Origin of the sequence: Rhodococcus sp. JS3073, assembly GCF_026810085.1 — a bacterium.
In the GTDB taxonomy this organism is placed as follows: Bacteria; Actinomycetota; Actinomycetes; order Mycobacteriales; family Mycobacteriaceae; genus Rhodococcus_F; species Rhodococcus_F wratislaviensis.
The window spans coordinates 970,952-1,196,595 of the sequence record NZ_CP113951.1 but is presented as its reverse complement, the minus strand read 5'-3'; the positions used below and the strand labels follow the sequence as shown (position 1 = coordinate 1,196,595).

Annotated in this window: 241 protein-coding genes, 3 pseudogenes and 2 riboswitches (1 of these 246 cut by a window edge); of the genes and pseudogenes, 167 read left to right on the top strand and 77 right to left on the bottom strand. The window is 68.0% G+C overall.

The genetic code is table 11. The annotated features are described in order from the left end of the window. Positions 1-324 precede the first annotated feature (324 nt). The 24 genes from rpsJ (at position 325) to map (ending at position 12,900) form a co-directional block, all read left to right on the top strand. Positions 325-630: a 30S ribosomal protein S10 gene (gene rpsJ / locus OYT95_RS05890; RefSeq protein WP_003938093.1), complete on the top strand. Its 306-nt coding sequence runs from the start codon at positions 325-327 to the stop codon at positions 628-630. Positions 631-650: 20 nt separating this feature from the next. After that, entirely contained in the window at positions 651-1,307 is a 657-nt protein-coding gene (gene rplC / locus OYT95_RS05885) for a 50S ribosomal protein L3 (RefSeq protein WP_009479366.1), read from the top strand. After that, positions 1,304-1,993 (top strand): 50S ribosomal protein L4, encoded by a 690-nt coding sequence (gene rplD, locus OYT95_RS05880; protein WP_037244693.1) that lies wholly within the window; start codon positions 1,304-1,306, stop codon positions 1,991-1,993. Before rplC ends, rplD begins: the two co-directional genes overlap by 4 nt. Beyond that, positions 1,990-2,295, top strand: coding sequence for a 50S ribosomal protein L23 (gene rplW / locus OYT95_RS05875; protein WP_005239632.1), 306 nt, complete (start codon positions 1,990-1,992; stop codon positions 2,293-2,295). Before rplD ends, rplW begins: the two co-directional genes overlap by 4 nt. 41 nt (positions 2,296-2,336) lie before the next feature. Continuing rightward, positions 2,337-3,173 carry a 50S ribosomal protein L2 gene (gene rplB, locus OYT95_RS05870; RefSeq protein WP_005239633.1) on the top strand — a complete coding sequence of 279 codons (837 nt, stop codon included), beginning with the start codon at positions 2,337-2,339 and terminating at the stop codon, positions 3,171-3,173. Between the two features lie 13 nt (positions 3,174-3,186). After that, positions 3,187-3,468 carry a 30S ribosomal protein S19 gene (gene rpsS / locus OYT95_RS05865; protein ID WP_003940820.1) on the top strand — a complete coding sequence of 94 codons (282 nt, stop codon included), beginning with the start codon at positions 3,187-3,189 and terminating at the stop codon, positions 3,466-3,468. Further along, the gene (gene rplV, locus OYT95_RS05860; RefSeq protein ID WP_005239634.1) at positions 3,465-3,869 is read left to right on the top strand and encodes a 50S ribosomal protein L22; all 405 of its coding nucleotides are present in this window, start codon (positions 3,465-3,467) and stop codon (positions 3,867-3,869) included. Before rpsS ends, rplV begins: the two co-directional genes overlap by 4 nt. Further along, entirely contained in the window at positions 3,869-4,675 is an 807-nt protein-coding gene (rpsC, locus tag OYT95_RS05855; RefSeq protein WP_005239635.1) for a 30S ribosomal protein S3, read from the top strand. Before rplV ends, rpsC begins: the two co-directional genes overlap by 1 nt. 3 nt (positions 4,676-4,678) lie before the next feature. Continuing rightward, complete coding sequence (rplP, locus tag OYT95_RS05850; protein WP_005239636.1) at positions 4,679-5,095, top strand: 50S ribosomal protein L16; 417 nt, start codon at positions 4,679-4,681, stop codon at positions 5,093-5,095. Beyond that, positions 5,095-5,331, top strand: coding sequence for a 50S ribosomal protein L29 (gene rpmC / locus OYT95_RS05845; RefSeq protein WP_005239637.1), 237 nt, complete (start codon positions 5,095-5,097; stop codon positions 5,329-5,331). The genes rplP and rpmC overlap by 1 nt, the downstream gene beginning before the upstream one ends. Continuing rightward, entirely contained in the window at positions 5,328-5,609 is a 282-nt protein-coding gene (rpsQ, locus tag OYT95_RS05840) for a 30S ribosomal protein S17 (protein WP_005239638.1), read from the top strand. Before rpmC ends, rpsQ begins: the two co-directional genes overlap by 4 nt. Before the next feature lie 170 nt (positions 5,610-5,779). Next, positions 5,780-6,148: a 50S ribosomal protein L14 gene (gene rplN / locus OYT95_RS05835; protein WP_005239639.1), complete on the top strand. Its 369-nt coding sequence runs from the start codon at positions 5,780-5,782 to the stop codon at positions 6,146-6,148. After that, complete coding sequence (gene rplX, locus OYT95_RS05830; RefSeq protein WP_005239640.1) at positions 6,148-6,465, top strand: 50S ribosomal protein L24; 318 nt, start codon at positions 6,148-6,150, stop codon at positions 6,463-6,465. Before rplN ends, rplX begins: the two co-directional genes overlap by 1 nt. 1 nt (position 6,466) lies before the next feature. Then, positions 6,467-7,033 (top strand): 50S ribosomal protein L5, encoded by a 567-nt coding sequence (gene rplE / locus OYT95_RS05825; RefSeq protein ID WP_005239642.1) that lies wholly within the window; start codon positions 6,467-6,469, stop codon positions 7,031-7,033. Positions 7,034-7,037: 4 nt separating this feature from the next. Further along, on the top strand, positions 7,038-7,223 hold the full coding sequence (locus OYT95_RS05820; RefSeq protein WP_005239644.1) for a type Z 30S ribosomal protein S14: 186 nt from the start codon (positions 7,038-7,040) through the stop codon (positions 7,221-7,223). 153 nt (positions 7,224-7,376) lie between these two features. Next, positions 7,377-7,775, top strand: a complete 399-nt coding sequence (gene rpsH / locus OYT95_RS05815) for a 30S ribosomal protein S8 (RefSeq protein ID WP_005239657.1) — start codon at positions 7,377-7,379, stop codon at positions 7,773-7,775. A 14-nt stretch (positions 7,776-7,789) separates the two neighbouring features. After that, positions 7,790-8,329: a 50S ribosomal protein L6 gene (gene rplF, locus OYT95_RS05810; RefSeq protein ID WP_005239658.1), complete on the top strand. Its 540-nt coding sequence runs from the start codon at positions 7,790-7,792 to the stop codon at positions 8,327-8,329. 1 nt (position 8,330) lies between these two features. Next, complete coding sequence (gene rplR / locus OYT95_RS05805; protein ID WP_005239660.1) at positions 8,331-8,738, top strand: 50S ribosomal protein L18; 408 nt, start codon at positions 8,331-8,333, stop codon at positions 8,736-8,738. Between the two features lie 37 nt (positions 8,739-8,775). Then, the gene (gene rpsE, locus OYT95_RS05800; RefSeq protein ID WP_005239662.1) at positions 8,776-9,432 is read left to right on the top strand and encodes a 30S ribosomal protein S5; all 657 of its coding nucleotides are present in this window, start codon (positions 8,776-8,778) and stop codon (positions 9,430-9,432) included. Then, entirely contained in the window at positions 9,432-9,611 is a 180-nt protein-coding gene (gene rpmD, locus OYT95_RS05795) for a 50S ribosomal protein L30 (RefSeq protein WP_005253859.1), read from the top strand. The genes rpsE and rpmD overlap by 1 nt, the downstream gene beginning before the upstream one ends. A gap of 2 nt (positions 9,612-9,613) precedes the next feature. Then, a complete protein-coding gene (rplO, locus tag OYT95_RS05790; protein ID WP_005239667.1) occupies positions 9,614-10,057 on the top strand; it encodes a 50S ribosomal protein L15 in 444 nt (147 codons plus the stop codon). Between the two features lie 190 nt (positions 10,058-10,247). Next, a complete protein-coding gene (gene secY / locus OYT95_RS05785; protein WP_005239668.1) occupies positions 10,248-11,561 on the top strand; it encodes a preprotein translocase subunit SecY in 1,314 nt (437 codons plus the stop codon). After that, the gene (locus tag OYT95_RS05780) at positions 11,558-12,103 is read left to right on the top strand and encodes an adenylate kinase (RefSeq protein ID WP_009479373.1); all 546 of its coding nucleotides are present in this window, start codon (positions 11,558-11,560) and stop codon (positions 12,101-12,103) included. The genes secY and OYT95_RS05780 overlap by 4 nt, the downstream gene beginning before the upstream one ends. After that, positions 12,103-12,900 carry a type I methionyl aminopeptidase gene (gene map / locus OYT95_RS05775; RefSeq protein ID WP_061041834.1) on the top strand — a complete coding sequence of 266 codons (798 nt, stop codon included), beginning with the start codon at positions 12,103-12,105 and terminating at the stop codon, positions 12,898-12,900. Before OYT95_RS05780 ends, map begins: the two co-directional genes overlap by 1 nt. Positions 12,901-12,921: 21 nt before the next feature. On the opposite strand, the gene dtd is transcribed toward map, so the two are convergent. Further along, positions 12,922-13,359: a D-aminoacyl-tRNA deacylase gene (dtd, locus tag OYT95_RS05770; protein ID WP_037245006.1), complete on the bottom strand. Its 438-nt coding sequence runs from the start codon at positions 13,357-13,359 to the stop codon at positions 12,922-12,924. Between the two features lie 265 nt (positions 13,360-13,624). On the opposite strand from dtd, the gene infA reads away from it, so the two are divergent. From infA to OYT95_RS05725, 9 genes are all read left to right on the top strand, one after another. Beyond that, positions 13,625-13,846 (top strand): translation initiation factor IF-1, encoded by a 222-nt coding sequence (gene infA, locus OYT95_RS05765; protein WP_003418601.1) that lies wholly within the window; start codon positions 13,625-13,627, stop codon positions 13,844-13,846. A gap of 87 nt (positions 13,847-13,933) precedes the next feature. Then, the gene (gene rpmJ / locus OYT95_RS05760) at positions 13,934-14,047 is read left to right on the top strand and encodes a 50S ribosomal protein L36 (RefSeq protein ID WP_003938068.1); all 114 of its coding nucleotides are present in this window, start codon (positions 13,934-13,936) and stop codon (positions 14,045-14,047) included. Between the two features lie 221 nt (positions 14,048-14,268). Then, positions 14,269-14,643, top strand: a complete 375-nt coding sequence (gene rpsM / locus OYT95_RS05755; protein WP_005239677.1) for a 30S ribosomal protein S13 — start codon at positions 14,269-14,271, stop codon at positions 14,641-14,643. After that, on the top strand, positions 14,643-15,056 hold the full coding sequence (rpsK, locus tag OYT95_RS05750) for a 30S ribosomal protein S11 (RefSeq protein ID WP_005239680.1): 414 nt from the start codon (positions 14,643-14,645) through the stop codon (positions 15,054-15,056). The genes rpsM and rpsK overlap by 1 nt, the downstream gene beginning before the upstream one ends. A 22-nt stretch (positions 15,057-15,078) precedes the next feature. Then, positions 15,079-15,684, top strand: a complete 606-nt coding sequence (gene rpsD / locus OYT95_RS05745) for a 30S ribosomal protein S4 (RefSeq protein ID WP_005239683.1) — start codon at positions 15,079-15,081, stop codon at positions 15,682-15,684. Between the two features lie 116 nt (positions 15,685-15,800). Next, positions 15,801-16,862, top strand: coding sequence for a DNA-directed RNA polymerase subunit alpha (locus OYT95_RS05740; protein WP_037244707.1), 1,062 nt, complete (start codon positions 15,801-15,803; stop codon positions 16,860-16,862). A 27-nt stretch (positions 16,863-16,889) separates the two neighbouring features. Next, complete coding sequence (gene rplQ / locus OYT95_RS05735) at positions 16,890-17,459, top strand: 50S ribosomal protein L17 (protein WP_005239685.1); 570 nt, start codon at positions 16,890-16,892, stop codon at positions 17,457-17,459. A 5-nt stretch (positions 17,460-17,464) separates the two neighbouring features. Beyond that, positions 17,465-18,358, top strand: a complete 894-nt coding sequence (truA, locus tag OYT95_RS05730) for a tRNA pseudouridine(38-40) synthase TruA (protein WP_174233897.1) — start codon at positions 17,465-17,467, stop codon at positions 18,356-18,358. Positions 18,359-18,440: 82 nt separating this feature from the next. Continuing rightward, a complete protein-coding gene (locus OYT95_RS05725) occupies positions 18,441-19,007 on the top strand; it encodes an NADPH-dependent FMN reductase (RefSeq protein WP_268790965.1) in 567 nt (188 codons plus the stop codon). On the opposite strand, the gene OYT95_RS05720 is transcribed toward OYT95_RS05725, so the two are convergent. Then, the gene (locus tag OYT95_RS05720) at positions 19,004-19,255 is read right to left on the bottom strand and encodes a hypothetical protein (RefSeq protein WP_268790964.1); all 252 of its coding nucleotides are present in this window, start codon (positions 19,253-19,255) and stop codon (positions 19,004-19,006) included. The genes OYT95_RS05725 and OYT95_RS05720 overlap by 4 nt on opposite strands. 60 nt (positions 19,256-19,315) lie before the next feature. Between OYT95_RS05720 and OYT95_RS44655 the strand changes: the two genes are divergently transcribed. The 3 genes and pseudogenes from OYT95_RS44655 to OYT95_RS05705 all read left to right on the top strand — a co-directional run bounded on the left by OYT95_RS44655 (position 19,316) and on the right by OYT95_RS05705 (position 22,769). After that, entirely contained in the window at positions 19,316-20,179 is an 864-nt protein-coding gene (locus OYT95_RS44655; protein WP_442972546.1) for a hypothetical protein, read from the top strand. A 643-nt stretch (positions 20,180-20,822) separates the two neighbouring features. Further along, positions 20,823-22,621: pseudogene (locus OYT95_RS05710) on the top strand (zinc ribbon domain-containing protein). 10 nt (positions 22,622-22,631) lie between these two features. Continuing rightward, positions 22,632-22,769, top strand: coding sequence for a hypothetical protein (locus OYT95_RS05705; protein WP_268790963.1), 138 nt, complete (start codon positions 22,632-22,634; stop codon positions 22,767-22,769). A gap of 58 nt (positions 22,770-22,827) precedes the next feature. Here the strand turns inward: OYT95_RS05705 and OYT95_RS05700 are convergent, their stop codons facing one another. Then, the gene (locus OYT95_RS05700) at positions 22,828-23,280 is read right to left on the bottom strand and encodes an Lrp/AsnC family transcriptional regulator (protein ID WP_268790962.1); all 453 of its coding nucleotides are present in this window, start codon (positions 23,278-23,280) and stop codon (positions 22,828-22,830) included. An 81-nt stretch (positions 23,281-23,361) separates the two neighbouring features. Between OYT95_RS05700 and ddaH the strand changes: the two genes are divergently transcribed. The 11 genes from ddaH to OYT95_RS05645 all read left to right on the top strand — a co-directional run bounded on the left by ddaH (position 23,362) and on the right by OYT95_RS05645 (position 32,300). Further along, positions 23,362-24,279, top strand: a complete 918-nt coding sequence (gene ddaH, locus OYT95_RS05695; RefSeq protein WP_268790961.1) for a dimethylargininase — start codon at positions 23,362-23,364, stop codon at positions 24,277-24,279. 6 nt (positions 24,280-24,285) lie between these two features. Next, positions 24,286-25,512 (top strand): ornithine--oxo-acid transaminase, encoded by a 1,227-nt coding sequence (gene rocD, locus OYT95_RS05690; protein ID WP_268790960.1) that lies wholly within the window; start codon positions 24,286-24,288, stop codon positions 25,510-25,512. Between the two features lie 168 nt (positions 25,513-25,680). Further along, a complete protein-coding gene (gene rplM, locus OYT95_RS05685) occupies positions 25,681-26,124 on the top strand; it encodes a 50S ribosomal protein L13 (RefSeq protein WP_005239728.1) in 444 nt (147 codons plus the stop codon). Then, complete coding sequence (rpsI, locus tag OYT95_RS05680) at positions 26,121-26,657, top strand: 30S ribosomal protein S9 (protein WP_005239729.1); 537 nt, start codon at positions 26,121-26,123, stop codon at positions 26,655-26,657. The genes rplM and rpsI overlap by 4 nt, the downstream gene beginning before the upstream one ends. A gap of 137 nt (positions 26,658-26,794) precedes the next feature. After that, complete coding sequence (gene glmM, locus OYT95_RS05675; RefSeq protein ID WP_268790959.1) at positions 26,795-28,132, top strand: phosphoglucosamine mutase; 1,338 nt, start codon at positions 26,795-26,797, stop codon at positions 28,130-28,132. Between the two features lie 86 nt (positions 28,133-28,218). Further along, on the top strand, positions 28,219-28,362 hold the full coding sequence (locus tag OYT95_RS05670) for a hypothetical protein (protein WP_268790958.1): 144 nt from the start codon (positions 28,219-28,221) through the stop codon (positions 28,360-28,362). Further along, on the top strand, positions 28,334-28,516 hold the full coding sequence (locus OYT95_RS05665) for a hypothetical protein (protein WP_268790957.1): 183 nt from the start codon (positions 28,334-28,336) through the stop codon (positions 28,514-28,516). Before OYT95_RS05670 ends, OYT95_RS05665 begins: the two co-directional genes overlap by 29 nt. Next, entirely contained in the window at positions 28,513-29,082 is a 570-nt protein-coding gene (locus OYT95_RS05660) for a hypothetical protein (protein ID WP_268790956.1), read from the top strand. The genes OYT95_RS05665 and OYT95_RS05660 overlap by 4 nt, the downstream gene beginning before the upstream one ends. 775 nt (positions 29,083-29,857) lie before the next feature. Beyond that, a complete protein-coding gene (gene tnpB, locus OYT95_RS05655; protein WP_268790955.1) occupies positions 29,858-31,294 on the top strand; it encodes an IS607 family element RNA-guided endonuclease TnpB in 1,437 nt (478 codons plus the stop codon). Positions 31,295-31,452: 158 nt separating this feature from the next. Continuing rightward, entirely contained in the window at positions 31,453-31,911 is a 459-nt protein-coding gene (locus OYT95_RS05650) for a hypothetical protein (RefSeq protein WP_268790953.1), read from the top strand. A gap of 164 nt (positions 31,912-32,075) precedes the next feature. After that, positions 32,076-32,300 carry a hypothetical protein gene (locus OYT95_RS05645; RefSeq protein WP_268790952.1) on the top strand — a complete coding sequence of 75 codons (225 nt, stop codon included), beginning with the start codon at positions 32,076-32,078 and terminating at the stop codon, positions 32,298-32,300. 9 nt (positions 32,301-32,309) lie between these two features. Here OYT95_RS05645 and OYT95_RS05640 read toward each other — a convergent pair whose 3' ends face one another. Further along, entirely contained in the window at positions 32,310-33,146 is an 837-nt protein-coding gene (locus OYT95_RS05640) for a dienelactone hydrolase family protein (protein ID WP_268790951.1), read from the bottom strand. 96 nt (positions 33,147-33,242) lie between these two features. Between OYT95_RS05640 and glmS the strand changes: the two genes are divergently transcribed. After that, the gene (glmS, locus tag OYT95_RS05635; RefSeq protein WP_037244746.1) at positions 33,243-35,105 is read left to right on the top strand and encodes a glutamine--fructose-6-phosphate transaminase (isomerizing); all 1,863 of its coding nucleotides are present in this window, start codon (positions 33,243-33,245) and stop codon (positions 35,103-35,105) included. Between the two features lie 32 nt (positions 35,106-35,137). On the opposite strand, the gene OYT95_RS05630 is transcribed toward glmS, so the two are convergent. After that, positions 35,138-35,512 (bottom strand): cupredoxin domain-containing protein, encoded by a 375-nt coding sequence (locus OYT95_RS05630; protein ID WP_063748322.1) that lies wholly within the window; start codon positions 35,510-35,512, stop codon positions 35,138-35,140. A gap of 52 nt (positions 35,513-35,564) precedes the next feature. Between OYT95_RS05630 and OYT95_RS05625 the strand changes: the two genes are divergently transcribed. From OYT95_RS05625 to tsaD, 7 genes are read left to right on the top strand one after another with little or no spacing between them, the layout of a single operon-like run. Continuing rightward, on the top strand, positions 35,565-37,046 hold the full coding sequence (locus OYT95_RS05625) for an NAD(P)H-hydrate dehydratase (protein WP_268790950.1): 1,482 nt from the start codon (positions 35,565-35,567) through the stop codon (positions 37,044-37,046). Positions 37,047-37,063: 17 nt separating this feature from the next. Next, on the top strand, positions 37,064-38,269 hold the full coding sequence (gene alr / locus OYT95_RS05620; RefSeq protein ID WP_268790949.1) for an alanine racemase: 1,206 nt from the start codon (positions 37,064-37,066) through the stop codon (positions 38,267-38,269). Beyond that, positions 38,270-39,334 (top strand): alpha/beta fold hydrolase, encoded by a 1,065-nt coding sequence (locus OYT95_RS05615; protein ID WP_268790948.1) that lies wholly within the window; start codon positions 38,270-38,272, stop codon positions 39,332-39,334. It abuts the gene before it with no gap. Continuing rightward, positions 39,324-39,812: a tRNA (adenosine(37)-N6)-threonylcarbamoyltransferase complex ATPase subunit type 1 TsaE gene (tsaE, locus tag OYT95_RS05610; RefSeq protein WP_037244760.1), complete on the top strand. Its 489-nt coding sequence runs from the start codon at positions 39,324-39,326 to the stop codon at positions 39,810-39,812. Before OYT95_RS05615 ends, tsaE begins: the two co-directional genes overlap by 11 nt. 50 nt (positions 39,813-39,862) lie before the next feature. Further along, positions 39,863-40,522, top strand: a complete 660-nt coding sequence (gene tsaB, locus OYT95_RS05605; protein WP_268790947.1) for a tRNA (adenosine(37)-N6)-threonylcarbamoyltransferase complex dimerization subunit type 1 TsaB — start codon at positions 39,863-39,865, stop codon at positions 40,520-40,522. Further along, positions 40,519-40,998 (top strand): ribosomal protein S18-alanine N-acetyltransferase, encoded by a 480-nt coding sequence (gene rimI / locus OYT95_RS05600; protein ID WP_037244769.1) that lies wholly within the window; start codon positions 40,519-40,521, stop codon positions 40,996-40,998. The genes tsaB and rimI overlap by 4 nt, the downstream gene beginning before the upstream one ends. Further along, positions 40,995-42,032 carry a tRNA (adenosine(37)-N6)-threonylcarbamoyltransferase complex transferase subunit TsaD gene (gene tsaD / locus OYT95_RS05595; protein ID WP_112302234.1) on the top strand — a complete coding sequence of 346 codons (1,038 nt, stop codon included), beginning with the start codon at positions 40,995-40,997 and terminating at the stop codon, positions 42,030-42,032. Before rimI ends, tsaD begins: the two co-directional genes overlap by 4 nt. Here tsaD and OYT95_RS05590 read toward each other — a convergent pair. Next, on the bottom strand, positions 42,025-43,656 hold the full coding sequence (locus OYT95_RS05590) for an Hsp70 family protein (RefSeq protein ID WP_268790946.1): 1,632 nt from the start codon (positions 43,654-43,656) through the stop codon (positions 42,025-42,027). The two genes, tsaD and OYT95_RS05590, sit on opposite strands and share 8 nt — an antisense overlap. Before the next feature lie 205 nt (positions 43,657-43,861). Between OYT95_RS05590 and OYT95_RS05585 the strand changes: the two genes are divergently transcribed. Next, the gene (locus OYT95_RS05585; RefSeq protein WP_037244780.1) at positions 43,862-44,398 is read left to right on the top strand and encodes a potassium channel family protein; all 537 of its coding nucleotides are present in this window, start codon (positions 43,862-43,864) and stop codon (positions 44,396-44,398) included. Here the strand turns inward: OYT95_RS05585 and OYT95_RS05580 are convergent. Further along, positions 44,395-46,113 carry a TIGR03767 family metallophosphoesterase gene (locus OYT95_RS05580; RefSeq protein ID WP_268790945.1) on the bottom strand — a complete coding sequence of 573 codons (1,719 nt, stop codon included), beginning with the start codon at positions 46,111-46,113 and terminating at the stop codon, positions 44,395-44,397. The two genes, OYT95_RS05585 and OYT95_RS05580, sit on opposite strands and share 4 nt — an antisense overlap. 230 nt (positions 46,114-46,343) lie before the next feature. Here OYT95_RS05580 and groES point away from each other — a divergent pair, with 230 nt between their 5' ends. Continuing rightward, positions 46,344-46,643 carry a co-chaperone GroES gene (groES, locus tag OYT95_RS05575; protein ID WP_003940763.1) on the top strand — a complete coding sequence of 100 codons (300 nt, stop codon included), beginning with the start codon at positions 46,344-46,346 and terminating at the stop codon, positions 46,641-46,643. Positions 46,644-46,735: 92 nt separating this feature from the next. Beyond that, positions 46,736-48,349: a chaperonin GroEL gene (gene groL, locus OYT95_RS05570; protein ID WP_112302237.1), complete on the top strand. Its 1,614-nt coding sequence runs from the start codon at positions 46,736-46,738 to the stop codon at positions 48,347-48,349. 97 nt (positions 48,350-48,446) lie between these two features. Here groL and OYT95_RS05565 read toward each other — a convergent pair whose 3' ends face one another. From OYT95_RS05565 to OYT95_RS05555, 3 genes are all read right to left on the bottom strand, one after another. After that, entirely contained in the window at positions 48,447-49,166 is a 720-nt protein-coding gene (locus OYT95_RS05565; protein WP_268790944.1) for an anti-sigma factor, read from the bottom strand. A 1-nt stretch (position 49,167) separates the two neighbouring features. Beyond that, complete coding sequence (locus OYT95_RS05560) at positions 49,168-49,800, bottom strand: sigma-70 family RNA polymerase sigma factor (RefSeq protein ID WP_328286554.1); 633 nt, start codon at positions 49,798-49,800, stop codon at positions 49,168-49,170. A gap of 166 nt (positions 49,801-49,966) precedes the next feature. Continuing rightward, positions 49,967-50,260: a WhiB family transcriptional regulator gene (locus tag OYT95_RS05555; RefSeq protein WP_005239766.1), complete on the bottom strand. Its 294-nt coding sequence runs from the start codon at positions 50,258-50,260 to the stop codon at positions 49,967-49,969. A gap of 197 nt (positions 50,261-50,457) precedes the next feature. On the opposite strand from OYT95_RS05555, the pseudogene OYT95_RS05550 reads away from it, so the two are divergent. The 5 genes and pseudogenes from OYT95_RS05550 to OYT95_RS05530 form a co-directional block, all read left to right on the top strand. Beyond that, positions 50,458-50,709 (top strand): annotated as a pseudogene (locus tag OYT95_RS05550) (MerR family transcriptional regulator); the annotation flags it as partial. Positions 50,710-50,955: 246 nt separating this feature from the next. Next, entirely contained in the window at positions 50,956-51,525 is a 570-nt protein-coding gene (locus tag OYT95_RS05545; protein ID WP_235214737.1) for a transcriptional regulator, read from the top strand. A gap of 34 nt (positions 51,526-51,559) precedes the next feature. Further along, complete coding sequence (locus tag OYT95_RS05540; RefSeq protein WP_037244794.1) at positions 51,560-52,390, top strand: hypothetical protein; 831 nt, start codon at positions 51,560-51,562, stop codon at positions 52,388-52,390. A gap of 160 nt (positions 52,391-52,550) precedes the next feature. Beyond that, entirely contained in the window at positions 52,551-53,129 is a 579-nt protein-coding gene (locus OYT95_RS05535) for a sigma-70 family RNA polymerase sigma factor (protein WP_005239770.1), read from the top strand. Next, entirely contained in the window at positions 53,113-54,132 is a 1,020-nt protein-coding gene (locus OYT95_RS05530; protein WP_268790943.1) for an anti-sigma-D factor RsdA, read from the top strand. Before OYT95_RS05535 ends, OYT95_RS05530 begins: the two co-directional genes overlap by 17 nt. Positions 54,133-54,217: 85 nt before the next feature. Here OYT95_RS05530 and OYT95_RS05525 read toward each other — a convergent pair whose 3' ends face one another. Continuing rightward, a complete protein-coding gene (locus OYT95_RS05525) occupies positions 54,218-54,622 on the bottom strand; it encodes a DUF5319 domain-containing protein (RefSeq protein WP_005239778.1) in 405 nt (134 codons plus the stop codon). A gap of 243 nt (positions 54,623-54,865) precedes the next feature. Here OYT95_RS05525 and guaB point away from each other — a divergent pair, with 243 nt between their 5' ends. The 4 genes from guaB to guaA all read left to right on the top strand — a co-directional run bounded on the left by guaB (position 54,866) and on the right by guaA (position 61,150). Next, positions 54,866-56,389, top strand: a complete 1,524-nt coding sequence (gene guaB, locus OYT95_RS05520) for an IMP dehydrogenase (RefSeq protein ID WP_268790942.1) — start codon at positions 54,866-54,868, stop codon at positions 56,387-56,389. Between the two features lie 33 nt (positions 56,390-56,422). Then, positions 56,423-57,562 carry a GuaB3 family IMP dehydrogenase-related protein gene (locus tag OYT95_RS05515; protein WP_005257142.1) on the top strand — a complete coding sequence of 380 codons (1,140 nt, stop codon included), beginning with the start codon at positions 56,423-56,425 and terminating at the stop codon, positions 57,560-57,562. A 209-nt stretch (positions 57,563-57,771) separates the two neighbouring features. Further along, positions 57,772-59,514 (top strand): GMC family oxidoreductase N-terminal domain-containing protein, encoded by a 1,743-nt coding sequence (locus tag OYT95_RS05510; RefSeq protein WP_268790941.1) that lies wholly within the window; start codon positions 57,772-57,774, stop codon positions 59,512-59,514. Between the two features lie 64 nt (positions 59,515-59,578). Next, positions 59,579-61,150, top strand: a complete 1,572-nt coding sequence (gene guaA, locus OYT95_RS05505; RefSeq protein ID WP_268790940.1) for a glutamine-hydrolyzing GMP synthase — start codon at positions 59,579-59,581, stop codon at positions 61,148-61,150. A gap of 60 nt (positions 61,151-61,210) precedes the next feature. Here the strand turns inward: guaA and OYT95_RS05500 are convergent, their stop codons facing one another. Continuing rightward, positions 61,211-61,438, bottom strand: coding sequence for a hypothetical protein (locus OYT95_RS05500; RefSeq protein WP_128639084.1), 228 nt, complete (start codon positions 61,436-61,438; stop codon positions 61,211-61,213). Continuing rightward, positions 61,431-62,903, bottom strand: a complete 1,473-nt coding sequence (locus tag OYT95_RS05495) for a PspC domain-containing protein (RefSeq protein ID WP_268790939.1) — start codon at positions 62,901-62,903, stop codon at positions 61,431-61,433. Before OYT95_RS05495 ends, OYT95_RS05500 begins: the two co-directional genes overlap by 8 nt. Before the next feature lie 68 nt (positions 62,904-62,971). On the opposite strand from OYT95_RS05495, the gene OYT95_RS05490 reads away from it, so the two are divergent. The 6 genes from OYT95_RS05490 (at position 62,972) to OYT95_RS05465 (ending at position 67,309) form a co-directional block, all read left to right on the top strand. Beyond that, the gene (locus OYT95_RS05490; protein ID WP_442972545.1) at positions 62,972-64,354 is read left to right on the top strand and encodes a PspC domain-containing protein; all 1,383 of its coding nucleotides are present in this window, start codon (positions 62,972-62,974) and stop codon (positions 64,352-64,354) included. Positions 64,355-64,510: 156 nt separating this feature from the next. Then, positions 64,511-65,014 (top strand): YbaB/EbfC family nucleoid-associated protein, encoded by a 504-nt coding sequence (locus OYT95_RS05485; protein WP_268790938.1) that lies wholly within the window; start codon positions 64,511-64,513, stop codon positions 65,012-65,014. Then, a complete protein-coding gene (locus OYT95_RS05480) occupies positions 65,011-65,325 on the top strand; it encodes a WXG100 family type VII secretion target (protein WP_268790937.1) in 315 nt (104 codons plus the stop codon). The genes OYT95_RS05485 and OYT95_RS05480 overlap by 4 nt, the downstream gene beginning before the upstream one ends. Beyond that, positions 65,325-66,170, top strand: a complete 846-nt coding sequence (locus OYT95_RS05475; protein WP_268790936.1) for a WXG100-like domain-containing protein — start codon at positions 65,325-65,327, stop codon at positions 66,168-66,170. Before OYT95_RS05480 ends, OYT95_RS05475 begins: the two co-directional genes overlap by 1 nt. Beyond that, positions 66,167-66,610 (top strand): RDD family protein, encoded by a 444-nt coding sequence (locus OYT95_RS05470; RefSeq protein ID WP_268790935.1) that lies wholly within the window; start codon positions 66,167-66,169, stop codon positions 66,608-66,610. The genes OYT95_RS05475 and OYT95_RS05470 overlap by 4 nt, the downstream gene beginning before the upstream one ends. 39 nt (positions 66,611-66,649) lie before the next feature. After that, on the top strand, positions 66,650-67,309 hold the full coding sequence (locus tag OYT95_RS05465; protein WP_015889975.1) for a response regulator: 660 nt from the start codon (positions 66,650-66,652) through the stop codon (positions 67,307-67,309). A gap of 12 nt (positions 67,310-67,321) precedes the next feature. On the opposite strand, the gene OYT95_RS05460 is transcribed toward OYT95_RS05465, so the two are convergent. Beyond that, positions 67,322-68,533 carry a serine/threonine-protein kinase gene (locus OYT95_RS05460; protein WP_037244821.1) on the bottom strand — a complete coding sequence of 404 codons (1,212 nt, stop codon included), beginning with the start codon at positions 68,531-68,533 and terminating at the stop codon, positions 67,322-67,324. A gap of 211 nt (positions 68,534-68,744) precedes the next feature. Between OYT95_RS05460 and OYT95_RS05455 the strand changes: the two genes are divergently transcribed. The 9 genes from OYT95_RS05455 (at position 68,745) to OYT95_RS05415 (ending at position 76,257) form a co-directional block, all read left to right on the top strand. Next, the gene (locus OYT95_RS05455; protein WP_268792202.1) at positions 68,745-69,584 is read left to right on the top strand and encodes a hypothetical protein; all 840 of its coding nucleotides are present in this window, start codon (positions 68,745-68,747) and stop codon (positions 69,582-69,584) included. Continuing rightward, positions 69,581-71,134 (top strand): DNA polymerase Y family protein, encoded by a 1,554-nt coding sequence (locus tag OYT95_RS05450; protein WP_037244826.1) that lies wholly within the window; start codon positions 69,581-69,583, stop codon positions 71,132-71,134. Before OYT95_RS05455 ends, OYT95_RS05450 begins: the two co-directional genes overlap by 4 nt. After that, positions 71,127-71,729, top strand: coding sequence for a dihydrofolate reductase family protein (locus OYT95_RS05445; protein ID WP_268790934.1), 603 nt, complete (start codon positions 71,127-71,129; stop codon positions 71,727-71,729). The genes OYT95_RS05450 and OYT95_RS05445 overlap by 8 nt, the downstream gene beginning before the upstream one ends. A gap of 145 nt (positions 71,730-71,874) precedes the next feature. Next, positions 71,875-72,258 (top strand): VOC family protein, encoded by a 384-nt coding sequence (locus OYT95_RS05440; RefSeq protein ID WP_268790933.1) that lies wholly within the window; start codon positions 71,875-71,877, stop codon positions 72,256-72,258. A 40-nt stretch (positions 72,259-72,298) separates the two neighbouring features. Further along, the gene (locus OYT95_RS05435) at positions 72,299-73,084 is read left to right on the top strand and encodes an alpha/beta fold hydrolase (RefSeq protein ID WP_268790932.1); all 786 of its coding nucleotides are present in this window, start codon (positions 72,299-72,301) and stop codon (positions 73,082-73,084) included. Between the two features lie 152 nt (positions 73,085-73,236). Continuing rightward, complete coding sequence (locus tag OYT95_RS05430; RefSeq protein WP_037244834.1) at positions 73,237-74,211, top strand: R2-like ligand-binding oxidase; 975 nt, start codon at positions 73,237-73,239, stop codon at positions 74,209-74,211. Between the two features lie 36 nt (positions 74,212-74,247). Further along, entirely contained in the window at positions 74,248-74,760 is a 513-nt protein-coding gene (locus tag OYT95_RS05425; protein ID WP_037244836.1) for a hypothetical protein, read from the top strand. Between the two features lie 10 nt (positions 74,761-74,770). Continuing rightward, on the top strand, positions 74,771-75,349 hold the full coding sequence (locus OYT95_RS05420) for a YdeI/OmpD-associated family protein (protein ID WP_268790931.1): 579 nt from the start codon (positions 74,771-74,773) through the stop codon (positions 75,347-75,349). Positions 75,350-75,378: 29 nt separating this feature from the next. After that, positions 75,379-76,257 carry a sucrase ferredoxin gene (locus OYT95_RS05415; protein ID WP_268790930.1) on the top strand — a complete coding sequence of 293 codons (879 nt, stop codon included), beginning with the start codon at positions 75,379-75,381 and terminating at the stop codon, positions 76,255-76,257. A gap of 5 nt (positions 76,258-76,262) precedes the next feature. On the opposite strand, the gene OYT95_RS05410 is transcribed toward OYT95_RS05415, so the two are convergent. Next, complete coding sequence (locus OYT95_RS05410; protein WP_268790929.1) at positions 76,263-78,257, bottom strand: SDR family oxidoreductase; 1,995 nt, start codon at positions 78,255-78,257, stop codon at positions 76,263-76,265. A 32-nt stretch (positions 78,258-78,289) separates the two neighbouring features. Beyond that, complete coding sequence (locus OYT95_RS05405) at positions 78,290-80,410, bottom strand: MMPL family transporter (RefSeq protein WP_268790928.1); 2,121 nt, start codon at positions 80,408-80,410, stop codon at positions 78,290-78,292. A 103-nt stretch (positions 80,411-80,513) separates the two neighbouring features. Continuing rightward, positions 80,514-80,644, top strand: a riboswitch (cobalamin riboswitch). A gap of 93 nt (positions 80,645-80,737) precedes the next feature. Between OYT95_RS05405 and OYT95_RS05400 the strand changes: the two genes are divergently transcribed. From OYT95_RS05400 to OYT95_RS05370, 7 genes are all read left to right on the top strand, one after another. Next, positions 80,738-81,733 (top strand): ABC transporter substrate-binding protein, encoded by a 996-nt coding sequence (locus tag OYT95_RS05400; RefSeq protein WP_268790927.1) that lies wholly within the window; start codon positions 80,738-80,740, stop codon positions 81,731-81,733. Beyond that, positions 81,730-82,818 (top strand): FecCD family ABC transporter permease, encoded by a 1,089-nt coding sequence (locus OYT95_RS05395; protein ID WP_037244851.1) that lies wholly within the window; start codon positions 81,730-81,732, stop codon positions 82,816-82,818. The genes OYT95_RS05400 and OYT95_RS05395 overlap by 4 nt, the downstream gene beginning before the upstream one ends. Beyond that, complete coding sequence (locus OYT95_RS05390; RefSeq protein ID WP_268790926.1) at positions 82,815-83,591, top strand: ABC transporter ATP-binding protein; 777 nt, start codon at positions 82,815-82,817, stop codon at positions 83,589-83,591. Before OYT95_RS05395 ends, OYT95_RS05390 begins: the two co-directional genes overlap by 4 nt. After that, positions 83,584-84,330 carry a (2Fe-2S)-binding protein gene (locus OYT95_RS05385; RefSeq protein WP_268790925.1) on the top strand — a complete coding sequence of 249 codons (747 nt, stop codon included), beginning with the start codon at positions 83,584-83,586 and terminating at the stop codon, positions 84,328-84,330. The genes OYT95_RS05390 and OYT95_RS05385 overlap by 8 nt, the downstream gene beginning before the upstream one ends. A 144-nt stretch (positions 84,331-84,474) precedes the next feature. Continuing rightward, positions 84,475-87,729, top strand: coding sequence for an error-prone DNA polymerase (locus OYT95_RS05380; RefSeq protein ID WP_037244861.1), 3,255 nt, complete (start codon positions 84,475-84,477; stop codon positions 87,727-87,729). A gap of 23 nt (positions 87,730-87,752) precedes the next feature. After that, positions 87,753-88,646: a DUF4349 domain-containing protein gene (locus OYT95_RS05375; RefSeq protein ID WP_268790924.1), complete on the top strand. Its 894-nt coding sequence runs from the start codon at positions 87,753-87,755 to the stop codon at positions 88,644-88,646. Then, entirely contained in the window at positions 88,643-88,951 is a 309-nt protein-coding gene (locus tag OYT95_RS05370; RefSeq protein ID WP_037244869.1) for a rhodanese-like domain-containing protein, read from the top strand. The genes OYT95_RS05375 and OYT95_RS05370 overlap by 4 nt, the downstream gene beginning before the upstream one ends. A 21-nt stretch (positions 88,952-88,972) precedes the next feature. Here the strand turns inward: OYT95_RS05370 and OYT95_RS05365 are convergent, their stop codons facing one another. After that, positions 88,973-90,022, bottom strand: a complete 1,050-nt coding sequence (locus tag OYT95_RS05365; RefSeq protein WP_268790923.1) for a TDT family transporter — start codon at positions 90,020-90,022, stop codon at positions 88,973-88,975. An 89-nt stretch (positions 90,023-90,111) separates the two neighbouring features. Between OYT95_RS05365 and OYT95_RS05360 the strand changes: the two genes are divergently transcribed. After that, positions 90,112-91,056 carry a LysR family transcriptional regulator gene (locus tag OYT95_RS05360; protein ID WP_037244875.1) on the top strand — a complete coding sequence of 315 codons (945 nt, stop codon included), beginning with the start codon at positions 90,112-90,114 and terminating at the stop codon, positions 91,054-91,056. Here OYT95_RS05360 and OYT95_RS05355 read toward each other — a convergent pair. Further along, positions 91,037-91,504, bottom strand: a complete 468-nt coding sequence (locus tag OYT95_RS05355; protein ID WP_268790922.1) for a tRNA (cytidine(34)-2'-O)-methyltransferase — start codon at positions 91,502-91,504, stop codon at positions 91,037-91,039. The genes OYT95_RS05360 and OYT95_RS05355 overlap by 20 nt on opposite strands. A gap of 43 nt (positions 91,505-91,547) precedes the next feature. Between OYT95_RS05355 and OYT95_RS05350 the strand changes: the two genes are divergently transcribed. The 3 genes from OYT95_RS05350 to OYT95_RS05340 are packed head-to-tail and all read left to right on the top strand — an operon-like array spanning position 91,548 to position 93,333. Next, positions 91,548-92,153 (top strand): pentapeptide repeat-containing protein, encoded by a 606-nt coding sequence (locus OYT95_RS05350; protein ID WP_037244878.1) that lies wholly within the window; start codon positions 91,548-91,550, stop codon positions 92,151-92,153. 33 nt (positions 92,154-92,186) lie between these two features. Then, positions 92,187-93,047: a bifunctional methylenetetrahydrofolate dehydrogenase/methenyltetrahydrofolate cyclohydrolase gene (locus OYT95_RS05345; RefSeq protein ID WP_174233840.1), complete on the top strand. Its 861-nt coding sequence runs from the start codon at positions 92,187-92,189 to the stop codon at positions 93,045-93,047. A 1-nt stretch (position 93,048) separates the two neighbouring features. After that, positions 93,049-93,333, top strand: a complete 285-nt coding sequence (locus tag OYT95_RS05340) for a DUF3017 domain-containing protein (protein ID WP_005239865.1) — start codon at positions 93,049-93,051, stop codon at positions 93,331-93,333. 30 nt (positions 93,334-93,363) lie between these two features. Here OYT95_RS05340 and metX read toward each other — a convergent pair whose 3' ends face one another. After that, positions 93,364-94,488, bottom strand: coding sequence for a homoserine O-acetyltransferase MetX (gene metX / locus OYT95_RS05335; RefSeq protein WP_268790921.1), 1,125 nt, complete (start codon positions 94,486-94,488; stop codon positions 93,364-93,366). After that, entirely contained in the window at positions 94,485-95,768 is a 1,284-nt protein-coding gene (locus OYT95_RS05330; RefSeq protein ID WP_005257028.1) for a bifunctional o-acetylhomoserine/o-acetylserine sulfhydrylase, read from the bottom strand. Before OYT95_RS05330 ends, metX begins: the two co-directional genes overlap by 4 nt. A gap of 117 nt (positions 95,769-95,885) precedes the next feature. After that, positions 95,886-96,006: riboswitch (SAM riboswitch) on the bottom strand. A 274-nt stretch (positions 96,007-96,280) separates the two neighbouring features. On the opposite strand from OYT95_RS05330, the gene OYT95_RS05325 reads away from it, so the two are divergent. The 5 genes from OYT95_RS05325 to yhjD all read left to right on the top strand — a co-directional run bounded on the left by OYT95_RS05325 (position 96,281) and on the right by yhjD (position 101,884). Next, a complete protein-coding gene (locus OYT95_RS05325; RefSeq protein WP_005560536.1) occupies positions 96,281-97,504 on the top strand; it encodes an NADP-dependent isocitrate dehydrogenase in 1,224 nt (407 codons plus the stop codon). A gap of 199 nt (positions 97,505-97,703) precedes the next feature. Beyond that, a complete protein-coding gene (locus tag OYT95_RS05320; protein WP_174484747.1) occupies positions 97,704-98,927 on the top strand; it encodes an MFS transporter in 1,224 nt (407 codons plus the stop codon). A 35-nt stretch (positions 98,928-98,962) separates the two neighbouring features. Then, positions 98,963-99,769, top strand: a complete 807-nt coding sequence (locus OYT95_RS05315) for an exodeoxyribonuclease III (RefSeq protein WP_037244887.1) — start codon at positions 98,963-98,965, stop codon at positions 99,767-99,769. 52 nt (positions 99,770-99,821) lie between these two features. Then, positions 99,822-100,856, top strand: coding sequence for a tryptophan--tRNA ligase (gene trpS, locus OYT95_RS05310; protein WP_037244889.1), 1,035 nt, complete (start codon positions 99,822-99,824; stop codon positions 100,854-100,856). Next, a complete protein-coding gene (gene yhjD, locus OYT95_RS05305) occupies positions 100,853-101,884 on the top strand; it encodes an inner membrane protein YhjD (protein WP_268790920.1) in 1,032 nt (343 codons plus the stop codon). The genes trpS and yhjD overlap by 4 nt, the downstream gene beginning before the upstream one ends. Before the next feature lie 18 nt (positions 101,885-101,902). Here yhjD and OYT95_RS05300 read toward each other — a convergent pair whose 3' ends face one another. From OYT95_RS05300 to sdhC, 6 genes are all read right to left on the bottom strand, one after another. Beyond that, a complete protein-coding gene (locus tag OYT95_RS05300; protein ID WP_037244892.1) occupies positions 101,903-103,183 on the bottom strand; it encodes a D-alanyl-D-alanine carboxypeptidase family protein in 1,281 nt (426 codons plus the stop codon). 118 nt (positions 103,184-103,301) lie between these two features. Then, positions 103,302-104,297 carry a malate dehydrogenase gene (locus tag OYT95_RS05295; RefSeq protein ID WP_112300854.1) on the bottom strand — a complete coding sequence of 332 codons (996 nt, stop codon included), beginning with the start codon at positions 104,295-104,297 and terminating at the stop codon, positions 103,302-103,304. Between the two features lie 155 nt (positions 104,298-104,452). Further along, positions 104,453-105,232, bottom strand: a complete 780-nt coding sequence (locus OYT95_RS05290; RefSeq protein ID WP_005256985.1) for a succinate dehydrogenase iron-sulfur subunit — start codon at positions 105,230-105,232, stop codon at positions 104,453-104,455. Next, positions 105,232-106,983, bottom strand: coding sequence for a succinate dehydrogenase flavoprotein subunit (gene sdhA / locus OYT95_RS05285; protein WP_037244896.1), 1,752 nt, complete (start codon positions 106,981-106,983; stop codon positions 105,232-105,234). The genes OYT95_RS05290 and sdhA overlap by 1 nt, the downstream gene beginning before the upstream one ends. Before the next feature lie 15 nt (positions 106,984-106,998). Next, positions 106,999-107,442, bottom strand: a complete 444-nt coding sequence (locus OYT95_RS05280; protein ID WP_005239887.1) for a succinate dehydrogenase hydrophobic membrane anchor subunit — start codon at positions 107,440-107,442, stop codon at positions 106,999-107,001. Between the two features lies 1 nt (position 107,443). Then, positions 107,444-107,779, bottom strand: a complete 336-nt coding sequence (sdhC, locus tag OYT95_RS05275; RefSeq protein WP_025432265.1) for a succinate dehydrogenase, cytochrome b556 subunit — start codon at positions 107,777-107,779, stop codon at positions 107,444-107,446. 324 nt (positions 107,780-108,103) lie between these two features. Here sdhC and OYT95_RS05270 point away from each other — a divergent pair, with 324 nt between their 5' ends. The 3 genes from OYT95_RS05270 to OYT95_RS05260 are packed head-to-tail and all read left to right on the top strand — an operon-like array spanning position 108,104 to position 110,891. Then, complete coding sequence (locus OYT95_RS05270) at positions 108,104-108,508, top strand: cytidine deaminase (RefSeq protein ID WP_037244899.1); 405 nt, start codon at positions 108,104-108,106, stop codon at positions 108,506-108,508. Continuing rightward, positions 108,501-109,796 carry a thymidine phosphorylase gene (locus tag OYT95_RS05265; RefSeq protein ID WP_037244901.1) on the top strand — a complete coding sequence of 432 codons (1,296 nt, stop codon included), beginning with the start codon at positions 108,501-108,503 and terminating at the stop codon, positions 109,794-109,796. The genes OYT95_RS05270 and OYT95_RS05265 overlap by 8 nt, the downstream gene beginning before the upstream one ends. 9 nt (positions 109,797-109,805) lie before the next feature. Further along, positions 109,806-110,891 carry an adenosine deaminase gene (locus OYT95_RS05260; protein WP_037244904.1) on the top strand — a complete coding sequence of 362 codons (1,086 nt, stop codon included), beginning with the start codon at positions 109,806-109,808 and terminating at the stop codon, positions 110,889-110,891. 20 nt (positions 110,892-110,911) lie between these two features. Here the strand turns inward: OYT95_RS05260 and OYT95_RS05255 are convergent, their stop codons facing one another. Together OYT95_RS05255 and OYT95_RS05250 are read right to left on the bottom strand one after the other, a co-directional pair. Next, positions 110,912-112,156: a primosomal protein gene (locus tag OYT95_RS05255; RefSeq protein ID WP_128639063.1), complete on the bottom strand. Its 1,245-nt coding sequence runs from the start codon at positions 112,154-112,156 to the stop codon at positions 110,912-110,914. Positions 112,157-112,507: 351 nt separating this feature from the next. After that, on the bottom strand, positions 112,508-112,681 hold the full coding sequence (locus OYT95_RS05250; RefSeq protein WP_268790919.1) for a hypothetical protein: 174 nt from the start codon (positions 112,679-112,681) through the stop codon (positions 112,508-112,510). 47 nt (positions 112,682-112,728) lie between these two features. Between OYT95_RS05250 and OYT95_RS05245 the strand changes: the two genes are divergently transcribed. Further along, positions 112,729-113,628 carry a M23 family metallopeptidase gene (locus OYT95_RS05245; RefSeq protein WP_268790918.1) on the top strand — a complete coding sequence of 300 codons (900 nt, stop codon included), beginning with the start codon at positions 112,729-112,731 and terminating at the stop codon, positions 113,626-113,628. A gap of 3 nt (positions 113,629-113,631) precedes the next feature. Here the strand turns inward: OYT95_RS05245 and OYT95_RS05240 are convergent, their stop codons facing one another. Then, positions 113,632-113,844, bottom strand: coding sequence for a YbaB/EbfC family nucleoid-associated protein (locus tag OYT95_RS05240; protein ID WP_268792201.1), 213 nt, complete (start codon positions 113,842-113,844; stop codon positions 113,632-113,634). Positions 113,845-113,986: 142 nt separating this feature from the next. On the opposite strand from OYT95_RS05240, the gene OYT95_RS05235 reads away from it, so the two are divergent. Next, the gene (locus OYT95_RS05235) at positions 113,987-115,129 is read left to right on the top strand and encodes an RNA-guided endonuclease TnpB family protein (RefSeq protein ID WP_268790917.1); all 1,143 of its coding nucleotides are present in this window, start codon (positions 113,987-113,989) and stop codon (positions 115,127-115,129) included. A 207-nt stretch (positions 115,130-115,336) separates the two neighbouring features. Next, a complete protein-coding gene (gene upp / locus OYT95_RS05230) occupies positions 115,337-115,960 on the top strand; it encodes a uracil phosphoribosyltransferase (protein ID WP_005256973.1) in 624 nt (207 codons plus the stop codon). 8 nt (positions 115,961-115,968) lie between these two features. On the opposite strand, the gene OYT95_RS05225 is transcribed toward upp, so the two are convergent. Next, a complete protein-coding gene (locus OYT95_RS05225; protein ID WP_268790916.1) occupies positions 115,969-117,558 on the bottom strand; it encodes a phospho-sugar mutase in 1,590 nt (529 codons plus the stop codon). Next, on the bottom strand, positions 117,555-118,337 hold the full coding sequence (locus OYT95_RS05220; RefSeq protein ID WP_037245037.1) for a purine-nucleoside phosphorylase: 783 nt from the start codon (positions 118,335-118,337) through the stop codon (positions 117,555-117,557). Before OYT95_RS05220 ends, OYT95_RS05225 begins: the two co-directional genes overlap by 4 nt. Before the next feature lie 20 nt (positions 118,338-118,357). On the opposite strand from OYT95_RS05220, the gene OYT95_RS05215 reads away from it, so the two are divergent. From OYT95_RS05215 to OYT95_RS05205, 3 genes are read left to right on the top strand one after another with little or no spacing between them, the layout of a single operon-like run. After that, positions 118,358-119,056, top strand: coding sequence for an enoyl-CoA hydratase-related protein (locus OYT95_RS05215; protein ID WP_037244917.1), 699 nt, complete (start codon positions 118,358-118,360; stop codon positions 119,054-119,056). A 12-nt stretch (positions 119,057-119,068) separates the two neighbouring features. Next, positions 119,069-120,229 carry a M20 family metallopeptidase gene (locus OYT95_RS05210; RefSeq protein ID WP_052033804.1) on the top strand — a complete coding sequence of 387 codons (1,161 nt, stop codon included), beginning with the start codon at positions 119,069-119,071 and terminating at the stop codon, positions 120,227-120,229. Next, positions 120,226-121,377, top strand: a complete 1,152-nt coding sequence (locus OYT95_RS05205; protein WP_037244919.1) for a M20 family metallopeptidase — start codon at positions 120,226-120,228, stop codon at positions 121,375-121,377. The genes OYT95_RS05210 and OYT95_RS05205 overlap by 4 nt, the downstream gene beginning before the upstream one ends. Positions 121,378-121,396: 19 nt before the next feature. On the opposite strand, the gene OYT95_RS05200 is transcribed toward OYT95_RS05205, so the two are convergent. Beyond that, on the bottom strand, positions 121,397-121,858 hold the full coding sequence (locus tag OYT95_RS05200; protein WP_011598217.1) for a gamma-glutamylcyclotransferase: 462 nt from the start codon (positions 121,856-121,858) through the stop codon (positions 121,397-121,399). Positions 121,859-121,974: 116 nt separating this feature from the next. Between OYT95_RS05200 and OYT95_RS05195 the strand changes: the two genes are divergently transcribed. Together OYT95_RS05195 and OYT95_RS05190 are read left to right on the top strand one after the other, a co-directional pair. Continuing rightward, entirely contained in the window at positions 121,975-123,378 is a 1,404-nt protein-coding gene (locus tag OYT95_RS05195) for an NAD(P)H-quinone dehydrogenase (RefSeq protein WP_037244922.1), read from the top strand. Between the two features lie 169 nt (positions 123,379-123,547). Beyond that, entirely contained in the window at positions 123,548-124,732 is a 1,185-nt protein-coding gene (locus tag OYT95_RS05190) for an aminotransferase-like domain-containing protein (protein WP_268790915.1), read from the top strand. Here OYT95_RS05190 and glpK read toward each other — a convergent pair. Further along, on the bottom strand, positions 124,717-126,210 hold the full coding sequence (gene glpK / locus OYT95_RS05185) for a glycerol kinase GlpK (protein ID WP_268790914.1): 1,494 nt from the start codon (positions 126,208-126,210) through the stop codon (positions 124,717-124,719). The two genes, OYT95_RS05190 and glpK, sit on opposite strands and share 16 nt — an antisense overlap. A 50-nt stretch (positions 126,211-126,260) precedes the next feature. Between glpK and glpD the strand changes: the two genes are divergently transcribed. Beyond that, positions 126,261-128,003 carry a glycerol-3-phosphate dehydrogenase gene (glpD, locus tag OYT95_RS05180; RefSeq protein WP_005239930.1) on the top strand — a complete coding sequence of 581 codons (1,743 nt, stop codon included), beginning with the start codon at positions 126,261-126,263 and terminating at the stop codon, positions 128,001-128,003. Here the strand turns inward: glpD and OYT95_RS05175 are convergent. Together OYT95_RS05175 and OYT95_RS05170 are read right to left on the bottom strand one after the other, a co-directional pair. Then, the gene (locus OYT95_RS05175; protein WP_268790913.1) at positions 127,981-128,517 is read right to left on the bottom strand and encodes a hypothetical protein; all 537 of its coding nucleotides are present in this window, start codon (positions 128,515-128,517) and stop codon (positions 127,981-127,983) included. The genes glpD and OYT95_RS05175 overlap by 23 nt on opposite strands. 184 nt (positions 128,518-128,701) lie before the next feature. Continuing rightward, positions 128,702-129,661, bottom strand: coding sequence for an oxygenase MpaB family protein (locus tag OYT95_RS05170; protein WP_268790912.1), 960 nt, complete (start codon positions 129,659-129,661; stop codon positions 128,702-128,704). A gap of 53 nt (positions 129,662-129,714) precedes the next feature. Here OYT95_RS05170 and OYT95_RS05165 point away from each other — a divergent pair, with 53 nt between their 5' ends. After that, a complete protein-coding gene (locus OYT95_RS05165; RefSeq protein ID WP_037244933.1) occupies positions 129,715-130,293 on the top strand; it encodes a TetR/AcrR family transcriptional regulator in 579 nt (192 codons plus the stop codon). Positions 130,294-130,300: 7 nt separating this feature from the next. Beyond that, the gene (locus OYT95_RS05160) at positions 130,301-131,032 is read left to right on the top strand and encodes a DUF1353 domain-containing protein (protein WP_037244936.1); all 732 of its coding nucleotides are present in this window, start codon (positions 130,301-130,303) and stop codon (positions 131,030-131,032) included. Here the strand turns inward: OYT95_RS05160 and OYT95_RS05155 are convergent. Together OYT95_RS05155 and OYT95_RS05150 are read right to left on the bottom strand one after the other, a co-directional pair. Continuing rightward, positions 131,029-131,778 carry a DNA-formamidopyrimidine glycosylase family protein gene (locus OYT95_RS05155; protein WP_112299272.1) on the bottom strand — a complete coding sequence of 250 codons (750 nt, stop codon included), beginning with the start codon at positions 131,776-131,778 and terminating at the stop codon, positions 131,029-131,031. The genes OYT95_RS05160 and OYT95_RS05155 overlap by 4 nt on opposite strands. 1 nt (position 131,779) lies before the next feature. Further along, on the bottom strand, positions 131,780-136,288 hold the full coding sequence (locus tag OYT95_RS05150; RefSeq protein WP_268790911.1) for an ATP-dependent helicase: 4,509 nt from the start codon (positions 136,286-136,288) through the stop codon (positions 131,780-131,782). Positions 136,289-136,390: 102 nt separating this feature from the next. On the opposite strand from OYT95_RS05150, the gene OYT95_RS05145 reads away from it, so the two are divergent. Next, positions 136,391-137,875, top strand: a complete 1,485-nt coding sequence (locus OYT95_RS05145; protein ID WP_268790910.1) for an HNH endonuclease signature motif containing protein — start codon at positions 136,391-136,393, stop codon at positions 137,873-137,875. Positions 137,876-137,888: 13 nt separating this feature from the next. On the opposite strand, the gene OYT95_RS05140 is transcribed toward OYT95_RS05145, so the two are convergent. Continuing rightward, positions 137,889-138,029 (bottom strand): hypothetical protein, encoded by a 141-nt coding sequence (locus OYT95_RS05140; RefSeq protein WP_156046805.1) that lies wholly within the window; start codon positions 138,027-138,029, stop codon positions 137,889-137,891. Positions 138,030-138,115: 86 nt separating this feature from the next. Between OYT95_RS05140 and OYT95_RS05135 the strand changes: the two genes are divergently transcribed. Beyond that, positions 138,116-138,652 (top strand): LiaF domain-containing protein, encoded by a 537-nt coding sequence (locus OYT95_RS05135; RefSeq protein ID WP_268790909.1) that lies wholly within the window; start codon positions 138,116-138,118, stop codon positions 138,650-138,652. Here OYT95_RS05135 and OYT95_RS05130 read toward each other — a convergent pair. Genes OYT95_RS05130 through OYT95_RS44650 form a run of 3 tightly spaced genes read right to left on the bottom strand, consistent with a single transcriptional unit; the run spans position 138,649 to position 141,967 of the window. After that, positions 138,649-139,653, bottom strand: a complete 1,005-nt coding sequence (locus OYT95_RS05130) for an acyl-CoA dehydrogenase family protein (protein ID WP_268790908.1) — start codon at positions 139,651-139,653, stop codon at positions 138,649-138,651. The two genes, OYT95_RS05135 and OYT95_RS05130, sit on opposite strands and share 4 nt — an antisense overlap. Positions 139,654-139,683: 30 nt before the next feature. Further along, complete coding sequence (gene amaB / locus OYT95_RS05125) at positions 139,684-141,153, bottom strand: L-piperidine-6-carboxylate dehydrogenase (RefSeq protein WP_442972561.1); 1,470 nt, start codon at positions 141,151-141,153, stop codon at positions 139,684-139,686. Then, entirely contained in the window at positions 141,056-141,967 is a 912-nt protein-coding gene (locus OYT95_RS44650; RefSeq protein WP_442972544.1) for a 2-oxoadipate dioxygenase/decarboxylase family protein, read from the bottom strand. Before OYT95_RS44650 ends, amaB begins: the two co-directional genes overlap by 98 nt. A gap of 30 nt (positions 141,968-141,997) precedes the next feature. Here OYT95_RS44650 and OYT95_RS05115 point away from each other — a divergent pair, with 30 nt between their 5' ends. The 3 genes from OYT95_RS05115 to OYT95_RS05105 all read left to right on the top strand — a co-directional run bounded on the left by OYT95_RS05115 (position 141,998) and on the right by OYT95_RS05105 (position 144,656). Next, complete coding sequence (locus OYT95_RS05115; protein WP_037208656.1) at positions 141,998-142,462, top strand: Lrp/AsnC family transcriptional regulator; 465 nt, start codon at positions 141,998-142,000, stop codon at positions 142,460-142,462. Between the two features lie 65 nt (positions 142,463-142,527). After that, positions 142,528-143,871, top strand: a complete 1,344-nt coding sequence (gene lat, locus OYT95_RS05110; RefSeq protein WP_268790906.1) for an L-lysine 6-transaminase — start codon at positions 142,528-142,530, stop codon at positions 143,869-143,871. Next, positions 143,868-144,656, top strand: coding sequence for a tyrosine-protein phosphatase (locus OYT95_RS05105; RefSeq protein WP_112299279.1), 789 nt, complete (start codon positions 143,868-143,870; stop codon positions 144,654-144,656). Before lat ends, OYT95_RS05105 begins: the two co-directional genes overlap by 4 nt. On the opposite strand, the gene OYT95_RS05100 is transcribed toward OYT95_RS05105, so the two are convergent. The 7 genes from OYT95_RS05100 to OYT95_RS05070 all read right to left on the bottom strand — a co-directional run bounded on the left by OYT95_RS05100 (position 144,620) and on the right by OYT95_RS05070 (position 150,403). Next, a complete protein-coding gene (locus OYT95_RS05100; protein WP_268792200.1) occupies positions 144,620-144,952 on the bottom strand; it encodes a VanZ family protein in 333 nt (110 codons plus the stop codon). The two genes, OYT95_RS05105 and OYT95_RS05100, sit on opposite strands and share 37 nt — an antisense overlap. Before the next feature lie 2 nt (positions 144,953-144,954). Then, entirely contained in the window at positions 144,955-145,293 is a 339-nt protein-coding gene (locus OYT95_RS05095) for a hypothetical protein (protein ID WP_037244955.1), read from the bottom strand. Position 145,294: 1 nt separating this feature from the next. Beyond that, entirely contained in the window at positions 145,295-145,705 is a 411-nt protein-coding gene (locus OYT95_RS05090; RefSeq protein WP_037244957.1) for a DUF1707 SHOCT-like domain-containing protein, read from the bottom strand. Positions 145,706-145,773: 68 nt separating this feature from the next. Next, positions 145,774-147,561, bottom strand: a complete 1,788-nt coding sequence (locus OYT95_RS05085; protein WP_268790905.1) for an acetyl/propionyl/methylcrotonyl-CoA carboxylase subunit alpha — start codon at positions 147,559-147,561, stop codon at positions 145,774-145,776. A gap of 131 nt (positions 147,562-147,692) precedes the next feature. Further along, positions 147,693-149,069 (bottom strand): condensation domain-containing protein, encoded by a 1,377-nt coding sequence (locus tag OYT95_RS05080; RefSeq protein ID WP_268790903.1) that lies wholly within the window; start codon positions 149,067-149,069, stop codon positions 147,693-147,695. 21 nt (positions 149,070-149,090) lie between these two features. Beyond that, a complete protein-coding gene (locus tag OYT95_RS05075) occupies positions 149,091-149,507 on the bottom strand; it encodes a SufE family protein (protein ID WP_037241309.1) in 417 nt (138 codons plus the stop codon). Beyond that, entirely contained in the window at positions 149,504-150,403 is a 900-nt protein-coding gene (locus OYT95_RS05070) for a sulfurtransferase (RefSeq protein ID WP_037241306.1), read from the bottom strand. Before OYT95_RS05070 ends, OYT95_RS05075 begins: the two co-directional genes overlap by 4 nt. Before the next feature lie 147 nt (positions 150,404-150,550). Here OYT95_RS05070 and OYT95_RS05065 point away from each other — a divergent pair, with 147 nt between their 5' ends. Beyond that, positions 150,551-150,961, top strand: a complete 411-nt coding sequence (locus tag OYT95_RS05065; RefSeq protein ID WP_037241304.1) for a group III truncated hemoglobin — start codon at positions 150,551-150,553, stop codon at positions 150,959-150,961. Here the strand turns inward: OYT95_RS05065 and OYT95_RS05060 are convergent. Both OYT95_RS05060 and OYT95_RS05055 read right to left on the bottom strand, forming a co-directional pair. After that, complete coding sequence (locus OYT95_RS05060; RefSeq protein WP_037241300.1) at positions 150,928-152,370, bottom strand: condensation domain-containing protein; 1,443 nt, start codon at positions 152,368-152,370, stop codon at positions 150,928-150,930. The genes OYT95_RS05065 and OYT95_RS05060 overlap by 34 nt on opposite strands. Beyond that, complete coding sequence (locus tag OYT95_RS05055; protein ID WP_037241297.1) at positions 152,370-153,887, bottom strand: condensation domain-containing protein; 1,518 nt, start codon at positions 153,885-153,887, stop codon at positions 152,370-152,372. The genes OYT95_RS05060 and OYT95_RS05055 overlap by 1 nt, the downstream gene beginning before the upstream one ends. A 249-nt stretch (positions 153,888-154,136) precedes the next feature. Here OYT95_RS05055 and OYT95_RS05050 point away from each other — a divergent pair, with 249 nt between their 5' ends. Continuing rightward, on the top strand, positions 154,137-155,855 hold the full coding sequence (locus OYT95_RS05050; protein WP_268790902.1) for an MFS transporter: 1,719 nt from the start codon (positions 154,137-154,139) through the stop codon (positions 155,853-155,855). Here the strand turns inward: OYT95_RS05050 and OYT95_RS05045 are convergent. From OYT95_RS05045 to OYT95_RS05035, 3 genes are read right to left on the bottom strand one after another with little or no spacing between them, the layout of a single operon-like run. Continuing rightward, positions 155,838-156,482 carry a Maf family protein gene (locus tag OYT95_RS05045; RefSeq protein WP_037241292.1) on the bottom strand — a complete coding sequence of 215 codons (645 nt, stop codon included), beginning with the start codon at positions 156,480-156,482 and terminating at the stop codon, positions 155,838-155,840. The two genes, OYT95_RS05050 and OYT95_RS05045, sit on opposite strands and share 18 nt — an antisense overlap. 10 nt (positions 156,483-156,492) lie before the next feature. After that, a complete protein-coding gene (locus tag OYT95_RS05040; protein WP_268790901.1) occupies positions 156,493-156,855 on the bottom strand; it encodes an acyl-CoA carboxylase subunit epsilon in 363 nt (120 codons plus the stop codon). Beyond that, entirely contained in the window at positions 156,852-158,492 is a 1,641-nt protein-coding gene (locus OYT95_RS05035) for an acyl-CoA carboxylase subunit beta (RefSeq protein WP_268790900.1), read from the bottom strand. The genes OYT95_RS05040 and OYT95_RS05035 overlap by 4 nt, the downstream gene beginning before the upstream one ends. A gap of 116 nt (positions 158,493-158,608) precedes the next feature. Between OYT95_RS05035 and OYT95_RS05030 the strand changes: the two genes are divergently transcribed. The 5 genes from OYT95_RS05030 to OYT95_RS05010 are packed head-to-tail and all read left to right on the top strand — an operon-like array spanning position 158,609 to position 162,667. Next, positions 158,609-159,457 carry a biotin--[acetyl-CoA-carboxylase] ligase gene (locus OYT95_RS05030; RefSeq protein ID WP_268790899.1) on the top strand — a complete coding sequence of 283 codons (849 nt, stop codon included), beginning with the start codon at positions 158,609-158,611 and terminating at the stop codon, positions 159,455-159,457. Between the two features lie 16 nt (positions 159,458-159,473). After that, positions 159,474-160,031, top strand: coding sequence for an HdeD family acid-resistance protein (locus tag OYT95_RS05025; RefSeq protein ID WP_005264683.1), 558 nt, complete (start codon positions 159,474-159,476; stop codon positions 160,029-160,031). A gap of 15 nt (positions 160,032-160,046) precedes the next feature. Beyond that, a complete protein-coding gene (locus OYT95_RS05020) occupies positions 160,047-160,604 on the top strand; it encodes a PH domain-containing protein (RefSeq protein WP_105413190.1) in 558 nt (185 codons plus the stop codon). A 39-nt stretch (positions 160,605-160,643) separates the two neighbouring features. Further along, positions 160,644-161,324 carry a response regulator transcription factor gene (locus OYT95_RS05015; protein ID WP_025432276.1) on the top strand — a complete coding sequence of 227 codons (681 nt, stop codon included), beginning with the start codon at positions 160,644-160,646 and terminating at the stop codon, positions 161,322-161,324. A gap of 8 nt (positions 161,325-161,332) precedes the next feature. After that, positions 161,333-162,667: a sensor histidine kinase gene (locus tag OYT95_RS05010; RefSeq protein ID WP_037245070.1), complete on the top strand. Its 1,335-nt coding sequence runs from the start codon at positions 161,333-161,335 to the stop codon at positions 162,665-162,667. Between the two features lie 3 nt (positions 162,668-162,670). Here OYT95_RS05010 and OYT95_RS05005 read toward each other — a convergent pair whose 3' ends face one another. Next, positions 162,671-163,216 carry a GtrA family protein gene (locus OYT95_RS05005; protein WP_037179117.1) on the bottom strand — a complete coding sequence of 182 codons (546 nt, stop codon included), beginning with the start codon at positions 163,214-163,216 and terminating at the stop codon, positions 162,671-162,673. Positions 163,217-163,346: 130 nt separating this feature from the next. On the opposite strand from OYT95_RS05005, the gene OYT95_RS05000 reads away from it, so the two are divergent. Together OYT95_RS05000 and purE are read left to right on the top strand one after the other, a co-directional pair. Further along, entirely contained in the window at positions 163,347-164,606 is a 1,260-nt protein-coding gene (locus OYT95_RS05000) for a 5-(carboxyamino)imidazole ribonucleotide synthase (RefSeq protein ID WP_037245073.1), read from the top strand. Next, positions 164,590-165,117, top strand: a complete 528-nt coding sequence (gene purE / locus OYT95_RS04995) for a 5-(carboxyamino)imidazole ribonucleotide mutase (protein ID WP_005563291.1) — start codon at positions 164,590-164,592, stop codon at positions 165,115-165,117. Before OYT95_RS05000 ends, purE begins: the two co-directional genes overlap by 17 nt. A gap of 78 nt (positions 165,118-165,195) precedes the next feature. On the opposite strand, the gene OYT95_RS04990 is transcribed toward purE, so the two are convergent. After that, the gene (locus tag OYT95_RS04990; protein WP_268790898.1) at positions 165,196-166,047 is read right to left on the bottom strand and encodes a DUF559 domain-containing protein; all 852 of its coding nucleotides are present in this window, start codon (positions 166,045-166,047) and stop codon (positions 165,196-165,198) included. 144 nt (positions 166,048-166,191) lie between these two features. Between OYT95_RS04990 and OYT95_RS04985 the strand changes: the two genes are divergently transcribed. After that, a complete protein-coding gene (locus tag OYT95_RS04985; RefSeq protein WP_268792199.1) occupies positions 166,192-166,548 on the top strand; it encodes a hypothetical protein in 357 nt (118 codons plus the stop codon). Here OYT95_RS04985 and OYT95_RS04980 read toward each other — a convergent pair. Both OYT95_RS04980 and OYT95_RS04975 read right to left on the bottom strand, forming a co-directional pair. Then, positions 166,533-167,252 carry a TIGR03089 family protein gene (locus OYT95_RS04980; RefSeq protein WP_005240016.1) on the bottom strand — a complete coding sequence of 240 codons (720 nt, stop codon included), beginning with the start codon at positions 167,250-167,252 and terminating at the stop codon, positions 166,533-166,535. The genes OYT95_RS04985 and OYT95_RS04980 overlap by 16 nt on opposite strands. 23 nt (positions 167,253-167,275) lie before the next feature. Continuing rightward, positions 167,276-168,805, bottom strand: coding sequence for an LCP family protein (locus OYT95_RS04975; RefSeq protein WP_442972543.1), 1,530 nt, complete (start codon positions 168,803-168,805; stop codon positions 167,276-167,278). A gap of 68 nt (positions 168,806-168,873) precedes the next feature. Between OYT95_RS04975 and rfbD the strand changes: the two genes are divergently transcribed. The 3 genes from rfbD to OYT95_RS04960 are packed head-to-tail and all read left to right on the top strand — an operon-like array spanning position 168,874 to position 171,725. Continuing rightward, positions 168,874-169,722, top strand: a complete 849-nt coding sequence (gene rfbD / locus OYT95_RS04970) for a dTDP-4-dehydrorhamnose reductase (RefSeq protein ID WP_268790897.1) — start codon at positions 168,874-168,876, stop codon at positions 169,720-169,722. Positions 169,723-169,756: 34 nt separating this feature from the next. Then, positions 169,757-170,656 carry a glycosyltransferase family 2 protein gene (locus tag OYT95_RS04965; protein ID WP_128639027.1) on the top strand — a complete coding sequence of 300 codons (900 nt, stop codon included), beginning with the start codon at positions 169,757-169,759 and terminating at the stop codon, positions 170,654-170,656. Next, positions 170,646-171,725, top strand: coding sequence for a sugar phosphate nucleotidyltransferase (locus OYT95_RS04960; RefSeq protein ID WP_037245084.1), 1,080 nt, complete (start codon positions 170,646-170,648; stop codon positions 171,723-171,725). The genes OYT95_RS04965 and OYT95_RS04960 overlap by 11 nt, the downstream gene beginning before the upstream one ends. 146 nt (positions 171,726-171,871) lie before the next feature. Here the strand turns inward: OYT95_RS04960 and OYT95_RS44645 are convergent. The 4 genes and pseudogenes from OYT95_RS44645 to cofD all read right to left on the bottom strand — a co-directional run. After that, positions 171,872-172,021: pseudogene (locus OYT95_RS44645) on the bottom strand (zinc ribbon domain-containing protein); the annotation flags it as partial. Positions 172,022-172,469: 448 nt separating this feature from the next. Beyond that, positions 172,470-173,018, bottom strand: coding sequence for an NUDIX hydrolase (locus OYT95_RS04955; protein ID WP_268790896.1), 549 nt, complete (start codon positions 173,016-173,018; stop codon positions 172,470-172,472). Positions 173,019-173,028: 10 nt separating this feature from the next. Then, the gene (locus OYT95_RS04950) at positions 173,029-174,393 is read right to left on the bottom strand and encodes a coenzyme F420-0:L-glutamate ligase (RefSeq protein ID WP_268790895.1); all 1,365 of its coding nucleotides are present in this window, start codon (positions 174,391-174,393) and stop codon (positions 173,029-173,031) included. Then, entirely contained in the window at positions 174,390-175,355 is a 966-nt protein-coding gene (gene cofD / locus OYT95_RS04945; RefSeq protein WP_112299298.1) for a 2-phospho-L-lactate transferase, read from the bottom strand. Before cofD ends, OYT95_RS04950 begins: the two co-directional genes overlap by 4 nt. 467 nt (positions 175,356-175,822) lie before the next feature. Between cofD and OYT95_RS04940 the strand changes: the two genes are divergently transcribed. Continuing rightward, positions 175,823-176,083, top strand: coding sequence for a WhiB family transcriptional regulator (locus OYT95_RS04940; RefSeq protein WP_166680705.1), 261 nt, complete (start codon positions 175,823-175,825; stop codon positions 176,081-176,083). Here OYT95_RS04940 and OYT95_RS04935 read toward each other — a convergent pair whose 3' ends face one another. After that, the gene (locus tag OYT95_RS04935) at positions 176,084-176,575 is read right to left on the bottom strand and encodes a metallopeptidase family protein (protein WP_029539455.1); all 492 of its coding nucleotides are present in this window, start codon (positions 176,573-176,575) and stop codon (positions 176,084-176,086) included. Positions 176,576-176,655: 80 nt separating this feature from the next. Here OYT95_RS04935 and OYT95_RS04930 point away from each other — a divergent pair, with 80 nt between their 5' ends. The 15 genes from OYT95_RS04930 (at position 176,656) to secA (ending at position 195,356) form a co-directional block, all read left to right on the top strand. Then, a complete protein-coding gene (locus OYT95_RS04930) occupies positions 176,656-177,051 on the top strand; it encodes a DUF3499 domain-containing protein (protein ID WP_037245096.1) in 396 nt (131 codons plus the stop codon). 104 nt (positions 177,052-177,155) lie between these two features. After that, positions 177,156-178,523, top strand: coding sequence for a phosphomannomutase/phosphoglucomutase (locus OYT95_RS04925; RefSeq protein ID WP_037245098.1), 1,368 nt, complete (start codon positions 177,156-177,158; stop codon positions 178,521-178,523). A 77-nt stretch (positions 178,524-178,600) separates the two neighbouring features. Continuing rightward, positions 178,601-179,680 carry a hypothetical protein gene (locus OYT95_RS04920; RefSeq protein ID WP_009479522.1) on the top strand — a complete coding sequence of 360 codons (1,080 nt, stop codon included), beginning with the start codon at positions 178,601-178,603 and terminating at the stop codon, positions 179,678-179,680. Then, entirely contained in the window at positions 179,680-180,912 is a 1,233-nt protein-coding gene (manA, locus tag OYT95_RS04915) for a mannose-6-phosphate isomerase, class I (RefSeq protein WP_037245101.1), read from the top strand. Before OYT95_RS04920 ends, manA begins: the two co-directional genes overlap by 1 nt. A 78-nt stretch (positions 180,913-180,990) precedes the next feature. Continuing rightward, complete coding sequence (locus OYT95_RS04910; RefSeq protein ID WP_037245103.1) at positions 180,991-181,911, top strand: cation diffusion facilitator family transporter; 921 nt, start codon at positions 180,991-180,993, stop codon at positions 181,909-181,911. Between the two features lie 33 nt (positions 181,912-181,944). Continuing rightward, on the top strand, positions 181,945-183,453 hold the full coding sequence (locus OYT95_RS04905; RefSeq protein ID WP_009479525.1) for an amino acid permease: 1,509 nt from the start codon (positions 181,945-181,947) through the stop codon (positions 183,451-183,453). Positions 183,454-183,537: 84 nt separating this feature from the next. After that, entirely contained in the window at positions 183,538-184,158 is a 621-nt protein-coding gene (locus tag OYT95_RS04900) for a TetR/AcrR family transcriptional regulator (RefSeq protein ID WP_037245110.1), read from the top strand. A 90-nt stretch (positions 184,159-184,248) separates the two neighbouring features. Next, positions 184,249-185,733: an adenosylhomocysteinase gene (gene ahcY, locus OYT95_RS04895; protein ID WP_037245113.1), complete on the top strand. Its 1,485-nt coding sequence runs from the start codon at positions 184,249-184,251 to the stop codon at positions 185,731-185,733. A gap of 56 nt (positions 185,734-185,789) precedes the next feature. Beyond that, complete coding sequence (locus tag OYT95_RS04890; RefSeq protein WP_037245116.1) at positions 185,790-186,473, top strand: dTMP kinase; 684 nt, start codon at positions 185,790-185,792, stop codon at positions 186,471-186,473. Between the two features lie 45 nt (positions 186,474-186,518). Beyond that, entirely contained in the window at positions 186,519-187,196 is a 678-nt protein-coding gene (gene mtrA / locus OYT95_RS04885; RefSeq protein WP_005240059.1) for an MtrAB system response regulator MtrA, read from the top strand. Beyond that, a complete protein-coding gene (mtrB, locus tag OYT95_RS04880; RefSeq protein ID WP_037245119.1) occupies positions 187,193-188,965 on the top strand; it encodes an MtrAB system histidine kinase MtrB in 1,773 nt (590 codons plus the stop codon). The genes mtrA and mtrB overlap by 4 nt, the downstream gene beginning before the upstream one ends. After that, positions 188,962-190,755, top strand: coding sequence for an MtrAB system accessory lipoprotein LpqB (gene lpqB / locus OYT95_RS04875; protein WP_081792783.1), 1,794 nt, complete (start codon positions 188,962-188,964; stop codon positions 190,753-190,755). Before mtrB ends, lpqB begins: the two co-directional genes overlap by 4 nt. Before the next feature lie 31 nt (positions 190,756-190,786). Next, positions 190,787-191,485 carry a ComF family protein gene (locus OYT95_RS04870; protein ID WP_268790894.1) on the top strand — a complete coding sequence of 233 codons (699 nt, stop codon included), beginning with the start codon at positions 190,787-190,789 and terminating at the stop codon, positions 191,483-191,485. Positions 191,486-191,656: 171 nt separating this feature from the next. Further along, positions 191,657-192,334: a ribosome hibernation-promoting factor, HPF/YfiA family gene (hpf, locus tag OYT95_RS04865; RefSeq protein WP_037245130.1), complete on the top strand. Its 678-nt coding sequence runs from the start codon at positions 191,657-191,659 to the stop codon at positions 192,332-192,334. A gap of 151 nt (positions 192,335-192,485) precedes the next feature. After that, positions 192,486-195,356: a preprotein translocase subunit SecA gene (gene secA, locus OYT95_RS04860; RefSeq protein WP_037245132.1), complete on the top strand. Its 2,871-nt coding sequence runs from the start codon at positions 192,486-192,488 to the stop codon at positions 195,354-195,356. 16 nt (positions 195,357-195,372) lie between these two features. Here the strand turns inward: secA and OYT95_RS04855 are convergent, their stop codons facing one another. Then, positions 195,373-195,900, bottom strand: coding sequence for an Rv3235 family protein (locus OYT95_RS04855; protein WP_112299301.1), 528 nt, complete (start codon positions 195,898-195,900; stop codon positions 195,373-195,375). A 104-nt stretch (positions 195,901-196,004) separates the two neighbouring features. Between OYT95_RS04855 and OYT95_RS04850 the strand changes: the two genes are divergently transcribed. From OYT95_RS04850 to OYT95_RS04825, 6 genes are all read left to right on the top strand, one after another. Further along, positions 196,005-196,442 (top strand): HAD-IA family hydrolase, encoded by a 438-nt coding sequence (locus OYT95_RS04850; RefSeq protein WP_037245135.1) that lies wholly within the window; start codon positions 196,005-196,007, stop codon positions 196,440-196,442. Further along, positions 196,436-197,860 (top strand): WS/DGAT/MGAT family O-acyltransferase, encoded by a 1,425-nt coding sequence (locus OYT95_RS04845; protein WP_037245137.1) that lies wholly within the window; start codon positions 196,436-196,438, stop codon positions 197,858-197,860. The genes OYT95_RS04850 and OYT95_RS04845 overlap by 7 nt, the downstream gene beginning before the upstream one ends. 30 nt (positions 197,861-197,890) lie before the next feature. Further along, entirely contained in the window at positions 197,891-198,403 is a 513-nt protein-coding gene (locus OYT95_RS04840) for a DUF6912 family protein (RefSeq protein ID WP_009479537.1), read from the top strand. A gap of 91 nt (positions 198,404-198,494) precedes the next feature. Beyond that, a complete protein-coding gene (locus OYT95_RS04835) occupies positions 198,495-199,610 on the top strand; it encodes a ferredoxin reductase (RefSeq protein ID WP_037245141.1) in 1,116 nt (371 codons plus the stop codon). 62 nt (positions 199,611-199,672) lie between these two features. Continuing rightward, on the top strand, positions 199,673-200,929 hold the full coding sequence (locus tag OYT95_RS04830) for a fatty acid desaturase family protein (protein ID WP_009479539.1): 1,257 nt from the start codon (positions 199,673-199,675) through the stop codon (positions 200,927-200,929). A gap of 112 nt (positions 200,930-201,041) precedes the next feature. Further along, positions 201,042-202,280, top strand: a complete 1,239-nt coding sequence (locus OYT95_RS04825; RefSeq protein ID WP_128639015.1) for a fatty acid desaturase family protein — start codon at positions 201,042-201,044, stop codon at positions 202,278-202,280. A 29-nt stretch (positions 202,281-202,309) separates the two neighbouring features. Here the strand turns inward: OYT95_RS04825 and rsgA are convergent, their stop codons facing one another. Together rsgA and aroA are read right to left on the bottom strand one after the other, a co-directional pair. Continuing rightward, positions 202,310-203,350, bottom strand: coding sequence for a ribosome small subunit-dependent GTPase A (gene rsgA, locus OYT95_RS04820; protein WP_081792784.1), 1,041 nt, complete (start codon positions 203,348-203,350; stop codon positions 202,310-202,312). Beyond that, the gene (gene aroA / locus OYT95_RS04815; protein WP_128639014.1) at positions 203,296-204,612 is read right to left on the bottom strand and encodes a 3-phosphoshikimate 1-carboxyvinyltransferase; all 1,317 of its coding nucleotides are present in this window, start codon (positions 204,610-204,612) and stop codon (positions 203,296-203,298) included. The genes rsgA and aroA overlap by 55 nt, the downstream gene beginning before the upstream one ends. Before the next feature lie 78 nt (positions 204,613-204,690). Here aroA and OYT95_RS04810 point away from each other — a divergent pair, with 78 nt between their 5' ends. After that, positions 204,691-205,449, top strand: coding sequence for an SOS response-associated peptidase (locus tag OYT95_RS04810; protein ID WP_037245719.1), 759 nt, complete (start codon positions 204,691-204,693; stop codon positions 205,447-205,449). Here the strand turns inward: OYT95_RS04810 and ybaK are convergent. Next, positions 205,436-205,930, bottom strand: coding sequence for a Cys-tRNA(Pro) deacylase (gene ybaK, locus OYT95_RS04805; protein WP_112299303.1), 495 nt, complete (start codon positions 205,928-205,930; stop codon positions 205,436-205,438). The two genes, OYT95_RS04810 and ybaK, sit on opposite strands and share 14 nt — an antisense overlap. 98 nt (positions 205,931-206,028) lie before the next feature. Here ybaK and OYT95_RS04800 point away from each other — a divergent pair, with 98 nt between their 5' ends. Together OYT95_RS04800 and rsrA are read left to right on the top strand one after the other, a co-directional pair. Then, positions 206,029-206,766: a sigma-70 family RNA polymerase sigma factor gene (locus OYT95_RS04800; RefSeq protein ID WP_268790892.1), complete on the top strand. Its 738-nt coding sequence runs from the start codon at positions 206,029-206,031 to the stop codon at positions 206,764-206,766. Continuing rightward, on the top strand, positions 206,763-207,044 hold the full coding sequence (rsrA, locus tag OYT95_RS04795; protein WP_005240092.1) for a mycothiol system anti-sigma-R factor: 282 nt from the start codon (positions 206,763-206,765) through the stop codon (positions 207,042-207,044). Before OYT95_RS04800 ends, rsrA begins: the two co-directional genes overlap by 4 nt. Before the next feature lie 70 nt (positions 207,045-207,114). Here rsrA and OYT95_RS44640 read toward each other — a convergent pair whose 3' ends face one another. Next, entirely contained in the window at positions 207,115-207,189 is a 75-nt protein-coding gene (locus tag OYT95_RS44640) for a 50S ribosomal protein bL37 (RefSeq protein WP_022597109.1), read from the bottom strand. Between the two features lie 94 nt (positions 207,190-207,283). Between OYT95_RS44640 and OYT95_RS04790 the strand changes: the two genes are divergently transcribed. Together OYT95_RS04790 and OYT95_RS04785 are read left to right on the top strand one after the other, a co-directional pair. Continuing rightward, positions 207,284-207,499 carry a biotin/lipoyl-binding carrier protein gene (locus tag OYT95_RS04790; RefSeq protein ID WP_005240095.1) on the top strand — a complete coding sequence of 72 codons (216 nt, stop codon included), beginning with the start codon at positions 207,284-207,286 and terminating at the stop codon, positions 207,497-207,499. 17 nt (positions 207,500-207,516) lie between these two features. Then, positions 207,517-209,019, top strand: coding sequence for a sensor histidine kinase (locus OYT95_RS04785; RefSeq protein ID WP_037245148.1), 1,503 nt, complete (start codon positions 207,517-207,519; stop codon positions 209,017-209,019). Between the two features lie 60 nt (positions 209,020-209,079). Here OYT95_RS04785 and OYT95_RS04780 read toward each other — a convergent pair whose 3' ends face one another. Further along, entirely contained in the window at positions 209,080-209,334 is a 255-nt protein-coding gene (locus OYT95_RS04780) for a WhiB family transcriptional regulator (protein WP_005240099.1), read from the bottom strand. Between the two features lie 239 nt (positions 209,335-209,573). After that, complete coding sequence (locus OYT95_RS04775) at positions 209,574-210,530, bottom strand: diacylglycerol/lipid kinase family protein (RefSeq protein WP_037245151.1); 957 nt, start codon at positions 210,528-210,530, stop codon at positions 209,574-209,576. 76 nt (positions 210,531-210,606) lie between these two features. Here OYT95_RS04775 and OYT95_RS04770 point away from each other — a divergent pair, with 76 nt between their 5' ends. Then, entirely contained in the window at positions 210,607-211,044 is a 438-nt protein-coding gene (locus tag OYT95_RS04770; RefSeq protein ID WP_005240102.1) for a hypothetical protein, read from the top strand. On the opposite strand, the gene OYT95_RS04765 is transcribed toward OYT95_RS04770, so the two are convergent. Both OYT95_RS04765 and OYT95_RS04760 read right to left on the bottom strand, forming a co-directional pair. Beyond that, positions 211,041-211,520: a GNAT family N-acetyltransferase gene (locus OYT95_RS04765; protein ID WP_037245153.1), complete on the bottom strand. Its 480-nt coding sequence runs from the start codon at positions 211,518-211,520 to the stop codon at positions 211,041-211,043. The two genes, OYT95_RS04770 and OYT95_RS04765, sit on opposite strands and share 4 nt — an antisense overlap. Beyond that, positions 211,517-212,131 carry an acid phosphatase gene (locus OYT95_RS04760; protein ID WP_005240106.1) on the bottom strand — a complete coding sequence of 205 codons (615 nt, stop codon included), beginning with the start codon at positions 212,129-212,131 and terminating at the stop codon, positions 211,517-211,519. Before OYT95_RS04760 ends, OYT95_RS04765 begins: the two co-directional genes overlap by 4 nt. Positions 212,132-212,200: 69 nt before the next feature. On the opposite strand from OYT95_RS04760, the gene OYT95_RS04755 reads away from it, so the two are divergent. Continuing rightward, on the top strand, positions 212,201-212,998 hold the full coding sequence (locus tag OYT95_RS04755; protein ID WP_037245159.1) for a ParA family protein: 798 nt from the start codon (positions 212,201-212,203) through the stop codon (positions 212,996-212,998). Here OYT95_RS04755 and OYT95_RS04750 read toward each other — a convergent pair. Both OYT95_RS04750 and OYT95_RS04745 read right to left on the bottom strand, forming a co-directional pair. Continuing rightward, positions 212,970-213,800: an SDR family oxidoreductase gene (locus OYT95_RS04750; RefSeq protein WP_268790891.1), complete on the bottom strand. Its 831-nt coding sequence runs from the start codon at positions 213,798-213,800 to the stop codon at positions 212,970-212,972. The two genes, OYT95_RS04755 and OYT95_RS04750, sit on opposite strands and share 29 nt — an antisense overlap. An 8-nt stretch (positions 213,801-213,808) precedes the next feature. After that, the gene (locus tag OYT95_RS04745) at positions 213,809-214,639 is read right to left on the bottom strand and encodes an NAD(P)H-dependent oxidoreductase (protein ID WP_037245165.1); all 831 of its coding nucleotides are present in this window, start codon (positions 214,637-214,639) and stop codon (positions 213,809-213,811) included. Between the two features lie 99 nt (positions 214,640-214,738). Between OYT95_RS04745 and OYT95_RS04740 the strand changes: the two genes are divergently transcribed. Together OYT95_RS04740 and OYT95_RS04735 are read left to right on the top strand one after the other, a co-directional pair. Then, on the top strand, positions 214,739-215,725 hold the full coding sequence (locus tag OYT95_RS04740; RefSeq protein WP_268790890.1) for a GlxA family transcriptional regulator: 987 nt from the start codon (positions 214,739-214,741) through the stop codon (positions 215,723-215,725). Positions 215,726-215,779: 54 nt separating this feature from the next. Next, positions 215,780-216,193, top strand: coding sequence for a VOC family protein (locus OYT95_RS04735; RefSeq protein WP_112299306.1), 414 nt, complete (start codon positions 215,780-215,782; stop codon positions 216,191-216,193). 9 nt (positions 216,194-216,202) lie between these two features. Here the strand turns inward: OYT95_RS04735 and OYT95_RS04730 are convergent, their stop codons facing one another. Together OYT95_RS04730 and OYT95_RS04725 are read right to left on the bottom strand one after the other, a co-directional pair. Then, positions 216,203-217,417 (bottom strand): Rv3212 family protein, encoded by a 1,215-nt coding sequence (locus OYT95_RS04730; RefSeq protein ID WP_268790889.1) that lies wholly within the window; start codon positions 217,415-217,417, stop codon positions 216,203-216,205. Between the two features lie 9 nt (positions 217,418-217,426). After that, entirely contained in the window at positions 217,427-219,070 is a 1,644-nt protein-coding gene (locus OYT95_RS04725; RefSeq protein ID WP_037245175.1) for a DEAD/DEAH box helicase, read from the bottom strand. A 322-nt stretch (positions 219,071-219,392) separates the two neighbouring features. On the opposite strand from OYT95_RS04725, the gene OYT95_RS04720 reads away from it, so the two are divergent. Together OYT95_RS04720 and OYT95_RS04715 are read left to right on the top strand one after the other, a co-directional pair. Further along, positions 219,393-220,073, top strand: a complete 681-nt coding sequence (locus OYT95_RS04720; protein WP_037245178.1) for a ferritin-like fold-containing protein — start codon at positions 219,393-219,395, stop codon at positions 220,071-220,073. Positions 220,074-220,203: 130 nt separating this feature from the next. Beyond that, entirely contained in the window at positions 220,204-220,434 is a 231-nt protein-coding gene (locus OYT95_RS04715; protein WP_005259708.1) for a DUF3107 domain-containing protein, read from the top strand. Between the two features lie 58 nt (positions 220,435-220,492). Here OYT95_RS04715 and OYT95_RS04710 read toward each other — a convergent pair whose 3' ends face one another. Beyond that, positions 220,493-221,164, bottom strand: coding sequence for a TetR/AcrR family transcriptional regulator (locus OYT95_RS04710; protein ID WP_005259707.1), 672 nt, complete (start codon positions 221,162-221,164; stop codon positions 220,493-220,495). Positions 221,165-221,388: 224 nt separating this feature from the next. Here OYT95_RS04710 and OYT95_RS04705 point away from each other — a divergent pair, with 224 nt between their 5' ends. From OYT95_RS04705 to OYT95_RS04695, 3 genes are all read left to right on the top strand, one after another. Continuing rightward, a complete protein-coding gene (locus OYT95_RS04705; RefSeq protein WP_268790888.1) occupies positions 221,389-222,525 on the top strand; it encodes a DUF3152 domain-containing protein in 1,137 nt (378 codons plus the stop codon). Positions 222,526-222,659: 134 nt separating this feature from the next. Next, complete coding sequence (moeZ, locus tag OYT95_RS04700) at positions 222,660-223,844, top strand: adenylyltransferase/sulfurtransferase MoeZ (RefSeq protein ID WP_037245180.1); 1,185 nt, start codon at positions 222,660-222,662, stop codon at positions 223,842-223,844. A 92-nt stretch (positions 223,845-223,936) separates the two neighbouring features. Beyond that, positions 223,937-224,791: a TIGR02569 family protein gene (locus OYT95_RS04695; protein WP_005562508.1), complete on the top strand. Its 855-nt coding sequence runs from the start codon at positions 223,937-223,939 to the stop codon at positions 224,789-224,791. On the opposite strand, the gene OYT95_RS04690 is transcribed toward OYT95_RS04695, so the two are convergent. Beyond that, entirely contained in the window at positions 224,788-225,453 is a 666-nt protein-coding gene (locus OYT95_RS04690) for a FadR/GntR family transcriptional regulator (protein WP_037245184.1), read from the bottom strand. The two genes, OYT95_RS04695 and OYT95_RS04690, sit on opposite strands and share 4 nt — an antisense overlap. Positions 225,454-225,464: 11 nt before the next feature. Here OYT95_RS04690 and OYT95_RS04685 point away from each other — a divergent pair, with 11 nt between their 5' ends. Then, on the top strand, positions 225,465-225,644 hold the 5' portion of the coding sequence (locus OYT95_RS04685) for a CynX/NimT family MFS transporter (protein ID WP_268790887.1). It continues 1,071 nt past the right edge of the window; 180 of the gene's 1,251 nt are visible here — the first part of the coding sequence; the start codon lies at positions 225,465-225,467; the stop codon falls past the right edge of the window.

Genomic DNA, 225,644 nt, shown 5'->3' with positions numbered 1-225,644 from the left:
CGTCGCGGTGTAGATCACTATGACCTGCTCGCGGCCACATGCAAGACGGAAGCAGTACCTACTGGCACTCGAATTCGAGTGCATCCGGTACGCGTTCCCGGCCCGAAAAGCTGAAAAGTTCCGGGTCGGAGAATGAGTGGGAGGGCGACACGCCCGACCGCGTGTACCGGAGAACCATGACAGATGAACAGCGGCAGCGGATCGGGTGTGTCCCGGTCGCCTAGCGTTCGGACAGTTGCGGCCCAGGTAAGGGACTGTGCAGACGAGGTAGTTCGGCCCGACTCGGGTGGGACTACGAAACGCGGCAAGAAAAGGACACTAAGCGTGGCGGGACAGAAGATCCGCATCAGGCTCAAGGCCTACGACCATGAGGCGATCGACGCGTCAGCGCGCAAGATCGTCGAGACGGTGACCCGTACCGGGGCCCGCGTCGTTGGACCCGTGCCGTTGCCGACCGAAAAGAACGTGTACTGCGTCATCCGCTCGCCGCACAAGTACAAGGACTCGCGCGAGCACTTCGAGATGCGTACTCACAAGCGGCTTATCGACATCCTCGACCCGACGCCCAAGACGGTTGACGCGCTCATGCGCATCGACCTTCCGGCCAGCGTCGACGTCAACATTCAGTGAGCGCGGCGGAGACAAAAACAATGACTGATACCAAGATCAAGGGAATCCTGGGCACCAAGCTCGGCATGACCCAGGTCTTCGACGAGAACAACCGGGTCGTTCCGGTCACCGTCGTGAAGGCCGGACCGAACGTCGTGACCCAGATTCGTACCGAAGAGCGTGACGGCTACAGCGCCGTGCAGCTCGCGTTCGGCGCCATCGACCCGCGCAAGGTGAACAAGCCGACTTCCGGCCAGTTCGCCAAGGCCGGCGTCACCCCGCGCCGCCACGTTGTGGAGCTCCGCGTTGCCGACACCTCGGAGTACGAGGTCGGCCAGGAACTTACCGCCGAGGTCTTCGAGGACGGCGCCTACGTCGACGTCACCGGAACCAGCAAGGGTAAGGGCTTCGCCGGAACCATGAAGCGCCACGGCTTCGCCGGTCAGGGTGCATCGCACGGTGCGCAGGCCGTTCACCGTCGCCCCGGTTCCATCGGTGGTTGCGCCACTCCGGGCCGCGTGTTCAAGGGCATGCGCATGTCCGGCCGCATGGGTAGCGACCGCATCACGACGCAGAACCTCTCCGTTCACAAGGTGGACGCCGAGAACGGCCTGCTGCTGATCAAGGGTGCGATCCCCGGCCGCAAGGGTGGCCTCGTGATCGTCAAGAGTGCAGTGAAGGGTGGTGCACGAGCATGACCAGCACCGAGACATCGACGACCAAGCTGACGCTGGACGTCAAGGTCGCCGGCGGCAAGACCAACGGCACCGTCGATCTCCCCGCGGAGATCTTCGACGCGCCTGCCAACATCGCGCTTCTCCACCAGGTTGTCGTCGCGCAGCTCGCTGCTGCACGCCAGGGCACCCACGCCACCAAGACCCGCGGCGAGGTTCGCGGCGGTGGCAAGAAGCCGTACCGCCAGAAGGGCACCGGCCGCGCTCGTCAGGGCTCGACCCGTGCACCGCAGTTCGCCGGCGGTGGCACCGTCCACGGCCCGCAGCCGCGCGACTACAGCCAGCGGACCCCCAAGAAGATGAAGGCCGCCGCCCTGCGCGGAGCCCTCTCCGACCGGGCCCGCAACGAGCGCATCCACGTGATCACCGAACTGGTTGCCGGTCAGACTCCGTCCACGAAGACTGCCCGCACCTTCCTCGGCGAGATCTCGGATCGCAAGAAGGTCCTGCTCGTCGTCGGACGCGAGGACATCGCGGCCTGGAAGAGCGTGCAGAACCTGGACGGCGTGCACCCCATCGCACCCGACCAGCTCAACACCTACGACGTGCTCAACAGCGATGACGTCGTGTTCAGCGTCGAGGCGCTGAACGCGTTCATCCACGGGCCCGCCGAGACCGCCCAGGAAGAGAACAAGGAGGAGGGCAAGTGAGCACCATCGCCGATCCCCGCGACATCCTGCTCGCCCCGGTCATCTCCGAGAAGTCCTACGGACTGATCGAGGAAGGCACCTACACCTTCCTGGTGCACCCGGACTCGAACAAGACGCAGATCAAGATTGCCGTCGAGAAGATCTTCGGCGTCACCGTGACCAGCGTCAACACCGCCAACCGTCAGGGCAAGCGCAAGCGGACCCGGTTCGGTTACGGCAAGCGCAAGGACACCAAGCGCGCGCTCGTGACCCTCTCGGCCGACAGCAAGCCCATCGAGATCTTCGGAGGACCGGTCGCGTAAAGCGCCCGGGACTTGACGAGACATAGAGGACGAGAAGACTCATGGCAATCCGTAAGTACAAGCCGACTACCCCGGGCCGTCGTGGCTCGAGCGTCTCGGACTTCGCCGAGATCACTCGGTCGACCCCCGAGAAGTCGCTGGTTCGCCCGCTCCACGGACGCGGTGGACGTAACGCACACGGTCGTATCACCACCCGGCACAAGGGTGGCGGACACAAGCGCGCCTACCGGCTGATCGATTTCCGTCGCAACGACAAGGACGGCGTGCCGGCCAAGGTCGCTCACATCGAGTACGACCCCAACCGCACCGCGCGTATCGCCCTGCTGCACTACGCGGACGGCGAGAAGCGCTACATCATCGCCCCCAAGGGCCTGGTTCAGGGTGCTCCGGTCGAGTCCGGCGCAGGCGCCGACATCAAGCCCGGCAACAACCTGCCCCTGCGCAACATCCCGACGGGTACCACCATCCACGCGGTGGAACTCCGCCCGGGTGGCGGCGCCAAGATGGCCCGCTCGGCCGGATCCAGCATCCAGCTGCTCGGTAAGGAAGGCACGTACGCCACGCTGCGTATGCCGTCCGGCGAAATCCGTCGTGTCGACGTTCGCTGCCGCGCCTCGATCGGTGAGGTCGGCAACGCCGAACAGTCGAACATCAACTGGGGCAAGGCCGGCCGTATGCGCTGGAAGGGCAAGCGCCCGACCGTCCGTGGTGTCGTGATGAACCCGGTCGACCACCCGCACGGTGGTGGTGAGGGTAAGACCTCCGGTGGTCGCCACCCGGTCAGCCCGTGGGGCAAGCCCGAGGGCCGCACCCGCAAGAACAAGGCGAGCGACAAGCTCATTGTCCGTCGTCGCCGTACCGGCAAGAACAAGCGCTAGGAGGGAGTGAAGGATGCCACGCAGCCTCAAGAAGGGCCCGTTCGTCGATGACCACCTCCTCGCGAAGGTGGACGTGCAGAACGAAAAGGGAACCAAGCAGGTCATCAAGACCTGGTCCCGTCGTTCCACGATCATCCCGGACTTCATCGGCCACACGTTTGCGGTTCACGACGGCCGCAAGCACGTCCCCGTGTTCGTTTCCGACTCGATGGTCGGACACAAGCTCGGAGAGTTTGCACCGACCCGCACGTTCAAGGGTCACATCAAGGATGATCGGAAGGCGAAGAGGCGATGAGCAACACCGAAACCGCCAACCCGACCGCCAAGGCAGTAGCGCGCCACGTGCGCGTCACGCCGATGAAGGCGCGTCGTGTTGTGGACCTGGTCCGCGGGCGTTCGGTTGAAGACGCCCTGAACATCCTGAAGTTCGCGCCGCAGGCAGCGAGCGAGCCGGTCGCCAAGGTGATCGCCTCCGCAGCAGCCAACGCCGAGAACAACCTCGACCTCGACCCGAGCACGCTTGTCGTCGCCACGGCGTTCGTGGACGAGGGCGCGACCCTCAAGCGGTTCCAGCCGCGTGCACAGGGACGTGCGTTCCGTATCCGCAAGCGCACCAGTCACATCACCGTGATCGTGGAGAGCCTGCCGAAGACCGGAACATCGACCCGTAATCGCCGGAAGGGAAGTGCTCAGTAGTGGGCCAGAAAATCAACCCGCACGGCTTCCGCCTCGGCATCACCACCGACTGGAAGTCTCGCTGGTACGCAGACAAGCAGTACGCGGAGTACGTCAAGGAAGACGTCGCGATCCGTAAGCTCCTCGCCACCGGCATGGAGCGCGCGGGCATCGCGAAGGTCGAGATCGAGCGCACCCGTGACCGTGTGCGTGTGGACATCCACACCGCTCGCCCGGGCATCGTCATCGGCCGCCGCGGCGCCGAAGCCGATCGCATCCGTTCCGAGCTCGAGAAGCTGACCGGCAAGCAGGTCCAGCTGAACATCCTCGAGGTCAAGAACGCCGAGGCCGAGGCTCAGCTCGTCGCACAGGGTGTGGCCGAGCAGCTCTCGAACCGTGTCGCCTTCCGTCGCGCCATGCGCAAGGCCATCCAGTCGGCCATGCGTCAGCCGAACGTCAAGGGAATCCGCGTTCAGTGCTCCGGTCGTCTCGGCGGCGCCGAGATGTCCCGGTCGGAGTTCTACCGCGAAGGCCGTGTGCCGCTGCACACGCTTCGCGCGGACATCGACTACGGCCTCTACGAGGCCAAGACCACCTTCGGCCGCATCGGCGTGAAGGTCTGGATCTACAAGGGCGACATCGTCGGTGGCAAGCGTGAGCTGGCCGCCAACGTGGCTGCTCCCGCAGGCGACCGCCCGCGCCGTGAGCGTCCGAGCCGTCCCCGTCGTTCCGGTGCCACCGGCACCACCGCGACCAGCACCGAGGCCGGCCGCGCAGCGACCGCCACCGCCGATGCACCCGCTACGACTGAACAGAAGGAGGGCTGACGCATGTTGATCCCACGGCGGGTCAAGCACCGCAAGCAGCACCATCCGAGCCGTTCGGGTGCCGCCAAGGGTGGAACCCAGGTGACCTTCGGTGACTACGGCATCCAGGCTCTCGAGCCGGCCTACATCACCAACCGGCAGATCGAGTCCGCTCGTATCGCCATGACCCGGCACATCAAGCGTGGCGGCAAGATCTGGATCAACATCTTCCCGGATCGCCCCCTCACCAAGAAGCCGGCCGAAACCCGCATGGGTTCCGGTAAGGGTTCGCCCGAGTGGTGGATCGCGAACGTCAAGCCCGGTCGCGTGATGTTCGAGATGAGCTACCCCAATGAGGAGATCGCTCGTGAGGCCCTGCGCCGCGCGATGCACAAGCTCCCGTGCAAGTGCCGGATCGTGACAAGGGAGGAGCAGTTCTGATGGCTACTGGAACCCCAGCCGCAGAGCTCCGCGAGCTCACCGAGGAAGAGCTGGTCACCCGGCTTCGTGAGTCGAAGGAAGAGCTGTTCAACCTTCGTTTCCAGATGGCCACGGGTCAGATGGACAACAACCGTCGACTTCGTACCGTTCGTCACGAGATCGCGCGTATCTACACCGTTCTGCGTGAGCGTGAGCTCGGGCTGGCCGTTGGTCCGGACGCAGGTGACGCGGCATGAGTGAGGAAAAAGCAGTGAGCACTGAAGAGCGCGGCAGCCGCAAGGTCCGCACCGGATACGTCGTCTCCGACAAGATGGAGAAGACGATCGTGGTCGAGCTCGAGGACCGGGTCAAGCACCCGCTCTACGGCAAGATCATCCGGCGCACCAGCAAGGTGAAGGCGCACGACGAGAACGGCGTCGCAGGCATCGGTGACCGCGTGCAGCTGATGGAGACCCGTCCGCTGTCCGCGACCAAGCACTGGCGTCTCGTCGAGGTCCTCGAGAAGGCCAAGTAAGAAACCGAATTATGCATCCAGTACGATGGTGGGGTTGCCTTGCGGCAGACGCACGGCAACCCCACCGTTGTGCCGCCCACCCGGGCGGCCCCTCTCGCAGGGCACGGGTGCAGACCGCGCACGTCGGGTCGGAAATCTGCCGTGCAACAGTCCAGGTCAAGGAGAAGTAAGTGATTCAGCAGGAGTCGCGGCTGCGCGTCGCCGACAACACGGGTGCCAAGGAGATTCTCTGCATCCGCGTTCTCGGTGGTTCGTCTCGCCGCTACGCCGGGATCGGTGACATCATCGTCGCCACCGTCAAGGACGCCATCCCGGGTGGAAACATCAAGAAGGGCGAGGTCGTCAAGGCCGTCATCGTCCGTACCACCAAGGAACGTCGCCGTCCGGACGGGTCGTACATCAAGTTTGACGAGAACGCCGCCGTCCTCATCAAGCCGGACAACGATCCCCGTGGCACCCGCATCTTCGGCCCCGTCGGCCGTGAGCTGCGTGAGAAGAAGTTCATGAAGATCGTCTCGCTCGCCCCGGAGGTGCTGTGATGAAGGTGCACAAGGGTGACACCGTGCTGGTCATCGCCGGCAAGGACAAGGGCGCGAAGGGCAAGGTCATCCAGGCCTACCCCGCGACCAACAAGGTCCTCGTCGAAGGCGTGAACCGCATCAAGAAGCACACCGCGGTTTCCGCGAACGAGCGCGGAGCTTCCTCCGGCGGCATCGTCACGCAGGAAGCCCCGATCCACGTTTCCAACGTCGCGGTCGTCGACTCGGACGGCAACCCCACTCGCGTGGGCTACCGGACCGACGAGGAGTCCGGCAAGCGCGTTCGGATTTCCCGGAAGAACGGGAAGGACATCTGACATGACCTCCACTGAGAACAAGATCCAGCCGCGCCTGAAGACTCGCTACCGCGAGGAGATCAAGGCTGCGCTGAACACCGAGTTCGACTACGCCAACGTGATGCAGATCCCCGGCGTCGTCAAGGTCGTCGTCAACATGGGTGTCGGTGACGCCGCGCGCGACGCCAAGCTGATCAACGGTGCCGTCAACGATCTCGCTCTGATCACCGGTCAGAAGCCCGAGATCCGCAAGGCACGCAAGTCCATCGCGCAGTTCAAGCTCCGCGAGGGAATGCCGATCGGTGCCCGCGTCACGCTGCGTGGCGACCGCATGTGGGAGTTCCTGGACCGTCTCGTATCCGTCGCGCTTCCCCGCATCAGGGACTTCCGCGGCCTGTCGGGCAACCAGTTCGACGGCAACGGCAACTACACGTTCGGCCTGAACGAGCAGTCGATGTTCCACGAGATCGACGTGGACAAGATCGACCGCCCTCGCGGCATGGACATCACCGTGGTGACCACCGCGACCAACAACGAAGAAGGCCGTGCCCTGCTGAAGCACCTCGGCTTCCCGTTCAAGGAGAACTGAGCTAATGGCTAAGAAGGCATTGGTCAACAAGGCCAACAAGAAGCCCAAGTTCGCGGTGCGCGCCTACACCCGCTGCCAGCGATGCGGCCGTCCGCACTCGGTGTTCCGCAAGTTCGGCCTGTGCCGAATCTGCGTCCGTGAGATGGCGCACGCCGGCGAGCTGCCCGGCGTTCACAAGAGCTCCTGGTGAGCCGGTGACGCCGTTGCCCTCTCCGGCGGCGGCGTCACCCCCACAGACTTCCGGTTCGTAACCTCGGACCGGGAAACGTAAGACCTACTTCGCGATAGGCCTGCGCCGGAAACGGCAGAGGGAACCGTTGTGAGAAAGGTAGAGGTCAACCTCATGACCATGACCGACCCCATCGCAGACTTCTTGACGCGTCTGCGCAACGCCAACACGGCGTACCACGATGAGGTGAAGTTGCCCCACTCGAAGATCAAGGCGAACATCGCCGAGATCCTCAAGCGCGAGGGTTACATCGCCGACTACCGCACCGAAGACGCCGAGGTGGGCAAGACCCTCATCGTCGACCTGAAGTACGGCCCGAGCCGTGAGCGCAGCCTTGCCGGCGTGCGTCGCGTCTCCAAGCCCGGTCTGCGTGTGTACGCGAAGTCCACCAACCTGCCCAAGGTTCTGGGCGGCCTCGGCGTGGCGATCATTTCCACGTCCACCGGCCTGCTCACCGATCGCCAGGCGGCCAATCAAGGAGTGGGCGGGGAAGTCCTCGCCTACGTCTGGTAAGGGAGGCCACCACAATGTCGCGTATTGGAAAGATTCCCGTCACCGTCCCCGGCGGCGTCGACGTCTCGATCGACGGCCAGGACGTCACGGTCAAGGGTCCCAAGGGCACGCTGGCCCTGACGATCTCCGAGCCGATTGCCATTGCGAAGAACGACGACGGCACGCTCAGCGTGACCCGTCCGGACGACGAGCGTCGCAGCCGCGCGCTGCACGGCCTGTCTCGCACCCTGGTGCAGAACCTCATCACCGGTGTCACCGACGGTTACACCACCAAGATGGAGATTCACGGCGTCGGTTACCGCGTTGCTCTCAAGGGCAAGGACCTCGAGTTCGCACTCGGCTACAGCCACCCGGTCCCGATCGAGGCTCCGGAAGGCATCACCTTCGCGGTCGAGTCGCCCACCAAGTTCTCGGTGTCGGGCATCGACAAGCAGAAGGTCGGGCAGATCTCGGCCAACATCCGTCGTCTCCGTCGTCCGGACCCGTACAAGGGCAAGGGCGTGCGTTACGAGGGTGAGCAGATCCGCCGCAAGGTCGGAAAGACGGGTAAGTGATATGAGCCAGACTGCAAACCAGAAAGCCAAGCGGATTCCGCTCGGCAAGGATGCGTCCACGAAGCGTCGCCTGTCGAAGGTGCGTCGTCACTTCCGTCTCCGCAAGAAGGTCTCCGGCACGCCCGAGCGTCCCCGCCTGGTCGTCAACCGGTCCTCGCGCCACATCCACGTCCAGCTCGTGGACGACCTCGCAGGCCACACCCTGGCTGCGGCGTCGACCACCGAGGCCGACGTGCGTGCGGCGGACGGCGACAAGAAGGCCCTCAGTGCGAAGGTCGGTCAGCTGATCGCCGAGCGCGCGAAGGCAGCCGGTGTCGAGGCCGTCGTGTTCGACCACGGTGGACACGGCTACCACGGTCGCATCGCGGCCCTTGCGGACGCAGCTCGCGAAGGCGGGTTGAAGTTCTGATGACCAAGACCGAGTACATGAACGGAAGGACAGCCTGATGCCGGGACGTCAGAGGCGTGACGGCGGAAGCGGACCCGCCGGACAGAATGGCCCCAACACCGGGGACAACCGCGGCGGCGGCGACCGTCGTGGTGGCGGTCGCGACGATCGTCGCGGCGGACAGTCGGCCGAGAAGTCGAACCACATCGAGCGCGTCGTCACGATCAACCGCGTGTCGAAGGTCGTCAAGGGTGGTCGTCGCTTCAGCTTCACCGCTCTGGTGATCGTGGGCGACGGCAACGGACTCGTCGGCGTCGGCTACGGCAAGGCCAAGGAAGTTCCTGCGGCCATCCAGAAGGGCGTCGAGGAGGCTCGCAAGAGCTTCTTCCGCGTTCCGATGATCGGCAGCACCATCACGCACCCGGTTCAGGGTGAGGCCGCAGCGGGCGTCGTCATGCTGCGTCCGGCAAGCCCCGGTACCGGTGTCATCGCCGGTGGCGCGGTGCGTGCCGTGCTGGAGTGCGCCGGTATCCACGACATCCTGTCGAAGTCGCTCGGTAGCGACAACGCCATCAATGTCGTGCATGCGACCGTTGCTGCGCTCAAGGGTCTGCAGCGTCCCGAGGAAGTTGCGGCTCGCCGCGGTCTCCCCCTCGAAGACGTGGCACCCGCCGGCATGCTGCGTGCGCGCGCACAGGCTGGGAGCGTGAAGTAATGGCCGAACTCAAGGTCACTCAGATCAAGAGCACCATCGGTACCAAGCAGAACCAGCGGAACTCGCTGCGCACCCTCGGCTTGAAGGGCATCCGTCAGACGGTTGTCCGCGAGGACAATGCCCAGAACCGCGGTCTGATCAACGTGGTGCGCCACCTCGTCACAGTTGAGGAGGTCTAACCATGACCATCAAACTGCATCACCTGCGCCCCGCGCCGGGAGCCAAGTCCGACAAGATTCGTGTCGGTCGTGGTGAAGGCGGCAAGCGCGGCAAGACCGCCGGTCGCGGCACGAAGGGCACCAAGGCCCGCAAGAACGTGCCCGCCGCCTTCGAGGGTGGACAGATGCCGCTGCACATGCGTCTGCCCAAGCTCAAGGGCTTCACCAACCCGTTCCGCACCGAGTACCAGGTCGTCAACGTCGGCGACATCGCCCGTCTGTTCCCCGAGGGTGGACAGGTCACGGTCGAGGACCTCGTTGCGAAGGGTGCCGTTCGCAAGAACCAGCTCGTCAAGGTTCTCGGCGACGGCGACCTGACTGTCGCCGTCCAGGTGACGGTCGACAAGTTCACCGGCTCCGCCAAGGAGAAGATCGCTGCTGCCGGTGGTACCGCCACCGAGCTGTGAGCTATCACCGCTAGCCAGTAGATGGCCGCAGTACAGCCTCGCGCTGTACTGCGGCCATTTGCGGCTGTACGGGCAGCACTGCCGCAGGTCTCCCAACTGTGCGTTCAGTTGCCACTGTTAGAGTTCTAGAGTTCATTCACGGACAAGTCTGCTATCGACTCGTCTCCCCACCGTCGTGCCAGGAGGATCTTTGCTTTCCGCCTTCGTCTCGGCCCTCAGGACCCCGGACCTGAGGCGGAAGATCCTCATCGCGCTCGGTCTCGTTGCGCTCTATCGCATCGGCGCGGTGATTCCGTCGCCGGGCGTCGACTACGGCAACGTCCGAGCCTGCGTCGATCAGTTGTCGGGCGGCGATTCCGCGGGTATCTACTCGCTGATCAACCTGTTCTCCGGCGGCGCGCTGCTCCAGCTGTCCATTTTCGCGATCGGCATCATGCCGTACATCACGGCCAGCATCATCGTCCAGCTGTTGACGGTCGTCATCCCGAAGTTCGAGGAACTCCGGAAGGAAGGCCAGTCCGGCCAGGCGAAGATGACGCAGTACACGCGTTATCTGTCGATCGCCCTGGCGATCCTGCAGGCCACCGGCATCGTGGCGCTCGCGTCGCGCGGCCAGCTGCTGCAGGGATGCCAGGAAGAGATCATCGCCGACAAGAGCATCTTCGGCCTCGTGATCATCGTGCTGGTCATGACCGCAGGCGCTGCGCTCGTCATGTGGTTCGGTGAGGTCATCACCGAGCGCGGTGTCGGTAACGGCATGTCGCTGCTGATCTTCTCGGGTATCGCGTCCCGCCTGCCGTCCGAGGGCAAGGCCATCCTGGACAGCCGCGGGGGACTGATCTTCGCGATCATCTGCGTCGCGGCGCTCGCCATCATCGCCGGCGTCGTCTTCGTCGAGCAGGGCCAGCGGCGCATCCCGGTCCAGTACGCCAAGCGCATGGTCGGCCGCAAGATGTACGGCGGCTCGTCGACGTACCTGCCCCTCAAGGTCAACCAGGCCGGCATCATCCCCGTCATCTTCGCGTCGTCGCTGCTGTATCTGCCGAACCTCATCGCGCAGCTCACCGGCGCCACGTCGTCCGCCGATCCCAGCTGGTGGCAGCGGATCATCAACGAGTACCTGGTGAATCCGAACAACCCGGTGTACATCGTCATCTACTTCGCGCTGATCGTGTTCTTCGTGTTCTTCTACGTCGCGATCACGTTCAATCCGGAAGAGCGCGCGGACGAGATGAAGAAGTTCGGCGGCTTCATTCCCGGTATCCGCCCGGGTCGCCCCACCGCGGACTACCTGAATTACGTGCTCAACCGCATCACCGTTCCCGGCTCGATCTACCTCGGCCTGATCGCGGTGCTGCCCCACTTCTTCCTGTCCGGAAGCCAGACCTCCAGCAGCATCTTCGGTGGTGCGGCCGTGCTGATTCTCGTCAGCGTCGCCCTGGACACGGTCAAGCAGATCGAAAGTCAATTGATGCAACGTAACTACGAAGGGTTTCTCAAGTGAGACTTGTCCTCCTTGGTCCTCCCGGTGCAGGCAAGGGCACCCAGGCCGCGATTCTGTCCGAGAAGCTCGGCGTCCCCCACATCTCCACGGGCGACCTGTTCCGCGCAAACATCGGCCAGGCCACCCCCCTCGGCCTCGAGGCGAAGAAGTACCTGGACGCCGGGGACCTGGTTCCCAGCGAGATCACCAACAACATGGTGAAGGCCCGCGTCGGCGAGCCGGATGCGGCCAACGGATTCCTCCTGGACGGCTTCCCCCGGACCGTCGACCAGGCTCAGGCGCTCGAGGCGATCCTCGCCGAGCTGAACACCAAGCTCGACGCAGTGCTGTCCTTCATCGTCGACGAGGACGTCGTGGTCGAGCGGATGCTGGCCCGTGGCCGCGCCGACGACAAGGAAGACGTCATCCGCAACCGGCTCCGGGTGTACCGCGAGGAGACCGCGCCGCTGCTGGACTACTACAAGGACCAGCTGGTGACCGTCGACGCCCTGGGCGAGGTCGACGAGGTCAACGCGCGCGCACTGGCAGCGTTGGGTAAGTAATGGGCTTCGGGCGTAAGCGCAAGGTCGTTCCGTTCCGGACCGCAGGCGAGCTGGACGCGATGGCGGCCGCCGGTGCCATCGTCGGTGCGGCTCTGGTGGCGGTCCGTGATGCGGCGAAGCCGGGTGTGAGCACGCTCGAACTCGACGAGGTGGCCGAATCAGTCATCCGCGACGCCGGCGCCGTGCCGTCGTTCAAGGGCTACCACGGGTTCAGCGGATCGATCTGTTCGTCCGTCAACGATCGTGTGGTGCACGGGATTCCCTCGGCGGAAGACATTCTCGCCGAGGGAGACCTCGTCTCCATCGACTGCGGCGCCATTCTCGACGGCTGGCACGGCGACTCTGCGTGGACCTTCGGTGTCGGAGACATCATCGAAGCGGACCAGCAGCTCAGCGAGGCCACTCGGCTGTCCATGGAGGCGGGGATCGCGGCGATGCTTCCCGGCAACCGCCTCACCGACATCTCCCACGCCATCGAGCTCGGCACCCGCGCCGCCGAGGTCGCGCACGACCGCAAGTACGGCATCGTCGATGGCTACGGCGGTCACGGCATCGGCCGGGAAATGCACATGGAGCCTTTCCTCGCCAACGAGGGCGCTCCGGGCAAGGGGCCGCAACTGGTGGTCGGTTCCGTTCTGGCGATCGAACCGATGCTGACCCTCGGCACCACCGATACCGTTGTCCTCGAGGATGATTGGACCGTCGTGACCTCCGACGGCACCCGTGCCGCGCACTGGGAGCACACGGTCGCGGTCACCGAGGACGGGCCGCGCATCCTGACCCTGCGTCCGGAGTAGCGACCGCCTGCGGGTGCGGGCCTACACGTCGATCAGCAGCGTCACCGGGCCGTCGTTGACGAGGCTGATCTCCATGTGTTCGCCGAACACGCCGGTCTCGACGGTCGCCCCCAGCTCGCGAAGGGCGCCCGTGAACTCGTCCACGAGTGGCTCCGCCACCGGCCTCGGCGCCGCGGCGGACCAGGACGGGCGCCGGCCCCGGCGGGTGTCCGCCATGAGCGTGAACTGACTGGCGACGAGTACCGGGGCGTCGAGGTCGGCCGCGGACTGTTCGTTCTCCAGGATGCGCATGGTCCACACCTTCTTCGCGAGCAGAGCGGCCTTCGCCTCGTCGTCCGTATGGGTGACGCCGACCAGGACGAGCAGCCCGTGGCCGCCGGCCGGGGGAGTGATCCGTCCGACCTCGTCGCCGTCGACGCGGACCGATGCGGACGTCACTCGCTGTACCAGGGCGCGCACGCACACCATCCTTCGCATCGTTGCCGGTGGGTCTCGGAAGTCGAATTCTCGCCCGGCGGGCGGGTCCGTCAGGGACCGCATTTGGCCTGGTGAGCAATTTCCCGTAACATGGATCAACGGTGCGCTATGCGTGCCGGTTGTCTGCGTGCCCAGTGCCGGATTCGATCCGGATTGTTCATGTTTCGGCCGGTGAAGATCCCATTGGGCGCCACGGTAACGGAAACAGATGCAATAAGCACGCCAAACCACATGGATCGCGGAGGATATGGCTAAGAAAGACGGGGCCATCGAGGTCGAGGGACGAGTAGTCGAGCCGCTGCCCAATGCGATGTTCCGCATTGAGCTCGAGAACGGCCACAAGGTTCTCGCCCACATCAGCGGAAAGATGCGTCAGCACTACATTCGCATCCTCCCGGAAGATCGCGTTGTCGTAGAGCTCTCGCCCTACGACTTGTCGCGCGGACGCATCGTTTACCGGTACAAGTAAAAGCTTCCCCGCCCGACCAGGTCGGGGAGAAGTACGTCCGCTGCGGATCTGCGTAGTGGGCTGCCACAAAACAGGAGATCAGAAGACGTGAAGGTTCAGCCGAGCGTCAAGAAGATCTGCGAAAAGTGCAAGGTGATCCGTCGTAACGGCCGGGTCATGGTGATCTGCGAGAACCTGCGCCACAAGCAGCGTCAGGGCTAGATCTCCGCTTTTCGAGGATCTGCTTGGCAACAAGCAAAGATGACCTCCCAGCACCAGCCAGTACTCACGGCTCTCGAGCAGGCACTGGTTCACCCCCGGCACGGAGGCCGGGGCCCCACTGAGTTAGTTGAAGCATTGTCGGTCGCGAGACCGCCGACGTTTGAAGAGGCACAGGGGATGGACTGGGAGCAGACCTCCGCACACCGATAGGAAATGCCGACATGGCACGTCTCGCAGGTGTCGATCTTCCCCGTGAAAAGCGGATGGAGATCGCACTTACTTACATCTACGGCATCGGCCGTACCCGCTCCAAGGAGATCCTGGACGCCACCGGCGTCAGCCCGGATCTGCGGAGCAAGGATCTCTCGGACGAGGATCTGGCCAAGCTCCGCGAGTACATCGAGGAGTCGCTGAAGGTCGAGGGTGACCTTCGCCGCGAGGTCCAGGCCGACATCCGACGCAAGATCGAGATCGGCTGCTACCAGGGCCTGCGCCACCGTCGTGGTCTGCCCGTGCGTGGTCAGCGCACCAAGACCAACGCCCGCACCCGTAAGGGTCCGAAGCGCACCATTGCAGGCAAGAAGAAGGCGAAGTAATGCCCCCCAAGTCACGTAGCACCGGTCCGAAGAAGACCCAGAAGGCGCGTCGCAGGGACAAGAAGAACGTCCCGCACGGCGCCGCTCACATCAAGAGCACGTTCAACAACACCATCGTGTCCATCACGGACCCCGCCGGAAACGTGATTTCCTGGGCGTCCTCGGGACACGTCGGCTTCAAGGGTTCGCGTAAGTCGACCCCGTTCGCCGCCCAGCTGGCCGCCGAGAACGCAGCCCGCAAGGCGCAGGAGCACGGTGTCAAGAAGGTCGACGTCTTCGTCAAGGGCCCCGGCTCCGGCCGTGAGACCGCGATCCGCTCGCTTCAGGCCGCAGGCCTCGAGGTCGGCACCATCTCCGATGTCACCCCCCAGCCGCACAACGGCTGCCGTCCGCCCAAGCGGCGTCGGGTCTAGCGGGAAGGATAGGTAGAAGAAAATGGCACGTTATACCGGACCCATCACCCGCAAGTCGCGTCGTCTGCGCGTCGACCTCGTTGGAGGCGACCAGGCGTTCGAGCGTCGTCCCTACCCGCCGGGCCAGCACGGCCGCGCGCGGATCAAGGAGAGCGAGTACCTGCTCCAGCTGCAGGAGAAGCAGAAGGCTCGCTTCACCTACGGCGTCATGGAGAAGCAGTTCCGCCTGTACTACAAGGAGGCGAACAACCGCCCCGGTAAGACCGGTGAGAACCTGCTCCGCATCCTGGAGTCGCGTCTCGACAACGTCGTGTACCGCGCCGGACTGGCTCGCACCCGCCGCCAGGCCCGTCAGCTGGTCACCCACGGCCACCTCCTTGTGAACAACAAGAAGGTCGACATCCCCAGCTACCGCGTCTCCCAGTACGACATCATCGATGTCAAGGACAAGTCGCTGTCCACGCTTCCCTTCCAGGTTGCGCGCGAAACCCAGGGCGATCGCCCGATCCCGGGTTGGCTGCAGGTTGTCGGTGGACGTCTCCGGGTTCTGGTTCACCAGCTTCCCGAGCGTGCGCAGATCGACGTTCCTCTGCAGGAACAGCTCATCGTCGAGTACTACTCGAAGTAGGCCTGACGGCTCGTGCGCCTTTCCGGTAGTTCCGACTACCGGAAAGGCGCACGGGCACGAAGTGCCTTTCCCATCGTGGGCGTCAAATAGCGGACGCCCGTACAGGAGGAACTCCAATGCTCATTTCTCAGCGACCCACGCTGACCGAAGAGGTCATCGCTGACAACCGCTCGAAGTTCGTCATCGAGCCCCTCGAGCCAGGCTTCGGGTACACCCTCGGCAACTCGCTCCGCCGTACGCTGCTCTCGTCGATTCCCGGCGCTGCTGTCACCAGCATCCGCATCGACGGCGTTCTGCACGAGTTCACCACAGTTCCCGGTGTGAAGGAAGACGTCACCGACGTCATCCTGAACCTCAAGGGCCTCGTCGTGAGCTCCGAAGAGGACGAGCCGGTCACCATGTACGTCCGCAAGCAGGGCCCCGGCGCTGTGACTGCAGGCGACATCGTGCCCCCGGCCGGCGTCACGGTGAACAACCCGGATCTGCACATCGCCACCCTGAACGACAAGGGAAAGCTGGAGATCGAGCTCGTCGTCGAGCGCGGTCGCGGTTACGTCCCCGCCGTCCAGAACAAGGCGTCCGGCGCCGAGATCGGCCGTATCCCGGTCGACTCGATCTACTCGCCGGTGCTCAAGGTCACCTACAAGGTGGAGGCCACCCGCGTCGAGCAGCGCACCGACTTCGATCGGCTCGTGCTCGATGTGGAAACCAAGAACTCCATCACCGCTCGGGACGCGCTCGCTTCGGCGGGCAAGACCCTGGTTGAGCTCTTCGGCCTGGCCCGTGAGCTGAACGTCGAAGCAGAAGGCATCGAGATCGGACCCTCGCCCGCCGAGGCCGATCACATTGCTTCGTTCGGACTGCCCATCGAGGACCTGGACCTGACGGTCCGTTCCTACAACTGCCTCAAGCGCGAAGGTGTTCACACCGTCGGTGAGCTTGTCGGCCGTACCGAGTCCGATCTGCTCGACATCCGCAACTTCGGACAGAAGTCCATCGACGAGGTGAAGGTCAAGCTGCATTCGCTCGGCCTGGCCCTCAAGGACAGCCCCGCGTCCTTCGATCCCACCACCGTTGCCGGCTACGACGCCGCCACCGGGACGTGGAGCGACACGGACGCCGGTTCCTTCGGTGATGCCGAGGGCACCGAGGACTACGCCGAGACCGAACAGCTGTAGCTCACGGTCCTTTACTAGGAGATCATCATGCCCAAGCCCAAGAAGGGTGCCCGCTTCGGCGGGTCGGCTTCGCACCAGAAGGCGATCTTCGCCAATCTGGCTACCGCGCTCTTCGAGCACGGCCGCATCACCACCACGGAGTCCAAGGCCAAGGCCCTGCGCCCGTACGCCGAGAAGCTCGTCACGCACGCAAAGGCCGGAACCCTGGCTCACCGTCGCGAGGTTCTGAAGGTCATCCGCAACAAGGATGTCGTGCACACCCTGTTCGCGGAGATCGGCCCGTTCTACGCCGATCGTGACGGCGGCTACACCCGCATCATCAAGACGGTCCCCCGCAAGGGCGACAACGCGCCAATGGCGATCATCGAGCTCGTCAAGGAGAAGACCGTCACCTCCGAGGCCGACCGCGCTCGTCGCGTGAAGGCATCGAAGGATGCGCCGGCTGCTGCTCCCGCCGAGGAGAACGTCGTCGAGGCCGTCGAGGCCGAGGCGACCGATGCCGAGGTCGAGAACGCTGACGCCGTCGTCGAGGCCATCGAGGACGAGACCGCCACCGCGGCCGACGCCCCCGAGGCCGAAGAGGCCAAGAAGGACTAGTCCACTTGGTTTCGGCACACGCTGAATCGAACGAGCCCGTCGTCCCCCCGAGGGACGGCGGGCCCGTTTCGTATGGGACCCGTCGCCTGCGCCTGGACATCGCGTACGACGGAACGGATTTCTCCGGGTGGGCCCGCCAGAACGGGCTGCGCACGGTGTGCGGGGAGATCGAGGAGAAGCTCGGCGCCGTACTGCGCACGCCGCTGCAACTCACGGTGGCGGGGCGCACCGATGCCGGGGTCCACGCCACCGGACAGGTCGCGCACGTCGACGTTCCGGTCGACGCCCTTCCGGACGACCCGTCCCGGCTCGTCCGCAGGCTCGCGCGGTTCCTGCCGAAGGACGTGCGGATCAAGCAGATCTCCTTCGCGCCGGAACACTTCGATGCACGGTTCTCCGCGATGCGCAGGCACTACGAGTACCGCTTGACGTCGGCAGCCTACGGCGCCGATCCACTCCGAGCCCGGGACACCGTGTCGTATCCGAAGGTCCTGGACCTCGAACTCATGCGCTCGGCATCCGCGACGCTGCTGGGGTTGCACGACTTCGCGGCGTTCTGCAAACGCCGCGAAGGCGCCACGACCGTCCGCGATCTCCAACGTTTCGACTGGGAGCGCGACGGCGACGTGTTCACGGCCTTCGTCAGCGCCGACGCCTTCTGCTGGTCGATGGTGCGCAGTCTCGTGGGTGCGGTTCTCGCCGTGGGGGAGGGACGTCGCGACCTCGGCTGGGTCGAAGGACTCCTCCGCGAGAAGTCGCGGTCGAGTTCGATCCTGGTGGCCCCGGCGCACGGACTGTCCCTGGTGCGCGTCGATTACCCGGACGACGCGGATCTGGCGGCACGCAACGAGATCACCCGGGACGTTCGGACCGTGCCGGGCGGCTGCTGCGGCGACTGACCGGAACCCGCTGCGTCGATCACCGCCACGGTTGCGGAGGCGCCAGCACCTACGATGGCTCCGGAAGAGAAGGAGCCTGTTCATGACCGCAGTCGCACCCGTCCGGATCGAGATCATCATCGGATCCGTCAGAGTGGGCCGGATCGCTCCCGTCGTCGCCGGCTGGTTCGCCGAACGCGCTCGCGCCTGCCCGGGACTGGACGTGGGCATCATCGATCTCGCCGACACACCGTTGCCGCAGGATCTCGGCGCATCCCCGGTGACGGACGAATTCCGGGAGCGAGTGGGCAGAGCCGACGGGTTCGTGGCGGTCACCTCCGAGTACAACCACGGCTACCCTGCGGCGCTGAAGACCGCGTTCGACAGCGTCAAACACGAATGGCGCTCGAAGCCCATCGGTTTCGTGTCGTACGGCGGGTTGGCCGGCGGGCTCCGGGCAACCGAACAGCTGCGCCAGGTCGTGGCCGAACTGCACATGGTGTCGGTGCGGCAGAGCGTGAGCTTCCACCGGGTGCGCAAGAGATTCGACGACCAGGGACAGACGACCGACGGCGCCGCCATCGACTCGGCTGACCGCATGCTGGCGCAGCTGGCGTGGTGGGCCGACGCGGTCCGTGTTCAGCGCGGGACAACCCCGTACCCCGGCTAGTACTGGTGGACCGGCGGGTACTCGTCCACGGCGCGAGGCCGGCCGATGAACGCCGTCTCGGACGAGATCGTGACCAGCATCAGTTCGATGCTCGTCCCTCCGGTCGACAGAAGAATGCGGTCGCCCAGCGCATTCGGCAGGACGATAGACAGGTCCGGTTCGGCACCGGGCCACTGGCTCGGTTCGCCGTAGAGGTAGATGGCGGTGACCCCGGCGCGGGGCGGCAGCGCGTTGACGCCGTCGAACACGACGGTGTTGAACCTGTTGTCGAACTGCGGATTGTGGCCGGCAATGCGCGCCGTGATTCCGTGGCCTTAGTCGTCGGAGCCGATGACCTGGCCGCATCCCGCCAGCGGCAACTGCAGAGCACGCAGGTGCTCCACGGACACGTCGGTCTACGGCATCACGTCCTCCAGGTCCGACATCGTGACCGGGAGATTGGACAGCAGTCCGTCCCGGTGCCTGCCCTGCATAGAGACGAGCCCGGAACTGCGAGCGGCTCGAGCGTCGTGCGGGTGGTCACCCGGCAGGCCGCACCGACCTTCACCTGCCCGTCGTGCCCGCTGGGGCGCAGCCGGATCGTCACGGTCGTGCCGAGGCTCGACGGGACCCAGAGCTTTCGCGAGCAGATCTCGCGTCAGGTAGCGCGGGTCGACTCCGTAGCTGGTGTTGCACACTCCGGGCAGCGGTCGTGCTTCCACGTCTCCGTGAAAGTCTTCGGATCGACGCCGCGACTGATCTGCAGCGCGGCCGATTCGATCTTGGGGGACGTGAGAATGCTTGCGCGGCAGCCGGAATCAGGCAGTTCGCGTACCATGCGGCTCGCCGCGATCGTGATCGCGGCGAGCCGCGCATTCCTCGCCGCCGCCACGCCGCGCCACGGCAGCGACACCCTCGGTGGCGTCGAATCGCAGGGCGAGTCAGACCATCCGGGTCGCCGTCGCGGGGAGCGGACCTATCAGCCGGTCGTACACATCGGTGGCGGGGGAGCCCGCCGCGGCGCGATAACCGTGGCTGACGATGTCGGTTCCGGCCAGCGAGCTGTCGTGCTACACGAGACGCGCGGCGAGCGCGTCGGTGGGGAGTTCGTGCGTCGTCTGCAAGCCGTCCCGAGTGACCTGCGTGAGGCTCCAACTGTTGCCGCTACCTCTAATACGTGGGAGCTTCGGTAGTTGGGGTGCGCAAGGAGGCATCGGAGGGCCGGTTACTGTCCCGGCGTATCGGTTCGGGTCACCGAACCATTGACCTCGCGGACCGCGACGCCTATCTAAGCAGGCCCGCATCAGAGTGTGCGGGAGCAGACGCCGGAGAGAGTGGACGCATTTCAGTGTCGGGCGCGATCGCAAGAGGCGTCGCTGCCCGATCAGGAAAAGATGTTGCGGGAGAGCGCCTGCTGGTGCGGTGTATCGGGTCGACAACGATCGCGTTCGGGTTTGCGGGAGCGGCGGGGCGCGGCCGGATGATCGACGACGCGGCCCTGGGCGGGTCGCGGTGGTGCAGGTCATGTGGCGAGATCGATTGCCCCGGCCCGCCTGCGGATTCCCACAGAGGATAAATGTCGGAGGTCGGCGTTACAGTCGAGGTTCTGCGTGAGAAGGGTGACGCATCGCTTGTGGAGGGGTTGATGGATGACGGCTTGGCACGGTTGGCATCGCTATCCGGCTGGTTGTCTCGGCTGCGGTCTACACGGAATCATCACCGGCTTCGGGGCGAAACCGCCGCACGGTTGGGAAAGGGGTGACCGGTGAGCATCTGGGGCGATCGCGGGTCTTCTCAGAACGCGACGGTGCTCGCCGCTCATGAATTAGGCCCGGCATGACCGGGCCGGGATCGACTGTGCCGCGGCAGTTCTCGTTCACCACCCGCGGACACATGGCGGTCGACGATGCGACCGGTGCGCCGATCGGCCTCGACGACGTCGATACCCGGGTGGGGTGGCTGCTCGATCTGATTGCCGGTGCCGGTGCCGGCGCCGAGTTGGTGTCGCGGCTGTGGCGGCCGGCGACGTTCGATGTGCTCGCCGCCGTGACCACCGGGACCGGAGGCTGCCCGCACAGGGCCATGTCGTCGCGGCCCGCCTCGGCTGGAATGCGAGCTATCCGGACGGAATTTACGTGCCCTCGCGGGTGACCCGGGTGGTGACCGCGCACGTTGTGGCGACCCTGCCCTACCGGGACGCCGTGATCGCGGCACTGTCGGCTCGATTCGACCCGGCCACCGGGGTTGTGGCGACGCCCACCGGGCTGGGCGACTCTGTGCCGCCGGGCTTCGTCCGGGGCGTTCGGCGCCAGCTCATCGCACGCTCTCGCCGCGGTGTTGGGGCACCGGCCGGCCGGTTGCGGATTACTGAGGTGCAGGAACCGCCGCGGGCGAGCGCTATGGCTCGGCTGTCGGCCGCCGATCGGCAGCTCGCGCAGATCACCGTCACTGGTGATGAGCTGGTGTTGACGGTGAAGCTGCCCACCAGCCCGGCCCCGGCGGGGCGGGCGCAGTGGCGGCTGGTGCGGCTGACCGCCGCCATCCCCGCGCACCTGCACGACAGAGCTGTCACCGAGTGGCATCTGCCGACCCTGATCCTCGACCGGAAGGGCCTGTTGTGGCGGTGTGCCGCGACGGAACTCGTCCCCGCGGACGACCCGGAATCGGCCGCGGTCGCGGTCGGGGTCGACTGGTCCCCTTCCACGCTCGGTGCCGCCGCCATCGCAGCAGAGGGCCCGGGCGGGCTGGTGTCGGATTACCGAGGTTGGACCTACGACGACCGCGGCCTCGGGATCATACTGGCGCGCCTGCAAGCCGAGGGGCAGCTGCTACACCGGAAGGCGGCCCGGTTGACACAGCTCGCCGCCACCGCCGAACCCGAGGTCCGCGCCCGGCTGGAGGAGAAGATCGCCGTCCTGAACGAGCATCGCGAGGCGGTGGGTATCAAGCGGGGGAAGATCAACCGGGAACTGGCGTTCCACTTCGGCCGTCAGGTCACCGACTACGCCGCCGCCGCCCAGGCGCAGCTGATTGCGGTGGAAGATCTCACCACCCTCGAGACCCGCGGCCACGGTCGCGTCAACAACAACCGGGCCGCGAAGTCCGCCCGCCGCCAAGCCGCCGCCGCCCTCGCCCACACCGCCGCGGAGGTCGGTATCACGGTGGTCTCGGTGCCCGCCCGGGGTTCCTCCGCATGGTGTCCGGGCTGCGACCAAGCCCTCTGCCGTCCTGGTGGGTATCACACCGCGTGGTGCCCGGGCTGCCGGGTCGGCGGCAACCGGGACCACCTCGCGGGGGTGAACCTGGCCAAATGCGCGCTGCTCGGCAGAACCAAAGCCACGAGGCGGCGCGGGCAGATGGCCGCGGTCCGGGTCGCCGAACACGCGCCGGTACGGCCATCGCGCGACAAACACGCTCCCACCCCAAGCAGACCGCGGCACCGCCGGGTCCGACACAGCCTGCCCACCGTCACACAGCGGATGGGGGTAACTCCGAACAAGCATGTTCCTACACCACAAGCGTCGGTGTGGGACACGGTCCAACCCACACCACCGCAAAGTGGTGCGGGTAGCCGTGACGCACGTCCATCTCCAACACCTGCCACACCAGTGGCTGACAGTATGAGATCTACGTAGACGCCAAGCTGTGCAGGCGAAGTGGGACAACGCCCATGACGATCTGCTCCAGGTTCCGCAGACAATCTCGAAGGTCGTCCAGGAGGGCGCCGTCGACATGCAGACCGCGGAAGACCGGAACGCCGCGGCCTGCTCTGATCCCATTTGACACGTCGAGTGCCCCAGCAGTTGCGGGGCACTGTGGTCTCGGACGGTGGATCGAGTGATCAGTCGGCGGGTGGTATCAGCCGGCTGAGGACGACGCTGCTCTTGGTCTGAAGGACAGCTGGCTCCGACCGCAGGTTCTCCAGCGTGCGTTCGAGGTGTGCCGTGTCGGTGGTGCGGACGCGGAGGAGGGCGTTGGCATCGCCGGTGACGGTGTATGCCTCCTGGACCTCGGTGTGACGAGACACGATCCGTGCGATCTCGACGGCCGAGGTGCGACCGCTGCAGTACAACTCGACGAAGACCTCGACGCCGTGGCCGAGTGCACGCGGATCGAGCGCCGCATGGAAGCCGGTAATCACTCCGGACTCGACGAGTCGATCGACCCGGCGCTTCACGGCGGGTGCGGACAGCCCGACCTCGGCGCCGATGGTGGCGAAGCTGGACCGTGCGTTGCGCTCCAGTCGCGCAACAATCTGCCGATCGAGCCCGTCCAGACGCAACGATTCATCCATGTGATGGAACGCTAGCGCATTGATCAGGTCTTTTGGTGGGTGGATACTGATTTCACCGACACCGATCGAGGGGGAGTGGAGATGGCGCCCACTGCTGGTATCGAGTCCGAGAACCCCTACGAGGAGACGGCGGAGCTGCCGGGCGACGCCGCCCGCGTGGCCCGGCGTGCTCACTCGCGGAGCTACCTGATGTGCCCGCCCACGTATTTCGACGTCGTCTATGCGATCAACGATTGGATGCGTCCCGAGGAGCCCGTGGACCGGGGTCGTGCGATGTCGCAGTGGTCGGCGCTCGCGGACACCTACCGGCGACTCGGGCACGAGGTTCTCACGATAGATCCTGTCGAGGGACTTCCGGACATGGTGTTCGTCACCGACAGCGGACTTGTCGTCGACGGTGTGGCGCTCGGCGCCCGCTACCGGTCCGCCGAGCGGCGGGCCGAGGCCGAGCACGTGTTCCGGTGGTTCTCGGACAACGGGCTGATCAGGCCCACCCTGCCGCGGTACGTCAACGAGGGGGAGGGCGACTTCCTCGTCGTCGGCGACGTGATCCTCGCCGGAACCGGGTTCCGCTCCGACCCGCGGTCGCATGCCGAGGCCGCGGCGCACCTCGGCCGCACGGTGATCACGTTGAACCTGGTGAATCCCCGCTACTACCATCTCAACACCGCGCTGGGTGTGCTCGACGACTCGACCATCGCCTACCTGCCCGCGGCGTTCTCGCCGGACAGTCGCGCTCTGCTCGAGCAGATATATCCCGACGCGGTGATCGCGGCCGAGACGGACACCGACTGGCTCGGACTGAACCTGGTCAGCGACGGCGCGAATGTGGTGCTACCCGTCCAGGCTTCGCACCTTGCCGACCAGTTGTCGGCCCGCGGGTACGAACCCGTGCCGGTCGACTACTCGGAATTCCTCAAGTCCGGTGGTGGAATCAAGTGCAGCACGTTGGAGCTCCGCGGCTTCCGCGGGCTCCGGATCGCGGAAGATCAGGGGTGACCAGCAATGTCGGACGGAGTCGTTTCCGTGTCGGATGCCACGCGTGAGCAGCTGAGCAGGGCCGACGAACACAGCGCACACAACTACTCGCCGCTGCCGGTCGTGATCGAGTCGGGCGCGGGCTCGTGGGTGAAGGGAATCGACGGCGTCGACTACCTGGACGTCCTCGCCGGATACTCGGCGCTCAACTTCGGCCACGCACACCCCACCCTCGTCCGGGTGGCGAGCGAACAACTCGGCCGGCTCACCCTGACCAGCCGCGCCTTCCAGCACGATCGGTTCGCGTCCTTCTGTGAGGACCTGAGCCGGCTGTGCCGGAAAGACGCCGTGCTGCCGATGAACACGGGCGCCGAAGCCGTGGAGACCGCGCTGAAACTGGCCCGCAAATGGGGTTACGACGTCAGGGGAGTGCAGCCGGGACGTGCCGAGGTGATCACGTGCGCCGGGAACTTCCACGGTCGCACCATCTCGATCGTCGGGTTCTCGTCCGATCCGGACGCGTACACCGGGTTCGGTCCGTTCCCGCCGGGCTTCGCGTCCGTCGAGTACGGGAACGCGGACGCGTTCGAGGCCGCGATCACCGAGAACACCGTGGCGGTGCTCCTCGAACCGATCCAGGGGGAGGCCGGAGTGCTGGTGCCACCGCCCGGCTACCTCGCGGCGGTCCGGGACATCTGCACCCGCCGCGGGATCCTGATGATCGCCGACGAGATCCAGAGCGGGCTCGGGCGGACGGGCGACACGTTCGCGTGCGACCACGAGAACGTGACCCCCGACGTGTACGTCCTCGGCAAGGCGCTCGGGGGTGGCTTGATGCCGGTCTCCGCCGTCGTCGCCGACTGGCCGGTGATGGCGGTGATCGGCCCCGGACAACACGGGAGCACGTTCGGGGGCAACCCCCTCGCCTGCGCGGTCGGGAGCGCGGTCGTCGACCTGCTCAAGACCGGCGAATATCAGCAGCGAAGCCGTGAGCTGGGCGCCTACCTGCACAGCATGCTGTCGCAACTGCCCCCCGACCACGTGTCGGAGGTGCGTGGGCGCGGACTGTGGGCCGGTGTGCAACTGGCCGACGGCATGCCGTCCGCCCGAACGATCTGTGAAAGACTCCTGGCACGCAGGGTCCTCGCGAAGGACGCGCACGAAGGAACGATCCGCATCGCCCCGCCGCTGGTGATCGAACGGGACGAGCTGACGTGGGCGGTCGAACAGCTCGCCGACGCGCTCGCCGAGTGAGTTTTGACCCTGGGCCTCACCGACCGGTATTGTTCTCCGTTGGCGTGCCGTGCGCCGCTGCGTCCTCGTGTCGCAGTGGCTGGCGGTTCTCGGGTCTCAACTGGCCGCCGGGAATCGCTCGACGATACGCAATGGCCAGCAGCGGATTGAACAAGACGAGGAAGTTCTGTGTCTACGTACACCCCGAAGGCCGGAGATGTGACCCGCACGTGGCACGTCATCGACGCCACTGACGTGGTGCTCGGCCGCCTTGCCGTCCAGGCAGCCAACTTGCTGCGCGGCAAGCACAAGCCCACCTTTGCACCGCACGTTGACGGCGGCGACTTCGTCGTCATCATCAACGCCGAGAAGGTTGCCATCAGCGGCAACAAGCGTGAGGGCAAGTTCCTCTACCACCACTCCGGACACCCCGGTGGTCTGAAGTCCCGCTCCGTCGGTGAGGTTCTCGACAAGAACCCCGACCGCCTCGTGGAGAAGGCCATCGTCGGCATGCTCCCCAAGAACAAGCTGGGTCGCGCCATCAGCAGCAAGCTGAAGGTGTACGCGGGCCCGAACCACCCCCACGCCGCGCAGCAGCCGGTGCCATTCGAGATCAAGCAGGTGGCCCAGTGACGGCGCCGGAGGAGCAGAACGTGTCCAACCCCGAAGAGATCACCGAGGCTGTCGAGGTCGCGGCGGACGAGTACGTGTCCGTCGAGGAGCCCGAGGTCGCCGAGGACATCGAGGCCGCTGCTGCGCCGCAGGCCCCGATCGTGATCGATCGCCCCATCCAGACCGTCGGTCGTCGTAAGGAAGCGGTTGTCCGCGTCCGTCTGACCCCCGGTTCGGGCGACTTCAAGCTCAACGGCCGCACCATCGAGGACTACTTCCCGAACAAGGTGCACCAGCAGCTGATCAAGGCTCCGCTGGTCACGGTCGAGCGTGCCGAGTCCTTCGACATCGTCGCACTGCTGCACGGTGGCGGACCGTCCGGACAGGCCGGCGCACTGCGTCTCGCCATCGCCCGCGCGCTCATCGAGGTCACCCCCGAGGACCGTCCGGCTCTCAAGAGCGCCGGCTTCCTCACGCGTGACGCCCGCGCCGTCGAGCGCAAGAAGTACGGCCTGAAGAAGGCCCGCAAGGCATCTCAGTACTCGAAGCGCTGATGTGTCGCCGAAGCCGCCCTCCGGGGTCGGCTTCGGCACCTGTTCTTCCCGAGAGCAGGCGTCCATCGTTATCGGACGCCTGCTCTCGTGCTTTATCCGAGATGTAGTGGGTTTCCTAGGTGCGAGGGGTCTGGTCTGTGGGTCGATTGTTCGGGACGGATGGGGTTCGTGGTCTCGCGAATACCGAGCTGACCGCCGAGTTGGCGTTGCAGGTGGCGTCCGCCGCCGCGACGGTGCTGGCGTCGCCGGGTTCGGGGGGACGCAAGACGGCTGTGGTCGGACGTGACCCGAGAGCCAGCGGTGAAATGCTCGAGGCGGCGGTCGTCGCGGGCCTGACGTCTGCCGGCGTCGACGTTCTGAACGTCGGGGTGTTGCCGACACCCGCGGTGGCCTACCTGACCGCGGAGCTGGACGCAGCTCTCGGTGTCATGATCTCCGCGTCGCACAATCCCATGCCCGACAACGGCATCAAGATCTTCGCGGCCGGCGGGCACAAACTCGACGACGAGGTGGAAGACCGGATCGAGGCCGTCGCCGCCGGAACCACGACACGGCGGGCGCCGACCGGCGCGGGGATCGGACGTGTCCGCACGGTGCCGGACGCCGCGGAACGGTATCTGCAGCACCTGGCCACCGCACTCCCGAACAGCCTCGACGGGCTGACCGTGGTGGTGGACTGTGCGCACGGCGCGGCATCGGGTGTCGCTCCCGCCGCCTACCGGGCCGCCGGCGCCACCGTCGTCGCGATCAACGCCGAACCCGACGGACTCAACATCAACGAGAACTGCGGGTCGACGCACCTCGAGAGCCTGCAGAAGGCGGTCGTCGAGCACAGCGCCGACCTGGGGCTCGCGCACGACGGCGATGCGGATCGATGCCTCGCCGTCGATGCCGCCGGTTCCCTCATCGACGGCGACGCCATCATGACCGTCCTCGCCCTGGGCATGCGCGACGCAGGTGAACTGGTGGACAACACCCTTGTCGCGACAGTCATGAGCAATCTCGGTTTGCACATCGCGATGCGCGAGGCCGGGATCTCACTGGTCACCACTGCTGTCGGTGATCGCTACGTCCTCGAAGGGCTGCGGTCCGGCGGCTTCAGTCTGGGCGGCGAACAGTCCGGACACGTCGTGTTCCCCGCCTTCGGCACCACCGGCGACGGAGTGCTGACGGGACTGCGGCTGATGGGCCGGATGGCGGAGACCGGACAGCCGATCGCGGACCTGGCGGCGGCGATGACGACACTCCCGCAGGTTCTGGTCAACGTGAGGGTCGCCGACAAGCGCGCTGTCGCCGCGTCTCCGGTCGTGCTGGACGCGGTCGTGGCAGCCGAGCGCAGCTTGGGCGACAACGGCCGGGTACTGCTGCGACCGTCGGGTACCGAGCAACTCGTACGCGTGATGGTCGAGGCTTCGGACATCGAAGTGGCCAGGAAGCTCGCCGACGAACTGGCGGGCACCGTCGCCTCCGTGTGAGCGGACACAGCGCACCGATCGTCCGGGGGAACCGATCGGTGCGCTGTCGCGTCTAACGCAGTAGGTCGCGAAGAGAGGGTGGGGCAATGAGCGATGGGCTCGAGGTGGACGTCGCGGTGGTGACGGACGCGGGCGCGAGACTGCTGCGGTCGGCGGAGGTCCTGAGCCAGCAGGCCGCCGAGACCGCCCGGCTGGAATTCGGTGGGCCGCGACTACGCCGCGAAGGGTGACGCGGTGCGTGACGCCCTCGGCGTCGTCGAGGTCGCGCTCGGGCAGTGGGCCGCGGACGCGGAATCGTTCGGCCACGCGTTCCGGGCCGCCGCGGCGCGCTACTCGGGCACGGACGCGAACGTCACCGCCGACGTGAACGGGGTGCAGTGGTGACCACGGATCCGAGAACGCTGATCGACGACCCGAACCTGAGCCGCGAATACAAGGAGCAACTCCTCCAGGCCTTGGCCGCCTCCCGCGAGGGGGACGACGCGTCGTGGCAGCCGTACTTCGACGAGTACGGGCTCGACAAGCGTAACCGGACTCCGTCCGCCGATCAGCGGTACGCCGCATTGTTGGAGCACGGCAGCGACGCCCAGACCGCGAACGCATCCCGGAACACGCTGGGGGAGCACCTGCGCCCGAATGGTCTCAACGTTCCCGACGACATGCTCGATCTCGGCGCGCGGGGCCTCGAATTCTTCGAGTTGTTCCATCCCGCGGCGAGAAAACTGGGATTCGAGTCTCGCGAACTCACCGACAACTACGCGAGGTTCGACGCCGAGCGGGGGATGCGACTGAACATACTCGCCCGCGACGTCGACACCCTAGGACACAGCCTCGACACGGCCCGCACCGAACTCGTTGAGAACGAGAGATGTGTCGCCGCAGTGCGAACCGGGTGGAGCGGAGTCGCCGCCGCGGCAGCGATCGACGCCGCCGACCGACAGAACGTGTAGGCGGACGCCACCATTGGTCGGCTCCACGGACTCGCCGAGGTGCTGTTCGAGGCGAACCTCACGCTGAGCGCCGCGGCAACGACCAAGACGCACAAGGTGGTGTCTCTGCACCGGCCGACGGTCGGGGGCTACATACAGTTTGGGTGATCTGGTTGTTTGATGTTGTTTAGTGTCGTTTTGGCGCTGCGGGGCAGTTGCCATCGGGCACGATTCCGGTGGGGATCCGGTCGGTCGTGACCCCGTCGGTGGGATTTGTAGGTGCGGTGTGGCGTAGTGCCGGGTGTCGTCCTCAGTAAGCCGATCTGGAACGCCGGGCGGGGCGTGTGGTGAAGGTGACCGCACGCGAAAGGTGTGGTCTGGGTGTGTCGAGGACGGTGACCGAGACCGATTTCGACATGAACGGTTAACGCACCACACTGCGCGGGCCGCTGGCCGATCCGAATGTCGTCGATCGCCCGTCGTGCATCGGGGCCGCCTGGCCGGATTCGGGTTCGCGTGCAGCGAGGCGGTGTTGTCGGTGCCCTGTCGTACCCTGCTCGTGTTGACCGACAACGGGGTGGCTGATGATCTGGGTGCGCGATAGGACCGAGGTGATGACCTCGCTGTGCGCTCGCCGGTACGGGCAGTGCGGTGCACGCCGGCGTGCCGCAGCTGCGGTGACCGCTGCGGCGGACCTGACGTGACACCCACAGCTGGGCTCGCCGATCCCGGTGACCAGGTCACGGCACCGACCCCGAACCCGGCTCCCGAAGAGTCCGCGGACTCGTGTCGGACGGTGATCCGTGCTTTTGTGTATGTCCTCGATCCGACCCCGGAGCAGGTCGAGGCGATGCGGTCGCACTGTGGGGCGCAGCGTTTCGCCTATAACTGGGCACTGTCGCGGGTGAAAGCGAACCTCGACCAACGCGCTGCGGAGCGGTCGTATGAGATCCCGGACTCGGAGTTGACGCCGCTGGTGTCGTGGTCCGCGTACAGCCTGCGCAAACACTGGAACACCGTCAAAAACGCCATCGCCGTCAACCCTGAGACCGGGCAGCCGTGGTGGCCGGAAAACTCGAAAGAGGCGTACAGTTCCGGAATCGCGAACTGCGCTGCAGCCCTATCGAACTGGTCCAATGCCCGGTCCGGGAAACGGAAAGGCTCGATGGGGTTCCCCCGCTTCAAAAGCAAACGAGCGGTGCCCTCCTGCCGATTCACCACCGGCAGTTTCGGGTTGGTCACCGACGGCGGCGACCGCCGTCGTGTGCAGTTGCCTCGGATCGGGGCGATCCGGACGTGCGAATCGTCCCGCAAACTGGCCCGCAGGACGATCGCCGGGGCGGCTCGGATTCGGTCGGCGACCCTCTCGTTTCGTCGGGGCCGGTGGCAGGTGTCGTTCTCCGTCGAAATCACTCTCCCCGCCAGGGCACTCCCGCCCGTTGCCGCTGGTCCTAGGTCGGTCGTGGGGGTGGATGTGGGGGTCAAGCACCTTGCGGTCCTCTCGACCGGCGAGATGATCGACAATCCGAAACACGGACGTAAGCGGGCGAAAAAACTTCGCCGGCTCGGGCGCCGCGCATCGCGGCGGGTCGGCCCGGATCGCCGCACCGGTCAACAACCCTCCCGGCGTTGGCTGCGCACCCAGGAACAGATCCGGGCGGTGCACACCCGCATCGCCGACGCGCGCCGCGATCACCTGCACAAACTCACCACCCGGTTGGTGCGGGACTTCGACACCGTCGTCGTCGAAGACCTCCACATCGCAGGGATGACCCGTTCCGGTGGCGCCTACAAACGGGGGTTAAACCGCGCCCTGCATGATGCGGCGCTCGCCGAGATCCGGCGGCAACTGACCTACAAGACCGATTGGACCGGCACCGGTCTGCATGTGGCAGACCGGTGGTATCCGTCGAGTAAGACCTGCTCGGACTGCCAGGTAGTGAAAAACAAGCTACCTCTGAATGTTCGGGTGTTCACCTGCGATGCGTGCGGATTCCGCGCGGATCGTGATCACAACGCCGCCCTCAACCTCGCTGCACTCGCAGCGGTTGTTGACGGTGGTGCGTCTTCGGCGAGTTGCGGACGAGACGTAAAAGAAGCCCGACAGAAACCAACCATAAGACCCGCCACTCGGCGGGCAGACGGTATCGCTGCGGGAACACCACCGAGTGGTGAACGTGGCCGGGGTAACCCGGACACTCATGCCGAAGGCACTAAACGACACTCAGCATGAACGGTACAGCGCGGCCCAGATCGTCGTCGACGACGTCCTCGCGCAGATCTCCGCCTGCGGCAAGGACGGAGACAACTCCGCCGCGAAGGACTGCATGGACGACCCGTCCTATTGGTTCCCCGAACGCGGCCGGCGACGACTATTGGCACGTCAACGGTGTGTACAACGACGGCGGAGGCGGTCCGCTCCGCCGACTCGAACGGGACGACGTGGTGCGGCGGGCTACGGGAATCATCAAGGACTGGCTCGACGCGAACCTTCGGCACGTGTACGGGGAGAAGCAGCAGGAGTTCACCGGTGCGTGTCTGGACTGCGCCGAAGCGGTGCACGCTCCGTACGACGCAGTTCTCGTCGAGGCGCGGTCGATCGAGGTGCTGCCCGGGTTTCATCCCGAGGGCACTCCCGATCCGGCACCCCGCGCCGAGGTCCCGAGGTGCGAATTGCCGACACCGTCCCCGCCTCTACGGCCGGCGTTCGATCCCGCACCTGCTGCGCCGACGGCGCCCGCCGAGGCACTTGCGCGGACGGCCCGGCGTACGTCCCGCCTCGATCCGGTGGTGGGGACGCGACCACCAGTTCGATGGCCGCCGCACCCCAGATTGCCGCCGCGCCGATGACTACTGCTCCAGTCGCACCGGTCCCGCCTGTGGTGCCCGGACTGGTCGGTGTTCCTGGGTCGTCGAGGCCCGCCGCTACAGGAACCGCGGTCCGCACCCGAACTGGCGACAGGTCCCGTGGCCGGATTCGACAGCGGCGCCGAGTTGGCCGAGGCCGGGCCGCTGTGAGCCACCGAGCCGCACAGTTGCGTGCACAACGGGCACGGATGCGGGCCGACCTGGAAGTGTTCCGGGAGCGGATCGACGAGCGCAGGGCCAGAGACGAGGAAGCCTCGGGGAACCGGTCCGGCGGCGGCCGGACCGAGTCTGCAGCGGCGCCGCCTGCGGCTGCGCAACCGAGAACACTCGACGACGACGAGTTCTATCGGCCGCGCAGCTGGCTGGTGTGACCCGAGGCCTCAGATGTGCGGGAGCACACCCTCGAAGCCGGCGTCGGTGTGCTCCTCGTGCGGGTCGACGAGCGTGGTGTGGGGGAGTTCGGCGTCCGCCTTCGCGAACACCTCGTACTTCTTGTCCTCGGTGAGGTGATAGAGCAGGAAGCCGGTGAGCAACGCGCGTGTGATCTGCTGGGTCTTCCGCTCGGAACCGCCGATGCCGAGTGCACCCAGCAGGCGGCGGCCTTCGGTGAGCCCGGACTCCTTGGCCCCGTTGACGGCGCGCAGAACGTGTTCTCCGCCCCACGCCTCGGCCAGCGCCTTGGCGTTGCTGTTCATGGTGTCGATGTCGGCACCGGCGACGACGAGACCCGGCGCTGTGATCTTGGACGCATACTTCTCGGCCTTCGGTGCGGTCGGAGCCGGGAACAGGGCGGCGACCGCCGACACGTCCCGTTGCGCGGCGGCGAGCACCGCCACACCCGCACCCATCCCGTGTCCTGCGAACGCGACGCGGTCGGGCTGCACGCTGATCTGGCCGGGGCCGAGCCGCACGCCCACACAGATGTCGAGGGTGGCCCGCAGGTCGGTGGCGAGGCCCAGGTGGGAGGGCACGGGACCGCGTTCACTGTTGGGGGCGGCCACGACGATTCCCCACGAAGCCAGATGCTCGAGCGTCTTCCGGTAATGGTCGGCACCTGACATCCAGCTGTGCGCGAACGCGACGGCCGGCAGGTTGAAGCCTGATTCGGGCGTGTATACGACGCCCGGCTGTCCGGCGAGGGCGAGGTCACCCCGCAGCACGCGGTGCGGTCCACGCTTGGACAGTTCACGGGCCAGGGTCTTCGGTTTCGGCGCCACGGGGAGAACGTTATCCGATCGCGGCCCGGCGAGAGAGCCGATGCGGCCCACACTCCGACTTCGCCGCGTCGCCCGGTCCAAGTACCCTGATAAACCATGTGCGGAATCGTGGGATACGTCGGCCACCGGCAGGCTCTGACTGTTGTGGTGGAGGCCTTGCGGCGAATGGAATACCGCGGATACGACTCTGCCGGTATCGCCGTGCTCGACGGACACGGCGGCATGGCGGTCGAGCGGAAGGCGGGTCGTCTCGCGAATCTCGAGGCCGAACTCGACGAGATCGGGGCCGAGCACTTCACCGGGAGCACCGGGATCGGTCACACGCGGTGGGCCACGCACGGCAGGCCGACCGACCGCAACGCGCACCCGCACCGTGATGCGGGCAACACGGTTGCCGTCGTGCACAACGGCATCATCGAGAACTTCGCCCCGCTGCGGGCCGAACTCGAGCACGACGGAGTCGACTTCTCCAGCGACACCGACACCGAGGTGGCGGTGCACCTCGTCGCCCGGGCCTACGCCTCGGGTGAGACGGCCGGTGACTTCGTCGCGAGCGCGCTGAGCGTGCTGCGCAGGCTGGAGGGCGCGTTCACGCTCGTCTTCACCCACTCGGATCACCCGGACACCATCGTCGCGGCGCGTCGCTCGACGCCTCTCGTCATCGGTGTCGGCGAGGGAGAGACGTTCCTCGGGTCCGATGTCGCGGCGTTCATCGAGCACACCCGTGACGCGGTCGAGCTGGGGCAGGACCAGGTCGTGGTGATCACCGCGGACGGGTACTCGATTCTGAACTTCGACGGATCCGAGGCGCAGGGCCGCCCGTTCCGCATCGACTGGGACCTCGCCGCCGCCGAGAAGGGCGGCCACGACTACTTCATGCTCAAGGAGATCGAAGAGCAGCCGGCCGCAGTCGCAGACACCCTGCTCGGTCACTTCCAGGACGGGAAGATCGTCCTCGACGAGCAGCGCTTGTCGGATCAGGAGCTGCGCGACGTCGACAAGGTCTTCGTCGTCGCCTGCGGCAGCGCCTACCACTCGGGGCTGCTCGCGAAGTACGCCATCGAGCACTGGACCCGGCTGCCCGTCGAGGTCGAGCTCGCCAGCGAATTCCGCTACCGCGACCCGGTCCTGGACCGGTCGACGCTGGTCGTGGCCATCTCGCAGTCCGGTGAGACGGCCGACACCCTGGAGGCCGTGCGCCACGCCAAGGACCAGAAGGCTCGGGTGCTGGCAGTGTGCAACACGAACGGCGCCCAGATTCCGCGCGAGGCCGACGCCGTCCTCTACACCCGGGCAGGTCCGGAGATCGGTGTCGCGTCGACCAAGGCGTTCCTCGCGCAGGTCACGGCGAACTACCTGGTCGGCCTGGCGCTCGCCCAGGCCCGCGGCACCAAGTACCCGGACGAGGTCGCTCGCGAGTACGCCGATCTCGAGGCCATGCCCGACCTGGTGAGCCGGGTACTCGACACGGTCGAGCCGGTGCGGGCGCTGGCGCGGGAGCTGGCGTCCTCGTCGACGGTGCTGTTCCTGGGCCGCCATGTCGGTTACCCCGTGGCGCTCGAGGGTGCACTCAAGCTCAAGGAGCTGGCGTACATGCACGCCGAGGGCTTCGCGGCCGGTGAGCTCAAGCACGGTCCGATCGCGTTGATCGAGGACGGGCTGCCGGTGATCATCGTGATGCCGTCCCCGAAGGGGCGTGCGGTGCTGCACTCGAAGCTGCTGAGCAACATCCGGGAGATCCAGGCCCGCGGTGCGCGGACCGTCGTGATCGCGGAGGAGGGCGACGAGGCCGTGCGCCCGTTCGCCGACCACCTGATCGAGATCCCGGCAGCGCCGACGCTGCTGCAGCCGCTGCTGTCGACGGTGCCGTTGCAGGTGTTCGCTGCGGAGGTCGCGCAGACACGGGGCTACGACGTCGACAAGCCGCGTAACCTCGCGAAGTCCGTCACCGTCGAATAGCAGCGACCGTGGGGCGTGGCAGGGCCGCGCCCCTACGGAGTGACGACGACGGTGCCGGTCATCTCGGGGTGCAGCGAACAGGTGTAGTCGTAGGTCCCTGGTTCGGTGAACGTGTACGTGAACGTGCCGGTCTGCATCAACCGGCTCCGCAGCACACTCTTCGCGGCGCCGACACCCACCACGTCGTGGGTGACACCCTTGTCGTCGAAATTCCAGGTGACGGTGTCTCCCGCCTTGACGGTGAGCGTCGCGGGCGCGTACGCCATGTTCGCGACCTGCACGACGGGTCCGGTCGGGGCCTCGGGCGCCGCGGTGTCCGGCGAACCGCACCCGGACACGACGCCCGCCATCGAAATGCTTGCGGCGAGAGCCACTCCGGCGATCCACGAGCTTCCACGTCCACGCATGACGTCGAGCGTAGTCTGACCCGGTACCGACCCTTCTCGCCGAGGAGTTCCCATGCGGGGCTACTACACCGCTGACGAGGTTCGAGCCGCAGAGGCGCCGTTGCTGGCGTCTCTTCCCGACGGCGCACTGATGCGACGCGCCGCGCATGGGCTCGCCACGGTGATGGCGGCGGAACTGCGAGCGCGGACCGGGGGCGTCGCCGGTCGCACGATCACGGTGCTGGTGGGGTCCGGGGACAACGGCGGCGACGCGCTGTGGGCGGCGTCGATGCTGCGCAAGCGCGGTGTCGCGGCCACCGCGGTCCTGCTCAAACCGGAGAAGGCGCACGAGGCCGGGCTGGCCGCGTTCACCGCGGCCGGCGGGCGGGTGGCAGTCCCGACCGGCGATCTGGGGCTGCCCGATCTGGTGATCGACGGGATCGTGGGAATCTCCGGCAGGGGGTCGCTGCGGCCCGACGCTGCGGACCTGGTCGACCGGATCGAGGCACCGATCGTGTCGGTGGACCTGCCGAGCGGTGTGGACCCGGAGACCGGGGCGGTCGACGGGCCCGCCGTGCGCGCCGCCGTCACCGTCGCATTCGGTGCCCTCAAACCGGTTCATGCGCTCGGCGCGGCGCACTGCGGCCGAGTCGAGCTGGTGGACATCGGACTGTTGCTCGGCGAAGCCGGGATCACCGCCCTCGACGCCGCCGACGTGGGTGCCGCGTGGCCGGTGCCGGGGGCGGACGACGACAAGTACTCGCAGGGTGTGGTGGGCGTGGTCGCAGGCAGCGACGGCTACCCGGGCGCAGGCGTGTTGTGTACGGGCGCCGCGGTCACGGCCACGTCGGGGCTCGTCCGCTACGCCGGGCCGTGCACGAACGAGGTGCTCGCGCACTCGCCGGAGGTGATCGCGACCGCCGATCTCGCGAAGGCGGGACGCGTCCAGTCGTGGGTGGTCGGGCCGGGTATGGGAACCGACGACGCCGCCCGACGCACCCTGCGGACGCTGCTCGACTCCGACGTGCCCGTCTTGGTCGACGCGGACGGTCTGACCCTGCTCGCCGAGGACCCGGACCTGGTGCGGTCGCGGACCGCAGCGACACTGCTGACCCCGCACGCCGGGGAGTTCGCCCGGCTGACCGGGAAGGATCCGGGTCCGGACCGGGTGGCGTCGGCACGCGCTCTCGCCGCCGACTTGAACGTGCACCTGCTGCTCAAGGGGCGGGCCACGGTGATCGCGGAACCCGGGGGCCGGATCTTCGTCAACGAGGCGGGCGGGTCGTGGTCCGCCACCGCGGGGGCGGGGGACGTGCTCGCCGGGATCATCGGCTCGCTCATGGCCGCGGGTATCGCTCCGGCCCGGGCCGCAGCGGTGGGTGCGCGAGCTCACTCGCTGGCCGCGAACCTGGCGGCCCGAGGCGGTGGCGCGGACCTGTCCGCAGGCCGCGGAACAGCACCGATCTCCGCCGGGACGCTGCTCGCGCACCTCAGGGAGTCGATCAGAGTTCTCCGTGCGGGGGTGTCACCCGAAGAAATGCCGGCCTCATCGTGAATGGCAGGATCGAACACATGACGCTTGCTGAAGCAGTACCGGCCGACGACCACGGACACAGCGAACCCGCAGCGCCCGCACAGGCGGCGCCGGCACCGCAGGCCGAGGCCGTGGTCGATCTGGATGCAATTGCGCACAACGTCCGTATCCTGCGCGACAGCGCCCGGGACGCGGCGATTATGGCCGTCGTGAAGGCGGACGGCTACAACCATGGCGCGGTACCCGTGGCACGCGCAGCGTTGGCCGCCGGAGCATCGGAACTGGGCGTGACGACAGTGTCCGAGGCACTCACTCTGCGCCGCGCCGGCATCGACGCACCCGTCCTCGCGTGGCTGCACACCGTCGACGCCGATTTCGCCCCCGCGATCGCGGCCGGGGTCGAACTCGGCGTCTCCTCGCCCCGCCACCTCGCCGCGGTGGTCGCTGCGGCCCGGAGCGTCGGCACCACGGCGATCGTCACGATCAAGGTCGACACCGGACTGAATCGCAACGGGGTGGCACCCGACGAGCTGGCGCAGGTCCTCGTCGATCTGGCGCGCGCGCAGGCCGAGGGATCGGTGCGGCTGCGCGGCATCTTCTCGCATCTGGCCCACGCCGACGAGCCGCACCACGCCTGGATCGATTCCCAGCGCGATCGCCTGGTCGGCGCGATCGCAGATGCCAAGCGTCAGGGGCTGGTCCCCGAAGTGGTGCACCTGTCCAATTCCGCGGCCACCCTGACCCGTCCCGACCTGCGGTTTGACATGGTTCGCCCGGGAATCGCGATATATGGGTTGTCGCCCGTTCCCGAACTCGGTCAGTTCGGGTTGCGCCCGGCGATGACACTGCGATCGAGGGTGGCTCTGGTGAAGAAGGTAGCGGCAGGTGAAGGCGTGTCCTACGGACACCAGTGGGTGGCCCCACGGGATACGACGGTGGCGCTGCTGCCGTTCGGGTACGCGGACGGGCTGCCGCGCTCGCTCAGCGGCCGTTTCGAGGTCCAGCTGGGTTCGGAGCGACGTCCGGGGATCGGACGCGTCTGCATGGACCAGGTGGTCGTCGATCTCGGACCGGACGGCGGCGGAGTCCGGGAGGGGGACACCGCGGTGTTCTTCGGCAACGGCGACCTCGGCGAGCCCAACGCGCAGGCGTGGGCCGACGAACTGGACACCATCCATTACGAGGTGGTGACCGGGGTACGCGGACGCACGGTGCGCAGTTACGTCGGCGGGACGGGCACCTAGATGGGGTTGTCGAAGCGGTTGGGGCTCGTCGGCGGCGTGCTGAGCGCACTGGCGCTCGGTTCGGTTGCCGGTGTCAACGCGCTGCGCAGCGCGGCCCGGCCGGGCCGCGAGATCTACGGCGACGAGGACTTCACGCTGATGTCGCGGGACCGGCGCAGCGTCGTGGTCACCGAGGACGGCGTCGCGCTCGCGGTCCGCGAGGTCGGCCCGGAGGATGCGCCGGTGACGGCGGTGTTCGTGCACGGCTACTGCCTGGACATGACGTCGTGGCATTTCCAGCGTCGCCAGCTCGCCGAGCGGTGGGGCGACGACGTGCGGATGGTGTTCTACGACCAACGCGGGCACGGCGATTCGGGTGTGCCGTCCACGGCGAGCTGTACCATCGCTCAGCTGGGCGCCGATCTCGCGACCGTGATCGAGGCGAAGGCCCCCACCGGACCGGTTGTGCTCGTGGGGCATTCGATGGGCGGGATGACGGTGCTGGCCTTTTCCGGTCTGCGTCCCGAACTGGTGGCGTCGCGGGTGGTCGGTGTGGGCCTGGTGGCCACGGCCGCTGCGGGTCTCAGCGAGACCGGATTGACGCGGAACCTGCAGAACCCGGTCATCGACGGCTTCCGGCTGGCCGTCCGGACCTCGCCCGAACTCGTCCAGCACGCGCGCGGCGCGGCCCGCGTGCTGATCACCCCGATTCTGCGGGCGGCGTCGTACGGCACGGACGTGAGTCCGCGGCTGCACAAGTTCTCCGACTCCATGCTGGACCGGACGTCGGTGGTCACCATCGTCAACTTTCTGCGCACACTCGAACTGCACGACGAGTCCGCGTCACTCGCGGCGATCGAGCACACCCCGTCCGTCGTGGTGTGCGGCGACAGCGACATGATCATCCCGTTCGGCAGCTCCCGGAAACTGGCAGCGGACCTTCCGGAGTCCGAACTGGTGCGGGTGCGTGGCGCCGGCCATCTGGTGCAGCTCGAGTTCCCGACCGTCGTGTCGGACGCAGTCGACCGGGTGCTGCATCGTGGCCTGGCCACGTACGAGTCGCGTGAGCAGTCCGATGTCGGCTGAGGAGGGAGTGTTGCCCGTGAGCGGGACCGTGGTGTTACCGACGGCGGAGGACACCGAGCAGTTCGGGCGGGACCTCGCCCGGGGACTCGTCGCCGGTGATCTCGTAGTTCTCGACGGACCACTCGGTGCGGGGAAGACCGCACTGACGAAGGGGATCGGAGCCGGGCTCGGCGTGCAGGGGCGAGTGACTTCGCCCACATTCGTGATCGCGCGGGAGCACCGGGCGGGCACGCGCCCCGACGGGGGCGCACCGGTCGGAATGGTGCACGTGGACGCGTACCGACTGGGCGGAAGCGGCCCCCACGCACTGGACGAACTCGACGCGCTCGACCTCGACACCGACCTGGCTGCAGCGGTTGTCGTCGTCGAATGGGGCGAGGGCATCGCCGAGCAGCTGGTTGATCGTCACCTGCGGGTACGCCTGCGCCGCGAACCGGAGACGGACGTCCGCACCGCCCACTGGGAGTGGATTTCCTGACGGGGTCGGGTGTCGGGAGCGGTTCTGACGTGCGAGTACCCTCAGTTACCGTGCTTGTTCTCGCCATCGACACGTCCACGCCTGCCGTGACCGCCGGAGTCGTCCGGGTTTCGGCCGATTCCGCGTCGGTGGAGGCGGTGGACACCCTCGCGGTGCGTGTGACGGTCAACCCGCGCGCCCACGCGGAAGTGCTCACCCCGCACATCCTCGAGTGCCTCACCGAGTCGGGTCACGTCGCCGCCGACTTCGACGCGGTGGTGGTCGGCGCCGGACCCGGGCCGTTCACCGGACTGCGCGTGGGGATGGCCACCGCCGCCGCGTTCGCCGACGCCCTCGGTATTCCGGCCCACGGCGTGTGCAGCCTCGACGCCATCGCCGCGCAGGTGGACGGTGACCGGAATCTGCTGGTCGTCACGGATGCACGCCGGCGTGAGGTGTACTGGGCGCGCTACTCGGCTGGGGTGCGGGTCGAAGGTCCCGCGGTGGTGAAGCCGCGCGAACTCGAGCCGATGCCGTCCGAGGTGGTGGCGGGATCGCCGTCCCACGTCGACTTCTTCGATCTGCCGGTCGAGCCCGTGGAAACACCGTCGCCCGCAGGGCTGGTCGCGGTGGCCGCGGACGCCCTGTTCAGTGGTGCCGCCCCGGCGGCGCTCGTGCCGCTCTATCTACGGCGCCCGGACGCGGTCGAACTGGCGGACCGGAAGAAATGACATTCCGCATCGAACCGATGGCGGTCGCCGACGCCGAACGGTGCGCGGAGCTCGAGACACTCCTGTTCGCCGGTGACGGACCCTGGAGCGCGGGCGCATTCAGGGCGGAACTCGCCGCCCCGCACGTGCACTACACCGTGGCGCGGGACGACACCGGCCACGTCGTCGGGTACGCCGGAATCGCCCTGCTGGGCAACGGCTCACATCCCGAATCCGAGATACACACGATCGGAACGGATCCGGCGTGTCAGCGCCGGGGGATCGGCGGAGCCCTCCTCGACGAGCTCCTCCGCGTGGCCGACACCCGGGGTGGCCCGGTGTTTCTCGAAGTGCGAACCGACAACGACGCGGCGATCGCCCTCTACCGACGTGAAGGATTCGAGATCGTGGGAACACGTAAGAAGTACTACCAACCGAGCGGTGCGGACGCCTTCACGATGCGTCGCCCCGGATCGGGTGAGGAGCCGGTGCAATGATCGTCATGGGGATCGAAAGCTCTTGTGACGAGACCGGAGTCGGCATCGTCCGGTGGAACGGCGACGGAACCTGCGAACTCCTCGCGGACGAGGTCGCATCCAGCGTCGAGGAGCATGCACGGTACGGCGGGGTGGTGCCGGAGGTCGCGTCCCGCGCGCACCTCGAGGCGATCGTCCCGACGATGCGGCGGGCCCTCGCCGCCGCCGGGATCGCCAAGCCGGACGCTCTCGCCGTCACCATCGGACCCGGTCTGGCCGGCGCCCTGCTCGTCGGTGTCGCGGCGGCGAAAGCGTATGCGGCGGCGTGGGACGTCCCGTTCTACGCGGTGAACCACCTCGGCGGTCACGTGTCGGTGGACACCCTCGAACACGGACCGATGCCGCCGTGCGTGGCGCTGCTCGTGTCCGGTGGGCACACCCATCTCCTGCACGTCGAGGACCTTGCGAAACCCATCGTCGAACTCGGCACCACCGTGGACGACGCGGCCGGCGAAGCCTTCGACAAGGTGGCCCGCCTCCTCGGCCTCGGATTCCCCGGGGGCCCGGCCCTCGACGCCGCGGCGCAGGACGGCGACCGCAACGCCATTCCCTTCCCGCGCGGAATGACCGGTCCCCGGGACGCCCGGCACGACTTCTCGTTCTCCGGGCTGAAGACGGCTGTCGCACGGTACGTGGAATCCAAGGAGCGGGCCGGGGAGGCCTGCTCGGTGCCGGATATCGCCGCGAGCTTCCAGGAAGCCGTGGCGGACGTGCTGACGATGAAAGCGGTGCGCGCAGCCCGCGACGTCGGCGTGGACACACTGGTACTCGGGGGCGGCGCCACGGCCAACTCACGCATCCGCGCACTCGCCGAGGAACGCTGCGCCGACGCCGGACTGACCCTGCGGGTGCCGAAACCGCGCTTGTGCACCGACAACGGCGTGATGATCGCCTCGCTCGGCGCGCATCTGATCGCCGGCGGAGCCGCGCCGTCCCTGCTGACCGTGGCCAGCGACCCCGGACTGTCGGTGGCGACCAGTCAGGTGTTCAGCTGACCGGAATCGTGACGGTCTGCGTGGCCGGGGGAGTGAGCGCCGCACCGGGCTGAGCACCACTCGGTTTCGCCGCATCGGGACTCGGAGCGACTGTGCCCGGCGCCGGGATCATCGGGAAGGGCCCTTCGGGCGTCGCGGGTGCAGTAGGCGCCGCGGGCGCAGCGGGCGCAGTAGGTTCCGCGGGCGCGGCCGGCGTCTCCGCAGGCGGCGGTGCCACCTCGGGAACGTCGGGTGCGGGCGCAACCGGACTCGGTTCGTTCGGCGTGGATTCCCCCGGAACCTGCGGCCACAGCGGCGGAATCGCGGGCCATTCGATGTGCGGCCACGATGGCTGTGACGGGTTCGTTCCGGGCAGTGTCGGATGCGGGGGAGCCGAGGGTGTCGGTACCGGGGTGGTGGTGCGCGGCGTCGTGGGCTCGCTCGTCGCATCGGGCGCCTGCTCGGGCGTCCGGTCCGTCTGCGCTTCGGACGTGGGCGGGACAACCTGATTCGGGTAGTACTCCGACGTCGGCGTCGGATCGTACGACGGAATCCGCGTGGCGGGAGGGTCGTCCGTCGTCGTGGTCGTGACCTGCTCGGTGGTCTGGAACATGTCCGTCCCCGCGGGGGAGACGTTGGGATCGGGCGCGGGCGCGAGTTCCTTGACGCCGTAGCCGAGTACGAGCCCTCCGACCACGAGGGCGCCGACGAGTGCCCCCGACACCTTGGCGGCCGAACCGGGGCGGTTCGACTCGGTGGCCGGGTAGTCGCGGATGGCGGAGGAGACGGCGAGCAACGCCGCACCTTTCGCGGTCGCGGTGTCGGGCTCGGGCATCACGACGACCCGTGCGGTGAACGCGTCGGCGACAGCGGCGGTGATCGCGGGAATGTTCGCGCCACCACCGACGAGGGCCAGGGCGTCCGGTTGCCGCGGGGAGTCGGCGACGGTGGCACGGATGAACTCCACCGCGACCCGGACGGTCGGTGCGACGATCTCGTCGAACCTGGTGCGGCTGATCCCGATCGGGCGGATGCCCGGCAGATCGATGTCGACGTGCGCGTTCGACTCCGAGGACAACTGCTCCTTGGCGACGCGGCACCGCGCCGAGAGCAGGTCGCGGTCCAGGTGCCGCAGGGGATGCGGGGTGGAGAGGCCGGCGACGACGTGATGGAAGACGAGATCGTCGATTCCGGTGCCGCTCACGTGGCTCGTGCGGTCGGCGTGCAGGACGGTGCCGTCCACCTGATCGACCACGGCGACCGACAGTCCGGACTCGCCGAAGTCGACGATGGCCACCGTGGCATGCTGAGCGACCTCACCGGTGTGACGCAGGTAGGTGAGAGTGGCGGCGGTCTCGGGCACGAGATGCACGCGGTGCCGCTGCCTGCTGACGGCGCTGCGGATCGAATGCGCCTGTTCCGCCGTGCGGTACGCGACGGCGAAGGCGTCGGGAGTGGTGGGGTCGGCAGGGACCTGGGTGGTCATCAGGGATATCGACGAGCGGACCAGGTCACCGAGGTCGGTGTGCGCCTGATCGGCGGACAGGTACCGGAACTCGACGTTCTGCGAACCGTTGGAGGCCGTGGTGACGAGGGCGGAACCCACACCGGCCGCGCCGGTGGACATCCCCAAGGACATCCCCATCACACACCCCCTCACGTTTTCGACGCGTGACCTGCCATCTCTGTCGGAACACCCTGCTCAGCGGGGATTCCCTGCCCCTTGAATCGGCGACTGTTATCTGAACGTTACAGAAAACAAACGGATTTCGCTCCCGACTTTCGGCCGCAGAAGACGAGGATGGCCCTCGATATCCGGTCTCACCTGCACAGTTGTCCAAAGGAATCTCATGCGACGCGCCAGCGATTTTCGCGACCTCACGAGACGTGAGCGCCGACGGCTTCTGCTGCGCGCCTTTCTGCGCCCGCTGGTCACCGTCGTCCTATGCGTCGTGGTCTACTTCGCCCTGCCGTGGACCTCGTTCGGGGACGTGTCGGGCGTGTTCTTCCTGGCCGGCGGTTTGCTCGTCGTCGTGCTGGTCGCGGTCTGGCAGATCCGGCGGATCGTCCAGTCCGACATACCGGCGCTCCAGGCGATCGAAGCTCTGGCCCTGATCCTGCCGATCTACCTCCTCGGATTCGCGGCAGGGTATTGCCTGATGTCCGAAAGTGATCCGGGTTACTTCACCGAACCCCTCACGCGCATGGGTGCGCTGTACTTCTCGCTCACCGTCTTCTCGACCGTCGGGTTCGGCGACATCGCCGCGACGACCGATCCGTCGCGCGCCGTCGTGAGTGTGCAGATCATCGGAAACCTGATCCTGCTCGGCGTCGGCATCCGCGCGGTCGTCGCGGCGGTCGGCTGGGCCCGCAGGCGCCGGGTCTAACGACCCGACGCCAGCACCAGTTCGACGTTCCGGTCGGGCGTCCCGCCGAGCAGGTCGGGGTCGGCGTGAATGTCGTTGAACGACAACTCCCGGTACAGCGACGCCAAGCCGAGCGGTGAGAGATCCGTGTGCTCGACGGCGTAGGGGCTGTCGGCCTCGAACAGCGTCGTGAGCAGCGACACGGTTCCGTCGACGTTGTCGACCACCTCGATGATCCGCCCGTGCTGGGGGAAGTCGATGTGCGAGGCCGTGTTGATCTCCCAGAACGACTGTTCCGGAGTCGATCCGGGCCACGGGGTGATCCGGTTCTCGTGAGTGTGTCCGTTGACCCAGGCGAGGACGTTCGGGAATCGGTGCAGCAGATCCACCAGTCGCGAGCCCCGGATCCGGGGCTCCGCCGGGGCCGCCGGGTCGGGAACGACGTTGTCCATGCTGCCGCTGGTGTGGTGACTGAACAGAACGAACCAGGTGTCGCTGCGTGCCTGCGTCACCGGGTTGCCCGCCGTGTCGAAATACCGGCTGCTGCCGGCCGCCAGGGTGTCCTCGATCCACCGGAACTGCGCCGCGCCGAGCGAGCCGTCGACGAACCCCGCCCGGTTGGTGGAATCCATGCTGATGCCGACCACGCCGGGTGCGATCTCGAACGAGTAGTAGCCGATCCCGGTCTCACCGGCGTCCGGTGCGAAACCGTGGCCGACCGGTCCGGGACCGGTGTTGGCGGGGTCCAGGTGTGCGGCGATGAACTGGCGGGGAGTGAACGGGGCGCGTGCGGGGTCGGGTGTGACGACCCGCGGTGGGATCGTGAACGCGGACAGGGCGGCGGGAATGGCGCCCGGGTCGAACCTGGTGGCGATGTCGACGGCCTTCGCCTGCTCCGGCGACCCGGGGACCTCGAACTTCAGCGAACCGGTGTACATGGCTTCGAGCGGTGGGATGCCGCTCGGGACAGTGCCTTGCACGGAGTCGTCGTGATTGCCGAAGACGCAGTACCAGGGGGTGCGCAGTCCGGGGCTCGTGACGGGAGTGATCGCCGCCCCGAGCAGGCCGGGTATCTCGGGGAACCCGGCCTTCTTGTACATGTCCTGAATGGAGGACTCCGGGTTCCAGTACAGATCGGCACCCGAGTTCTGCACGCCTTCGTAGCGGTCGGGCGCGCCTGTGTTGGGGACGATGGTGCCCCCGTTGAGTGCGGTGAGGAACCAGCCGAGTTCGGCGAATTCCTTGTTGTCGGTGCTGTCGCCGGTGCTCACGACCGCGTCGAACGGGCGCTGGGTGTGCGGGCCGGACGCGAGCGCGTTGACGCGTGCGACCAGGGCGACGAGACCTTGTGCGGTGAGTGTCTCGTGCGGGCGGAACGCGGAACCGGTGAAGGGGTGCACGTATTCGAAACGCATCGGGGACTGGGCGTCGACCAGGTGGACGTCCGTGAGCTGGACGAGGGAGGCGACGGCGGTGCGCCGGTCCTCGCGCCCGCTGCGAGCTTCGGCGAGTTCGGTGCGCACGATCGTCGGCCACCCCGGTCCTGCGCCGAGCCTGCGGTAGCCGGAGTTGCCGAGAGGGACGGCCACCGCTTCGAGGGTGGTACCTGCCCCGGATGTGGGAAGCGGCGCCGCGCCCGCGTACTGCAACCCCCACGGGCGTGCTCCGAATCCCACTGCCCCGATCGCCCCGAGTCCGGCAAATGTCAGGAATTTACGCCGATTGATGTCAGACACCAGAGGAACCTTAGGTGACGACCCGTGAGACAGGCCGACATTCGGCCCGGCGCGGTTTACCACCCCCTTCTCCTTGAGCGTTGGCACTCTCACGTATAGAGTGCCAAGTGGCGCCGATCGAGCTCCGGCACCCGCGACGACGGGGCTGTGTGAAGTGCCGTAAACGGAACACTCAAACAGGAGTCCGGAGAAGTCTCCGGATCCGCATACCCCAAAGTGGAGGGCTCATCGTGGCGAGCGTCAACATCAAGCCGCTCGAGGACAAGATCCTCGTCCAGGCCAACGAGGCTGAGACGACGACTGCCTCCGGCCTGGTCATTCCCGACACGGCCAAGGAGAAGCCCCAGGAGGGCACCGTCGTCGCAGTCGGCGAAGGCCGCGTCAACGAGCAGGGCAACCGCATCCCGGTCGACGTCAAGGAGGGTGACACGGTCATCTACTCCAAGTACGGCGGAACCGAGATCAAGTACGCCGGCCAGGAGTACCTGATCCTGTCGGCACGCGACGTGCTGGCTGTCGTCTCCAAGTAAGCCATACGTGATCCGCCCCGGAGTCCCCACAGGATCCCGGGGCGGAGTGCGTTCACGCGCGTAACCCTGAGATCCAGGAGAAGACAGAACACATGTCCAAGCAGATTGAGTTCAACGAGATCGCACGCCGGTCTCTCGAGCGTGGAGTCGACAAGCTTGCCGACGCGGTCAAGGTGACCTTGGGTCCGCGTGGCCGCCACGTAGTCCTGGCGAAGGCCTTCGGCGGCCCGACCGTCACCAACGACGGCGTCAGCATCGCCCGGGAGATCGACCTCGAGGACCCGTTCGAGAACCTCGGCGCGCAGCTCGTCAAGAGCGTCGCCACCAAGACCAACGACGTCGCAGGCGACGGCACCACCACCGCGACCGTGCTGGCTCAGGCCATCGTGCGGGGCGGTCTGAAGAACATCGCCGCGGGTGCGAACCCGATGGCACTCGGCATCGGCATCAACGCCGCGGCCGACAAGGTCGTCGAGGCGCTGCTCGCAGCGGCCACCCCGGTCGAGGGCAAGAAGTCCATCGCCCAGGTCGCGACCGTGTCCTCGCGCGACGAGGAAATCGGCGAAATGGTCGGCGAGGCGCTCACCCGCGTCGGCACCGACGGCGTCGTCACGGTGGAGGAATCCTCGACACTGGCGACCGAGCTCGTGATCACCGAGGGCGTCCAATTCGACAAGGGCTACCTGTCGCCGTACTTCGTCACGGACCTCGACGCACAGAAGGCCGTGTACGAGGACGCGCTCGTGCTGCTGTACCGCGAGAAGATCACGTCCCTGCCCGACTTCCTGCCGCTGCTGGAGAAGGTTGCCGAGAGCGGCAAGCCCCTCCTCATCATCGCGGAGGACGTCGAGGGCGAGGTTCTCTCGACGCTCGTGGTCAACTCCATCCGGAAGACCATCAAGGCCGTCGCCGTCAAGGCGCCGTTCTTCGGTGACCGCCGGAAGGCGTTCCTCGACGACCTCGCCGTCGTCACCGGTGGCACGGTCATCAACTCCGACGTCGGCCTCACGCTGAAGGACGCCGGACTGGACCTGCTCGGCAGCGCACGCCGCGTCGTGGTCAGCAAGGACGAGACCACGATCGTCGACGGCGCCGGAACCGACGACGACATCAAGGGTCGCGTCGCGCAGCTGCGCCGCGAGATCGAGAACACCGACTCCGACTGGGATCGTGAGAAGCTCGAAGAGCGCCTGGCGAAGCTGGCCGGTGGCGTCGCCGTCATCAAGGTCGGCGCGGCCACGGAGACGGACCTCAAGGAGCGCAAGTTCCGCGTCGAGGATGCCGTCAACGCCGCGAAGGCCGCTGTCGCCGAGGGCATCGTCCCCGGTGGCGGTTCCGCCCTCGTCCAGGCGAGCACCGAGCTGGCCGACAACCTCGGTCTGACCGGTGACGAGGCCACGGGCGTCAAGGTCGTGCGCGAAGCACTGCAGGCGCCGCTGTTCTGGATCGCCAGCAATGCCGGTCTCGACGGTTCCGTCGTCACCAGCAAGGTTGCCGAGCAGCCCAAGGGCCACGGTTTCAACGCCGCGACCCTGACCTACGGCGACCTGCTCGCCGACGGTGTCGTCGACCCCGTGAAGGTCACCCGCTCCGCAGTCGTCAACGCGGCCTCGGTCGCGCGGATGATCCTCACCACCGAGAGCGCCGTGGTCGAGAAGCCTGCGGAAGAGGTCGAGCAGCAGACCGGTCACGGGCACAGCCACTAGGCTCTGCCCTCGCGACCGATCGGGCTCCGATCGTTCGAGCGAGGAAACCCCCGTGCGGATCACCGCGCGGGGGTTTCTTCTGTCGGGCAGCGCCGGATCAGCTCAGTTGCAGCACCGCAAAAGGTTCCGACGTCGGCTGGGGTGATCCTCCGGGCGGTTCGACCGTGACGGCCAGCTTAGACATCGACCCCACGTCGTCGAGGACGATCGTCGTGGTCGGCTCCACGTCTGCGGGAGAGATGGTTCCGGCGGGCACGGGCGCGTCCCCGGATGCCGGCATCAGCCACAGCTGGTACACGGTGTCGGCGCTGGGCGGGGCGACACCGTCCAGCACGAACACCACGGCGTCCTGCGACTTCGAGTAGTTGGCGGTCGCGGACCCGCCTGCCGCGATCGCACTCGTCGACGAGTGCACGTCGGAGGCGTCGAGAACCTGCTCCGCCACGGTCGGCGACGGACCTTCCGTGAGCTGCCGGACGATCACCGTCCCGCCGGCGAGCACCCCGACGGCCGCGGCGGCGGCGACGGCGACCTTCCAGCGGCGCCGGCGGGACCGGCGTTCGGTGAGCGACGTCGGCCCGGACGCGGATTGCCTGACCTCGTCGAGGACTCGCGTCCGCACCCGGGGCGGGGGTTCGACGGCTCCCACCGCACTCACCACCGCGAACGCTTCACGGATGCGCCGGACCTCGTCGGTGAACGTGGAGCGGGTGTCCTCGTCGGTGGTGGCGAGATCGGTGTCGAGTTCGCGACGTTCGCTGTCGTCGAGCGCATCGAGTGCGTACGGGTAGGCCATGCCCACGAGTTCGTCGTTCATGTCACAGACCTCCCAGGCACCCGCCAAGACGCGTCAGTCCGTCGCGGATGCGCGTCTTCACCGTGGACAGGGCGACCCCCAGCTGGGAGGCGACCTCTCGGTAGGTGCGGCCGTCGTAGTACGCCATCGCGACGGACTCACGTTGGGTGTCGGTGAGCGAGTCGAGGCAGGCGAGCACCGATTGATGCTCGAGCCGGCGGGTCACCTCCTCGGTGACGTGGTCGAACGGCCCTGCGATGTTGGTGGTCTCGTAGAGCGCCTCGCGGTCGGTGCCTGCCTGTTCCGATCGCACGCGGTCGACCGCCCGGCGGTGCGCGAGCGTCATCAGCCAGGACAGTACGGAGCCGCGCGCCGGATCGAAGTTCGACGCGGTGCGCCACGCCTGGAGGAAGACTTCCTGCGTCGTCTCCTCCGCGTACCCGGGGTCGCGCAGGACGCGCAGAACCATGCCGTGCACTCGGGCGCTCGTCCGGTCGTAGAGTTCGGCAAACGCGTCGGCGTCTCCGTTCGCGACGCGGGCCATGGTGTCGTGGAGTTCAGCGGATTCGGTGGTTCGGGCCCTGTGTGCCCCGGCTGCGTCCGCCGAGCACACGTCGTCTGCCGGAGTGTTGCCTTCGGGGGTCGTCACCGGCACTCGTCTCGCTTCATCGAGAACCACGGTAGCGTGCACATCCACTCATCTCCTCCAGCCGGTAGGCATTCGGAGACCGCGTCGCGGTGGATGGGTGTCGAGGGGATCGATGTGACGCGAGGAACCCCCGTACGGCGACGAGGGTTCCCCGGTGAGTGTCGTCGAGCGGTCAGACGGCTATCCGGCCGCGTCTGTGCCGGGCGTGCATCTCGCGTTCGGTCTCGGACATTCCGCCCCAGATTCCGTACGGCTCGGACACGCTCAGGGCGTGATTGCGGCACTGGGCGAGGACCGGGCAGCGTCTGCACATTTCCTTGGCGCGGGTCTCCCGCTGCGCGCGCGCCCGGCCGCGCTCTCCGTCCGGATGGAAGAACATCGAGGAGTCGACCCCGCGGCACAGTCCGTGCATCTGCCAATCCCAGATATCGGCGTTCGGGCCGGGCAGGTGGTTGGGTGCAGGCATGTGGACTCCTTAGCTGCAAGCTCGCCTCGGGCGACGAGCGGACCGTGGGCTCGTAGGTACGTTCAAGCCACTGAATCATTCACGTCGCTAACCGTAGAGTCGGTTGTGAAATCGCGTCAATAGTTGTTCACAGTGGCGATTTACATATCCCACGAACTGAAAGTTAACCTGGAAAATATTTACTTTCCCGCGGTTCCGTGATTCCGTTTCGGGTTGAAAGACCCTCGGTCACGGGTGACGATGTCCGGGTGCCCCAGCCCGCGGAGCCTGAAACCCCACCCCCTTCCGGATACCCGGACGAGGGACCCACGATCTCGGTATCTGCCCTGGCCAGAAAGCTCGGGGTAGCTCCGTCGACGCTCCGCACCTGGGACCGCAGATACGGCATCGGACCCTCCCTTCACGCGCAGGGAAGTCACCGGCGGTACACCCCGCGCGACGTCGCCCGGCTCGAATGTATGCAACACGCTCTGGACGGCGGTGCAAACTCCGCGGAGGCCGCGAGATATGCGATTAACGCAATGGCTACATATTCGTCAGAAAGCGACCACCGACCGGGTCTGAAAAATCTGGATGACAACTCGGTGAACGGGACGAAAACAGACCCGTCGAACCTTTTGTCCTCCTTTTCCGGCCTCGGCGGCGCCGAGGCCTCGATCCGGAATTTATCGGGTGCATTGCTGGCGCGAGACGTCGTGACCATCCGGCGGATCGTCGTGCGAGCCGTCGCGGAGCGGGGATTCAGCTCCATGTGGACGACCCTGGTCGTTCCGGTGCTCGAGTGGGCGGACGAGGGGAGGAATTCGGACGCCGCCGCTGCGAGTGTCCGCGTCTTCGCCGAATGCGTCGCAGGGATTCTGTCCACGATGACGCTGGATGCGCCGATCGGCGGCGGCGGCCGTGTCCTGCTCGTGCACGTGCCCGCGGACCCGCTGGACACCGTTCCCGCCGACCCGTACGGCCTCGAATTCCGGGCCCTGGGCGCCGCACTCGCCACGGCCTCGGTGGACACGCGGATGGCTCTGCCACTGTGCCGGTCGGCGTTGCTCGCGTCCGTGACCAACGCCGAGCCGGACGTGATCGTTCTGTGGTTGCCCGCCGGCGGATGCGAACTGCCGTCTCTCCTGCGTGCGATCCGCCGCAGGCGGACAGGGCTGACGATGCTCGCGGGCGGCCCCGGATGCCGGACGCAGTCGCTTCCCCGGTCGATAGCAGTGCTGGGCACGCTGGACGAGGCCGTGGGCACCGTCACCGCGGTCACCTGACTTCGGAGCGTCCGCGCGATGCGATGATCTCGGCGTGCCCGACTCCACTCTCCGCTCCGACGCCACGAATTCGTTGATCCGCGCGGCTTTCGGCGCCGACCCGGGCGCGTGCCCGCTACCGGCGTCCGACGTTCCCGTCGAACGCTGGATGCGCGCGGTGGCGTGGGGCGCCAGGGGGCACTACAGCCGATCCCGCGCAGAACTGGACGCACTGACACGCGGCGGAGTGGCGGAACCCGCGGTCGCCTCGCTCGCCTGGAGCACGCAGGCGTCGTTGCTGAGGCAGCTCGGCTGGCACGGTGTGGCGTCCGGGTTCGACGGCCGGGCTCTCGCCGTGGTCGGGACGGGCCTCGGCGACGACGGCGTCCTCGTCGACGAGGCGCGGTGCGACGCGCTGACGGGGCTGGCGGCCGACGCCCTGGGATGCGGCCGGCTGGCCCTGGGCAGGCGGCTGCTCGACAGGTGCTCCGAGTATCTGGACGAGCGTGCTCCCGGCGAGCTGTGGCGACAGCGCGTCCGCAGGCACTGGGTGAGCGCGGAGTTGCTTCTCGCGGGCGGAGACTTCGTCTCGGCGCGCCGCCACGCCGAGACCGCAGCGGAAATTTCGGAGGCCGCCGGATCTGCGCGGCACCACGTCAAGTCGGATCTGCTGAGGAGTGCGTCGATGACGGGGGAGCCCGATTCCGGTCCGGCGGCACGCCTTGCCGCGGATGTGCTCGACCGGTGCGATGGGTACGGCCTGATACCTCTGAAGTGGGCCGCTGCGATGTTGCTGGGTGGTGTGACATCCGACTCACGTGCGGAGGCCGTGCGTGAGGAGTGCGAAGCCGTCATCAGGGCGCGAGGTGGGCGCTTCCGAATCTGACTCCGCTGGTCGGGCCCCGGACGGCCGGGTTGCGCGCGAATCGCTGCGAATCCGGGCGAATACCGTTCGGTCCGCACCGTTACTCTTGGAGTGTTCCGCTGAGAGCGGGAGCACACCCATCGGGGGAGGTGCCACTGTAACGCCAGGATATTCAGCAACGATGACTAATACGAGCGAGGAGTTGGACTCCGCAGTCGCCGCTGCAACGCAGGGTGACCGGGCCGCTTTAGCTCTGGTCCTGGAAAACATTCGGCCCTTGGTTGTGCGTTACTGCAGAGCCAGGGTCGGTGCTGCGGAGAGGGGACAACTCTCCGCGGACGACGTGGCACAAGAAGTGTGCCTCGCCGTGATGACGGCCTTGCCTCGTTACGAGGATCAAGGCCGGCCGTTCATGGCATTCGTCTACGGGATCGCCGCACACAAGGTCGCCGACGCGCATCGGAACTCCGCCCGTAACAAGTCGGAGCCCGTCGCCGAAGTACCGGATGTCGTAGCCAACGATGACGGACCCGAACAGAGGGCGCTGGACTCGGAAGCGAGCAGGCAGATGAACGAACTGCTGAGCACGCTGCCGGAGAAGCACCGGGAGATCTTGATCCTCCGCCTCGTGGTCGGTATGTCAGCCGAGGAGACGGCCGCGGCCGTGGGTAGTACCGCGGGAGCTGTCCGCGTGGCTCAACACCGAGCCATAGCGAAACTGAAAAAAGAAGTGACGAGGGCAGGTGAGAGGTTTGGCTAGGGGCATCAAGCGCAACGGCAATCCCGATGCCGATCTCCCAGGAGACGACGCACCGGTGGACGTCGCGGCAGTGCGCCGCGACGACGCTTTGATCGACGCGATCGCCGGTGGCGGTCCCGTCGCGACGGATTCGCCGGAGCAGTACGAGCTCGCGCTTCTGCTGACCAATTGGCGCGCCGACATCGTGGCGACGCCGATGCCGACCGGGCCGCTGCTCGACGACGTGATCGCGGCGATCGACGCCTCGGACGCCCGTTCCGCACGCAGCGCCGCCCGCGGCAAGCTCCGCTTGTTGCGACCGATCGCAGGCGCTGCCGCCGCGATCGCGGTCGTCATGGGTGGCGCCACCATCTTCTCGTACAACGCCGCACCCGGCGATCCGCTGTGGAGCGTCAAGTCGGTCGTGTTCAGCCAGCAGGCCGATTCGACCGTCGCGCAGATCGACACCACGTCGCAGCTGCAGGAGGCCGAGCGGCTGATCGCCGCGGGCGACGCGGAGGCGGCGAAGAACCTGCTCGAGGGCGCCGCCGACCGTGCCGGCGGGGTACGTGACTCCGACATGCGCACCGAACTCGACGTGTGGCGTGCGAAGCTCGCCGCGGAGGTCGAGAAGATCGCCCCCACCACGCCGCCTGCGACGACGACGCCCGGTACCACCACGACGGACGCGCCGACGCAGGCCACCGAGTTGCCGGCCACCGTGCCGGGGACACCCGGTTCGACGACGCTGCCGGGAGTCGGACAGTTGCCGGGAACCCTGCCGACGGATCTGCAGATTCCGGGACTGCCGCCCATTCCGCTGCCACAGCTGCCCACGCTGCCGCCGCCGCCGCCCGAGACGTTGCCGTCCACGAGCCCGGATCCCACGATCATGTTGGTTCCGACGCTGCCCTCGGACATTCCGGCGACGGAGCCGTCCACCCAGCAGCCGCCGCAGGAGCCTTCGACGGTGCCGCTACCCACCACCACGACGCCGGTCCCGGTGCTGCCGCCCACCAGCTAGCGGTTCGGCGGCCCTCCCGCACAGACCACTGTGGCCCGACACTTCGCGTGTCGGGCCACAGTGGTCTGTATCGGGTTGTGCCGGATCAGGCGTCGAAACCGTCTCCGTGCAGAGCGTCGTTCATCGAGGCGTCCGCGTAGCCGCGGCAGTAGTCCCAGGTGACGTACGCCTCGGGTGTCGGGTCGTAGGCGGGCTCGTGCGGGCGCACGGTGCCGTCGACCAGAAGCTGGAGGAGGTTGGCACGGAGCATGTCCCAATCGTGGTAGTGATCTTGCTGGCAGTCTTCGCAGCAGACGACGAGACCGCGGATCCCGCGATGTGCCAGCAGCGCCTCGTACACGGCGAGGTCGGCCAGATCTTCCTCCACGGCGAGTCGCTCGTGGGGGTCGAGTGGCTGGCCCGGTTCGATCGCATCGAGAGCTGCGGACGGGTCGGCGGGGTCGCCGGCGAAGGGGTCCGGGGGCAGACCTGGAGGCAGTTGATCGCGCACAGCACCACGGTACGCAGGTCAGCCCGGTCTGCGCCAGCCGTTCGGCGTACGCCCAGCGTGGGTGGGCTCCGTGGTGATCGCGTCGAGCCGATATCATGGTGTGTGGAGCTGGGAATATCGATCGTCGCTCCGGCCTTTTTCCTGTATCCGTGTTCCCGAAAGTTTCCACCAGATCGAAGATCTGAATGTCCGCAGACGGCGCCACCGGCGCCGCACCTATGTTCCATGGAGGGCCCGAACCGCATGACAAGTTCAGCAGGGCATGTACACACCGGCGGTGACGACCCGAACAAGGTCGCGATGCTGGGTCTCACGTACGACGACGTCCTGCTCTTGCCGGCGGCGTCGAATGTCATCCCCGGCCAGGTCGACACATCCAGCCAGCTGACCAGGGACATCCGGCTGCGAGTGCCGCTCGTCAGCTCCGCGATGGACACCGTCACCGAAGCGCGGATGGCGATCGCCATGGCCCGCGCCGGTGGGATGGGCGTCCTGCACCGCAACCTGTCGGTCGAGGCGCAGGCCGGGCAGGTGGAGACGGTCAAGCGGTCCGAGGCGGGAATGGTCACCGACCCGGTCACCTGCAAGCCGTCGGACACCCTCGCCGAGGTCGACGCCAAGTGCGCCCGCTTCCGTATCTCCGGACTTCCGGTCACCGACGGGGCCGGGCAGCTCGTCGGCATCATCACCAACCGCGACATGCGCTTCGAGGTCGACCAGAACCGCGCCGTGTCCGAGGTCATGACGAAGGCGCCGCTGATCACCGCGCAGGAGGGTGTCACCGCGGAGGTGGCGCTGGGCCTGCTCCGCCGCCACAAGATCGAGAAGCTGCCGATCGTGGACGGTCAGGGCAAGCTCACAGGTCTCATCACGGTCAAGGACTTCGTGAAGACCGAGCAGCACCCGGACGCCACCAAGGACCGTGACGGCCGGCTCCTCGTCGGCGCAGCGGTGGGTGTGGGCGACGAGGCGTGGAGCCGCGCTATGGCTCTCACCGACGCCGGAGTGGATGTGCTCGTCGTCGACAGCGCCCACGGCCACTCGGCCGGCGTGCTGGACATGATCTCGAAGCTCAAGGCCGAGGTCGACGAGCGCGTGCAGATCATCGGCGGCAACGTCGCCACCCGCGGGGGTGCCGCGGCTCTCATCGAGGCCGGGGTGGACGCGGTCAAGGTCGGGGTCGGCCCCGGCTCCATCTGCACCACCCGCGTCATCGCCGGTGTCGGCGCCCCGCAGATCACCGCGATCCTCGAAGCGGTCGCCGCGGCCAAACCGCACGGTGTGCCGGTGATCGCCGACGGTGGACTGCAGTTCTCCGGCGACATCGCGAAGGCCCTGGCGGCAGGCGCGTCGACGGCCATGCTGGGTTCGCTGCTCGCAGGCACCGCAGAGTCGCCGGGTGAGCTGATCCTCGTGAACGGCAAGCAGTACAAGAGCTACCGCGGCATGGGTTCCCTCGGCGCGATGCAGAGCCGTGGCGCCGCGAAGTCGTATTCCAAGGACCGCTACTTCCAGGACGACGTGCTGTCCGAGGACAAGCTGGTCCCGGAGGGCATCGAGGGCCGGGTCGCGTTCCGCGGACCGCTGTCCCAGGTCACCCATCAGCTCACGGGCGGTCTGCGGGCTGCCATGGGCTACACGGGAGCGTCGTCGATCGAGGAACTGCAGAACGCGCAGTTCGTGCAGATCACCGCCGCGGGTCTGAAGGAGAGCCACCCGCACGACATCACGATGACGGTCGAAGCTCCCAACTACACCGCTCGCTAGCAACCAGTCACGATTCACGAGAAAGGGGCGCGCGTGCGCGACCTCGTTGAGATCGGCATGGGCCGAACAGCCCGACGAACCTATGAGCTGGACGACATCGACATCGTCCCCTCCCGCCGGACCCGCTCCTCCAAGGAGGTGTCGACGTCCTGGCAGCTCGACGCATACCGGTTCGACATTCCTGTGCTGGCGCACCCGACCGACGCGCTGGTGTCGCCGTCGTTCGCGATCGAACTCGGCAAGCGTGGTGGCCTCGGGGTCATCAACGGTGAGGGTCTGTGGGGCCGTCACGCGGACGTCGAGGCGAAGCTCGCCGAACTCGTCGCGCTGGCGGAGTCGGATGTCGACGTCGAGGCGCCGATCAAGAAGCTGCAGGAGCTGCACGCGGCACCGTTGCAGCCGGGACTTCTCGCTGCTGCCGTGGCTCAGGTCCGCGACGCGGGTGTCACGACCGCGGTGCGGGTCAGCCCGCAGAACGCCCGAGCGCTCACCCCGCAGCTGCTCGAGGCGGGCATCGACCTGCTGGTCGTGCACGGCACGATCATCTCCGCCGAGCACGTCGCCCACGGCGACAGCGAGCCGCTGAACCTCAAGACGTTCATCTCCGAGCTGGACGTCCCCGTCGTGGCCGGTGGGGTGAGCGATCACCGCACCGCACTGCACCTGATGCGCACGGGCGCGGCCGGTGTGATCGTGGGTTACGGCTCCACCGAGGGTGCCACGACCACCGGTGAGGTGCTGGGCATCGGTCTTCCGATGGCCACGGCCATCGCGGATGCCGCTGCTGCTCGCCGCGACTACCTCGACGAGACGGGCGGCCGCTACGTCCACGTCATCGCGGACGGCGACATCACGTCCTCGGGCGACCTCGCGAAGGCCATCGCCTGTGGCGCGGACGCCGCAGTCCTGGGCGCACCGCTGGCCGTCGCCGCGGAGGCTCCCGGCGGCGGCTGGTACTGGCCGTCGGCCGCCGCGCACCCCTCGGTTCCGCGCGGCACGATGCTGCCGGTCTCGTTCGGTGACCGGCCGTCGCTCGACCGGGTCCTCACGGGTCCGTCCGACGACCCGTTCGGTTCGCTGAACTTCGTCGGCGGGCTGCGCCGCTCGATGGCGAAGTCGGGGTACTCGGATCTGAAGGAATTCCAGAAGGTGGGCCTGACGGTCCGCGCCTGAGGCGTCCGTCCGCCACCGCTGCTCTCGTCGCCCGATGTCACATCGGTGCAGTTCAACTGCACTGGTGAGGCATCGGGCGACGTGCGTTTGCGGGTATCGCGACCGTTCCTGATACCTCTCGTTACAGTTAGGTGACCCTTGTGGCAGCTGTCACAGCCGAGGGGTGCATACTGGCGAGTAATAACTCAGGTTTCGTTGGAGGTCGAGTGATGAGCAAGCAGCGCGCAACGGAGTACGACGTCCTCATCGTCGGTTCCGGATTCGGTGGCAGTGTCACCGCACTCCGATTGGTCGAGAAGGGCTACAAGGTCGGCATCCTCGAGGCGGGCCGCCGCTACGCCGACGCGGATTTCGCGAAGACCAGCTGGGATCTCAAGAAGTTCCTGTGGGCGCCCGCTCTCGGTTTCTTCGGCATCCAGCGCGTCCACCTGCTGCGCGACTGCCTCATCCTCGCCGGCGCCGGGGTCGGTGGCGGTTCGCTCAACTACGCGAACACGCTCTACAAGCCGCCCGCCTCCTTCTTCCAGGACAAGCAGTGGTCGCACATCACCGACTGGCACGACGAGCTCACGCCGTACTACGAGCAGGCCCGCAAGATGCTGGGCGTGGTCCAGAACCCGCACATGACCCCCGCCGACGAAATCATCAAGTCGGTCGCGGAGGACATGGGGGTGGGCGACACGTTCATCCAGACCCCGGTCGGGGTCTTCTTCGGTGAGGCGGGCAAGACCGTGCCGGACCCGTACTTCGGCGGCGTCGGCCCCGACCGCACCGGGTGCATCGAATGCGGCGAATGCATGACCGGATGCCGGCACGGCGCCAAGAACACCCTGCTCAAGAACTACCTGGGTCTCGCGGAGAAGGCCGGCGCCGAGATCATCCCGATGACGACGGTCACCGGTCTGCGCGAGGCGTCCGACGGCACCTGGGACGTCTTCACCCGGCGCAGCGGGCCGCGGAGGAACCGGAACCGCACGACGTACACGGCCGCGAACGTCGTCCTGGCCGCCGGCACGTGGGGCACTCAGCATCTGCTGTTCGACCAGAAGGAGACGGGCGCGCTGCCGAAGATCTCCGACCGCCTGGGTGTGCTCACCCGCACCAATTCGGAGTCGATTCTCGGTGCCGCCAAGAACAAGGTGGACCCCGCGCTCGAGCTCACGAAGGGCGTCGCCATCACGTCGTCCTTCCACCCGACGTCCGACACGCACGTCGAGCCGGTGCGCTACGGCAAGGGGTCGAACTCGATGGCCCTGCTGCAGACGTTGCTGACCGACGGCGGCGGCCGGCGGTGGATGACGTTCCTCAAGGAGCTCGCGAAGGATCCGACGGCGCTGAAGGTCCTCACCCCGTACAAGTGGAGCGAGCGCACCATCATCGCGCTGGTGATGCAGAACCTCGACAACTCCATCACCACATACACGAAGAAGGGCCTGTTCGGTCGGCGCAAGGTCACCAGCAAGCAGGGCCACGGTCAGCCGAACCCCAGCTGGATCCCGGCGGGCAACGAGGCGACCCGCCGGATCGCGGAGAAGATCGACGGTCGCGCGGGCGGCACCTGGGGCGACGTGTTCAACATCCCGCTCACCGCACATTTCCTCGGCGGCTGCACGATCGCGTCGGAACCGTCGAAGGGCGTCATCGACCCGTACCACCGCGTGTGGGGTTACCCGACGCTGAGCGTGGTCGACGGTTCGGCCGTGTCCGCGAACCTGGGCGTCAACCCGTCACTGACGATCTCGGCGCAGGCCGAGCGTGCGGCCTCGCTGTGGCCCAACAAGGGTGAAGAGGACCTGCGTCCGGCGCAGGGGGAGGGATACCGGCGCCTGAACCCGGTCGCGCCGATCGCACCGGTCGTCCCGGAAGGAGCGCCCGCCGCGCTCGTGCTGCCGATCGTCGAGATCCGCAACGGCTCTGCGGTGCCCGACGCGCAGAAGCACGGCGTTGCATAGCGCCCGAGAGGGCCGGGTCGTGGGGTCGCGCAGACCACAGAGCTGCGCCGATTAGACTGACCCGGTGGCAGATATCGAGCAACAGAGACCGGTCCTCGTCGTCGACTTCGGCGCGCAGTACGCGCAGCTGATCGCCCGACGGGTGCGTGAGGCCAAGGTCTACTCCGAGGTGGTCCCGCACACCGCGACCGTCGAGGAGATCGCGGCCAAGAATCCCCTCGCCGTGGTGCTGTCGGGGGGGCCGTCGAGCGTCTACGCCGACGGGGCGCCCCAGCTCGATCCGGCACTGTTCGATCTGGACATTCCGGTGTTCGGCATCTGCTACGGATTCCAGGCCATGGCAGGCGCACTCGGCGGCACGGTGGCACACACCGGCACCCGTGAGTACGGCCGCACCGACCTGAAGGTGCAGGGCGGTCTGCTGCACGAGGGGCTGCCGTCCAGCCAGCCTGTCTGGATGAGCCACGGCGACGCGGTCACCGAGGCCCCGGCCGGCTTCGAGGTGACGGCCACGAGCGAGGGCGCACCCGTCGCCGCGTTCGAGGACCGGACCCGCAAGCTCGCCGGTGTGCAGTACCACCCGGAGGTGCTGCACTCGCCGCACGGCCAGCAGGTGCTCAGCCGGTTCCTCCACGAGATCGCCGGCATTCCTCCCGCATGGACGGCCGCGAACATCGCCGACGCCCTCGTCGAGCAGGTTCGCGAGCAGGTCGGCGACGGCAGGGCGATCTGCGGACTGTCGGGCGGTGTCGACTCCGCTGTCGCGGCGGCGCTCGTGCAGCGTGCCATCGGCGACAACCTGACGTGTGTGTTCGTCGACCACGGATTGATGCGTGCGGGCGAGCGTGCCCAGGTCGAACAGGATTTCGTTGCCGCCACCGGCGCCAAGTTGATCACGGTCGACGCCGCCGACACCTTCATCGGTGAGCTGGCCGGTGTCTCCGACCCGGAGACCAAGCGCAAGATCATCGGCCGCGAGTTCATCCGCAGCTTCGAGGGCGCGGTCAGCGATGTGCTGGGCGAGAACGCCGCGCACGGCGACACGGTCGAATTCCTCGTGCAGGGCACGCTGTACCCGGACGTCGTGGAATCCGGCGGCGGCACCGGCACGGCCAACATCAAGAGCCACCACAATGTCGGCGGGCTGCCGGAAGACCTGCAGTTCACGCTCGTGGAACCGCTCCGCCTGCTGTTCAAGGACGAGGTCCGGGCGGTGGGGCGCGAGCTGGGTCTGCCCGAGGAAATCGTGGGACGCCAGCCGTTCCCCGGTCCCGGGTTGGGCATCCGCATCATCGGCGAGGTCACGCAGGACCGGCTCGACATCCTGCGTCACGCGGATTCCATTGCGCGCGAAGAGCTGACGGCCGCCGGGCTCGACGGTCAGATCTGGCAGTGCCCCGTGGTGCTGCTCGCCGACGTCCGCAGCGTCGGCGTGCAGGGTGACGGACGCACCTACGGCCACCCGATCGTGCTCCGCCCGGTGTCCAGCGAGGACGCGATGACCGCGGACTGGACGCGACTGCCCTACGACGTTCTCGAGCGGATCTCCACCCGGATCACCAACGAGGTGCACGACGTCAACCGTGTCGTGCTGGACATCACGAGCAAGCCGCCGGGCACCATCGAGTGGGAGTGACGCACTGTGCGCGGTGAGCGAGTCCTCGGACTCGCTCACCGCGCACGTGCGCGTGCGCCTCTATTTCCGCCGGTTCGGTGCGAACACGAGCACCACGCCGACCAGCACCGCGACCAGCACGAACAGCCAGCGGAACTCGACGTTCGCGAGCGGTTCCAGCGAGAACGGCCCCGCGAGTGCCCAGCCGCTCACCAGGAGTGCTGCCAATCCTGCGAGGAGCAGTAGAAGCGACGGGCGTTTCCGCGTCCGGGTCTGCTCGCTGTCCTGGGTGTCGTCGATGTCATCCACGGCGCACCTCCACACTTCCGAATCGAACATCGGCATTGAGGGTCAGAACGGGACCGTCGGTGCCGTCGACGCCACCGTCGAGACCGTCCCGGAGGCACTGCGCGTCGCCGAACTGGGCGGTGCAGTGGTTCTCGACATTCATGCCGGGCGGCAGGAGCACTACGACCTCACCGAACTGCCCGCTGACGTCGACCGTCTTGTCCTCGGTGAGAGTGACGTTCCGGAGGTCGAGCGTGAAGCTGCCGAATCCACCGGAGTACGCGGGTTCGATGGCGGCCGCTGTCGCCGGGTTCCAGGTCCGATCGCCCATGTTCTCGCTGTTCAGGTCGAGTGAACCGACGAGCGAAGCGAGGATCACGAAACCGGCCAGCGGGCCGGCGACGACGAGTAGGCCGTAGCCCTTGCGCAGGAATCCGCCGATCAGCAACCCCACTCCGATGACGGCCAGCGCGACGGCGCCGATGCGACCGGGGTTCAACCAGTCGGATCCGGTGGCGACCGACAACGCTGTCGCTGCCGCGGCCGCGAGGATCGCCAACCCGATCACCATGGTGGTCAGTCGGGAGTGGGTCCGCTCCGGTTGCACTGCGGGAGAGGTGGTCCTGGCCGGTTCGGGCAGGTCCCACGCGAACGGGGCGACACCGAGCGGGTCCCACGCCGGCGGTCGCGGTTCGAGCGGCGCGAACGGGGCCGAGGGTGCGTCGACCTGCGGACCGGGCGTCGGGGTCTTCTCGAACGACACCGGATCGGATTGGGCGGCAGCAGTTTCGGGCTTCAGTGCCTCGGTGGGCGCGTCGGCCGGCTTCTCGTCCGAGGCGGGGGGCGTGCTCGGGATGTAGGAGTCGGGGAGCTTCGTGTACGGACCGTACGCACCCGGACCGTAGGCGCTCGGACCGTACGTGCCCGGGCCGAACGGGTTGGCGCCGAACTGACCCGGCGAGAAACTCGTCCCGGGATAGCCGGTCCCGACACCCGGGGCAACGGCTCCGGCGGGCAACGGTGGAGGTATCGGCTGCCGCTGGTACAGCAGCCACAGCCCGCCGAGCATCAGCGCCATGCTGATCAGCCCGGAGCCGCCGAGGCCCACACCGAAGGGGCCGACGGTGCTCAGCGCGATGGCCAGTGCGACGAGAAGGACGATGGTCTTGGTGCCCGAGTCGGAGCTGTGACCGCGTCCCACCAGCGACTCCGCGGGGGAGGCGGGGTCGCCCGACTTCGTGAGGGCGAGCCAGCACGCCAGGTAGAGGAGCACACCGGCGCCACCGAAAATGGTGGACACGACGAAGGCGACTCGTATCAGTACGGGATCGACGCCGTAGCGGTAGCCGATTCCCGCACAGACACCGGCGACGTGACCACGGCCCGGTAACCGCACCGGCCGGGTCCGCCACAGATCCTGTATCTGCTCTTGGAAGCTCCCATTGCTCATACGACCATCGTTCCGGTCGGCGCGGCGCGCGTACATCGGGAACTACCCTGATCTTTCCGGCCGGGGTGGGCCGGAACGCCGACCGAAGTCGGGGTTGGACCCTGATGCCGCGGCCAGGGGATCGTGCCAGTATCGAAGATGTGCAACCTGTGTCGAACACGTCCGCGGGCGGTGCCCAGTATGCGGGTGCCGTGACTGCGCCTGTCCCGCCCGGCGGTATCCCCCTGCCGCGGCTCGAACGCCGGACCGGTGGTCGCATCGTCGGCGGCGTCGCGGGTGGTATCGCCGATCAGCTGGGCGTCGACGTGATGAAGGTGCGGGTCGCGTTCGCCTGTCTCGCCGCGCTCGCCGGCGCGGGCATCGTCGGCTACGGACTGTTGTGGATCTTCACGGCCGCAGGTTCGGACACCGAGAAGCCCAGTGCGTCCGAGCGGCGGAGAGCGTACGGGCTGATCGCGATCGGCCTGGCCGGTGCGTCCGCGTTGTCGTGGTTGTTCAGTGGTCGCGTCGGTTCGGTGATCGCACCTATCATCGTGGTGGCGGTCGGCGCGGCCCTGGTGTGGCGCGAATTCGATTCGGAGGGGCCGCGCACCGTCATCGGGCTGCCGCAGCGTCCCACCGTCCTCACCTGGGCGCGGGTCCTCGGTGGCGTGACGTTGATCGTGTCGGGTCTCGGTGTGGTGATCCTCGCGCAGGTCGACTTCGCTGCGCTGCGTTCGTCGTTGCTGGCCGTGGTGGTCACCCTGGTCGGCGCCGGGCTGCTGACCGTGCCCCTGTGGCTACGACTGTGGCGCGCGCTGGGCGCGGAGCGTGCGGCCAGGATCCGCAACGACGAGCGTGAGGAGATTGCGTCGCACCTGCACGATTCCGTCCTGCAGACCCTGGCGCTGATCCAGAAGCAGGCCGACCATCCTCAGGAGGTCGCGCGGCTGGCCCGGGGGCAGGAACGGGAACTGCGGAAGTGGTTGTTCGGTGGGGGAGACACCGACCATTCGAGCCTTGCGGAGGCGTTGCGGATCATTGCGGGCGAGGTCGAGGACCATCACGGCGTCACGGTGCGACCGGTGACGGTCGGCGATGTGGCACTCGACGTCGAGGGCACGGGCGAGGGTCTGTCGAAGGAGAGTTTCACGGCGGTGCTCGGCGCGACGCGGGAGGCTCTGGTCAACGCGGCCAAGCATTCCGGGGAGACGGACATCAACCTGTTCGCCGAGGCCGAGCGCGAACAGGTCAGTGTGTTCGTCCGGGACCGCGGCGTCGGGTTCGACGTCGACGAAGTGTCCCCGGACCGTCAGGGGCTGGCGAAGTCGATCCGTGGACGGATCGAGCGGCGAGGCGGGCACGTCGACGTGCGGTCGGCACCCGGCAAGGGCACCGAGGTGCGAATTCACATGCCGCGGAACGGCCGGACGTGGGCGGCAGCGGGCGCCGCCGGGGACTCGGACACCGCCGGCGTCGAGGACGTGCCGTTCAGTCAGGGTGCGTGAGCACCACTTTCGACGTGGCGGGCGCCGTGGTGCGCGCCGTCTGCTCGCATGCTGTCCCGGTGAGGGGGTAATGTTCGCCGGCGATACGACTGTGGGGGTCGTGTGGTCGCATCGTGCTGCGGCGGGGTGGGACGCCAGATGTCAAGGGGGGATTTCATGTTCGACCGTGAGGGTCTGCGCGTGCGCGAGCACGAGTTGCAGGATCAGATCGATTCGATGCTGGCCACGCTCGACCGGCAGACGCAGGATCTGCATGCCGCTCAGCAGCAGGTGGCGCAGCTGCGGGTGAGTGCGGAGTCGGCCGACGGACTGGTGCAGGTGGTGGTGAACTCGGTGGGCGGCGTGGTGGACGTGCGCCTCGCACGGGACGTGTTCCGGCGGTCCACCCCCGAGTCGCTGGGACGTGCGATGACGGAAGCCTCCCGGCGTGCGGGCGAGGCCGCGCACACGGAGTCGATGCGCATCATGGGATCGATCGTGTCCGCGACCGAGACCCTGCCGGATCTGCCGGACCTCGTGCCCGGCGCTCCGAGTCTGCGGGACTTCCTTCCGCGCCTCGAACCTGGCGTCGATGCCGTCCCGGCCGATCGGGACCTGGACCCGGATGATCCCGACGACGCGCGGTGGAATCGGCCGGTCCTGCGGGACGGGTGGCAGTGAGCGCGCAGCTGTGGGTGGACCCGGCGCATCTGCGCAGCGTCGCGCCCCGATTCGACGCATTGTCGCAGCGGATGGCTGAGGTCGCCGCCACACTGCACTCGACCCTCGAGGCCGAGGGGGAGTGCTGGGGCGGCGACGAGACCGGGACGACGTTCGCGAACGGGTATCTGCCGTCCGCGGAGGTCGCCGAGCATTCGCTGGGGTTCGCCGTCGGGGCGCTGGCCGCGCTCGGGACCGAGCTGAGGAGCACCGCCGACTCGTTCGACGACACCGACCGCGGGACCGCATCCAGCCTCGCCGGGCTGTTCTGATGGGCATCGAGGTTCCGGGCGGTGTCCGGTGGCTGGCGGAGAAGGTGGTCGGGGCGGACTGGCCCGACGCGGACGAAACGGCGATGGAGCGGCTCGGGCAAGGGTGGAAGGACGCCGGCGCCTCGCTCGACGACATCGTCGAGGAGGCCGACGCCGCGATGCGGTCGGCGATGTCCGGAGTCGATGGTGACGTCGACACCGCGATGGCGGAGCACTGGGCGCGGGTCGGTGCGGACGGGGCGCTCCGCGAGTTGTCGGGGTTGCTCGACGAACTCGGCGACACCCTCGACTGGTCGGCCGACGACATCCGGGTCGCGAAACTGTCGATCATCGCGGCCCTGGTGGCGCTGGCGGCCGAACTCGTCGCCGTGGCCGTGGCCAGCGCGATGACGTTCGGTGCGGCGAGTCCCGCCGCGTTCGCGGCGGAAGCGGCCACACAGGTCACCGTCCGGATGATCATCCGGCAGCTGATCACCTCCATCCTCACCCGGGCCGCGTCGGGTGCAGCGGCCGGCGCCGGGATCCAGGCGGGCCTCGAGGCCGCGTTTCAGAAATATGAGGTGCACGTGGGCCGGCGCGACAGTATGGACTGGGGCAACGTCGCCGAGGCGGGCGGCAAAGGTGCGGTTCAGGGAGGCGTGAAGGGGGCGGTCAACGGTGCGTTCGGGCTGACGTTCACCGACCCTCGCTCTCAGTTCGGGGGCATGCTCGGCTCCTACGTGCAGGAGGAGACGGTCGGCACACCGCGGGTCACCGAGGCCGTAGCCGGCGAGGTGCTGGACCGGACCGGACTCGATGACGACGCCCGGCGGGCCCGCGACGAGATCGACGGGTGGCTGCCGTGAACGGAGTCGAGAGCCTGTGGCGAGTCCGGCCCGCCGGTCACCTACGGCGCGGTGTCGCCCTGGTGCTGGACCTCGCGTTGCACGCGCTTGTCGCGGCCGTGGTCGGTGTCATCGTCTACGTCGTGCAGACCGCCGGACAGTCGGTGCCGCCGAATGCGGCCGAGGGGACGGCGGGGTTCGCCGTGATACCGGCGTGGCTCGTGTTCTCGTTCGTCCACCGGACCGCGATTCAGGCGCGATTCCATGCGACGTTCGGCAAATGGATGACGGGTCTCTGCGTCGTGCGGCCGGAGGACGGAACGTGGCCGAACTTCGGATATCTGGTGAAGGCCTGGTTCCGAAGTGCCGTCGCCGCCGTCCAATCGGATACCCCCGAGGACGGGGAAGACGGGATGCCGGCGGTGGTGCGGCGACGGAGTGAATCATTCGACACGCTCTAGAGTGGGGTGACACTACCGCCCACGCGAGGAACAGCTGCAGTGACTTTGCCTGAAACACCCCCGTACCGTGTCTTTCTCGTCGATGACCATGCCGTGTTCCGGTCCGGTGTCCGCGCCGAACTCGGCAGGGAAGCGGACATGGAGGTGGTGGGCGAGGCGGGCGGTGTCGCGGAGGCGGTGTCCGGCATCAACGCCACGTCACCGCACGTCGTGCTGCTCGACGTCCACATGCCCGACGGCGGCGGTGTCGCGGTGCTGCGGGGCATCGAGTCGGGTCCGGTGTGCCTGGCGCTGAGTGTGTCCGACGCCGCCGAGGACGTGATCGCCGTGATCCGCGCGGGCGCCCGCGGGTACGTCACCAAGACGATCTCGGGCGCGGAACTGGCCGACGGCGTGCGCCGGGTCGCCGGCGGTGACGCCGTGTTCAGCCCGAGGCTCGCGGGATTCGTGCTGGACTCCTTCACCGGACGTTCCAATGCTCCTGAGCCGCAGTTGGATCCGGAGCTGGATTCGCTGACGCCGCGGGAACTGGAGGTGCTGAGGCTGCTCGCGCGCGGCTACACGTACCGGGAGATCGCCGAGGAACTGGTGATCTCGGTGAAGACCGTCGAAACGCATGCGTCGAACGTGCTGCGGAAGACGCAGCAGTCCAACCGGAATGCGCTCACGAGGTGGGCGCACCGACGGCGGATCGACTGACCTCCCGGGGTGTCAGGGCTGGGCGAGGAGGACGATCACGGCCACGAGCACGGCCAGGATCAGGATCGCGACCATGACACCCATGGCGATCGGCGCCCACGCCACCACCTGATCGCGGACAGTAGGCGCCGGCGATCCGGGGGCGGGCTTCGTCGGGCGCGGAGGCCACTGCAACCGGCCGAGTGGACGGGGCACGTTCTTCAACGGTGTGCTCTGATGCACCGCGGGCAGCCCGGCCTGGGTGGAACTCACCAGTTTGCTGCGCCGGCGTGAGTCGGGCAACGGCGTCGAGCGCTGTGCCCACGCCGGGATGGTGCCGTCTGCGGAATAGACGGGCGAGCCGACGAGGTGCGCGACGTTCCCGTCCCCGGCCATGGCCACCCGGGCGAGGGCGTCGCGGGCCTCGGCCATCGTCGGACGACGCGCCGGGTCGGGCTCGAGCAGGTGCAGCAGCGTGTCGGTGAGCGGCCCTGCCTTACTGGGACGGTAGATCTCGGCCTTCGCGACCCGGTGCAGGAGTGCGATGGAATCGGAGTCGATCCCGAACGGTGGCTGGCCCTCGACGACGGTGTACAGCGTGGAACCGAGCGAGAAGACGTCGCTGGCCTCGGTGGGGTCCTGGCCGCGGGCGACCTCGGGGGAGAAGTACGCGGGTGTGCCGGTGATGACCCCGTTCGTGGTGTCGGCGGAGTCGCCCTTGGCGCGGGCGATGCCGAAGTCGCTGATCTTGACGGTGCCGAGTTCCCGGCCGCGGTCGGCGACGAGAATGTTGCCCGGCTTGATGTCCCGGTGCACGATCCCGGCGGCGTGCGCGGCGGTGAGCGCGTCGGCCACCTGCGCGCCGATCTGCGCGACCTCGAGTGGGGGCAGTGTGTCGGCGATGTTCATCGCCTGGGCGAGGCTGCGGGACGGCAGGTACTCCATGACCAGCCAGGGCTCGCCGGCCTCGAGTGCCACGTCGTACATCGCGATGGAATGGCTGTGGGCGAGTTTGGCGGCGTTGCGCCCTTCCCGCATGGTGCGTTCGCGGACACGGCGGGCCTCGTCGGGGTCGAGCCCGGCCGTCGTGGTGACCTGTTTGATGGCGACGTCGCGGTGCAGCAGGGTGTCCCGTGCGAGCCAGACCGCGCCCATTCCACCGCCGCCCAGTTTGGACCGCAGGCGGTATCTTCCGGCCACCAGGTATTCGGGTCCGATGCCCCTTTCGCTCTGCTCCTGCTCCATCACGCGTTCAGGTTAGAGGATTGTGCGGACACGGGATGCGCGACGGTCCTGACCTGGCCGTTCGGGGTCCACTTGACGGGCCTCCACCGACCGGCTTTACTTGAAATGAGTTCGAAAATACGTTCGAACAAAGCGTCTGTTCGAGCCGCGTCTTCCCCGTGGTTGCCGACCGCTGTTGGTGCCGAGTGTCAGGGGTGTCGAGTTGGCTGAAGTGGCCGGCGAGCCGGGGTTTCCGGTGCCGGGGTCTCCCGAGTTGTCCGGGCTGTCCCGGCAGGAGCGTCTGGACTACCTCCGGCGACGGATGGCCGCAGTCCCCGCGCGCGGGGAATCGGTGGCGGGCCGCGCCCCGGTGGAGAGTGCGTTCCCCACGACGGGCACTTCCGCAGCACCCGATTCCCGTGCTGCCGGGGTACTCCCGGTTCCGGCTGCGCTGGCCGAACTCCTTCCCCGTGGCGGGTTGGTGCGCGGTTCGGTGGTGTCGGTGTCGGGTGCCACCTCGCTCCTGCTGGGGTTGGTCGCGTCCGTGACCGCGGGCGGCGGACACGTCGCGGTGATCGGGCATCCCCGGCTCGGGGTGCTGGCAGCGGTCGAGATGGGGGCGCAACTGGAACGGCTGGCCCTGATCCCCGACCCGGGTGCCGATCCGGTGGAGATCGCCGCGGTGCTGCTGGACGGAATGGATCTGGTGGTGCTCGGACTGGGAGGGGCGTCGGTGGCGCCGTCCCGGGCGCGTGCGGTGGTGGCCCGGGCCCGGAGCAAGGGGTCGACCCTGGTCGTCACGGACGGGCACTGGGACGGCGCGGAGATGCGGCTGGAAGCCCAGGTGCACGGATACGCCGGACTGGGCAACGGATCTCAGGACCGGGGATGCGGGCGGTTGCGTTCCCTCAGCCTGGCGGTGTGCGCCCGGGGGCGGTCGTTCCAGCCGCGCACCACCCGGCTGGACGTGCGGTCGGCGCAGGGCCGGGTGGAATGGGTGAGTACCCCGGAATCGGTGGTGCCGCTCGAGAATGCCCCGTTCCCTGCGCCGGTGGAGGTGGTGGGTCTGTGAGCCGGGTGCTGGCGTTGTGGTGCCCCGACTGGCCCGCCGTCGCGGCGGCGGCTGCCGCGGACCTCCCGCCGACTCATCCGGTGGCGGTGACGTCGGGGAATCGGGTGATCGCCTGCTCGGCTCCGGCCCGCGCGGACGGGGTGCGCAGAGGTCTGCGCCGCCGCGAGTCCCAGGCCCGGTGCCCTCGGTTGCACGTGGTGACAGCCGATCCCGACCGCGACGCGCGGTTGTTCGAGCCGGTCGCCTCGGCCGTCGACGCGGTGGCCCCCGGTGTCGAGGTGCTGCGGCCCGGTCTCGTGGTGCTGTCCGCTCGCGGTGTCGCCCGGTACTTCGGTTCGGAGGAAGCCGCCGCGGAACGGTTGGTGGATCAGGTGTCGGCGGTGGGGGTGGAGTGTCAGGTCGGCATCGCCGATCAGCTGTCCACGGCCGTGATCGCCGCGCGCAGAGCAACTCTCGTGCCACCCGGTGAGGGGGCGGCCTTCCTGGCGCCGCTCCCGATGCGGGAACTGGCCGCGGAGCCGAGCCTTGCGGCACCCCACCGCGGTGAGCTGGTCGATCTGCTGCACCGGCTGGGGTTGCGCACGATCGGCAGTTTCGCCGGGCTGTCGGCGGGCGATGTGGCCTCGCGGTTCGGAACCGATGCGGTGCTGGCACATCGGGCCGCGCGGGGTGAACCGGAGCGTCCGCCGTCGGGGCGGTCCCTGCCTCCCGACCTGGAGGTCGAGGAACGGTGCGATCCCGTCATCGAACGGGTCGACGCCGCCGCCTTCGCCGGGCGTGCGCTGGCGGAGAAGCTTCATCGCACACTGTCGGACGCCGCGGTGGCCTGCACCCGGCTGTCGATCTCGGCGAGCACCGGCAACGGTGAGCAACTGTCCCGGATCTGGAGGTGTGCGGAACCGTTGACCCCGGAGGCGACGGCGGACCGGGTGCGGTGGCAGCTGGACGGGTGGCTGACCGGGCGCAGCGAGAAGCGGCCCACCGCCGGTATCGCCGTCCTGCGGCTCGAACCGGTGGAAGTGGTGGCGGCAGGCGCCCTGCAGCTGGGGCTGTGGGGTGGGGTCGGCGACCAGGACGAGCGGGCTCGGCGGGCTCTGGTGCGGGTGCAGGGTCTGCTCGGCGGGGAAGCCGTGCAGGTGGGGGTCCTCAGCGGTGGGCGGGGCCCGGCGGAGCGCATCACGTTGCTGCCGTTGGGTGACGAGTTGATTCCGCGCAACGATCCGTCGGAGCCGTGGCCGGGCACGTTGCCGGAACCGGCGCCTGCCGCGGTGCTGACCGCGTATCCGGAGGTGTGGATGTCGGACGAGCGGGGTATGGCTGTGACGGTCACGGAACGTGGTGTGTTCAGCGCGCCTCCCGCGCGGTTGCGGTGGGGGAGCCGAGAGTGGGCGGTGTGCGGATGGGCCGGACCGTGGCCGGTGGACGAGCGGTGGTGGGACCCTCCGGCCGCCCGGACGGCGGCCCGGGCCCAGGTGCTGCTGGAAGAGTCGCGGGCGCTGCTGGTGATCTGCACGGCAGGCCGCTGGGCGGTGGAGGGAATCTATGAGTGACACAGAGCGGGACGCATCGCATCGCAGGGTCGTCGTCCAGGAATTGACGAGTCTCGACGGGTTCGTCGCCGGGCGGTCCGGCGAGCTGGACTTCTTCGATGCGGTGCCGGATTACGGTGAGGTGGACCGGTACAACCTCCATCTGCTCGCCGACACGGACCTCGTCCTGCTGGGGCGCAGGACGTACCAGATGTTCTCGGACTACTGGCCCACCGAACAGGCTCGGGGTGAGGTCGTGGCCGAGACCGTCAACTCGATCCCGAAACTCGTGTTCTCCTCGACGCTGGACAGTGCCCCGTGGGGGGATCGGGAGCCGGCGCAGCTGTGGCCGGGCGACGCCGTCGAGCGCGTGGAGCAACTCCGGCAGGAGCCGGGTGGCGACATGATCGTCTGGGGGAGCATCACCCTCGCGCGGGCACTGCTCGCCGCCGAACGGGTCGACGAAATCCAGTTGCACGTGGTGCCGATCCTGCTGGGGCACGGGCGCAGGCTGCTCGACGAGGACACCGGGATGCATGCGCTGACGTTGCTGGAGTCGAAGGGGTACGACTCCGGGGTCGTCACGCTGCGTTATCGGGTGGGGCGGGCGGTGTAACCCGCCCAGACGATCTGCCTTGCGAACCGGCCGTTCGAAATGCTTTGCTGTGCAGAGGGTCGCGTGCCGGTGGCGGACAGCGCCAGGCATGGAGGCCCGCCACAGCCGCACCGTCGGTTCGTGGCATACCTCGAAAGGGTCGACTGTGACCATTTCTTTCAACCACACGATCGTCGCTGCCAAGAACAAGCAGGAGTCGGCGACCTTCTTCACCACGTTGTTCGGACTGCCGGACGCCGTGCCTGCCGGCCATTTCCTGGCGGTCGCCCTCGAGAACGGGGTCTCTCTCGACTTCGCGGAACCGCCGATCGAATTCCAGCCGCAGCACTACGCGTTCCTCGTCGGAGAGGACGACTTCGACCGGATCTACGGTCTGATCGTCGAGTGGGGTCTCGATCACTGGGCGGATCCGCGGCAGACGCTGCCGGGCACCATCAACACCAACGACGGCGGGCGGGGCGTCTACTTCCTCGACCCGTCCGGTCACTATCTGGAGATCATCACCCGCCCGTACGGGTCGGGCCAGTAGTCCGCGGGCGGGGTGTCCGTACTCGCTAGTCTGGATTCTCGTGGAGACGAGCAGGACTACCCCGACGCGCGCCGGTATCGAGATCGCCTACCGAGACAGTGGCGAGTCCTCGGTGCCGGGGTCGTCGGACGTCCATCCCGTGCCGGTGGTTCTGGTGCACGGGATGGGCGGTGACGGCGGCACCTGGGACCGCTTCGCCCGCGCACTCGTCGCCCGCGGGCGACGCGTCCTCGTCCTGGACCTGCGGGGGCACGGTCGCAGTGCCCGCGCCACGTCGTATCTGTTCGAGGAGTTCGGCGCGGACGTGGTGGAGGTGTGCGACAACCTCGGGCTGACGCGGGTGGATCTCGTCGGGCATTCGCTCGGTGGTCATGCGGCGTCGCTCGCGGCCCAGGCCTCTCCCGGGCTGGTTCGCCGGCTGGTGATCGAGGAGGCACCGCTCCCGTTGCGTCCCGGTGACCCGGAACAGGTCTTCGCGAATCGGCTGCCGTCGCTGCCGGAGCTGTGGCACGCGACGACGAGCCTGATCCGGCATCCGCGGGCGGCGTTCGCCTTCGATCGGTCGATGACGGGTTCGGCGCTCGAGCAGTTCCGCCGCCCGGATCCGTTGTGGTGGGACAGATTGCCGGACATCGAGGCCGACACGCTCATCCTGCGGGGTGGTCCGGGCGGAATGGTGGATCCGCGCAGACTCGAGTCCGCGGTGGCGGCGATACAGAACTGCCGGGTGGTGGTGTTCCGCAGCGGGCACAGCATTCACCGTGACCGCTACGACGACTTCGCGGCGGCGGTCCTGCCGTTCCTGATGAAGCCCGGGACGAGCTGACAAAAAGTCCGAAAATGTAAACCGTGACGGCTTTGGCAGGACTAGCGTGGGAACCGAAGCGGGGGCTCGGAACGAGACGGTTGTCACGACGAGCGCCCCGAAGCTGCGGGGCGTCCGACGACGTCTTCCGCACGTCCGGAAGAAGGCCAACGATGTCGACACTCACGCCCGGACGCCCCTACGCGCCCGGCAGGCAAGGGTTCAGCTCGCTCCGCGCGGGGGGCCTCAACTGGGACGCGTTCCCGTTGCGGCTGTTCACGAAGGGCAACGCCAAGTTCTGGAACCCCACGGACCTCGACTTCAGCCGGGACGCGGAGGACTGGGAGGGACTGAATTCGGAGCAGCAGCGCAACTCCACGTATCTGGTCGCACAGTTCATCGCCGGTGAGGAAGCGGTCACCGAGGACATCCAGCCGTTCATGAAGGCGATGGCCGCCGAGGGGCGCTTCGGCGACGAGATGTACCTGACGCAGTTCTGTTTCGAGGAGGCCAAGCACACCCAGGTGTTCCGGTTGTGGATGGACGCGGTGGGCCTCACACGAGACCTGCACCCCTTCGTCGCCGAGAACCCGTACTACCGGCAGTTGTTCTACGAGGAGCTGCCCGGATCGCTGAAGGTGCTCGAGACCGATCCCAGCCCGGCCAATCAGGTGCGGGCCAGCGTCACCTACAACCACGTCATCGAGGGCAGTCTCGCGCTCACCGGGTACTACGCGTGGCAGAAGGTGTGCACGACGCGCGGGATCCTGCCGGGCATGCAGGAACTGGTCCGCAGGATCGGCGACGACGAACGACGCCACATGGCGTGGGGAACGTTCACCTGTCGCCGGCACGTCGCCGCCGACGACAGCAACTGGGGTGTCGTCCAGGAGCGGATGGCGGAGCTGATGCCGATGGCACTGGGCATGATCGACTGGGTCAACAAGCAATTCGAGGTCCAGCCGTACGGGCTCGACGACCAGGAGTTCATCGCGTACGCCGCAGACCGGGCGCAGCGCCGGCTGGGGGCGATCGAGTCGGCGCGCGGACGCCCGGTCGAGGAGATCGATCTGGATTACTCACCCGAGGCCCTCGAGGAGAAGTTCGGCGAGGAGGATGCCAAGGCGATGTCGGAGGCCGCGGGCTGAGGCACGCGGTGCGGTGGCGAATGGCAGGATCGGCTCATGGCGCTCACCGCACTCGACCGCAGACTCCTCGGCTGGTCCGCAGCATTCGTGATCTCGCAGGCGAACATCGTCCGGCTCCTCGGCCCGGTCGCACCCCGGCTCGCCGACATCCAGACGGCCCGGTCCGCCCGGTCCTACACGGCGATCCTCGACGGAATGACCGACGCCGAGACGGCGCGCTATCGCAGCCACTACTACCCGGACTTCGTCCATCCCGTGATCTACGCGGTCGCGCTGCGCACGGGCGCACGACGTCTGGCGGAGCTGACACCGCTGTCGCCGAGAACGCAGAAGGTGCTGGCGGCCGCCCCGGTGATCTCCGCGGCGGGCGACTACGCCGAGAACGTCGTCGGGCTGTATCTGCTGTCTCATCGCGAGCACATCACCGACGCGACCGTGCGGACCACCAGTGCGGTCAGCGTCACCAAATGGGTGCTGGCGCTCGGGGCGCTCGGATATCTTTCCCAGGGATTCGTCCGGGTCTGGGCGGGAAGACTGTTCTCCCGCTAGATTCGGGCACATGTGTGCTGCCGAGCTGAGCGTCGAGTACTTCGCCGGACAGGCCGAGTTCCGGGAATGGCTCGGCGCTCATCACGACTCCTCACCCGGCATCTGGCTGAAGATGGCCAAGAAGGGGTCGGCGCATTCGTCGATCAACTACGACCAGGCTCTCGAGGTCGCGCTGTGCTACGGCTGGATCGACAGCCAGGTCCGCCGCGTCGACGACGACTTCTTCGTGCAGCGGTTCACCCCACGCTCGTCACGAAGCCCGTGGTCGAAGCGGAACCGGGAGTTCGCGGAGAAACTGGCCGAGGCCGGTCTCCTCGAGCCCGCGGGCGCGGAGGAGGTGGAGCGGGCGAGGGCCGACGGTCGCTGGGACCGCGCGTACGCAGGACAGAAGGCGGCGCAGATACCGCAGGACTTCCTGGATGCCCTCGCGCAGAACCCCGAGGCCGAGGCCTTCTACGCAACACTCGACAGCCACAACCGGTACGCCGTCTATTACCGTCTGCAGGACGCCACCCGCCCGGAGACGCGTGCCCGCCGTATCGAGAAGTTCGTCCAGCAGTTGTCGGAGCGCAGGAAGTTCCATGACTGACCGATTTTCGCGACTGACACAATGACACCGTGCCTGACACGATCACCGCCACCTGCTCCGCTCTGTCCGCGACCGACGAACCCCTCGCGGGCACCGCTGCGCACGTCACGGGCTGGGTGTGCCTGGAGTTCCCCGGTGCGTGGGGCCGGGACGTGCTCGACGGCACCGCCCTCGGACAGGACCTGGCCCGTGAGCTGGACGCCCGCGCCGACGCCGCCGGGGTGCGGGTCATGTTCATCCGCCGGCCGGGCCGCAGCACCGCGGCCCCGGATCGGCGGACGGTGCTGCTGGCGCAGTCGCATCCCGCGCGGTCGTGGTGCGAGCGGCTCGAGATCGCCTACCCGGAAGACCTGCTCGACCTGGACCTCGGACTGATCGCGGGAACCGCACCCGGTCTCGGCACGCCGGTGACGGACCCGGTCGTCCTCGTGTGCGCGCACGGGAAGAGGGACCAGTGCTGCGCCGTCCTCGGACGGCCGGTCGCGGCGGGCCTGGCCGCGGAGTTCGGCGACGCGGTGTGGGAGTGCTCGCACACGGGTGGGCATCGGTTCGCGCCCTCGCTGATCCTGCTGCCGACGGGGTACACCTACGGCCGGCTGTCGGCGCAGGAGAGCGTCGACGCGGTCCGCGCCGGCGCCCGGGGCGAGGTGTACCCGACCGGGCTGCGCGGCCGCAGTTGCTGGAATGCGCCGGGGCAGGTGGCGGAACTCGCCGTCCGGGATCTCGTGGACACGGGCGCGGACGAACTCACGGTGGACGCGAACTCGGTTGTCGCGCATCGTGACGGGCGCCGCTGGGTGGTCGACCTGGAGGAGCGGGAACTGCCGCCCCGGCCGGCGAGTTGCGGGGCGGCGCCGAAGCCGGTGCGACCGGTCGTCGCCACCGGAGTTCGCGCCCTCGCCCCCTGAGGCGGTCACCAGTGGGTGCCGGGCACCAGCCTTCCGACCTTCCGGGCGGCGCGGCCGAGCACCGACGACGTGTGGTGGCGGGGTTCCGGCGTGAGCTGAGGCGCCGGGGCCGCGTCGTCCGTGCTCTGCCCCTTCGCCGCCGGGGAATCGGGGAACATGCGATACATCTGGTGCATCACGCGATCCTTGACGGCGGGTGCGAAGACGTGGCCGAGTTCCCCGAGCGTCCCGGTCGGGACGTCGATGCGCTTGGGCCGTTCGATGAGCGCCCGGACGACCATTGCGGCCGCCTTCTCCGGGGAGGTGATCGGTCCGACGTTGTACCGCCCGGTGGGCGCGATCATCGGCGTCTCGACCAGTGGCATGTGGATGGTGGTGAACGTGATTCCGTCCGAGAGGGTTTCGGACGCCGCGACGTCGGTGAAGCCGTCGAGGGCCGACTTGCTGGCGACGTAGGCGGCGAACCGCGGCGTCGCGCCCTGGACCCCGGCGCTGCTGATGTTGACGATGTGCCCGAATCGCCGCTCGCGCATCTGCGGGAGGAAGGCGAGGACGAGCCGGACCGCGCCGAAATAGTTGACGGCCATGGTCCGCTCGAAATCGTGCAGCCGGTCCGTCGAGTGGTAGAGGCCCCGACGGATCGACCGGCCGGCGTTGTTGACGAGCATGTCGACGTGATCATGTTCGGCGAGAATGGCTTTGACGGTGTGCTCGACCGACTCGTCGTCGGTGATGTCGCAGGGGTAGCCGTAGGCCTCGCCGCCCGTCGCGCGGATCTCGGCCACCACGGCGTCGAGTTCCTCGGTGCGCCGGGCGAGGAGAATCACCTTCGCCCCCTTGCGGGCCGTCGCGATCGCGGAACTCCGGCCGATCCCGGACGACGCCCCGGTGATCACCACGTGCCTGCCCACGAGCGGTCCGGCGGGATGGGGCCGGCGCGCCCGATCCGGATCGAGGTTCTCGCGCCAGTACGACCACAGCCTGTCGGCGTACGACGCGAACCGCGGGACGTCGATGCCTGTGCCGCGCAGCGCCTCCCGCGTGTCGTCGTTCACGAACACCGTGGGCAGGGTCATGTTCTCGACGAGCACCGGAGGGATGCCGAGAGCGCTCAGCACCACCTTGCGGCCCGTGTCGAGGGCCGAGTCGGGGGTGGGAGTGAGGAAGGGGCGAACCAGGCCGCCGGGCAGGTCGGCTGCGGCATGCGGAGCGCCGGCGGCCTCGGCGAGCGCGGCGTAGATCTCGCGGACCGGCTGGGGACGCGGATTGACGAGATGGAACGTCTGGCCGTCCCGTCCCGGCGCCGACATCAACTCCACGATGGCCGCCGCCACGTAGTCGACGGGTACGACGTTGGTCGATCCGATCCGGGGGACGGCCACGGGTAGGGCCGAGGGGAGTTTCGCGAGCGCCGCGACGGCGGGGAAGAGGTAGTACGGGCCGTCGATCTTGTCCATCTCGCCCGTGACCGAACTGCCGACCACCGCGGAGGGGCGGTAGATGCGCCACCGCAGGCCCTCGGCTTCCCGGACCAGCCTCTCCGCCTCGAATTTGGTGCGGTGATACGGGGTGGGGAATCCCTGCCCGAGATCGAAATCGGTTTCCCTGAACGGACCTTCGTGATCCCCCGCGACGGCGATGGACGAGACGTGGTGCAGAGTCGCATCGAGTTCCCGTGCCAGCGCGATCACCGAGCGGGTGCCGTCGACGTTCGTGGTGGCCTGTTCGTCGCCCGCCGTGAGGTCGTAGATCGCTCCGAGGTGCACGACGTGATCGGCCGCCGGCGCAGAGGTGATTCCGAGGCCGGGCTCGGTCAGGTCGCCGATCAGCGGATGCACCCGCTCGCCGCCGGGCATGCCGTCCATGAGCGCCTCCCACCGCGCGACGGACGCGCGCCGGACGAGGACGTGGATCTCAGCTGATGCGTCGCGGTCGAGGATCAGGGGCAGCACGTGCCGACCCAGGAATCCGGTCCCGCCGGTGACGAGGTAGGTGGCCATGACCCGAACTTACTCCAAAGTAAGATAATGCACTAGTGGCCGAGACCCACCTTGGCGTGCACCTTCTTCATCCAGGCCGGAGCCCACCAGTTGGCCTCGCCCATCAGCTTCACGAGGGACGGAACGAGGAGCATGCGGACCACCGTCGCGTCGACGAGGAGCGCGACGATCATGCCCACACCGAGGAACCTCATGATCGACAGACCGGAGATGGTGAACGCTCCGGTCACCACCACGAGCAGCAGCGCCGCGGCCGTCACGATGCGGCCCGTGCGCTCGGTGCCGAAGCGCACCGCCTCCTCCGTGGTCGCGCCCGCCTCGTGCGCCTCGACCATGCGTGACATCAGGAACACCTCGTAGTCGGTCGACAGGCCGAAGACCACGGCGAGGATGAGGACCACGAACGTCGCCTCGAGCGGTGCCGGACTGACCCCGAGCAGACTCGCGCCGTGACCCAGCTCGAAGATCCACGTGAGCACACCGAACGTGGCGGCGAGGCTCAACCCCGCCATCGCGACCGCCTTGATCGGCAGCACCACCGAGCCGAACGCCAGGAACAGCAGCACGAGCGTCGAACCCACCATGATGGCGATCATGACCGGCATCCAGTGCACGATCGCGGCGTTGCCGTCGTCGACGGTCGCCTGACCGCCGCCGACGAGGAGTTCGGTTCCCTCGGGCGGCGAGATGGCACGGAGACCGTCCACCGCGGCGCTCTGGTCGTCGGTGGTGACTCCCTCGGCGTAGACGGCCTGGACCGCGACCAGTTCGTTGCCGGACGCGACGACGGTGGCAGCCCCGATGCCCTCCACCCGGCCCGCGGCCTGGGCGACCGCGGCGCCGTCGGCGGCCGTGGGGGCGCTGCCGTCGGTGCCCCGGAGAATGAGGGTGGCGCCGTTTCCGGTGGTGGGAAATTCGGTGGTGAGCGTGTCGGTGGCGATGCGGGCAGGATCGTTCTCCGGCAGCGCCGTGTACGTGACCTCGCCGAGTGACGCGCTGAGCAGTGGCGACGCGAGGACCATCAACCCCGCGACGATGCCGACCGCGATGGCGACCGGCCGGCGCATCACCCAGGTGACGACGGAGCCCCAGAACGTGCGGGCGCGAACCTCCCCGCGCTGCGCCGCATCCTTGCGCCAGGTCAGCGCGTTGATGCGATGACCAAGGATCGCGAGCAGCGCCGGGACCGCAGTGAGCGACAGCAGGGCCGCGCTCGCGACCGCGGCCATCGCACCGAACCCGAGCGATTTGATCACGTCCTGCGGAAACACGAGCATGCCCGAGAACGCGCACACGAGAAGCAGACCGGAGAACAACACGGTGCGACCCGCGGTCAGGACGGTGCGCCGGGTCGCCTCGGCGACGTCTGCGCCGGACTCGAGTTCCTCGCGGAAACGTCCGACGATGAACAGGCCGTAGTCGATCGCGAGCCCGAGGCCGAGTAGGGACGCCACGTTGATCGCGAACGAACTGACGTCGGTGAACAGGGTCAGCAGGCGCAGGGTGGCCAGGGCGCTGAAGATCGAGAGCAGCCCGACGAACACCGGAACGGCGGCGGCCACCAGCCCGCCGAAGATGAAGACCAGCAACACGAGAGTGATCGGGAGCGCGATCGCCTCGGCCAGCACCAGGTCCTGTTGCAGCCGGTTGTTGAACGCCACACCCACCACCGAATTGCCCGCGAACTCGGTGTCGATGCCCTCCACCGCGAGCTTCGGCAGCAGGTCGTCGAACGTGGCGGCGGTGATTCCGGCGTCCGGGTCGACGGTGATCGCGGCGGACGCCTTGGTGCCGTCCTCCGACACCATCAGCTGCTTCCTGGCCGCGTCCGCGGTCCAGTAGGACGTCACCGAATACGTCGGCACCTCGGCGGCGAACCGGTCGAGGCTCGCGGTGACCTCGGGGCCGATGTCGTCCAGGGTCTTTCCGTCGGGTGCGGTGTAGATGGCGATGATGTCGGGTGTCTGCGGACCCAGGTTGTCCTGGACGATCCGGGCCACCTCGGCGGATTCGCTACCGGGATCGGTGAACCCGCCCGAGCTGAGTTTCGCGAAGACACCGGTGCCCCACGCGCCGCTCACCAGAACGGCGACGACGGCGAGGCTCAGGACCCACCATTTGCGTGAAACAACGGTCGAGGCCCAACGTGTCATGCGTCATCTCCGGCGTGTCTGGGGCGGGCAGCTGCGACTGCCGACTGTAGTGCGGATCGGGGTGTCACCGACGGGGGTGTGATGCGGCTCCCGGCAAATCGTGCATACTCGGCATCGCACTTGCAGCCACACGCACGGGGGAAGCCGGTCCGAATCCGGCGCTGACCCGCAACGGTAGGCCACCAGATCCTTTCGGTGGCGAGCCCGATTACCCGCGTGGGGTGTGCGACATCCTTTTCGTCGTGGTCTACGAAGCGGAGTCCTGCAGGCGCCGAACAGGCGTCTGCTGACTTCTCATTCGTGGCTCTGAGCCGCAATGAGGTTTACATGCACGGTCAGTTGTTCAGAAGTACCGGTCTGGTCACGCTCGCGGTGGCCGCGCTGCTGGTCGCCGGTTGTTCGCGCGGGGAGTCCGTGGGGCAGACCGCTTCCGCCGAATCCTTCGCCGAGCCGGTGTCCGTCACCAACTGCGATCGAACGGAGACGTTCGACGCCCCGCCGCAGCGCATCGTCAGCATGAACGATCACGTCACCGAGGTGCTGATCGAGATGGGGGCCGGCGACCGCATCGTCGGCACGGGTTACGGCGACGCGACCCCGCTGCCGGAGTTCGCGGACGCCTTCGCGAAGATCCCGAAACTCGCGAAGGAATACCCGACCCGGGAACAGATCCTCGACCTCGACCCCGACCTGGTGGTCGGCGGAATGCGGAGCGCGTTCGACGAGAAGGAGGGGCGGTCGCGCGAATCCCTCGGCGACCAGGGCATTCCCACCTTCCTGTTCTCCGAGTACTGCGGGCAGGGATTCCCCGACATCGGTCTGCTGCGCAGCGACTACACGCAGCTCGGCGAGATCCTCGGAGTCCCCGACGAGGCGCGGGCGATCACCGACCGGGTGACGTCCGGACTGCAGGCCGTGCGCGACGAGATCGCCGGCACCGCCCCGGTTCCCACGTTCTTCTACGATTCCGGCGAGGACGTCCCGCTGACGATCGGCGGGGTGGGAGTCGGCCAGCTCATCGCGGACCACGCGGGTGCGGCCAACCTCTTCGCCGAGGGGGAGAAGCCGTATTCGAAGTCCACCTGGGAGATCATCGGTGAACGCGCCCCGGAGGCGATCGTCGTCCTCGACTACGGCACGACGAGTGCGCAGGCGAAGATCGACTTCCTGAAGTCGCACCCGATCATGTCGACGACGCCCGCGGTGAAGGCAGGCCGGTTCGTGGTGGTGCCGCTCGACGACTTCTTCGAGAGCCCGCGCCTGGTGCGGTCGGTGGAGACGATCGCGCGGGCACTGCATCCGGACGTCGTCGGCGCGCGATGACCGTCACCGCAGAACGCGCGGCGCCAGCGGTGCAGGCGCCGCACCCGGCCCGCGCACGCCTCGGTTTCGCGGGCCTGATGGTGCTGCTCGCGCTGACGACTCTGTTCGTCGTCGGACTCGCGGTGTCGTTCGGTTCGGTGCGCATCCCGGTCGGCGACGTCTGGGCGATCGTCGCGCACCGGCTGGCCCCCGGTGCATTCGAGTCCTGGTGGTCGCAGGCGCGGGAATCGATCGTCCTCGACTCCCGGCTGCCGCGGGCGCTGACCGCGGCGGCAGTCGGGGCGGCGCTGGCCCTGGCCGGCGCCGTGGCGCAGGCGGTGACGCGCAATCCACTGGCCGATCCCTACCTGCTCGGTGTGTCCTCGGGGGCGGGTTTCGGCGTGGTGGTGGTGACGGTGCTCGGGCTCGGGGTGGGAGCGCTCGGCGCGTTCACCATTCCCGTCGCGGCGTTCCTGGGCGCGCTGGTGCCGCTGTTCCTGTCGCTGGCGATCGGCGGACGGTATCCGCAGCCGACGGCGGTCATCCTCGTGGGTGTCGCGTCGGCGCAGGTGTTCTCGGCTCTCATCACCTTCTCGATCCTGGTCGTCGCCGACGAGCATCAACTGAGTTCGGTGATGCACTGGCTGGCGGGCGGATTCGGCGACTCGCGCTGGTCGACGGCGATCTTCCCGGCCGTGGCTCTCGGGACAGTCGGGGCGGCGATGATGCTGAGCGCGAGCCGTATCGACCTGCTGCAGGCGGGCGACGACGGCGCCGCCGCTCTCGGCATGAACGTGCGGCGCTTCCGCGTGCTGCAGTTGCTCGGGGTGTCGATGCTGGCCGGGGCCGCGGTGTCCGTCGCCGGCGGCATCGGCTTCATCGGCCTGCTGGTGCCGCACCTGGCCGGGTACGTCGTGGGCGCCCGGGCGGTCAGGCTGCTGCCCGTCGCCGCATTCCTCGGCGCGATCGCGATGGTCGCGGCGGACACGGCCGCGCGGTCGGTCGCGCGGAGCATCGAGGTCCCGGTGGGCGTCGTCACCGCGCTCGTGGGAGCGCCGATCTTCGTGTGGATGCTCTACCGGCAGTATCGGAGGGCCGAGCAGTGACCGCGCTGAGTCTGCAACGGGTCCGCGCCGAACTCGGGGCGCGGGAAGTGCTGCACGGCGTCGACTTCTCCGTTCGTCCCGGGGAGGTGCTGGCGTTGGTCGGGCCCAACGGTTCCGGCAAGACCACCGCGCTGCGCTGCTGCTACCGCGCGCTCACCCCGACCGGGGGCGCCGTCGTCGTCGACGGAACGGACGCAGCCGATCTGGGCCGGCGGGAACTGGCCCGCACCATCGGGGCGAGCACCCAGGAACCGCGGGTGTCCGCGGGACTGACCGTGCGCGAATCCGTTTCGCTCGGACGCGTTCCGCATCGGGGCTGGTTCGAACGGGCGAACGGCGCCGACGGCGAGATCGTCGAGACGTGCGTACGTCAGGTGGGGTTGGCCGAACTCGCGGGTCGCGACGTCCAGGCGCTGTCGGGCGGGGAGCGTCAGCGGGTGTCGATCGCCCGGGCGCTCGCGCAGCAGCCGAGGGTCCTGCTGCTCGACGAACCCACCAACCACCTCGATCTGCGGCATCAGCTGACGGTGATGACCCTGCTGCGTGACCTCGCGTGCGACGGTCTCGCGATCGTCGTGACGATGCACGACCTCCGGCTGGCCGTCGAGTACTGCGACACGCTGGCCGTGATGCACGATGGACGGGTGATCAGCACCGGTCCGCCCGCCGACGTGCTGGACGACGCCGTGCTCGGCGGGGTGTTCGGCATCCGCGCCGTCGTGCGGTCGACGCCGCGCCTGTCGATGGAGATCCTGGGGTTGGCCGATGGATGAGCAACTACGGCGTGCGTACGAGCTGACCGCCCGCCGCGTCCCGATGATCGCCGACCAGATCGCGCTGCAACCCGGCGCCACCTCGTTCCCGGGCGTGCGCCTGACCGATCCCGGCTGGCTCGCGGACCGGGTCGCGGACACGGCGACGCGGTGGGGCAGCGACGATCCCCGGGTCAACGGCACCCTGTGGTGGTACTCGGCCAGCTCGACACTGACCGGGATTCCGATCGCGACCGCGCTCGTCACGGGTGTCGCCGCCCGGCCGAGGCTCGGCGACGCCGTGGCATTCCTGCGGGACGACGGGTATCTCGGCGGTCTCACCGCGTCGTCGGCGCTGCCGGTCACCGGGGGGCTCTCCGAGCTGGCGTCCGAGATGGCCGCGGCGCTGACGCCGATCATCGACGCTCTCGCCGCGGCGTCCGGGGTGCGGCAGGCCGCGATGTGGGCGATCACGACGGATTCGATCGCCAACCGGGCACTCGACGCGGGAACGGCGTGCGGCGATCGCGCACGCGGCAGCATCTTCGCCCGGGGGCTGGTGGACGCACTCCGCCGCGTCGGTGTGGTGATGCCGGACCCGCGGTTCGTCGACGTCTGGGCCGGGTCACTGTCACGCCGGTTCACGCAGCGGGCGTCGTGCTGCCTGATCTACGAGACCCCCGGGTCGGGCAAATGCGTGAGCTGCCCGAGGAGGCCGGCCGAGGACCGTCTGAGAGGTCTGGCCGCGCTCGTGACGTGAGTCCGGGTGGCCCCGCGTTGACCGGTCCGTGCGTGTGATGGCAGACTGAAAGTGTTCGAACTCCCGTTCGAATGATGCGTCTTCCCCAGCGGCATCTTCCATGGTTTCGGCACGGCACGTGCGCGACATGAAGAGGTGTGCCAGATGGGTTGGGGAAACGGTCCGCCGACGTGGTCCGAGATGGAGCGCGTCCTGTCGGGCAGGCCGGGGCGGGTCAACCCGGAGTCGCTGTATCCGGGCGACGGCGGCGACAGCCCCGCGTGGTCCCGCAAGCGGGGGGAGTACCGGGCGGGCCGTCAGGAGCGCGCCGGCTCCACCGTTCCGTACGCCGAACTCCACGCGCACTCGGCGTTCAGTTTCCTCGACGGCGCCTCCCCGCCGGAAGAGTTGGTGGAGGAGGCCGTCCGGCTCGGTCTCGAGGCCGTCGCACTCACCGACCACGACGGGTTCTACGGTGTGGTCCGGTTCGCGGAGGCGGCGAAGGAACTGAACATGCGCACCGTGTTCGGGTCCGAACTGACGTTGGACGACGCGCATCTGCTGGTACTGGCGCGAGGTCAGGAGGGGTACCGACGGCTCTCCCGGGAGATCGCGGCGGCGCATCTCGCGGGCGGGGAGAAGGGCACACTGCGCTACGACCTCGACCGTCTCACCCACGCGGCCGGGGGGCACTGGCAGATCCTGACCGGGTGCCGGAAAGGGCATGTGCGTCAGGCGCTGGCCGACGGTGGCCCGGACGCCGCGGCCGCCCGGCTGCGGGAACTGATCGACCGGTTCGGGGCCGATCGGGTCACGGTGGAACTCACCCATCACGGCATCGCGGAGGACGGTGAGCGCAACGCCGCCCTCGCCGAACTCGCACAGCAGCACGGACTTCGGGTGATCGCGTCCACGGCGGCGCACTTCGCGGGACCGCCGCGCCGGAGACTGGCCATGGCGATGGCCGCAGTCCGGGCCCGTCAGAGCCTCGACGACGCGGCCGGGCACCTGGCGCCCGCCGGGGGAGCGCACCTGCGGTCCGGTGAGGAGATGGCGCACCTCTTCGCCGCGTACCCGGAAGCCGTTCGCGGTGCCGCGGATCTCGGCCTGGAGTGTGCGTTCGACCTGCGGCTCATCGCGCCGCAACTGCCACCGTTCGACGTGCCCGACGGGCACACCGAGGCGAGCTGGCTGCGGCAGCTCACGATGGACGGAGCGCGCCGCCGTTACGGTGCGCCGGCGGACCGGCCGGAGGCCTACCGGCAGATCGAGCACGAACTGGACATCATCACCGGGCTGAACTTTCCGGGCTACTTCCTGGTGGTCCACGACATCGTGTCGTTCTGCAAGAACAACGACATTCTCTGCCAGGGACGGGGTTCGGCGGCCAACTCCGCCGTCTGCTACGCCATCGGCATCACCAACGTGGATCCCGTCCGCAACAAGCTGCTGTTCGAACGTTTCCTCTCGCCCGAACGCGACGGCCCGCCGGACATCGACGTCGACATCGAATCCGATCGGCGGGAGGAGGCCATCCAGCACGTCTACGCCAAGTACGGCCGCCAGTACGCGGCGCAGGTGGCGAACGTCATCACGTACCGCGGAAAGTCCTCGGTGCGGGACATGGCCCGGGCGCTGGGTTTCTCGCAGGGGCAGCAGGACGCGTGGAGCAAACAGGTCAGCCGCTGGGGTGGCATCGGGAAGGAGGTCGGCACCGACATTCCGCCCGCCGTCCTCGAACTGGCCGCTCAGATCGAGGGGTTTCCGCGGCACCTCGGCATCCACTCGGGTGGCATGGTGATCTGCGACCGGCCGATCGCCGACGTGTGCCCGGTGGAGTGGGCGCGCATGGAGAACCGCAGTGTTCTGCAGTGGGACAAGGACGATTGCGCGGCGGTGGGTCTGGTGAAGTTCGACATGCTGGGTCTCGGCATGCTCTCCGCGCTGCACTACATGATCGACCTCGTGGCCGAGCACAAGGGGATCGAGGTGGATCTGGCGCAGCTGGACCTCTCCGAGGAGGCCGTCTACGAGATGTTGCAGCGAGCGGACTCGGTGGGGGTGTTCCAGGTGGAGTCGCGGGCCCAGATGGCCACCCTGCCGAGGCTGAAACCGCGGAACTTCTACGACCTGGTGGTGGAGGTGGCGCTCATCCGCCCCGGTCCGATCCAGGGCGGATCGGTGCACCCGTACATCCGCCGCCGCAACAAGCTCGAACCGGTGACCTACGACCACCCGTCCCTGGAGAAGGCGCTGAAGCGGACGCTGGGTGTGCCGCTGTTCCAGGAGCAGTTGATGCAGATGGCGGTCGACGTGGCGGGTTTCAGCCCGGCCGAGGCCGACCAGCTCCGCCGGGCGATGGGGTCCAAGCGGTCGCCCGAGAAGATGGAACGGCTGAGGGGGCGGCTCTACCAGGGCATGCGGGAGATGCACGGGATCGGCGAGGACGTGGCCGACCGGATCTACGAGAAGCTGTACGCTTTCGCGAATTTCGGTTTCCCCGAAAGTCATTCGCAGAGTTTCGCCGCCCTGGTGTTCTATTCGTCGTGGTTCAAGCTGCATCACCCGGCGGCGTTCTGCGCCGGTCTGCTGCGGGCGCAGCCGATGGGGTTCTACTCGCCGCAGTCGCTGGTGGCCGACGCCCGCAGGCACGGGGTGCAGGTGCACGGTGCGGACATCAATGCGAGTCTCGCGCACGCCACCGTCGAGGCGGGCGGGACGGAGGTGCGTCTCGGGCTCGGGGAGGTGCGGCACATCGGGACCGCGCTGGCCGAGCGGATCGTCGACTCCCGCGGCCAGGGAGGTCCGTACACGTCGTTCCTCGACCTCACGGGCCGGGTGGAACTGAGTACGGCGCAAGCCGAATCGCTGGCTACCGCAGGTGCTCTCGACAGTTTCGGGTTGTCCCGACGGGAGGCGTTGTGGGCGGCGGGCGCCGCGTCGGGGGAGCGCCGCGACCGGCTGCCGGGGATCGGGGCGTCCACCCGCGCGCCGACCCTGCCGGGGATGAGCGATCTCGAACTGGCCGCGGCGGACGTGTGGGCCACCGGGGTGTCACCGGACACGTACCCCACCCAGTTCCTGCGCCCGCAACTCGACGCGCTCGGGGTGATCCCGGCTGCGCACCTGCTCGATGTCCCCGATGGCGACCGGGTTCTGGTGGGTGGGGCGGTGACCCACCGGCAGCGCCCGGCGACGGCCGCGGGGGTCACGTTCATCAACCTCGAGGACGAGACCGGGATGGTCAACGTGGTGTGTTCGGTGGGGTTGTGGGCGAAGTACCGCAAGCTCGCCAACACGGCGCCCGCACTGCTGATCCGCGGCAAGGTGCAGAACGCGGAGGGGGCGGTGACGGTGGTGGCGGATCGGCTGCAGCTGATGGATTTGCGGGTGTCCGCCAAATCCAGGGACTTCAGGTGAGCAGGCACCGCTAGCATTCGGACATGAGGAGATACGTCTTGTCGGCGATCGTCGTGGCTTCGCTGGCGCTCGCGGGATGTGGTGGTTCCGGCAGCGATTCCTCCCAACCGTCGCCGGCCCCGACGCCCGGGGACTCGAGCCAGATGGAAATCGGTGGCGCGGTACAGCAACCCGCGAAAGACCAGGCGCCCACCGACCGCCAGGAGATCATCACCGGTCAGGTCGCGCTCACCGCGGGCGACCCGGTGGCCGTCGGCAGGCAGATCGTGGACAAGGTCGACGATCTGGGCGGACGCGTCGACCAGCTCACCGAACAGCCGGGCTCCGACGATCAGGACGCGAGCAGTTCCCTGACCATCCGGGTGCCCGCGGATTCGCTCACTCGGACGCTGGACGATCTGCGGGAACTGGGCAAGGTCACCAGCGTCAGCGTCACGAAGAGCGACGTGACGATGCAGTCACAGGATCTCGACGCCCGGATCGGCGCGTTGACGGCGTCCGTCACCCGGCTGCAGGGGCTCATCACGTCGGCGGCGAACACCGCGGATCTGATCGAGGCCGAGAGGGCGCTGTCGGAGCGGCAGGGCGAACTGGACAGCCTCACCGCCCAGAAGCGGACGCTGAGCGACCAGGTGGCACTGGCCACGCTCATGATCGACGTCACCACCACGGATGCCGAGCAGCCCAGTCCCGGTCCGGACAACTTCTGGGAAGGTGTCGTCGCGGGCTGGAACGCCCTGCTGTCGGCGATCAAGGGCGGCGCCGTGGTCGTGGGGGCGCTGATTCCCTGGTTCGGTTTCGTGGCCGTCATCGCACTGGTCGTGTACGGCGCGTACCGTCTGCGCCGGATGTACAACAGGCCGCCCGGCCCACCGTCGGGCCCGGCGCCGGAACGAGAAGAGGCGAAGACGCAATGATCGAAGTCGACCTGAATGCCCTGGACGGCGCGTTGGCGTCGGGTGCCCCCGTCATCGATGTGCGCGAGGCCGACGAGTACGCCCAGGCGCGGGTGCCGGGCGTGACGCTGATTCCGCTCAGTGAGTTCGTCGCGCGTGTGGACGAGATCCCGGAAGCCGAGGTCGTCTACGTGATCTGCGGGGTGGGCGGCCGGAGCCTGCAGGCGGCGGAGTACCTGAACGCGCGGGGGATCAACGCGGTGTCGGTCGCGGGCGGGACGTCCGCGTGGATGCAGTCCGGACGGCCCATCGAGTCGGGCGCCTGACACCCCGGATCACTATTCCGGTCAGCGGACCGCGCTGAGGGCGTGCGCCGCGGAACCGTCGCGGACCGCGCGCCCACCCCGTTGCCCGGCGGCGTGCCGCAGTGTGCGGACCGCGACGGTGCTCCAGATCAGGACCAGTGCGCACCACAGGGTCACGCCTGCGCCGACGATCACCACCGAGTCCAGCGCGACGCCCAGCGAGTTCGCGCCCAGCGCACAGGTGCCGACGGGGAACGTGAAACTCCACCAGCTGGGCGTGAATCCCAGCCCGCGGCGAAAGGCCCTGGCGGTCACCGTGACCAAAGTCACGAGGGCGAGGACGCCGAGTGCGCCGACCGTGGTCCCGTAGACCACGCCCACCGAGTGCAGCCAGGCGTGGCCGGATGCGCCGCCGAGCAGATTGATCGCCGCCACCGACTGTCCGATCACGCCGAGCGGAATCCACAGCGTGGGCACGAGCGGGGTGTCGGGCAGCCCGTTGCTCAGCAGATGGCGTCCGACGACGACGGCGACGGTCAGTGCGGCACTCAGCGCCAGCGCGAACAGTGTGTAGCAGACCACCAGCATCGCGACCTGCGGCGCGCCCTCCGGGAGGTGCTTGACCAGTGCGGCACCGGTAGCGGCCGACACCATGGGCGGCACGACGGGCATCAGCCAGGACGGCACCGGGGTCACCTGGTGGGGCCGGGTCAGCCGCCGCGCCATCACCACGTAGGTGACGAGCCCGATGGCGGTCCCGAGGGTCCACAGGGTGGCCGACGCGGCGACGGCGACACCGCCGAGAAGTTCGCGACCCGCGGATCCGGTGCCCGCGCCGACCGTCAGCACCGCCATCGACACGGCGCCGTAGAACGGGAACATCGTGTGGCTGCGGGCGTCCGCGAGTGCGTCGTCGCGGCGACGGATCCATTGACGCACCAGCGCGGTCGTCAGCACCACGAGCAGCGTCACGGCAATCAGCCAGAAGATCTCGGCCGCCGTCCGGGCCACCGGACCGCCGGCCGGAAATGCCGCGGCGACGACTGCGACGATGCCGGTGCCCATCACTGCTGCGAACCAATTCGGGGTCATACCTAGAGCTTGCCGACGCATCGTCGTGGCCGGTAGAAGGCTTGAAGTTGAATACCCACAAATCGCGTTTGTGGGACTAGCCTTGGGTTGTGCCGCTGTCTCCCCGAGTACCCGAACTCAGTGCCCTCGACGTCCTGCTGTCCGTCGAGCGGCTCGGAAGCATGGGGGCGGCGGGGCGCGAACACGGGCTCAGCCAGCAGGCCGTCAGCGCCCGGGTGCGTTCGGCCGAACGCCAGTTCGGCATCAAGGTGTTCAGCCGCGGCGCCAGCGGGGTGCGGCCCACGTCGGAGGGCGCGCTCATCCTCGAGTGGGCGAGCCACATCCTCGCGACGGCCGAGGAACTGGCATCGGGTGTCGCGGCGCTGCGCGGCGAACGGCAGGCCGGGCTGACGGTGGCGGCCAGCATGACGATCGCCGAGTACCTCGTTCCCGGGTGGACCGTCGCGATGCGGCGCAAGTACCCGAACGTGGTCACCAACGTCCGGCTCCTCAACTCGTCCGAGGTGACCGCCCGGGTGCTGTCCGGTGAGGCGGATCTCGGGTTCGTCGAGGGCCCGGACATTCCGGCCGGGCTGCAGGTACGGGAGATCGGCCGCGACCATCTGGTCGTCGTGGTGCCACCGGAGCACGAATGGGTCCGCCGGTCACCGATTCCCGTGTCCGAACTCGCCGCGACGCCGATGATCCAGCGAGAGTCCGGTTCCGGGACGCGCACCACCCTGGAGAACGCGGTGCCGCAGTGCGTCCCGCCGCTGCTGGAGTTGACGTCGTGCACGGCGGTGAAGGCGGCGGTCGTGGCGGGCAACGCGCCGGCCGTGCTGTCCTCGCTGGCGGTCGCAGCCGACCTGACCGACGGCCGGCTCGCCTCCGTCCAGGTGGAGGGGTTGACGCTTCCGCGGCGGCTCTCCGCTGTCTGGGACCCGGTGCGCGGCGTGCAGGGTGCCGCGCGCGACTTCCTCGACATCGCTCTCGGTGCCGGCGCGGCCGCGGGTGTGGGGGCCGCAGCTGTCGGGGCTACAGCGCAGCCCCGCTGAATCCGTGCTGGCGCCACGCCTCGTACGTGACGAGGGCCGCGGCGTTCGACAGGTTCAGCGACCGGCGGCCGGGCAGCATGGGGATGCGGAGCCGCTCCGTCACGTGTGGATCGGCCAGCACCTCCTCCGACAGTCCGGTGGGTTCGGGACCGAACAGCAGAACGTCGCCGGGCTGGTAGGCGATGTCGGCGTACGACACGGTGGCGTGCGCGGTGAAGGCGTACACCCGCGCAGGCTGCACCGCCGCCCAGGCCGCCTCCAGGTTCTCGTGCACGGTCACCGACGCCAGGTCGTGGTAGTCGAGCCCGGCGCGTTTGAGTTTCGGCTCGGACAGGTCGAAGCCGAGTGGGCCCACGAGGTGCAGTTCGCACCCGGTGCCTGCCACCATGCGGATGGCGTTGCCGGTGTTGGGTGGGATTCGGGGTTCGTGGAACATCACTCGGAACACCCGCACAGCTTAGGGGCACTCCGCGAGGCGGCATGATGGACGCATGGATCCGGTAGAAGAGGTGGTGGGTGAGGACTACGGCGACGCACGACTCCCCGCGCAGAACTGGCAGCGGCGGCACTACACGAAATGCAACTTCCGCGACGCCGACCTGAGTGAACTCCGCACCGAGTCGGTGATCTTCACCGAATGCGATTTCACGGGCGCCGACCTCGCCGAGTCGCGTCATGTGGGGACGGCGTTCCGCTCGTGCTCGTTCACCAGAACGACGCTGTGGCACAGCGAGTTCCGCAACTGCAGCTTCCTCGGTTCGGAATTCGACAACTGCAGGCTGCGCCCGATGGTCTTCGACGAATGCGATTTCACGCTCGCGTCGCTGGGCGGCGCGGACCTGCGCGGACTCGATTTCACGGACTGCCGGTTCCGGGAAGCCAACCTCGTCCGCACGGACCTCCGCCGCGCCGTACTCCGCGCGGCGGATCTGTTCGGCGCCCGCACCGGCGGCGCGAAATTCGACGGCGCGGACCTGCGCGGGGCCCACGTCGACGCGAACCTGTGGACGGCGGTGTCGCTGGACAAGGCGCAGATCGAGCTCACCCAGGCCATCGCGTACGCGACGGCCAACGGGCTCGTGGTGGAACCGACCTGACGCGCGTATGGCGAACCTGAAACAATGGGGCACGTGACTGCAACGATCCTCGATGGCAAGGCGACCCGCGACGAGATTTTCGAAGACCTGAAGGTGCGGGTGAGCGCCCTGAAGGACAAGGGCATCACGCCCGGTCTCGGCACCGTTCTGGTGGGGGATGACCCGGGGTCGGCCGCCTACGTGCGCGGGAAGCACAACGACTGCGCGAAGGTCGGGATCACCTCGATCCGCCGCGACCTGCCCGGTGACATCACGCAGGAGAAGCTCGACGCCACCATCGACGAGCTCAACGCCAACCCCGACTGCACCGGCTACATCGTGCAGTTGCCGCTGCCGAAGCAGCTCGACGAGAACGCGGCCCTCGAGCGCATCGACCCCGACAAGGACGCCGACGGCCTGCACCCGGTCAACCTGGGCCGGCTGGTGCTGGGCAAGGAGGCGCCGTTGCCGTGCACGCCGCGCGGCATCCTGCACCTGCTGCGCCGGTACGAGGTGCCGATCGAGGGGGCGCACGTCGTCGTCGTCGGTCGCGGTGTCACCGTGGGCCGCCCGATCGGTCTGCTGTTCACCCGGCGCAGCGAGAACGCCACCGTCACGCTCTGCCATACCCGCACGCGGGACCTCGCCGCGGAGGTCCGCCGCGCCGACATCGTCATCGCGGCGGCGGGTGTTCCCGGTCTGGTGACTGCCGACATGGTCAAGCCCGGCGCTGCGGTGCTCGACGTGGGTGTGAGCCGCACCGAGGACGGACTGCGCGGCGACGTGGCGGCGGACGTCGCCGAGGTCGCCGGTTTCCTGTCCCCGAACCCCGGTGGTGTCGGACCGCTCACCCGCGCCTTCCTGCTGACCAACGTCGTGGAGCGGGCCGAGCGTGTCGCAGCGTCTCTCGGCTGAGATGGCCGACTGGGGGCAATTCGCGAAGAAGAACCTGCCGATGCTCGCAGTCCTCGTCGTCATCGTCGTGGCCGTGGTGTTCGTGCTCGCGGATCGGTGGCGACGAGGGGCGTTCGTGTTCGGTGTCGCCACGCTGCTCGCGGCGGTCTTCCGGTTGATGATGCCGTCGGAGCGCGTGGGACTGCTCGCGGTGCGCAGCAAGCCCTTCGACGTGGGCGCGCTCGTCGCCGTCGGGGGCGCGATCGTGTGGCTGGCCGTGTCGATCGACCCGCTCGGAACCGACTAGCGGCCCGAGCGGGCGTCGCCCGCGCCGGTGTCAGCGCCCGGTGCGTGCCAGCTGCATCGTCTCGGAGAGCAGCTTCGCGACTGCGGCGGCCTCGGTGAGGAACCCGTCGTGGCCGTCCCGCGAGTTGAGCACCCGCAGTCCGTCGCAGGTGGGGATGTCGTTGGCCAGATCCTCCTGCAGGCGGATCGGGTAGAGGCGGTCGGAGTCGACGCCGCCCACGATGACGGGTGCGGTGATCTTCCCCAGCGCCGCGGCGATGCCACCGCGACCGCGGCCCACGTCGTGCCGATTCATGGCCTCGGACAGCAGCACGTACGTGCTCGGGTCGAATCTGCCGACCAGCTTGTCGGCCTGGTGCTGGAGGTAGCTCTCGACGGAGTACCGTCCGCCGCGCCACGGGTCCTCGCCGTCCTGCGGCGAGTTCGCGAACCGGGAGTCGAGTTCGCTCTCGCTGCGGTACGTCAGGTGCGCGATCCGGCGGGCGATGCGCAGTCCGGCCCGGGGGATACGGCCGGTGCCGTGATAGTCGCCGCCCTGCCAGTCGGGGTCGCTGGTGATGGCCGCGATCTGGGTGGTCTGCGTGCCGATCTGGTCGGCGGTCGCGCGGGCTCCGACGGCGAGAACGAGCGCTGACGCCACCTGGTCCGGGTAGGTGACGGCCCACTCGAGCGCGCGCATTCCGCCCATCGAACCACCGACGACGGACGCCAGCTTGTCGATGCCCAGCAGGTCGGTGAACTTCTTCTCGGCCGCGACCTGGTCGCGGATGGAGATCTCCGGGAAGCGGCTGCCCCACGGGCGCCCGTCCTCGGCGATCGAACCGGGACCGGTGGTGCCGCGGCAGCCACCGAGGACGTTGGTCGCGATGACGCACCACTCGTCGGTGTCGATCGGCGCACCCGGACCGACCATTCCGGTCCACCAGCCGGGGGAGGGGTGTTCGTCGGTGACGGGTCCGGTGACGTGGGAGTCGCCGGTGAGGGCGTGCTCGACGAGCACCACGTTGTCGCGGTTCGGGGACAGCTCACCCCATCGTTGCACGGCGAGGGACACCGACGGGATCACCGCTCCGCTCTCGAGCTCGAGCGATCCGATGTCGATGGTGCCGAGACGTCCGTCCGCCACGGGCAGGTTCTGTACAGCGCTCACGGTCAAGATGCCGCCGCCGTAAGTCCGGTCTCGATATCGGCGATGATGTCGTCGATCCCTTCGATGCCGACAGCCAGGCGGACCAGTCCGGGGGTGACGCCGCTGGCGGCCTGCTCCTCGGGGGTCAGCTGGGAGTGTGTGGTGGACGCGGGGTGGATCACCAGCGAGCGGACGTCGCCGATGTTCGCGACGTGGCTGTGCAGGGTGAGCGCGTTGACGAACTTCTTGCCCGCGTCGATGCCGCCTGCGAGTTCGAACGTCACGATGGCGCCCGCACCCCTCGGCGCGATCTGCTTCGCCCGGTCGTGCCAGGGTGACGACGGGAGCCCGGCGTATCCGACGGACACGACCTCCGGTCGCGCCTCCAGGTACTGAGCGACGGCGGTCGCGTTGGACACATGTCGCTCCATCCGAAGGCTCAGCGTCTCAAGGCCCTGCGCGATGAGGAACGCGTTGAACGGGGAGATCGCCGAACCGAGGTCGCGGAGCAGCTGCACGCGCGCCTTGAGGGCGAACGCGGGCGGTCCGAGTTCGGAGTAGACGACGCCGTGGTAGCTCGGGTCCGGGGTGGTGAAGTTGCCGTGGCGCCCCTGGGTCCAGTCGAACGTGCCGCCGTCGACGATGACACCGGCGATCGCGGTGCCGTGGCCGCCGAGGTACTTGGTGGCCGAGTGCACCACGATGTCCGCGCCGTGCTCGAGGGGGCGGATCAGGTAGGGGGTGGCCACCGTGTTGTCGACGATCAGCGGGAGTCCGTGCTGATGCGCGATCCCGGATATGCCGGGCAGGTCGAGGACGTCGTTGCGGGGATTGGAGATGGTCTCGCCGTAGAACGCCTTCGTGTTGTCCCGGACCGCGTCCTTCCACTGCTCGAGGTCGTCGGGGTCTTCGACGAACGAGACCTCGATGCCGAGCTTGGGCAGCGTGTAGTGGAAGAGGTTGTAGGTGCCGCCGTACAGCCGCGGGCTGGAGACGATGTGGTCGCCCGCCTCCGCGAGGTTCAGGATCGCGATCGTCTCGGCTGCCTGTCCGGAGGACAGCAACAGTGCGGCGACGCCCCCTTCGAGTGCGGCAATGCGCTGCTCGACCGCGTCCTGCGTGGGGTTCATGATGCGGGTGTAGATGTTGCCCGGCTCGGCCAGACCGAACAGCGCGGCAGCGTGATCGGTGCTGTCGAACGTGTACGAGGTGGTCTGGTAGATCGGCAGCGCCCGCGCCTTGGTGGTCGCGTCGGACGTCTGCCCGGCGTGGATCTGCTTGGTCTCGAACGACCAGTTCTCGGTCATGTGCTGTCTACTCCAGTGGTCTGACGACGCGCGGACGGAGTGCTGGGTCGTTCGCGCGCAGGGCTTGTCTGGGGTCTATCTACGACAACAACAACACATCATGAACCTCCGATGTCGGACCCGCGCTTGTCACCCGACTGTTGTATGAATCAGGGAACCAGGTCATCACCCGGGGCACCCCACCGCGGTGGAGGGTTGCCGGCCAGCTAGCCGGGGCTCGTTGCTGGCACTCATGACCTGGAGTGAATCTTAGCGGCTGAGGCGGAACGACCGGAAACGGCACCGATCAGGGCTGCTAGCAGGGAAAAGTTACCCGCGAGTAGGGGTGGGTCGTGCGCCCCACATGTTGCGAGCCGCTCGCATAGCAGTACGCTTGTCTTGTTTAGGTGCGGTCTCCCCAGGGGCCGCCTTGACCGTCTACGTTTGATAAGCGAACCGTTCGCGGACCCACTCACAAAGTGCGCCCGCAACCGTGTAACCAGGGAAACTTCCTAGGAGGACGCGAAGCACCCATGTCCAAAATCAAGGTTGAGGGCACCGTCGTCGAACTCGACGGCGATGAGATGACGCGCATTATCTGGCAGTTCATCAAAGACAAACTGATCCATCCTTACCTGGATGTGAACCTCGAGTACTACGACCTCGGCATCGAGTACCGGGACGAGACCGACGACCAGGTGACCGTCGACGCGGCCAACGCCATCAAGAAGCACGGCGTCGGCGTCAAGTGCGCGACCATCACCCCGGACGAGGCACGCGTCGAGGAATTCGGTCTCAAGAAGATGTGGCGGTCGCCCAACGGCACCATCCGCAACATCCTCGGTGGGACGATCTTCCGCGCGCCGATCATCATCTCCAACGTTCCGCGACTGGTTCCGGGCTGGACCAAGCCGATCATCATCGGCCGTCACGCCTTCGGTGACCAGTACCGCGCCACCGACTTCAAGGTCCCCGGCCCCGGCAAGGTGATGATCACCTACACGCCCGAGGACGGCAGCGAGCCGATCGAGCACGAACTGGTGAACTTCCCCGAGGGCGGCGGCGTCGTCCAGGGACAGTACAACTTCACCAAGTCCATCGAGGACTTCGCGCGCGCCTCGCTCAACTACGGCCTGCAGCAGAACTACCCGGTGTACCTATCGACCAAGAACACCATTCTCAAGGCGTACGACGGCGCGTTCAAGGACATCTTCCAGCATGTCTACGAGACCGAGTTCAAGCCGGAGTTCGACGCGGCAGGCCTCACCTACGAGCACCGCCTCATCGACGACATGGTCGCGTCGGCGCTCAAGTGGGAGGGCGGCTACGTCTGGGCCTGCAAGAACTACGACGGCGACGTCCAGTCCGACACCGTCGCGCAGGGCTTCGGATCGCTCGGCCTCATGACCTCCGTGCTGCTGACCCCGGACGGAAAGACGTGTGAGGCCGAGGCCGCACACGGCACCGTGACGCGTCACTTCCGTCAGCACCAGCAGGGCAAGCCGACGTCCACCAACCCCATCGCGTCGATCTTCGCGTGGACCCGTGGACTCGAGCACCGCGGCAAGCTGGACAACACCCCCGACGTCATCGGCTTCGCCCAGAAGCTCGAAGACGTGGTCATCAAGACCGTCGAGGGTGGCCAGATGACCAAGGACCTCGCGATGCTGGTCGGCGGCGACCAGGGCTACCTGACCACCGAGGAGTTCCTCGGTGCGCTGGACATCAACCTCCAGAAGGCCATCGCCGAGCAGTAGGCACCGAGCCACAGCGTTACGAACGGGACGTCCCTCACGGGGCGTCCCGTTCGGCGTCTCCGGGCCCCGGGTGAGTCATCTCACGGTCGCTCGATGCGCGAAAAGCGGAATCCGGGGAAGAGAATTTCGACGTGGGTCGTTGCGCAACGAGGCGCCGTGCGCCGCGTAGCCGTATCTCTGCCTAGTCGAAAGTTCTTCTGTGAGCACTTCCACCCCCGTCCGCCCCGAGCACCTCGGTGTCATCGCGCAACATCCGTCCGTCCGCAAGCTCGCCATGATTGCGCTCGCGCTCGGTGGCTTCGGGATCGGGACCACCGAGTTCGTGGCGATGGGGCTGCTGCCCGAGATGGCGTCGAGTCTCGGGATCACCGAGCCGACGGCCGGGCACGTCATCTCGGCGTATGCGCTGGGTGTGGTCGTGGGCGCGCCACTCATCGCGGCGCTCACCGCGCGGGTGCCCCGCAAGACGCTGCTGATCGCGTTGATGGCGGCGTTCACGATCGGCAACGCCGCCACCGTGTTCGCGCCGAACTACGGCGTGCTGATGGCCGCGCGGTTCGTGGCGGGCCTCCCGCACGGCGCCTACTTCGGTGTCGCGGCCCTCGTGGCGGCGCACCTCGCGGACCGCGGCCAGCGGGCCAGGGCGGTCGCTCTCGTCATGATGGGACTGTCGGTGGCCAACGTCGTCGGCGTTCCCGTCGCCTCGTGGCTGGGCCAGACGCTCGGCTGGCGCAGCGCCTTCGCGCTCGTGGCCGTGATCGGTGTGGTGACACTGGGCGCGATCTGGTCGTGGGTGCCCGCGCTCGCCGCCATGCGGATGTCGAATCCCCTCACCGAACTCGGTGCCCTGCGCCGCGCGCAGGTGTGGATGACGCTCATCATCGGCATGGTCGGGTTCGGTGGCATGTTCGCCGTGTACACGTACATCAGCACGACGCTCACCGACGTCGCCGGGCTGTCGCGGTCGCTGGTGCCGCTCGCCCTGATGATCTACGGGCTGGGCATGGTCGCGGGCAACCTGATCGGCGGCCGGCTCGCCGACCGGGCGCTGATTCCCGGTCTGTTCGTATCGATGACGGCGCTCGGGGTATTGCTCGGCATCTTCGTGATCGCCTCGCACAACCCGTACACGGCGCTGCTGCTGGTGTTCTTCGTCGGTGCGGCGGGTGCGTCGATGGTTCCCGGACTGCAGACCCGGCTGATGGACGTCGCCGCCGATGCCCAGACCCTCGCCGCCTCCCTCAACCACGCGGCCCTCAACATCGCGAACGCGTTCGGGGCGTGGATCGGTGGCGTCGTGATCGCGGCCGGCTACGGCTACACGGCGCCCGCCGCGGTCGGTGCTCTGCTCGCCGTGGCGGGACTCGTGGTCCTCACCGTGGCGGTCGCGATGGAACGCCGCAGCGGCCGTTCGTCTCGGTAGTCGCGCTGTCGTACGCGTCCGCTACGGTGCTTGCCGTGCCACACATCATCACCACCGTCAATGTCAACGGCGTCCGCGCGGCCGCCCGCAAGGGACTCACCGAGTGGATCGAGCGCACGGAGGCCGACGTCGTCTGCCTGCAGGAGACGCGGGCATCCGACGAGCAACTCGCCGAGACGCTCGCGCCCGCCCTGGAGGGCGGATGGAACCTGGTGTCGGCGGAACCGTCGTCGAAGGGGCGCAACGGCGTCGCGATCCTGTCCCGGAAACCTGCCGACGCCTTCCGTGTCGGCCACGGTGACGACGAGTTCGCGACCGCGGGCCGCTACCTCGAGGCCGACTTCGACGACCTGACCGTGGCGAGCCTGTACCTGCCCTCCGGGGAGGCCCAGACGCCCCGGCAGGAGGAGAAGGAGCGGTTCATGGACTCCTTCGCCCGGTACCTCACCGATACCGCAGCGGCCGCCGCCACGGAGGGCAGGCACGTCGTGGTCTGCGGCGACTGGAACATCGCCCACACCGAACTCGACCTGAAGAACTGGAAGACCAACAAGAAGAACTCCGGGTTCCTGCCTCACGAGCGGGAGTGGTTCGGGGCCCTGTTCGCCGAGGACGCGCACTGGACCGACGTGGTCCGGCAGCTGAATCCCGACATCGCCGGGCCGTACTCGTGGTGGTCGTATCGCGGGAAGGCGTTCGACAACGACTCCGGCTGGCGCATCGACTACCAGATCGCCACCCGGGAACTGGCGGAGCGGGCCAAGCAGGCCGTCGTCGAGCGCGCCGAAACCTACGACCAGCGGTGGTCCGATCACGCGCCGGTCACCGTCCAGTACCGCTGACGACCGGTATCTGATTCGTGTCGTCACGGCGCACGTGAAAAGATCAGTACTCATGTCGACCCCTGCAGCTCAGAAACCCACCGCGAAACCGCGGGTGCTCTCCGGCATCCAGCCCACCGCCGACTCGTTCCATCTCGGCAACTTCCTGGGTGCTCTGCAGCAGTGGGTGCCTCTGCAGGACGACTTCGACGCGTTCTATTTCATCCCCGACCTCCACGCGATCACGGTGGCGCAGGACCCGAAGGAGCTGCGCCGTCGCACGAAGATCGCGGCGGCGCAGCTGCTGGCCCTCGGAATCGACCCCGACCGCGCCACGCTGTTCGTGCAGAGCCAGGTGCCCGAGCACGCGCAGCTGGCGTGGGTCCTCAACTGCATCACCGGTTTCGGTGAAGCGAGCCGGATGACGCAGTTCAAGGACAAGTCGGCCAAGCAGGGCAGCGAGAACGCGAGCGTCGGCCTGTTCACGTATCCGGTGCTGATGGCTGCCGACATCCTGCTCTACCGTCCGCAGCGGGTCCCCGTCGGCGAGGACCAGCGTCAGCATCTCGAACTGGCCCGCGATCTCGCCCAGCGGTTCAACACACGGTTCGGGAAGGCGTTCGTGATTCCCGAGGCCCAGATCATCAAGGGCACCGCCAAGATCTACGACCTGCAGGATCCGACGTCGAAGATGAGCAAGTCCGGTCCGAGCCCCGCCGGGCTGATCAACCTCCTCGACGACCCCAAGGTGTCGGCGAAGAAGATCAAGTCCGCGGTCACCGACAACGAGCGGGAGATCCGCTACGACCCGCAGGCCAAGCCCGGTGTGAGCAACCTGCTCACCATCCAGTCCGCGCTGTCCGGCACCCCGGTCGAGACGTTGGTGTCCGGGTACGAGGGCAAGGGATACGGCGACCTGAAAACCGATACGGCCGACGTCCTCGCCGAGTTCGTGACACCGTTGAAAGCGAAGGTGGAGGCGTACCTCTCGGACGAGGCCGAACTCGATCGTGTCATCGCGGCCGGTGCCCACCGCGCCCGTGAGGTGTCGTCACAGACCCTGGCGGCCGTGTACGAGAAGGTTGGGTTTCTGACACCGAAGGGATGAGCACTGTGGCTGACGAACCGAGTTTTCTCGACAGGCAGCGGGCAGCGCGCCCCTGGTTCGACCATCTGATGCGGGCCGCACAGCGGTACCAGCAGCAGAAGGGCGACTACTACGCGGCGGGAATCACGTATTTCAGTGTGCTCGCCCTGATTCCGATCCTGATGGTCGCGTTCGCCATCGCCGGTTTCGTCCTCGCCGGTCAGCCGGAGTTGCTGCAGGAACTGCAGGACAGCATCACCGAGAACGTTCCCGGAAGTCTGGGCGAGACGCTCAACACCGTCATCGACTCGGCGATCGCCTCCCGCGCCAGCGTGGGCGTTCTCGGTCTGCTCGGTGCCGCCTACGCGGGACTCGGGTGGATGGCGAACCTGCGCGACGCGCTGACGGCGATGTGGGAGAGCCAGCGCGAGTCGAAGGGATTCGTGCGAACCAAGCTGGGCGACGCGGCCGCTCTGCTGGGGCTGGGGCTGGCGATGGTGGTCTCCCTCGGCGCCTCCGCGCTGAGCAGCGGTCCCGTGGCCCGAACGGTCGTCGAGTGGCTGAACCTCGACGACGTGCCCGGAATCGATTCCGGGTTGCGCGCACTGTCGACCGTGGTGTCGCTTCTCGCGACGTGGGCGGTGTTCACCTGGGTGATCGCGCGACTGCCGCGCGAACCCGTGACGTTCCGCAGTGCCCTCAAGGGGGCGCTGCTGGCGGCCGTGGTGTTCGAGATCTTCAAGCAGGTGGGTGCCATCTACCTCTCGGCGGTCACGGCGGGTCCCGCCGGGGTGGCGTTCGGTCCGATCATCGGTCTGCTCGTGTTCATCTACCTGACGTGCCGGATGCTGCTCTTCTCGACGGCGTGGGCCGCGACCACCCGCGCCAGCCTCGCGCTCGCCTTTGTGCCGCCGCCGGATCCGGCTGTCATCACCCCGCGGATCGAGGTGCACGAGGGCCCGGGTGTGCGTGGGGGACTCGCCCTGGTCGGTGTGGGCGCCGTCGCGGCGCTCGGGTTGTCGGGACTGTTCACCCGCAACAAGCGCTGAGCCGCGCGCCGCGGCCCGTCAGCGCCTGCGGGACAGCCGGCGCGCGCAGAGCACGAGGACGAGGACGACCGCCGCCCCGACGACCCCCACACCTGCCCGCAGGGCCAGTGTGTTGTCGGGGTGGTCGGAACCCGACGCGACGACGGAACTCGTCGCCGCGGCCGAATCCTGTTGCGGCGGTGCGGCAAGCACCGCGGCGGAGCCCTCTTCGGCCGGATACAGGTCCTCGAGTGACCCCACCTGGGCGTCGCGGTCGAGGGCGAAACCGTAGTCCAGCAGTCGTGCCGCCTGCTCCCACGGCCGGATCGGCTGGGCTTCGGCTCCCATCAACGTCACCATCAGGCGGCGACCGTCGTGATCGGCGCCGCCGACGTACGTGTGGCGGGCGTCGTCGGTGAATCCGGTCTTGCCGCCCAGCGCCCCGTCGTAGTTGTAGAGCAGCTGATTGTCGTTGGCCAGTGCGAACGGGGGCCGGTCCTGGTCGTCCGGGATCGCCGGGTCCTTCGGGAAACCCGGGAACTGCACCGTCTCGGTGGAGATGAGCTCCGCGAACGTCGGGTTCTTCATCGCGGTGTGGAAGATGAGTGCGAGGTCGAACGGTGAGCTGCTCATTCCGGGGCCGTCGAGCCCCGACGGGGTCGCGGTCCTCGTGTCGTGCGCGCCGAGGGTGTCGGCGAGGTGGTTCATCTTGTCGACCGTCGCGGCGTCGCCGCCGAGTTGCCGGGCGAGGACGTGGGCGGCGTCGTTCCCCGACGCCATCACCAGGCCCTGCATCAGCTGCCGGTTCGTGTACTGACCGTTCTTGCCGATCCCGACCGCGCTGCCCTCCATAGCGGCGTCCTCGGCGGTGGCGGTCACGGTCTTGTCGAGATCGAGTTCGCCCAGCGCCACGAGAGCCAGCAGCATCTTGATGGTGCTCGCGGGCCGGTAGCGGCCGTGCGGGTCCTTCGCCGCGAGCACGTCGCCGGTGTCGATGTCCGCGACCACCCAGCCGGACGCCGCGATGTCGGCGGGTAGCGCCGGCGCGTCGTCGGGAAGGATCACCCCGCACCCGTCCAGCTTCGGCCCGCCCACCGGCTCGTCGGGCACGGACACGGCGCTCGGTGTCGGATCACCCGGCTGGGGTACCTCGGACAGGTCGATCGCAGGCGCGGGGGCCGACCGGTTGGGGCAGTTGTCGGTGTTCGGGGTGGTGAACGGTGTGGCGGTGGGGGAGGAGGGCACCGCGGGCGGAATGGCCCCGGCAGCACTCACCGAGAGTCCGGCCAGCAGGGTTCCGGACACGATCGCGGTACACACTCGACGCCACATCATCGAAGAGGCAGCGTATGCGACGACCGGTCGACTTCCGAAAACGGACGCGTGTCGACACGCTTTCGTGACGTCCGCGCGACCGTTTCGGAAGGGGGCCGCCGGATCAGATGAAACCCATGACCCGGACGGCGTCGCGTTCGGACTCGAGTTCCGCGACCGACGCGTCGATCCGCTTCCGTGAGAAATCGTCGATCTCCAGGCCGTCCACGATCTGCCACGACCCGTCGACCGAGCGAACCGGGAACGAGCTCACCAATCCCTCCGGCACGCCGTAGGCGCCGGTGGAGGGCAGCGCCACAGAGGTCCAGTCGTCCTCGGGGGTGCCGAGCACCCAGTCGTGGACGTGGTCGATCGCGGCGTTGGCGGCGGAGGCCGCGGAGGATGCGCCGCGAGCCTCGATGATCGCGCTGCCACGGTTCGCGACCGTGGGAATGAAGTCGCCGGTGAGCCATTCGCGGTCGGCGGCGAACTCCGCACCGGACCGGTCCCCGACCCGCGCATGGAAGATGTCGGGGTACTGGGTGCTCGAGTGGTTACCCCAGATCGCGACGCGGCGGATGTCCTTCACCGCGGCGCCGGAGCGCCGTGCCAGCTGGGCGATCGCGCGATTGTGGTCGAGCCGGGTCAGCGCCGTGAATCGCTCCGCGGGGATGTCGGGGGCGTTGTTCGCGGCGACCAGCGCGTTGGTGTTGGCCGGGTTGCCCACGACCAGCACCCGGACTCCGTCCGCGGCAACCTGGTTGATCGCGCGACCCTGCACGGTGAAGATCTGCCCGTTCGCGGCCAGCAGGTCGCCACGCTCCATGCCCTTGGACCGGGGACGCGATCCGATGAGGAGCGCCACATCGGTGCCGTCGAAGCCTCGCTTCGGGTCGTCGTGGACCTCGACGTCGCGGAGCAGCGGGAAGGCGCTGTCGTCGAGTTCCATGGCGGTACCTTCGGCAGCGGACACGGCGGACGGAATCTCCAAGAGCCGCAGCCGGATCGGGGTGTCGGGTCCGAGCATCGCGCCTGCAGCGATCCGGAACAGTGCCGCGTAGCCGATGCTGCCTGCCGCTCCGGTGACCGTGACCACTGCGGGACTGGGCGACTGCGCCATGTGTGAACCTCACTGTCCGTCGGGAGCATCTGTTCTCGACACTAGCGCGGGGATTTCACCGTGGGACCGCTCGGACAGTGAGGTTGGACACGACGCAGGGCGCCCCCGACCGGATGTGGTCGGGGGCGCCCTGGAACGTGCTCGGCAGACCTGGGTCAGCGTGCGAAGAGCAGCGCGCGCTTGACTTCCTGGATCGCCTTCGTCACCTGGATGCCACGGGGGCACGCGTCGGTGCAGTTGAACGTGGTCCGGCAACGCCAGACGCCGTCCTTGTCGTTGAGGATGTCGAGACGCTCCGACGCACCCTCGTCACGGCTGTCGAAGATGAAGCGGTGCGCGTTGACGATGGCGGCGGGGCCGAAGTAGCTGCCGTCGCTCCAGTACACCGGGCACGACGTGGTGCAGCAGGCACACAGGATGCACTTGGTGGTGTCGTCGAAACGTGCCCGGTCGTGCTGCGACTGGATGCGCTCACGGGTGGGCTCGTTGCCGGTGGTGATGAGGAACGGCTTCACGGCGCGGAACGCGTCGAAGAAGGGCTCCATGTCGACGACGAGGTCCTTCTCCACCGGCAGGCCCTTGATGGGCTCGACGGTGATCGTGACCGGCTTGCCGTCCTTGGGCAGCATGTCCTTCATGAGGAGCTTGCAGGCCAGACGGTTGACGCCGTTGATCCGCATCGCGTCCGAACCACACACGCCGTGGGCGCAGCTGCGGCGGAACGTCAGGGTGCCGTCGAGGTAGCCCTTCACGTACAGGAGCAGGTTCAGCATGCGGTCCGTCGGCAGCGCCGGAACCTGGAAGCTGTCCCAGTGCTGGCCCTCGCCGGACTCCGGGTTCATCCGCGCGATCTTGAGGGTGACCATGACGGCGCCCTCGGGCACGGGAGGGAGATCCGACTTGTTCTCGCTCTTGTCGACTGCAGGTGCGCTCATCAGTACTTACGCTCCATCGGCTCGTAGCGGGTCTGGACTACCGGCTTGTAGTCGAGACGGATGTCGGAGAGCAGGCCGTCGCCCTCCTTGTATGCCATCGTGTGCTTCATGTACTCGGCGTCGTTGCGGTCCGGGTAGTCCTCGCGGGCGTGGCCGCCGCGCGATTCCTTGCGGTTCAGCGCGCCGACCACGGTGACCTCCGCCATTTCGAGGAGGAAGCCGAGCTCGACGGCCTCGAGCAGGTCGCTGTTGTAGCGCTTGCCCTTGTCCTGCACCGTGATGTGGTTGTAGCGCTCCTTGAGTGCGCGCACATCCGCGAGTGCCTGGGTGAGGCGCTCTTCGGTGCGGAACACGGAGGCGTTGTTGTCCATGGACTGCTGCAGCTCGCTGCGGATGTCCGCGACCCGCTCGTGACCGTGGTCCGACAGGATGGTGGCCATCCAGTCGTCGACCATCTTCTCGGGTGCCTCGGGCATGTCGACGAACTCGCTGTTGTTGGCGTGCTCGGCGGCGGCGATGCCGGCGCGGCGTCCGAAGACGTTGATGTCGAGCAGCGAGTTGGTGCCGAGACGGTTCGCGCCGTGGACGGAGACGCAGGCGCACTCGCCGGCGGCGTACAGGCCCTGGACGATCTCGTCGTTGTTGCGCAGGACCTCACCGTTGATCCTGGTGGGGATGCCGCCCATGACGTAGTGGCAGGTGGGGTACACCGGCACGGGTTCCTTGACCGGGTCCACACCGAGGTAGGTGCGGGAGAACTCCATGATGTCGGGGAGCTTCTCGTCGAGGACTTCCTCGGGGATGTGGGTCACGTCGATGTAGACGTAGTCCTTGTTCGGTCCCGCGCCGCGTCCCTCGAGGACTTCGAGAACCATCGACCGCGCGACGATGTCGCGGGGTGCGAGGTCCTTGATGGTGGGGGCGTAGCGCTCCATGAACCGTTCGCCGTCGGCGTTGCGGAGGATGCCGCCCTCACCGCGCACGGCCTCGGAGATGAGGATGCCGAGCCCGGCCAGGCCTGTGGGATGGAACTGGTGGAATTCCATGTCCTCCAGCGGAAGACCCTTGCGGAAGATGATGCCCATGCCGTCACCGGTGAGGGTGTGCGCGTTGGACGTCGTCTTGTACATGCGTCCCGAGCCGCCGGTGGCGAACACGATGGACTTCGCGTGGAAGACGTGGATCTCGCCGGTGGCCAGCTCGTAGGCGATGACGCCGGTGGCGACCGGGCCGTTCTCCGTCTCGGTGATCGCGATGTCGAGGGCGTAGAACTCGTTGAAGAACTCGACGTCGTGCTTGACGCAGTTCTGGTAGAGCGTCTGCAGGATCATGTGGCCGGTGCGGTCCGCGGCATAACATGCGCGGCGCACGGGGGCCTTACCGTGATCGCGGGTGTGACCACCGAAACGACGCTGGTCGATCTTGCCCTCGGGCGTGCGGTTGAACGGCAGACCCATCTTCTCGAGGTCGAGCACCGCGTCGATGGCCTCCTTGGCCATGATCTCGACGGCGTCCTGGTCGGCGAGGTAGTCGCCGCCCTTGACCGTGTCGAAGGTGTGCCACTCCCAGTTGTCTTCCTCCACGTTCGCCAGTGCGGCGCACATGCCGCCCTGGGCCGCGCCGGTGTGGCTGCGGGTGGGGTAGAGCTTGGTCAGTACCGCGGTGCGGGCGCGGGGACCAGCCTCGATCGCTGCGCGCATGCCGGCGCCGCCGGCACCGACGATGACCACGTCATAACGGTGTTCCTGCATGAAGTCTGTGCTCCCCTAGCTCGCCGAGATATTGGGGTCGAAGGTGAAGATGACGTACGTGCCGAGGCCCATGATCAGGATCATCGAGAGAACGAGGATCGTGGTCAGCCAGAAGCGCGTGGAGTCCTTGCGGGAGTAGTCCGCGATGACCGTGCGGAGTCCGTTTCCGCCGTGCAGCTGGGCAAGCCACAGCATGGTGAGGTCCCAGAACTGCCAGAACGGGCTGGACCAGCGGCCTGCGACGAACGCGAAGTTGATGCGGTGCACACCGTCGTCGAGCATCAGCATGATGAAGAGGTGGCCGAGCACGAGGAAGATCAGTGCGAGTCCGGAGAACCGCATGAACAGCCAGGCGTACAGCTCGAAGTTGTTCTTCGAGGTCCGGCGCGGAGAGCGCGGGTTGTCCAGGCTGGCGGGACGGTCGTAGGTCTTGCCGAGACTCTTGGCTTCTGTCGTCATGTCAGTGCCCCGCAAACATGTTGTAGAAGATGCGGCCGGCGCCCGGGATCATCACCAGGAACCAGATCGCGAGGATTACCCAGAGCATCAGGCGCTGGTACTGCGGTCCCTTGGACCAGAAGTCCACCAGCATCACCCGGACACCGTTCAGTGCGTGGTACAGCACCGCGGCGACGAGCGCGAGCTCCATGAGCCCGACGATCGGGTTCTTGTAGGTCTCGATGACACTGTCGTACGTGTCGGGATTGACCCGCACCAGCGCGGTATCCAGTACGTGCACGAATAGGAAGAAGAACGTCATTACGCCTGTGATCCGGTGCAAAACCCAGGACCACATTCCGGGGTCGCCCCGGTAAAGCGACCGTGTGCGCTCCTTGGCCGGAGCGGCTTCAGTCGTAGTACTCATCGAGTGCTGTGCCTCCAACGTCATTGGTGGACGTGTCGAGTCTGCGCAGCGTTGCGGACATACCACAACTGGGGACCCGACGTGATCCTGAACCGACTTCTCTGAACTCTAAACCCAACGGAAACGGGGGAACTAATTCGAGTCGGGGTTCGTACGCCCCCCGCAATTGAACTTAGGTTTGCCTCTCCAATACGAATCGGGCTGTCCCGGGCGAATCTCTGCATCCATTCAGCCCACGTGATTGGATGGGAAACTATGGTCGAGATCGATTGGAAACTGTTGCGCGCCAACGCGCATGAGGTGATGGGTCGGGCCTACGCGCCCTACTCCGGCTTCGCGGTGGGAGCAGCGGCGCTGGTGGACGATGGGCGCATCGTCGTCGGATGCAATGTGGAAAATGTCTCATACGGTTTGGGGCTCTGCGCCGAGTGCGTACTGGTCGGTAACTTATTTGCGGGCGGCGGCGGGCGATTAATCGCCTTCACCTGCTGTGACGCGAGTGGCGACATACTCATGCCGTGCGGGCGCTGCCGGCAGATTCTCTTCGAGCACGGCGGCCCCGCACTGCTCGTCGACCACCGGGTCGGCGTGCGTCCATTGGAACAGCTGCTGCCGGACGCTTTCGGTCCGGAGGAGAAGGGGAGAATCAGCCATGCATGACGCCTCGTCGATCATCGCCGCCAAGCGCGACGGCAGAGAACTGTCCGGTGCAGAGATCGACTGGGTGGTCGAGGCATTCACCCGGGGGGTCGTGGCGGACGAGCAAATGTCGGCGCTGGCCATGGCGATCTACTTCCGTGGGATGACCCGCGAGGAGGTGAGCCGCTGGACCACGGCGATGATCTCGTCCGGTCGCCGCCTCGACTTCACCCACCTCGGCCGGCCCACTGTGGACAAGCACTCGACGGGTGGTGTGGGTGACAAGATCACGCTCCCGCTCGCACCGCTGGTCGCCGCGTGCGGCGCCGCGGTGCCGCAACTGTCGGGACGCGGGCTCGGTCACACCGGCGGAACCCTCGACAAGCTCGAGTCGATCCCGGGCTGGCGCGCCGACCTCGACACCTCCGAGATGGCCGAGATCCTGTCCGATCCCGCCGTCGGAGCGGTCGTGTGCGCCGCGGGCTCGGACCTGGCACCGGCGGACCGGCGGTTGTACGCGCTCCGCGACGTCACCGGGACGGTCGAGTCGATTCCCCTGATCGCCAGCTCGATCATGAGCAAGAAGATCGCCGAGGGCACCGGTGCGCTCGTGCTCGACGTCAAGGTCGGGTCGGGCGCGTTCATGAAGAAGCTCGACGACGCGCGGGAGCTCGCCCAGACGATGGTCGACCTCGGGAGCGACGCCGGAGTGCGGACGATGGCGTTGCTCACGGCGATGGACGCGCCACTCGGCCACACGGCGGGCAATGCGCTGGAGGTGCGGGAATCGCTGGAGGTGCTGGCCGGCGGCGGCCCGTCCGACGTCGTCGAACTGACCCTCGAGCTCGCGCGAGAAATGTTGAAGGCAGCCGGAATCGACGGAGTCGACCCCGCCGACAAACTGCGTGACGGCTCCGCCATGGACCGCTGGCGGAGGATGATCGCCGCCCAGGGCGGCGACCCCGACGCGCCGCTGCCGACGGCCCGGCACACCGAGGTGCTGCTCTCCGAGTCGGACGGGGTGGTGTGCGGCCTCGACGCCATGGCGGTCGGGCTCGCCGCATGGCGGCTCGGTGCGGGTCGCGCGCGACAGGGCGAGCCGGTGCAGGCGGGGGCGGGCATCGAGTTGCACGCGAAGCCGGGGGAGACGGTGTCGGTGGGCACCCCGCTCGTCACGCTGCACACCGACACGCCCGAACGGTTCGCCGCGGCGAAAGCCGCACTTTCCGAAGCCTGGACGGTCGTGGCCGACGCGCCGTCGGTGACCACGCCGCTCGTCATCGAGCGGATAGAGGATCCCTCACGCTAACGTCGTCGCATGACCGCACTGGATCTGTCGGCCCTGCGCCGAGCGCCGAAGGTGTTGCTGCACGACCATCTCGACGGAGGTCTCCGGCCCGAGACGGTTCTCGAACTCGCCCGCGACTGCGGCTACGACGCGCTGCCCGCCGACACCGCGCCTGCGCTCGCCACGTGGTTCCGGGAGGCCGCCGACAGCGGCTCGCTCGAGAGATACCTCGAGACGTTCGCTCATACGGTCGCGGTCATGCAGACACCCGTCGGGCTCGAACGCGTCGCCCGTGAATGCGCCGAGGACCTCGCGGACGACGGCGTGGTCTACGCCGAGGTCCGGTTCGCCCCGGAGCAGCACCTCGAAGAGGGGCTCACCCTGGACGAGGTGGTGGAACAGGTCCTGCTGGGGTTCGAGGCCGGGGAGTCGGCGGCGGAGGTGCGCGGCCAGAACATCCGGATCGGCGTTCTGCTCACTGCGATGCGGCACGCGGCGCGGTCCCGGGAGATCGCGGAACTGGCGATCCGGTTCCGGGACCGCGGCGTCGTCGGTTTCGACATCGCCGGCGCCGAGGCCGGCAATCCGCCCAGCCGCCACCTCGATGCCTTCGAGTACATGCGGGGCAGCAATGCACACTTCACGATTCATGCGGGCGAGGCGTTCGGTCTGCCGTCGATCCACGAGGCCATCGCGTTCTGCGGGACCGACCGGCTCGGGCACGGGGTCCGGATCACGGACGACATCACGATCGGCGACGACGGCGTCCCGGTGCTGGGCACGCTCGCGAACTATGTGCGGGACAAGAGGATCCCCCTGGAACTGTGTCCCAGTTCCAACGTCCAGACCGGGGCCGTGGACGCCCTCGAGAACCATCCGTTCGACCTGCTCGCCCGGCTGCGGTTCCGGGTGACCGTCAACACCGACAACCGGCTGATGAGCGACACCAGCATGAGTCAGGAGATGCTCCGCCTCGTCGAGACGTTCGGATACGGCTGGACGGATCTCGAGCGCTACACCATCAACGCCATGAAATCGGCATTCATCCCGTTCGATCAGCGGCTGCAGCTGATCGACGAGGTGATCAAGCCGGGATTCGCCGTGCTGGTGGGCTGAGCGCCCCAGAGGGCGGGCGCTCACACCGTCCGCAGGCGGGCCTCGAACTCCCGCTCGAGCGTCCGCCACGCCTCGGCCTCGGCGTCGAACGGTGCGCTGGGCGCCATCCGGGTCGGATCCGGGTTGAGGACGAACGAGACGTACCACCCCAGCGGCTCGGACGTCGCGAGTGCGGTTTCCACCGAATCGTCGTCGGCGAAATCGGCTGCATCGGTGAACAATTCGACTGCGAGGTCGAGCTGGTCCGCGTCCACGGACTCCGGGCCGGCGGCCAGGTCGTCGGCGAGACCGGGCAGGACGTACACGTTCTCGTCGGTGACCTCGACCTCGAGCGATCCGTCGACGGCCGCCACCTGGATCTCCTCGTACGTGCTGACCTGCGCGAGGGCGTGCTCGTGGTTGTCGGCGAGGTAGCGGGCCAGCGCGCGTTCGGACGTGAAGACGAAGATCGCGCCGTCACGCCCGAGAAAAAGCGCGTCGTCGTCGAGGTAGCAGCGGAGAGTGAAGTAGGTCTCCCCGGACGTGATGATCTTGACGGGGTCGACACCCACCGCACCCCAGAACGAGTCGTCCTCCTCCTCGTCCTCGGTATCGAGGTCGAGTGCCACGAACTCCTCGTCTTCCTCGGCCTCGTCGGCCACGTCGTCCACGTCGACGGTGTTCTCGTCGGCGGCCACCAGTTCGGCCTCGGCGACGGCTACGGCCTCGGCGTCCACCTCGGGGGTGGCGACGATGTTGTCGACGGCGTCGAGGACGTCATCCCAGCCCTTCGCGATGGCGGTGCCGATCTGGGCCCACAGCTCCTCGCCCTCGCGGCCCTCGAATGCGCTGGCACCTGCGGGGAGCGCGCCGAGAATGGGGTTCGCGTTGAAGAACTTGGTGACCGCGTCCAGTTCGCAGACCTCACCGATGTTGCGCACCATGTTGAGCGTGTCTTCGAGTTCGCTCACGACGAGGGCCTCGGGGTCGCTCGCCGCCAGTTCCGGCACACCGATCAGATCGAAGCAGAAGTTCTCGTCGGGCTCGAGTTCGGCGGCGGACAGTCCGGACACCACGCTCCAGGCAGGGTGCTCGACGAGATCGTTGTCCGTGTTCGTGCGGATGAAGGCAGCGAGTTCTGCCACTGATTCGAACCCGTAGAGGTCTTCCTCGTGACCAAGGAATGCTTCCCACTCGTCGTCGCCCTCACGCCACCGTGGTGCCCACAGTGTCACGAGGTCGCCGTCGGTGAGACCGAGTTCGATCGGGACGATGTCTCCAGCCATGGCGCGAAGCCTATCGACCCCGCGGCCAAAGTTATACCCGGGCTGTGTGCGGACCGTTTCCGGCGCCCGTCGCCGCCGTGTCGCAGCAGCCGCGACCTGGTCGGTCAAACGGCGCGAACGGCGCGTATCGGAGCCCCACCATGACGTTCACTGTGCGTCGGTTCGTTCGAGGAGGGTGCATGTTCCGGATCGGTGAGGTAACTCGAAGACCCCGACGGCGGCGGTCGTGCGTCTCCTCGATCGCAGTGCTGGGGATGTGCGCGGCGCGTGCGGCTCGTCGGGCGCCTCCGGGTCGGATTCGCCGGAGTGGGGGACCGAATGGTCCAGCGCCGAACGGCTGTCGTCGGCCGCTCAGCTCGACGGTCCCTCACCGGTCGCGCTGTCCATCCGTTCGCCCCGTCCCCCGTCACCGCGATTGACGGTCTGAACCATCTGACGTTCGAGGTCCACGTGACGAACACCGCGGCCGTTCCACTGGTCGTGCAGCGCGTGCAGATCGGCTCGGCCGACGGAGCGGACAGCCACCTCGCGAACTGCGAGGGCGGGGGTCGGTCGCGGCGAACATGAACCTGGTGGGTGACAACGCGACCCCGACCGATCGCCTGCAACCGGCCCAGCTCGGTGTCTTCTTCGTCGACGCCGCCATGGACGAGGCGACCCCGGTGCCGGCAGGGGTGAAGGCGACGGTTTCGGTCCGTGCGCTGGAGACGCCGCCGGATCAGCCGATTCCCGGCCTCGCGGGCATGGTCGACGAATCCGGCGGTCCCGTGCCTGCCACCCTCGACACTTCGGTGACCGTCCCGGTCTTCGACGGGACGGTCCCGGTGATCGGCCCGCCGCTCCGCGGGGACGGGTGGGCGGCGATGGAAGGCTGCTGCGCCGACAACACCCATCCTCGCCGCGGCGTCTGGTCGGTCGACGGACGGCTGCTGAAATTCGAGCGGTACGCGATCGACTTCCTGGGGGTGGACCGCGAGGGCTTCGCGTACCGGGGCGACAACACCAAGGAGAAGGACGTCGGGTACCGGGCCGACGTGATCGCGATGGCCGACGCGGAGGTTGTATCGGTTCTCGACGGCCAGGAGGAGAACGTGATCGGGGAACCGCAGCCCGAGCGCAACCTCATCGAGGCGACCGGCAACCACATAGTCCTGGACCTCGGGAACGGCGTGTACGCGTTCTACGGCCACCTCGTGCCGGGCAGTATCTCGGTGAAGGAGGGCGATCACGTCGAGAAAGGCGCGGTGGTGGGTCGACTCGGCAACAACGGACAGTCGACGGCGCTGCACCTGCACTTCCATCTGATGGACAACACGAATCCGGCGTTGGCCGAGAGCGTGCCGTTCGAGTTCGACGCGTTCGACCTGGCAGGGCACGCGACGCTCGAGGACGTCACGTATCCGCCCACTCCCGAACCCCGTACCGACGAAATGCCGCTCAGCCAGACGGTCGTCCACTTCGCCGGGGAGTGACCGTCACACCTTCCCGAACCCGTCCTGCAGCGTCGTCATGACCCGGTTGCGCTGTCCGGTGGCGAGCCGGGCGGCCTCCTGGGTGGTGCTCGTGATCATCGTCGCGAGTGTGCGGGCGTTGAGCGTCGAGATGGAGTCGTCCATCCAGAGATCGGTCAGCGTGCCTTTCCCGTCTACTGCGGCTGCGACCGGATCGGACTCGCTCGACTCGGCGATACTCGCGGTAGCCCCCTCAAGTCGTTCATCGTCATCCCCCAGTCGGATTTGATCCGTGAATCTTTCGGGGCAAACCAGGTCCTTCAGGTTCGGAATAGCCGATCCCCTGCTTCTGGAATTTTAGGATGTTAGTCTCTCAGACATGGCGGGGAGGGTGGTGAAGCGGGCGTTCAAGTACCGCTTCTATCCGACCGCGGTGCAGGCGGAACAGCTTGCTCGGACGTTCGGATGCACCCGGTACGTCTACAACCGGGCGTTAGCGGAGCGCTCGCGTGCCTGGTCGCAGGAGCAGCGGCGGGTCACCTACGCGGACACCTCGAAGATGCTCACCGGATGGAAGCGGGACACTGAGACGGAGTGGTTGTCGGAGCCGTCGAAGGGGCCGCTGCAGGAGTCGCTGCGACAGTTGCAGGGCGCGTTCGACAGGTTCTGGCGCAAACAGACCCGCCACCCGCGATTCAAGAAGAAGGGCCACTCGAAGGATTCGGCGACCTACTACTCGAACTGCTTCACCTACCGCGGCGGGCAGATCCGGTTGGCCAAGCAGTCCGAACCCCTGGACATCCGGTGGTCGAGGCCGCTACCGGAGGGGGCCACGCCGTCACAGGTGACGGTGTCGCGCAATGCCCGCGGTCAATACCACGTCTCGATCCTCGTCGAGGACACGATCACCGAGCCCCCGTCGACCGGTCGTGGGGTCGGGCTCGACGCCGGGATCACCAGCCTCTACACGCTCTCGACGGGGGAGAAGGTCACCAACCCGCGTCATGAGCGCACGGACCGTGAGCGGCTGGCGAAGGCGCAGCGGGTGCTGGCCAAGAAGCAGAAGGGATCCCGTAACCGGGCCAAGGCCCGACTGAAAGTCGCGAAGATCCATGGCCGGATCGCCGATCGGCGTCGCGATCATCTGCACAAACTCTCCACTCGACTGGTGCGCGAAAACCAAGTGATCGCCATCGAGGATCTGAGTGTGCGGAACATGGTCAAGAATCGGTCGTTGTCTCGGGCGATCTCCGATGCGAGTTGGTCCGAGTTCCGGTCCATGCTCGAATACAAGGCCGACTGGTACGGGCGGCGGGTGGTGGCGATCGACCGGTTCTATCCCTCGTCGAAGACCTGCTCGGCGTGCGGGGCAATCGCCTCGACGATGCCGCTGACCGTGCGGGAGTGGACGTGCCGATGTGGCGTCGTCCACGACCGGGATGTGAACGCGGCGAGGAACATTTTGGCCGTCGGACTGACGGTGGCAGCCTGCGGAGATGGTGTGAGACCGCCCCGCACGTAAGTGCGGGAAGGCAACTATCGGTGAAACAGGAACCTCGAGACGCGAGTCCCGAGGGGAATCTCGGTCGTTCACGGCCGAGAGGACGTCAAACCGGTCACCATATTGGACGCGCGCCCGACGCCGGTGAGACTGATTCGGTTCCGCCCCCGATTCGCCGAGAATTGCTCTCCTGCGAAATCTCGCCCCGCGCCCCCTTATTCTTCGAGAATGAACACGCACGTCGTCGACCACCCGCTCGCAGCGGTCCTCCTGACAACGATGCGCGATGCGCGCAGCGACAATGCCACATTTCGCGCCGCCTTGCGAAGGCTGACACACATGTTGGTCTATGAGGCGATGCGCGAGGCTCCGGTCGAGACGTTCGACGTGGTCACGCCCATCGCCACGACCGACGGGGTGCGACTCACCCATCCGCCGTTACTCGTTCCCGTCCTGCGCGCCGGACTGGGCATGGTCGAGCAGGCCAGCAGCCTGATCCCGCAGGCGCGAGTCGGTTTCGTCGGCATGGCCCGGGACGAGGAGACGCATCTGCCGGTGCCGTACCTCGAGTCGCTCCCCGCGGACCTGTCCGGCATCCCGGTGTACGTCCTCGACCCGATGCTCGCGACCGGCGGTTCGATGGTGTACACGATCGAGTTGCTCGTCGCCCGCGGCGCCACGGACGTCACCGCAGTGTGCGTCGTGGCGGCGCCCGAAGGTGTTGCCGCCCTCTCGGCGTCGGGTCATCCCGTGAGACTCGTCACCGCTGCGGTCGACGAGGGGCTCAACGAGGACGCGTTCATCGTGCCCGGCCTCGGCGATGCCGGGGACCGTCAGTTCGGGCCGCGCTGACTCCTCGGCTACAGGGCTTCGGCGAACTCGCGCAACAGGTTCAACCGGGTCGCGGCCCTCTCGCGGGCTGCGGGTAGCGCCGATCGATCGGGCACCGGGACGACTGCCTCCAGGTAGCACTTGAGCTTGGGTTCGGTTCCCGAGGGGCGCACGACCATCCGGACGGTGGACCCCGCGAGAACGACGGCGTCGGTGCGGGACTGCCCGCGCAGTTCCGCCAGATCCGTGGCCTCGACGGGTTCGCCGGCCAGTTCGGCAGGCAGTTCCGACCGCAGGCGTCGCATCATCGCGGTGATGTCCGCGAGGTCGGTGACGCGTCGCGACACCTGGTCTCCCGCGTGCAACCCGAATTCGAGTGCGTAGTCGTCCAGCCTGTCGAGGAGGGTCGACCCCTCTGCTCGCAGCGTCGCGGCGAGGTCGGCGGCCACCACCGCGGCGGAGATACCGTCCTTGTCGCGCACCGATTCCGGGTCGACGCAGTGACCGATCGCTTCCTCGTACGCGTACACGAGACCCTCACCGGCCCGCACGAGCCACTTGAAGCCGGTGAGGGTGCGCGCGAAGCGGGCGCCGCGCGCCTCGGCGAGCTTTCCGAGGAGGGCGGACGAGACGATCGTCGTCGCGACGAGCGAGTCGGCCGGGGCGGAGGCGAGGACGTGCTCGCCGAGGAGGACGCCCGTCTCGTCGCCGCGGAGCATCCGCCAGCCGTCCGGCCCGCGCACGCCGACCGCGCACCGGTCGGCATCGGGGTCGAGGGCGATCGCGAGGTCGGCGCCGACGTCCGCGGCGAGAGCGAGGACGGCGTCCGAGGCGCCCGGCTCCTCGGGATTGGGGAACTCGACGGTCGGGAAGTCGGGGTCCGGGCCGAACTGGGTCGCGACGGTGTGGACGTCGGTGAATCCGGCGGATTTCAGTGCGGTGACTGCGGTCTCGCCGCCGACGCCGTGCATGGCGGTGAGCGCGATGCGCAGGGTCCGCGACCGTCCCGTCGGCAGGGACGCGACCCGGTCGACGTAGCGGTCGAGGAGTTCTTCGGACGCCGGCGTCACCACGGTGCGGGGGACGAGATTCGCCGGCCCGATCCGGCTGATCGATGCTTCGATCTCCCTGTCGGACGGCGAGATCAACTGGGCGCCGCCGTCGAGGTAGACCTTGTATCCGTTGTCGGCGGCGGGGTTGTGGGAGGCGGTGATCTGCACGCCGGCCGCGGCCCGGAGGCGGCGGACCGCGAACGCGACGATCGGCGTGGGGAGCGGGCGGGGGAGGAGGACGACCGAGAATCCCGCGCCCGCCAGCACTTCCGCCGCGGCGACGGCGAACTTCTCGGATCCGTGCCGCGCGTCGCGCCCGACGACGACGGTGGAGCCGCCCAGGCACCTGTCTTTCAGCCAAGCGCCCAGCCCGGCCGTCGTGCGGATCACCACGGCGAGATTCATGCCGTTCGGGCCTGCCCGCACCGGCCCGCGCAGACCCGCGGTCCCGAAACTCAGCGGAGCGGCGAAGCGGTCGGCGAGCTCGTCGGCGGAGAGACTCGCGAGTTCCGCCCGTGTTTCGGGGTCGGGATCGGCGTCGATCCAGTCCGCGATCGGATCGTTCACAAGCGTTCCACCAGTTCTCGCAGGAGACCGCCCATGCGGTCGGCGGACGCCCGGCCCGCGGCGAGGACCTCCTCGTGGTTCAGGTGCTCGCCGGTGATGCCGGCCGCGAGATTGGTCACCATCGAGATCCCGAGGACGCGGGCGCCGAGTGCCCGCGCCGCGATCGTCTCGTGGACGGTGGACATGCCGACGAGATCCGCACCGATCGTCCGCAGCATGCGGATCTCGGCGGGGGTCTCGTAGTGCGGACCCGGCAGACCGGCGTAGACGCCTTCGCTCAGCGACCCGTCGATGTCGCGGGCGAGGGCCCGCAGTTCGGGGTCGTACGCGTCGACCAGGTCGACGAACTCCGCGCCCACGAGAGGTGACCGGGCCGTGAGGTTGAGGTGATCGCTGATCAGCACGGGCTGTCCGACGGTGAAGTCCTCGCGGATTCCCCCGGCCGCGTTCGTCAGGATGACGGTCGTCGCTCCGGCGGCGATGGCCGTGCGCACCGGGTGGACGACGGACGACAGGGGATGGCCCTCGTAGGCGTGGGTACGGCCGAGGAGGACGAGGACCCGCTTGCCGCCCACGTCCACGGAGCGGATCGTTCCGGCGTGACCCGCGGCCGAGGGTGGTGTGAACCCCGGTAGATCCGCCATCGGGACGGTGCAGAGTGATTCGCCGAACCGGTCGGCGGCGGCATTCCACCCCGATCCGAGGACGACGGCGATCGAGTGTTCGGCGCAGTTCGTGTGCGCGGCGAGCGCGGCGGCCGCGGCGTCTGGCGTTCCCATGAGGCGATAGTCTTCCACTCATGCCCTATCTCGATCGCGACGGCGACGTATTCATCCTGTACCTCGGCAACGAGGGCGAGACGGACAACGAGAACCGCTTCCATCCGGACTGGATCGACGCCACCCACGCCGCACTGGACGAGGTGGAAGCCCACGAGGGTCCCGCCGCACTGGTCACGACCGCGACGGGCAAGTTCTTCACGAACGGCCTGGACACCACGTGGATCTTCGCGAACACGGACAAGCTCCCGGAATACCTCGACCGGGTGCACACGATCTACAGCCGCCTGCTCGCGTTCCCGATGGCCACCGTCGCCGCCGTCCAGGGGCACGGTTTCGGTGCCGGCGCGATGCTCGCCACGTCGCACGACTTCCGGGTCATGCGCGCCGACCGCGGGTTCTACTGCCTCCCCGAGGTGTCGCTGAACATGCCCTTCACCGTGGGGATGTCGGCGCTCCTCAACACTCGTCTGCCGAAGCAGACCGCGGTCGAGGCGATGACGACGGGCCGCCGCTACGGCGGTTCGGACGCGCTCGCCGCGGGCATCGTCGACGAACTCGCGGACGGCGACGGCGTCCTCGCGGCCGCCGTGACACGGGCCGCCGCGCTCACCGCCACCCGCGGCGCCAACCTCGCCGGGATCAAGCGCGGAATCCATCACGACGCCCTCGCCGCGCTCGCCACGGTGACGGACAAGAGCAACTTCAGCTTCGGGTGAGAGAATGAGCACGTGAATGCGGATGTCGAGGCGGCGGTCAGGTCAATCGAGACCGATCTGATCGCGCTGTCCCATTCGATCCACAGCGAACCGGAGCTCGCGTTCGAGGAGTTCCGTAGCGTCGCGAAGATCACCGAACTGCTCGAACGCAGCGGGTTCGACGTGCAGTCGGGCATCGCCGGCCTGCCCACGGCGTTCGACGCCACGTTCGGCAGCGGCGACCTCGTCATCGGTATCTGCGCCGAGTACGACGCGCTCCCGGAGATCGGCCACGCGTGCGGGCACAACATCATCGCGGCGTCCGCGGTCGGTGCCGGCGTCGCGCTCGCCACGGTCGCCGACCGGCTCGGGATCACGGTGCGGGTCATCGGGACGCCCGCCGAGGAGAGCGGCGGCGGAAAGATCGCCATGCTCGAGAAAGGCGTCTTCGACGATGTCGCGGCAGCCCTGATGGTGCATCCGGGTCCGATCGACATCACGGGTGCGACGTCGCTGGCACTGGCCGACATCGCGGTCACGTTCACCGGCCGCGAGGCGCACGCGTCGGCCGCACCGGAGTTCGGGCGCAATGCCGCCGACGCCGCGACCGTCGCCCAGGTCGGGATCGGCCTGCTGCGCCAACACCTCTCGCCGGGGCAGCAGATCCACGGGATCGTCTCCGACGGCGGCACGGCGCCCAACATCGTTCCCGCACGCTCCGAAATGCTCTACTATCTGCGCGCCGAGACGGCGTGGTCGCTGTCCGAGCTGACGACGCGCGCGGAGGCGTGTTTCGCGGCCGGCGCACTCGCCACCGGATGCACGCACGAGATCCGGACGGTGTCGCCCACGTACACGGAACTGACGCCCGACCCGTGGCTGGTCGCGACGTACCGGGAGCAGATCATCGACATGGGGCGGACACCGTTGCCGCTCGAGTGGGAGGGCGTCCGTCCGCTGGGCAGCACGGACATGGGCAACGTCACCAACGTCCTGCCCGGAATTCATCCCGTCATCGGTCTCGACTCGGGCGGTGCGGTGACGCATCAGCCTCGGTTCGCGGCGGCGTGCATCACCGAGTCCGCCGACCGCGCCGTGATCGACGGAGCGATTGCGCTGGCTCGCACGGCAGTTCGCGCGGCAACGGACGACACACAGCGGGTGCGGCTGTTGGAAGGAGTTGATCGCCGGTGAACGCGGCAGTCGACAAATGGATTCTCGCTCACACCGACGAACTCTCCCAGTGGCGTCGACACATCCACGCCAATCCCGAACTCGCGCGACACGAATACGCGACGACGGAATTCGTGGCGACGCGGCTGGCCGCGGCCGGTCTGTCGCCCGAACTGCTCCCCGGGGGAACGGGGCTCACGTGCGATCTCGGACCGTCGGACGGTCCCCGCATCGCGTTGCGCGCCGACATGGACGCTCTCCCGCTCCAGGAACTGACCGGCGCCACGTACTCGTCGACAGTGCCGGGCGTGTCGCACGCGTGCGGACACGACGCCCACACCACCATCCTGCTGGGAACCGGTCTGGCCCTCAGCGAGATCCCCGACCTCCCGGTGGGTGTCCGGCTGATCTTCCAGCCGGCCGAGGAGGTCATGCCCGGCGGCGCGCTCGAGGTCGTCGCTGCCGGACGGCTCGAGGGTGTGTCGCGGATCTTCGCCCTCCACTGCGACCCGCGGCTCGCGGCCGGGCGGGTCGGTGTGCGGCTCGGCGCGATCACGTCCGCGGCCGACACGATCGAGGTCGTGCTCGACTCACCGGGCGGCCACACGTCGCGTCCGCACCTGACCACCGACCTCGTGTTCGCGCTGGGCACCGTCGTGACGGGGTTGCCGGGCATGCTGAGCAGGCGGATCGACCCGCGCACCGGCACCGTGATGGTGTGGGGTGCCGTGAGCGCCGGCCGGGCGCCCAACGCCATTCCACAAACCGGCATGATGACCGGCACCGTGCGGACCGGCGATCACGAGACGTGGGAGATGCTCGAGCCGCTGGTCCGGGAGATCGTCCACGGTCTGCTCGCGCCCACCGGGGTGCGGTACCAGCTCAACTACCGCCGCGGGGTCCCGCCCGTCGTCAACGACGAGGTGTCGACGCGCATGTTCGAGGCCGCCATCCGCACGGTCGGCCCGGACGCCCTCGCCGACACGCCGCAGTCCGGCGGCGGCGAGGACTTCTCCTGGTATCTCGAAGAGGTTCCCGGTGCGATGGCCCGGCTCGGCGTCTGGTCGGGGGTCGGCGAGCAACTCGACATCCACCAGCCCACGTTCGATCTGGACGAGAGGGCGCTGGGCGTCGGGGTGCGGGTGCTGTCGAGCCTCGTGCTGGGCTGAGGCGCGGCGCCAGGCGGTTCTATTCGGTGCCCGGTCCGACGTTGCGGCTGTTGCGGGTGCGCAGGTCGCGCACGTAGTCGGCGGGGGCCCCGGCGATCTCTGCGGCGTCGGCCATCACCCCGAGGTAGCGGGCGGACGGCAGGCCGCCCTCGTACGCGTCGAGCACGTACAACCACGCGAGCGCGGGTTCGCCCTCGGTGTCCACGCGGACGCGGATCTTGCGGTGGATGCCGAGTTCGGAGCCCTCCCATCGGTCGAGGCTGACCTCGTCCTCCTCGGGGACGTCGTAGAGCACGACGAACACCTTGGAATCGGGGTCCTCGACCACGGTGGCGAGTGCGCCCTCCCAGCCGATGTCCCCGCCACTGAACGTCAGTCGCCAGCCGTGCAGCCAGCCCGTCCCCGCCATCGGCGAGTGAGGGCAGCGCTGCAACATCTGCTCGGGATGCATGTTGGACCCGTAGGCGGCATAGATCGACACGGCGGCAAGCCTAAACGGTGGCTAGTAATCTGTTGCATGCAGTGCACGACACGACGCGCTGCGATCGCAGAAAAAGCCGGCCGGAGACCCCGGTCGGCAGTTGAATTGGAGGACAGATGACCCGAATCGTGATCATTGGTGGCGGGCCTGCCGGATACGAGGCAGCGCTGGTGGCCGCACAGCACGGCGCCTCCGTCTCCTTGATCGATTCGGACGGGGTGGGCGGCGCCTGCGTTCTGTTCGACTGCGTGCCGTCCAAGACCTTCATTGCCTCCACCGGCGTGCGCACCGACATGCGGCGCGCCACCGACCTGGGCATTGCGCTCGATCCCGAGCAGGCCACGGTCGCACTGCCGCAGATCCACGCCCGTGTGAAGAGCCTCGCGCAGGCGCAGTCCTCCGACATCCGCACCCGCCTGCAGACGGTCGGTGTCGAACTGCTGTCGGGCACCGCCGAGATCGTCGACCCGCGGTTGGGCATGGCGTCCCACCAGGTGTGTGCCACCCTCGAGAACGGCGAGAAGAAGACACTCGACGCGGACGTCGTCCTCATCGCCACCGGTGCGAGTCCCCGGGTGATCCCCGGGGCGGAGCCGGACGGCGAGCGCATCCTGACGTGGCGCGACCTCTACGACCTCGACGAGCTGCCGACGCACCTCGTCGTCGTCGGTTCCGGTGTGACCGGTGCCGAGTTCGTGTCCGCCTACACCGAGATGGGCGTCAAGGTCACGCTGGTGTCCAGCCGCGACCGCGTCCTGCCCGGTGAGGACGCCGACGCCGCCCTCGTCCTCGAGGACGTCCTCGCCGAGCGTGGCGTCACCCTGGTCAAGCACGCCCGGGCCGATGCCGTGAAACGTACCGAGGACGGCATCGTCGTCGTGCTCGCCGACGGCCGGACCGTCGAGGGCAGCCACGCCCTGATGACCGTCGGTTCGGTTCCCAACACCCAGGGTCTCGGGTTGGAGAAGGTCGGCATCGAACTCGACAAGGGTGGATACCTGCGTGTGGACCGTGTGTCGCGGACGCCGGTGTCGGGGATCTACGCCGCGGGCGACTGCACCGGCCTGCTGCCGCTGGCGTCCGTCGCCGCCATGCAGGGCCGCATCGCGATGTACCACGCGCTCGGTGAGGGTGTGAGCCCCATCAAGCTGAAGACCGTGGCGTCGGCCGTGTTCACCCGCCCCGAGATCGCCACCGTGGGCGTCAGCCAGGCCGCGATCGACGACGGCGAGGTGCCGGCCCGCACCGTCATGCTCCCGCTCAACACCAACCCGCGCGCCAAGATGTCCGGTCTGCGCCGCGGCTTCGTGAAGATCTTCTGCCGTCCGGCCACCGGTGTGGTGATCGGCGGCGTGGTGGTGGCCCCCAACGGGTCGGAGCTGATCCTGCCCATCGCGATCGCGGTGCAGAACAACCTCACCGTCAACGACCTCGCCGCGACGTTCTCGGTGTACCCGTCGTTGACGGGTTCGATCACCGAGGCGGCACGCCAGCTGATGCGGCACGACGACCTGGACTGATCCCGAAGTGTGGGATATGCATTTCACATAGTGGCTCGTTTGGTGAGATAGTCGAGGCACGGTTCGAAATCATCGACCCGTGCCTCGGCGCTCTCCCGCCCCGCAGACCCAGGACGGACAGGGTGTTCCTCACCTGATCCCCGCTTTGACGTGCCTCCTGGGAGTCGACATGCCGCAATCACTTGCCCGCCGCATGGATGGTCTGCACAGCTCCGCCATCCGTGACCTTCTCACCCTCACTGCCCGGCCCGACGTGGTCAGCCTGGCAGGCGGGCTTCCCGATCCCGAATTCATTCCGCGCGAACGGATCCGGAAGGAAGCTGAACTCGCGCTCACTGATCCGGCGTCCGTCCAGTACGGCGAGACCACCGGGCTGCGCCGGCTCCGCGACGTGCTCGCCGCACGTGAGGGCGCCAAGATCGGCCGGCCGCTGGGCGCCGCCGACGTCGTCGTCACCCACGGCTCGCAGCAGGCGCTGAGCCTTCTCGCGCAGGTGCTGCTCGATCCCGGCGACGTCGTGGTCGTCGAGGAACCCGCCTACACCGGAGCGCTGCAGGTGTTCCGGGCCGCGGAGGCCGACATCCGGTCCGTCGCCCTCGACGCCGACGGGATGGACACCGCCGCCCTGCAGGGCATGCTCGCGGACGGACTCCGCCCCACCGTGGTCCACACGGTGAGCAACTTCCACAACCCTCGTGGCGTCGTCCTGACGCCCGGCCGCCGGGAACACCTGGCTGCACTGGCCGACCGCTACGGCTTCTGGGTGATCGAGGACGATCCATACGGCGAACTTTTCTTCGACGGGCCACCGCCCGCGCCCGTCGCGGCGCTGTCGGACCGGGTGATCCGGTTGTCCAGCGCGTCGAAGATCCTGGCACCGGCGCTGCGGGTCGGGTGGCTGCACGGCGACCGGCGGGTGTGCGAGGCCGTCGAACTGCTCAAGCAAGGCGCGGACCTCTGCGGTTCGTCGCTGACGCACCAGATAACCGCCGGACTGCTGTCGGACGAGCCCTGGCTGGACCTGCACCTGGAGATGCTGCGCGGCCGCTACGGGTCCCGGGCCCGGGCGCTCGCGGACGGCGTCACCTCGACGTTCGGCGACCGCGTCCGCGTGTCGTCGGCGGCGGGCGGGATGTTCTGCTGGACCGAGTTCACGGACGCGGACCTCGACACGGCGGCACTGCTGCAGACCGCCGTGGACCACGGTGTCGCCTTCGTCCCCGGATCGGCTTTCGGCGTCGCCGCGGAGCACCGGAGCGCTCTGCGACTGTGCTTCGCGACCTGTCCGGAGGACGTGCTGACAGGCGCGGCGGCGAGACTCGGCGACGCGTACGCCGATCACGCCCAGTCGTAGGTCCGTTCGACCGCCTTGTTCCACTCGGCGTAGAGCCGGGTGGACTCGGCCTCGTCCATCGCGGGTTCCCACGTCTTGTCGACGGCCCAGTTCGCGCGGATGTCGTCCTCGCTCTCCCAGAAGCCGACGGCAAGCCCCGCGGCGTACGCGGCGCCCAGCGCCGTCGTCTCGTTGACGACGGGCCGGATGACGGGCACTGCAAGGATGTCGGACTGGAACTGCATGAGGGTCTCGTTGACGACCATGCCGCCGTCCACCTTGAGGGAGGCGAGTTCGACGCCCGAATCGGCGCGCATCGCCTCGATCACCTCGCGGGTCTGATACGCGGTGGCCTCCAGGGCGGCCCTGGCGAGATGTCCCTTGTTCACGAACCGGGTGAGTCCGACGATGGCCCCGCGGGCGTCGGGCCGCCAGCGCGGTGCGAACAACCCGGAGAACGCGGGCACGAAGTAGGCGCCGCCGTTGTCGTCGACCGACGTGGCCAGATCCTCGATGTCCTTGGCGGACTCGATGATTCCCAGGTTGTCGCGCAGCCACTGCACCAGGGAGCCGGTGACGGCCACGGACCCCTCCAGCGCGTACACGGCCGGCGCGTCACCGATCTTGTAGCAGACGGTGGTGAGGAGTCCGTGCTTGCTGTGCACGGGAGTGGTTCCCGTGTTGAGCAGCAGGAAGTTCCCCGTTCCGTACGTGTTCTTCGCTTCGCCCTCCGACAGGCAGGCCTGGCCGAACGTGGCGGCCTGCTGGTCGCCGAGGATTCCGGCCACCGGCACGCCGGGCAGTGTCCCGTGCGGTCGTCCGACGCCGTACACCTCCGACGAGCTGCGGATCTCGGGGAGCATCGACATCGGGATACCGAAATCGGCACAGATCTCCGGATCCCAGTCGAGGGTCTCGAGATTCATCAGCAGAGTGCGGGAGGCGTTGGTGACATCCGTCACGTGGGTGCCCTCCGTGATGTGCCACAGAATCCAGCTGTCGATCGTGCCGAAGCAGAGCTCGCCCGCTTCCGCCTTCTCGCGCGCACCCTCGACGTTGTCGAGGATCCACCGGACCTTCGGCCCCGAGAAATACGTGGACAGCGGCAGGCCGGTGCGCTTCTGGTACCGGCCCGGGCCCTCGTCGCCACCGAGTTCGGTGCACAGTTCGTCGGTGCGCGTGTCCTGCCAGACGATGGCGTTGTACACGGGTTCTCCGGTGTTCCGGTCCCACACGACCGCCGTCTCCCGCTGATTGGTGATGCCGATCGCGGCGATGTCGCGTTTGGTGAGATCGGCCTTCGCGAGCGCGGACGCCACCACTTCGCGGGTGTTGATCCACAGCTGTGCCGGGTCGTGCTCCACCCAGCCTGCCCGCGGAAAGAACTGCTCGTGTTCCTTCTGGGCGACGCTGACCACGGCGCCGTCGTGATCGAAGATCATGCAGCGGCTGGAGGTGGTGCCCTGGTCTATCGCGGCGATGTACTGAATCACACGCATGAAGCTACTAGCCTGGCAGAGAATCCGTCGTCATCTCACAGGAGCCCGAGTTGAGTAGTCAGCCAGGTGTGCAGTTCCTCGGTCCCCGGCAGCGTGATGCCGCATGGGACAAGCTGCAGACCGAACAGTTCGACGTCGTCGTGATCGGCGGTGGTGTGGTCGGAGCCGGTGCGGCCCTCGATGCGGCCACCCGCGGGCTGAAGGTGGCGTTGGTCGAGGCACGCGATTACGCGTCCGGCACGTCGAGTCGCTCGTCGAAGATGTTCCACGGCGGTCTGCGCTATCTCGAGCAGCTCGAGTTCGGATTGGTGCGGGAGGCGCTCCGGGAGCGTGAGCTGTCGCTGACCACCCTGGCGCCGCACCTGGTGAAGCCGCTCAAGTTCCTGTTCCCGATCACCCACCGGGTGTGGGAGCGCCCCTACATGGCGGCCGGCATCTTCCTCTACGACCGCATGGGCGGCGCCAAATCGGTTCCGGCGCAGAAGCATCTGACGCGCGCGGGTGCGCTCCGGATGGCGCCGGGTCTCAAACGCAACTCGCTGACCGGCGGCATCCAGTACTACGACACCGTGGTCGACGACGCCCGCCACACCATGACCGTCGCCCGCACCGCCGCCCACTACGGTGCGGTGGTGCGTACGTCCACCCAGGTGGTCGGGTTCCTCCGGGAGGCAGACCGGGTCTCCGGAGTGCGCGTCCGGGACTGCGAGGACGGGCGCACCGCCGACGTGAAGGCGCACGTCGTCATCAACGCCACGGGGGTGTGGACCGACGAGATCCAGGCGCTGTCGCGGCAACGCGGCCGGTTCCGCGTCCGCGCGTCCAAGGGCGTCCACATCGTGGTGCCTCGCGACCGGATCGTGAGCGACGCCGCGATCATCCTGCGCACCGAGAAGTCGGTGCTGTTCGTGATCCCGTGGGGCAGCCACTGGATCATCGGCACCACGGATACGGACTGGAATCTCGACCTCGCGCACCCGGCGGCAACCAAGGCCGACATCGACTACATCCTCGGTCATGTCAACAAGGTGCTGGTGACGTCGCTGACCCACGACGACATCGACGGCGTATACGCCGGTCTGCGCCCGCTGCTCGCGGGGGAGAGCGACGAGACGTCGAAACTCTCGCGGGAACACGCCGTCGCGCGCGTGGCGCCGGGTCTCGTCGCCATCGCGGGCGGCAAGTACACCACCTATCGGGTGATGGCCGAGGACGCCGTGGATCTCGCCGCCGACGACATTCCCGCGCGGATGGCGCCGTCCATCACGGAGAAGGTTCCGCTCGTCGGTGCCGACGGCTATTTCGCGCTGGTCAATCAGACAGTTCACCTCGGCCAGATGTACGGGTTGCACCCGTACCGCGTGAAGCACCTGCTGGACCGGTACGGTTCGCTGATCGACGAGGTGCTCGACCAGGCGAGCGGGAAACCGGAACTTCTCCAGCCCATCACGGACGCACCCGCCTACCTGCAGGTCGAGGTCGTGTACGCGGCGGCGGCCGAGGGCGCCCTGCATCTCGACGACATCCTCGCCCGGCGCACGCGTATCGCCATCGAGTACTCGCATCGGGGTGTGAACTGCGCCGAGCAGGTGGCGCAACTGGTGGCCCCCGTCCTCGGCTGGGATGCCGACGCCGTCGACCGCGAGGTGAAGACGTATCAGGCGCGGGTGGAGGCGGAGGTCCAGTCGCAGGCCCAGCCGGACGACCTGTCGGCCGACGCGTTGCGGGCGGCGGCGCCCGAGTCGCGGGTCGAACTGCTCGAACCCCCGGTCAGTGTGTCAGAAATACCTTGACGATCACGATGGCCGACGCGACGACGGCGAGGCCGAACGCCGCCCAGTGGGTGCCGGACGTGACTCTCTCGCGGCGGAGACGGCTGATCACGTAACTGATCGACGCGATCCGGGTGATCATCACCAACTCGGCGATCAACTGCGCGGTCCTCGGCTCCAGCCAGCCGATCAGCGCGGCGCACAGGATGACGCTGGGGACTACGGCCGACGTGAGGATGGGCAGGCCGTCGCGGAGTTCCCCGCTGCGTTCGGCTCGCGTGAGCGTGCGGTCGAGACGCAGTGTCTGCCCGACGGACTCGGCGAATAGGTGCGCGAGGAATGTGGACAGCGCCGCTCCGACGACGATCGCGATGCCGACGGTTTCCTGTGCCTTGGTGACGGGGATGAGCGCGGCGAGGACGAGGATGTTGCCGTAGATGTAGGCGCTGATGCGCCGGGCGACGCGCTCGGTGTCGATCGAGGCGTCGGTCAGCTGCGCGGGGCGGTTGAAGAGCTTCGGAAGGTCCCACTCCATGGCCCCGAGCATTCCACGCGCACGCGGTCAGCGAGTGTGGACGAGCGATTTCGGTGCGTGTGCGGCGACGACCCCGGAGAGCGCCATGACGACGAGGGCTGTGACAGCGATGAATTCCATGTGATTCAGCGTCGTCCCGGAACCCGTGAGCAGTGTGGGCGTTGTCTGTGAGCTCCCTGGGAACTCAGACTTTCGGGCTGTAGTGCTGGGGGTCGTCCCGCCGGCCGAGCGGCGGAAGATTGCGTCGGGGCGTGTGGACGAGCGGTGCGTGCGCGGGGGCGCGTCCGGTCTCGCGGTCCCAGCCTGCGCGGGCGCGCGGGTGGTAGCGGTATCGCCAGGGGACCAGACGGAAGACGGCGCCGATTGCGCGGCCGACGAGGGTGTGCAGGCGCTCGTCGCGTGTGGTCCAGCGGTAACCGAGGAGTTCGCGGACCGGTGGGTCGTACATGCCGACCGTCAGCCACACGAAGCCCTTCGCCACCGGGATCCGGAGAACCGCCCAGATCGGGTCGGGCAGCCAGGTCAGGAACGGGGGAACACCGAGACCGGACAGGTCGAGGACGTCCCGGGTGGCCTTGTTGTCCTCGAGCACGTTGCGGCACATGTGATCCCAGTACTCCTGGAATGCCTCCCAGGTTTCCGGGACGGGGCGCATGCTCATTCCGTACAGGCGGTACCACTGGATGTGCTCGGTGAACAGCCGGCGCTTCTGATCTTCGGTGAGGCCACCCATGAAGTGGTCGCCCGTGAGGATGGTCCCCATGAAGAACGTGGCGTGCGCCCAGTAGAACGTGTCGGGGTCGAGGGCGTGATACCTGCGGCCGTGTTTGTCGATTCCCTTGATGTTGTCGTGATACCCCCGCACCTGCTCCGCGGTCTGCTGGGCGCGGTCGCCGTCGAAGACGACGCCGCCGATCGGGTACAGCGACCGGTAGAGGCGCTCCCACCGCTCGTCGAAGAAGCGGGAGTGTTCCTCGACGCCCGCGCCGAGTCCGGGATGCATGTTCTGCATGGACCCGGCCCAGACACCCTGCAGCATTCCGCGCCAGTCGCCGAAATACTTCCAGGTCAACGAGTCGGGGCCGAGGGGGACGGGAGCGGAGGCCGGGACGGGCGTACCGTCCGCGTTCAAGTGACTACGCACGTTGTCAGACTAGGATCTGGCAACACGCGTAGTCAAGGATTGGGGTGAGACGAGTGACGCTGGAGGACCGGCGGGAAGCGCGGCGGAATTCGCTGCTGCGTGCGGGCGTCGCGCTGCTCGGAGCCCCGGACGGGCCTGCGGTGAACGTGCGCGCGGTCTGCCGCGCCGCGGCGCTGACCGAACGGTACTTCTACGAGTCGTTCCGGGACCGGGACGAGTTCGTGCGCTCGGTCTACACCACCGTGGGCAACCAGGCGCAGGCCGCCCTCGTGGAGGCGGTGGCATCCACCGAGACCGCGCGGCAGCGCGCCGAAGCCGCCGTGGGCGCGTTCGTGAAACTGATGGTCGACGATCCCGCCATGGGCCGGGTGCTGCTCCTCGCGCCGCTGTCCGAACCCGCGCTGAGCAGGCGCGGCATCGACCTGATGCCCGGCTTCGTGGCACTCGTGCACGACCAGCTGTCCGCCGTCGACGACGAGGTGGAGAAACAACTCGTCGCAGTCGGTGTAGTGGGCGCTCTCACGACGCTGTTCATCGGATATCTCGACGGAACCGTTGCCGCGTCGCGCGAGCAATTCGTCGCTCATTGCGTCACTCTGGTGGTGGAGGCAAACAAGGCCGGCCACGAGTGAGGTGCGCATGCCGTTCCAGGTATCCGTGGACGATCCGACTCGCCCGCAACCCGAACTTCGGGTACTCGACCGCAAGTTCTTCCAACTCGTCGGCGAGTTCGTCTACGTCCACGGCGACACGGTGGTGACGGTGCCCGGCTGCGCCCCCATGCCCTGCCTTCTCCGCACGGATCTGGCATCGATCCCCGCACCGCTGCAAGGCCTGCTCACCCCGTACGGCCGGCAGCTGCTTCCCGCGATCATGCACGACGACCTGTGCAAACGTGCGAGCGCGCAGGGACCGGAGGGAAACACGCTGCGACGGCACGCGGACGAACTGTTCCGGCTCGCCCTGCTCGACGAGGGCGTCGGACCGTTCCGCAGCCGCATCTTCTGGGTCGGCGTCGAGGTCGGCCGGTTCTGGACGTTCACCGACGTCGTCCGGTTCCTGCTCATCGCGCACCAGGTGCTCGGCATGCTGTGCTGGGTGGTGGGAGTGCCGTGGGCATTGGCGACCTCGCACTTCGGCCTGGCCGCGCTCCTTCTCGTGCTTCCGGTCGTGCTGTCGCTGGTGTGGCGCAGAGACTTTCCCGTCGCTCTGCTCGGGTGTCTTCTCCTGCCCGTCATCGCGCCGACATATCTGCTGACGATCGCCACGGCCGCGGTGCTGTGGGTGCCGGACGGTGCCGCATGGCTGCTCGGCCGCCGACGGACTCGCAGACCGCCGCCGCTCGGGCCGCCGACCACGGTTCTCCGCTAACCCACGATCGGTGGTTGACAGTACGTGCAGAAGAAGATCTGCTGCTGACCGAGGTCGTGACCTTCGATCACCGTCCCGCAACGGCGGCAACGCTTTCCGGCACGCCCGTACACCCACGGCCGATGGCGGACGGAGTTGTTCTTGTCGATGTGAATCATGCGATGCGCGAGCGTGACCAGCGCGGGCAGGTCGGCCACGTCGCTCGACGGAGTGTAGGGGTGGACGCCGCGGAGGAAGCAGACTTCGTTGCGATAGACGTTGCCGAGGCCGGCCAGGTTGCGCTGATCGACCAGGGCGAGACCGATGGGCTGGTCGCCGGCCTCCCGCAGGTTGCGGATCGCCGTGTCGGCGTCCCAGTCCGGTCCCAGCAGGTCGGGGCCGAGGTGGCCGACCGCGGACTCTTCGTCGTCACGCCCCAGGACCTCCGTGATGCCGAGCGAGAATCCGACCGCAACCCTGTCTTCGGTGGCGAGCACGATCCGGGCCTGGTGAGTGGGGCGGCGCCACTTCGTGTCCGGCGCGTAGATGTGCCACGCGCCCTCCATCTTCAGATGCGTGTGGATCGAGTAGTCACCGACCCGGATGAGGAGGTGCTTCCCGCGGCTGACCACCTCGTCGACGAGTTGGCCGGACAGGTCGACGGTGGCGTACCGCGGGACCCGCACGTCGCAGCGGGTCAGCACCTTGCCCTCGAGGGCGTCGCGAAGCGAGTTGGCGGTGCGCCAGACGGTGTCGCCTTCGGGCATCTCAGGCTCGCAACCGGAATCCGCGAGGGGTGGGCGAGAAACCGGCCTCGGTCAGGACCGGCGCGAAGTCGCTGCCGTGGATGGTGTCGCCATCGACCTTCTCGACCACGATCTTGTCGATCCCGCCGCGCTTGACCACACCGGCGAGCGTGACCGCCGCGGTGCGGAGCACGCCGGGGTCGTCGGTGAAGGTGAGGATCGTGCGCCCGCCGCGTTCGACGAACAGGATCAGTTCACCCTCCACGAGCACCACCAGGCCTCCGGCCTTGCGTCCCGGCCGGTGCGCGGGCGCGTCGTCGCCGCGTTTCGGCCAGGGCAGAGCCGCCCCGTACGGGTTGGCGGGATCGCTGGCGGCGAGAGTCACGGCGGGAAGAGTGGTGTGCCTGCCCTCGAGCGAGTCGGCGTAGCTCCGGAGTCGGTCCACCACGGGCGGAGTGGAGAATTGCGCACCGCCGAGCGACTCGACGAAATGTCCTCGCCGACAGCGGCCGTTGTCCTCGAACGTGCCCAGCACCTTGTACATCAGAGCGAATCCGCCGGGAACGTTCTCGGTCATCACGGACCCACGCGTCACCACCCCGTACCGCTCCAGGAGGAGTTCGGCCGTCGCGCTGGCACGCAGCGTGGCATCGGATTCGGCGGCGGGAAGGATCGACCACCTTCCCCCGACCGTGGGCGGTGCGGTGCGCACGGGAACCGTGAGGCTGCGGTACGCGCGGGCGCGCGGCGGTCGTCGCGGCGACCGGTGGCTCGTGGTGGTCCGGGACGTGTCCGACAGCAGGGCGCGGACCGGGGCGAGCGTGTCGTTGCCGATGTGGCCCAACCACACCAGATCCCACAACGCGGTGGCCAGCGCGGTGTCGTCGGACATCTCGAGGGTGTCCGCGAGTTGCCGGAAGAAGTACGCGCCGCCACCCGACAGCGTGTCGAGCACCCGGCGCTGCACCTCCGACAGGTCCGATTCCGCGGGCGTGGTCAGCGTGAGCGGTGCGGTATCGGCGGGGTGGAGGCACACCCACCCGTCCTTCCCCGAGATGCTGCCCGCGCCCGACCACAGGACCTCGCCGGTGGAGGTGAGTTCGTCGAGCATGGCGGGGGAGTAGTCGGCCACGCGGGACGGCAGGATCAGTGACTCGAGTGCGGAGGCGGGAACCGGGACACCGGCGAGTTGTTCCACCACCGTTGCGACGCCGTCGATGCCGCGCAGCGTGCCCCCGACGTGCTGCCAACCTGGGAGGAAGCGCCCGAGCGTCGCGGTGCTGACCGGTTCGACCTCCTGACGCGCCGCGGCCAGCGAGCGCCTGCGGAGACGGCGCAGGACCTCGGCGTCGCACCATTCGCTTCCCGTCGCGCCGGGGCGGAACTCGCCCTCGACCACCCGCTTGCCCTGCGCGAGTCGCTGCAGGACGTCGCGGGCAACCGCGGAACCGAGGCCGAATCGGGCGGCGGCGTCGGTGGTCGTGAACGGACCGTGGGTACGGGCATACCGGCTGATCAGGTCTGCGAGGGGATCGTCGACGGGTTCGATGAACGCGGCGGGAACACCGATGGGTAGCGGCACCCCGAGCCCGTCGCGCAGGCGTGCCGCATCCTCGATGGCCGTCCACCATTCGTGACCGGCGAACGACACGGCGAGCGCCCGTTTCGCGCGGACCAGTTCGTCGAGCCAGGGGAGGGGATCGCTGATCGACCGTGCGGTGATCTCGTCCGCCGTGAGCGGCCCCAGGAGACGCAGCAGGTCGGCGACGCCTTCGAGATCCTTCGCCTTGCGGTCGGGCAGCAGGCGCTGGAGTTCGAGTTCGGCGTGGGCGATGACGTCTGCGTCGAGCAGTTCGCGCAGTTCCACCCTGCCGAGCAGTTCCGCCAGCAGCGTCGAGTCCAGGGACAGTGCCGCTGCCCGGCGTTCGGCGAGTGGGCTGTCGCCCTCGTACATGAACTCGCCGACGTAGTTGAACAGCAGGGCGCCGGCGAACGGCGACGGCGACTGCGTCTCCACCTCGACGATGCGGATTTGGCGACGCGCGAGCCTGCGGAGCAGGTCCTTCAGGGCCGGTAGGTCGTACACGTCCTGCAGGCACTCGCGGACGGTCTCGAGCAGGATCGGAAACGTCGGATACCGGCGGGCCACGTCGAGCAACTGGGCGGACCGCTGCCGCTGCTGCCAGAGCGGTGCACGCTTTCCCGGCGTGCGGCGCGGCAGCAGCAACGCCCGCGCCGCGCACTCACGGAACCGGGACGCGAACAACGCGGAACCGCCGACCTGTTCGGTGACGATGTCCTCGATCTCGTCGGTGTCGAAGACGAACAGGTCGGCGCCGGGCGGGGTGTCCTCGGTGTCGGGAAGACGCACGATGATGCCGTCGTCGGACGCCGTCGCGTTCGAGTCGAGGCCGTACCGCTCGCTCAGCCGCGCACTCACGGCCAGCGCCCACGGAGCGTGAACGCGCTGACCGTACGGCGAGTGCAGGATCAGTCGCCAGTCGCCGAGCTCGTCACGGAACCGTTCGACCACCAGGGTGCGGTCGGTGGGGACCTGCCCGGTGGCGGTCTTCTGCTCGGCGACCAGCTGAACGAGATTGTTCGTCGCGTTGTCGTCGAGACCGCCGGTCCGGCAGCGTTCCTGGACCTCGGTCTCGTGCCCGAGTGAGATCTCCCGCAGGAACTGCCCCAGCGCTTCGCCCAGTTCCGCCGGCCGGCCCAGACCGTCACCGTGCCAGAACGGCAACCGCCCCGGCTGCCCGTAAGCGGGGCTGACCAGAACCCGGTCGAACGTGATCTCCTCGATCCGCCAACTGGTGGCCCCGAGCGCGAAGACGTCGCCGACCCGCGACTCGTACACCATCTCCTCGTCGAGTTCGCCGACGCGGGACGCCTTCTCACCGACCATGTACACCGTGAACAGACCGCGGTCGGGGATGGCTCCGCCCGAAGTGACGGCAAGCCGCTGCGCGCCGGGACGTCCGGTGAGCGTGTTGGCTTCGCGGTCCCAGACGAGGCGGGGCCTGAGCTCGGCGAAGTCGTCCGACGGGTAGAGGCCGGCGAGAAGGTCGAGGGTGGACTCGTACGCTGAGCGGGGCAGCGTCGCGAAGGAACCGCTGCGCCGGACCGTCTCGAACCAGTCGTCCACGTCGAGCGGCTCGAGGGCGGTGGCCGCCACGGTGTGCTGGGCGAGGATGTCGAGCGGATTGGCGGGGACGGCGAGCGCCTCGATCTTGCCGGTGACCATGCGCTCGACGGTGACGGCACAGTGCACGAGATCGGTGCGGTGCTTCGGGAACACGACACCCCGGGAGATCTCCCCGACCTGGTGTCCGGCGCGGCCGACCCGCTGCAGACCGTTCGCCACCGATGGGGGTGCCTCCACCTGGATCACCAGATCGACCGCGCCCATGTCGATTCCGAGTTCGAGGCTGCTCGTCGCGACAACGCACCGCAGTCGCCCCGACTTCAAGTCGTCCTCGATCAGGGCCCGCTGGTCCTTGCTGACCGACCCGTGGTGGGCGCGGGCGAGCAGGGGGTCCGCGCCGAAATTGACCTCGGACGGTGTGCCGATCTGCGAGGCCGGTTTCGGGTTCTTGTCGACGGCAGTTCCGGCGCGTTCTGCATAGATCTCGTTGAGTCGCGCCGTCAGGCGCTCGGCGAGGCGCCGAGAGTTCGCGAACACGATGGACGACCGGTGCGCAAGGACGAGGTCGACGATCTGTTCCTCGACGTGCGGCCAGATCGACCCCGCCTGCGGGGTCGCCGACGCCGAACCCTCGGCGGGTTCGGCGAGGCCGAGTTCGGTCATGTCCTCGACCGGCACCTGCACGGTGAGGTCGAACGTCTTCGGCGACGGCGGCGCGACGATCCGGATGGGCGCCGAACCGGACAGGAACCGGCCCACCTCCTCGTGCGGCCGCACCGTCGCCGACAGCCCGATGCGCTGGGCCGGAGTGGCGAGAAGCTGGTCGAGGCGCTCGAGCGACAGGGCCAGGTGGGCGCCGCGCTTCGTGCCTGCCACCGCGTGCACCTCGTCGACGATGACGGTGTCGACCTGGGTCAGCGTCTCGCGTGCGGCGGACGTGAGCATGAGGAACAGCGACTCCGGGGTGGTGATGAGGATGTCGGGCGGATTCTTGATCAGGGCGCGCCGGTCGCCTGCCGGTGTGTCGCCGGAGCGGACGCCCACCGAGATCTCCGGCGGCGTGAGCCCGAGCCGCTTGGCCGTCTGCGTGATCCCGACGAGCGGGGCGCGCAGGTTGCGTTCGACGTCGACACCCAGGGCCTTGAGCGGGGAAATGTAGAGGACCTTGGTCTTGCGGTCCTTCCCGTCGGTGGCGGCGAGTTGGTCGAGGGACCACAGGAACGCGGACAGCGTCTTGCCAGAGCCGGTCGGGGCCACGACGAGAGTGTGCGCGCGGCTGGCGATCGACTCCCACGCACCGAGCTGCGCGGCCGTCGGCGCCGGGAAGGCACCGTCGAACCACTCACGGGTGGCAGCGGAGAACCTGCCCAGGACGTCGGTCACTGTTCCATAGTGCACCGGAGGTACGACAGGCAGCGGAAACATACCGGGCGGTCGACAATCCCGTTCGGCGAACGTGTCGGTGGGGCGCAGTATGGTTCGCACATGAGTTCGACCGGGGGGTTGGCGGCAGGTCAGGTGATGGAACACCTCACTGCGTTGGACGCTGCCGTGTCAGGCCTGCTCGACGCAGACCTCAGTGGTGTGTCGGATTCTGATGTGGTGCTGATCATGCAGCAGCTCGAGAAGTCCCTCCGCCGCGCCGGTTCGGTCTCGCTGCGACTGATCGTCGAGAGTGTCGAACGCTCGTTGCCCGCGACGCTCGGCTACAACTCACCGAACAAGCTCCTGATCGAGGTGCTCCGCGTCTCGGCGGCGGACGCCTCTGCTCGGGTAGCGTCGGCCCGCGACCTCGGTCTGTTTCATACAACTTCGGGCGAGCAGATGGAGGCAGCGCTGCCGGAAACCGCCGCCGCGCAACGGGATGGCGACATCGGCGCCGACCATGCGCGCGCCGTCCGGAAGATCATGCGAAAGATCCCGCATGCGGTCGACAATGCCGATGTCGCATTGGCGGAGTCGATTCTGGCGCAGTGTGCGCGAGGCGGTACGCCCGAAGATGTCGAGAGTGCCGGCCACCGCCTCCTTGCTCATCTCAATCCCGACGGAAACCTGGGTGACGACCGTGATCGTTCCCGACGGCGTGGTGTTTCGTTGGGCCGTCAAGATTCCGAACTGATGTCCAAGATCTCCGGTGAACTCGACCCCACTGCGCGTGCTCTGCTCGACCCGATCCTCGCGAAATGGGCTCGCCCCGGCATGAACAACCCGGACGACCCGGAGTCACCCTGCGGCGACGCCGAGAATCCGTCGATCGACCGCGAAGCACTGGTAGCGGCGGCAGCGCGCGACAACCGCACCGCTGCGCAGCGAAACCACGACGCCCTCAGTGCGAAGTTCCGGGTCATGCTCGAATCCGGGATCCTGGGTCAGCATCGAGGTCTGCCCGTCACGGCGATCGTCACCATGACCCTCGACCAACTCGAGAAGGCAGCCGGCGGTGTGGCCACCACGGCGACCGGCGGACTCCTTCCGGTCGATGACGCGCTGAAACTCGCCGAACGCGCTCACCCGGTGCTCGTCCTGTTCGACCACGACGGCCGGCCCCTGCATCTGGGCCGGCGCCGACGAGTGGCGAGCGCGGATCAACGCCTCGCTCTCATCGCTGCCGAAGGCGGATGCACACGACCGGGTTGCGCGACCCCGGCCAGCATGTGCGCGGTGCACCACGTGCAGGAGTGGCGCAAGGGCGGACACACCGACATCGACTCACTGACGCTCGTGTGCGATGCCTGCCACGCCCAGGTCCACGACGGGCCTGCAGGTTGGGCGACCACCAGCGCGCCACCCGGTGCCACGTACGCGGGACGCACCGAATGGATTCCGCCACCGCACATAGACCCGGACAGAAGACCGCGAATCAATCACCGACACCACGCCGGTGAGCTGATCGGTCGCGCTTGCCGGAAAGCCCGCGACCGGGCACGAGCCGGGGACAGAGTGCCCCTAGCCGAGGACGGAGTGCCCTAGTCGGGGTTTGGTCTCACACTGTCGTGAGATCCGCGGCCGCCGGAACGAACGACGGCGACGGCAACTCGACGGTGGCGGGTTCGTGCTCGGAGACCACCACATAGGCGCCCACAGCGAGTAGCGCCAGAGCAACTGCGCGGAAAATCCTGAACACGTTGTCTCGCTTCGGTCGAAGGGGCGGTGCATCACGGGTGGAGCTGTCAGACAGTAGACGAGGGCACCGACAGCTACGGTGGAGCCATGACTGCTGCAGGGGACAGCCACGAACTCGACCGACTCCGCGAGGCTGCACAAGCCCGCCTCGAGAAGGGGGTGGGGGACGGAAAGCTGACATTGGAGGAGTATTCGGAGCAAGCCGCGATCGTCTGGTCACGCGACGTCGACGTCGAGCGCCTTCGGCGGCTGGTGCCCGTCGAGGCACCGACGGCACCGGTGTCGCGACCTCAGTCCACCATCGTCGGAATCTTCGGCGACACCAAGCGGTCCGGCCGCTGGTCGCTCGCCGTGAAGACATTGGCCCTGCTCGTGTTCGGGGACGTGAAGCTCGACCTCCGGTCGGCCGTGATCGGCGCCCGCACGTCGACGATCACGCTCGTCACACTGTTCGGTGACAGCACGATCACCGTTCCGGAGGGCGTGCACGTCGAGGTGGGTGGTTTCGACCTCTTCGGCGACCGCGAACTCGACGCCGGTGCACAGGATCCCGGGCCCGGGGCGCCGACGATCCGCATCGTGTCGTACTCGCTGTTCGGTGACCTGAGGGTCCGCACCCGCTAGTCGCGGCCGAGGCGCTCCAGCAACGCCGACTTGATCGCCGGACGTCCCGCTGCGACGAGTGTGAAGGTGGCTTCACGCATCAGTCGTTCCGCGGTGTTCCCGGCGAGCAGTGACGAACTGCCCTTCGCCGTGACGAGGGCAGTGGCGGTGCGGATGGCGAGTTCCGAAGCGCGGGCCCGTGCTTCGGCGATCTCCGCCCGGCCTTCGAGCGCGGCGTTGAGGTCGAGGCGTGCCCGGGCGGCCTGCTCCTCGAACGGGTCGGCGTCGACGCCGAGAGCCTCCAGTTCGCTGATCGCCCGGCGGGTGATCCCCATCGCCATGCACCCGTTGATCCACGACCCGAACAGCTGGCTCTTCGCGAAATCCTCGGAGGAGACGACGGCGCTCACCAGATCCCGTGGCACGGCGAGCCCGTCGAATTTCAACCGGACCGTGTTGGACCCGCGCGCGGCGATCAGCGGGAGTTCCTCGGCGGTGAGTCCCCGAAGTGGTTGCGCGGGAATGATGACATGCACGATGGAGTCGTCGAACTCGTCGCGCGCCGACACCTGGAGCAGATCGACGATGCCCCAGCCGGTGACGAACGGTGACACCCCGTCGAGCACATAGCCGTCGTCGACGCTGCGTGCCCACAGTGTGGGCGGGACGGGTATCGCTCCGGCCAGTGCGACACCGGCCCGCACGGTCCCGTCGATGAGCCCGTCGAGATAGCGATCCTGCAGGGCCGTGTTCGGGGAACCGGCGAGACCGGCGACGACGCCGTGGTGCTGCATCCACGTGAAGGCCGTCGCGAGGCAGCCGCCGCACAACGTCTCCATCACGTCGACCAGCACCGACGGCGTCACACCCTCTTCGCCCGGTGCCGCGAGTCCATAGAAGCCGTCGGCGGCGAGAGTCTCGAAGTGACTGTCGGGAATCTCGCCGTCGGCATCGACGCTGTCGGCCACCGGGAACAACACGTTCTCGGCAATCTCACTCGCCATCTCGGTCCAGTTGCTCACGCCCCGAGAGTAGCCGGTCGCCGCCGCCGATCAGGTGAACTCCACCCCCTGCGCGAGCGGGAGTCGATCGGAGTAGTTGACAGTGTTCGTCGCGCGACGCATGTAGGCCTTCCATGCGTCGGACCCGGATTCGCGTCCGCCACCCGTCTCCTTCTCGCCGCCGAATGCGCCGCCGATCTCCGCCCCCGACGTGCCGATGTTGACGTTCGCGATGCCGCAGTCGGAACCGTCTGCCGCGAGGAACCTCTCGGCCTCACGCTGATCGGTGGTGAAGATCGACGACGAGAGGCCTTGGGGCACTTCGTTGTGCAACGCGATCGCCTGGTCGTAGTCGTCGTAGGTGAGGACATAGAGGATCGGTGCGAACGTCTCCTCCTCGACCACCGACGTCTGCGCGGGCATCCGGACGAGGGCGGGCGAGACGTAGTAGGCGGAGTCGCTGCCCCCACTGCGTTCGCCGCCGCAGACGACGGTCCCGCCGTCGGCGCGGGCCTTGTCCAACGCGGTCTGCATGGCCTCGAACGCGGATCGGTTCACCAACGGGCCGACGAGGACGCCGTCGTCGAACGGATTTCCGACCTTCAGCTGGCCGTACGCCGAAGAGATGCGCTGCACCAGTTCGTCGGCGACGGACGAGTGCACGATCAGCCGCCGCAGGGACGTGCAGCGCTGGCCTGCGGTGCCCGAGGCGGAGAAGACGATTCCCCGCACGGCCAGATCGAGATCGGCGGACGGGGCCACCACCGCTGCATTGTTGCCGCCCAGTTCGAGCAGGCATCTGCCGAAGCGCGCGGCGACGCGCGGACCCACGGCGCGACCCATCCGCACAGATCCGGTGGCGCTGACCAGCGCCACGCGTGCGTCGTCGACGAGACGCTCACCGACATCCCCCGCACCCTGGACCAGGGCGTGGATCCCGGCGGGTGCGCCGAGGTCGCGGGCAGCGCGCGCCAGCAGTGCATCACAGGCGATGGCCGTGAGCGGAGTCCGGTCCGACGGCTTCCACACCACCGTGTCGCCGCAGACCAGCGCGACGGCGGTGTTCCACGACCACACGGCCACGGGGAAGTTGAAGGCCGAGATCACCCCGACAACTCCCAGCGGGTGCCACGTCTCCATCAGCCGGTGTCCCGGACGTTCCGACGCCATCGTCCTGCCGTACAACTGGCGTGACAGACCGACCGCGAACTCGCAGATGTCGATCATCTCCTGCACTTCGCCCTGCGCCTCGGACGGAATCTTGCCCGCCTCGAGGGTGACCAGTTCCGCCAGATCCGTCTTGTGTTCCGTCAGAAGCTGACCCAGGCGACGCACCACGGCGCCGCGCTGGGGGGCGGGGACGGAACGCCACTCGAGAAAGGCGTCGTGCGCCGCGGTGATCGCCCGGTCCACGTCGTCCGCGCTACTCGCGGTCACCCTGCGCAGTTCGGTCCCGGTGATCGGTGTGCGCGCGACGAGCGGTCCACCGGCGTCGGTGATCTCGGCACCACACCTGATCAGTGCTTCCTCGGCGCGGCGGCACAACTCCTCGGGGGCGGGAAGGTTCACGATGCTGTCCTCTCTCGGGTTCGATCCTGCTGCTGTCGGTAGAGCGTGAACGGGTCGTGCACGGGCCGGCCGAGTGTTTCGGCGAGCCACGGTAGGTCGACGAGGCCGGCGCCCACCGCCTCGGGGAGGAAGTCCTCGAAGCGGATGGGCTCCGCGACGTGTTGCCCGCCGGAGAGCCGGTGGGTGAAGTACGCCAGCCCCCTCGCCTCGAGTTCGGCTTCCGTCCGGGGGAACTCGCGCTCCCAGCGGGCGGCGTCAGCCCGCCTTCCTCGGTCGCGAGCGCGGCGAGGTGCAACAGTTCCGTGGGAAACACCGTGCGCGCGGCGAGGGCATTCTCGAGGCGGTGCTGCCGGTCGCAGTCGAAGAACCGGCGATCAGCGGTGGTGAGCATCGATGTGCACATCCCGAACGGGTTGCGGGCCAGTTCGATCGGATCGACAGGACGAAATGCCGTCGAGACGACAGGTGCGGGAGCAGATGCGCCGCGCAGGTCGTAGCAGCCAACGGGGTGCATACCGAAGCCCGCGAACAGGATGGCCGCCTGACGCAGCTCCGTGGGTCCACCGAGCCGGATCGCGCCGCGGCGTTCCGCGGTGACCCGGGCAAGGCCGCCACGGCGTTCGGCGTCGGCCGGGTTCCGTGCCGCGAAGTCGGCGTTGACCGCACCGGCCACGTCGACCAGCGTGTTGTAGGCGGGCACCTCCCGGCCGTACGATGCGGCCAGCGCCCCGGCAAAGCGGGAGCGGAGCTCCCACGTTTCAACCATGATGCACCTCCGCTGGGCTAGCCTGCGCTGGTGGTGGAATCTTTTCGTAGCGACGCACCCCATACTCCTCTCGACGACATCGATCGGGTACTGATGCAGGAGCTGGTGGCCGACGGCCGGGCGACTCTGGCGACACTCGCCGAGAAGGCGGGGCTGTCGATCTCCGCTGTGCAGTCCAGGGTGCGCAGGCTCGAGGCCCGCAAAGTGATCCGCGGGTACACCGCGAAGATCGATCCGGATGCGCTCGGGCACGGTCTGTCCGCATTCGTCGCGATCACCCCTCTCGATCCGTCGCAGCCCGACGATGCGCCCGCCCGGTTGCGGAACCTCCCCGCGATCGAAGCGTGTCACTCGGTCGCGGGGGAGGAGAGCTACGTGCTGCTGGTGCGCGTCGCCTCCCCACGGGAGCTGGAACACCTGCTGCAGGAGATCCGTGCCACCGCCAACGTACACACGCGCAGCACCATCATCTTGCAAACATTTTACGACAGGTGAGCTCTGTTCCGGATATGTTGCCGAATCGTCGCCGGTTCACAGGAATTTTGACGTAATCTCTCGGTATGAGCACAGCGATTCGATTTACCGGAGATGGGGGCGAGCTGCCGGCGAGCCAGGTGCACGACGTGCTGCGCGAGCGCATTCTGGTCGACGGTTTCGACCTGGTGCTCGACCTGGAACGCTCACGCGGTACGCATCTCGTCGACCAGCGAGACGGCACCAGCTACCTGGACATGTTCGGGTTCTTCGCCTCGTCGGCGCTGGGGATGAACCACCCGGAACTGGCGGACGACGACGCCTTTCGCCGGGAACTGGCAGCGGCGGCGGTCAACAAACCGAGCAACTCCGACATCTATACCGTCCCGATGGCACGGTTCGTCGAGACGTTCGCCCGGGTGCTGGGCGATCCCGCACTGCCGCATCTCTTCTTCATCGACGGTGGAGCACTCGCCGTCGAGAACGCTCTGAAGGTGGCGTTCGACTGGAAGAGCAGGCTCAACGAGAGTCGGGGCCTCGACCCGGCGCTCGGCACGAAGGTGCTCCATCTGACCGAGGCGTTCCACGGGCGCAGTGGATACACCATGTCGCTCACCAACACCGAGCCCGGCAAGGTGGCGCGGTACCCCAAGTTCGACTGGCCGCGCATCGACTCCCCGTACCTCGCGGACGGCCGGGACGTCGAAGACGCCGAGCGCCGCGCACTGGACCAGGCGCGGCGCGCGTTCGCCGAGAACCCCTCGCACGTGGCGTGTTTCATCGCCGAACCGATCCAGGGCGAGGGCGGCGACCACCATTTCCGCCCGGAGTTCTTCCGGGCGATGGAGGCGCTCTGCCGTGAGAACGACGCCCTCTTCATTTTCGACGAGGTGCAGACCGGGTGCGGTCTCACCGGCACCGCCTGGGCGTACCAGCAAATGGGAGTGCACCCGGACGTCGTCGCGTTCGGCAAGAAGACTCAGGTCTGCGGAATCATGGCCGGCGGCAGGGTGGACGACATCCCCGACAACGTGTTCGCCGTCAGCTCGCGGATCAACTCCACCTGGGGTGGCAACCTCACCGACATGGTGCGGTCCCGCCGGATCCTGGAGATCGTCGAGGAGGACAGGCTCGTCGACCGAGCCCGCATGACCGGGGCGCATCTCCTCGAGCGACTGCGGGAACTCGCACGAGCGAACGCCGAGGTGACCGAGCCGCGGGGACGTGGCCTCATGTGCGCGATCACGCTCCCCACCCCGCGGCGGCGGGACCGCGTCGTCGCCGAACTCAGGGAGCGTGAGCGGGTGCTGATCCTGCCGACCGGCAAGCGCGGGATCAGGTTCCGCCCACCTCTGACGGTGACGACCGCCGAACTCGACGCCGCCGTGGATGCACTGGCCCGAGTGCTGGGCGGTACCGTCGACGCATGACGCCGATACCGCTCACGTCCGTGCCCAATCTGCGAGACGTCGGTGGCTACCGAACCCGGGACGGCGCGAAAGTGCGCACCGGCGTGTACTTCCGTTCGACGGATCTCAGCCGGGTCGTGGACACGGACATGCCGCTGCTCGACGGCCTCGGGATCCGGACGGTGTACGACCTGCGCACCGCGGACGAGCGTGACGCGGCGCCCGACAAACTCCCGGACGGGGCCCGTGCGGTCGCGTTGGACGTCCTCGCCGACAAGGGGATCCGATCGATCCCCGCGCAGATGCTCCAGGTCATCGCCGACCCGATGATCGCCGAACGGGAACTCGGCGGCGGACGCGCAATCGACTACTTCGAGGGCAGCTACCGCGACTTCGTCGTGATGCCCAGCGCGGTCTCCTCGTACCGGGAACTGTTCGGCGGCCTGGCCTCGAACGGCAACACGCCCGCCCTCGTGCACTGCACCACCGGCAAGGACCGGACGGGTTGGGCCACGGCGGCGCTACTGCTGCTCCTCGGAGTCGGCGAGGACGACGTGTTCCACGACTACCTGCTGACCAACGAACTCCTGCTTCCGTCGTTCGCGGGCGTGTTCGAGAAATTCGTCGACGCGGGTGGAGATCCGGCGTTGCTCGAGCCCGTGCTCGGAGTCCGTGAGCAGTACCTGGAAGTGTCCCTGGCCACCATGCGCGAGAAGTACGGGACCGTCGAGCGGTACTTCTCAGACGGCCTCGGCCTCGACACCGGGGTTCAGACGTTGCTGCGGGAGCGCATGATCGCGGACTGAGCGGCCAACCCGATCGCCACACCCACCATGTCGGCGCAGAGATCCCGGACCGATCCGTGCCTGCCGATCGGCAGCACGCCCTGCAGTATCTCGGTGATCACCGCGAACGCCGCGAGCCAGAGCACGGTGATCCGTGGCGTCAGGAGCGCATACCGGGAGGCCGCCGCCAGCGCCGCGAACAGCAGGGCGTGCACCACCTTGTCGGCATGCTCGGGACCCGACGGCGTCGCGGACGCAGGGGACAGCAGCATGACCAGTGCCAGCACGGTGAGGGCCGCCACCGGAACGGATCGCATATTCACCGCTGGACCGTGAACCCCAGTGCGCCCTCCGCAAACCGTTGCACCGCATCCGATCCGCTCGCGAGCGCGTCCTCGTGGCCGGCCCGCGCCCAGCCGGTGAGGGTCGCGGAGTCCCCGGACGGAGTGAGCCCCACCTCGGCGAGCAGTTCGCCGGTGTTGGGCTGGCAGATCGCCCACGAATAGTGCTCGTCGTTCAGCCACTGCGCCGTGCGGCGGGCGACGTACTCGGGTTCGGCGATTCCACCGTCCGCGAGCGCCGGACGATCGTCGACCCGTTCGTCGGCGCGCAGCGCGCGCAGGTACCAGCCACCCGCATTGACCTCGACAGGTTCCACGTCAGCGGTCCCGGTCGCGGCGGCGATCTCGGCCGTGGCGGTCGTCGCGGGTGCCGAACAGGATGGCGCCGGCGGCCGGGATCATCAGGAAGAACAACCAGCTGTTGTCGACCGGGACGACGAAGAACAGCACGAGGGCGACGAGCGGGATCACCGACATCACGATGCGACGCCAATTCTGGTCGTTGTCGGTGCCGGCCGATTCGGCTTTGGCGGGCGTGCCGACCGTGGTCGCGGGGAGGTCGGTGAACACTCGATCGAGCTCGCCGCGGGTGGTGGCATTCGTGACCGCGAGACTGCGTTCGTCGAACTCGGGGACCGTCAAACGGCCCGCCGCGAAATGTTCGCTCAGCAAGTTCAGGGCCTGCTCACGTTCGGCAGTGCCGATACGGATCTCGGGAACGTCAGACATGCGTACAGACTACTGTGAGTCCTTCTCGACCCCGGGGGTCGAGAAGGACTCACGAGTGGTGCAGGCGCCTATTTCAGTTCGGCGAGGACGGTGCCCTGGGTGATGGCGGCGCCGGGTTCGACGGCGAGGCCGGTGACGGTGCCGGCCTTGTGGGCGTTGACGGGGTTTTCCATCTTCATGGCCTCGAGGACGGCGATGAGGTCGCCTTCGGCGACTTGCTGGCCTTCTTCGACGGCGACCTTGACGACGGTGCCCTGCATGGGGGCGGTGACGGCGTCACCGGAGGCGGCGCCGCCGTGGGCGCCGCCGCGGGTGCGGGCCTTGGGCTTCTTGCGGATCGCCCCGGCCGGGGCTGGGCCGGTGCCGAGGGTGAACTGGCCGGGCAGGGACACCTCGACGCGGCGGCCACCGACCTCGACGACGACGTTCTGCCGGGGCAGGGTTTCGTCCTCGTCGATCGGCTGGGTGCCGGTGAACGGTTCGATCTGGTTGTCCCATTCGGTTTCGATCCACTTGGTGTAGACGTCGAAGCCGGTGCCGTCGCCGATGAAGGCGGGGTCGGAGACGATGGCCCGGTGGAACGGGATGACGGTGGCCAGTCCCTCGACCTGGAATTCGGCGAGGGCGCGGCGGGCGCGGGCGAGGGCCTCGTCGCGGGTGGCGCCGGTGACGATCAGTTTGGCGAGCATGGAGTCGAACTGGCCGCCGATCACACTGCCGGTTTCGACGCCGGAGTCCATTCGCACGCCGGGGCCGGTGGGCGGGATGAACGTGGTGACCGGGCCGGGGGCGGGCAGGAAGCCGCGGCCGGCGTCCTCGCCGTTGATGCGGAATTCGAAGGAGTGCCCGCGGGGGGTGGGGTCCTCGGTGAGGTCGAGGTGTTCGCCGTTGGCGATCTTGAACTGTTGCAGGACCAGGTCGATGCCGGCGGTTTCCTCGGTGACGGGGTGTTCGACCTGCAGGCGGGTGTTGACCTCGAGGAAGGAGACGGTGTCGCCCTGGACGAGGTATTCGACGGTGCCGGCGCCGTAGTAGCCGGCCTCCTTGCAGATGGCCTTGGCGGAGGTGTGGATGCGGTGGCGTTGGTCGTCGGTGAGGAACGGGGCGGGGGCCTCCTCGACGAGTTTCTGGAAGCGGCGTTGCAGGGAGCAGTCGCGGGTGCCGGCGACGATGACGTTGCCGTGCTGGTCGGCGATGACCTGGGCTTCGACGTGGCGGGCCTTGTCCAGATACTGTTCGACGAAGCATTCGCCGCGGCCGAACGCGGCGACGGCCTCGCGGGTGGCGGAGTCGAACAGTTCGGGGATTTCCTCGATGGTGTGGGCGACCTTCATGCCGCGGCCGCCGCCGCCGAACGCGGCCTTGATGGCGACGGGGACCCCGTATTCCTTGGCGAAGGCGACGACCTCGTCGGCGTTCTTGACGGGGTCCTTGGTGCCGGCGGCCATCGGGGCCTTGGCTTTTTCGGCGATGTGCCGGGCGGTGACCTTGTCGCCGAGGTCGCGGATCGATTGCGGGGAGGGGCCGATCCAGATCAGGCCGGCGTCGATCACGGCCTGGGCGAAGTCGGCGTTCTCGGAGAGGAAGCCGTAGCCGGGGTGGATGGCGTCGGCGCCGGACTTGGCGGCGGCGTCCAAAATTTTGTCGAACACCAGGTAGGACTCGGCGGAGGTCTGCCCGCCGAGGGCGAAGGCTTCGTCGGCCAGGCGCACGAACGGGGCGTCGGCGTCGGGTTCGGCGTAGACGGCGACGCTGGCCAGGCCGGCATCGGCTGCGGCCCGGATCACCCGCACTGCAATCTCACCGCGGTTCGCGACGAGCACCTTCGTGATGTGCGCGCTGGCATGACTGGGCACTGAGCCTCCTGTGGTTCGCATGTTCTGTCTCCGCGGTGGCTCCCGTGGGTGTCACCAGCGGTCGTTTACGGCATCACTTCGGAGTCTAAGCACCGAACCGATCCGTGTTGTCACCGGATCGAAATTTCCCGTCAGGCCTGTCCGACGCTTCGCAACCCTACCGATGGGTAGCTGGTTGAAACCTGTTCCAGTTGTCTGCGGAGGCTCCCGACCCACGTGTGGACGCTCGCGGCAGCGATGTCGTTGCCCGGATATCGGACCGCCAAATTGACGCCTCGGGGGGTTCGATTGATCCAGGCGTACACGTCGTGGGTGTACTGCCGGCTCCGCAGCGCCCGGGCGTTGCGCTCGTGCCAGCGGCCCGCTTCGGGAACGAACCGGACGTCCATGTAGGAGACGACGAAGCGCGGCCGGATGGGGATGTCGAGTTCCTTCTCGATCTGGTCGAACGGAACCACCGAGATCGGTTTCGTCCGGGCCACGCTCTCGGCGGCTTCATGGGCGACGGAGGCGAAGTCGTGCGACGTCACCTCGAAGTCGATCGGGCTGAGACCCACGAACCATCCCAGTGCGGACGCCCACTGCGGGGAGTGTCGCGTATGGACCGGAGTGACGGTCCGAAAGCGTTGATCCCCTGCCACTTCCGCCCCGGCCATACCCAGACATGCGAGCAGGCCTGCGAAGAACCCCACATCCGCCTCGCGGCACGCCGAGTTGAACGCCGCTGCCTGGTCGGCATCGAGAATCCAGGCAGACAGGTTCTGCTGGGCGTACGAGGTGCGCGGGCCGACCTCGAGCGGGAACTCGGGGAGCCCCGGTCCCTCGAGTGCCGACCGCCACACGTCGAGGGCCTCACGTTTCACCTCGGCGTCGGTGGAGTTCTCACGCTCCTCACGGCCGAAGTCGATGTAGCTGCCGACGGGGAACAGGTTGGCCGTCCGGCCGGACAGTGCCTCCTCGTACAGGGCGGTCAACTCGTGGGCGACGAGCACGATGGAGAACCCGTCGATGATCGAGTGATCCGCCGCGAAGAACACCGTGAACCGGTCGCGTTCGACGGTTTCGAGTGTCGCGAAGACGTACGACGGCCAACTGTGCGGTGAGGCGTACTCGTCGAACAGTTGCTGCAGGTGGGCGAAGTTGTCGCCACCGGCGGCGTCGTACCCGTGGCTGACGACCCCCACGTGCAGCCCGCCCTGCGGCACGGTGCGCCGGCGCACGCGCTCGGTTTCCGCGTCGAACGTCGTGTGCGAGCGCAGCACCTCGTGACGATCCGTCCACTTCTCCAGCGCCGACCGAAAGGCGGTGACGTTCAGCGTGCCGTGAATCTCGAAGGCGGTACCCAGCCACGATTCGCGACCGCCGGAGTCGGAGCACCGGCGCAGGTGCGCCTCGTGGATGTACGAGGCCGGGCGAGGATCGTCCACCCATTCCGAGCGGGCGCACGGCAACCATTCGGTGAGCGCGCCCACCGGAACGGGGTAGTCGGCAAGTTCGGTGAATTCCATCAGTGTGTGTTCAGACCCTGCCTAGCTGCGAAGATGCCGCTTGATTCGCGCGAGCATCGCGGACATGCCGCGCAGCCGCAGGGGACTGACGGCGTCGGCGAGCCCGAGCGCGGAATAGAAATCGTCCGGAACGCCGAGGATGGTGGCAGCGCTGTGCCCGTCCAGGCCCTGGTGCAGGATCGACGCGAAACCGCGTGTCGTCGGCGCTTCCGCGGGCGCGCTGAAATGCAGCCGCACATGTTCCGGATCGGAGTCGTCGACCGACAGGAACAACGGGGACTGGCATTCGGGCACCGGTTCCATCGCGTCCTGCTCGAGTTCGGCGGGCAGAGGTGCCAGTTCCCGGCTGAACTCGAGCAGCAACTGCAGCTTGTCCGAGCCGTCGACGGCAGCGAAGTCGTCGACGATCTCGGCAAGCGAATCGGGTAGTTCGGTCATGACGATGCGCCGGGAACGTCTCCCGGCTCTTCACCCCTGACGATCGGAACGCGAACCATGTTGCCCCACTCCGTCCACGAACCGTCGTAGTTGCGGACGGTGGGGTAACCGAGCAGGTGGGTGAGGACGAACCAGGTGTGGCTGGAACGCTCACCGATGCGGCAGTACGCCACGATGTCGTCGTCGGCGGACACACCGCCGTAGATCTCGTTCAGTTCACCGCGCGAGCGGAACCGGCTGTCGGGCGCGGCTGCCTTGGCCCACGGAATGCTCAGCGCGCTCGGGATGTGGCCGCCGCGCAGCGCGCCCTCTTCCGGGTAGTCGGGCATGTGAGTGCGCTCGCCGGTGTACTCCTGAGGCGAACGCACGTCGATCAGCGGCCCCTTGCCGAGGTGATCGAGCACGTCGTCCTTGAATGCGCGGATCGGGGCGTCGTTGCGCTCGACCACCGGGTAGTCGGTGGGGGAGGTCTCGGGGACGTCGAACGCGGTGTCCCGGTTCTCGGCGATCCACGCGTCGCGGCCACCATCGAGGAGACGGACGTCCTCGTGCCCGAACAGCGTGAACACCCAGAGTGCGTACGCCGCCCACCAGTTGCTCTTGTCGCCGTAGATCACGACGGTGTCGTCGCGGCTGATGCCCTTGCGGCTCATCAGGTCGGCGAACACCTCGCCGTCGATGTAGTCACGCGTCACCGGATCGTTGAGATCGAGGTGCCAGTCGACCTTGACGGCGCCGGGGATGTGGCCGACGTCGTAGAGGAGCACGTCCTCGTCCGACTCCACCACCTTGAGGCCGGGTGTGCCCAGATTCGCGGACAGCCACTCCGTCGACACGAGCCGACCGGGATTGGCGTACTCGGCGAAGGACTGGGTGGGATCTGGCGCTACGGGCACGGGTGGGCTCCTGGGGCAGATGCGACGGGGACGGCGTCAATTCTAGGCGGACGCCGGACGTTCTTCCGACCGGCGTTCACACTTACCTTCCGCGGACGGTGAGGGAGGCCGCGCGGGCGCGTACATTCGCACCCGAACGGAGGCCCCATGCCCGACATCTCGACGCGCGCCGACCTGGAACTGCTGCTCCGGCATTTCTACGGCCGGGCATTGGCCGATCCGGTCCTCGAACCGGCCTTCGAGACGCTCGCGGTGATCGGCCTGGACGACCACCTGCCCGTCATGTGCGACTTCTGGGAGACGATCCTGCTGCGCACCGGCATCTACCGCGGCAGCGCATTCGCCGTACACCGGGCGCTGCACGGCCGGCACGGTTTCACCGACCGCCACTTCGACCGCTGGGTCGAACTGTGGACGTCCAGCGTCGACGAGTTGTTCGCGGGCGACGTCGCGCACCGGGCCACGGTCGAGGCAGCCAAGATCGCCGACGCGATGCGGCGACGACTGTTCGAGCCCTCCGGCGGTCAGACGACCGGAGTGCCTTCCAGGTTCAGCTGACTGGTGAGCTCCGCGATGGGAGTGACGCCGTTCTCGCAGATGTCGTGCATGATCTCCCGCAGCCGCACCAGGAACTCGGTGACCGCCCGGCGTGCCGTCGGCGTCTCGGGGAACCGCGACCGCAACGCGAGACCCCGCTGCGTGCGTGAGATCCAGAACTGCGCGTCGTCCGCGACCGTCACGTTGCTGATGTGGTGTGCGTTCAGCTCGTCGTGATCGTCGGTGCCGGGCAGTCTGCGGTAATCGATGTAGGAGACCATGAACACATCCGTGCGGGTGCGGCGGTATCCGTCACCGAGAGCCGCCCGCACCTGGGCCATCGTCACACCCTTGAGCGTGAGGGCCGTCCGGAACGAGGCGTGGGTGTGCGCCAGGGACGACTGGAAGTCGCAGTCGGGTGTCAGTTCGACCGTCAGCGGCGCGCTCGTCGTGAGCCACCCGATCGCATTGGCCCACTGTGGGTCCTGGCGAATGTGCAGCGGAAACTGCAACGGCATCCGGGAGATGCCGTTGATCGAGTGCACTGCCATGCCCATCGCGGTGAGCGTCCCGGTGAACAGGCTTCCCCCCGAGTCCAGGCAGATTTCCTCGAACCGCTCGGTGTCGGCGGCGTCGAGGAGGGGGCGGACGTCCGCTCCCTGCGGGGCGGGCCTGCCCGCCTCGACACCCAGATCGAGCGGGAAACTGGGCGCGGTGCCGCCGCAGCGCTCGTAGAAGCGTGCCCATTCGCGCACCCGGGGGTCGCCGATCTCCGTGACGGGCGCCTCGGCCTCCAGTTCGCAGTACCGCAGGAAGCTCCCCGGATCGCCGAGTTCCTTCGTCAGGTCCGCTTCCGTGAGCACAGCGGAGCCGCGGAGTCCGATGATTCGCTGATAGATCTGCCGGAGTTCGCCCAGCGCGATGACGAGCGAGTATCCGTCGACGAGTGTGTGATCGAACGCGCTGACGACGGTGTAGTGCGAGTCGCGCTCGATGGTGGCGAACAGGTACGCGGGGAACGTCAGCGGGTCGCACGCCTCGGTGAACCGGTACCGCAGATGGTCGCGGAGCTCGTCCGGTGACGTCGTCGCCGAGGACTCGGACGCGACGACGGTGATGTCCTCGGGATCGAGGTCCACGCGCGCCATCGCGTCCGGGCTCACATCGAAGCCGGTCTGCAGAGTGTCGTGACGCCGGATGAAATGCACCAGAGCCTGCGCGAGCGCGTCCCGGTCGAGTGTCCCGGGAAGGTCGAATGCCGCTGCCATCCAGACGCTTCGCCCGACCCCGTGGGTCCGTGCGGTGTCGAGGTGGAATTGCTGGTTGTACGACGGCGGCACCGCGGACGGGGAGATCTCGCCCGGCGCGACGGACCATTCCGTCACCAGGCCGGGTTCGAGCATGTACCGGTCGATCGACGTGACGTGCACTACTCCACCCCTGCGGCAGTCGCGGAGTCCGCCGCCGCCGGCACGAACGGTGACACCGTGTAATCGCCTTCGCGGGCAACGGTTCTCATGATGGTCGACAACCGTTCCGCATATGCGGTCACGGACCGGTGCGCCTCGTCGGTGTCGGGGTGCGAGACGGCCATCCACGTGCCCTCGAGGACGCGGTTGATCCAGATCGACGCGATCTGGGTGGCCTTGCCCCCCACGATGCCGGTCGCCCGCGTCGACGTGAAGCTCTCGGTCTGCGGCAATCGCCGCCCGTCGATGTACGACACGATCGGAGGCGGCGCCAGTGTGGTGGGCTGCGACATCGCCTCGGGTCCGGCCTGAGCGAGAACGGTGTCGATCACCTGCTGCACCGATACTTCGCCGAGCGCCTTGCCCGACCGGTAGGCGTCCTGTGCGCGCTGGGCGAGCCCGGTGAACGTGGTGGCGTCCTCGAGGGCGAACCCGACCGGAATGAGATTGATGAACCACCCCTGGGACCAGTAGAACTGCGGGTCGGTGCGGGTGGTGAGGGGGGACAGCGCCATGTAGCGGTCGCGCCCGACCAGTTCGTGTTCGGTGATGGCGAGGGCCGCGAACACGCCGCCGATGAAGTTGGAACCGTGTGCTTTGCACACGGCACCGAACCGCTCGCACTCGTCGGCGTCGGCTAGGTCGAATCGGCTGCCGATGGCCGGCTTCGGTTCGTCCGACGCCCCGAGGTCGAGGGGGAAACTCGGGAAGGTGCCGCCGTTGCGGGTGAGGTGACCGATCCAGCCGTGCACCTCGGGGGAGGCGAGGGTCAGCGTCGCCGCTTTCTCCCGCTCCCGCCGGCTGTATTCCACGTAGCTTCCCGGATCGGGCAGCTCGGGCTGGACACCGTCGAGTTCGGCCTGATAGATGATCCGTGTCTCGGCGAACGTGAGGATCATCGACTGCATGTCGGTGTGCGCATGATCGACGGCGTGGAACAGGGTGAAGCTGTCGTCGGTCCCGGGAGCCGCGGCGTCGTAATGTTCCACCACGCCGAACACGAATGCAGGCCAGGCCAGTGCGCTCGTGTCGTTCGCGAAGCGCGCGGCGATGTGGTCGCGGACCTGTTCAGGGGTGGTGAGGTTCTCGCTCTCGTGCGCCGTGAGGGCGATCGAGTCGACGGGCACGACGTGCCGCCGGACCGCGTTCGCGGTGTCCGTGGGGTCGGCGTCCGCGTTCTCGAACGAGAACCAGCTGTGCAGCGTGTCGTGCCGCAGGATGTAGCGCTCGAGGGTCCGGGTCATCGCGGCGCGGTCGAGCCTGCCCGGGAAGTCGAACGCGATGCCGATCCACGGGGACTGGGTCTCGCCGTTGTTCGCCGCCAGCCGGGCCCGCCGCAGGTGCCGCTCCTGCATGGTGGTCGGCAGTGCCGGATCCACCGGCGCTTCGGCAGCCGCACGTGCACTCGCGTCCGTGACTTTCCACTCGACGACCCTCCCAGGCTCTGGCTTCCAGTGGGTGATCAAGTTCAAGTCCATCGAGCGGCTCCTCGGGTGTCGAATCGGTTGCGAGTTCGGTCGGGTGTGGCACGGACTTCTCGCAACAGGATGCGGCACCGAGTGCCTTACCGCGAGAGGTAAAGAAGTATGAGACTGATTACAGGTCGGTCCCGGTCCAGTCAAGTGTCGGGCAAAAGGGTTCTACGCTGCAAGTTCTTCGCGTATTATCCAGCAACCTTTGAACCACCTCACAGCATTCTGTGAGGTTCGAGCCGCTAGCCTGTCCGGATGCCTGTGACTCAGCGTGACGCACTCTATCGAGGCGAACTCGGTCGGTGGGTCCCGTGGCTGGGTCTGGCCACCAGTCTCGCCGCCGTATTCATGCAACTCCTGGACGCGACCATCGTCAACGTCGCGCTTCCGAGCATCGCGGTCGATCTCGGCGCCTCGGTGTCGGCGCAGCTGCTGATGGTGAGCGTCTACACGCTGTCCTTCGCATGTTCGCTGATCACAGCGGCGCGACTGGGGGATCTACTCGGCCGGCGACGCGTCTTCCTCACAGCACTGGCCGTCTTCATCGTCGCCTCACTGCTCTGCGGCCTGGCCCAGTCGCCGACCGCTCTCGTGGTCTCGCGGGCGTTGCAGGGCCTCGCGGCGGGGTCGATGTCGGCTCAGACGTTCGCCATCATCTCGGGACTCTTTCCGAAACGCTCCCACCCGCGCGTGTTCGGAATCTACGGCGCGACCATCGGGCTCGCCACGATCTGCGGTCCGCTCGTCGGCGGACTTCTCATCCAGTGGGACCTCTTCGACTGGGGTTGGCGGCTGATCTTCTTCGTCAACCTCCCGATCGGACTCGCGGCGCTGGTCCTCGGCTACTTCTATCTGGTCGATGCGAAGCCCGACGGCATCCGCCGACTCGACGTGGGCGGCGCCGTGCTGTCGGCGGTCGGCCTGTTCCTCCTGATCTTTCCGCTCGCGGAGGGGAGGGAACGTGGCTGGCCGACGTCGATCGTGGTGATGCTGCTGTGTTCGGTGCCGGTCCTGATCGCGTTCGTGGTCTACGAGTGGCGGCTCGGGCGCCGCGGCGGCGACCCTGTTCTGCGCCTCGAGTTGTTCACCGACCGCGCGTTCTCGCTCGGCGCGGCCATCGCGTTCGTGTTCTTCGGGACGCTCACGTCGTTGATCTTCACCATCTCCCTCACGCTGCAGTTCGGGTTCGGGTTCTCACCGCTCAGGGCCGGGGTGATGACGTTGCCGTGGGCCCTGGGGACCGGCCTCGCCGCGCTGGCGTCCGCCGTCGTCTACCGGCGCATCGGCAACCTCGTCCTGCCTCTCGGGATGGTGCTCTTCGCCGGCTCCCTCGTCGTGCTGGCGGCGCAACTGCAGCACGAGGGCACCGATCCGCGGTGGTCGGCGCTGGCCGGACCCCTGTTCATCGGGGGAGCCGGCCTCGGTTTGTTCGTGGCGCCGCTCCAGACGGCGATCCTCGCGACCGTGCAGCCGCGCAACGCAGGTTCGGTGTCGGGCCTGCTCCCGACAGTCCAGCAGGTGGGCAGCTCGATCGGGCTCGCAGTGATCGGCGTCGTGTTCTTCAACCTCGTCGCGACGCAGTCGGCGGACGCGGTGCAGGCCGAGCGGCCTGCGCTGATCGCGCAGCTCGCCGAGGCCGGGGTGCCGCCGGCGCTGATTCCGCGGGCGGAGGAGACGTTCGTACGATGCGCGACGGAGCAACTCGGGTCGACGTCCCCGATGAAGGTGCCGGACGAATGCCGTTCTCCGGCCTCCGGAGGTGCGGCGCTCGGTGCGACTCAGCAGCAGATCGCCGACTCCGCGGTGGTGGCCGCACGGGAATCGACGCGATCAGCGGCAGGCGAGGCGTTCCTCCAGGCAGAACGCCGCATCCTCTGGATCATCGCGGCGGTGGCGGCCGCGATCGGTGTGGCGTCGCTGACGCTTCCGCGCCGGAACCAGCAGGTCGACGAACGGTCAGCCGACGCGGCCTGACGACGCCCACAACTCGGCGACGCCGACGCCGACCTCCGCGAGCAACCTCCGGACGAGCGGCAGACCGATCCCGATCACGCTGGACGGATCGCCCTCGATTCGGTCCACGAACCAACCCCCGAGGCTGTCCAGGGTGAACGCGCCCGCGACCTGCAGTGGTTCCCCGGTCGCGAGGTAGGCCTCCAGATCGGCGTCCGGTGGGCTCGCGAAATGGACGACGGTGGCGCTGTGATCGTGTGCGTCACCCACCACCGCGCCCTCCGCGATCCGCAGGACGCTGTGCCCGGTGAGCAGGGTCGCGCTACGGCCGGCCATCGCCGACCACCGCGCGCGGGCGACGTCGACGGTTCCGGGTTTGCCCTGGAGGGACCCGTCGATGAGCAGCATGGAGTCGCATCCGACCACCACGGCGTCCGAGATCCCGTCCCGGGCGAGAACGGGGAGGACGTCGCTCGCCTTGGCGCGGGCCAGTTCGGTGACGACGTGCTCCGGGGCGGCGTCGGCACCGAGTGCCGCGATGAGAGCGTCCTCGTCGACTCCGGAGACTCGCACGACCGGCTCCACCCCGGCGCTGCGCAGAACAGCCAGCCGCGCTGGGGAAGCCGAGGCGAGAACGAAGGACGTCACCGGATCCGGATCAATGCCGGTACGCCGACACGTTCGGGAACGCGTAGGGCGAGAACGGGGCGATGCTGCGGTGCATCCGCGTGGGAGCACCCCAGGACTCGGGCGGGACGTGCGAATCGGGATCACCGCTGCCGGCGGCAGCGACCGCGGACAACACCGCGACGAGCGCCGCGATCTCCTCGTCGGAGGGTGAGCCCTTGACCACCGTGAAGAAAGGCTTACGCGCAGCGTCGGCCGCTGTTCCGTCCGTGTCACTCGGCACGTCGGTCGCCGCGCCGTTCGTGGTCGTGGTGTCCGCTGCGGAACCGTTGACTGACGGCGTCGCGTCCGGGCCGGTCTCGGTGCGCAATTCGTCCTCGGTGATCGCGGTCATAGGGGGATGTTCCCATGCTTCTTGGGCGGGAGGGTGACCATTTTGCGTTCGAGCAGGCGCAGGGCGGCCACGATCTGTCCGCGGGTGTGGGACGGGGGGATGACGGCGTCGACGTAGCCGCGTTCGGCGGCGACGTACGGGTTGACGAGGGTGTCCTCGTATTCCTGTTGCAGTTGCAGGCGCAGGGCGTCGACGTCGTCGCCGTTCTTGGCGGCCTCGAGGAGGCGTTTGCGGTAGACGAAGCCGACGGCGCCGGAGGCGCCCATGACGGCGATCTGGGCGGTGGGCCAGGCGAGGTTGACGTCGGCGCCCATGTGCTTGGAGCCCATCACGTCGTAGGCGCCGCCGTAGGCCTTGCGGGTGATGACGGTGATCTTCCCGACGGTGGCCTCGCCGTAGGCGTAGAGGAGTTTCGCGCCGCGGCGGATGATGCCGTTGTATTCCTGGTCGGTGCCGGGCAGGAAGCCGGGGACGTCGACGAGGGTGATGATGGGGACGTTGAACGCGTCGCAGGTGCGCACGAAGCGGGCGGCTTTTTCGGAGGCGTCGATGTCGAGGCAGCCGGCGAACACGGTGGGCTGGTTCGCGACGATGCCGACGGAGCGGCCGTCGACGCGGCCGAAGCCGACGACGATGTTGCCGGCGCGTTCGGCCTGGACCTCGAGGAATTCGTCGTCGTCGAGGATGCGGCGGATGACCTCGTGCATGTCGTAGGGCTGGTTCGCGGAGTCCGGGATGAGGGTGTCGAGTTCGAGGTCCTCGCCGGTGAGGGAGTCTTCGATGGACCCGGTGATCGGGTCGGTGGGCAGCATCCGGGGGGCGGCGGCCTGGTTGTTGGACGGCAGGTAGGACAGCAGGTCCTTGACGTAGTCGAGGGCGTCCTGTTCGCCGGAGGCGACGTAGTGGGCGACGCCGGATTTGACCATGTGGGTGTGGGCGCCGCCCAAATCTTCCATGGTGACGTCTTCGCCGGTGACGGTCTTGATGACGTCGGGGCCGGTGACGAACATCTGGGAGGTCTGGTCGACCATGACGACGAAGTCGGTCAGGGCGGGGGAGTAGACGTGGCCGCCGGCGGCGGGGCCCATGATCAGCGAGATCTGCGGGATGACGCCGGACGCCTGGACGTTGCGGTGGAAGATTTCGCCGTAGAGGCCGAGGGAGACGACGCCTTCCTGGATGCGGGCGCCGGCGCCTTCGTTGATGCCGATCAGGGGGCGGCCGGTCTTGAGGGCGAGGTCCATGACCTTGACGATTTTTTCGCCGTAGATTTCGCCGAGGGAGCCGCCGAAGACGGTGGCGTCCTGGGAGAAGACGCAGACGTCGCGGCCGTCGACGGTGCCGTAGCCGGTGACGACGCCATCGCCGACGGGGCGGTTGTCGGCGAGGCCGAAGTTCACCGAGCGGTGCCGGGCGAGGGCGTCGAGTTCGACGAAGCTGCCCTCGTCGAGCAGGGCGGTGATGCGTTCGCGGGCGGTGAGCTTGCCCTTGGCGTGGACCTTTTCGGCCGCGGCTTCACCGCTCGGGTGCTGCGCCTCGGCCTGACGATTACGCAGGTCGGCGAGCTTTCCCGCCGTCGTGTGAATATCGGGCGTACTCGCCGACTCCGCCGCGCTCGGCTCCTGAACAGTGGTCATGACAGGTCAGCTTAACGAGAGCCGGCGAGCTTCTGCCAAGGGAGGTGGTCAGGCGGCGGGTTGCCCGGACCCGGCTACTGACCAGTACCTTTTCCTGCTCGTCCTAGGCTGTGGTGATGTGGACCGACCTGAACCGACCTCCTCTCAACGCCGACAATCTGCGTGCGGCACTCGTCCGCGGTGACGACGACAGCGACACCCGCAGGTTCTGGGCGCGCCTCGACGTCGTGCAGGAGACCGGGTCCACCAACGCCGATCTTCTCGCGCGCGCCGCGTCGTCGAGCTGCGACCGGCACGTGCTGCTCGCCGAATTCCAGGGCAGCGGCCGGGGCCGCCACTCACGCGCCTGGGTGAGTCCGCCGCAGGCGCAGATCGCGGTCTCCGTGTTGCTGACGATGCCGGGCATGGGCGTCCAGGACATGGGGTGGCTGCCACTGCTGACCGGTGTCGCCGTCGTCGACGCGCTCCGCGCGACCGCCGAGGTGCCCGCGGTACTCAAGTGGCCCAACGATGTGCTCATCGACGGCCGCAAGGTCGCCGGCATCCTCGCCGAGGTGTCCGCCACGGCACCGGATCCCGCGGTGGTCGTCGGGATCGGTCTCAACGTGAGCCTCACGAGGGAGGAACTGCCCGTCGAGCACGCCACGTCCCTCGTCCTCGAAGGTGCCGAGGTCAGTGACCGCGACACCCTCGTGCGGGCGGTGCTGCGCGCCATCGCCGATCGCTGGCAGCAATGGCACGACTCCAACTGGGACGTCACGGAACTCGCCGCGGCCTACCGCGCCCGCTGCGGGACGCTCGGCCAGCGGGTGCGCGCCGAACTGCCCGGCGGTCGCGAACTGATCGGCATCGCAACGGACGTCGACGCGGAGGGCCGGGTCGTGATCGCCCCCGACGGCCAGCCCGGAACGGTCGCCGTCGCCGCAGGTGACATCACACATTTACGCCCGGTGCGCACCGAGTAGTGCCACACTGTGGTACATGAGTACCTCAATTCCGGAGTCCTCCGTCACCGCGGCCCGGCGCACGTTGACCGGCCTCACGGTGGTGCTCGGTCTGCTCACACTGGGTCTCGGCATCGCGGTGCTCGTATGGCCGCACGTGACGCTCACGGTTCTGGCCGTCCTGATCGCCATCCAGTTCTTCGGCTTCGGGATCGTCCAGATCATCCGGGCGTTCGCCGACGTCGAGGCCGGGGGAGCCGCACGGACGCTGGTGGGCGTATCCGGCGCCCTGGCAATACTTCTCGCGTTCCTCGTGCTGAGGAGCCCGCTCCAGACCGTCGTGATCATCGCGCTCGTCGTCGGTGCATGGTGGGTGTTCCGGGGTGTCCTCGAAATCGTGGAAGGCGCCTCGGGTTCGGTCGCGGATCGCGGGCTGACCATCGTGCTCGGCGTGATCAGCGTCGTCGCCGGAGGCTTCGTGCTCCTGCAGCCCGAACTGTCGCTCGAGGTGTTCGTGATCGTGGTCGGAGTGTGGATGGTGCTGTACGGCATCATCATCGTCATCACCCCGATAGTGCTCAGCCGCATGCGGTAGAGGCACACTCTTCGCATGGGATATCCGGAGGACGCCCTCGCCGAGGACGAGGAACTGCTGCTTCACCGTCATCCACACTGGAAGATGCTGTTGCTCCCCGCCGTCACCTTTCTGCTGGCGACGGCCGTGGCGGGTTTCGCGGCGGGGTTCGCCGAGAACAAGCTGGACGGCTCCGCGCTGAACGTCGTGCTCGTCGTCGTCCTCGTGGTGTGGCTGGGCCTCGTCGTATGGCGCTGTGTCGCGCCGTTTCTCAGCTGGAAGTTCACCCACTTCATCGTCACCGACCGTCGTGTCCTCATCCGTCAGGGTGTGATGACGCACACCGGGATCGACATTCCGATGGGACGCATCAGCAACGTCCAATTCCGGCACGGCCTCCTCGACCGGATGCTCCGCACCGGAACGCTCGTCATCGTGTCGTCTTCCGACGACCCGCTGGAATTCGACGACATCCCCGACGTCCAGCGTGTCCACTCGCTGCTCTATCACCAGGTGTTCGACGCGATGGATCTCCACCGCGAACGGGAGCGAGACGACCCGCGCGGCGACGCCGACACCGGCAAAGGCTGGTAACCGGTCACAGCCGTCTTCGCACCTCCGTACGCTGTGGAGGTGACTGCTGTATTGCTTGCCGAAGATGACGAAGCCATTGCCGCCCCGCTGTCGCGGGCACTGGGCCGGGAGGGATACGACGTCACCATCGAGCAGACCGGCCCCGCAGCGCTGGAGCAGGCTCTCGACGGAGCGTACGACCTGTTGATCCTGGACCTCGGCCTCCCGGGGATGGACGGACTCGAGGTGTGCAGGCAAGTGCGCGCCCACAGTTCGGAACTGGCAGTGCTCATGCTCACCGCACGCACCGACGAGGTCGACTTCGTCGTCGGACTCGACGCGGGCGCCGACGACTACGTGGGCAAGCCGTTCCGGTTGGCGGAGCTGATGGCCCGGGTGCGCGCCCTGCTGCGCCGTCGCGGCGGCGGTGAGGATTCCGTCGTCGAGGTCGGCGGCATCCGGCTCGAACCGGCGGCCCGACGGGTGCTCGTGAACGGAACCGAGATCGCCCTCGCCAACAAGGAGTACGAGCTTCTCCGGGTGCTGCTCGAACACGCGGGTCAGGTGGTCTCCCGCGACACCATCCTCGCCGAGGTCTGGGGCGACGTGGAACTGCGCGGCTCGAAGACACTCGACATGCACATGTCGTGGCTTCGCCGGAAGATCGGTGACGAGGGCCCCGCCGCCGAGCGTCGCATCGCGACGGTCCGCGGCGTCGGTTTCCGCATCAACACCGACTAGGCGGGGTAGTGCGCCGCAGAATTCTCCAGTCGATCCTCGCAGTCGTGATCCTGACGGCGCTGCTGCTCGGTGTGCCGCTCATCTACACGGCGTGGCTGTGGGTCGAGGATTTCAACCGGAGCGATCTCCAGGTCCGGCTCGATCGGATGGCGACGGAGATCATCACCCAGGAGGGCGTCAACGGTGTCGTCGAGGGTGATCTCGACACGAACTCCCTGCGTCTGCTGACGCCCGCCGGGGGCCGACTGGTGGTGGTCTATCCGACCACCGACGACGGCGCCGCGCGAGTGGACATCGGCGAATCGTCCGTGCAGTCGCCGCTCGTGGAATCTCTCGCGATGGGCACGTCCGGTTCGCTCCGCCTCGAAGTGCCGTCCGACGAGATGCGCACCCAGCAACGCCAGGCCGTCGGTGCCGTCGCGCTGCTGGTGCTCGTGTCCATCGCGGCAGGCACCGTGGTCGCCTACGTCACAGCGAAGCGGCTCGCCGATCCGCTGCGGGACGTCGCCAACCGGGCGGCCCGGCTCGCGGAGGGCGACTTCCGGCCGGACGTGCGGCGTCACGGCATCCCCGAACTCGACCGCGTCTCCGACGTCCTGGACTCCGCGACCGTCGAGATCGCGGGACGGCTGCAGCGCGAACACGCACTCGTCGCGGACGTCTCACACCAGCTCCGCAGCCGGCTCACCGCCGTCCGCCTCCGGCTCGACGAACTGTCCGTGCACTCGGACCCCGCGGTCGTGGTCGAGGCCGACGAGGCGATGGCGCAGGTGGACCGACTGACCGTCGCGATCGACGAACTGGTCCGCTCGTCACGCAGCAACGGCACCGAGACCCAGGTGTCGGTGATCCGGGAGCTCAGTGTGGTCATCGCGGACTGGAAGCGGCCGTTCGAGGACGCCGACCGCGAACTGGTGCTGCGCGGGGACACGAACGTGATGGCGTCGACCACCGGTTCCCGGCTCCGTGAGGCCGTCGCGGTGCTCGTCGACAACGCGCTCATGCACGGGGCGGGGACATGCACCGTCGCGGTGCGTCTGATCCAGGGTCAGAATCTCAGGACGCCCGGCGAGGAGACCTCGCCGCGCGAGACGATGGTGTGCGTCGAGGTGTCGGACGAGGGAGTCGGGGTCAGCAACGACCTCGCGCCACACATCTTCGATCGCGGTTTCTCGGGGGCCGGTTCGACCGGTGTGGGCCTGGCGCTGGCCCGTGCACTCATCGAGGCCGACGGTGGCCGGCTGGAACTGCAGCGTCGCCGTCCGGCCCTGTTCGCGATCTTCGTTCCCCTCGCGCGCGAGCACGTGCCGACACGGGTCACCGGGATCCGGGAACCGCGCTGACGATCAGGAGTGGCCGAACTCTTCCTCGACAGCTTCGTCGACGAGGTCCGGATCGATGATGTGCACGTTCTCGTCGGGGAAGGCGAACCGGCGGAGCGCCCAGAACCGGAACACCATCTGCAGCAGGTTTCCGATGATGTAGTTGAGCACGAAGTCGACCACCACCAGTGTGGTCAGGTTCTCCTGGCTGGCACGGATGTCGAACACGTTGTTGGCGATCCACAGGGGCGCGGCGGCGAGGAGTACGCCGATCCCGCTGATCGTGAAGAACAGCAGGGCCTCGTGGTGTCGTTCACGTCCGCCACGGTTCTTGAACGACCATTCGCGGTTGAGAATGTAACTCAGGACCGTCGCGAGAATTCCGGACAGAACTTTTGCGACAACAGGCTTCTCTTCGAGGATCGTCAGGCTCAGCGAATAAAAGATGGCGAGGTCGAAGATCATGGTGGTGCCGCCCACAATCGCGAACTTGATCAGTTCGTGATGCCGCAACGCGAGAGCCCGAAAAGGCTGGGGAACGCGTGCTAGGACGCCGTCGACAAATGACACAACGGATGAGTTTACGAAAGTCGGACCGGATACCACCAATTGGCGGCGAGATCATCAGGAGAATCACAGAAAGTGCGGACCGGCACCTCGGCGGCGGAACCCCGCGCCGGACGTGACAAACTAGTGACCCGTGACCGGCAACTCTGACTCCACACCGCGTCCCACGACACCCCGCGATCTGACCGCCGGGCAACCCGTCGTGACGATGATCGGTGGCGGCCAACTCGCGCGGATGACCCACCAGGCCGCGATTGCGCTCGGCCAGACACTGCGGGTGCTCTCGGGCACCGCCGACGAACCCGCAGCGCAGGTGAGCCCCGACGTCGTCCTCGGCAGCCACACCGACCTCGACGCGCTCCGCAGGGCCGCGGTCGGGTCGCACGCGCTGACCTTCGACCACGAGCACGTGCCCACCGAGCACCTCGACATCCTGGTCGCCGAGGGCGTCAACGTGCAGCCGCCGCCGACGGCACTCATCTATGCGCAGGACAAGCTGGCGATGCGCCGCAAGCTCGCCGAACTCGGCGCACCGGTCCCGGCCTACGCCGAGGTGACCTGGGCCGAGGACGTCGTCAAATTCGGCGCCGAACACGGATGGCCGGTCGTGATCAAGGCCGTCCGCGGCGGTTACGACGGTCGCGGCGTGTGGATCACCGACGATCCCGACGAAGCCGAGCGCATCGTCACCCGGCAACTCGACCAGGGTGTCTCCCTCATCGTCGAGGAAAAGGTCGAGATGCGGCGTGAGCTGTCCGCGATGGTGGCGCGGTCACCGTTCGGCCAGGGCGCCACGTGGCCCGTCGTGGAGACGGTGCAACGCCACGGGCAGTGCGCCGTGGTCCTCGCCCCCGCCCCCGCTCTGCCCGACTCGGTCGCCGAGGCCGCCGAGGAACTCGCGCTCCGCATCGCGTCCGAACTCGGGGTGGTCGGCGCGATGGCCGTCGAACTGTTCGAAACCACCGACGGAACGCTCGTCGTCAACGAACTCGCGATGCGCCCGCACAACTCCGGCCACTGGACGATGGACGGCGCCCGTACCTCACAGTTCGAGCAGCACCTGCGCGCCGTCCTCGACTACCCGCTCGGCGACACCGCACCGCTCGCGCCGATCACGGTGATGGCGAACGTGCTCGGTGCGCCGACGGCCCCCGAGATGAGCATGGACGAACGCGTCCACCACCTCTTCGCCCGGATGCCCGACGCGAAGATTCATCTGTACGGCAAGGGTGAGCGTGAGGACCGGAAGATCGGCCACGTGAACATCGTCGGGGGACCCGGCTCGATCGACGACCCCGAGTATGTGGCGCGGGTACGGGAGCGTGCCGAGCGTGCCGCCCACTGGCTCTCGCACGCTGAATGGACCGACGGATGGGATGTACACGGTGAGTGACACGGCAGCACGGCAGGGCGCACAGGTCGGGCTCATCATGGGCAGCGACTCGGACTGGCCCACCATGGAGGCCGCCGCCGAGGCGCTCGCCGAGTTCGGGGTGCGTTTCGAGGTGGGTGTCGTCTCCGCGCACCGCACACCGCAGCGCATGCTCGACTACGCGAAGGACGCGGCCGGCCGCGGCATCCAGGTGATCATCGCCGGCGCCGGGGGCGCCGCCCACCTACCGGGCATGGTCGCGTCGGCCACCCCACTGCCCGTCATCGGTGTGCCCGTCCCGCTGAAATACCTCGACGGCATGGACTCGCTGCTCTCGATCGTGCAGATGCCCGCAGGCGTCCCCGTCGCAACCGTGTCCATCGGCGGCGCCCGCAACGCCGGTCTGCTCGCCGTCCGCATCCTCGGCGCCTCCGACCCCGCACTGCAGCAGCAGATGGTCGCGTTCCAGGACGGGCTCGAGAAGATGGTCCTGGACAAGGACAAGGCACTGCGCGACAAGCTGCTGGGCTGACCGCGTCGAACTGAGCCGCCACTCTTCGCTGCTCCGGGGCCGAATCAGCCCTGGGGGAGCAAGGAGTGGCGGCTCAGTTCACTTCGGGCGCCGACTGCGAAGCCGTCGACGCACCGCATCGATGATCTCGGCGGCGACCACATCGGGATGCGCCAGCACGTCGTAGGCGGCGAAGCGGAGCACCATCCACCCCTCACTGACGAGCCAGTTCTGACGCCGTCGGTCGTTCCGGAACACGTCGGGCTCGCTGTGGAACTCGCGGCCGTCGACCTCGACCACGATCCGCGCCTGCTCGTCGGCGAAATCACCCACGTACGGACCGATCGGGTGGTTGGCCTCGAGCGGGAAACCGCGAAGGCTGAGCTGGCGACCGAGTACCCGCTCGGGTTCCGACGCGGCTCGGAGGGCAGCGTGGCGTAACAGTCGCCGTGCCGCGGGCGCACCGTGCCGACCGTGGTGAGCGGCGCAGAGGTCACGGAACTCGTGCGGATCGACGCTGCGGTCGAGTTCGCTGTCGACGAGGGACGCCACGTCTCCTTCGGGCATGACGACTGCGCAATCGAAGAGCGCCTGGGCGGGCGACACCGCCGGAAGAAGGGACACCATCGACACCGTGTGCGGTGCGAGGTCGCGGCGGTACAGCCGAAGCCAGTCCGGCGGCGTGACGCGGAGGCCCCGGGGAATCGTCGCCTCGACGACCGCCGGCTCGGGCAACCAGCCGTAGAGCCAGGCCGCGGTGCGGTGGCTCAGGACCGCGGCCGGCCGCCATGCCGACACGGCGGCACACCGCACGTACGTGTCGGGTTCGACGAGGGAATACACCGTGGGCAGCACGCGGTGGTAGCTGCCACTTCGGCACCGGGCGGCGATGGTACTGCGGGTGATTCCGGCGTCGGTGAGTTCTTTCAGGGTACGAATGCGTGCGGTCATGATCGACAGCATCGTGGTGGGCGCGTCATCCCTGCCGCGCGCGAACTGGGACTTCAGGTTGGTCTGTGGATGGGCGAGAAGTTGTGGATGAACCTCGCCTCGAGCACTTATCCTGCGCCTGTGAAACGCAGCCGCGGTGTGCCGATGATCCGAGCGTCGCGGGGGAACCCCCAGTCCGCGGCGATCACACGGCTCGCGCTGGCGTACGCCCGACTGTGGGGCGCCCGCATCACGTTCGACGCCAACTTCGGCATCTTCGTGTGCAGCGGGATGCGGGGTGGGTACGCACGCGGCGGGACGACGATCGGCGGCGCATTTCTCACCGGCCGGGACCCGGCGAGAGCGCTCGTGCGACACGAAGCGGTCCACGCCGACCAATGGGCTACGTACGGGTGGACCTTCGCGCTGCGGTACCTGTTCGAGGAGTTGCGGCACCGCGGTGCCCGGAACAGGTTCGAGATCGCCGCGGGCCTCGCGGACGGCGGCTACCGGGAGAGTTGACGGGTGATCTTCTCGGTGTCCACGCGCCTCGACCGGGCTGCGGGGTCGGCGTTGGTGACCTGCACGAGTGACGCGCCGGCCGCGAAGACGGCCACCAGACCGTCGATCAGGGCGTCGGGGGAGTCCCACGCCTCTTCGGACAGCACCCGGTCGGTACCGGTGATCCCCTGCGATTCGGCGGAGGCGAGCGCCGCGGCGAGAACGTCGTCGACGCTCTTGCCCGCCAGTGCGGGTCCGGCGACCGTCGGCCGGAACTGGTCGCCGTGGACGCGCACGGACGTGGCGTAGTCGGTGATGCCGACGGGGAGGTCGGGGACGGGCCTGCCGAACGCGTCCAGCGACAGCGCCGCAACCTCGGGTACGTCCTCGACGTCGCCCAGGTGCTGGGCCGAGACGAGTGCGATTTCGGCGTCCGCATCGGGTTCGAGCACGACCTCGGCGCCGGCCCACCATGCGCCGAGCAGAACCGCGGCGGTCTGCCAGTGCGCGGGAAGGAGCACCGCGACGCGGGCGCCGGGCTCGACGCCGAATTCGTCACGCAGCAGGTTGGCGGTTTTGGCCGCCCAGTTGGCGAGCGTGAGGGCCGAGAGTTCGACCCGTTCGCCGGTGGCGTCGTCGTAGAACGTGACGCGCGGTCCGGCCGGGTCGTTCTTCAGGATGGGGTCGAGCAGGGCGTCGGTCAGCGTGCGGGACGCATGGTTCATGGACACGATCCGTCTCTCATTTTCTAGTTCACACAACGCGGGCCCGACGAGCCGGCATCGATGGGCGGGCCGGGCGGTGCCGGGGTGGGGGTCGTTCCTGCCGTGGACGCGGGCTCGAGGCCCGTCTCCGAGGACTCGGACGACGTGGTGGTGCCGGTGGTTTCGGCGGACGTCGGCCCCTGGTAGTCACTCGACAGCACCACCCGCACCGAACCTTCGGGCAGTGTCGCGTCGGTGTCGGTGGGGAGCCCGCCGAGTGCTGCGGCGACCGCCTTCGCGCTGTCGTCGTCCGCGGAGTGCGCGAAGACTGTGGTCTCGCTCACCGACTCGCCCGTGTAGTTGCCGACCTCGCCCTGGCCGTAGCCGAGCGACGTCAGGGCATCGGCGACGCCGTTCGCGAGGCCCCCGACGTCGCTGGCGTTCGCAACGTCGACGGTGACGGTCGAGGCGTCGATCTTGGGCGTCTCGGACGTGGTGGTGTCTTCCGAGTCGGTGGGCTCCTCGCCGACCAGACCGGCCACGTACTTCTTCACGTCCTTCGGCTTGACCTCGACGATGGACTCGCCGTAGTCGGTCGTGCCGTTGAGATCCGCGACCGGAATCGTGTCGAACTGCACCTTGCCGCCGGCGAGGTCCTGAAGTTGGGTGGCGAACTCGATGATGTCCCAGTCGTCGTCGAGCACGACCGAGCGTTGCACCGCGCCGCTGAGTTCGTTCAGTTTGCCCGGGTCGCTGAGAGTCTTCGCGGACAGCACCTTGCCGACGAGCGAGGCCATGAACACCTGCTGACGCACGATGCGGTCGAGGTCGCCGCGGGGGAGGTCGTGGCGCTGGCGGACGAAGCTCAGAGCGTCCGCACCCTTCAACGTCTGCTCACCCGCGGGGAAGTGCGCGCCGGACATGTCCTCGTCCACCGGTTCGTTGAGGCAGACGTCGACGCCGCCGACGGCGTTGGTGAGGAGGACGAACCCGAGCAGCCCGACCTCGGCGTAGTGGTCGACGGTGATTCCCGTGAGATCGGCCACCGATTGGATGAGCGCCTCGCGGCCTGCCTTCGTCGACTCCTCCTCGGCTTCCTTGTCGCTGGCTCCGTCCTCGACGAGCTTCAGCCGCTCGGTCTCCTTGGTGGCGCCGTACGCGGCGTTGATCTTCGACATGCCGATGCCCGGCACGTCGACGTAGGAGTCGCGGGGGATCGAGATGGCAGTGGCGGAGCTCCCGTCGTTGGGAACGCGGATGAGGACGATGGTGTCGGTGTTGGATGCCACCTCCTCGCCGGCCCGAAGCGAGTCGAGTTCCTCCTGGGACAGGGGGTTGCCGTGGGCGTCGGTGCGGCTGTCCGTGCCGACCATGAGGATGTCGACGGCGCCGTCGGCGCTCCCGCCGAGGCCCAGGCCGCCCGCGGTTGCCAGATTGTTGCGCAGCGAGTCGATACTCCGCCAGGCGAATCCCGTCACGACGAGGGCGAGCACCGACAGCACCGCCACAGCGATGTGAATCGGCCGCCGAGCTGTGCTCGGGGGTGCGTCTGGTGCGGGTTGCTCGTGTGACACGGAAACCAGGCTACTGGTCGACGCGCCGGGAGCAGGGACGCGTCGATCGGCGTGCCAGACTGACCCCCGTGACGAACATCCTTGTGACCGGCGCCCGTGGACAGTTGGGTGGGCATGTCCTCCGACGAGCGGAGGCGACCGGAATTCGGGCCCGGGGTGTGGGGTCGGACGAACTCGACATCACCGACCCCGACGCGGTGAAGGCGCAGGTCGAAGACGGATCGGTGGTGATCAACTGTGCCGCGTACACCGCGGTCGACGCTGCGGAGTCGGACGAGGACACCGCCCGGGCGGTCAACGAGACGGGGCCCGCGAACCTGGCGGCGGCGTGCGCCCGGGCGGGTGCCCGGCTGATCCACGTCTCCACCGACTACGTCTTCGCCGGGCAGGCCGACACGCCGTACGAGGTGGACGCCCCGACCGGACCCGCGACCGCCTACGGGCGCACGAAACTCGCCGGCGAACGCGCCGTTCACGCAGCGCTTCCGTCCGCCCACGTCGTGCGCACCGCCTGGGTCTACACCGGGGTCGGCACCGACTTCGTCTCCACCATGCTCCGGCTCGAGCGTGAACATGACACGGTCGACGTCGTGGACGATCAGGTGGGCTCGCCCACATTCGCCGGCGACCTGGCCGATGCGTTGCTCGAACTCGCCGCGCGCGGCGACGTCGATGCACCGGTGCTGCACGCGACCAACTCGGGCCGGGCGAGTTGGTTCGACCTTGCGCGCGCCGTGTTCGAGGAGGCAGGTGCGGACCCTGGGCGCGTGCGCCCGTGCACGAGCGCCCAGTTCGTGCGGCCCGCCCCGCGACCGGCCTTCTCGGTCCTGTCCGGCCGTGCGTGGGCCGACGCCGGGCTGACCCCGTTGCGGCCGTGGCGAGACGCGTTGCATGCAGCCCTGCATGCAGTGGTGTGAGGCGGACCCTGTTTCAACGGCTACGCTTGCCCGCGTGAGTTCGAAGCTGGCCGTGGTGACGGTGACCTATTCGCCAGGCGAGCATCTGGAGCAGTTCCTGGGCACTCTCGCCGAGGCGACGAAAGAAGATCCGCAGGTCGTGATGGCCGACAACGGATCGACGGACGGCGCCCCCGAGGCCGCGGATGCGGCGCACGAGCACGTGCGCCTGCTGCGGACCGGCGGGAACATCGGCTACGGCGGTGCCATCAACAGGGCTGTGGCGGAGATCGACGACGAGATCGAATTCGTCGTCATCGCCAATCCGGATGTTCGCTGGGCGCCCGGATCGATCGACGTACTCCTCGCGGCCGCCGAGCGCTGGCCGCGAGCGGGGGCGCTCGGCCCTCTCGTGCTGGAACCCGACGGGAGCGTCTACCCGTCGGCGCGCCAGGTGCCCGACCTCGTGTCCGGGGCCGGGCACGCGGTTCTCGGCACGGTGTGGCCGTCCAACCCGTGGACTGCCGGCTACCGCCAGGAGAACGAGACGGTCAGTGAGCGGTCGGTCGGCTGGTTGTCCGGTTCGTGCCTGTTGATGCGCCGCGCGGCCTTCGACTCGATCAACGGCTTCGATTCCCGCTACTTCATGTACATGGAGGATGTCGACCTCGGTGACCGGCTGGGCAAGGCCGGCTGGCTCAACGTGTACGTGCCCTCCGCCGAGGTCACCCACGCGAAGGGGCACGCCGCGGGCAAGCATCCGGAACTGATGCTGCCCGCTCACCATCAGAGCGCGTACCGGTTCCAGGCCGATCGTCATCCCCACTGGTGGCAGGCGCCGCTGCGGTGGGCACTTCGGGGAGGATTGGCAGTGCGGTCGAAGATCGCCGTGGCTGCCGCAGTCCGGGAACGACGCACGAACCAGAACGAGGGGGGAACGACTCATGGCAATTGAGAAGACGACCGATGCAGTGGTGCTGGTCGGCGGTAAGGGAACGAGGCTTCGCCCGCTGACCTTGTCGGCGCCCAAGCCCATGCTGCCCACGGCGGGTCTGCCGTTCCTCCAGCATCTGCTCGCCCGGATCGGGGCGGCCGGGATCACGCACGTGGTCCTCGGCACATCCTTCAAGGCGGAGGTCTTCGAGGAGTACTTCGGCGACGGCTCGAAGCTGGGACTCGAGATCGACTACGTCACCGAGACCGAACCGCTCGGCACCGGTGGCGGCATCCGCAACGTTCTGCCGAAGCTGCGCGGTGACCACGCCATGGTCTTCAACGGCGACGTCCTCGGCGGCACCGACCTGGGCGCGATCCTCGACACCCACCGGAACCGGGACGCCGACGTCACCCTGCACCTCGTCCGGGTCGGGGATCCGCGGGCGTTCGGCTGCGTGCCCACCGACGCGGACGGCCGGGTCACCGCGTTCCTCGAGAAGACGCAGGACCCGCCGACCGACCAGATCAATGCCGGCTGCTACGTCTTCAAGCGCGAGATCATCGAACGGATCCCCGAGGGACGCGCGGTGTCGGTGGAGCGCGAGGTGTTCCCGTCGCTGCTGGCCGAGGACGCCCGCGTGTACGGACACGTCGACTCCTCGTACTGGCGCGACATGGGCACCCCCGAGGACTTCGTGCGCGGTTCCGCGGACCTGGTGCGCGGCATCGCTCCGTCGCCTGCGCTCGACGGGCCCCGCGGCGAATCGCTCGTCCACCCGGGTGCGGGTGTCGCCCCGGGTGCGCTGCTGATCGGCGGAACCGTCGTCGGCCGCGGCGCCGAGGTGGGTGCGGGCGCACGACTCGACGGCGCGGTGCTGTTCGACGGTGCCGTGGTCGAGGCCGGAGCGACCGTCGAACGGTCCATCATCGGTTTCGGCGCACGCATCGGGCCGCGGGCGCTGGTGCGTGACGCGGTGATCGGTGACGGAGCCGACATCGGCGCCCGGTGCGAACTCCTGCGCGGCGCCCGGGTGTGGCCGGGCGTGACGTTGCCCGACGGCGGGGTCCGGTTCAGCACGGACGTGTGAGAGATCAACGTACCCCATGCCCTGAAGGGCCGGGTTTGCCAGTCGCGTCCCCGACCGGCTGTCAGGTGCGCGCCGACTGTAGGCCGGTTGATTAGGCGGCCCAATAGCCGTGCGTCGTGGTCATGTTCTGCACGTACCCCAGGTACCTTGTCGACGTGCCCGCACGGGTAGCACGTCCGCGAGGTGTTCCGCGGGTTAATGACCTCCACAGGGACACCCACCGACGCGGCTTTGTAGGTGACGAAGTCCCGCAACTGTGCATACGCCCACGAGTGCAGTTGTTGCCGCTGTCCGCGACAGCGATTCCCCGACCACACCCGGGCAAACCTCTGCAGTCACTCTTCGCCACCATCATATTTCGTTGCCTCCGCCGGAGACCCCGCTATCAAACGTCGCCCCATACATCACCAACCAGAAACAGCCCTGATCCCGGGAGAGTCGTGCAGTCCCGGCTCTACCACGCAACTCTGATCGGCTACCTCCGGCCATGAAGGGCCCGGCTTCCGCCGAAGCGCTGGTGAAGTGACGCGCGGCTTCACACGCTAAGTGGCGCTCGACGATTCGTTTACGGAGGGATCGGCGATCCGGACCCGAGGCGTCCCAACGGATTACGCGGATGATCGGGTCGGGTTGCCGAGCAACTTGCGGCCCGTTCGGGGGATCTCGGCTACGCCGACCGGCGATCTGGGGAACATCCTCCGGCGACCGTATCGCGGCGAAGCGCCCGACGCTGGAGCCGCTCCGCTAGCGCAGTCCGGCCAGGTGCACGAGCTGGTCGATCGTGGACTTCTCCGCGTTCGGCGGCAGTGCGTCCACCGGCCACCAGCGGAGGTCCGTCGATTCGGAGCTGCGCACGATGTGGGCGCCGGGTCGCGCGCGGACGAGGAACCGGAGGTCGAGGTGCCGGGTGGGCTGTCCGAGTGAGCACGTGATCGGGTGGGTGTGCGCCGACAGCAGGTCGGGATCGATCCGGAGGTCGGGGATTCCCGATTCCTCGCACGCCTCCCGCAGCGCGGCATCGACGACGGTCTCGTCGGAAGGCTCACAGTGCCCGCCCAATTGGATCCACCGGCCGACCCGGGGATGCAGGGTCAGGAGTACGTGACATCCCCCCTCGTCCAGGACGAGGGAGGACGCCGTGATGTGTCCGGGTACGTGCTCGCGTAGGCAGCCGAGCGGCGCCGCCGCGAGGAACGCGAGCATGGTGTGCCGCAACGATTCGTCGTTCTCGTCGAGCGTTTTCCAGCCCTCGAGCGCGGCGGTCGCGGTGCGGTGTAGTGATTCGGCGCTCATTGCGCGTGGCTCATCTCTCGATCAGGGCGTCGCCGGGGTCGGCGGCGTGTCGGGGGGTGAGTGGTTCGAGGGGGTGGCCGACGGCGATCGCGCCGAGTGGTTGCCAGTCGGCGGGCAGGTCGAGGGTGGCGCGAACGGTGTCGGCGGCGAAGATCGTCGACCCGATCCAGCAGCTGCCGATTCCCTTGGTCGCCAACGACACCAGCAGTGCCTGCACCGCGGCGCCGACCGCGACGGTGAACATCGTCGACTCCGCCGCCCGCCGGCGCTCATCGGGGTAGTGGTGGGCGCCGTCGGGGACGCAGAACGGGATGATCACCTCCGGTGCGTCGAACAGGATGTTCCCGCGGGCCACCCGCGCGGCCACCGCGTCGGCGCTCATCCCGTCGGAGGTGAGGTCGGTGCGCCACTGCTCGGCCATCCGGGTCAGCAGTGCATCGCGGACGGTGCGGGTGCGGACCCACACGAACCGGACCGGCCGGGTGTGGTGCGGCGCCGGCGCGGTCAGGGCCTGCGCGATCGACGCCCGGACCGCGCCGGGTTCGACCGGGTCGTCGGCGAACCGGCGGACCGAGCGGCGCAGCAGCAGCGCCTCCGCCCGCCCCATCTCCACGGATTCGGCGGTGCCGAGCCAGAACAGGTCCTCGGCGCCGCGCCGGATCAGATCCTGCGCGGCGGACCCGTCGTCGGCCACATCCAGGCCCCGCACGACCGCGACCGGCACCCCGCCGAGTTTGCCCTTGACCAGATCCCCCGCCGCGGCGATCTCGTCGGCGACCGCCACCTCCGTCACCGCCAGTTCGTTGCCCTGACTGTCGCGGGACCCGGCGTACCCGTGCAGCACCGCAAGCCCGGCCGCACCGATCGCGGCATCGATCTGCCCGTTGCGCCACGCCCGGCCCATGGTGTCGGTGACCACCACCGCCACCCGCACCCCCAGCGCCACCGCGATCGCCTCCCGCAGGGCGCGGGCGCTGCCGTCCGGGTCCTCGGGCAGCAGCGCGAGTTCGGAGCCCTCGACGTTCGAGCCGTCGATGCCCGACGCCGCCTGCACGATCCCGAGCCGGTTCTCGGTGATCAGGGTCCGGCCCTTGCGGGCCACGACCCGCACCGCTTCCTGCTCGACGAGCCGCCGGCGGGCGGCGTCGCGTTCTTCCGGGTCGGTCGGCGAGGACACGATCCGGCCCTCCACCTTCGAGACCACCTTGCTGGTGACCACCAGCACGTCACCGTCCGCGAGCCACGGCGCGGCCGCGACCACCGCACCGGCGAGGTCGTCGCCGGGCCGGAACTCGGGCAGCCCGGTCACCGGGCGGATCTCGACCGCACCGCCCGGGGCGTGATCGGACCGGGACGCACCCGCGGGGTCGGTCACAGTGTCACCCCCGCCACGTCCAGCGCCGCCCGCACCATCGCGGCGGTCGCGTCGGGGTCGGTCATGATCAGCGGCACCCGGGCGACGTTCACGCCGGGGATCTCGGCGGTGTCGGTGTCGTGGACCAGCCAGCCGTCGAGGATCCCGGTCCCGGACCGGGCCCCGTACCAGCGGCCGATCGCCTCCGCCGACGTGTCCACCCCGATCACGTCCAAGCATTCGTCGGCCATGCCCCGCAACGGTTTTCCCCCGACGATCGGCGACACACCGACCACCTTCGCGGCGGTGGTACGCAGGCCGCCGCGGATCCCGGGCACCGCCAGGATCGCGCCGACACTGACCACCGGATTCGACGGTGCCAGCAGCACGATGTCGGCGCTCTCGATCGCCTCGAGCACTCCGGGCGCCGGGGCGGCCTGCTCGGCGCCGATGTGCGCGAAGCTGTGCGTCGGGACCTGGGCGCGGTACCGAACCCACCACTCCTGGAAGTGGATCGCCCGCTGCTCCCCGTCCTGCGGGTCGGTGATCACGACGTGAGTTTCGCTACGGTCGTCGGTCACCGGCAGCAGGGTCACACCCGGTTGCCACCGGTTGCACAGCGCCTCGGTCACCGCCGACAACGGATACCCCGTCCGCAGCATCTGCGTGCGGATCAGGTGCGTGGCGATGTCCCGGTCACCGAGCCCGAACCAATCGGGTTTCGCACCATAGGCGGCGAGTTCGGCCTTGGCGTTCCAGGTTTCACCGGCATGTCCCCACCCACGCTCGGTGTCGATACCGTCACCGAGGGTATACATGCAGGTGTCCAGGTCCGGGCAGATCCGCAACCCGTGCATCCACACGTCGTCCCCGACATTGACGACCGCGGTAATGCGATGGCCCGAATCGGCCCCCAGAAGTCTCCGCACACCTTGCAGGAACCGGGCCCCGCCCACCCCGCCAACCAATACAGTCACGTTCACGATGCAAGCCTAGGCGGTGGCTGTCCGCCTCCTGTGAGCTGCTTCCCCGGAGCGATTTGAGAGCGCGAAATAGTAATCGACTTTCGACGGTTAGCTTGACCGCGACACGCTGGGCGTGTCTAATCACAAATATGTCATTCCGACGTTGTGGGCGTGGAATCACTTGCAGCGGGGATCAATTCGAACGGTTGTTCGAACGGGTGGCAGGGGTGTTCGGTTCGGGGTACATGATCGATCGAAATTTTCTGCGCTATCACAGGTGAGGAGGCGGAACGATGCCCAATGAGCAGATCGAGTCGGAGACTCGCTGGAGCACAGTAAGCGACGAACCGCAGACCAATTCCGAAGCAGGCGCAGCGGACGGCGTCTGTGTTCAAGAAGTCTGTGTGCAAGAAGACAGTGTGAAAGAAATTCCTGTGCGGGAACTCGTCGCACAGGAAGTCGAGACGACGGGCCCTCGCCCGGCGTTGAGTCTGGTGACCGGTTTCGACGAGCTGTTCGAGACCATCGAGGATCAGTGGCAGGAACGCGCGCTCTGTGCGCAGACCGACCCTGAGGCCTTCTTCCCCGAAAAGGGAGGCTCCACCAGGGAAGCGAAGCGCATCTGCCTGGGCTGTGAGGTGCGGGACGAATGCCTCGACTACGCACTGGCCAATGACGAGCGGTTCGGTATCTGGGGTGGATTGTCGGAGCGCGAGCGCCGGCGCCTGAAGCGGGGGATCGTCTAGTCAGTCTTCGTCGCCCGGCAAATCCGGGTCGATGACCTCGGGTTCGACTCCGAGGTACGTACTCACCTGCTGTACGAGCACGTCGTGCACCAGGTCGGTGAGGTCGTCCGGGTCTTTGGCGCGCTGTTCGAGCGGTCGCCGGAACAGGACGACTCGCGCCCGCGTCGTGGATCCGTGCCGGTCGATGCCGGCCGGGATCAGTCGGGACAGCGGCACGGGCCCGTCCGCCACGACCTCGGCGGGCCAGTTGACCGAATCCGGGTCGAGCGCATGAATCTTCGGGACCTCGTCGACGGCGATGTCCAGCTTCGTCAGGCGTTCGCGCCAGCGCGCGTCGATCGGCGCGAACGCCTCGAGCACCACCAGATCGAACTTCTCTGCGCGGCTCCGTCGTGCCGGTGCGTCCGGAGGGAACACGGACCCGCGGATTCCCCGTCCCCGTCGGTCGACGGATCGGGTGGTCACGGGACGCCTGCGTCGTGCTCTGGACATGGTGTGGACATTACGACAGCCGCACACTCTCGGTGTGTCCGAGTAGGTGTCGGGCCTTCGTGGGGCTAGGCTCCCTAGCTGTGAGATCTCTGCGTCGATGCTGCCGCCCCGGGTGCAAGAACCCCGCTGTCGCGACGCTCACGTACGTCTACTCCGACTCCACTGCCGTCGTCGGCCCGCTCGCCACGGTCGACGAGCCGCACTCGTGGGATCTGTGCGAAACGCACGCGTCGAGGATCACCGCACCCAAGGGCTGGGAACTGGTTCGGTACGAGGGTGGGTTCTCGTCGAGCACTCCGGACGAGGACGACCTGACCGCGCTGGCGGAGGCCGTGCGGGAGGCGGGTCTCGGCGATCGCGGGCGGTCCGACCGGGCCGTGTCCACCGAGGAACGCGCGGAGACCGGCACCCAGCCCGGCCCGGCGCGCACCGGTCGCCGCGGCCACCTGCGGGTACTTCCCGACCCTTCCAACTGACGTCCCGGCCTGCTTCCGGGCCTGCGGTCCGCGGCGTGCCGGGCCCGCGACGGGCAGGCATTAGGCTTGCGCCAGCACTGGTGCTCGTAAAGGAGAAACAAGAAGTGGCGCGATCAGCCGAGTCCGTACATGCCGTGATCAAGGCTTACGACGTGCGGGGTGTCGTCGGTGAACACATCGACGCCGCATTCGTGCAGGACGTGGGCGGCGCATTCGCACGACTCGTCCGCGAGGACAGCGCCACGAAGGTCGTGATCGGCTACGACATGCGCGCGTCCTCTCCGGAGCTGGCCCGAGCGTTCGCCGACGGCGTCACCGCCCAGGGACTGGACGTCGTCCTCATCGGACTCGCGTCCACCGACCAGCTGTATTTCGCTTCGGGGCTGTTCGACTGCCCGGGTGCGATGTTCACGGCGAGCCACAACCCGGCGAAGTACAACGGCATCAAGCTGTGCCGCGCAGGCGCCAAGCCGGTGGGGCAGGAGACGGGCCTTTCCACGATTGCGGCCGAGGTCGTCGACGGGGTTCCTGCGTTCGACGGCGCTCCCGGCACGGTGTCCGAGGAGGACGTGCTCGAGCAGTACGCGAGTTTCGTCCGCGGACTGGTGAACCTCTCCGACCTCCGCCCGCTGACGGTGGCTGTCGACGCGGGCAACGGAATGGGCGGGCACACCGTTCCCGCCGTGTTCGAGCCCATGCCGGTGAAGCTGGAGCCGCTGTACTTCGAGCTCGACGGTACGTTCCCGAATCACGAGGCGAATCCGCTCGACCCGGCGAACCTCGTGGATCTGCAACGGTACGTCCGTGAGACCGGTGCCGACATCGGTCTGGCCTTCGACGGCGACGCCGACCGCTGCTTCGTGGTCGACGAGCTCGGCAACCCGGTGTCGCCGTCCGCCGTCACCGCCCTGGTCGCGGAGCGGGAGCTGGCGAAGGAGCCCGGCGCGACCGTCATCCACAACCTCATCACGTCCCGCGCGGTGCCCGAGCTGGTGAGTGAGCTGGGCGGACACCCGGTCCGCACCCGGGTGGGGCATTCGTTCATCAAGCAGCAGATGGCCGAGACGGGCGCGATCTTCGGCGGCGAGCACTCCGCGCACTACTACTTCCGCGACTTCTGGGGCGCCGACTCCGGGATGCTCGCCGGACTGCATGTTCTCGCAGCACTGGGGGAGCAGGATCGTCCGCTGTCCGAGCTGATGGCGAAGTACGAGCGGTACGCGGCGTCGGGAGAGATCAACTCGACCGTCGCGGACGCCGCCGAAAGGACCGACGCGGTGCTGTCGGCGTTCTCGGACCGCACCACGGTCGTGGACCGGCTCGACGGTGTCACGGTCGAACTGGCGGACGGCGCGTGGTTCAACTTGCGGGCCTCCAACACCGAACCGCTGCTGCGACTCAACGTGGAGGCGGCGACGGCGGCCGAGGTAGATGCACTCGTTACCGAGATACTGGGCATCGTCCGAGCCTGACTGCCATAGTTGGAACTACAGGTTCTGCTCGTGTTGCGAATGTGGCTTGCACCGATGAAGAAAGGGGGTGCGGTGTCATGACAGCGCCGACGCCCCTGTTCGATCTGGACGACGGGGACGCACTGGTCGCGGCGGACACCGAGGGTGTGTTGCGTTCCGCCGCCATGGGGGGTGCCCAGATCCGGGCCACCCGGTCCGCGGTCGAGGAGGGGGCTCTCGAACGACTGCAGGGACTGCGTCCGCGCAGCGTGGTGGTGGTGACCGGCGCGGGGCGTGCCAGCCGTGGGGCTGCGATCCTGACGGCGGTCCTCGCCGAACGGATCGGTTTCCCGCTGGTGCGTGCCACCCGGACCCCCGTGTGGGTGGGCCCACTCGACGTGGTGGTGGTGGCCGGCGACGACGCAGGCGACCCCCGGCTCGTGCAGGCCATCGACGCGGCGGTGCGCCGCGGCGCCGAAGTGGTGGTGGCGGCGCCGGACGAGGGACCCTTGCAGGCCGCGGCGGCCGGACGGGTCGTCATGTTCGCGCCGCGGGTCCGGGCACTCACCCGGCACGGTCTGCTGCGGTACTTCGCCGTACTGCTGGCCGTCCTCCGGGTGGTCGGTTCGGAACGCTGGGGCGACGAGGTTCCCGACCTCGAGCAGATCGCCGACGCCGTCGACGGTGAGGCGCTGCGTGACAGGCCGAACAGCGAGGTGTTCCACAATCCCGCGAAATCGCTGGCCTCCCGCATGCAGGGACGCCGCATCGTGCTCACGGGTGACACGGAGAGCACGGTGGAACTGGCCCGGCACGGCGCCGAGGCGCTGCTGCACGCGGGCCGCGTGGCGACCGCGTCGGAACTCCCGGACGTCCTGAGCGCGGCGGGCACGTTCCGTGTCGACCAGGCGCTCTCCGCGCACGACTCGATATTCCACGATCCCGAGTTGGACGGTCCGCCCTCGGCGAGCCCGGTGCGCACGTTCGTGTTGTCGGCCGACGCCGATCGGATGCTCGTCGAACGCAGGATCGCCGCCCTGGGCGACGTCGACCTCGTCGTCGCGTCCTCGGACGAGGGTCAGGTTCCGTCGCAGCGTCCCGAGCTGGAACAGGCGGCGGTTCTCGTCGGCAGGCTCGACATGACTGCCGCGTATCTCCAGTTGATCGGCGGTATCTAGTGCACCGACTCGAAGGTGCGCTCCGGTCCTACGCATGGGGATCGCGCACAGCCATCGCACAGCTGCGTGGACTTCCGGTTCCGACGGCCCATCCTGAGGCGGAACTGTGGTTGGGCGCGCACCCGGGTGATCCCGCCCGCGTCCTCACCGAGGAGGGGCCCCGGTCCCTTCTGGACCTGGTGCACTCGGAACCCGAACGCCAGCTCGGCAAGCGGAGTGTGGAGACGTTCGGCGAACGCCTCCCGTTCCTGCTGAAGTTGCTCGCGTCGGAGGAACCGCTGTCGTTGCAGGCCCATCCGAGCGCCGAGCAGGCGTGGGAGGGGTTCGCCCGGGAGAACGAGGCGGGAATTCCCCTCGAATCGTCGGTCCGCAACTACAAGGACGCCAGCCACAAACCGGAACTCGTCGTGGCCCTCAGCAGGTTCCACGCGCTCGCCGGTTTCCGGGACCCCGAGCGCACGGTCAAACTGCTCGAGGCGATCGCGGTTCCGGAACTGCAGCCCTACGCCGGCCTGATTGCGGGGCAACCCGACTCGGACGGTCTCCGCGCGCTGTTCACCACGTGGATCACGTTGCCGCAGCCGGTGCTCGGCGCGCTGATGCCGAGGGTGCTCGACGGATGCGTTGCCTATCTGTCGAACACCAAGGACGGCGAGTTCGCGGCGGAGATCCGCACGGCCCTCGAATTGAGTGAGGTGTACCCGGGGGACGCGGGTGTGCTCGCCGCGCTCCTCCTGAACCGGGTCACCCTCGAACCAGGGCAGGGGCTGTATCTCGACGCGGGCAACCTCCACGCCTACTTGCACGGGATGGCCGTCGAGATCATGGCCAACTCCGACAACGTGCTGCGCGGGGGGCTCACACCGAAGCACGTGGATGTTCCGGAGTTGCTGCGCGTCCTCGACTTCGACACCGTCGACATTCCGATACTGGAGGCGGAGGAGCGCCCGGGCCGTGGCGAGTTCGTGTACGCCACGCCCGCGCCGGAATTCGTCCTCGCGCGGATCGACCTGTCGCCGGACGGCCCGACCGAGCACCGGCTCGACTCGGAGGGGCCGCACATTCTGCTGTGCACCTCGGGTTCGGTGGAGCTGCGGTGCGGAACCGATGCCCTCGAATTGTCTCAGGGCAACGCCGTCTGGATTGCGGCCGAGGACCCTGAAGTGGTGGTGACCGCGGGCACCGAGTGCGCCCAGTTGTTCAGTGCGAGGGTCGGCCCGCCGATCGCGTAGCCTGTGACCCGCCCTGCGATCCGAGAAGGGCTCCGCGGCCCGTCGTGAGGGTCGTGTGCGACCGAGAGGAGAAGTCAGTTGTCGGCTCATGGGGGAAAGAAGGCGATTCTCGCCGCGCTCGGCGCCAATGCCGGTATCGCGGTTGCCAAGTTCGCCGGCTTCCTGATCACCGGCTCGTCGTCCATGCTGGCGGAATCCGTGCACTCGGTGGCCGATACCTCCAACCAGGGCCTGCTGCTGCTCGGCCAGAAGAAGGCCGAACGCGCCGCCGACGATCTGCACCAGTTCGGTTACGGGCGTAGCCGATACTTCTACTCGTTCGTCGTCGCACTCGTGTTGTTCAGCCTCGGTTCGCTGTTCGCGATCTACGAGGGCATCCACAAGATCCAGCACCCCGAGGAACTCACGTCCCCCCTCGTGGCGGTGGTCATCCTGGTGATCGCCATCGGGCTCGAGACGTTCAGCTTCATCACCGCGGTGCGGGAGTCGCGTCCCCTCAAGGGGCGGGCGAGCTGGTGGGGATTCATTCGCACGTCGCGCAGCCCGGAGCTTCCCGTCGTGCTGCTCGAGGACACCGGCGCGCTGGTCGGTCTGGTTCTCGCGCTCGGTGGTGTCGGACTGACGATGCTCACCGGGGATCCGGTGTGGGACGGTGTCGGCACCCTCTGTATCGGCGCCCTGCTCGGAATCATCGCGATCATCCTCATCGTCGAGATGCAGAGCCTGCTGATCGGTGAAGGAGCGACCGCCGACGAGGAGTCACGCATTCTCGCCGCGCTCGTCGACGGCGAGAAGATCGAGCGCGTCATCCATTGCAAGACGCAGTACCTCGGACCCGAGGAAATCCTCGTGGCCGCGAAAGTGGCCGTGGCCGCCGGATCGGACATCAGCGCGGTCGCCGAAGCCATCGACGAGGCCGAGGCGCGCGTACGCGGCGCAGTCCCCGCGGCTCGCCGCATCTACATCGAACCCGACCTGTTCCGGGCAACCGAAGCATAGGCTGAACGGCAACTTTCGATTGAGGAGGCTGATGTGGCCATCCAGGACAAAGGCAGCGGAGAACCGCACCTAGGCGGCAGGCCGACCGGATTGTTCCGCACCAAGTCGATCGAGCAGTCGATCCGAGACACGGACGAACCGGAAACCAAACTCCGCAAGGATCTGACGGCGTGGGACCTGACCGTCTTCGGTGTCGCCGTCGTCATCGGTGCCGGCATCTTCACGCTCACCGCGCGCACCGCAGGCAACGTCGCCGGTCCCTCGGTGTCGGCGGCGTTCGTGATCGCCGCCATCGCGTGCGGGCTCGCCGCGCTCTGCTACGCCGAGTTCGCCTCGACCGTCCCGGTCGCGGGCAGCGCGTACACGTTCTCCTACGCGACGTTCGGTGAACTGATCGCGTGGATCATCGGCTGGGACCTCATCCTCGAATTCGCGCTCGCCGCGTCGGTCGTGGCGAAGGGCTGGTCGCTCTATCTCGGTGAGGTGATCGGCAACCACACACCGGTGGCGCAGATCGGCTCGGTCACGTTCGACTGGGGTGCGGTACTCATCGTCGCGATCATCACCGTCGTGCTGGCGACGGGCACCAAGCTGTCGTCGCGGGTCTCGCTCGTGATCACCTCGATCAAGGTGGCGGTGGTGCTCGTCGTGGTGGTGGTGGGCGCGTTCTACATCGACACCGACAACTACTCCCCGTACATCCCCCCGTCCGAGGCGGGCAGCACGGGCGAGGGCATCCATCAGTCCCTGTTCTCCTACGTCACGGGAGCCGGCGGCAGCACGTTCGGCTGGTACGGGCTGTTGGCGGCGGCGAGCCTGGTGTTCTTCGCGTTCATCGGTTTCGACATCGTCGCCACCACCGCCGAGGAGACGAAGGATCCGCAGAAGGCGTTGCCCCGCGGAATTCTGGGATCGCTGCTGATCGTGACGATCCTGTACGTGGCGGTGACGCTGGTGCTCACCGGCATGGTCGACTACCACGAATTGGCCGGGGACAGTTCCAATCTGGCCACTGCGTTCGGCATCCACGGGATCACGTGGGCGAAGAACCTGATCTCGTTCGGTGCGCTGGCGGGCCTGACCACCGTGGTGATGGTGCTGATGCTCGGGCAGACCCGGGTTCTGTTCGCCATGTCCCGGGACGGACTGATGCCGAGGCGGCTGGCGCCGACCGGCAAGCACGGCACACCCGTCCGGATCACCGTGCTGGTCGGTGTCGTGGTGGCGGTGCTCGCGGGAATCTTCCCGATCGGCACCCTCGAGGAGATGGTCAACATCGGAACGCTGTTCGCGTTCGTCCTCGTGTCGGTCGGCGTGATCGTGCTGCGCCGGACGCGACCGGACCTGCCCCGCGGATTCCGTGTCCCACTGGTTCCGTGGGTGCCCGTCCTCGCCGTCCTCGCCTGCCTGTGGTTGATGGTGAATCTGTCCGTGGAGACGTGGATCCGGTTCATCGTGTGGATGGCGCTCGGCGTGATCATCTACTTCGCCTACAGCCGCCGCCACTCGATGATGGAGCGACGAAGCCGCGGCGAGGTCTGACACGCAACGGGATTCGACGTCGGGGGGCCGGAGCGGCAGTACCGGGCGAGTACCCCGCAGGCGGCGGGCACTAATGTCTTCGCCATGACTTCGTCGCGTGTCCGGGTGCCCTATCAGGAGGCTGCGCGGTTGCTGCTGCGTCAGTCGGTGCTCGATGCGATGCGGGATCTCTTGTTCGAGAAGGACTGGTCGGACATCACGATGTCGGATGTCGCGACCGGCGCCGGGGTGAGCAGGCAGACGCTCTACAACGAGTTCAAGTCCCGGCAGGGGCTGGCGGAGGCGTACGCCCTCCGGCTGGCCGACGAGCTGGTCGACGCCGTCGACGAGGCGCTCGTGGCGAACGTCGGGGAGGGTCGTGCCGCGCTGCTCTCCGGGTTCACCGCGTTCTTCGCGGCGAGCCTGTCCGACCCGCTCGTGCAGTCACTTCTGCGCGGCGAGACCAAGCCCGATCTGCTGCGTCTGATCACGACCGAGAGCGCGCCGATCATCGAGCGGGCGTCCACGCGGCTCGCCGACGTCTTCCAGCGGTGCTGGGTGCGGGCGAACCCGTCGGACGCGGGGATTCTCAGCCGCGCCATCGTGCGCCTCGCTATGAGTTACATCTCGATGCCACCCGAATCCGAGGCCAACGTCGCCGAGGATCTGGGTGCTCTTCTGGGGCCTTTCGTGGACGAGGCGGTCGACGGGGCCGATCGGGAGTGACCGCTCCGCGGCGCAGCCTCACGTGAGTGTGACCCTCGGCCCGCAGTACCGATAGCCTTGATCGAAACAGCAGTCAACCAGGAGAGGCAGATGACGACCTCAGTTTCAACCACGCCCGTGGCCGAGAGCCGAAACGGGATCGATTTCAAGGTGGCGGACCTTTCGCTCGCCGAGTTCGGCCGCAAGGAGATCCGGCTCGCCGAGCACGAGATGCCGGGACTGATGGCGCTTCGCCGCGAGTACGCAGAGGTGCTGCCGCTCAAGGGTGCTCGCATTTCCGGTTCGCTGCACATGACCATCCAGACGGCCGTCCTCATCGAGACGCTCGTTGCGCTGGGCGCCGAGGTCCGCTGGGCCTCGTGCAACATCTTCTCGACGCAGGATCACGCCGCCGCCGCGATCGTCGTCGGCCCGCACGGCACGCCCGAGGAGCCGCAGGGCACCCCGGTCTTCGCGTGGAAGGGCGAGACGCTCGAGGAGTACTGGTGGGCCGCCGAGCAGATGCTCACCTGGCCGGACGCAGACAAGCCCGCGAACATGATCCTCGACGACGGCGGCGACGCCACGATGCTCGTCCTCAAGGGCGCGCAGTTCGAGAAGGCAGGCGTCGTGCCGCCCACGGACGACGAGCAGGATTCCGACGAGTACAAGGTGTTCCTCGCCCTGCTGCGTCAGTCTCTCGAAGCCGACAAGACCAAGTGGACCAAGGTTGCGGAATCGGTCCAGGGCGTCACCGAGGAGACCACGACCGGTGTCCTGCGTCTCTACCAGGTCGCGGCCGCCGGTGAACTCGCGTTCCCGGCCATCAACGTCAACGACTCGGTCACCAAGAGCAAGTTCGACAACAAGTACGGCACCCGGCACTCGCTGCTCGACGGCATCAACCGCGGCACCGACGTGCTGATCGGCGGCAAGGCCGCGCTCGTCTGCGGTTACGGCGACGTCGGCAAGGGCTGCGCGGAGGCTCTGCGTGGACAGGGTGCCCGCGTCGCGGTCACCGAGGTCGACCCCATCAACGCCCTCCAGGCGCTGATGGACGGCTTCGAGGTGAAGACGGTAGAGCAGGCCATCGGCTGGGCCGACATCGTCATCACGTCCACGGGCAACAAGGACATCATCACGTTCGAGCACATGAAGCAGATGAAGCACCAGGCCATCCTGGGCAACATCGGCCACTTCGACAACGAGATCGACATGGCCGGCCTCGAGCGCTCCGGCGAGGTCACCCGCATCAACATCAAGCCGCAGGTGGACGAGTTCCGGTTCAAGGACGGCCACTCGATCATCGTGCTGTCCGAGGGCCGCCTGCTGAACCTCGGCAACGCCACCGGCCACCCCTCGTTCGTGATGAGCAACAGCTTCTCCAACCAGGTGATCGCGCAGATCGAACTGTGGACGAAGCCGGAGGAGTACGACAACGAGGTGTACCGCCTCCCGAAGCACCTCGACGAGAAGGTCGCGAAGATCCACGTCGAAGCGCTCGGTGGCACGCTCACCAAGCTCACGAAGGAGCAGGCGGAGTACATCGGCGTCGACGTCGAGGGCCCGTTCAAGCCCGAGCACTACCGGTACTAGAGATCGCGGCGTCCCCCGGTCCGTCGCGTACGGGCCGGGGGATAGCCTTCTTCCTCGTGGGAAAACTGATTGCGCTGGAAGGCCTGGACGGCGCGGGCAAGCGAACACTCGTCGGCGCAGTGGTGGCACGCCTCACCGAACAGGGCCTGACGGTCGGCACCCTCGACTTTCCGCGGTACGGCAGGTCCGTGCACGCGGATCTGGCGTCCGAGGCTCTCAAGGGCGCGCACGGTGACCTCAGCGACTCCGTGCACGCGATGGCCGTGATGTTCGCGCTGGACCGGTCCGGCGCCGTCGGGGAGCTGTCCGCGCTGCTCGCCGAACACGACCTGGTGATTCTCGACCGCTATGTGGCGTCCAACGCCGCCTACGGTGCGGCCCGGTTGCATCAGGGGGCGGACGGCGAGTTCGTCGAGTGGGTGGCGAACCTCGAATTCGTACGGTTGGGGCTGCCCCGGCCCGACCTGCAACTGTATTTGGACGTTCCCGTTGCCCTCGCCGCGCAACGCGCCCGCGGCCGCGAATCGGCGGATGCGAGCCGGTCGCTCGACGCCTACGAACGCGACCGTGGACTGCAGGAACGCACCGGCGAGGTGTACCGCGAGCTGGCCGTGAAGGACTGGATTTCGCCGTGGTGGGTGCTCACTCCGGACACCGATCCGGTCACGCTCGCCGAAAACCTGGCACTCTTGAGTGACGACACGGCACGCCGTGACGAGAAAGAACACGGCACGCCGTAACGGCGAACGGGCTGTTACGGCCTCCGAAGATGCAACGATAGGGACATGAAGCCAAGGATTCTGGTTGTCGACGACGACACTGCGCTCGCGGAGATGCTCACGATCGTCCTCCGCGGCGAAGGATTCGATCCGTATGTGGTGGGGGACGGGACCCAGGCGCTCACCGCGGTCCGGGAGACACGCCCGGACCTGGTGCTGCTCGACCTGATGCTGCCCGGCATGAACGGCATCGACGTGTGCCGCGTCCTGCGGGCCGATTCCGGTGTCCCCATCGTGATGCTGACCGCGAAGACGGACACCGTCGACGTGGTCCTCGGATTGGAATCCGGCGCGGACGACTACATCATGAAGCCGTTCAAGCCGAAGGAACTGGTGGCGCGGGTCCGGGCACGGCTTCGCCGGACCGAGGACGAGCCGGCGGAGCTGCTCAGCATCGCCGACATCGTCATCGACGTTCCCGCCCACAAGGTGAGCCGGGGCGAAGAACTGATTTCCCTCACTCCCCTCGAGTTCGACCTCCTGGTGGCTCTGGCGCGCAAGCCGCGACAGGTGTTCACCCGCGAGGTCCTGCTCGAGCAGGTGTGGGGTTACCGACATGCAGCCGACACCCGCCTGGTCAACGTGCACGTTCAGCGTCTGCGGGCCAAGGTCGAGACTGATCCCGAGAATCCCGAAGTGGTTTTGACGGTCAGGGGGGTCGGCTACAAGGCCGGACCGCCGTGACAGGTGTTTCCCGATGGCGGCGTCGTGTCAACCGACGCGTTTCGCCGATCCTTCGGTGGGGTCACTCACTGAGCAATACCCTCGCGCACACGTGGCGTCGATCGCTGCAGCTGAGGGTCGTCGTCTCGACGTTGACGTTGTCGCTCATCGTCATCGTCGTGCTCGGCGTCGTGCTGACGAGTCAGATCACCGATCGTCTGCTCGAAACGAAGATCAACGCGGCGACCGAGGAGATGGACCGTGCCCGCAGCACGGTCGAGGGGCAGCTGGCCGGCGCGGACGACAGTAGTTCGCCCACCACCCAGCTCGACGGCGCCCGGGCGGCGCTGACGAACCGGGAGCCCGACGCCGGTCAGGCGTCGGGGTCGGCGGGAACGTTCGATCCCGTGCTGATCGTGCCCGGTGACGGTCCGCGCGCCCCGACGTCCAGCGGTCCGGCGGACCAGATCCCGGAATCACTGCGGGCGTTCGTCCAGGCCGGTCAGGTGGCCTACCAGTTCGCCACCGTGAACGATCCCGAAGGCTATTCGGGGCCGGCTCTGATAGTCGGGAGCCCGACCGCGTCGGCGATCTCCACGCTCGAGCTGTACCTCGTGTTCCCGCTGGCCAGTGAGGACCGCAGCCTGTCGCTGGTCCGCGGCACGCTACTGGTGGGTGGTGCGGTGCTCGCCGTGCTGCTCGCGGCCATCGCGCTCCTCGTCGCACGGCAGGTGGTTCTGCCCATCCGGTCGGCGTCCCGGATCGCGGTGCGGTTCGCCGACGGCCGGCTGAAGGAACGCATGCCCGTGCGCGGTGAGGACGACATGGCCCGGCTCGCGATGTCGTTCAACGAGATGGCGGAGAGCCTGTCGAAACAGATCACCCAGCTCGAAGAGTTCGGAAACCTTCAGAAGAGATTCACCTCCGACGTGAGCCACGAGCTGCGGACACCGCTGACGACGGTGCGCATGGCGGCCGATCTCATCCACGACGGCAGCGACGATCTCGACCCCGTCCTCCGGCGGTCGTCGGAGTTGCTCGTCGCCGAACTCGACCGGTTCGAGGGGCTGCTGGCCGACCTCCTCGAGATCAGCAGGCACGACGCCGGTGTCGCGGAACTGGCCGCCGAGCAACTGGACGTCCGGATGTGTGCCCGCGCGGCGGTCTCGACGGTCCGTCACCTCGCCCGCGAGAGCGGGACCGAACTGATCGTGGACCTGCCCGATCAGGCAGTTATGGCCGAGGTGGACCCGCGTCGCGTGGAACGCATTCTGCGGAACCTCCTCGCGAATGCGATCGATCACGGAGAAGGCAAACCGGTGCTCCTGCGCCTGCGCGCCGACGACAGCGCTGCGGCGTTCATCGTGCGCGACCAGGGCGTGGGCCTGCGGCCGGGCGAGGAGAAGCTGGTGTTCAACAGGTTCTGGCGGTCCGACCCGTCGCGTGTGCGACGGTCGGGCGGTACCGGCCTCGGACTCGCGATCAGCGTGGAGGACGCGAATCTCCACGACGGGAGGCTCGAGGCGTGGGGCGAACCAGGGCAGGGCGCCTGCTTCCGGCTGACACTGCCGCGGGTGCGGGGCCGGAAGGTCGTGTCGAGCCCGCTGCCGCTGAAGCCGGGAACCGCGAAATACGTTCAGGGGCAGCCCGTCCCGGGTGACACCACGTTGCCGGTGCGCAATGAGAGTCCGGAGACGGCGGCCGACGAGTCTCGCACGGTTCCCCAGAAGCGTGAGCGTGCGCACGTCGGTGACCGAGACGGTTCGCACCTTCCGGAGCGGGACCTGTGATGCCCGGCCGGCGATCCGCCCTTCAGTCGCGGTCGGTGTGCGGTGCGATCGCCCTCGCGGTCCTCGTGACGGTCAGTGGGTGCGCCAGCCTCCCGGATTCCTCCACACCGCAGGCGATCGGCACGATCAATCGTGACTCGCCCGGATCGAGCGTCGCGGCCCCGGCGCCGGGGCGTGAACCCGACCTGCTGCTGCGCGACTTCTTCAAGGCCAGCACCGATCCGTCCGACCGGCACCTCGCCGCCCGCCAATTCCTCACCCCCGGTGTGTCCGGCAGGTGGGACGACGCGGCCAGTGCGACCATCGTCGACAAGGTCGACGTCCTGCCGGAGACACGGTCGGCCGACCAGGCGACGTACACGATCCGCGCCAACAAGGTGGGGCAGCTCGAGCCCGGCGGACTGTACGTGGCGGAGGAGGGCAGTTTCGAGACGAAGATCAGTCTGGAGCTGCAGGGCGGTGAGTGGCGGATCTCCGAGCTCCCCGCAGGCGTGATCCTCGACCGGGCGCAGTTCCTGAACACCTACCAGCGCAAATCGCTGTACTTCCTCGACCCGGCCGGGACGACGGTGGTACCGGATCCGCGCTGGGTGTCGGGCGCCCAGGACCAGATGGCGTCGCAGCTGATCGGGCTGCTGATCGACGGCCCGAAGGCCGCCCTGGCCCCGGCCGTACGCAACGAGCTCGGCGACGGGGTGTCGGTGCGGGGCCCCATCACGAAGGCCGACGGCCGCACCGCGCAGGTGGGGGTGGGGCTCGGCGGGATCCGGATCGACTTCGCCGGCGTGCCGCCGATGGACGCGCAGGCGAAGCAGCTGTTCGCAGCGCAGGTGATCTGGACGCTGGCCAACGCGGAGATCTCGGGTCCCTATGTACTGCTCGCCGACGGCGAGCCCTTCGACGAGCGGTTCCCGAACGGGTGGACCACCGCCGACGTCGCGTCCATGAACCCGTTCGCGACGTCGAGCGCCACCGTGGGGTTGCACGCGCTGCGTGAGGGGTCGATGGTGAGCGTCACCGAAACCGGTGTCACTCCGGTGCCCGGGTACTTCGGTTCGGCCCGCAACATGCGTTCGCTCGCACTGTCCCAGGACGGAAAGCTGGTCGCCGCCGTCGCGGACACCGGGCGTCCCGCGCCGGAACCCGCGAGTTCGCTCATGGTCGGCGCGTACGAGGACGGTGCCGCGTCGGTGCTCGAGGGCGGCGCGATCACCCGCCCGACATGGGCACCCGACAATTCGGCGATCTGGGCAGCGGTCAACGGCAACACCGTCATTCGGGTGTTGCGCGAGCCCGGCACCGGCCGGACGTCGGTGGTCAACGTCGACGCCGGCGCCGTCACCGCGCTCGGTGCCACGATCACCGAGTTGCGGCTGTCCCGCGACGGGGTACGGGCGGCACTGATCGTCGACGGCAAGGTCTATCTCGCCATCGTCACCCAGATGCCGGGTGGTGAGTACGCTTTGACGAATCCCCGTGCGGTCGCGATCGGCCTGGGCAGCCCGGCGCTGTCCCTGGACTGGAGCACGAGCGACACGATCGTCGTCGCGCGCGCCGCCTCGGACATCCCGGTGGTGCAGGTGGCCGTCGACGGCTCGCGGATGGACGCGCTGCCGAGTCGCAACCTGACCGCACCGGTGGTCGCCGTGGACGCGTCGACGACCACGGAGTTCGTCGCCGACTCCCGGGCGGTGTTCCAGTTGAACAACAACGATCCGGCGGGCGACCGGTACTGGCGGGAGGTTCCCGGGTTGACGGGTGTGAAGGCGATCCCGGTCCTGCCGGGCTGAGGCTGTCGGTGCGGTCGCCGATACTGCCCGCATGCGCGCCCTGCCCGGCCTCCGGAGCCTGCTCGACCTGATCCTGCCCGCCGAATGCGGCGGGTGCGGGGTGCCGGGCACTCAGTGGTGTGCCCGCTGCGCCACGGAGTTGGCCGACGATCCCGTGCTGCTCCGGCCCCGCGTCGATCCCGGGGTCGGGGTGTGGGCACTCGGACCGTACTCGGGTGCCCGCCGTCGGGCCGTGATCGCCGCGAAGGAACGCGGGCGGCGTGATCTCGCTGCGCCCCTCGGATCCGCCGTCGCTGGCGCCCTGGGCCGTCTGCAGCAGTGGGGTGAACTCGACCCGCCGAACGTGGCCCCGGTGGTTCTGGTGCCGGCTCCGACGCGTCCCCGGGCCGCCCGTGCACGCGGCGGCGACCCCGTCGCCCGGATCGCCGTCGCCGCGGTGCGAGGCAGACGGGTGTGCCCCGCGCTCGTGATGCGACACGCCGTGCGCGATTCGGTCGGACTGAGCGCAGATCAACGTCGAGTAAACCTCGAGGGTGGCGTCCGGTTGACGCGCAGCGGGGAAGGATTCGCGCGGCTTCTCTCGTCGGGACCGGCTGCACTGCAACGTATCTCGGTGGTACTGCTGGACGACGTGTCGACCACCGGGGCGACCGCCGCCGAGTCGGTCCGGGTGCTGTCGCGAGCAGGTATCCGAGTGAGTGCGGTGGTCGTCGTGGCGGGTGTCAGATGAAATTCTGCCGAACAGTGGCACTCGCGCGCGTTACGTACTAGCGTCGCGGACACACCCGAAAACACAGGTAGGAGGTGGAACTTCGAACCTGGTGCCGGGCGGACCCCCTTCCGGCATTGCTCAAACTCGCCGCCGCCCATCAAGGGGCGGGGCCGTAATCGGGAGGTACGAGTGACGACCCCTTCGCAAGCCTCGGTTTTCGTCGACGACCGCACAACGGATGCACAAGAGAAGACGGATACCCCCAACGCCGAGATCGTCGTCAAGGGACGCAACGTCGAGGTACCCGACCACTTCCGCGTGTACGTCTCCGAGAAGCTGTCGCGCCTCGAGCGCTTCGATCCCTCCATATTCCTGTTCGATGTCGAACTTCACCACGAACCCAATCGACGCCAGAGGAAAAACTGCCAGCGCGTCGAGATCACTGCCCGAGGCAAGGGGCCGGTAGCCCGAGCCGAGGCATGCGCCGACAGCTTCTATGCAGCATTCGAGTCGGTGACCGCCAAGCTCGAGAGCAGGCTCCGCCGCACCAAGGATCGCAAAAAGGTCCACTACGGAGAAAAGACCCCGGTGTCGGTGGCGGAGGCCACCGCCGCACTCGCCGAGGACGACAGTCTCGGCATCAGTCCCGACATCTCCCTGGACGGTCAGGTGTCGGACGAGCACACGCCGGGTCATGTCGTGCGTACCAAGGAACACAAGGCCACGCCGATGACCGTCGACGACGCTTTGTACGAGATGGAGCTGGTGGGACACGATTTCTTCCTGTTCCACGACAAGGAGTCGGACAAGGCGACCGTCGTCTACCGGCGGCACGCGTTCGACTACGGATTGATCCGTCTGGCGTGATGTACTCCCGTTCCGCCTGACGATCCGAGCGGTCGGTCTACTCGTCCGATCGCGGAAGCGCCTACCATGGAATCCGGCCGGGGTTCTCGGACCTCCGGCCGGATTTTGTGTGTCACCCATCCACTGCCGAAGATTGAGGACGAACAAGACTGTGCCGTCGCTGTCGCTATCGAAGCTGCTCCGTGTTGGTGAAGGTCGCATGGTCAAGCGGCTCAAGCACATCGCCGACCACGTTTCCTCGCTGTCGCCCGAGGTCGAAGACCTGACCGACGAGCAACTCCGCGCGAAGACCGAGGAGTTCCGCGCCCGCTACCGCGACGGCGAGACGCTCGACGAGCTGCTGCCCGAGGCGTTCGCCGTCGCCCGCGAGGCGTCCTGGCGGGTCATCGACCAGCGGCACTTCCACGTGCAGATCATGGGCGGCGCCGCCCTCCACTTCGGCAACATCGCCGAGATGAAGACGGGTGAGGGCAAGACCCTGACCTGCGTGTTGCCCGCGTACCTCAACGCGATCGCCGGGGACGGCGTGCACGTCGTCACGGTCAACGACTACCTCGCCAAGCGCGACTCCGAGTGGATGGGCCGCGTCCACCGCTTCCTCGGCCTCGACACCAGCGTGATCCTGTCCGGCATGTCGCCTGCCGAGCGTCGCGCAGCCTATGCGGCCGACATCACATACGGCACCAACAACGAATTCGGGTTCGACTACCTGCGTGACAACATGACGCACTCCCTGGACGATCTCGTCCAGCGCGGTCACAGCTTCGCGGTCGTCGACGAGGTCGACTCCATCCTCATCGACGAGGCCCGGACCCCTCTCATCATCTCCGGCCCCGCCGACGCCTCGAGCAAGTGGTACGCGGAGTTCGCGCGCATCGCGCCGCTGCTCAAGCGTGACGTGCACTACGAGGTCGACATCCGCAAACGCACCATCGGCGTCCACGAGGCCGGCGTCGAGCTCGTCGAGGACCAGCTCGGCATCGACAACCTGTACGAGGCCGCCAACTCGCCGCTCGTGAGCTACCTGAACAACGCCATCAAGGCCAAGGAGCTCTACACGAAGGACAAGGACTACATCGTCCGCGACGGTGAAGTGATCATCGTCGACGAGTTCACCGGCCGCGTCCTCGTCGGCCGCCGGTACAACGAGGGCATGCACCAGGCCATCGAGGCCAAGGAGAAGGTCGAGATCAAGGCCGAGAACCAGACCCTCGCCACGATCACGCTGCAGAACTACTTCCGCCTCTACGACAAGCTGTCGGGCATGACGGGTACGGCCGAGACCGAGGCCGCCGAGCTGCACCAGATCTACAACCTCGGCGTCATCCCGATCCCCACCAACCGGCCGATGGTCCGCGTCGACAACGGCGACCTGATCTACAAGACCGAGGAAGCCAAGTTCGACGCCGTCGTCGACGACGTGGTGGAGCGGCACGAGAAGGGCCAGCCGGTCCTGATCGGCACGACCAGCGTCGAGCGGTCCGAGTACCTGTCGAAGCAGTTCACCAAGCGCGGCGTGGCACACAACGTGCTGAACGCGAAGTTCCACGAGCAGGAAGCCCAGATCATCGCCGAGGCCGGCAGGTCGGGCGCCGTCACCGTGGCGACCAACATGGCCGGTCGTGGTACCGACGTCGTGCTCGGCGGCAACCCCGACATCATCGCGGACATCGCGCTCCGCAAGCAGGGGCTCGACCCCGTTCACACGCCCGACGACTACGAGGCGGCGTGGGACGACGTCCTCGACCAGGTCAAGGCCGAGGTGAAGGCGGACGCGGACAAGGTTCGTGAGGCGGGCGGACTGTACGTCCTCGGCACCGAGCGGCACGAGTCCCGGCGCATCGACAACCAGTTGCGCGGCCGGTCCGGCCGTCAGGGCGATCCGGGTGAGTCGCGGTTCTACCTGTCGCTCGGCGACGAGTTGATGCGACGGTTCAACGGCGCGGCGCTCGAGTCGATCATGACCCGGCTCAACCTGCCCGACGACGTTCCGATCGAGGCGAAGATGGTCTCGAAGGCCATCAAGAGCGCGCAGACGCAGGTCGAGCAGCAGAACTTCGAGATCCGCAAGAACGTCCTCAAGTACGACGAGGTGATGAACCAGCAGCGCACGGTCATCTACAACGAGCGCCGCCAGATCCTCGAAGGCAAGGATATGGAGGGCCAGGTCGAGAAGATGATCACCGACGTGGTCACCGCCTACGTCGACGGCGCCACCGCCGAAGGGTACGTCGAGGACTGGGATCTCGAACAACTGTGGACGGCCCTCAAGACGCTGTACCCGGTCGGCCTCGACTACAAGGAACTGGTCGGCGACAGCGACGACGGTGAGACCAACGACATCACCGCCGAAGAACTGCGTGAGACCCTGCTGAAGGATGCACACGACGCCTACGCCCGGCGCGAGGCCGAGATCGACGGCGTCGCCGGCGAGGGATCGATGCGCGAACTGGAGCGCCGCGTCCTGCTGAGCGTGCTCGACCGCAAGTGGCGCGAACACCTCTACGAGATGGACTACCTCAAGGAAGGCATCGGCCTGCGGGCGATGGCCCAGCGTGATCCGCTCGTCGAGTACCAGCGCGAAGGTTTCGACATGTTCGGCGGCATGCTCGAGGGCCTGAAGGAGGAGTCGGTCGGATTCCTGTTCAACCTTCAGGTCGAGGCGGCCGCCCCGCAGGCGGCACAGGCCCCTGGCGTCAGCGTCACCGCGGCCTCCGCAGCGGCGACGGCGTCGGCCTCGCCCGCCCCGGCCGCGCCGCGGCCACTGCCCACCCAGGAGGCGGCGCAGCAGGCGCAGGGCACGGCGGCACCGTCCGCCCTCCGTGCGAAGGGACTGGACGACGGCGAGCCCCGCGGGCTCACCTACTCCGGGCCTGCCGAGGACGGCAACGCCCAGCTCAGCCGCCGCGGAGCGGCCGAGTCGGACGATACCTCCGACGCCGGAACCCGTCGCCAGCGGCGTGAGGCCGCCCGGTCGCAGTCGAAGGGCAAGAAGGCCCCGCGGACCAAGCGCAAGCGCTGACCGCAGCAGAAGACGATCAGCCGATCACCAGTGAGGTGACGGTCCAGCCCGTGTCGGACTCCTGTTCGACACGGGCCGCGATCACGAAGATCCGCGGTCCTCGGCCGTAGGTGCCGAAGGCCTCGAATGCGCACGGCTCCACCGCACGCAGGTGCACGCGGACGAGCGTCGCGACACCGAGTCGCCGGGCGGGCGACTCCGACAGCGCGAGCGTGCGCACGACGTCGACGAGCGACGGCGTCACCAGCGGCCGCAGTTGCCGTACGTTGCGGCGCCGATCCAGCACTTCGAGGACGAGCCGGAACGCCTGCTCCGTGAACCGCTGGACATCCGGCGACGGAAGAGGCAGAGTTCCCGGCTGCGTCGCGGCGGTGCGTGGCGACGCCCCCGAATGGGGCGACGAGCGGTGCCTGCCGCGCCCGGACGCGTGCCGCCCGCCCGACGGCGCCGCCGCCGAATGCCCAGGCCGAGGTGGCCCGGGAATGTCACCGGCCGCCGGTTCGAAGCGCGGCACCCGTGACAGGAACGTGTAGGACTCACTCATTCTTACCCCCCGGTTTCGGCATGAGACGGCCGTCGTAGCGGTCATACTCGCACGGATCCCGTCGTCGTGTCGCCGAACCGGGGAGCGGACCCTAGGGTGGTGACGTGCGGGGATTGATAGTGGACTTCGGAGGCGTTCTCGCGGGTCCCGGTTCGGACATGGACGGCCTGTCGTCCGTTCTCGCCGGTGCCCGGATCCGTGGGGTGCGGACCGCGATCCTCAGCAACGATCCTGGTGGTCCCGGCGCGCAGTGGCTGCGGGAACTCGGTGACGGCCGGCTGGTCGATCAGGTCGTGCTGTCCGGGGACGTCGGTGTCGCCAAACCCGACCCGCGGATCTACCGGCTGACGGCCGACGCGCTCGGTCTGGCCCCGGGGGACTGTATCTTCGTCGACGACCTGTCGGTCAATGTCCGGGGTGCGGTGGCCGTCGGGATGGTGGGTATCCACCACGTCGACGGCGGCGCCACCGCGGAGGAGATAGCGATACTTCTCGAGGTCGATCGAGACGGGATGCAAGGGGGACAGGCGCCGACATGGTGACGAGACTGACTACGCAGGACGCGTCGTTCTACTTTCTCGAGGCGAGCAGTACGCCGATGCACGTGGGGTCGCTCGCGATCTTCCGCAAGCCGCGAAACGGGTTGTCCTACGAGGAATTACTGAGCCTCGTCGAGGAACGGCTGAGCTTGGTGCCGCGCTACCGGCAGAAGGTGCGGGAGGTGGCGCTGGGGCTGTCGCGGCCGGTGTGGGTGGATGACCAGGACTTCGACATCGAGTACCACGTCCGGCGGTCGGCGCTGCCGAAGCCTGGATCGGACGCCCAGTTGCACGATCTGGTCGCACGGCTCACGTCCCGGCCGCTCGACAACACGCGACCGCTGTGGGAGATGTACCTGGTGGAGGGGTTGTCGAACAACCGCTTCGCCATCTTCACGAAGTCCCATTCCTCGCTGGTCGACGGTGAGACGGCGCTCGAGATCGGTCAGGTGATCCTGGACCCGGCGAAGACCCGGCGGCCCATGGCCGAGGAACTCTGGATGCCGAGCCCGGCCCCCAGTGAGTCCACTCTCATCGCCGGGGCGCTGGCGGAGATGGTGTCGAGGCCGGGCGAAGGGCTGGCGGCGCTGCGGATGACGTTGGGTGACATGGCGTCTGCGCTCGGCGAGACCGTGCGCGCCGTCGGCAAGGTCGCCGCCGTGGTGCGCACCGCTACGCAGGTGGCGCCGGCAAGTCCGCTCAATGCGACCATTTCACGCAATCGGCGCTTCGCGGTGGTCAAGACCGAACTGGGCGACTACCGGAAGATCCGCGCGCAGTACGGGTGCGAGGTCAACGACGTCATCCTCGCCGTCGTGGCGGGCGCGATGCGGTACTGGCTGCTGTCCCGCGGTGAGCCGGTGGCCGAGTCGACCACGGTCCGGGCCATGGTGCCGATGTCCGTGTACGCAACGGATCCCGAGGCCGACGACGAGGCGTCACGCCGCGGCGAGTGGGCGGATCCGCGGAGCATGGTGTCGTCGTTCCTCATCGACCTGCCGGTCGGGGAACCGAATGCCGTGGTGCGGCTGTCGCACGTGGCGCACGCCATGGAGGCGCACGCCAAGCAGAGCCAGCGGGTCACCGCGGAGACCCTGGTGCGTTTGTCGGGATTCGCGCCCGCAACGCTGCACGCGATGAGTGCCCGTGTGGCGAGTAGCTTCTCGCAGCGGATGTTCAATCTGATGATCACCAACGCGCCGGGACCGCAGTTGCCGCTGTATGTCGGGGGAGCGCGGATGCTCGAGATGTATCCGGTGTCGCCCCTGCTGAAAAACCAGACTTTGAGCATCGGCCTGACGTCCTACGACGGCAACGTCTACTACGGTTTGAATGCAGACCGTGACGCCATGGCCGACGTGGACGTGGTGGCGGCGCTGCTGTACGAATCTCTCGAGGAGTTGTTGGATGCCAGCCGGTGAGAAGTCCGCGGTGCGAATGACGGGTGACGCATGACGAGGGTGTACGTTCCCGCGACGATCGAGATCCTTCAGCGGCTCGTCGCCGACCGGGAGTTCGATCCGATGAGCCGTACCGCCTTCGCCGTCACCCCCACGCTCCGCGAGGCGTACTCGTCGGGCGACGACGAAGAACTGGCCGAGGTCGCGATGGCCGAGGCGGCCCGGGCCTCGCTGCGACTGATTGCGGGCCGGGTGGGGGAGAGCGGGAGCGACGGGGTTCGCTTCCGTCGCGCCGTGGTCGCCGCGGACGTGGACGACGTGACGCCGCGACCGGACCTCGACGACGCCGTGGTCCGGTTGCCCGGTCCGGTGACGATCGGCACGGTCGCGTCGGTGCACGTGGATCTCGCGGAGGCGGAGCCGGACATCGAACGGGCCGTGTCGGCGATCGACGAGGCGGATCTCGGGGACCCGGACGCCGAGTTCGTTCTCGGTGACGCGGAGGATCATGTCCTGGCGTGGTACGCCACCCAGGAGCTTCCGTTCCTTCTCGAACTACTCTGACCGGTCCGTCCTCTTACCTCGGGGTAACCTACGGTACCGTAGCTTGGTAACCTACGGTAGCGTAGGTCATGACGGAAAAGGTGGAGGTCGGATGGGTCTGAAGGATTGGATCGAGGCGCCCGCAGCAGCGGTCGTGCCCGCCAAGCGGTCCAAGCTCAATTGGTTGCGGGGTGCGGCGGCACGGCTCACGACGCCATTGCTGCCCGACGACTACCTGCACCTGGCCAACCCGCTGTGGTCGGCTCGCGAACTGCGCGGACAGATCGTGGAGGTGCGCGCGGAGACGGCGGACTCGGCCACGATCGTCATCAAGCCGGGCTGGGGATTCGACTTCGACTACGAGCCCGGCCAGTACATCGGCATCGGTCTGCACATCGACGGTCGCTGGCACTGGCGCTCGTACTCCCTCACGTCGCCGCCGAACTGGGACGACAAGCTCATCTCCATCGCCGTCAAGGCGATGCCCGAGGGATTCCTGTCGAGTCACCTCGTCAACGGCGTGCCCTCGGGAACGATCGTGCGGCTCGCGACGCCCACGGGCAACTTCGCGCTGCCCGATCCGCCGCCGGAGCGGATCCTGTTCCTCACCGCGGGCAGCGGCATCACACCCGTCATGGCGATGCTGCGCACGATGAACCGGCGCGGTCAGCTCCCCGACGTCTTCCACGTCCATTCGGCCCCCACCGACGCCGACGTGATGTTCGCCGACGAGCTCACCCGGCTCCACGAGGAGCACGACGACTTCCGGTGCAAGATCCAGCTCACCCGCAGCCAGGGCAAGTTCGCGTTGTCCTCGCTCGACGAGGTGTGTCCCGATTGGCGTGAACGGCAGACGTGGGCCTGCGGGCCGCTGCCGATGCTCGACGAGATCGAGACGTTGTGGCGCGACGAGGGCATCGAGGGCAAGTTGCACCTCGAACGGTTCGCCGTCTCCCGCGCGGACACGTCCGGCGAGGGCGGGACCGTCACGTTCGCCAAGGCCGACAAGACCGTGTCGATCGACGGTGCCACCACTCTCCTCGAGGCCGGTGAGCAGGTCGGGGCACTGATGCCGTTCGGCTGCCGGATGGGTATCTGCCAGACCTGTGTCGTGCCGATTCTCGCCGGGCATGCGATCGACCTGAGGTCGGGCAAGCAGCACGCCGAAGGTGACCGAGTCCAGACTTGTATCTCCGCGGCGGCAGGGGACTGCACGCTCGACGCGTGAGCGTGAGCGTGTTGTTCACCTGACTCCGCTATTCTCGGACTCTCACCAGACGGAGGAGCACGGTGGCGATCACCGACATCAAAGAGTTCGCGCATCTGACCGAAGCGGACATCGAATCGCTCGGGCGTGAGTTGGATGCGATCCGGCTCGACGTGGAGGATTCGCGGGGCGTTCGCGACGCCCGCTACATCCGCCGGGCCATCAGGGCGCAACGGCTGTTGGAGCTCGGTGGCCGGCTTGCGTTGTTCGGAAGCCGCTACCGCCCGGCCTGGCTCGCGGGCACCGCGATGCTCTCCCTCTCGAAGATCATCGAGAACATGGAACTCGGCCACAACGTGATGCACGGCCAGTGGGACTGGATGAACGATCCGGAGATCCACTCCATGTCGTGGGAGTGGGATCAGACGGGCCCCTCGGAGCATTGGAAGCGGGCGCACAACTACTCCCACCACACGTTCACCAACATTGTGGGAATGGATTCCGATGTGGGGTTCGGCATCCTCAGGATGACCCGCGACGAGGAGTGGCGGCCGATCAATCTGCTGCAGCCCTTCGCCAACATCATCCTGGCCGCTACGTTCGAGTGGGGGATCGCGCTCCACGACCTCACGTTCGCCGCCGAGCTGGAGGGTGCGGAGAAGGGTCAGCTCAATTCCCAGGCCAACAAGGATTTCGGGCGCAAGATCTTCCGCCAGGTCGGCAAGGACTTCCTCCTGTTCCCGGTGCTCGCGGGGCCGGCGTGGAAGTCGACGCTGACGGCCAACGCCACCGCCAACCTCGTGCGGAATCTGTGGGCCTATGTGGTGATCTTCTGCGGGCACTTCCCAGACGGTGCCGAGAAGTTCACGGTGGACGAGTACGAGAACGAGACCCGGCACGAGTGGTACCTCCGCCAGATGCTCGGCAGCGCGAATTTCGACTCCGGCAAGATCATGGGCTTCATGAGCGGGAACCTCAGCTACCAGATCGAGCATCACCTGTTCCCGGACCTGCCGAGCAACCGGTACCCGGAGATCGCCGTGAAGGTGCGGGCGCTGTGCGAGAAGTACGACCTGCCGTACACCACGGGTTCGCTCGCCAAGCAGTACCTGCTGGCTCTGCGCACGATCCACAAGCTCGCCCTGCCCGACCGGTTCCTGCGGGCGACGGCGGACGACGCGCCGGAGACGTCCTCGGAACGCAAGTTCCGCGACGCCCGTGATGCGGGTGCCGCGATGGTCGAGACGTTGCGCACGGATCCCGTCACGGGGCAGCGGCGGGGTCTGTTGTCGGCGTTGCGCGCCCGCGCGGAGGCCAAGATTCCCCGACGTCGACGGTGATTTCACTCACACCTACACTCAGGTAACCTACGGTGTCGTAACTTACGGTACGGTAGGTCGAGTCAGCGCCTTTCGGGTGCGAACTGTCGACCCAGCCAGGAGGAGGTCCCCCATGGCGATTGCAGACGTCAAGGAATACGCACATCTCACCGAAGCCGACATCGAGTCGCTCGGACGCGAGCTCGATGCGATCCGGCGCGATATCGAAGAGTCCCGCGGGGAGCGTGACGCGCGGTACGTGCGAAACACGATCAGACTGCAGCGTTCCCTCGAAATCGGTGGCCGAGCCATCCTCTTCGCGAGCAAGCGGCGTCCCGCCTGGCTGGCGGGCACAGCCATGCTGTCCCTCTCGAAGATCATCGAGAACATGGAACTCGGCCACAACGTCATGCACGGCCAGTGGGACTGGATGAACGATCCCGAGATCCACTCCACCTCGTGGGAGTGGGACGTGACGGGACCGTCCGCTCACTGGAAGCAGACGCACAACTACATTCACCACAAGTACACCAACGTCCTCGGCATGGACGACGACGTGGGATACGGACTGCTGCGCGTCACGCGCGACCAGCGGTGGAAGCCGTTCAACACCGGCAATCTCCTGTACAACACGCTGCTCGCGCTGTTCTTCGAGTACGGAATCGCGGCGCAGCATCTCGAACTCGGCAAGGTCGCCAAGGGGCGCGTGCCGAGCGAGGAGACCCAGCGCAAGCTCCGCGAGGTCGGTGAGAAGGTCGGCAAGCAGATCCTCAAGGATTACGTAATCCACCCCGCGGTCACGGGTCCGGCGTGGAAGAGCACACTCACCGCCAACATCGCCGCGAACATGATCCGCAACGTGTGGACCAACGCGATCATCTTCTGCGGGCACTTCCCGGACGGCGCCGAGAAATTCACCAAGGCGGACATCGACAAGGAAACGCCGGCCCAGTGGTACCTGCGGCAGATGCTCGGTAGCGCGAACATCGAGGGTGGCAAGCTCATGGACTTCATGTCCGGCAACCTCAGCTACCAGATCGAGCACCACCTGTTCCCCGACCTGCCCAGCAACCGCTACGCGGAGATCGCCGTGCGGGTGCGGGAACTGTGCGACAAGTACGACCTGCCGTACACGACCGGGCCCTTCCTCGTGCAGTACGCGAAGTCGTGGCGCACCATCGCCAAGCTGTCGTTGCCGAACAAGTACCTCAAGGCGACCGCGGATGACGCGCCGGAGACGGCGTCGGAGCGCAAGTTCGGTGGAAACACCACGGCGACAATCGATCCCGTGACCGGCCGCCGTCAGGGGCTGAGTACCGCGATCAAGCGCACCCGCAAGCGCCGCGGTCTGCGCGCGCTGCTGTCCCGCTAGAAAGTTCCGCTACAGACGCGGTTCGTCCCTCACCAGGCTTCGTTGGACGCGATGGCCGTGAGGAGGTGACGGACCGCGTCGACGCGTTTGGCGGCCTTGCCCTCCAGTAGGTCGAGCGCGCATTCCGGGTCCGCGGGCGGGCCGAGGTGGGTACATCCTCTCGGACAGTCCTCGATGGCGGCGGCCAGATCGGAGAACGCGGCCACCACGTTCTCCGGGGAGATGTGGGCAAGTCCGAACGACCGGATACCGGGAGTGTCGATCGCCCAACCGCCCGTCGGAAGCGGCAGCGCGACCGACTGCGTGGAGGTGTGCCGGCCCTTGCCGACGCCGGAGACCACGCCGACGGCCCGGTCGGCGTCGGGCACGAGACGGTTGACGAGAGTCGACTTCCCGACCCCCGAATGGCCGATCAGCGCGGTGAGGCGGCCCGACAGCATCGACAGGACCTCGTCGACCGGATCGTCGCGACCGGCCACGACGACGGGGACATCGAGGTCCGCGAACGCGCTCGCGAACTCCTCGGGCGGCTCGAGATCGCTCTTCGTCAGGCACACGATGGGACTCAACCCGCCCGCATACGCGGCGACGAGCGCACGTTCGACGAATCCCGTCCGCGGCGGCGGGTCCGCCAGCGCCACCACGATCAGCAGCTGCTGGGCGTTGGCCACGACGATCCGCTCGTACGGATCGGTGTCGTCGGCGGTGCGTCGCAACACCGTGGAGCGCTCGGCCACCCGCACGATCCGCGCCAGGGTGTCGGGCTTGCCGGACAGATCGCCGACCACACTCACCTCGTCGCCGACCACGATGGGGGTGCGGCCCAGTTCCCGGGCGCGCATGGTGACGAGGGGGCGGTCGGGGTCGCCGCCCAGCACGCAACCCCACCGGCCGCGGTCGACCGAGACGACCATCGCCGACTCCGCCGCGAGGTGCTCCGGCCGGGTCTTCGTGCGCGGGCGCGTTCCTCGGCCCGGGCGCACCCGGACGTCGGACTCGTCGTACTGCCTGCGACTCAGAAGCTCGCCTTCCGCTCGGTGCCCGCACCGGCGGACAGCATTGTGGCCCACAGGTTCTCGAAACCGGGCAGGGTCTTCGCCGTGGTGCCGACGTCCTCGATCCGGATGCCGTCGACGCGCAGCCCGACGATGGCGCCCGCGGTCGCCATCCGGTGGTCGGCGTAGGAGCGCCACGTCCCACCGTGCAGGTCTGCCGGGACGATCGTGAGGCCGTCCTCGGTCTCGGTGACGTTCCCGCCCAGCGAGTTGATCTCGTGCGCGAGTGCGGCCAGCCGGTCGGTCTCGTGGCCGCGCAGATGCGCGATGCCCCGCAGGTGCGACGGACCGTGTGCGAGTGCGGCGAGCGCTGCGACGGTCGGGGTGAGTTCGCCCACGTCGTGCAGGTCGATGTCGATGCCGTTCAGCTGCTGCGGACCGCGGACCGTGAGGTTCGCGCCGTCCAGCCGGACGTCAGCGCCCATCGCCAGCAGAATGTCGCGGATTGCGTCTCCGGGTTGCGTCGTCCTGCTCGGCCACAGGGGAACCGTCACCTCACCGCCGGTGACGGCGGCGGCGGCCAGGAAGGCGGTGGCATTCGACAGGTCGGGCTCGATCGCCCGGTCGACGGCCCGGACGACACCGGGGCTCACCCGCCACGTGTCGGCCTCCCCGCCCGTCGCCGGGGTGGAGACCTCGACACCCGACTCCCGCAGCATCTCGACGGTCATGTCGATGTGCGGCATGGACGGCACCGTCTTGCCGTCGTGATGCACCGTGACGCCCTCGTCGAAAGCGGCCGCCGACAGCAGCAGCCCGGAGACGAACTGTGACGAGCCGGACGCGTCGATCGTGACCCGTCCACCGCGCAGCGAACCCCCACCGCGAACCGTGAACGGGAGGGAGTCGCCGTCGATGTCCGCGCCGAGACCGCGCAGCGCGTCCAGGATCGTGTCGAGGGGCCGGGTGCGCGCCTGCTCGTCCCCGTCGAAGTGAACCGTTCCGCTCGCGAGCGCGGCGACCGGGGGAAGGAACCGCATGACGGTGCCCGCCAGGCCGCAGTCGACCGCACCACCATGGAGAGGACCGGGGGTGACCCGCAGCGTCGTGTCGGCGCCGGCCGTCTCGATGCCAATGCCGAGCGTGCGGAGCGCGCCGATCATGAGGTCGGTGTCCCGGCTGCGCAATGCCCCGGTGAGGGTGGACGGACCGTCCGCGAGTGCGGCGAGGATCAGCGCGCGATTGGTGATCGACTTCGATCCGGGGAGGGCGACCGTCGCGACGACGGGCGCTTCGGCACGGGGGGCGTTCCACAGGCTCAGGCTCACGGTCTCCATCTTCGCCTATCGGGCGTGTCGCCGGGCGGGGTGGGCGGTGTGTCGCGGGTGTCGGTGGTTCGTGCCACTCTGGTGGGCATGTGCGGCAGGTATGCGACCACTGCGAATCCGGCGACACTCGCGGCCGACCTCGATGCGATCGACGAGGCGGGCGAGGAGGAGAGCCCGCCCGACTACAACGTGGCGCCCACCACACAGGTCCTGACGGTGGTCGACCGTCACGACGCCCGGCGGATCCGGCGGATGCGGTGGGGGCTCGTGCCGTCCTGGACGAAGGAGCTCGGCAAGGGGCCGGTGCTGTTCAACGCGCGAGCGGATTCGGTCGACACCAAACCGGCCTTCCGGAACGCGTTCAAGTACAAGCGCTGCCTCGTTCCGATGGACGGCTGGTACGAGTGGCAGACCGAGGTCGATGCGGCAGCAGCCGGGAAGAAGCCCGGCAAGGCGAAGAAGATCCCGTACTACATGTCGCCGGAGGACGGCTCCCGCCTGTACATGGCCGGGCTGTGGTCGGTCTGGCACGATCCCGCGGTCGAGGACTCACCGCCGGTCCTGAGCTGCAGCATCATCACGGTCGACTCGGCCGCCCAGCTCGAGAACGTCCACGACCGGATGCCGCTCGTGATGCCCCGCGACCGCTGGACCGCGTGGCTCGATCCCGAGCACCCCGCGTCGACGGATCTGCTCGCGGTGTCACCCGACGCGATCGCCGACATCACCGTCCGGCGGGTGTCCACGCTGGTGAACAGTGTGAAGAACAACGGACCGGAACTCCTCGACCCCGACGCGGCCGGTCGTGACGAAGAGCAGGTGGGGGAGCAGATCAGCCTGCTGTGACCGAGGCGGTGACGGCTCCGCTGAGCCGCACCAGGTCGGCGGGCGCGAGTTCGATCTCGAGTCCGCGCCTGCCGGCGCTGCACAGCACCCGGTCCCAGTCGAGCGCCGACGCGTCGACGACCGTCGCGAGCGCCTTGCGCTGTCCGAGCGGTGAGATGCCCCCGAAGACGTACCCGGTGGAGCGTTCCGCGTCGGTGCGTTCCGCCATCACCGCCTTGCCCGCGCCCAGCGCCGCGGCCGCCGCCTTCAGCGACAGCTTCTCCGGCACCGGCAGGACCGCGACCGCCAGCTTGCCGGTGTCGAGCTTGATCACCAGCGTCTTGAACACCTGGTGTGCGGTGACGCCGACCGTCTCGCCCAGGGCGTCGACGGCCTCCGAACCGTACGATTCCGCCCGCGCATCGTGCGCGTAGCTGTGCACGGTGTGGTCGATGCGATGTTTGACGAGCAGCTTCGTCGCGGGAGTGGCAGTTCCGGCCATGGACAGACACTCTGCCACGCGGTCGGGAACACAGCGGACGGGAGGCGTGTTGGTACCTGCAGAAGAACAGTGCATCGAAGGGAGTGGTCCGTATCGTGATGTCCTCGGTGAGGGAGCCCACGTCGCGTCTGCAGTTGGCGGTAACGTTGACGCCCACGGCGACCGAAGGGATCAGCGTGCAGGAACATGACCGTCCGACGGCAGACCAGGCCGAACCACAGGACGAGTTGATCGCGCGTTTCGAAAGGGATGCGCTCCCACTTCTGGATCAGCTGTACGGTGCTGCTCTGAGGATGACCAGGAACCCGGCGGACGCCGAGGACCTCGTGCAGGAAACGTACGTGAAGGCCTACACGGCGTTCCGTTCGTTCCGTGAGGGCACCAACCTCAAGGCGTGGCTGTACCGGATTCTCACGAATACGTACATCAACTCGTACCGCAAGAAGCAGCGCCAGCCCGCGCAGTACCCCACCGACGAGATCACCGACTGGCAGCTCGCGGCGACGGCGGAACATTCGTCGACCGGTCTGCGGTCCGCCGAGGTGGAGGCGCTGGACGCGCTCCCCGACGACGACATCAAGGAAGCGCTCCAGGCCCTGCCGGAGGAGTTCCGGATGGCCGTGTACTACGCCGACGTCGAGGGCTTCCCCTACAAGGAGATCGCCGAGATCATGGGCACCCCGATCGGGACCGTGATGTCGCGGCTGCACCGCGGGCGCAAGCAGCTCCGGGGTCTGCTCGCCGATGTCGCACGCGAACGTGGATTCAACCGTGGGGGCACCGACGAGGTGCCCGGCGACAGTGTAGTGAGTGCGGAGCAGGAGGTTTCTCGGTGAGCGAGCAGGACGAATTCGAGCAGCTCGACTGCTCCGCCGTCATCGCAGACGTCTGGCTGATGCTGGACCGTGAATGCGACGAGGCGTCGAGGGCGCGGCTGCAGAGACATCTCGACGAGTGCGGGTCGTGCCTCGAGGCGTACGGGATCGAGGAGAAGGTGAAGAGCCTCGTGAACCGCAAGTGCGGCGGTGAGCACGCGCCGGAAAGCCTGCGTCAGCGGCTCTCCATCGAGTTGCGGCGGACGATCCTCATCACCAATACGGAACCCGACGCATAATCCGTCAGAACAGCAATCAGGGGCCGGAAAGCATCGCTGCTTTCCGGCCCCTGGTGCGTTCTACGGCGCGTCAGGCGTTGGGACGCTTGCCGTGGTTTGCGGCGTTGCCCTTGCGACTGCGCTTCTTACGACCACGCTTACCCATGAGTAGATCTCCCTTCTTTTCACCACAGTCTTCCACGTGTGGTTGGGTGTCCTTGCAACAGGGCTTTCTCGACACCCGGGAGTGAAGGATCACAATGGCAGAAGACGTGCGCGCCGAAATGGTTTCGACGGTGTATCAGGTTGTGGTGAGCGCGGGTGACGAGGTGAAGGAAGGCGACACGCTCGTCATCCTCGAGTCGATGAAGATGGAGATTCCCGTCATCGCCGAAGAGCCAGGCACGGTCACGTCCGTGGACGTCAAGGTCGGCGACGTGATCCAGCAGGGCGACCTGATCGCAGTCATCTCCTGAGCTGACACCCACCGACGATGTCCACACTGAGCGACCTGCTCGCCGAACACACCGACCTGCCCGGCGAGGCCGTCGATCATCTCCAGCGAGTCGTCGGTGAATGGCAGTTGCTCGCCGACCTCTCCTTCGCGGACGTCCTGCTCTGGGTCGGAACGGATTCCGCGGCCACCGACGCCACCGGCACCGTGATCTGCGTCGCCCACTGCAGGCCCACCACCGCGTCGACTGCGTTCCCGGAGGACGTCGTCGGGACCGTCGTGTCGGAGTCGGAACACCCGCAGGTGCTGCAGGCGCTGCTCGAGGGCCGCGTCGTGCGCCCCGAGGACGGCGGCGGGCACGCGGGTCTGCCGCCGCGTGGGGAAGCGGTTCCGGTGCGGTGGAACGGCGAGGTGATCGCGGTCCTGAGCCGGGACACCAACCTGTCGCATCAGCGGGCGCAGAGCCCGCTCGAGGTCGCGTATCTCGACTGCGCCGAGGATCTGTGCCAGATGATCAGCGACGGCACCTTCCCGATCCGTGAGGCCCGGTCGGACACCAACTCGAGTCCGCGTGCCGGCGACGGCTTCATCCGCCTCGACACCGACGGCAGCGTGGTCTACGCGAGTCCCAATGCGCTGTCGGCCTATCACCGGATGGGGCTCAGCTCGGACCTGATCGGCCAGAACCTCGCCGCCACCACGCGGTCGCTCGTGACGGATCCGTTCGAGTCGCAGGAGGTCGCCGGGTACATCCGCGACACCATCGCCGACAAGCCGGGCCGCCGCATGGAGATCGAGGCCAGGGGAGCGACCGTTCTGCTCCGGGCGCTGGTCCTCAAACCCGGCGGGAAGCGGGTGGGCGCCGCTGTCGTCGTGCGGGACGTCACCGAGGTGAAGAGGCGGGATCGCGCCCTGCTCAGCAAGGATGCGACGATCCGCGAGATCCATCACCGGGTGAAGAACAACCTGCAGACCGTGGCGGCGCTCCTGCGACTGCAGGCCCGACGCACCAACAACGAGGAAGCCAGGCAGGCGCTGAGCGAATCGGTGCGCCGCGTCACCTCGATCGCCCTCGTGCACGACACACTGTCGATGTCGGTGGACGAGGAAGTGAACCTCGACGAGGTCGTCGACCGCCTGGTGCCGATCCTGTCCGACGTGGCGACGGTGAGTACGCCGATCAAGGTCCGGCGAGAAGGCAGCTTCGGGGTGTTCTCCGCGGAGCGGGCCACGCCGCTGGTGATGGTGCTGACCGAACTCGTGCAGAACGCGATCGAGCATGCCTTCGAGCCCGGCGCTCCGGGCACGGTCACCATGAGGGCCGAACGCTCCGCGCGGTGGCTGGACGTCGTGATCCACGATGACGGCAGGGGATTGCCGCCCGGTTTCAGCCTCGAGCGGTCGGACCGTCTCGGTCTGCAGATCGTCCGGACCCTGGTGGCCGCCGAGCTGAACGGTTCCCTCGGGCTGCATCCCGGGGCGGACGGTGGAACGGATGCCGTGTTACGCGTGCCGCTGGGCCGTCGTGGGCCGCGGTACTGATCGGCGGGTAAGCAAAAGGCCCGGCACCATGTGGTGCCGGGCCCGTCTTCTTCCGAAGTATCAGACGGTGGTGCGGGCACGCGTCCGAGCGTTGCGGCGCTTGAGTGCGCGACGCTCGTCTTCGCTCATGCCGCCCCACACACCGGCGTCCTGGCCCGACTCGAGTGCCCACGAGAGGCATTCGGCGGTCACCGGGCAGCGGTTGCAGACAACCTTGGCATCAGCAATCTGCGCGAGAGCCGGACCGCTGTTGCCCACAGGGAAGAACAACTCGGGGTCTTCGTCGCGACAGATTGCCTTGTGGCGCCAGTCCATCCTTCTGCTCCTTAACTGGGTGCGTAATGCACCGTTTCGTCTTCATGAGTTCATGTGTGCGTAGAGAATGTTTCCGCACTGTTGCTTGTGAATGCTTTCACGAACTGGCGGGATGTCAATAGAAAACCGCCGCACCGTGGGGGAGCTCACGTACTTAGGCTGCCCTTCGAGGCGCGCCGTCCTTTGTACCCCGTGCAGACACTTCCCGCTAGATGAAAACGGGGATTCTCGAGATTTGCTCAGGGTCGCGCCGGCGCGACCACATCCAGCGCCTCGGGCACCGACACGAACTCGACGACCTTGCGAAGTCCGATGTAGTCGCCGTCCATCTGCAGTCCGATGGGCTCCGACGCGGTGATTCGCACGCACGGCACGTCGTCGACCCGGACCAGCTTCTTCGCCTTCGGGCGGGTTCCGGGGGTCAGGAGCTGGCGGGCCACCCGCAGCGTCGTGAGGATCGCGGTGGATCGCATCGCGAAGACACCGAGGCCGGTGTCGTAGGTGGTGTCGGGATTGGTGTGCACTTCCCGCTTGTTCAGATACGTCCAGGGACTCGCGTTCGACACGAATGCGTAATGAACGCCCTCGACCGGATCGCGATCGGGAACCTCGACGGTGAGCGTCGGCTCCGCGTATTTCGATCGGAAGAACACGCGCACCGCCGCGCGGACATATTGCGCCGGTGTGGCCGGCCGCCCATTCTTGCGGTGCATGTCGACCGCCTCACACACCTGGGCGTCCCAGCCGAGACCGGCGTTGAACGTGAACCAGCGATTGTCGCAGTGCGCGAGACCGATCCTGCGCCGCTGCCTGCGGGCGAGGAGGTCGATGAGCTGGTTGGTGGCGTCCACCGGGTCGGGTGCGATGCCGAGCGAACGGGCGAACACGTTCGCCGACCCGCCGGGGACGACGGCGATCGGGGGGATCGGCCCCACCGTCACCGCGCTCATCGACTTCGGTTCCGGGGTGCCGAGCAGTCCGTTGACCACCTCGTTCACGGTGCCGTCTCCGCCGTGGACGATGATCAGGCCCATCCCGTCCACGCAGGCCTGCTGCGCCAGTTCGGCGGCGTGACCCCGGTGTGTCGTGTGCGCGACCGTCAACCGCACCCGGCTCGACAGCGCGTGGGCGAGGAGATCACGCCCGGCCGGGGTCGTCGATGTGGCATTGGGGTTGACGATCAGCAGCGCGCGCACGGGGCCCAAGCCTAGCCGGGGCGGCACGTGTCACCGTCCGAGGCCGCCGGCGACGGGGTGTTCTAGGCTGGCCGACGTGCCGAAGCCGTCTCTCAGCAAGTCCACGCCCACCACGGTCCGCGCGGCGGGCGCCCTGGTGTCGCTCGAGGGCGCGGTGGCGGTCGGGGTCGCCGTGGTGCTGGTGATCCGGGGACTCCTCGGACACGACCAGAGCGTCAGCAGTGGATACGGCACCGCGGCCTGGTTCGCGATTCTCGGTGGCGCCGTGCTCGCCGCCGGGCTCGCCCTGATCTTCGGCCGGCGCTGGGGGCGGGCGATCGCGATCGTCGCCCAACTGCTCCTGCTCCCGGTGGCGTGGTCGCTGCTCACCGATTCGCACCAGCCGTTCTTCGGTGTGCTGCTCGGCGTCGTCGTGGTGGCGGCCCTCGGGTGCCTGTTCAGCAGTCCGACGTCGAAGTGGATGGCTGCCGAGTACGGCCAGGAGGCCGACGCCGACAACCCGTCGGACCGCTAACTCACCTCGGACGCGAGGCGGCCGAGCGGATCCCCGGTGAGCCGGTACGTGGTCCATTCGTCCTGCGGGTGCGCGTCCAGCGACTCGTAGAACGCGATCGACGGCTTGTTCCAGTTGACCACCGACCACGACAGTCGCGTGTAGCCGTTGTCGACGCACTCCTTCGCGAGTGTGGCGAGCAGGGCCTTGCCGTGCCCGGAACCGCGCTCGGACGGGCTGACGAACAGGTCCTCCAGATAGATGCCGTGTGTTCCGTCCCAGGTGGAGAAGTTCCGGAACCACACCGCGATCCCGACGACCCGGTCGTCGTCGTTCGCCGCGACGTGGGCGAACGTGGACGGCTGCGGGCCGAACAGGGCGTCGTCGATCTGGTCGGCGGTGACGGTGCACTCGTCGCGGGCCCTCTGGTGTTCGGCGAGTTCGTAGATCATCGCGGTGATCGCGGCGACGTCCTCGGGTACTGCGCGTCTGATCATCGGGCACCTTCCTCGCTTGTCACGTTGTGGCTGACCACCTGCTGCGCCCCGTGCTCGAAGCCGAGGACGGAGTACGCGCCCGGCGACATCGCGAACCGGCGTCCCTCGCTGATCGGAAGCTCCGCCCAGCGAGCGATGAGCGCGCGCGAGAAGTGGCCGTGCCCGACGAGGATCACGTCGCGGTCGACGAGTTGCGAATGCGCGACGGACAGAACGAGGTCGCACCGGGTGTGCACCTGCTCGGCCTGCTCGCCGCGAGGGCACGGATGCGTCCACACGGTCCAGTCCGGCACCTGCTGCCTGATCTCGGGGGTCGTCATGCCCTCGTAGATCCCGTAATCCCATTCGGCGAGTGCGTCCCAGGTGCGCTGGATCTTCAATCCCGCCAGCTCCGCCGTCTCCCGGGCGCGTTGCCGCGGACTGACGATGACGAGGGGGTCGCGCAGCTCGAGAGCGTCCATTGCCGGACCCACCCGCCGTGCCTGGGCTTCACCCAGTTCGGTGAGGTGGACGTCGGTCCGACCGGTGTGTTTACCCCAACGGGCCCATTCCGTTTCGCCGTGTCGGAGGAGGACGATCCGACGGCCGCGCGGCGAATCACTGGGTGGCATCCATCCATCATGTCAGTCAATCTGCGTGTATGGCTCGCCTCCGGGGACGAAGTAGGTAAGGATCGAGCCGTGACAACGGTTCTTGCAGTGGCAAATCAGAAGGGTGGGGTCGCGAAGACCACCACGGTCGCTTCTCTCGGCGCAGCCCTCGTCGGGCTGGGCCAGAAGGTTCTGGTGGTGGATCTCGACCCGCAGGGGTGTCTGACGTTCTCCCTCGGGCACAACCCGGACCGCCTGGACGCCTCCGTCCACGAGGTGCTGACCGGTGATCTGGCGGTGCAGGACGCCGTGATCGACACCGAGGACGGTGTCGCCCTTCTGCCTGCGACGATCGACCTCGCGGGCGCGGAAGCGTTGCTGCTCATGCGTCCCGGTCGCGAGTTCGCCCTCAAGCGCGCTCTGGCGCCGCTGCTGGACGACTACGACACGATCATCATCGACTGTCCGCCGTCACTCGGTGTGCTCACTCTCAACGGGCTCACGGCGGCGCAGTCGGTACTGGTGCCGCTGCAGTGCGAGACGCTCGCCCACCGCGGTGTGGGGCAGTTACTGCGGACGGTCACCGAGGTGCAGCAGATCACCAACCCCGACCTGGTCCTGCTCGGCGCGCTGCCGACGCTGTACGACGCCCGCACGACACACAGCCGGGACGTGCTCTCCGACGTGTCCGACCGCTACAACCTGCCGGTCCTCGCTCCGCCGATCCCGCGGACGGTGCGATTCGCGGAAGCGACGGCGTCGGGTGCCACCGTGCTGGCAGGGCGCAAGAACAAGGGTGCCCAGGCGTACCGGGACCTGGCCGAGAACCTCGCCAAGCACTGGGCGGGATCCGAGCTCGCTACGTTTTCGCCTGGAAGTGCCGAGTAAGTTCTTCGGGCGTCGGATTCCACGCGGCGGGCCAATCCTGTTGGCGTAACAGGGCGTCCGTGCCCCCGTCGGCGAAGACGACGCTGCCGCAGAACAGTGTCGACCCCGGTCCGAGCAGAAACTCGACGAGCGCGGCGATCTCGTCCGGGCGGCCGCGCCGGCCCAGCGGCACCGGATAGAAATCCAGCGCCTTCGCGAGTTCGGGGTCGAGGTCGTCCCCGCTGGTCATCGGTGTGTCGATCATGCCCGGCGCGATCGCGTTGAGTCGTATGCCGTTGCCGATCCACTCGGGCCGTACCGCTTCACGCCGAATCCACCAGGCCAGCGCGAGCTTGGACGCCGGGTACGCCGGGATGGCGGTCACCTCATCGCCGATGCGCACCGCCTCCGTCTCGTCGCCGTCGAGGCACGCGGTCACCAGATTCTCGGGAATCCCCGGCTGCGTGGTGGTGCTACTGGACGAGATCACCACCACCGAGGCGCCGCCCGCGCGCTCGAGAGCGGGCTTCAGGGCCGTCACGAGTTCTACGGCCCCGAAGTAGTTCACGGCGACGAGTGTGCCGCCCGGGACGTGGGACAGCGACCCGAGTCCGGCGCAGCACACGAGTCCGTCCACGACGCCGCCGCTCGCCTCGGACACGGCGTCGGCGGCCGCAGCCCGTCCGCCGGGGGTCGACAGGTCGGCCGTCACGTCGGTGTGCGCGAGGTCGATTCCGATGACGGTATGACCGCCGGACTCGAGAATGCGGCGGCTCGCCGCCCCGATGCCCGAGGCGGCGCCGGTGATCACGTAGGTTGCCATGCCGTGAATTAGAACACGTTACATCCCGCGGTAGTGCGGACTTCGGTCGCCGATTCACTCGTGCCGGAATCCGCGTCGGCGTAGTGGGCGCGCAACCCCGTGACGCCGGGCGCGCGGTCCTCGTGCAGGACGAACCTGGTGTCGTAGTCGCCGCCGCTCTGTGAGCGGAAAGGCAACGGCGGGTCGGTGAACAGGCCGGACAGGCGATCGATCAGCCGCGCCGCGACGCCGGGGTAGTGCTCGGCGGGCAACCGGTCCGCGCTGTCGATCAGGACCGGGGGCAGTGCGGACATCCCCGTGTACCAGAAGATTCCGTGGTGGATCGGGAACAGGAGTTCGTCCATCTGGCCGTTGATCCCGCGCGGGCCCGCGCTGTCGGCACTGCCGCCGAAACTGACGACCGTCATCGCCCGCTTGCCTGCGAGGGTTCCGTCGCCGTACCGCCGGGTGGAACCGTCCTCGCGGCGCAGTCCGTAGCCGTAGCCCTCCACGAAGACCCGGTCGAACCAGCCCTTGAGGATCGCGGGCATGCCGTACCACCACAGCGGGAACTGCACGATCACCGCATCGGCCCACGCGAGCTTGCGATGTTCGGCGCGGATGTCGGGGGCCAGGGTGCCCTCGGTCAGGGCCTGACCCGACCGCGCGCCGACCAGGAGGCGATGGTGGGGGTCGTGTCCGAAATCGGCTGCCGTCACCACCGGGTTCCATCGCATCGCGTACAGGTCCGAGGTCCGGATGTCGTGGCCGGCGCCGCGCAGCGCCGCGAGAGCGTCGCTGCGGAGTGCCGCGTTCAGGGACTCCGGCTCGGGATGTGCCGATACCCACAGGATCTTCATGGTCCACCTTCCGCTCTGTCGTGCCGACCCTTCCGATCATGGGCGCGTGGACGTGGTCACGACAGTGGCCTGCGGGACGATATGTGAAATAATCGGGCCATGTCCGAACCGAGGAACGGGCGGAGTGTGCGCCGCCATCGCGTGGTCGTGTTCGTGCGCGACGGTCTGCTCCCGATCGAGTTCGGGATCGTCCACCGACTGTTCGGTGAGGCGAGATCGCGGGACGGCGAGGCGCTGTACGAGGTCCTCACGTGCGCCCTCACCCCCGGCGCCGTCCGGACCGACACCGACGTGACGCTCTCGGTCGAGCACGGTCCGGCACTGCTCGGCACGGCCGACACCGTCGTGATCCCGGCATCCGATCAGGACTACGACCCGCCGGAGGACGGGCGCCTGCCCCGGCGCCTCGCGGACGCCTTCGCGCACATCCGTCCGGGCACGCGGGTGGCATCGATCTGCACCGGCTCGTTCGTCCTCGCGGCGGCCGGCCTTCTCGAGAACCGGCGTGCCACGACGCACTGGAAGTCGGCGGACGCGTTCCGGCGGTTGTACCCCGACGTGCACCTGGACCCCGGCGTGCTCTACACACACGACGGCAGCGTGCTCACCGCCGCAGGCGTCGCATCCGGAATCGATCTGTGCCTGTACATGATTCGTCTCGACCACGGTGCGTCGGTGGCCAACGAGGTGGCGCGGGGAACGGTCGTGCCGCCTCATCGCAGCGGTGGCCAGGCGCAGTTCATCACCGAGCCCGTCCCGGAGGCCGACGGTGCGTCGACGGCGCGGGCGCGGGCCCGGGCACTGTCGCATCTCGATCAACCGCTGTCGCTGCGGGAGCTGGCCGCGTGGGAGTCGATGAGCGTGCGCACGTTCACCCGGCGATTCCGGGCCGAGACGGGGATGTCGCCGACGCAGTGGGTTCTCGAACAGCGGATCACCCGGGCCCGCGAACTGCTGGAGAACACCGACCTGCCGGTGGACGACGTGGCCGCGGCCGCGGGCTTCGGCACCGCGACGTCGCTGCGACAACACCTCTCGCGCACGGTCGGCGTCTCACCGTCCGCGTACCGCGCCACTTTCCGTTGACGGCATACTCATTCGTCCAAGTGCCGGGGAGCACACGGCGCTAACGTCGGGGCCATGACAGTCTCGGATACGCCTCGGAGCAACACCCTGACGATGCGGGCTCAGCCGCTCCTCGCCGTCGACGACGTCGAACGTGCAGGCGAGTGGTACCGGAAGGTGCTCGGCGCGCGGAGCGGCCACGGTGGACCGGACTACGAGCAACTCCTCGTCGACGGGCACATGATCCTGCAACTGCACCGGCTCGACGAGGGCCACCACCACGGCACCCTCGGCGATCCGTCACTCCCGCGGGGAAACGGGGTGGCGATCTGGTTCGAGACCCCCGACTTCGACGGCACAATCGCGCGGGTGCGGGAGGCGGGTGCCGACGTGGTCACGGACGTGCACGTCAATCCCAATGCGGGACATCGTGAGATCTGGATCCGCGATCTCGACGGCTATCTCGTGGTGTTCGCCGAACCCGCGTGAGCAGCGACCTCAGCGCAGCGCCACGACATCGTCGCCGCGCTGTTCGAGCACGACGTCGCCGGCCACCGTCGTGGTGATCGGCCCCGCCGCGGCGTCACGCGCCACCGGGATCGTGCGAAGCAACGCACCGGTCGACAGGTCGAGCACGGCGATCCCGGATTCCACCGGAACCAGCAGGTTTCCGGCCATCACGGCTCCCGGGCCGAGAGCGCCGGGGAAGACCCAGCGCGGTGCGAGATCGGACGCGCCGAGCGACACCACGTCCGAACCGGTCCACCAGGTGACCACCGAACTGCTCGTCGACGTGACAGGATCCGGTCCGACCCGGAGGGAGAGGGCATATTCGGACACGGCGTTGCCGGTGCCGTCGAACAGGCCGATCCGCGGTCCGTACGACGTGCCCGCGGGGAGATAGACGGCCGTGGTCTCGCCCGACACCCCGAGGATGCGCGCACCCTCGACGCCGGCATCCACCCCCGCCAGGACGCTCGACCCGTACTCCTCGGGCTCCTGATTGTCCTTCGGCGACGGGTTCATGACCGTCAGACGATCGGCCACCTCGCCGGGGCAGCGCTCGAGAACGGACAGCCGACTGCTGCTCGAACCGACGTCGATCAGCGTGCACCCGCTGCGTGGCTGCTTCTTGGGATTCACCGGCGCGTCCACCCGTCCGTACTCGACCGTGCGGACGAGGTCGGAGCGCCACAATTCCAGCCGGCGGTCGCCGAGGGACGCCACATACGTTCCGTCGGCCTTCAGCGTCACCCCCGAATCGGCGTCACTGCTGCGCTGCGCCAGGCGCTCGCCGGTGCCGCCGTCGAGTTCGGTGACCTGGGAGCAGCCGCGGTCGTCGCGGTAGACGGCCACGACCTTCTCCCACGACGCCGTCACACCGCACAGGTCGAGATCACGCTCGTACCGCCACAGCTCGGTACCCGACATCCGGTCCCGTCCCACGACGTCCCCGCCGTCGGCGGTGACGACCGCACCACCGACGACGAGGGGTGCGGTCGTGGCGGAACTGGAGGAGTCCCAGATCGGGCTCAGCGTCTCCGGAACCGTCAGGGCCGTAACGAGGGCAGGCGGCGGCTCGGCGGCGGTGACGGAGGTGGTGCCCCGGGCATCGCTGCGGAACCACACCACGGTGAGGGCGACCACGACCGCGACGGCGATTCCGGCAGCGACGACGAGATCGGCGCGCGAGCGCCGCTCAGGTGCCAGCACGGTGGTTGTTTACTCCGCGGTCGTCGCGGCGGCGCCGACCTTGGTGGTCCGGCGGCGACGACGCCGGCGGGGCTTGGAGGCACCCTCGCCGTCGGTGTCCCCGCTCGGAGCGGAGGATTCGGGTGCCGTCGGCTCCGGCGAGACGGACTTGGGGCCCACGGAGTCCGCGGGGCGGCCACCACGGGTGCGGCGGCGGGTGCGGGTGCGTGCCGGACGCTCCGTGCGCTCGGCCTTCTCGCCCTGCTCGGTATCGGTGTTCTCGCTCTGCTCCGTGCCCGTGTTCTCGCTCTGCTCGGGTGCGGCCTTTGCGGCCCTCTCCACCCGGGGGCGCTTGATCGTCCCGGTCGCGTCGGCCGGGATCGACAGCTCCTCGAACAGGTGCGGGGAGCTGGAGTACGTCTCCGCCGGATCGGGGATGCCGAGGCCGAGAGCCTTGTCGATGAGCTGCCAGCGGGGGATGTCGTCCCAGTCCACGAGTGTCACGGCGATGCCGGTGCGGCCCGCGCGGCCGGTGCGGCCGATCCGGTGGACGTACGTCTTCTCGTCTTCCGGGCACTGGTAGTTGATGACGTGGGTGACGTCGTCGATGTCGATACCGCGCGCCGCGACGTCCGTCGCGACCAGCACGTCGATCTTCCCCGTGCGGAATGCCTTCAGCGCCTTCTCGCGAGCAACCTGGTTGAGGTCGCCGTGCACGGAGCCGACGGAGAAGCCGCGCTCGGCGAGATCGTCGGCGACCTTCTGGGCGGTGCGTTTCGTGCGGGTGAAGATCATCGTCGCGCCGCGGCCGTCGGCCTGCAGCACCCGGGCCACCATCTCCGCCTTGTCGAGCGCATGCGCCCGGTAAATGTGCTGGCTGGTCCGGTCGTGCACCGCCGAGTCGTCGGCCTGCTCGGCGCGGATGTGCGTCGGCTGGGTGAGGAACGTGCGGGCGAGCGTGATGATCGGGCCCGGCATGGTGGCCGAGAACAGCATCGTCTGACGCTTGTCCGGCACCATTCCCAGGATGCGCTCGATGTCGGGCAGGAAGCCCAGGTCGAGCATCTCGTCGGCCTCGTCGAGAACGAGGACCTCGACCTTGCCCAGGATCAGATGACCCTGGTTGGCGAGGTCGAGCAGACGGCCCGGGGTGCCCACGACGACGTCGGCGCCCTTCTGGAGCGTCGCGATCTGCGTCTCGTAGGGGCGGCCACCGTAGATGGCGAGGACCTCGAGCTTGTTCTTCTCGCCCTTCAGGTACTTCGCGGCGCCCTCGAGGTCCTTGGTGACCTGGATGCACAGCTCGCGGGTGGGGACGATGACCAGCGCACGGGGAGTGCCGTCGAGTGCGGCCGTACCGGTGGTGCCGCTGGAGATGCGGTGGAGCAGCGGGACGCCGAAACCGAACGTCTTGCCCATGCCCGTACGGGCCTGACCGATCAGGTCGTCGCCGGCGAGGGCGAGGGGGAGCGTCAGCTCCTGGATCGCGAACGTGCGCTCGATCCCGATCTCGTCGAGAGCGCGGACGATCTCGTCACGAACTCCGAGCTCAGCGAACGTGGGGGCGACGTGCGTGGAGTCGAGTTGCGCCGACAGCGTGGTTTCGGTTGCGTCGTCTTCATGGTCGACAGTGATCTTGCTCAGGGGACTGGCCTTCCTCGTAGCTGCACGCACGCACGAGGTAAGGGCCAGGCCGCTGGTCGGCCCGATTTCCCAGTCGACGCTCGTCGATGTCCTCTTCCGAGTCGATCCTGCCTCTGCCTCAGCGCAGAAATCGAAGATTTCGGCGAGGCGCGGCTGGGACCGTCGATCAGGTGCGCGCACATTATCGGTGGGAACCGCTGATCGGATCGTGATCGATCATCACTCAAACCGCGTTCTCCATGGAGGCGAACGTGGTGACGAGCGGTTGCCCATGATCATTGTAGCCGGAGAACGCCCCACAACCGGTTACGCATGGCAAACATCACTGGGCGACGCACTAGGCTGTGGCGCCATGGAGCCCAACACGCCTGCATCCTCTGATTCCACCATTCCCGCTGATCACCCCGGCGTCAGTGAACTCTTCGCGGTCCTCGCGTACGGCGAGATCTCCGCGTTCTACCGGCTGTCCGAGGACGCGCAGATGGCGCGGACCCTGCAGGGCAAAGTGGCGCTCGCGAGCATGGCCGCCGCCGAGATGGGCCACTTCGAGATGCTCGAGACGGCGCTGACCGCGCGTGGCTTCGACATCTTCGAGGCGATGGATCCGTTCGTCCGTGCCCTCGACAACTACCACGCGTCCACCACCCCGTCGACGTGGCTCGAGGCATTGGTGAAGGCCTACGTCGGTGACGGGATCGCCGCCGACTTCTACCGCGAGATCGGGCACTCGCTGCCCGCCGAGGTGTCGCGGACGGTCGAGGAGGTGCTCTCGCAGACCGGTCACTCGGAGTTCGTCGTCCACGAGGTGCAGCAGGCGATCAAGGCCAGCAACCGCGACAAGGACCGCCTCATGCTGTGGGGCAGGCGACTGCTCGGGGAGGCCATCACGCAGGCGCAGTTCGTCCTGGCACAGCGGGAGGCGCTGACGGAACTCGTCATCTCCGCGTCCGGCGACCTCAATGGCGTCGTCGCACTGTTCGACCGCATGCAGGAGATGCACGCCGAACGCATGGCCGTGCTGGGCCTGGTCTGACGGCACCGCCGTCATGCTTGTCTGACGGCATGTTCGCTCAGGGCACAGCCCACAGACGCGCACCGGCGGCGGCCGCTGCATTAGCCTTGCCAGGACAGCTGATGTTTCTCGGAGAGTTCGGAGGTTGACCGTGGAGGTCAAGATCGGTGTAATCGACAGCCCGCGTGAGCTCATCGTCAGCAGCGAGCAGACCCCGGACGAGGTCGAGACATTGGTCTCGGACGCCCTCACCGGTGGCGACGGGATCCTGTCTCTGCAGGACGACAAGGGACGCAAGTACCTCGTGCAGTCCAGCAAGATCGCCTACGTGGAGATCGGCCCGTCCGATATCCGCAAGGTCGGATTCGCTCCGACCAAGTGAACACATGAGAAAGGGCCCGCAGTCGACTCGACTGCGGGCCCTTTCTCATGCGTCGTGGCTAGCGCTGTTCGGGATGCAGCGGCACGCGGGACAGACCGCCCCACGCGAGCGTGACCGTCGTGTCGACCGCTTCTTCCTTCGGGATCGGGCGCGCCGCCTCGAGCCAGTACCGCGCGGTGAACTGGCTCGCGCCGACGAGGCCGACAGCGAGGATGCGGGCGCGGTACGGGTCGAGACCGGAGTCGTGGCTGACGAGGTCGAACACGGCGTCCACGCACGCCTCGGTGGCCTGCTCGACGCGGCTCTGCACCTGCGGTTCACCCATGAGGTCCGACTCGAACACGAGCCGGAAGCCCTGCGAGTCGTTGTCGACGAAGTCGAAGAACGCCTGCACCGCGGCGCGGACACGCTGCTTGTTGTCCGTGGTCGAGCGCAGCGCCTGCCGGACGCCGGAGATCAGGCTGTCGACATAGCTCTGCAGCACGGCCACGTACAGCTCGAGCTTTCCGGGGAAGTGCTGATAGAGGACGGGCTTGCTCACACCGGCGCACTCGGCGATCTCGTCCATACCGGCAGCGTGGTATCCGCGTGTGACGAAGACCTCGCTGGCTGCGGCGAGTAGCTGCAGTCGCCGGGCGTCGCGGGGGAGTCGCGTGCTGCGACGGGCCCCGGTGCCCTTTCCGGGGGTGGCATCGCGATCGGAGTTCGTCCGATCCGCGAGTTCAGTCATAGCGCTTCCAATCTGCACAAGTATTCCGCGTCACATTCTGTGTAACTGTGTGAACGATACCCGCGCGTAGTGAACCGTTCATGGTGGACTCGCTGGACTCGCCCGGTCAAGGATATTGCCTGACCGGTAACTAGGGCCCTGCGGGGGTGGGGGGCACCTGGTGATCCGGGTAGCCGCGGCGTTGCGGATCGCATCTGCGTGACACGCCGAATGACCTGCGGACGGTGCGCTGGGACGGGGCGGTGCCGGACTGTGAGATTCTGGGCTGCGTGACTGACCGAGGAGGACCGCGTGTTCGCGGCCGGGCTCCCCAGAGCTCCGAGGACGGGGAGCGACGATCGCGCAGCATCGACCAGCGTGAAGTCCGTCCCCGCGCTTCGCAGTCGGCACCGCAGGCGCAGTCGCATCAACCACTCCGCGCGCAATGGGACCCGACCAGCCGCGACGTCGGCAGGCCCAGGAACCCGCGCCCCGAGCGGCAGGCGAGGAAGCAGAGCCGCATCGGTCGGTTCGTCTCCACCTACGGGTGGCGCGCCTACGCCATCCCGATCCTCCTGGTGGTCACCGTTCTCGTCGTGGTCGACGCGGTCCGGGACACCGGCGGCAACGAGACGACGGCCGAGACCGACACCCCCGGATTCGGTACCCTGTCCCGCGACACCGACGGTTCGAGCGTCATCGGGATCCCCCCGGAAGCCGACGGAAACTTCGCCGCCGAACTTCCCTCGGGCGCGTTGCCCGAGGGCGGTCCGTTCACGGCGGTGGGCGCAGGCACGTGGCACGTGGTTCCCGGAAGCGGGACCAAGGTCGGGCAGGGCACCGAACGGGAATTCACGTACAGCGTCGAGATCGAGGACGGGGTCGACACGTCCGGATTCGGCGGCGACGAGTCGTTCGGCCGGATGGTCGACCAGACCCTGTCGAATCCGAAGAGCTGGACGAAGGACCCGCGGTTCGCGTTCCGCCGCGTCGACCAGGGCGACCCCGACTTCCGGGTGTCTCTGACGTCGCAGATGACCATCCGTGAGGCGTGCGGCTACGACATTCAGCTGGAGGTGTCGTGCTACAACCCCGGCATCGATCGCGTCGTCCTCAACGAGCCACGCTGGGTGCGGGGTGCCATCGCGTTCCAGGGGGACATCGGGTCGTACCGGCAATACCAGATCAACCACGAGATCGGGCATGCCATCGGCTACCAGGACCACCAGCCGTGCGAGACCGAAGGCGGCCTCGCGCCGGTGATGATGCAGCAGACGTTCGGGACGGCCAACAACGACATCGCGCAGCTCGACCCCGAGGGTGTCGTCCCGATGAACGGTCTGACCTGCCATTTCAATCCGTGGCCGTTCCCGAGGGCGTGAGCCGGGGCCGCCCCGCGCGACTGCCGGCGGCAGGGGAAGAATGGACCCCGTCGGGGCGTTGAACTCAATGCTGTCCGACGCATCGGAAGCTGTCGCGCAATCGTCAGGAGTGGACCGTGTCGCTTGACCGTTCTGTGAAGACCACCGAGGCGCTGCCGCCGCTGGTGGAACCGGACGCCGAACTTTCCCGTGACGAGGTGGCGCGGTACAGCAGGCACCTGATCATCCCGGACGTCGGCATGGCGGGGCAGAAGCGCCTGAAGAACGCGAAGGTCCTCGTCATCGGTGCGGGCGGCCTCGGCTCGCCCGCCCTGCTGTACCTGGCTGCGGCGGGTGTCGGGACGCTCGGCATCGTCGAGTTCGACGAGGTCGACATGTCGAACCTGCAGCGACAGGTGATCCACGGCCGGTCCGACGTGGGCCGTCCGAAGGCCGAGAGTGCGCGCGACTCGATCCGTGAGATCAACGACAACGTCGACGTCCGGTTGCACGAGTTCCGGCTCGAGCCCGACAACGCCGTCGAATTGTTCGAGCAGTACGACCTGATCCTCGACGGCACCGACAACTTCGCCACCCGGTACCTCGTCAACGACGCGGCCGTCCTGGCGCACAAGCCGTACGTGTGGGGCTCGATCTACCGATTCGAGGGCCAGGCGTCCGTGTTCTGGGAAGATGCGCCGAATGGTCGGGGACTCAACTACCGCGACCTGTACCCGGAGGCGCCCCCGCCGGGCATGGTGCCGTCGTGCGCCGAGGGCGGCGTGCTGGGTGTGCTGTGCGCGTCGATCGGGTCGATCATGGCCACCGAGGCCGTCAAGCTGATCACCGGCATCGGGGAATCGCTGCTCGGCCGGCTGATGGTCTACGACGCGCTCGACATGACCTACCGCACCATCACGTTGCGCCGCGACCCCGCGCGGACCCCGATCACCGAACTGATCGACTACGACGCGTTCTGCGGTGTGGTGTCCGACGAGGGGCAGGCGGCGGCGGCCGGTTCTACCATCACGGCCACGGAGCTGCGCGACCTCCTCGACTCCGGCAAGGAGATCGAACTGATCGACGTGCGCGAGCCGGTCGAGTGGGACATCGTCCACCTGCCCGGTGCCGTGCTGATCCCGAAGGACCGCATCCTGTCGGGCGAGGCGCTGTCGGAGCTTCCGCAGAACAAGCCGATCGTGCTGCACTGCAAGACCGGCGTCCGGTCGGCGGAGGCGCTGGCCGCGCTGAAGAAGGCCGGCTTCTCGGACGCCACACATCTGCAGGGCGGCGTGATCGCGTGGGCGAAACAGGTGGACACCAGCCTGCCCGTCTACTGACCTTCGTCTGACCTTCGTCGTGGCGTGATTGCGATCTCCGGGCCAGCGCGCCTTGCAGTGTCACCGGCCCACCCGGCGGTAGCGTTGAGTCCGTGAGCACAGGCCAACCCCCTCAGCACGTGTGCTCCACGTTCGGCCTCCGGGAAGTCGAGCCCATCCCACTCGGTGCGGACTGGGACGGCGGGTGGCTCTGTGGAGACGTAGTCCTGTCAGCCGTCGCCGACCACGCGCGCGCCGCATGGTCCGCCAAGGTCCGCGAGACGCTCGAGGTGGACGGGGTGCGGCTCGCGCGCCCCGTGCGGTCCACCGACGGCAGGTACGTGGTCTCCGGGTGGCGCGCCGACACGTTCATCGAGGGCACACCCGAGCCGCGGCACGACGAGGTCGTGTCGATGTCGGGCCGGCTGCACGCCGCCACCTCGCAGCTCGACCGTCCCCGGTTCCTCGTGCAGCCCCCGGTCGCGCCGTGGGCGGAGGTCGACGTGTTCGTGGCGGCAGATCGGGCCGCCTGGGAGAAGATCCCGCTGCGCAGCGCGAAGGGTGCGGAACAGCTCGAGACGCCGTCCCCCGACGGCCGCAAGAGCCTGGAACTGATCACCGGGCTCGCGACGCTGCGCAAGCCCGTCACGAGCCCCGACCAGCTGGTCCACGGAGATCTGTTCGGCACCGTCCTGTTCGCCGGTGCGCTCGCGCCGGGGATCACCGACATCACGCCGTACTGGCGTCCCGCGTCGTGGGCGGCGGCGGTGGCCGTGGTGGACGCCATCTCCTGGGGCGGGGCCGACGAGGCCCTCATCGGGCGCTGGGAAGATCTCCCCGAGTGGCCGCAGATGCTTCTGCGTGCGGTGCTGTTCAGGCTCGCCGTCCACGTGCTGCACCCCCGGTCGACCGCGGAGGCGTTTCCCGGGCTCGCCCGCACGGCCGACGTGGTGCGCCTCCTGCTCTAGGTGAGCAGCTCCGCGAACAGGTCGCGCGCGGCCGTGGTCGCGGCGGCCTCGTCCCCGTCGACCACCGCCTGGATCAGACGCCCGTGCTCGTCGTGGAACCCGGCACCGGTCGCGTGCACGTGCCGGTCGACGGTCTGGGCGATCGAGGGCAGCAGCGAGTCGTAGAACTCCAGATACACGGCGTTGTGACTCGCTTCGACGATCGCGCGGTGCAGGGCGACGTCCGCCGCGACGGCGGACTCCGTGTCGGATTCGGCCCAGCACCGGGAACGCTCGTCGAGGAGACCCTTCAAGCGTGCGACGTCGTCCGGGGTGCGGCGCCGGGCGGCGAGGGCTGCGGCGGTGACGTCGAGTGCCTGCCGCAGTTCCGTGACATCGCGCTCGTGCGCGCCGGCGAAGTACTTGCCCAGTGTGCCCCCGACGTCGGAGATGGCGACGACGTACGTGCCGGATCCCTGCCGCCGTTCGAGCAGCCCGGTGTGGACGAGCGCCTGCACCGCCTCGCGGACGGTGTTGCGTCCCGTCCCGGTGAGTTCGGACAGCGCGGTCTCGGTGGGGATCTTCTCGCCCACCGCCCACCGACCACTGCAGATCTCGTCGCGCAGCTGCTCGGTGACCTGTGAGATCAGACTCGAGCGGCGCACGGGTTTTCCAAAGGTCATCCTGTCATCCTATGATTTATCTCGTGACTCTTCTACGCGGCCGCCTCCTCGTCTTCTGTGCGATCGCCATGTCTGCTCTCGTCCTGAGGCTGGCGGTCACCTCGTTCACCCCGCTTGCCTCGCAGATCCGGGAGGACATCGGATTCTCGCCGACGGTCGTCGGGGTGTTCGGAATGGTGCCGACGGCGATG

Bases quoted from the DNA above. Each gene is read 5' to 3' on its own strand.
- OYT95_RS05495 (WP_268790939.1), bottom strand. From the start codon at position 62,903: ATGTACGCGCGCCGCGCCGACCGGAACGATGGTCGTATGAGCAATGGG.
- OYT95_RS05615 (WP_268790948.1), top strand. From the start codon at position 38,270: ATGGGGTTGTCGAAGCGGTTGGGGCTCGTCGGCGGCGTGCTGAGCGCA.
- OYT95_RS04990 (WP_268790898.1), bottom strand. From the start codon at position 166,047: ATGACCGCACGCATTCGTACCCTGAAAGAACTCACCGACGCCGGAATC.
- OYT95_RS04710 (WP_005259707.1), bottom strand. From the start codon at position 221,164: ATGACTGAACTCGCGGATCGGACGAACTCCGATCGCGATGCCACCCCC.
- OYT95_RS05340 (WP_005239865.1), top strand. From the start codon at position 93,049: ATGGCCGACTGGGGGCAATTCGCGAAGAAGAACCTGCCGATGCTCGCA.
- OYT95_RS05030 (WP_268790899.1), top strand. From the start codon at position 158,609: ATGTGGACCGACCTGAACCGACCTCCTCTCAACGCCGACAATCTGCGT.
- OYT95_RS05035 (WP_268790900.1), bottom strand. From the start codon at position 158,492: ATGACCACTGTTCAGGAGCCGAGCGCGGCGGAGTCGGCGAGTACGCCC.
- rplF (WP_005239658.1), top strand. From the start codon at position 7,790: ATGTCGCGTATTGGAAAGATTCCCGTCACCGTCCCCGGCGGCGTCGAC.
- OYT95_RS04790 (WP_005240095.1), top strand. From the start codon at position 207,284: ATGGCAGAAGACGTGCGCGCCGAAATGGTTTCGACGGTGTATCAGGTT.
- OYT95_RS05820 (WP_005239644.1), top strand. From the start codon at position 7,038: ATGGCTAAGAAGGCATTGGTCAACAAGGCCAACAAGAAGCCCAAGTTC.
- OYT95_RS05625 (WP_268790950.1), top strand. From the start codon at position 35,565: ATGCGGGGCTACTACACCGCTGACGAGGTTCGAGCCGCAGAGGCGCCG.
- rpsS (WP_003940820.1), top strand. From the start codon at position 3,187: ATGCCACGCAGCCTCAAGAAGGGCCCGTTCGTCGATGACCACCTCCTC.
- rpsD (WP_005239683.1), top strand. From the start codon at position 15,079: ATGGCACGTTATACCGGACCCATCACCCGCAAGTCGCGTCGTCTGCGC.
- rplB (WP_005239633.1), top strand. From the start codon at position 2,337: ATGGCAATCCGTAAGTACAAGCCGACTACCCCGGGCCGTCGTGGCTCG.
- OYT95_RS04750 (WP_268790891.1), bottom strand. From the start codon at position 213,800: ATGGCAACCTACGTGATCACCGGCGCCGCCTCGGGCATCGGGGCGGCG.
- rplC (WP_009479366.1), top strand. From the start codon at position 651: ATGACTGATACCAAGATCAAGGGAATCCTGGGCACCAAGCTCGGCATG.
- OYT95_RS05215 (WP_037244917.1), top strand. From the start codon at position 118,358: ATGCCCTATCTCGATCGCGACGGCGACGTATTCATCCTGTACCTCGGC.
- OYT95_RS05510 (WP_268790941.1), top strand. From the start codon at position 57,772: ATGAGCAAGCAGCGCGCAACGGAGTACGACGTCCTCATCGTCGGTTCC.
- OYT95_RS04840 (WP_009479537.1), top strand. From the start codon at position 197,891: ATGACGAGGGTGTACGTTCCCGCGACGATCGAGATCCTTCAGCGGCTC.
- OYT95_RS05725 (WP_268790965.1), top strand. From the start codon at position 18,441: ATGACCGCAGTCGCACCCGTCCGGATCGAGATCATCATCGGATCCGTC.
- OYT95_RS05105 (WP_112299279.1), top strand. From the start codon at position 143,868: ATGACGCCGATACCGCTCACGTCCGTGCCCAATCTGCGAGACGTCGGT.
- OYT95_RS05585 (WP_037244780.1), top strand. From the start codon at position 43,862: ATGCGACGCGCCAGCGATTTTCGCGACCTCACGAGACGTGAGCGCCGA.
- OYT95_RS04740 (WP_268790890.1), top strand. From the start codon at position 214,739: ATGTCCGAACCGAGGAACGGGCGGAGTGTGCGCCGCCATCGCGTGGTC.
- OYT95_RS05410 (WP_268790929.1), bottom strand. From the start codon at position 78,257: ATGGCCACCTACCTCGTCACCGGCGGGACCGGATTCCTGGGTCGGCAC.
- upp (WP_005256973.1), top strand. From the start codon at position 115,337: ATGAACACGCACGTCGTCGACCACCCGCTCGCAGCGGTCCTCCTGACA.
- OYT95_RS05485 (WP_268790938.1), top strand. From the start codon at position 64,511: ATGTTCGACCGTGAGGGTCTGCGCGTGCGCGAGCACGAGTTGCAGGAT.
- OYT95_RS05235 (WP_268790917.1), top strand. From the start codon at position 113,987: ATGGCGGGGAGGGTGGTGAAGCGGGCGTTCAAGTACCGCTTCTATCCG.
- OYT95_RS05385 (WP_268790925.1), top strand. From the start codon at position 83,584: ATGGATGAGCAACTACGGCGTGCGTACGAGCTGACCGCCCGCCGCGTC.
- OYT95_RS05195 (WP_037244922.1), top strand. From the start codon at position 121,975: ATGACCCGAATCGTGATCATTGGTGGCGGGCCTGCCGGATACGAGGCA.
- OYT95_RS05630 (WP_063748322.1), bottom strand. From the start codon at position 35,512: ATGCGTGGACGTGGAAGCTCGTGGATCGCCGGAGTGGCTCTCGCCGCA.
- OYT95_RS05405 (WP_268790928.1), bottom strand. From the start codon at position 80,410: ATGACACGTTGGGCCTCGACCGTTGTTTCACGCAAATGGTGGGTCCTG.
- OYT95_RS05100 (WP_268792200.1), bottom strand. From the start codon at position 144,952: ATGCGATCCGTTCCGGTGGCGGCCCTCACCGTGCTGGCACTGGTCATG.
- rpsQ (WP_005239638.1), top strand. From the start codon at position 5,328: ATGAGTGAGGAAAAAGCAGTGAGCACTGAAGAGCGCGGCAGCCGCAAG.
- rpmC (WP_005239637.1), top strand. From the start codon at position 5,095: ATGGCTACTGGAACCCCAGCCGCAGAGCTCCGCGAGCTCACCGAGGAA.
- OYT95_RS04825 (WP_128639015.1), top strand. From the start codon at position 201,042: ATGGCGATTGCAGACGTCAAGGAATACGCACATCTCACCGAAGCCGAC.
- rplO (WP_005239667.1), top strand. From the start codon at position 9,614: ATGACCATCAAACTGCATCACCTGCGCCCCGCGCCGGGAGCCAAGTCC.
- OYT95_RS04855 (WP_112299301.1), bottom strand. From the start codon at position 195,900: ATGAGTGAGTCCTACACGTTCCTGTCACGGGTGCCGCGCTTCGAACCG.
- OYT95_RS04960 (WP_037245084.1), top strand. From the start codon at position 170,646: ATGGCAATTGAGAAGACGACCGATGCAGTGGTGCTGGTCGGCGGTAAG.
- rpmD (WP_005253859.1), top strand. From the start codon at position 9,432: ATGGCCGAACTCAAGGTCACTCAGATCAAGAGCACCATCGGTACCAAG.
- lat (WP_268790906.1), top strand. From the start codon at position 142,528: ATGAGCACAGCGATTCGATTTACCGGAGATGGGGGCGAGCTGCCGGCG.
- OYT95_RS04835 (WP_037245141.1), top strand. From the start codon at position 198,495: ATGGGTCTGAAGGATTGGATCGAGGCGCCCGCAGCAGCGGTCGTGCCC.
- glmS (WP_037244746.1), top strand. From the start codon at position 33,243: ATGTGCGGAATCGTGGGATACGTCGGCCACCGGCAGGCTCTGACTGTT.
- OYT95_RS05050 (WP_268790902.1), top strand. From the start codon at position 154,137: ATGCCTGTGACTCAGCGTGACGCACTCTATCGAGGCGAACTCGGTCGG.
- OYT95_RS05590 (WP_268790946.1), bottom strand. From the start codon at position 43,656: ATGGGGATGTCCTTGGGGATGTCCACCGGCGCGGCCGGTGTGGGTTCC.
- OYT95_RS05255 (WP_128639063.1), bottom strand. From the start codon at position 112,156: ATGGCTGGAGACATCGTCCCGATCGAACTCGGTCTCACCGACGGCGAC.
- OYT95_RS05080 (WP_268790903.1), bottom strand. From the start codon at position 149,069: ATGGAATTCACCGAACTTGCCGACTACCCCGTTCCGGTGGGCGCGCTC.
- rplR (WP_005239660.1), top strand. From the start codon at position 8,331: ATGAGCCAGACTGCAAACCAGAAAGCCAAGCGGATTCCGCTCGGCAAG.
- mtrA (WP_005240059.1), top strand. From the start codon at position 186,519: ATGAAGCCAAGGATTCTGGTTGTCGACGACGACACTGCGCTCGCGGAG.
- rocD (WP_268790960.1), top strand. From the start codon at position 24,286: ATGTCGGACGGAGTCGTTTCCGTGTCGGATGCCACGCGTGAGCAGCTG.
- OYT95_RS05220 (WP_037245037.1), bottom strand. From the start codon at position 118,337: ATGGGAACGCCAGACGCCGCGGCCGCCGCGCTCGCCGCGCACACGAAC.
- rplD (WP_037244693.1), top strand. From the start codon at position 1,304: ATGACCAGCACCGAGACATCGACGACCAAGCTGACGCTGGACGTCAAG.
- OYT95_RS04785 (WP_037245148.1), top strand. From the start codon at position 207,517: ATGTCCACACTGAGCGACCTGCTCGCCGAACACACCGACCTGCCCGGC.
- glpK (WP_268790914.1), bottom strand. From the start codon at position 126,210: ATGCGTGTGATTCAGTACATCGCCGCGATAGACCAGGGCACCACCTCC.
- OYT95_RS04735 (WP_112299306.1), top strand. From the start codon at position 215,780: ATGACAGTCTCGGATACGCCTCGGAGCAACACCCTGACGATGCGGGCT.
- OYT95_RS05040 (WP_268790901.1), bottom strand. From the start codon at position 156,855: ATGACCGCGATCACCGAGGACGAATTGCGCACCGAGACCGGCCCGGAC.
- OYT95_RS05135 (WP_268790909.1), top strand. From the start codon at position 138,116: ATGACTGCTGCAGGGGACAGCCACGAACTCGACCGACTCCGCGAGGCT.
- OYT95_RS05090 (WP_037244957.1), bottom strand. From the start codon at position 145,705: ATGTCTGACGTTCCCGAGATCCGTATCGGCACTGCCGAACGTGAGCAG.
- alr (WP_268790949.1), top strand. From the start codon at position 37,064: ATGACGCTTGCTGAAGCAGTACCGGCCGACGACCACGGACACAGCGAA.
- ybaK (WP_112299303.1), bottom strand. From the start codon at position 205,930: ATGGCCGGAACTGCCACTCCCGCGACGAAGCTGCTCGTCAAACATCGC.
- OYT95_RS04935 (WP_029539455.1), bottom strand. From the start codon at position 176,575: ATGTCCAGAGCACGACGCAGGCGTCCCGTGACCACCCGATCCGTCGAC.
- tsaD (WP_112302234.1), top strand. From the start codon at position 40,995: ATGATCGTCATGGGGATCGAAAGCTCTTGTGACGAGACCGGAGTCGGC.
- OYT95_RS04955 (WP_268790896.1), bottom strand. From the start codon at position 173,018: ATGAGCGCCGAATCACTACACCGCACCGCGACCGCCGCGCTCGAGGGC.
- OYT95_RS05535 (WP_005239770.1), top strand. From the start codon at position 52,551: ATGACTAATACGAGCGAGGAGTTGGACTCCGCAGTCGCCGCTGCAACG.
- rplP (WP_005239636.1), top strand. From the start codon at position 4,679: ATGTTGATCCCACGGCGGGTCAAGCACCGCAAGCAGCACCATCCGAGC.
- OYT95_RS04765 (WP_037245153.1), bottom strand. From the start codon at position 211,520: ATGATCAGACGCGCAGTACCCGAGGACGTCGCCGCGATCACCGCGATG.
- OYT95_RS04845 (WP_037245137.1), top strand. From the start codon at position 196,436: ATGGTGACGAGACTGACTACGCAGGACGCGTCGTTCTACTTTCTCGAG.
- OYT95_RS05265 (WP_037244901.1), top strand. From the start codon at position 108,501: ATGCATGACGCCTCGTCGATCATCGCCGCCAAGCGCGACGGCAGAGAA.
- OYT95_RS04900 (WP_037245110.1), top strand. From the start codon at position 183,538: ATGACTTCGTCGCGTGTCCGGGTGCCCTATCAGGAGGCTGCGCGGTTG.
- OYT95_RS44650 (WP_442972544.1), bottom strand. From the start codon at position 141,967: ATGGTTGAAACGTGGGAGCTCCGCTCCCGCTTTGCCGGGGCGCTGGCC.
- OYT95_RS05380 (WP_037244861.1), top strand. From the start codon at position 84,475: ATGGGTTGGGGAAACGGTCCGCCGACGTGGTCCGAGATGGAGCGCGTC.
- ahcY (WP_037245113.1), top strand. From the start codon at position 184,249: ATGACGACCTCAGTTTCAACCACGCCCGTGGCCGAGAGCCGAAACGGG.
- ddaH (WP_268790961.1), top strand. From the start codon at position 23,362: ATGGCGCCCACTGCTGGTATCGAGTCCGAGAACCCCTACGAGGAGACG.
- OYT95_RS05740 (WP_037244707.1), top strand. From the start codon at position 15,801: ATGCTCATTTCTCAGCGACCCACGCTGACCGAAGAGGTCATCGCTGAC.
- OYT95_RS05490 (WP_442972545.1), top strand. From the start codon at position 62,972: ATGCCGCGGCCAGGGGATCGTGCCAGTATCGAAGATGTGCAACCTGTG.
- OYT95_RS05055 (WP_037241297.1), bottom strand. From the start codon at position 153,887: ATGGACTTGAACTTGATCACCCACTGGAAGCCAGAGCCTGGGAGGGTC.
- OYT95_RS05460 (WP_037244821.1), bottom strand. From the start codon at position 68,533: ATGGAGCAGGAGCAGAGCGAAAGGGGCATCGGACCCGAATACCTGGTG.
- rpsK (WP_005239680.1), top strand. From the start codon at position 14,643: ATGCCCCCCAAGTCACGTAGCACCGGTCCGAAGAAGACCCAGAAGGCG.
- rplV (WP_005239634.1), top strand. From the start codon at position 3,465: ATGAGCAACACCGAAACCGCCAACCCGACCGCCAAGGCAGTAGCGCGC.
- OYT95_RS05475 (WP_268790936.1), top strand. From the start codon at position 65,325: ATGGGCATCGAGGTTCCGGGCGGTGTCCGGTGGCTGGCGGAGAAGGTG.
- OYT95_RS05145 (WP_268790910.1), top strand. From the start codon at position 136,391: ATGAGTTCGACCGGGGGGTTGGCGGCAGGTCAGGTGATGGAACACCTC.
- OYT95_RS04810 (WP_037245719.1), top strand. From the start codon at position 204,691: ATGTGCGGCAGGTATGCGACCACTGCGAATCCGGCGACACTCGCGGCC.
- yhjD (WP_268790920.1), top strand. From the start codon at position 100,853: ATGAGCACTGTGGCTGACGAACCGAGTTTTCTCGACAGGCAGCGGGCA.
- rplX (WP_005239640.1), top strand. From the start codon at position 6,148: ATGAAGGTGCACAAGGGTGACACCGTGCTGGTCATCGCCGGCAAGGAC.
- rplQ (WP_005239685.1), top strand. From the start codon at position 16,890: ATGCCCAAGCCCAAGAAGGGTGCCCGCTTCGGCGGGTCGGCTTCGCAC.
- OYT95_RS05400 (WP_268790927.1), top strand. From the start codon at position 80,738: ATGCACGGTCAGTTGTTCAGAAGTACCGGTCTGGTCACGCTCGCGGTG.
- OYT95_RS05025 (WP_005264683.1), top strand. From the start codon at position 159,474: ATGAGTACCTCAATTCCGGAGTCCTCCGTCACCGCGGCCCGGCGCACG.
- OYT95_RS05020 (WP_105413190.1), top strand. From the start codon at position 160,047: ATGGGATATCCGGAGGACGCCCTCGCCGAGGACGAGGAACTGCTGCTT.
- OYT95_RS04690 (WP_037245184.1), bottom strand. From the start codon at position 225,453: ATGACCTTTGGAAAACCCGTGCGCCGCTCGAGTCTGATCTCACAGGTC.
- OYT95_RS05155 (WP_112299272.1), bottom strand. From the start codon at position 131,778: ATGCCCGAAGGCGACACCGTCTGGCGCACCGCCAACTCGCTTCGCGAC.
- OYT95_RS05330 (WP_005257028.1), bottom strand. From the start codon at position 95,768: ATGACCGAGAACTGGTCGTTCGAGACCAAGCAGATCCACGCCGGGCAG.
- rpsH (WP_005239657.1), top strand. From the start codon at position 7,377: ATGACCATGACCGACCCCATCGCAGACTTCTTGACGCGTCTGCGCAAC.
- OYT95_RS05700 (WP_268790962.1), bottom strand. From the start codon at position 23,280: ATGGATGAATCGTTGCGTCTGGACGGGCTCGATCGGCAGATTGTTGCG.
- OYT95_RS05395 (WP_037244851.1), top strand. From the start codon at position 81,730: ATGACCGTCACCGCAGAACGCGCGGCGCCAGCGGTGCAGGCGCCGCAC.
- infA (WP_003418601.1), top strand. From the start codon at position 13,625: ATGGCTAAGAAAGACGGGGCCATCGAGGTCGAGGGACGAGTAGTCGAG.
- OYT95_RS04870 (WP_268790894.1), top strand. From the start codon at position 190,787: ATGCGCGCCCTGCCCGGCCTCCGGAGCCTGCTCGACCTGATCCTGCCC.
- OYT95_RS05270 (WP_037244899.1), top strand. From the start codon at position 108,104: ATGGTCGAGATCGATTGGAAACTGTTGCGCGCCAACGCGCATGAGGTG.
- OYT95_RS05190 (WP_268790915.1), top strand. From the start codon at position 123,548: ATGCCGCAATCACTTGCCCGCCGCATGGATGGTCTGCACAGCTCCGCC.
- OYT95_RS05670 (WP_268790958.1), top strand. From the start codon at position 28,219: ATGAGCGATGGGCTCGAGGTGGACGTCGCGGTGGTGACGGACGCGGGC.
- map (WP_061041834.1), top strand. From the start codon at position 12,103: ATGGGCTTCGGGCGTAAGCGCAAGGTCGTTCCGTTCCGGACCGCAGGC.
- OYT95_RS05290 (WP_005256985.1), bottom strand. From the start codon at position 105,232: ATGAGCGCACCTGCAGTCGACAAGAGCGAGAACAAGTCGGATCTCCCT.
- rplE (WP_005239642.1), top strand. From the start codon at position 6,467: ATGACCTCCACTGAGAACAAGATCCAGCCGCGCCTGAAGACTCGCTAC.
- OYT95_RS04720 (WP_037245178.1), top strand. From the start codon at position 219,393: ATGGAGCCCAACACGCCTGCATCCTCTGATTCCACCATTCCCGCTGAT.
- OYT95_RS04745 (WP_037245165.1), bottom strand. From the start codon at position 214,639: ATGAAGATCCTGTGGGTATCGGCACATCCCGAGCCGGAGTCCCTGAAC.
- OYT95_RS05325 (WP_005560536.1), top strand. From the start codon at position 96,281: ATGTCCAAAATCAAGGTTGAGGGCACCGTCGTCGAACTCGACGGCGAT.
- groL (WP_112302237.1), top strand. From the start codon at position 46,736: ATGTCCAAGCAGATTGAGTTCAACGAGATCGCACGCCGGTCTCTCGAG.
- OYT95_RS05370 (WP_037244869.1), top strand. From the start codon at position 88,643: ATGATCGAAGTCGACCTGAATGCCCTGGACGGCGCGTTGGCGTCGGGT.
- rpsM (WP_005239677.1), top strand. From the start codon at position 14,269: ATGGCACGTCTCGCAGGTGTCGATCTTCCCCGTGAAAAGCGGATGGAG.
- OYT95_RS05175 (WP_268790913.1), bottom strand. From the start codon at position 128,517: ATGGAGTGGGACCTTCCGAAGCTCTTCAACCGCCCCGCGCAGCTGACC.
- OYT95_RS05430 (WP_037244834.1), top strand. From the start codon at position 73,237: ATGTCGACACTCACGCCCGGACGCCCCTACGCGCCCGGCAGGCAAGGG.
- OYT95_RS05295 (WP_112300854.1), bottom strand. From the start codon at position 104,297: ATGGCGCAGTCGCCCAGTCCCGCAGTGGTCACGGTCACCGGAGCGGCA.
- OYT95_RS04800 (WP_268790892.1), top strand. From the start codon at position 206,029: ATGTCCTCGGTGAGGGAGCCCACGTCGCGTCTGCAGTTGGCGGTAACG.
- OYT95_RS05445 (WP_268790934.1), top strand. From the start codon at position 71,127: ATGAGTGACACAGAGCGGGACGCATCGCATCGCAGGGTCGTCGTCCAG.
- OYT95_RS05260 (WP_037244904.1), top strand. From the start codon at position 109,806: ATGACCGCACTGGATCTGTCGGCCCTGCGCCGAGCGCCGAAGGTGTTG.
- OYT95_RS05075 (WP_037241309.1), bottom strand. From the start codon at position 149,507: ATGACCGAACTACCCGATTCGCTTGCCGAGATCGTCGACGACTTCGCT.
- rpsE (WP_005239662.1), top strand. From the start codon at position 8,776: ATGCCGGGACGTCAGAGGCGTGACGGCGGAAGCGGACCCGCCGGACAG.
- aroA (WP_128639014.1), bottom strand. From the start codon at position 204,612: ATGGAGACCGTGAGCCTGAGCCTGTGGAACGCCCCCCGTGCCGAAGCG.
- sdhC (WP_025432265.1), bottom strand. From the start codon at position 107,779: ATGTGGTCCTGGGTTTTGCACCGGATCACAGGCGTAATGACGTTCTTC.
- purE (WP_005563291.1), top strand. From the start codon at position 164,590: ATGTACACGGTGAGTGACACGGCAGCACGGCAGGGCGCACAGGTCGGG.
- OYT95_RS04760 (WP_005240106.1), bottom strand. From the start codon at position 212,131: ATGCCACCCAGTGATTCGCCGCGCGGCCGTCGGATCGTCCTCCTCCGA.
- OYT95_RS04980 (WP_005240016.1), bottom strand. From the start codon at position 167,252: ATGAACCATGCGTCCCGCACGCTGACCGACGCCCTGCTCGACCCCATC.
- OYT95_RS05160 (WP_037244936.1), top strand. From the start codon at position 130,301: ATGCCGTTCCAGGTATCCGTGGACGATCCGACTCGCCCGCAACCCGAA.
- OYT95_RS04780 (WP_005240099.1), bottom strand. From the start codon at position 209,334: ATGGACTGGCGCCACAAGGCAATCTGTCGCGACGAAGACCCCGAGTTG.
- OYT95_RS04985 (WP_268792199.1), top strand. From the start codon at position 166,192: ATGATCCGAGCGTCGCGGGGGAACCCCCAGTCCGCGGCGATCACACGG.
- tsaE (WP_037244760.1), top strand. From the start codon at position 39,324: ATGTCGGCTGAGGAGGGAGTGTTGCCCGTGAGCGGGACCGTGGTGTTA.
- OYT95_RS04920 (WP_009479522.1), top strand. From the start codon at position 178,601: ATGACAGCGCCGACGCCCCTGTTCGATCTGGACGACGGGGACGCACTG.
- rimI (WP_037244769.1), top strand. From the start codon at position 40,519: ATGACATTCCGCATCGAACCGATGGCGGTCGCCGACGCCGAACGGTGC.
- guaB (WP_268790942.1), top strand. From the start codon at position 54,866: ATGACAAGTTCAGCAGGGCATGTACACACCGGCGGTGACGACCCGAAC.
- OYT95_RS05280 (WP_005239887.1), bottom strand. From the start codon at position 107,442: ATGACGACAGAAGCCAAGAGTCTCGGCAAGACCTACGACCGTCCCGCC.
- trpS (WP_037244889.1), top strand. From the start codon at position 99,822: ATGTCGACCCCTGCAGCTCAGAAACCCACCGCGAAACCGCGGGTGCTC.
- sdhA (WP_037244896.1), bottom strand. From the start codon at position 106,983: ATGCAGGAACACCGTTATGACGTGGTCATCGTCGGTGCCGGCGGCGCC.
- OYT95_RS05375 (WP_268790924.1), top strand. From the start codon at position 87,753: ATGAGGAGATACGTCTTGTCGGCGATCGTCGTGGCTTCGCTGGCGCTC.
- OYT95_RS05555 (WP_005239766.1), bottom strand. From the start codon at position 50,260: ATGCCTGCACCCAACCACCTGCCCGGCCCGAACGCCGATATCTGGGAT.
- OYT95_RS05065 (WP_037241304.1), top strand. From the start codon at position 150,551: ATGCCCGACATCTCGACGCGCGCCGACCTGGAACTGCTGCTCCGGCAT.
- OYT95_RS05420 (WP_268790931.1), top strand. From the start codon at position 74,771: ATGTGTGCTGCCGAGCTGAGCGTCGAGTACTTCGCCGGACAGGCCGAG.
- OYT95_RS05350 (WP_037244878.1), top strand. From the start codon at position 91,548: ATGGATCCGGTAGAAGAGGTGGTGGGTGAGGACTACGGCGACGCACGA.
- OYT95_RS05365 (WP_268790923.1), bottom strand. From the start codon at position 90,022: ATGACCCCGAATTGGTTCGCAGCAGTGATGGGCACCGGCATCGTCGCA.
- OYT95_RS05425 (WP_037244836.1), top strand. From the start codon at position 74,248: ATGGCGCTCACCGCACTCGACCGCAGACTCCTCGGCTGGTCCGCAGCA.
- OYT95_RS05565 (WP_268790944.1), bottom strand. From the start codon at position 49,166: ATGAACGACGAACTCGTGGGCATGGCCTACCCGTACGCACTCGATGCG.